The organism is Ectobacillus sp. OTK (genome assembly GCF_059698935.1).
This window is the reverse complement of the sequence record NZ_AP048547.1, coordinates 5,255,857-5,486,542: the sequence shown is the minus strand read 5'-3', so window position 1 is coordinate 5,486,542 and position 230,686 is coordinate 5,255,857. Positions and strand designations below refer to the sequence as shown.

General features: G+C 42.2%; 206 protein-coding genes, 1 tRNA gene, 3 pseudogenes and 5 riboswitches (2 of these 215 running past the window's edge). Of the genes and pseudogenes, 146 read left to right on the top strand and 64 right to left on the bottom strand.

What is annotated here, in order from left to right:
- From walK to rlmH, 7 genes are all read left to right on the top strand, one after another.
- On the top strand, positions 1–1,538 hold the 3' portion of the coding sequence (walK, locus tag AC6HZ4_RS27060) for a cell wall metabolism sensor histidine kinase WalK (RefSeq protein ID WP_497493013.1). It extends 292 nt beyond the left edge of the window; only the last 1,538 of its 1,830 coding nucleotides appear in the window; its start codon lies off the left edge, out of view; the stop codon is at positions 1,536–1,538.
- On the top strand, positions 1,535–2,875 hold the full coding sequence (locus AC6HZ4_RS27055; protein ID WP_497493012.1) for a YycH family regulatory protein: 1,341 nt from the start codon (positions 1,535–1,537) through the stop codon (positions 2,873–2,875). Before walK ends, AC6HZ4_RS27055 begins: the two co-directional genes overlap by 4 nt.
- A complete protein-coding gene (locus AC6HZ4_RS27050; protein WP_497493011.1) occupies positions 2,862–3,677 on the top strand; it encodes a two-component system regulatory protein YycI in 816 nt (271 codons plus the stop codon). Before AC6HZ4_RS27055 ends, AC6HZ4_RS27050 begins: the two co-directional genes overlap by 14 nt.
- Positions 3,674–4,468, top strand: a complete 795-nt coding sequence (gene yycJ, locus AC6HZ4_RS27045) for an exodeoxyribonuclease YycJ (protein WP_497493010.1) — start codon at positions 3,674–3,676, stop codon at positions 4,466–4,468. Before AC6HZ4_RS27050 ends, yycJ begins: the two co-directional genes overlap by 4 nt.
- Positions 4,469–4,532: 64 nt before the next feature.
- Positions 4,533–5,762, top strand: coding sequence for a S1C family serine protease (locus tag AC6HZ4_RS27040; RefSeq protein ID WP_497493009.1), 1,230 nt, complete (start codon positions 4,533–4,535; stop codon positions 5,760–5,762).
- A 186-nt stretch (positions 5,763–5,948) separates the two neighbouring features.
- The gene (locus tag AC6HZ4_RS27035; protein WP_497493008.1) at positions 5,949–6,119 is read left to right on the top strand and encodes a CxxH/CxxC protein; all 171 of its coding nucleotides are present in this window, start codon (positions 5,949–5,951) and stop codon (positions 6,117–6,119) included.
- A gap of 73 nt (positions 6,120–6,192) precedes the next feature.
- A complete protein-coding gene (gene rlmH / locus AC6HZ4_RS27030) occupies positions 6,193–6,672 on the top strand; it encodes a 23S rRNA (pseudouridine(1915)-N(3))-methyltransferase RlmH (RefSeq protein WP_497493007.1) in 480 nt (159 codons plus the stop codon).
- A gap of 122 nt (positions 6,673–6,794) precedes the next feature.
- Here the strand turns inward: rlmH and ahpF are convergent, their stop codons facing one another.
- Together ahpF and ahpC are read right to left on the bottom strand one after the other, a co-directional pair.
- Positions 6,795–8,324: an alkyl hydroperoxide reductase subunit F gene (gene ahpF / locus AC6HZ4_RS27025; protein WP_497493006.1), complete on the bottom strand. Its 1,530-nt coding sequence runs from the start codon at positions 8,322–8,324 to the stop codon at positions 6,795–6,797.
- A 12-nt stretch (positions 8,325–8,336) separates the two neighbouring features.
- Complete coding sequence (gene ahpC / locus AC6HZ4_RS27020) at positions 8,337–8,900, bottom strand: alkyl hydroperoxide reductase subunit C (protein WP_497493005.1); 564 nt, start codon at positions 8,898–8,900, stop codon at positions 8,337–8,339.
- A gap of 522 nt (positions 8,901–9,422) precedes the next feature.
- Between ahpC and AC6HZ4_RS27015 the strand changes: the two are divergent.
- The 4 genes and pseudogenes from AC6HZ4_RS27015 to AC6HZ4_RS27000 all read left to right on the top strand — a co-directional run.
- A pseudogene (locus AC6HZ4_RS27015) lies at positions 9,423–9,638 on the top strand (PhnA domain-containing protein); the annotation flags it as partial.
- Positions 9,639–10,283: 645 nt separating this feature from the next.
- Positions 10,284–10,820, top strand: coding sequence for a hypothetical protein (locus tag AC6HZ4_RS27010; protein WP_497493004.1), 537 nt, complete (start codon positions 10,284–10,286; stop codon positions 10,818–10,820).
- 445 nt (positions 10,821–11,265) lie between these two features.
- Positions 11,266–11,358, top strand: a riboswitch (cyclic di-GMP riboswitch).
- Between the two features lie 83 nt (positions 11,359–11,441).
- Positions 11,442–16,523 carry an OmpL47-type beta-barrel domain-containing protein gene (locus tag AC6HZ4_RS27005; RefSeq protein ID WP_497493003.1) on the top strand — a complete coding sequence of 1,694 codons (5,082 nt, stop codon included), beginning with the start codon at positions 11,442–11,444 and terminating at the stop codon, positions 16,521–16,523.
- 159 nt (positions 16,524–16,682) lie between these two features.
- A complete protein-coding gene (locus AC6HZ4_RS27000) occupies positions 16,683–17,375 on the top strand; it encodes a hypothetical protein (RefSeq protein WP_497493001.1) in 693 nt (230 codons plus the stop codon).
- A gap of 273 nt (positions 17,376–17,648) precedes the next feature.
- Here the strand turns inward: AC6HZ4_RS27000 and AC6HZ4_RS26995 are convergent, their stop codons facing one another.
- The 6 genes from AC6HZ4_RS26995 to AC6HZ4_RS26970 all read right to left on the bottom strand — a co-directional run bounded on the left by AC6HZ4_RS26995 (position 17,649) and on the right by AC6HZ4_RS26970 (position 27,294).
- Entirely contained in the window at positions 17,649–19,346 is a 1,698-nt protein-coding gene (locus AC6HZ4_RS26995; protein WP_497492999.1) for a putative bifunctional diguanylate cyclase/phosphodiesterase, read from the bottom strand.
- Positions 19,347–20,638: 1,292 nt separating this feature from the next.
- Positions 20,639–23,062, bottom strand: a complete 2,424-nt coding sequence (locus AC6HZ4_RS26990) for an EAL domain-containing protein (RefSeq protein ID WP_497492998.1) — start codon at positions 23,060–23,062, stop codon at positions 20,639–20,641.
- A gap of 427 nt (positions 23,063–23,489) precedes the next feature.
- Positions 23,490–24,497, bottom strand: coding sequence for a FecCD family ABC transporter permease (locus AC6HZ4_RS26985; RefSeq protein WP_497492997.1), 1,008 nt, complete (start codon positions 24,495–24,497; stop codon positions 23,490–23,492).
- Positions 24,494–25,504, bottom strand: a complete 1,011-nt coding sequence (locus tag AC6HZ4_RS26980) for a FecCD family ABC transporter permease (protein ID WP_497492995.1) — start codon at positions 25,502–25,504, stop codon at positions 24,494–24,496. The genes AC6HZ4_RS26985 and AC6HZ4_RS26980 overlap by 4 nt, the downstream gene beginning before the upstream one ends.
- 73 nt (positions 25,505–25,577) lie before the next feature.
- Positions 25,578–26,501: an iron-hydroxamate ABC transporter substrate-binding protein gene (locus AC6HZ4_RS26975; RefSeq protein WP_497492994.1), complete on the bottom strand. Its 924-nt coding sequence runs from the start codon at positions 26,499–26,501 to the stop codon at positions 25,578–25,580.
- The gene (locus AC6HZ4_RS26970) at positions 26,452–27,294 is read right to left on the bottom strand and encodes an ABC transporter ATP-binding protein (protein ID WP_497492993.1); all 843 of its coding nucleotides are present in this window, start codon (positions 27,292–27,294) and stop codon (positions 26,452–26,454) included. The genes AC6HZ4_RS26975 and AC6HZ4_RS26970 overlap by 50 nt, the downstream gene beginning before the upstream one ends.
- A 198-nt stretch (positions 27,295–27,492) precedes the next feature.
- On the opposite strand from AC6HZ4_RS26970, the gene AC6HZ4_RS26965 reads away from it, so the two are divergent.
- Both AC6HZ4_RS26965 and AC6HZ4_RS26960 read left to right on the top strand, forming a co-directional pair.
- Positions 27,493–28,542 carry an NAD(P)/FAD-dependent oxidoreductase gene (locus AC6HZ4_RS26965; protein WP_497492991.1) on the top strand — a complete coding sequence of 350 codons (1,050 nt, stop codon included), beginning with the start codon at positions 27,493–27,495 and terminating at the stop codon, positions 28,540–28,542.
- 232 nt (positions 28,543–28,774) lie between these two features.
- Positions 28,775–28,874: riboswitch (purine riboswitch) on the top strand.
- A 43-nt stretch (positions 28,875–28,917) separates the two neighbouring features.
- Positions 28,918–30,207, top strand: coding sequence for an NCS2 family permease (locus tag AC6HZ4_RS26960; protein ID WP_497492990.1), 1,290 nt, complete (start codon positions 28,918–28,920; stop codon positions 30,205–30,207).
- A gap of 100 nt (positions 30,208–30,307) precedes the next feature.
- Here the strand turns inward: AC6HZ4_RS26960 and AC6HZ4_RS26955 are convergent, their stop codons facing one another.
- The 5 genes from AC6HZ4_RS26955 to AC6HZ4_RS26935 all read right to left on the bottom strand — a co-directional run bounded on the left by AC6HZ4_RS26955 (position 30,308) and on the right by AC6HZ4_RS26935 (position 33,733).
- Entirely contained in the window at positions 30,308–30,739 is a 432-nt protein-coding gene (locus AC6HZ4_RS26955; protein WP_497492989.1) for a YsnF/AvaK domain-containing protein, read from the bottom strand.
- A 121-nt stretch (positions 30,740–30,860) separates the two neighbouring features.
- Positions 30,861–31,298 carry a YsnF/AvaK domain-containing protein gene (locus AC6HZ4_RS26950; RefSeq protein ID WP_497492987.1) on the bottom strand — a complete coding sequence of 146 codons (438 nt, stop codon included), beginning with the start codon at positions 31,296–31,298 and terminating at the stop codon, positions 30,861–30,863.
- 182 nt (positions 31,299–31,480) lie between these two features.
- A complete protein-coding gene (locus AC6HZ4_RS26945; RefSeq protein WP_497492986.1) occupies positions 31,481–32,227 on the bottom strand; it encodes an amino acid ABC transporter ATP-binding protein in 747 nt (248 codons plus the stop codon).
- A 12-nt stretch (positions 32,228–32,239) separates the two neighbouring features.
- On the bottom strand, positions 32,240–32,926 hold the full coding sequence (locus AC6HZ4_RS26940) for an amino acid ABC transporter permease (protein ID WP_497492985.1): 687 nt from the start codon (positions 32,924–32,926) through the stop codon (positions 32,240–32,242).
- Between the two features lie 12 nt (positions 32,927–32,938).
- Positions 32,939–33,733, bottom strand: a complete 795-nt coding sequence (locus AC6HZ4_RS26935) for an amino acid ABC transporter substrate-binding protein (RefSeq protein ID WP_497492984.1) — start codon at positions 33,731–33,733, stop codon at positions 32,939–32,941.
- 340 nt (positions 33,734–34,073) lie between these two features.
- Between AC6HZ4_RS26935 and AC6HZ4_RS26930 the strand changes: the two genes are divergently transcribed.
- The 3 genes from AC6HZ4_RS26930 (at position 34,074) to AC6HZ4_RS26920 (ending at position 36,768) form a co-directional block, all read left to right on the top strand.
- Positions 34,074–34,370, top strand: coding sequence for a Dabb family protein (locus AC6HZ4_RS26930; RefSeq protein ID WP_497492983.1), 297 nt, complete (start codon positions 34,074–34,076; stop codon positions 34,368–34,370).
- A 227-nt stretch (positions 34,371–34,597) separates the two neighbouring features.
- The gene (locus AC6HZ4_RS26925; RefSeq protein WP_497492982.1) at positions 34,598–35,851 is read left to right on the top strand and encodes a flippase; all 1,254 of its coding nucleotides are present in this window, start codon (positions 34,598–34,600) and stop codon (positions 35,849–35,851) included.
- 26 nt (positions 35,852–35,877) lie between these two features.
- Positions 35,878–36,768, top strand: coding sequence for a glycosyltransferase family 2 protein (locus tag AC6HZ4_RS26920; RefSeq protein WP_497492980.1), 891 nt, complete (start codon positions 35,878–35,880; stop codon positions 36,766–36,768).
- Positions 36,769–36,882: 114 nt separating this feature from the next.
- Here the strand turns inward: AC6HZ4_RS26920 and AC6HZ4_RS26915 are convergent, their stop codons facing one another.
- Complete coding sequence (locus AC6HZ4_RS26915) at positions 36,883–37,896, bottom strand: LCP family glycopolymer transferase (protein ID WP_497492978.1); 1,014 nt, start codon at positions 37,894–37,896, stop codon at positions 36,883–36,885.
- A 1,012-nt stretch (positions 37,897–38,908) separates the two neighbouring features.
- Here AC6HZ4_RS26915 and AC6HZ4_RS26910 point away from each other — a divergent pair.
- The 8 genes from AC6HZ4_RS26910 to rfbD all read left to right on the top strand — a co-directional run bounded on the left by AC6HZ4_RS26910 (position 38,909) and on the right by rfbD (position 46,224).
- Positions 38,909–39,691 (top strand): glycosyltransferase family 2 protein, encoded by a 783-nt coding sequence (locus AC6HZ4_RS26910; protein WP_497492976.1) that lies wholly within the window; start codon positions 38,909–38,911, stop codon positions 39,689–39,691.
- A 54-nt stretch (positions 39,692–39,745) separates the two neighbouring features.
- Positions 39,746–41,089: an O-antigen ligase family protein gene (locus tag AC6HZ4_RS26905; RefSeq protein WP_497492975.1), complete on the top strand. Its 1,344-nt coding sequence runs from the start codon at positions 39,746–39,748 to the stop codon at positions 41,087–41,089.
- A 28-nt stretch (positions 41,090–41,117) separates the two neighbouring features.
- Positions 41,118–41,951, top strand: a complete 834-nt coding sequence (locus AC6HZ4_RS26900; RefSeq protein WP_497492974.1) for a glycosyltransferase — start codon at positions 41,118–41,120, stop codon at positions 41,949–41,951.
- Positions 41,952–41,966: 15 nt separating this feature from the next.
- Complete coding sequence (locus AC6HZ4_RS26895) at positions 41,967–42,674, top strand: glycosyltransferase family 2 protein (protein ID WP_497492973.1); 708 nt, start codon at positions 41,967–41,969, stop codon at positions 42,672–42,674.
- A gap of 235 nt (positions 42,675–42,909) precedes the next feature.
- Positions 42,910–43,782, top strand: coding sequence for a glucose-1-phosphate thymidylyltransferase RfbA (gene rfbA, locus AC6HZ4_RS26890; protein ID WP_497492972.1), 873 nt, complete (start codon positions 42,910–42,912; stop codon positions 43,780–43,782).
- A 9-nt stretch (positions 43,783–43,791) separates the two neighbouring features.
- On the top strand, positions 43,792–44,349 hold the full coding sequence (gene rfbC / locus AC6HZ4_RS26885) for a dTDP-4-dehydrorhamnose 3,5-epimerase (protein WP_497492971.1): 558 nt from the start codon (positions 43,792–43,794) through the stop codon (positions 44,347–44,349).
- Between the two features lie 10 nt (positions 44,350–44,359).
- Positions 44,360–45,382: a dTDP-glucose 4,6-dehydratase gene (gene rfbB, locus AC6HZ4_RS26880; protein ID WP_497492970.1), complete on the top strand. Its 1,023-nt coding sequence runs from the start codon at positions 44,360–44,362 to the stop codon at positions 45,380–45,382.
- Complete coding sequence (rfbD, locus tag AC6HZ4_RS26875) at positions 45,382–46,224, top strand: dTDP-4-dehydrorhamnose reductase (RefSeq protein WP_497492969.1); 843 nt, start codon at positions 45,382–45,384, stop codon at positions 46,222–46,224. The genes rfbB and rfbD overlap by 1 nt, the downstream gene beginning before the upstream one ends.
- 290 nt (positions 46,225–46,514) lie before the next feature.
- On the opposite strand, the gene AC6HZ4_RS26870 is transcribed toward rfbD, so the two are convergent.
- Both AC6HZ4_RS26870 and AC6HZ4_RS26865 read right to left on the bottom strand, forming a co-directional pair.
- Complete coding sequence (locus AC6HZ4_RS26870) at positions 46,515–47,432, bottom strand: glycosyltransferase family 2 protein (RefSeq protein ID WP_497492968.1); 918 nt, start codon at positions 47,430–47,432, stop codon at positions 46,515–46,517.
- A gap of 338 nt (positions 47,433–47,770) precedes the next feature.
- A complete protein-coding gene (locus AC6HZ4_RS26865; protein WP_497492967.1) occupies positions 47,771–48,568 on the bottom strand; it encodes a formate/nitrite transporter family protein in 798 nt (265 codons plus the stop codon).
- Between the two features lie 831 nt (positions 48,569–49,399).
- On the opposite strand from AC6HZ4_RS26865, the gene desB reads away from it, so the two are divergent.
- From desB to AC6HZ4_RS26815, 10 genes are all read left to right on the top strand, one after another.
- Complete coding sequence (desB, locus tag AC6HZ4_RS26860) at positions 49,400–50,494, top strand: Delta(10) desaturase DesB (protein WP_497492966.1); 1,095 nt, start codon at positions 49,400–49,402, stop codon at positions 50,492–50,494.
- A 549-nt stretch (positions 50,495–51,043) separates the two neighbouring features.
- Complete coding sequence (locus AC6HZ4_RS26855) at positions 51,044–52,468, top strand: DUF8451 domain-containing protein (protein WP_497492965.1); 1,425 nt, start codon at positions 51,044–51,046, stop codon at positions 52,466–52,468.
- Between the two features lie 276 nt (positions 52,469–52,744).
- A riboswitch (TPP riboswitch) is annotated at positions 52,745–52,856 on the top strand.
- 245 nt (positions 52,857–53,101) lie between these two features.
- A complete protein-coding gene (gene thiM / locus AC6HZ4_RS26850) occupies positions 53,102–53,914 on the top strand; it encodes a hydroxyethylthiazole kinase (RefSeq protein ID WP_497492963.1) in 813 nt (270 codons plus the stop codon).
- A 9-nt stretch (positions 53,915–53,923) separates the two neighbouring features.
- Positions 53,924–54,730 carry a bifunctional hydroxymethylpyrimidine kinase/phosphomethylpyrimidine kinase gene (gene thiD / locus AC6HZ4_RS26845; RefSeq protein ID WP_497492962.1) on the top strand — a complete coding sequence of 269 codons (807 nt, stop codon included), beginning with the start codon at positions 53,924–53,926 and terminating at the stop codon, positions 54,728–54,730.
- Between the two features lie 19 nt (positions 54,731–54,749).
- Positions 54,750–55,409 (top strand): thiamine phosphate synthase, encoded by a 660-nt coding sequence (gene thiE, locus AC6HZ4_RS26840; RefSeq protein WP_497492961.1) that lies wholly within the window; start codon positions 54,750–54,752, stop codon positions 55,407–55,409.
- A gap of 146 nt (positions 55,410–55,555) precedes the next feature.
- Positions 55,556–57,151 (top strand): spore germination protein, encoded by a 1,596-nt coding sequence (locus tag AC6HZ4_RS26835; RefSeq protein ID WP_497492960.1) that lies wholly within the window; start codon positions 55,556–55,558, stop codon positions 57,149–57,151.
- A 19-nt stretch (positions 57,152–57,170) separates the two neighbouring features.
- Positions 57,171–58,370 carry a Ger(x)C family spore germination protein gene (locus AC6HZ4_RS26830; protein ID WP_497492959.1) on the top strand — a complete coding sequence of 400 codons (1,200 nt, stop codon included), beginning with the start codon at positions 57,171–57,173 and terminating at the stop codon, positions 58,368–58,370.
- Between the two features lie 7 nt (positions 58,371–58,377).
- The gene (locus tag AC6HZ4_RS26825) at positions 58,378–58,623 is read left to right on the top strand and encodes a hypothetical protein (protein WP_497492958.1); all 246 of its coding nucleotides are present in this window, start codon (positions 58,378–58,380) and stop codon (positions 58,621–58,623) included.
- Positions 58,624–58,922: 299 nt separating this feature from the next.
- Positions 58,923–60,029, top strand: a complete 1,107-nt coding sequence (locus tag AC6HZ4_RS26820; protein ID WP_497492957.1) for a GerAB/ArcD/ProY family transporter — start codon at positions 58,923–58,925, stop codon at positions 60,027–60,029.
- A 94-nt stretch (positions 60,030–60,123) separates the two neighbouring features.
- Positions 60,124–60,954, top strand: a complete 831-nt coding sequence (locus AC6HZ4_RS26815) for a DUF2935 domain-containing protein (protein WP_497492956.1) — start codon at positions 60,124–60,126, stop codon at positions 60,952–60,954.
- A gap of 139 nt (positions 60,955–61,093) precedes the next feature.
- Here AC6HZ4_RS26815 and AC6HZ4_RS26810 read toward each other — a convergent pair whose 3' ends face one another.
- Positions 61,094–62,359, bottom strand: a complete 1,266-nt coding sequence (locus AC6HZ4_RS26810; protein ID WP_497492955.1) for a methyl-accepting chemotaxis protein — start codon at positions 62,357–62,359, stop codon at positions 61,094–61,096.
- Between the two features lie 364 nt (positions 62,360–62,723).
- Here AC6HZ4_RS26810 and AC6HZ4_RS26805 point away from each other — a divergent pair, with 364 nt between their 5' ends.
- The gene (locus AC6HZ4_RS26805) at positions 62,724–64,916 is read left to right on the top strand and encodes a DNA topoisomerase III (RefSeq protein ID WP_497492954.1); all 2,193 of its coding nucleotides are present in this window, start codon (positions 62,724–62,726) and stop codon (positions 64,914–64,916) included.
- Between the two features lie 40 nt (positions 64,917–64,956).
- On the opposite strand, the gene AC6HZ4_RS26800 is transcribed toward AC6HZ4_RS26805, so the two are convergent.
- Positions 64,957–65,604 carry a trimeric intracellular cation channel family protein gene (locus tag AC6HZ4_RS26800; protein WP_497492953.1) on the bottom strand — a complete coding sequence of 216 codons (648 nt, stop codon included), beginning with the start codon at positions 65,602–65,604 and terminating at the stop codon, positions 64,957–64,959.
- A 404-nt stretch (positions 65,605–66,008) separates the two neighbouring features.
- Here AC6HZ4_RS26800 and AC6HZ4_RS26795 point away from each other — a divergent pair, with 404 nt between their 5' ends.
- From AC6HZ4_RS26795 to AC6HZ4_RS26785, 3 genes are all read left to right on the top strand, one after another.
- Positions 66,009–67,208 (top strand): MFS transporter, encoded by a 1,200-nt coding sequence (locus tag AC6HZ4_RS26795; RefSeq protein WP_497492952.1) that lies wholly within the window; start codon positions 66,009–66,011, stop codon positions 67,206–67,208.
- A gap of 158 nt (positions 67,209–67,366) precedes the next feature.
- Positions 67,367–68,083, top strand: a complete 717-nt coding sequence (locus AC6HZ4_RS26790) for a LytR/AlgR family response regulator transcription factor (protein WP_497492951.1) — start codon at positions 67,367–67,369, stop codon at positions 68,081–68,083.
- Positions 68,084–68,404: 321 nt separating this feature from the next.
- Positions 68,405–69,283: a LysR family transcriptional regulator gene (locus AC6HZ4_RS26785; protein WP_497492950.1), complete on the top strand. Its 879-nt coding sequence runs from the start codon at positions 68,405–68,407 to the stop codon at positions 69,281–69,283.
- A 60-nt stretch (positions 69,284–69,343) separates the two neighbouring features.
- Here the strand turns inward: AC6HZ4_RS26785 and AC6HZ4_RS26780 are convergent, their stop codons facing one another.
- Complete coding sequence (locus tag AC6HZ4_RS26780; protein WP_497492949.1) at positions 69,344–70,573, bottom strand: aminopeptidase; 1,230 nt, start codon at positions 70,571–70,573, stop codon at positions 69,344–69,346.
- A 349-nt stretch (positions 70,574–70,922) separates the two neighbouring features.
- Here AC6HZ4_RS26780 and AC6HZ4_RS26775 point away from each other — a divergent pair, with 349 nt between their 5' ends.
- On the top strand, positions 70,923–71,372 hold the full coding sequence (locus AC6HZ4_RS26775; protein ID WP_497492948.1) for a MarR family winged helix-turn-helix transcriptional regulator: 450 nt from the start codon (positions 70,923–70,925) through the stop codon (positions 71,370–71,372).
- A 5-nt stretch (positions 71,373–71,377) separates the two neighbouring features.
- The gene (locus tag AC6HZ4_RS26770) at positions 71,378–74,551 is read left to right on the top strand and encodes an MMPL family transporter (RefSeq protein ID WP_497492946.1); all 3,174 of its coding nucleotides are present in this window, start codon (positions 71,378–71,380) and stop codon (positions 74,549–74,551) included.
- A gap of 50 nt (positions 74,552–74,601) precedes the next feature.
- Here the strand turns inward: AC6HZ4_RS26770 and AC6HZ4_RS26765 are convergent, their stop codons facing one another.
- From AC6HZ4_RS26765 to AC6HZ4_RS26740, 6 genes are all read right to left on the bottom strand, one after another.
- Positions 74,602–74,916: a hypothetical protein gene (locus AC6HZ4_RS26765; RefSeq protein ID WP_497492945.1), complete on the bottom strand. Its 315-nt coding sequence runs from the start codon at positions 74,914–74,916 to the stop codon at positions 74,602–74,604.
- 171 nt (positions 74,917–75,087) lie between these two features.
- Positions 75,088–75,894, bottom strand: coding sequence for an arylamine N-acetyltransferase (locus AC6HZ4_RS26760; RefSeq protein WP_497492944.1), 807 nt, complete (start codon positions 75,892–75,894; stop codon positions 75,088–75,090).
- A gap of 12 nt (positions 75,895–75,906) precedes the next feature.
- A complete protein-coding gene (locus tag AC6HZ4_RS26755) occupies positions 75,907–76,362 on the bottom strand; it encodes a DUF2269 family protein (protein ID WP_497492943.1) in 456 nt (151 codons plus the stop codon).
- Positions 76,363–76,444: 82 nt separating this feature from the next.
- The gene (locus AC6HZ4_RS26750; RefSeq protein WP_497492942.1) at positions 76,445–77,605 is read right to left on the bottom strand and encodes a LuxR C-terminal-related transcriptional regulator; all 1,161 of its coding nucleotides are present in this window, start codon (positions 77,603–77,605) and stop codon (positions 76,445–76,447) included.
- A complete protein-coding gene (locus tag AC6HZ4_RS26745) occupies positions 77,595–78,080 on the bottom strand; it encodes a hypothetical protein (RefSeq protein ID WP_497492941.1) in 486 nt (161 codons plus the stop codon). Before AC6HZ4_RS26745 ends, AC6HZ4_RS26750 begins: the two co-directional genes overlap by 11 nt.
- A gap of 24 nt (positions 78,081–78,104) precedes the next feature.
- Entirely contained in the window at positions 78,105–78,293 is a 189-nt protein-coding gene (locus tag AC6HZ4_RS26740) for a response regulator transcription factor (protein ID WP_497495848.1), read from the bottom strand.
- A 483-nt stretch (positions 78,294–78,776) separates the two neighbouring features.
- On the opposite strand from AC6HZ4_RS26740, the gene AC6HZ4_RS26735 reads away from it, so the two are divergent.
- A complete protein-coding gene (locus tag AC6HZ4_RS26735) occupies positions 78,777–79,313 on the top strand; it encodes a hypothetical protein (protein ID WP_497492940.1) in 537 nt (178 codons plus the stop codon).
- Between the two features lie 97 nt (positions 79,314–79,410).
- Here the strand turns inward: AC6HZ4_RS26735 and AC6HZ4_RS26730 are convergent.
- The 5 genes from AC6HZ4_RS26730 to nagA form a co-directional block, all read right to left on the bottom strand.
- Positions 79,411–79,507, bottom strand: a tRNA-Sec gene (locus tag AC6HZ4_RS26730).
- Positions 79,508–79,778: 271 nt separating this feature from the next.
- Entirely contained in the window at positions 79,779–80,513 is a 735-nt protein-coding gene (locus AC6HZ4_RS26725) for an SIS domain-containing protein (protein ID WP_497492939.1), read from the bottom strand.
- 10 nt (positions 80,514–80,523) lie between these two features.
- Positions 80,524–81,249, bottom strand: coding sequence for a GntR family transcriptional regulator (locus AC6HZ4_RS26720; protein WP_497492938.1), 726 nt, complete (start codon positions 81,247–81,249; stop codon positions 80,524–80,526).
- A gap of 17 nt (positions 81,250–81,266) precedes the next feature.
- Complete coding sequence (nagB, locus tag AC6HZ4_RS26715) at positions 81,267–82,004, bottom strand: glucosamine-6-phosphate deaminase (RefSeq protein ID WP_497492936.1); 738 nt, start codon at positions 82,002–82,004, stop codon at positions 81,267–81,269.
- A complete protein-coding gene (nagA, locus tag AC6HZ4_RS26710; protein WP_497495847.1) occupies positions 82,004–83,194 on the bottom strand; it encodes an N-acetylglucosamine-6-phosphate deacetylase in 1,191 nt (396 codons plus the stop codon). The genes nagB and nagA overlap by 1 nt, the downstream gene beginning before the upstream one ends.
- A gap of 263 nt (positions 83,195–83,457) precedes the next feature.
- Here nagA and nagE point away from each other — a divergent pair, with 263 nt between their 5' ends.
- The 12 genes and pseudogenes from nagE to AC6HZ4_RS26650 all read left to right on the top strand — a co-directional run bounded on the left by nagE (position 83,458) and on the right by AC6HZ4_RS26650 (position 98,554).
- Positions 83,458–85,395, top strand: a complete 1,938-nt coding sequence (gene nagE, locus AC6HZ4_RS26705; protein ID WP_497492934.1) for an N-acetylglucosamine-specific PTS transporter subunit IIBC — start codon at positions 83,458–83,460, stop codon at positions 85,393–85,395.
- 801 nt (positions 85,396–86,196) lie between these two features.
- Positions 86,197–88,056, top strand: a complete 1,860-nt coding sequence (selB, locus tag AC6HZ4_RS26700; RefSeq protein WP_497492933.1) for a selenocysteine-specific translation elongation factor — start codon at positions 86,197–86,199, stop codon at positions 88,054–88,056.
- Between the two features lie 5 nt (positions 88,057–88,061).
- Positions 88,062–89,462, top strand: a complete 1,401-nt coding sequence (selA, locus tag AC6HZ4_RS26695) for an L-seryl-tRNA(Sec) selenium transferase (RefSeq protein ID WP_497492932.1) — start codon at positions 88,062–88,064, stop codon at positions 89,460–89,462.
- Between the two features lie 66 nt (positions 89,463–89,528).
- Positions 89,529–89,634: riboswitch (SAM riboswitch) on the top strand.
- A gap of 136 nt (positions 89,635–89,770) precedes the next feature.
- Positions 89,771–89,944 (top strand): annotated as a pseudogene (locus AC6HZ4_RS26690) (PLP-dependent transferase); the annotation flags it as partial.
- Entirely contained in the window at positions 89,925–90,830 is a 906-nt protein-coding gene (gene metA / locus AC6HZ4_RS26685; RefSeq protein WP_497492931.1) for a homoserine O-acetyltransferase MetA, read from the top strand. The pseudogene AC6HZ4_RS26690 and the gene metA, both read left to right, overlap by 20 nt.
- A gap of 128 nt (positions 90,831–90,958) precedes the next feature.
- Positions 90,959–92,254, top strand: coding sequence for a homoserine dehydrogenase (locus AC6HZ4_RS26680; RefSeq protein ID WP_497492930.1), 1,296 nt, complete (start codon positions 90,959–90,961; stop codon positions 92,252–92,254).
- A 235-nt stretch (positions 92,255–92,489) separates the two neighbouring features.
- On the top strand, positions 92,490–93,416 hold the full coding sequence (gene thrB / locus AC6HZ4_RS26675; RefSeq protein WP_497492928.1) for a homoserine kinase: 927 nt from the start codon (positions 92,490–92,492) through the stop codon (positions 93,414–93,416).
- A 191-nt stretch (positions 93,417–93,607) separates the two neighbouring features.
- Positions 93,608–94,423, top strand: coding sequence for an SGNH/GDSL hydrolase family protein (locus AC6HZ4_RS26670; protein WP_497492927.1), 816 nt, complete (start codon positions 93,608–93,610; stop codon positions 94,421–94,423).
- Positions 94,420–95,337, top strand: a complete 918-nt coding sequence (locus AC6HZ4_RS26665; protein ID WP_497492926.1) for an ABC transporter ATP-binding protein — start codon at positions 94,420–94,422, stop codon at positions 95,335–95,337. Before AC6HZ4_RS26670 ends, AC6HZ4_RS26665 begins: the two co-directional genes overlap by 4 nt.
- Positions 95,330–96,322, top strand: coding sequence for an ABC transporter permease (locus AC6HZ4_RS26660; protein ID WP_497495846.1), 993 nt, complete (start codon positions 95,330–95,332; stop codon positions 96,320–96,322). The genes AC6HZ4_RS26665 and AC6HZ4_RS26660 overlap by 8 nt, the downstream gene beginning before the upstream one ends.
- A 432-nt stretch (positions 96,323–96,754) precedes the next feature.
- Entirely contained in the window at positions 96,755–97,435 is a 681-nt protein-coding gene (locus AC6HZ4_RS26655) for a uracil-DNA glycosylase (RefSeq protein WP_497492925.1), read from the top strand.
- A gap of 189 nt (positions 97,436–97,624) precedes the next feature.
- On the top strand, positions 97,625–98,554 hold the full coding sequence (locus tag AC6HZ4_RS26650) for a DMT family transporter (RefSeq protein WP_497492923.1): 930 nt from the start codon (positions 97,625–97,627) through the stop codon (positions 98,552–98,554).
- 186 nt (positions 98,555–98,740) lie between these two features.
- Here AC6HZ4_RS26650 and AC6HZ4_RS26645 read toward each other — a convergent pair whose 3' ends face one another.
- A complete protein-coding gene (locus AC6HZ4_RS26645) occupies positions 98,741–99,562 on the bottom strand; it encodes a Cof-type HAD-IIB family hydrolase (RefSeq protein ID WP_497492922.1) in 822 nt (273 codons plus the stop codon).
- 72 nt (positions 99,563–99,634) lie between these two features.
- Between AC6HZ4_RS26645 and AC6HZ4_RS26640 the strand changes: the two are divergent.
- Positions 99,635–99,736, top strand: a pseudogene (locus tag AC6HZ4_RS26640) (fructose-6-phosphate aldolase); the annotation flags it as partial.
- A 116-nt stretch (positions 99,737–99,852) separates the two neighbouring features.
- Here AC6HZ4_RS26640 and AC6HZ4_RS26635 read toward each other — a convergent pair.
- From AC6HZ4_RS26635 to AC6HZ4_RS26625, 3 genes are all read right to left on the bottom strand, one after another.
- Positions 99,853–100,275, bottom strand: a complete 423-nt coding sequence (locus AC6HZ4_RS26635) for a DoxX family protein (protein WP_497492921.1) — start codon at positions 100,273–100,275, stop codon at positions 99,853–99,855.
- Between the two features lie 58 nt (positions 100,276–100,333).
- On the bottom strand, positions 100,334–101,113 hold the full coding sequence (locus tag AC6HZ4_RS26630; RefSeq protein ID WP_497492920.1) for a M56 family metallopeptidase: 780 nt from the start codon (positions 101,111–101,113) through the stop codon (positions 100,334–100,336).
- 77 nt (positions 101,114–101,190) lie between these two features.
- The gene (locus AC6HZ4_RS26625) at positions 101,191–101,607 is read right to left on the bottom strand and encodes a BlaI/MecI/CopY family transcriptional regulator (protein WP_497492919.1); all 417 of its coding nucleotides are present in this window, start codon (positions 101,605–101,607) and stop codon (positions 101,191–101,193) included.
- A gap of 141 nt (positions 101,608–101,748) precedes the next feature.
- On the opposite strand from AC6HZ4_RS26625, the gene AC6HZ4_RS26620 reads away from it, so the two are divergent.
- The 3 genes from AC6HZ4_RS26620 to AC6HZ4_RS26610 all read left to right on the top strand — a co-directional run bounded on the left by AC6HZ4_RS26620 (position 101,749) and on the right by AC6HZ4_RS26610 (position 102,701).
- Positions 101,749–101,895, top strand: a complete 147-nt coding sequence (locus AC6HZ4_RS26620; RefSeq protein WP_497495854.1) for a hypothetical protein — start codon at positions 101,749–101,751, stop codon at positions 101,893–101,895.
- Between the two features lie 14 nt (positions 101,896–101,909).
- Positions 101,910–102,173 carry a YwdI family protein gene (locus AC6HZ4_RS26615; RefSeq protein WP_497492918.1) on the top strand — a complete coding sequence of 88 codons (264 nt, stop codon included), beginning with the start codon at positions 101,910–101,912 and terminating at the stop codon, positions 102,171–102,173.
- 156 nt (positions 102,174–102,329) lie between these two features.
- Positions 102,330–102,701: a DUF423 domain-containing protein gene (locus AC6HZ4_RS26610; RefSeq protein ID WP_497492917.1), complete on the top strand. Its 372-nt coding sequence runs from the start codon at positions 102,330–102,332 to the stop codon at positions 102,699–102,701.
- A gap of 127 nt (positions 102,702–102,828) precedes the next feature.
- On the opposite strand, the gene gerQ is transcribed toward AC6HZ4_RS26610, so the two are convergent.
- The 3 genes from gerQ to hemQ all read right to left on the bottom strand — a co-directional run bounded on the left by gerQ (position 102,829) and on the right by hemQ (position 104,648).
- Positions 102,829–103,260 carry a spore coat protein GerQ gene (gene gerQ, locus AC6HZ4_RS26605; RefSeq protein WP_497492916.1) on the bottom strand — a complete coding sequence of 144 codons (432 nt, stop codon included), beginning with the start codon at positions 103,258–103,260 and terminating at the stop codon, positions 102,829–102,831.
- A gap of 22 nt (positions 103,261–103,282) precedes the next feature.
- Entirely contained in the window at positions 103,283–103,711 is a 429-nt protein-coding gene (locus AC6HZ4_RS26600; protein WP_497492914.1) for a cell wall hydrolase, read from the bottom strand.
- Positions 103,712–103,904: 193 nt separating this feature from the next.
- Positions 103,905–104,648 (bottom strand): hydrogen peroxide-dependent heme synthase, encoded by a 744-nt coding sequence (gene hemQ / locus AC6HZ4_RS26595; protein WP_497492912.1) that lies wholly within the window; start codon positions 104,646–104,648, stop codon positions 103,905–103,907.
- Positions 104,649–104,861: 213 nt separating this feature from the next.
- Between hemQ and pta the strand changes: the two genes are divergently transcribed.
- Positions 104,862–105,833 carry a phosphate acetyltransferase gene (gene pta / locus AC6HZ4_RS26590; protein ID WP_497492911.1) on the top strand — a complete coding sequence of 324 codons (972 nt, stop codon included), beginning with the start codon at positions 104,862–104,864 and terminating at the stop codon, positions 105,831–105,833.
- 60 nt (positions 105,834–105,893) lie between these two features.
- Here the strand turns inward: pta and lipL are convergent, their stop codons facing one another.
- Positions 105,894–106,730, bottom strand: a complete 837-nt coding sequence (lipL, locus tag AC6HZ4_RS26585; protein WP_497492910.1) for an octanoyl-[GcvH]:protein N-octanoyltransferase — start codon at positions 106,728–106,730, stop codon at positions 105,894–105,896.
- A gap of 164 nt (positions 106,731–106,894) precedes the next feature.
- Positions 106,895–107,599: an RsfA family transcriptional regulator gene (locus AC6HZ4_RS26580; RefSeq protein ID WP_497492908.1), complete on the bottom strand. Its 705-nt coding sequence runs from the start codon at positions 107,597–107,599 to the stop codon at positions 106,895–106,897.
- Between the two features lie 325 nt (positions 107,600–107,924).
- A riboswitch (cyclic di-GMP riboswitch) is annotated at positions 107,925–108,013 on the top strand.
- A gap of 256 nt (positions 108,014–108,269) precedes the next feature.
- Between AC6HZ4_RS26580 and AC6HZ4_RS26575 the strand changes: the two genes are divergently transcribed.
- On the top strand, positions 108,270–108,494 hold the full coding sequence (locus AC6HZ4_RS26575; RefSeq protein WP_497492907.1) for a YuzB family protein: 225 nt from the start codon (positions 108,270–108,272) through the stop codon (positions 108,492–108,494).
- Positions 108,495–108,805: 311 nt separating this feature from the next.
- Positions 108,806–110,113: an HD domain-containing protein gene (locus AC6HZ4_RS26570; protein ID WP_497492906.1), complete on the top strand. Its 1,308-nt coding sequence runs from the start codon at positions 108,806–108,808 to the stop codon at positions 110,111–110,113.
- A gap of 80 nt (positions 110,114–110,193) precedes the next feature.
- Here the strand turns inward: AC6HZ4_RS26570 and thmT are convergent, their stop codons facing one another.
- Complete coding sequence (thmT, locus tag AC6HZ4_RS26565) at positions 110,194–110,379, bottom strand: 2-hydroxymuconate tautomerase (protein WP_129727431.1); 186 nt, start codon at positions 110,377–110,379, stop codon at positions 110,194–110,196.
- Between the two features lie 128 nt (positions 110,380–110,507).
- On the opposite strand from thmT, the gene AC6HZ4_RS26560 reads away from it, so the two are divergent.
- Complete coding sequence (locus tag AC6HZ4_RS26560) at positions 110,508–111,179, top strand: site-2 protease family protein (protein WP_497492905.1); 672 nt, start codon at positions 110,508–110,510, stop codon at positions 111,177–111,179.
- A 49-nt stretch (positions 111,180–111,228) separates the two neighbouring features.
- Positions 111,229–111,744: a YwhD family protein gene (locus AC6HZ4_RS26555; RefSeq protein ID WP_497492904.1), complete on the top strand. Its 516-nt coding sequence runs from the start codon at positions 111,229–111,231 to the stop codon at positions 111,742–111,744.
- A gap of 187 nt (positions 111,745–111,931) precedes the next feature.
- Here AC6HZ4_RS26555 and iolG (AC6HZ4_RS26550) read toward each other — a convergent pair whose 3' ends face one another.
- The gene (gene iolG / locus AC6HZ4_RS26550; RefSeq protein WP_497492903.1) at positions 111,932–112,951 is read right to left on the bottom strand and encodes an inositol 2-dehydrogenase; all 1,020 of its coding nucleotides are present in this window, start codon (positions 112,949–112,951) and stop codon (positions 111,932–111,934) included.
- 212 nt (positions 112,952–113,163) lie between these two features.
- Between iolG (AC6HZ4_RS26550) and AC6HZ4_RS26545 the strand changes: the two genes are divergently transcribed.
- A complete protein-coding gene (locus AC6HZ4_RS26545) occupies positions 113,164–114,054 on the top strand; it encodes a helix-turn-helix transcriptional regulator (RefSeq protein ID WP_497492902.1) in 891 nt (296 codons plus the stop codon).
- 141 nt (positions 114,055–114,195) lie between these two features.
- Here AC6HZ4_RS26545 and AC6HZ4_RS26540 read toward each other — a convergent pair whose 3' ends face one another.
- Both AC6HZ4_RS26540 and AC6HZ4_RS26535 read right to left on the bottom strand, forming a co-directional pair.
- On the bottom strand, positions 114,196–116,256 hold the full coding sequence (locus tag AC6HZ4_RS26540) for a transglycosylase domain-containing protein (protein WP_497492901.1): 2,061 nt from the start codon (positions 116,254–116,256) through the stop codon (positions 114,196–114,198).
- A gap of 219 nt (positions 116,257–116,475) precedes the next feature.
- On the bottom strand, positions 116,476–117,216 hold the full coding sequence (locus AC6HZ4_RS26535) for a glycerophosphodiester phosphodiesterase (protein ID WP_497492900.1): 741 nt from the start codon (positions 117,214–117,216) through the stop codon (positions 116,476–116,478).
- Positions 117,217–117,525: 309 nt separating this feature from the next.
- Between AC6HZ4_RS26535 and AC6HZ4_RS26530 the strand changes: the two genes are divergently transcribed.
- The 9 genes from AC6HZ4_RS26530 to AC6HZ4_RS26490 all read left to right on the top strand — a co-directional run bounded on the left by AC6HZ4_RS26530 (position 117,526) and on the right by AC6HZ4_RS26490 (position 129,268).
- Entirely contained in the window at positions 117,526–118,461 is a 936-nt protein-coding gene (locus AC6HZ4_RS26530) for a carbohydrate ABC transporter permease (protein WP_497492898.1), read from the top strand.
- On the top strand, positions 118,458–119,264 hold the full coding sequence (locus AC6HZ4_RS26525; protein WP_497492897.1) for a carbohydrate ABC transporter permease: 807 nt from the start codon (positions 118,458–118,460) through the stop codon (positions 119,262–119,264). Before AC6HZ4_RS26530 ends, AC6HZ4_RS26525 begins: the two co-directional genes overlap by 4 nt.
- Positions 119,265–119,286: 22 nt before the next feature.
- The gene (locus AC6HZ4_RS26520; protein WP_497492895.1) at positions 119,287–120,645 is read left to right on the top strand and encodes an ABC transporter substrate-binding protein; all 1,359 of its coding nucleotides are present in this window, start codon (positions 119,287–119,289) and stop codon (positions 120,643–120,645) included.
- 347 nt (positions 120,646–120,992) lie between these two features.
- Entirely contained in the window at positions 120,993–121,820 is an 828-nt protein-coding gene (gene speE, locus AC6HZ4_RS26515; protein WP_497495845.1) for a polyamine aminopropyltransferase, read from the top strand.
- 30 nt (positions 121,821–121,850) lie between these two features.
- The gene (gene speB, locus AC6HZ4_RS26510) at positions 121,851–122,729 is read left to right on the top strand and encodes an agmatinase (RefSeq protein ID WP_497492893.1); all 879 of its coding nucleotides are present in this window, start codon (positions 121,851–121,853) and stop codon (positions 122,727–122,729) included.
- A 276-nt stretch (positions 122,730–123,005) separates the two neighbouring features.
- Positions 123,006–123,446, top strand: coding sequence for a YwiB family protein (locus AC6HZ4_RS26505; RefSeq protein ID WP_497492891.1), 441 nt, complete (start codon positions 123,006–123,008; stop codon positions 123,444–123,446).
- Positions 123,443–125,113: an arginine--tRNA ligase gene (gene argS, locus AC6HZ4_RS26500; protein ID WP_497492890.1), complete on the top strand. Its 1,671-nt coding sequence runs from the start codon at positions 123,443–123,445 to the stop codon at positions 125,111–125,113. The genes AC6HZ4_RS26505 and argS overlap by 4 nt, the downstream gene beginning before the upstream one ends.
- 727 nt (positions 125,114–125,840) lie before the next feature.
- Positions 125,841–127,676 carry a beta-glucoside-specific PTS transporter subunit IIABC gene (locus AC6HZ4_RS26495; RefSeq protein WP_497492888.1) on the top strand — a complete coding sequence of 612 codons (1,836 nt, stop codon included), beginning with the start codon at positions 125,841–125,843 and terminating at the stop codon, positions 127,674–127,676.
- Between the two features lie 149 nt (positions 127,677–127,825).
- On the top strand, positions 127,826–129,268 hold the full coding sequence (locus AC6HZ4_RS26490) for a glycoside hydrolase family 1 protein (RefSeq protein WP_497492886.1): 1,443 nt from the start codon (positions 127,826–127,828) through the stop codon (positions 129,266–129,268).
- A 199-nt stretch (positions 129,269–129,467) separates the two neighbouring features.
- Here the strand turns inward: AC6HZ4_RS26490 and AC6HZ4_RS26485 are convergent, their stop codons facing one another.
- From AC6HZ4_RS26485 to map, 3 genes are all read right to left on the bottom strand, one after another.
- The gene (locus AC6HZ4_RS26485; RefSeq protein ID WP_497492884.1) at positions 129,468–130,673 is read right to left on the bottom strand and encodes an MFS transporter; all 1,206 of its coding nucleotides are present in this window, start codon (positions 130,671–130,673) and stop codon (positions 129,468–129,470) included.
- A 392-nt stretch (positions 130,674–131,065) separates the two neighbouring features.
- The gene (locus AC6HZ4_RS26480; protein ID WP_497492882.1) at positions 131,066–131,473 is read right to left on the bottom strand and encodes an HI0074 family nucleotidyltransferase substrate-binding subunit; all 408 of its coding nucleotides are present in this window, start codon (positions 131,471–131,473) and stop codon (positions 131,066–131,068) included.
- A 104-nt stretch (positions 131,474–131,577) separates the two neighbouring features.
- Positions 131,578–132,327: a type I methionyl aminopeptidase gene (gene map / locus AC6HZ4_RS26475; protein WP_497492880.1), complete on the bottom strand. Its 750-nt coding sequence runs from the start codon at positions 132,325–132,327 to the stop codon at positions 131,578–131,580.
- 234 nt (positions 132,328–132,561) lie between these two features.
- Between map and treR the strand changes: the two genes are divergently transcribed.
- The 3 genes from treR to treC all read left to right on the top strand — a co-directional run bounded on the left by treR (position 132,562) and on the right by treC (position 136,801).
- Positions 132,562–133,266 (top strand): trehalose operon repressor, encoded by a 705-nt coding sequence (treR, locus tag AC6HZ4_RS26470; protein WP_497492878.1) that lies wholly within the window; start codon positions 132,562–132,564, stop codon positions 133,264–133,266.
- A gap of 277 nt (positions 133,267–133,543) precedes the next feature.
- A complete protein-coding gene (gene treP, locus AC6HZ4_RS26465) occupies positions 133,544–134,950 on the top strand; it encodes a PTS system trehalose-specific EIIBC component (RefSeq protein ID WP_497492876.1) in 1,407 nt (468 codons plus the stop codon).
- Between the two features lie 186 nt (positions 134,951–135,136).
- The gene (treC, locus tag AC6HZ4_RS26460; protein WP_497492874.1) at positions 135,137–136,801 is read left to right on the top strand and encodes an alpha,alpha-phosphotrehalase; all 1,665 of its coding nucleotides are present in this window, start codon (positions 135,137–135,139) and stop codon (positions 136,799–136,801) included.
- Between the two features lie 91 nt (positions 136,802–136,892).
- Here the strand turns inward: treC and chrA are convergent, their stop codons facing one another.
- From chrA to chrS, 3 genes are read right to left on the bottom strand one after another with little or no spacing between them, the layout of a single operon-like run.
- Positions 136,893–137,432, bottom strand: a complete 540-nt coding sequence (gene chrA / locus AC6HZ4_RS26455) for a chromate efflux transporter ChrA (RefSeq protein ID WP_497492873.1) — start codon at positions 137,430–137,432, stop codon at positions 136,893–136,895.
- Complete coding sequence (gene chrB / locus AC6HZ4_RS26450) at positions 137,429–138,004, bottom strand: chromate efflux transporter ChrB (RefSeq protein ID WP_497492872.1); 576 nt, start codon at positions 138,002–138,004, stop codon at positions 137,429–137,431. The genes chrA and chrB overlap by 4 nt, the downstream gene beginning before the upstream one ends.
- 18 nt (positions 138,005–138,022) lie before the next feature.
- Positions 138,023–138,499 (bottom strand): chromate efflux transcriptional regulator ChrS, encoded by a 477-nt coding sequence (gene chrS, locus AC6HZ4_RS26445; RefSeq protein WP_497492871.1) that lies wholly within the window; start codon positions 138,497–138,499, stop codon positions 138,023–138,025.
- 215 nt (positions 138,500–138,714) lie between these two features.
- Here chrS and AC6HZ4_RS26440 point away from each other — a divergent pair, with 215 nt between their 5' ends.
- From AC6HZ4_RS26440 to AC6HZ4_RS26430, 3 genes are all read left to right on the top strand, one after another.
- Positions 138,715–139,962, top strand: a complete 1,248-nt coding sequence (locus tag AC6HZ4_RS26440) for an MFS transporter (protein WP_497492870.1) — start codon at positions 138,715–138,717, stop codon at positions 139,960–139,962.
- Positions 139,959–141,539, top strand: a complete 1,581-nt coding sequence (gene ggt / locus AC6HZ4_RS26435; protein ID WP_497492868.1) for a gamma-glutamyltransferase — start codon at positions 139,959–139,961, stop codon at positions 141,537–141,539. The genes AC6HZ4_RS26440 and ggt overlap by 4 nt, the downstream gene beginning before the upstream one ends.
- An 866-nt stretch (positions 141,540–142,405) precedes the next feature.
- Positions 142,406–143,410 (top strand): LacI family DNA-binding transcriptional regulator, encoded by a 1,005-nt coding sequence (locus AC6HZ4_RS26430; protein WP_497492867.1) that lies wholly within the window; start codon positions 142,406–142,408, stop codon positions 143,408–143,410.
- Between the two features lie 230 nt (positions 143,411–143,640).
- Here AC6HZ4_RS26430 and AC6HZ4_RS26425 read toward each other — a convergent pair whose 3' ends face one another.
- A complete protein-coding gene (locus AC6HZ4_RS26425; protein WP_497492865.1) occupies positions 143,641–144,915 on the bottom strand; it encodes an MFS transporter in 1,275 nt (424 codons plus the stop codon).
- Between the two features lie 591 nt (positions 144,916–145,506).
- On the opposite strand from AC6HZ4_RS26425, the gene iolG (AC6HZ4_RS26420) reads away from it, so the two are divergent.
- The gene (gene iolG / locus AC6HZ4_RS26420) at positions 145,507–146,535 is read left to right on the top strand and encodes an inositol 2-dehydrogenase (protein ID WP_497492863.1); all 1,029 of its coding nucleotides are present in this window, start codon (positions 145,507–145,509) and stop codon (positions 146,533–146,535) included.
- A gap of 229 nt (positions 146,536–146,764) precedes the next feature.
- Entirely contained in the window at positions 146,765–147,658 is an 894-nt protein-coding gene (gene iolE / locus AC6HZ4_RS26415) for a myo-inosose-2 dehydratase (RefSeq protein WP_497492862.1), read from the top strand.
- A gap of 97 nt (positions 147,659–147,755) precedes the next feature.
- Here the strand turns inward: iolE and AC6HZ4_RS26410 are convergent, their stop codons facing one another.
- From AC6HZ4_RS26410 to cls, 3 genes are all read right to left on the bottom strand, one after another.
- Entirely contained in the window at positions 147,756–149,876 is a 2,121-nt protein-coding gene (locus AC6HZ4_RS26410; RefSeq protein WP_497492860.1) for a sensor domain-containing protein, read from the bottom strand.
- A gap of 94 nt (positions 149,877–149,970) precedes the next feature.
- The gene (gene uvsE, locus AC6HZ4_RS26405; protein WP_497492858.1) at positions 149,971–150,924 is read right to left on the bottom strand and encodes a UV DNA damage repair endonuclease UvsE; all 954 of its coding nucleotides are present in this window, start codon (positions 150,922–150,924) and stop codon (positions 149,971–149,973) included.
- Positions 150,925–151,080: 156 nt separating this feature from the next.
- Entirely contained in the window at positions 151,081–152,274 is a 1,194-nt protein-coding gene (gene cls, locus AC6HZ4_RS26400; RefSeq protein ID WP_497492857.1) for a cardiolipin synthase, read from the bottom strand.
- 338 nt (positions 152,275–152,612) lie between these two features.
- Here cls and AC6HZ4_RS26395 point away from each other — a divergent pair, with 338 nt between their 5' ends.
- The 9 genes from AC6HZ4_RS26395 (at position 152,613) to pyrG (ending at position 166,702) form a co-directional block, all read left to right on the top strand.
- Positions 152,613–154,724, top strand: coding sequence for a (Fe-S)-binding protein (locus AC6HZ4_RS26395; protein WP_497492855.1), 2,112 nt, complete (start codon positions 152,613–152,615; stop codon positions 154,722–154,724).
- 142 nt (positions 154,725–154,866) lie between these two features.
- Positions 154,867–156,048: an acetyl-CoA C-acetyltransferase gene (locus AC6HZ4_RS26390; protein ID WP_497492854.1), complete on the top strand. Its 1,182-nt coding sequence runs from the start codon at positions 154,867–154,869 to the stop codon at positions 156,046–156,048.
- A gap of 320 nt (positions 156,049–156,368) precedes the next feature.
- On the top strand, positions 156,369–157,220 hold the full coding sequence (locus AC6HZ4_RS26385; RefSeq protein ID WP_497492853.1) for a 3-hydroxybutyryl-CoA dehydrogenase: 852 nt from the start codon (positions 156,369–156,371) through the stop codon (positions 157,218–157,220).
- Positions 157,221–157,281: 61 nt separating this feature from the next.
- Positions 157,282–158,412: an acyl-CoA dehydrogenase gene (locus tag AC6HZ4_RS26380; protein ID WP_497492852.1), complete on the top strand. Its 1,131-nt coding sequence runs from the start codon at positions 157,282–157,284 to the stop codon at positions 158,410–158,412.
- A 17-nt stretch (positions 158,413–158,429) separates the two neighbouring features.
- Positions 158,430–159,569 carry an acyl-CoA dehydrogenase gene (locus tag AC6HZ4_RS26375; protein WP_497492851.1) on the top strand — a complete coding sequence of 380 codons (1,140 nt, stop codon included), beginning with the start codon at positions 158,430–158,432 and terminating at the stop codon, positions 159,567–159,569.
- Between the two features lie 92 nt (positions 159,570–159,661).
- On the top strand, positions 159,662–160,291 hold the full coding sequence (locus AC6HZ4_RS26370) for a TetR/AcrR family transcriptional regulator (RefSeq protein ID WP_497492850.1): 630 nt from the start codon (positions 159,662–159,664) through the stop codon (positions 160,289–160,291).
- A gap of 20 nt (positions 160,292–160,311) precedes the next feature.
- Positions 160,312–163,557 (top strand): fused isobutyryl-CoA mutase/GTPase IcmF, encoded by a 3,246-nt coding sequence (icmF, locus tag AC6HZ4_RS26365; RefSeq protein WP_497492848.1) that lies wholly within the window; start codon positions 160,312–160,314, stop codon positions 163,555–163,557.
- 618 nt (positions 163,558–164,175) lie between these two features.
- Positions 164,176–164,721 (top strand): DNA-directed RNA polymerase subunit delta, encoded by a 546-nt coding sequence (gene rpoE / locus AC6HZ4_RS26360; RefSeq protein WP_497492847.1) that lies wholly within the window; start codon positions 164,176–164,178, stop codon positions 164,719–164,721.
- A gap of 373 nt (positions 164,722–165,094) precedes the next feature.
- Positions 165,095–166,702 carry a CTP synthase gene (gene pyrG / locus AC6HZ4_RS26355; protein ID WP_497492846.1) on the top strand — a complete coding sequence of 536 codons (1,608 nt, stop codon included), beginning with the start codon at positions 165,095–165,097 and terminating at the stop codon, positions 166,700–166,702.
- A 247-nt stretch (positions 166,703–166,949) separates the two neighbouring features.
- Here the strand turns inward: pyrG and AC6HZ4_RS26350 are convergent, their stop codons facing one another.
- Positions 166,950–167,477 carry a DUF2529 domain-containing protein gene (locus AC6HZ4_RS26350; RefSeq protein WP_497492845.1) on the bottom strand — a complete coding sequence of 176 codons (528 nt, stop codon included), beginning with the start codon at positions 167,475–167,477 and terminating at the stop codon, positions 166,950–166,952.
- Between the two features lie 260 nt (positions 167,478–167,737).
- On the opposite strand from AC6HZ4_RS26350, the gene AC6HZ4_RS26345 reads away from it, so the two are divergent.
- The 20 genes from AC6HZ4_RS26345 to AC6HZ4_RS26250 all read left to right on the top strand — a co-directional run bounded on the left by AC6HZ4_RS26345 (position 167,738) and on the right by AC6HZ4_RS26250 (position 185,549).
- Positions 167,738–168,106: a response regulator gene (locus AC6HZ4_RS26345; protein WP_497492844.1), complete on the top strand. Its 369-nt coding sequence runs from the start codon at positions 167,738–167,740 to the stop codon at positions 168,104–168,106.
- A 207-nt stretch (positions 168,107–168,313) separates the two neighbouring features.
- Positions 168,314–169,174 (top strand): class II fructose-bisphosphate aldolase, encoded by an 861-nt coding sequence (locus AC6HZ4_RS26340; protein ID WP_497492843.1) that lies wholly within the window; start codon positions 168,314–168,316, stop codon positions 169,172–169,174.
- 229 nt (positions 169,175–169,403) lie between these two features.
- On the top strand, positions 169,404–170,063 hold the full coding sequence (gene fsa, locus AC6HZ4_RS26335) for a fructose-6-phosphate aldolase (protein WP_497492842.1): 660 nt from the start codon (positions 169,404–169,406) through the stop codon (positions 170,061–170,063).
- Positions 170,064–170,107: 44 nt separating this feature from the next.
- The gene (murA, locus tag AC6HZ4_RS26330; protein WP_497492841.1) at positions 170,108–171,394 is read left to right on the top strand and encodes a UDP-N-acetylglucosamine 1-carboxyvinyltransferase; all 1,287 of its coding nucleotides are present in this window, start codon (positions 170,108–170,110) and stop codon (positions 171,392–171,394) included.
- A gap of 33 nt (positions 171,395–171,427) precedes the next feature.
- Entirely contained in the window at positions 171,428–172,393 is a 966-nt protein-coding gene (glpX, locus tag AC6HZ4_RS26325; protein ID WP_497492840.1) for a class II fructose-bisphosphatase, read from the top strand.
- 180 nt (positions 172,394–172,573) lie between these two features.
- Positions 172,574–173,851, top strand: a complete 1,278-nt coding sequence (gene rho / locus AC6HZ4_RS26320; RefSeq protein WP_497492839.1) for a transcription termination factor Rho — start codon at positions 172,574–172,576, stop codon at positions 173,849–173,851.
- A 173-nt stretch (positions 173,852–174,024) separates the two neighbouring features.
- The gene (locus tag AC6HZ4_RS26315; protein ID WP_497492838.1) at positions 174,025–174,267 is read left to right on the top strand and encodes a type B 50S ribosomal protein L31; all 243 of its coding nucleotides are present in this window, start codon (positions 174,025–174,027) and stop codon (positions 174,265–174,267) included.
- A 174-nt stretch (positions 174,268–174,441) separates the two neighbouring features.
- On the top strand, positions 174,442–175,017 hold the full coding sequence (locus AC6HZ4_RS26310; RefSeq protein WP_497492837.1) for a thymidine kinase: 576 nt from the start codon (positions 174,442–174,444) through the stop codon (positions 175,015–175,017).
- A gap of 175 nt (positions 175,018–175,192) precedes the next feature.
- Entirely contained in the window at positions 175,193–176,260 is a 1,068-nt protein-coding gene (prfA, locus tag AC6HZ4_RS26305; protein WP_497492836.1) for a peptide chain release factor 1, read from the top strand.
- A complete protein-coding gene (gene prmC / locus AC6HZ4_RS26300; RefSeq protein ID WP_497492835.1) occupies positions 176,260–177,108 on the top strand; it encodes a peptide chain release factor N(5)-glutamine methyltransferase in 849 nt (282 codons plus the stop codon). Before prfA ends, prmC begins: the two co-directional genes overlap by 1 nt.
- A gap of 163 nt (positions 177,109–177,271) precedes the next feature.
- Positions 177,272–178,186 carry a stage II sporulation protein R gene (spoIIR, locus tag AC6HZ4_RS26295; RefSeq protein ID WP_497492834.1) on the top strand — a complete coding sequence of 305 codons (915 nt, stop codon included), beginning with the start codon at positions 177,272–177,274 and terminating at the stop codon, positions 178,184–178,186.
- 63 nt (positions 178,187–178,249) lie between these two features.
- Positions 178,250–178,708, top strand: a complete 459-nt coding sequence (locus AC6HZ4_RS26290) for a GNAT family N-acetyltransferase (protein WP_497492833.1) — start codon at positions 178,250–178,252, stop codon at positions 178,706–178,708.
- A 107-nt stretch (positions 178,709–178,815) separates the two neighbouring features.
- On the top strand, positions 178,816–179,859 hold the full coding sequence (locus tag AC6HZ4_RS26285) for an L-threonylcarbamoyladenylate synthase (RefSeq protein WP_497492832.1): 1,044 nt from the start codon (positions 178,816–178,818) through the stop codon (positions 179,857–179,859).
- A 57-nt stretch (positions 179,860–179,916) separates the two neighbouring features.
- On the top strand, positions 179,917–180,477 hold the full coding sequence (locus AC6HZ4_RS26280) for a manganese efflux pump MntP (RefSeq protein WP_497492831.1): 561 nt from the start codon (positions 179,917–179,919) through the stop codon (positions 180,475–180,477).
- Positions 180,478–180,696: 219 nt separating this feature from the next.
- Positions 180,697–181,365: a response regulator transcription factor gene (locus AC6HZ4_RS26275; RefSeq protein WP_497492830.1), complete on the top strand. Its 669-nt coding sequence runs from the start codon at positions 180,697–180,699 to the stop codon at positions 181,363–181,365.
- A complete protein-coding gene (locus tag AC6HZ4_RS26270; RefSeq protein WP_497492829.1) occupies positions 181,362–182,705 on the top strand; it encodes a sensor histidine kinase in 1,344 nt (447 codons plus the stop codon). The genes AC6HZ4_RS26275 and AC6HZ4_RS26270 overlap by 4 nt, the downstream gene beginning before the upstream one ends.
- A gap of 79 nt (positions 182,706–182,784) precedes the next feature.
- On the top strand, positions 182,785–183,747 hold the full coding sequence (locus AC6HZ4_RS26265) for an ABC transporter ATP-binding protein (RefSeq protein WP_497492828.1): 963 nt from the start codon (positions 182,785–182,787) through the stop codon (positions 183,745–183,747).
- Positions 183,725–184,429 (top strand): ABC transporter permease, encoded by a 705-nt coding sequence (locus AC6HZ4_RS26260; protein ID WP_497492827.1) that lies wholly within the window; start codon positions 183,725–183,727, stop codon positions 184,427–184,429. Before AC6HZ4_RS26265 ends, AC6HZ4_RS26260 begins: the two co-directional genes overlap by 23 nt.
- Positions 184,429–185,160, top strand: coding sequence for an ABC transporter permease (locus tag AC6HZ4_RS26255; RefSeq protein WP_497492826.1), 732 nt, complete (start codon positions 184,429–184,431; stop codon positions 185,158–185,160). Before AC6HZ4_RS26260 ends, AC6HZ4_RS26255 begins: the two co-directional genes overlap by 1 nt.
- A gap of 83 nt (positions 185,161–185,243) precedes the next feature.
- Positions 185,244–185,549 carry a DUF4871 domain-containing protein gene (locus tag AC6HZ4_RS26250; protein WP_497492825.1) on the top strand — a complete coding sequence of 102 codons (306 nt, stop codon included), beginning with the start codon at positions 185,244–185,246 and terminating at the stop codon, positions 185,547–185,549.
- 566 nt (positions 185,550–186,115) lie between these two features.
- On the opposite strand, the gene AC6HZ4_RS26245 is transcribed toward AC6HZ4_RS26250, so the two are convergent.
- Positions 186,116–187,069: a sugar-binding transcriptional regulator gene (locus tag AC6HZ4_RS26245; protein ID WP_497492824.1), complete on the bottom strand. Its 954-nt coding sequence runs from the start codon at positions 187,067–187,069 to the stop codon at positions 186,116–186,118.
- Between the two features lie 255 nt (positions 187,070–187,324).
- Between AC6HZ4_RS26245 and trpB the strand changes: the two genes are divergently transcribed.
- Both trpB and trpA read left to right on the top strand, forming a co-directional pair.
- On the top strand, positions 187,325–188,533 hold the full coding sequence (gene trpB / locus AC6HZ4_RS26240) for a tryptophan synthase subunit beta (protein ID WP_497492823.1): 1,209 nt from the start codon (positions 187,325–187,327) through the stop codon (positions 188,531–188,533).
- The gene (gene trpA, locus AC6HZ4_RS26235) at positions 188,520–189,326 is read left to right on the top strand and encodes a tryptophan synthase subunit alpha (protein ID WP_497492822.1); all 807 of its coding nucleotides are present in this window, start codon (positions 188,520–188,522) and stop codon (positions 189,324–189,326) included. Before trpB ends, trpA begins: the two co-directional genes overlap by 14 nt.
- Before the next feature lie 317 nt (positions 189,327–189,643).
- Here trpA and AC6HZ4_RS26230 read toward each other — a convergent pair whose 3' ends face one another.
- Positions 189,644–190,459: a TSUP family transporter gene (locus AC6HZ4_RS26230; protein ID WP_497492821.1), complete on the bottom strand. Its 816-nt coding sequence runs from the start codon at positions 190,457–190,459 to the stop codon at positions 189,644–189,646.
- Positions 190,460–190,635: 176 nt separating this feature from the next.
- Positions 190,636–191,679 carry a TauD/TfdA family dioxygenase gene (locus AC6HZ4_RS26225; RefSeq protein WP_497492820.1) on the bottom strand — a complete coding sequence of 348 codons (1,044 nt, stop codon included), beginning with the start codon at positions 191,677–191,679 and terminating at the stop codon, positions 190,636–190,638.
- Positions 191,680–191,898: 219 nt separating this feature from the next.
- On the opposite strand from AC6HZ4_RS26225, the gene AC6HZ4_RS26220 reads away from it, so the two are divergent.
- Positions 191,899–192,789 (top strand): NAD(P)-dependent oxidoreductase, encoded by an 891-nt coding sequence (locus tag AC6HZ4_RS26220; protein ID WP_497492818.1) that lies wholly within the window; start codon positions 191,899–191,901, stop codon positions 192,787–192,789.
- A 446-nt stretch (positions 192,790–193,235) separates the two neighbouring features.
- Here the strand turns inward: AC6HZ4_RS26220 and AC6HZ4_RS26215 are convergent, their stop codons facing one another.
- Positions 193,236–193,835: an alpha/beta hydrolase gene (locus AC6HZ4_RS26215; protein WP_497492817.1), complete on the bottom strand. Its 600-nt coding sequence runs from the start codon at positions 193,833–193,835 to the stop codon at positions 193,236–193,238.
- Between the two features lie 77 nt (positions 193,836–193,912).
- Positions 193,913–194,299, bottom strand: coding sequence for a DoxX family protein (locus AC6HZ4_RS26210; RefSeq protein WP_497492816.1), 387 nt, complete (start codon positions 194,297–194,299; stop codon positions 193,913–193,915).
- 415 nt (positions 194,300–194,714) lie between these two features.
- Here AC6HZ4_RS26210 and AC6HZ4_RS26205 point away from each other — a divergent pair, with 415 nt between their 5' ends.
- The 16 genes from AC6HZ4_RS26205 to AC6HZ4_RS26130 all read left to right on the top strand — a co-directional run bounded on the left by AC6HZ4_RS26205 (position 194,715) and on the right by AC6HZ4_RS26130 (position 209,057).
- Entirely contained in the window at positions 194,715–195,170 is a 456-nt protein-coding gene (locus AC6HZ4_RS26205) for a low molecular weight protein arginine phosphatase (protein ID WP_497492815.1), read from the top strand.
- A 36-nt stretch (positions 195,171–195,206) separates the two neighbouring features.
- Positions 195,207–195,650, top strand: a complete 444-nt coding sequence (gene rpiB / locus AC6HZ4_RS26200) for a ribose 5-phosphate isomerase B (protein WP_497492814.1) — start codon at positions 195,207–195,209, stop codon at positions 195,648–195,650.
- 106 nt (positions 195,651–195,756) lie between these two features.
- On the top strand, positions 195,757–196,335 hold the full coding sequence (locus AC6HZ4_RS26195) for a TIGR01440 family protein (RefSeq protein WP_497492813.1): 579 nt from the start codon (positions 195,757–195,759) through the stop codon (positions 196,333–196,335).
- Positions 196,336–196,778: 443 nt separating this feature from the next.
- A complete protein-coding gene (glyA, locus tag AC6HZ4_RS26190) occupies positions 196,779–198,020 on the top strand; it encodes a serine hydroxymethyltransferase (RefSeq protein ID WP_497492812.1) in 1,242 nt (413 codons plus the stop codon).
- 266 nt (positions 198,021–198,286) lie between these two features.
- Positions 198,287–198,916 (top strand): uracil phosphoribosyltransferase, encoded by a 630-nt coding sequence (gene upp, locus AC6HZ4_RS26185; protein ID WP_497492811.1) that lies wholly within the window; start codon positions 198,287–198,289, stop codon positions 198,914–198,916.
- A gap of 142 nt (positions 198,917–199,058) precedes the next feature.
- Positions 199,059–201,236 (top strand): S8 family serine peptidase, encoded by a 2,178-nt coding sequence (locus AC6HZ4_RS26180; protein ID WP_497492810.1) that lies wholly within the window; start codon positions 199,059–199,061, stop codon positions 201,234–201,236.
- 280 nt (positions 201,237–201,516) lie between these two features.
- Complete coding sequence (locus AC6HZ4_RS26175; RefSeq protein ID WP_497492809.1) at positions 201,517–201,741, top strand: AtpZ/AtpI family protein; 225 nt, start codon at positions 201,517–201,519, stop codon at positions 201,739–201,741.
- Positions 201,741–202,142: an ATP synthase subunit I gene (locus tag AC6HZ4_RS26170; protein ID WP_497492808.1), complete on the top strand. Its 402-nt coding sequence runs from the start codon at positions 201,741–201,743 to the stop codon at positions 202,140–202,142. The genes AC6HZ4_RS26175 and AC6HZ4_RS26170 overlap by 1 nt, the downstream gene beginning before the upstream one ends.
- Positions 202,143–202,149: 7 nt before the next feature.
- Positions 202,150–202,869 (top strand): F0F1 ATP synthase subunit A, encoded by a 720-nt coding sequence (gene atpB / locus AC6HZ4_RS26165; RefSeq protein WP_497492807.1) that lies wholly within the window; start codon positions 202,150–202,152, stop codon positions 202,867–202,869.
- 57 nt (positions 202,870–202,926) lie between these two features.
- Positions 202,927–203,139, top strand: a complete 213-nt coding sequence (gene atpE, locus AC6HZ4_RS26160) for a F0F1 ATP synthase subunit C (RefSeq protein ID WP_497492806.1) — start codon at positions 202,927–202,929, stop codon at positions 203,137–203,139.
- Positions 203,140–203,370: 231 nt separating this feature from the next.
- A complete protein-coding gene (gene atpF, locus AC6HZ4_RS26155; protein WP_497492805.1) occupies positions 203,371–203,970 on the top strand; it encodes a F0F1 ATP synthase subunit B in 600 nt (199 codons plus the stop codon).
- Positions 203,967–204,509, top strand: a complete 543-nt coding sequence (locus tag AC6HZ4_RS26150) for a F0F1 ATP synthase subunit delta (RefSeq protein ID WP_497492804.1) — start codon at positions 203,967–203,969, stop codon at positions 204,507–204,509. The genes atpF and AC6HZ4_RS26150 overlap by 4 nt, the downstream gene beginning before the upstream one ends.
- An 11-nt stretch (positions 204,510–204,520) precedes the next feature.
- Positions 204,521–206,029, top strand: coding sequence for a F0F1 ATP synthase subunit alpha (gene atpA, locus AC6HZ4_RS26145; protein WP_497492803.1), 1,509 nt, complete (start codon positions 204,521–204,523; stop codon positions 206,027–206,029).
- A gap of 234 nt (positions 206,030–206,263) precedes the next feature.
- Positions 206,264–207,124, top strand: a complete 861-nt coding sequence (gene atpG, locus AC6HZ4_RS26140; protein WP_497492802.1) for an ATP synthase F1 subunit gamma — start codon at positions 206,264–206,266, stop codon at positions 207,122–207,124.
- 95 nt (positions 207,125–207,219) lie between these two features.
- Positions 207,220–208,632 (top strand): F0F1 ATP synthase subunit beta, encoded by a 1,413-nt coding sequence (gene atpD, locus AC6HZ4_RS26135; protein ID WP_497492801.1) that lies wholly within the window; start codon positions 207,220–207,222, stop codon positions 208,630–208,632.
- 23 nt (positions 208,633–208,655) lie between these two features.
- On the top strand, positions 208,656–209,057 hold the full coding sequence (locus tag AC6HZ4_RS26130) for a F0F1 ATP synthase subunit epsilon (RefSeq protein ID WP_497492800.1): 402 nt from the start codon (positions 208,656–208,658) through the stop codon (positions 209,055–209,057).
- A gap of 128 nt (positions 209,058–209,185) precedes the next feature.
- Here AC6HZ4_RS26130 and AC6HZ4_RS26125 read toward each other — a convergent pair whose 3' ends face one another.
- Positions 209,186–209,383 carry a hypothetical protein gene (locus AC6HZ4_RS26125; protein WP_497492799.1) on the bottom strand — a complete coding sequence of 66 codons (198 nt, stop codon included), beginning with the start codon at positions 209,381–209,383 and terminating at the stop codon, positions 209,186–209,188.
- A 153-nt stretch (positions 209,384–209,536) separates the two neighbouring features.
- Here AC6HZ4_RS26125 and AC6HZ4_RS26120 point away from each other — a divergent pair, with 153 nt between their 5' ends.
- The 17 genes from AC6HZ4_RS26120 to spoIID all read left to right on the top strand — a co-directional run bounded on the left by AC6HZ4_RS26120 (position 209,537) and on the right by spoIID (position 225,628).
- Entirely contained in the window at positions 209,537–210,217 is a 681-nt protein-coding gene (locus AC6HZ4_RS26120) for a DUF975 family protein (protein WP_497495843.1), read from the top strand.
- A 173-nt stretch (positions 210,218–210,390) separates the two neighbouring features.
- Positions 210,391–210,705, top strand: coding sequence for a hypothetical protein (locus tag AC6HZ4_RS26115; protein ID WP_497492798.1), 315 nt, complete (start codon positions 210,391–210,393; stop codon positions 210,703–210,705).
- Positions 210,706–210,938: 233 nt separating this feature from the next.
- Entirely contained in the window at positions 210,939–211,307 is a 369-nt protein-coding gene (locus AC6HZ4_RS26110) for an NADH-quinone oxidoreductase subunit A (RefSeq protein WP_497492797.1), read from the top strand.
- Positions 211,298–211,816, top strand: a complete 519-nt coding sequence (gene nuoB, locus AC6HZ4_RS26105) for an NADH-quinone oxidoreductase subunit NuoB (protein WP_497492796.1) — start codon at positions 211,298–211,300, stop codon at positions 211,814–211,816. Before AC6HZ4_RS26110 ends, nuoB begins: the two co-directional genes overlap by 10 nt.
- On the top strand, positions 211,813–213,357 hold the full coding sequence (locus AC6HZ4_RS26100; RefSeq protein WP_497492795.1) for an NADH-quinone oxidoreductase subunit C: 1,545 nt from the start codon (positions 211,813–211,815) through the stop codon (positions 213,355–213,357). Before nuoB ends, AC6HZ4_RS26100 begins: the two co-directional genes overlap by 4 nt.
- 5 nt (positions 213,358–213,362) lie before the next feature.
- Complete coding sequence (locus tag AC6HZ4_RS26095; RefSeq protein WP_497492794.1) at positions 213,363–214,463, top strand: NADH-quinone oxidoreductase subunit D; 1,101 nt, start codon at positions 213,363–213,365, stop codon at positions 214,461–214,463.
- Positions 214,463–215,464 carry an NADH-quinone oxidoreductase subunit NuoH gene (nuoH, locus tag AC6HZ4_RS26090; RefSeq protein WP_497495842.1) on the top strand — a complete coding sequence of 334 codons (1,002 nt, stop codon included), beginning with the start codon at positions 214,463–214,465 and terminating at the stop codon, positions 215,462–215,464. Before AC6HZ4_RS26095 ends, nuoH begins: the two co-directional genes overlap by 1 nt.
- 75 nt (positions 215,465–215,539) lie before the next feature.
- Positions 215,540–215,959 (top strand): NADH-quinone oxidoreductase subunit NuoI, encoded by a 420-nt coding sequence (nuoI, locus tag AC6HZ4_RS26085; RefSeq protein WP_497492793.1) that lies wholly within the window; start codon positions 215,540–215,542, stop codon positions 215,957–215,959.
- The gene (locus AC6HZ4_RS26080; RefSeq protein ID WP_497492792.1) at positions 215,956–216,477 is read left to right on the top strand and encodes an NADH-quinone oxidoreductase subunit J; all 522 of its coding nucleotides are present in this window, start codon (positions 215,956–215,958) and stop codon (positions 216,475–216,477) included. Before nuoI ends, AC6HZ4_RS26080 begins: the two co-directional genes overlap by 4 nt.
- Positions 216,470–216,784: an NADH-quinone oxidoreductase subunit NuoK gene (nuoK, locus tag AC6HZ4_RS26075; protein WP_497492791.1), complete on the top strand. Its 315-nt coding sequence runs from the start codon at positions 216,470–216,472 to the stop codon at positions 216,782–216,784. The genes AC6HZ4_RS26080 and nuoK overlap by 8 nt, the downstream gene beginning before the upstream one ends.
- 21 nt (positions 216,785–216,805) lie before the next feature.
- Positions 216,806–218,668: an NADH-quinone oxidoreductase subunit L gene (gene nuoL / locus AC6HZ4_RS26070; protein WP_497492790.1), complete on the top strand. Its 1,863-nt coding sequence runs from the start codon at positions 216,806–216,808 to the stop codon at positions 218,666–218,668.
- Complete coding sequence (locus AC6HZ4_RS26065) at positions 218,668–220,170, top strand: NADH-quinone oxidoreductase subunit M (RefSeq protein WP_497492789.1); 1,503 nt, start codon at positions 218,668–218,670, stop codon at positions 220,168–220,170. The genes nuoL and AC6HZ4_RS26065 overlap by 1 nt, the downstream gene beginning before the upstream one ends.
- An 11-nt stretch (positions 220,171–220,181) precedes the next feature.
- On the top strand, positions 220,182–221,696 hold the full coding sequence (gene nuoN / locus AC6HZ4_RS26060) for an NADH-quinone oxidoreductase subunit NuoN (RefSeq protein WP_497495841.1): 1,515 nt from the start codon (positions 220,182–220,184) through the stop codon (positions 221,694–221,696).
- Between the two features lie 139 nt (positions 221,697–221,835).
- Positions 221,836–222,069 carry a DUF1146 family protein gene (locus tag AC6HZ4_RS26055; RefSeq protein WP_342044793.1) on the top strand — a complete coding sequence of 78 codons (234 nt, stop codon included), beginning with the start codon at positions 221,836–221,838 and terminating at the stop codon, positions 222,067–222,069.
- A gap of 145 nt (positions 222,070–222,214) precedes the next feature.
- The gene (locus AC6HZ4_RS26050; protein ID WP_497492788.1) at positions 222,215–222,928 is read left to right on the top strand and encodes a YwmB family TATA-box binding protein; all 714 of its coding nucleotides are present in this window, start codon (positions 222,215–222,217) and stop codon (positions 222,926–222,928) included.
- A gap of 41 nt (positions 222,929–222,969) precedes the next feature.
- Positions 222,970–224,280, top strand: coding sequence for a UDP-N-acetylglucosamine 1-carboxyvinyltransferase (murA, locus tag AC6HZ4_RS26045; RefSeq protein WP_497492787.1), 1,311 nt, complete (start codon positions 222,970–222,972; stop codon positions 224,278–224,280).
- A 322-nt stretch (positions 224,281–224,602) separates the two neighbouring features.
- Positions 224,603–225,628: a stage II sporulation protein D gene (spoIID, locus tag AC6HZ4_RS26040; RefSeq protein WP_497492786.1), complete on the top strand. Its 1,026-nt coding sequence runs from the start codon at positions 224,603–224,605 to the stop codon at positions 225,626–225,628.
- Positions 225,629–225,663: 35 nt separating this feature from the next.
- Here the strand turns inward: spoIID and AC6HZ4_RS26035 are convergent, their stop codons facing one another.
- From AC6HZ4_RS26035 to AC6HZ4_RS26025, 3 genes are all read right to left on the bottom strand, one after another.
- Positions 225,664–226,755 (bottom strand): FAD-dependent monooxygenase, encoded by a 1,092-nt coding sequence (locus AC6HZ4_RS26035; RefSeq protein ID WP_497492785.1) that lies wholly within the window; start codon positions 226,753–226,755, stop codon positions 225,664–225,666.
- 335 nt (positions 226,756–227,090) lie between these two features.
- Positions 227,091–227,213 (bottom strand): hypothetical protein, encoded by a 123-nt coding sequence (locus tag AC6HZ4_RS26030; RefSeq protein WP_497492784.1) that lies wholly within the window; start codon positions 227,211–227,213, stop codon positions 227,091–227,093.
- Positions 227,214–227,903: 690 nt separating this feature from the next.
- Positions 227,904–229,670 carry a diguanylate cyclase domain-containing protein gene (locus tag AC6HZ4_RS26025; protein WP_497492783.1) on the bottom strand — a complete coding sequence of 589 codons (1,767 nt, stop codon included), beginning with the start codon at positions 229,668–229,670 and terminating at the stop codon, positions 227,904–227,906.
- Between the two features lie 216 nt (positions 229,671–229,886).
- Here AC6HZ4_RS26025 and AC6HZ4_RS26020 point away from each other — a divergent pair, with 216 nt between their 5' ends.
- Positions 229,887–230,321, top strand: coding sequence for a DMT family transporter (locus AC6HZ4_RS26020; RefSeq protein WP_497492782.1), 435 nt, complete (start codon positions 229,887–229,889; stop codon positions 230,319–230,321).
- Positions 230,322–230,470: 149 nt separating this feature from the next.
- Here the strand turns inward: AC6HZ4_RS26020 and AC6HZ4_RS26015 are convergent, their stop codons facing one another.
- A protein-coding gene (locus tag AC6HZ4_RS26015; protein ID WP_497492781.1) for an SIR2 family NAD-dependent protein deacylase crosses the window boundary here: on the bottom strand, positions 230,471–230,686 show its 3' portion. 504 nt of this gene lie beyond the right edge of the window; only the last 216 of its 720 coding nucleotides appear in the window; its start codon lies beyond the right edge, outside the window — the gene reads right to left on this strand; the stop codon is at positions 230,471–230,473.

Sequence of the window (230,686 nt, the reverse complement as noted above, 5' to 3'; positions counted from 1 at the left end):
TTATTAATGACAGCAGCATTGTGATTGCTACATCGGATCAATATAATCAGGGGATTGTCGGAAAGAAAACAACAGATATTCTTGTGAAACGAACCCTTTTATCGGGTGCGTCTGATAAAAAGATGGAGATTCAACCTTCTAACGGAAAGCGTATGCAAATTACAACGGTTCCGGTAAAGGAGGATGGAAAAACAGTCGCGGTTATTTACACCATTGCTTCCATGGAAGATGTATATGGGCAAATGCGGCAAATCAATCAAATCTTTGCGACAGGAACAGTCATTGCACTTCTTGTAACAGCAGTACTAGGTATTCTGCTTGCCCAAACCATTACTCGCCCTATTTCTGAGATGCGCAGGCAGGCTTTAGAAATGGCAAAAGGAAACTACTCACGTAAAGTAAAGGTGTACGGCTACGATGAAATTGGGCAGCTCGCATTAGCTTTTAATAATCTTTCCAAAAAGCTGCAGCAAGCGCGGGCTTCTACAGAAAGCGAACGGCGTAAGTTAATATCTGTGCTATCGCATATGACCGATGGAGTCATTGCTACTGATAGAAAGGGGCGTATTATTCTATTAAACGACCCAGCTGAGAAGATGCTGAATGTTTCACGTGAAACAGCGCTTGATCAACCAATTACTAAGGTGCTAGGTATTCAAGAGGAATATACACTTGATAATCTTTATGAAGAACCGGATTCCGTTCTTTTAGATTATAGCACAAGAGATGAGCACTACATTTTGCGGGCAAGTTTCTCTGTAATTCAAAAAGAAACCGGAAAAGCAAATGGTCTAATTGCAGTTTTATATGATGTAACTGAACAGGAACGGATTGACCGTGAGCGCAGGGAATTTGTTGCAAACGTCTCTCATGAGCTTCGTACACCACTTACCACGATGCGAAGCTATTTAGAAGCTCTAAGTGAAGGAGCTTGGCAAAATGAAGAAATTGCCCCAAGGTTTCTTTCTGTTGCGCAAGATGAAACGGAGCGTATGATCCGGCTAGTAAATGACCTATTGCGCCTTTCTAAAATGGATAGCACAGAGTATCACCTTATGAAGGAATGGGTAGACTTTACTGAATTCTTCAACCGTATCATTGAACGATTCGAGATGTCAAAGGAGCAAAATGTAACCTTTAAACGGGCTTTCTCCAAGAAGGCACGATTTATTGAAATTGATGAAGATAAGATTACACAGGTTTTGTATAACATCATCTCAAATGCTTTAAAGTATTCTCCGGAAGGGGGCACGATTACATATCGGCTTCGTGAAAGAGGAGAAATGCTTGAGGTGAGTATAAATGACCAAGGAATGGGGATTCCAAAAGAGAATGTGAATAAAATATTTGATCGCTTTTATCGTGTAGATAAAGCGAGGTCTCGACAGCTCGGCGGTACTGGACTTGGCCTGGCAATTGCAAAGGAAATGGTGCAGGCACATGGCGGGGCCATCTGGGCGAAGAGTGAGGAAGGGAAGGGAACGACAATTTACTTCACACTTCCAATGGAACGGGACCAAGAGGATGATTGGGAATGAGTATGGAAAACTTTAAGACCATTCTGCTTTTGAATTTAGTAGTAATTAGTATATTTCTAACGTACAACCTTTGGACATACCAGCCAGATTCAAGCATGGTACAAAATGAGAAATATATTCAGGATGTTCCTTCCATGACGAAAAAAGAGCTGTCAGCAATTATTTTCCCATCTCAAATGATTGTTCATAAGGGAAATAAGCATTATGCAAGCGAACAAATTCTTCGCATTAACCCAGTATATAAAATCTTAGAGCAAGGGGAGTTTGAGGATTTTAAGGATATCTCTTATAAAATACCTAAAAATCAGTTTCTCTCCTTTATACACGCTAAAAATAGAGTAGAGCTTATTTTTCCAACAGAAATCCCGCTTGAGGTGTTCAAAAGTCTTTTCTCTATTCAGGAAAAGCCACCAGAATCTTATACCTTTGATCGATTGATTATTAATCTAACTCCAAATGAAAATAGTAAGGATGAGGTACAAGCACTTTTTGTTTCGTATGAGAACCGCAAGGTGTATAGCATGACCTTAAAGGGAATTTCAGTGAAGGATTTAGTGACTACAAGCAATGAGTTTGCTGGACAAGCAGATGAATATTTTATGTATGCTGTAGATGAAGCGCGGGCACTGTTCTTACCAGAGACGAACGTGAATATGAAGCAAATGTTTTATGTAACAAGTGACCTTGAAGAGGAGATGTTTCAAAATATTTTATTCACAGATCCGCGCTACGTGAAACAAGACAAAACAAGCTCGGGGGAAATGCATACGGATGGGACACGTCTTCTTCGTATCTCTAATATTACGCAAATGCTTGAATATGAAAATTCATCTATTTCTCAGAAGGAAACTTTAAAAGGTGCGTCGCTTGTTCGACAAAGTATCGACTTTATTAATAACCATGGAGGCTGGACCGATGCCTATCGTTTATACAGTGTAATACCTGAGAATGGCGAGACTGTATTTCGTCTGCATGCTGATAATAGTTTTCCTGTTTTCAATATGAGCGGCATGTCTTCTTTAAAGCTTAGCTGGGGACTTAATGATATTCGTTCCTTTAAACGTCCTCTGTTTTGGTTATTTGTTAAAAAAGAAGAAGATGTGACGGTAGAGTTACCATCAGGAAGAACTGTTCTTTCCTTTTTAGAAAAAAATGATGGGATGAAGACAGTTAAAAATATCGCAATTGGCTATGAGCTAGAGCCTGATATAGGCTTAAATGGGGAAAAGGTTATAGGAGTAAAGCTTGATCCCATTTGGTATGTCTCCTATGGTGATTCCTATAAGAAGATAGAATGGAATGCATTGAAAGGGGGAGAACTCGTTGGATTGGAATAAAATTAAGACTATCTTTATTATTACTTTCCTGATCCTAGACATCTTCCTCTTTTTTCAGTTCATTCAAAAACGCAATAATAGCCAGCTAGAAATGATGGTAGAGGAAAATATTGAAGAACAGCTCGCCGCAAATAAAATTACCTATGTAGATTTGCCAAAAGAGCCCGCGCGAGCTGCTTATATTACAGGAAAGAGTAAGGAATTTCGCGAGGAGGAAACACATTCCTTAAAAGGGCAGAAAATCATCCTTTTAGATTCAAAAACTATTTACAGCAGCTTTAAGGAACCTATTACAATTCCAAAAACTGATAAAGGCTATTTTTTTGAGGATTTTCTACGTGACTTTGTCTTGGATGGAACAAAGTATAAGTATTGGAGGATTGATGAGGAGGAGAAAAAAATTTACTTCTTTCAGCAATTCAAAGGGAAGAACATTTTCCATAACCAATATGCAGCACTTGTAGTTGATATAAATGAAAAAAATGAGATTGTATCCTACACACAAACGATGCTGACAGATGTGAGAGAAATGGGCGGAGAGAGTAAGGCTCAGGATATTATTACAGCAACAAAAGCTTTAAAAACCTTGTATTTAAAAGGGGAAATTGAATCAGGCAGCCGTGTAACAAAGGTAGAATTAGGATATTACACAGTTGTTATCCCTTCTTCCTCTGGATTTCAAGTCATTGCCCCAACATGGCATTTCGTTTTGAATGGGAAGGATGACTATTTTGTAAATGCGATTGAAGGGCAAATTATTCGAATCGGCAAGGATAACACACAGTGGAGTGAAGTGAAATGAGTTTATGTTTCAGTGTACTTGCCAGTGGAAGTACAGGAAATATGTTATATGTAGGAACAGATAAGCAGAAGCTTTTAGTTGATGCAGGGCTGAGCGGCAAAGCAGCAGAGTCTCTTTTTAAACAAGCAGGTGCTGATATAAAAGATATTGCCGGGATTTTAGTGACACATGAGCATAGCGACCATATTAAAGGGCTTGGTGTGCTGGCACGAAAATATAAATTGCCAATTTACGCAAATGAAAAAACATGGAAGGCAATGGAGCATCTCATTGGTGAAGTGCCGACTGAGCAAAAATTTGTTTTTCCTGTTGGTGCTGTTCAATCCTTTGGAGATATAGACGTAGAATCCTTTGGTGTGTCGCATGACGCGGCTGAGCCAATGTTCTATGTATTTCATCATGCTGGTAAAAAGCTTGCTCTTATTACTGATACAGGATATGTAAGCGATCGGATGAAAGGCATTATTAAAGGGGCAGATGCCTTTATATTTGAAAGTAACCATGATGTGGAGATGCTGCGAATGGGACGTTATCCGTGGAGTGTAAAACGGCGCATCTTAAGTGATGTTGGCCACGTTTCCAATGAGGATGCAGCTCTAGCAATGGCAGACGTGATTACCGATAATACAAAGCATATTTATTTAGCTCACTTAAGTCAGGATAATAACATGAAAGAGCTAGCTCGGCTGTCAGTTTCTCAAGTGCTTGAAGGGAAAGGATTTGAGATTGGAAGGGCTCTTCAGCTGCATGACACCGATCCTAAAAATCCAACGAAAATTCAATATGTATAATTCTCTCTTTTAGCGAACAATAAGAGGGAATCATGGATGTTTTCGGAAGGATAGGTGAGCAAATATGTCTTTTTTTGATGAGCATGAGTACGAAAGCAAGGAACGAAGAAGAGGAAAAACAGGGCGTTTTAGTAGAAATGTTATAATTTCAGGTTTAGCGGGTGCGCTTGTAGGTGCTACCTTGTTTGCTTTTGCTGTACCAACCTTTTCAAGACTCAGCATGCCTCGAAATGAAGAACAAGTACAGGCGCAAGCAAAAACAAGTGAAGTGAAGTCATACGCGGCTCCGCTCACGCAAAACGTCGCATCGAATACAGATGTTCGTTCAGGCTTTGTCGGTGCTGTGGATAAAGCATCAGCAGCTGTTGTTGGAGTGATTAATATTCAGCGAGACAGCTTCTCGGAGGAAGATGCTGAGGCAGGAACCGGCTCAGGTGTGATTTATAAAAAGACAGATGGAAAGGCGTATGTGGTCACAAATCATCATGTTGTAGAAGGGGCAAATCGCATTGAGGTGAGCCTAAGTGATGGTAAAAAGGTATCAGCAGACATTTTAGGAAGCGATGTTGTAACTGACTTGGCTGTATTACAGATGGATGCGAAGTATGCGGCAAAGGTTGTTGAGATTGGGGATTCTACTAAGGTGAGACGCGGCGAACCTGCTATCGCAATTGGAAATCCGCTCGGTTTAGAATTTTCTGGAACAGTTACACAAGGAATTATTTCAGCTACTGAACGTATCTTGCCTGTAGACTTAGATAATGATGGCCATTATGATTGGCAGGTTGAGGTACTGCAAACTGACGCTGCAATCAATCCTGGAAATAGCGGTGGGGCGCTTGTGAATGTAGATGGGCAGCTTATTGGCATTAACTCGATGAAAATTGCTACAGAGGCAGTTGAAGGCATCGGCCTTGCTATTCCGATTTCACGAGCGCTTCCTATTATTAATGAACTAGAAAAGACCGGTAAGGTAAAACGCCCATACCTAGGAGTAGAGCTTCGTTCACTTAACGAAATCCCTACCTACTACTGGGATAAAACATTGCAGCTGCCGGCCGATGTAACAGCAGGTGTATGTATCCTAGATGTGCGAAGTCCGTCTCCAGCTGCAAGAGAAGGACTGCGTGAATATGATGTCATTGTTGAAATTGACGGTAAACCAGTACGTGATATCATTGAGTTCCGTACAATCCTATACGGCAAGAAAATAAATGATACAATGAACATTGTCTTCTATCGAGGTAATCAGCAAAAAACAGCAAAAGTAAAGCTTGCTGAAGAAAATTATTAAAACAGGAGAGGCTTCTCTCCTGTTTTTGCCTGTGCTTTAAGGAAATGCAACCTCTGGTATAAGGTTATCAACACCCTTTACAAGGATGGTGTTGCTTCTCTTTTTAATAAGATAAGAACGCATTCCTGTTTCAGGGCATCTTTGTTTTTCTTATCATATTATCATGTGGATAAGTGAGGTGAAAGAATGAATATTGCTTGTTGTCAGGAACATGTAGAGCTAGCATTAGATATCATTGTAGACGAATTTGAAGTAGCTCCAGTTATCCACAATGTTATCAACAGTGAAGATGAAAAAAAAACCTGTGAATACTGTCAAAACGATGCGAAATATATCGTCTCAAGTGAAATAAAATAATAAAACCTGTGGATGAAAAGTGTGGATATGTTGATAACTTTTGTGGATAAGGTGTTTGTAAGGTGGGAATTTTGTGAATATCTCAATCATATCAATTGGTAAACTAAAGGAAAAATATTTAAAGCAAGGAATAGATGAGTATTTAAAACGCTTATCCTCCTATGCAAAGGTAGAAATTGTGGAGCTCCCGGATGAAAAAGCTCCTGAGAACTTAAGTGAAGCAGAGATGCTGATGGTCAAGGAAAAGGAGGGAATCCGAATTCTTGAAAAAATCAGTGATGATACACATGTCATTGCTTTAGCTATTGAAGGGAAAATGAAATCATCTGAGGAGCTGGCTAAGGATTTAGATCGTCTTGCTACATATGGAAAAAGCAAAATTGCGTTTATTATTGGGGGTTCGCTAGGTCTTAGTAGGGATGTAATGAACCGTGCGAATGATACCTTATCTTTTTCAAGGATGACCTTCCCCCACCAGCTGATGCGGTTGATTTTGTTAGAGCAGGTGTATCGGGCGTTTCGGATTAATCGTAATGAACCGTACCACAAATGACGTAAATTTTTTGTAAGTGCACTACAACCGGGATACGTAATTGCAGAACGAGGCAAGCTCCAGAAAAGAAAGAAAGTCGCTTTACCATCGGTCAGATAGCGAAGCGACTTTCAAAAATTTCATTAATTTCGGATTAGATAATCGAATGCACCTAAAGCTGCAGTAGCACCTGATCCCATAGAAATAATAATTTGCTTATATGCACTATTCGTACAGTCACCTGCAGCAAACACACCAGGGATGTTCGTAGCGCCATGGCGATCTACAACGATTTCACCGAAGCGAGTACGTTCAATTGTTTCACCTAGCCAATCCGTATTTGGTACAAGACCGATCAAAACAAACACGCCCTCTAATTCAATATGCTGAACTGCTCCTGTCTCACGCTCAACGTAAGTAATACCGTTTACCTTGTCAGTGCCGGTAATTTCTTTTGTTTGAACATTCTTTAGAACAGTTACGTTAGGCAGACTGTAAAGACGCTCTTGTAATACAGCATCGGCTTTCAGCTCTGGCATAAACTCAAGAACAGTTACATGTTTTACAATGCCTGCGAGGTCAATCGCTGCCTCAACACCAGAGTTGCCGCCGCCAATAACCGCTACGTGCTTTCCTGCAAATAAAGGACCGTCACAATGCGGGCAATATGCGACACCTTTGTTCTTGAATTCTGCTTCACCAGGTACACCAACGTTGCGCCAACGAGCACCTGTTGAAATGATTACAGTCTTGCTCTTTAGAACAGCGCCGTTTTCGAGTTCAAGTTCGATAAGGTCCTTCTTTTCTAAACGTTTGGCACGCTGTAAGTTCATTACATCAATGCCGTATTCCTTTACATGCTCCTCAAGACTTGCTACGAGCTTAGGACCTTCCGTATATTTCACACTGATGAAGTTCTCAATACCCATAGTGTCCATAACCTGACCGCCAAAGCGTTCAGCAACAATACCTGTACGAATGCCTTTGCGTGCTGCATAGATTGCCGCACTTGCTCCGGATGGGCCGCCGCCAACAACAAGCACATCGTATGGATCCTTATCAGCAAACTCTGATGCATCCGGAGCGGTACCCAGCTTTGAAAGGATTTCTTCAAGTGTCATACGGCCGCTGCTGAAGAATTCAGCATTTAGGTAAACAGATGGCACTGCCATAATGTCTTTGCTTTCTACTTCTTCTTTGAATGCCGCACCGTCAATCATGGTATGTGTAATACTAGGATTGAGAATACTCATCAAGTTCAGTGCCTGCACAACGTCAGGACAGTTGTGGCAGCTAAGGCTGATGTAAGATTCAAAATGATATTCACCTTTAATGCTTTTAATTTGATCAATTATCTTCTGCTCAACCTTTGGAGCTCTTCCGCTAACCTGCAGCAGAGCCAATACTAATGAAGTAAATTCGTGTCCTAAAGGGATACCAGCAAAAGTTACCCCAGTATCTTCGCCGACACGATTCACACTAAAGCTTGGTGTTCTCGGTAATTGGGTTTGTTCTACCTTAATTTGGGGTGACATGGTGGCTAATTCATCCACTAGAGCCACCATGTCACGAGATACGTCATCGGATCCTGCGCTAACTTTGAGCAGCACATCGCCCTCCATCAGTGGAAGATATTGGGCTAATTGTGCTTTGATATCTGCATCTAGTATCATTGATTGTTCTCCTTAAATCTTTCCTACAAGATCAAGGCTTGGCTTTAGTGTTGCAGCACCTTCCTGCCATTTAGCCGGGCAAACTTCACCTGGATTGTTGCGGACATATTGTGCAGCCTTAATCTTATTAACAAGAATGCTTGCATCACGGCCGATGCCGTCTGCATTGATTTCAACAGCTTGGATGATGCCGTCTGGGTCGATGATGAACGTACCGCGAGCAGCAAAGCCTGTTGATTCATCCAGCACATCAAAGTTGCGCGTGATTGTTTGTGTAGGGTCACCAACCATGATGTAAGTGATTTTACCAATAGCTGGGGAGCTATCGTGCCATGCTTTATGTGTAAAATGACTATCTGTGGAAACGGAATACACTTCAACCCCAAGTTCCTTTAGAGTTTCGTACTGGTTTTGCAGATCCTCAAGCTCAGTTGGGCACACGAATGTAAAGTCTGCCGGATAGAAGCAAACTACACTCCACTTACCTTTTAGGTTTTCTTCAGTAACCTCGATAAACTCACCATTGTGGTAAGCTGATGCTTTGAATGGCTTTACTTCAGTTCCAATTAGAAACATAATTACTCTTCCTCCTAAATGTGGTTTGAGAATTATAAATAGTTTGTTTAGGGATACAGTAAAAACCCTAATTAACTATAATAATTATAATTTAATATTTATTATTATATAGAAGTTACTTTTAGTCAAGAGAAATGTTCTGCTTAACTATAATAATTATAATTCAATATCAATTATTATATAGAATTTATTATTTCGTCAAGAGAAATGCTCGGTTCAGTTCTATATAGGCAATTACAGATAAGAATGAATGTACTTGCTTATAAATGGAAATTTACATTTCTGAATTATCAAGTGTCTTGGAAATATGTAAAGGTTCCTTGTACTAAAATTGATACAATAACGGTAAAGTCATTGTTGTCTTGGCCTAAAATAACAATAAATTTGGAGGGCTAAATGTAGACTTTTTATAAATTTCATCGCTAAATACGTTACAATGAACTGTATTATGAAAATATAAGGTTTTTATGTTTATTAAACATCTATTCTATCAAAAGTACTAAATGATGGAGGAAGGCAATTATGTCTAATTTGCTAAATTGCCCAAGATGTTATCCAATATATACTTATGGAGATGGAAGTCTTTTTGTTTGTCCAGAATATGCATATGAATGGGCTTTAGAATTAGAAACTGAAAATAGTGAAGGTCAAAAAATTATCAAAGGTGCTAAAAATGTTTTAAATGACGGTGATGCTGTAACAGTAATTAAAGACCTTAAAGTAAAAGGAAATCCATCCATCTTTTGTGTTAAAGTGATTTCTAATTGTAATATAAATTGAGCTAGGCATTAAGCCTTGCTTTTTTTGGATTCAATTCAGTAGTTTTTCATTAGTATATTCTTCATATTATTACATAAAATAACTCCAAAAAATTTCATTCTAATTGAGGTCCATATATGCTGCTTTTCGTTTTAGCACTAAGTGTTTTTATTACTGTATATTTGATCAAAAAAGTATTCTCCCTTTCTCCTTATTTTCATTGGTTGGAGATTTTTAGTGTAACATTCTTTTTTCTAGGCTTTAACACTTGGGCATTTGCCTTTTATTTGGCAGGGTATTCTTCCTTGGATTTAACGGAAAAGTATTTACCGTTCGCAATCCTGATAATCCATTTTATTATTATGTATCCTCTATTGTTTGTATTTGTACTTACTTTATTTAAAACAAAAAAGTCGAAAATCATCTGTTTTGGGTTGTTGATTCTTTGGTTAATAGGATACGAAGTGTTAATACTAGTGGATGTTGAAGTGGGTATCCTCATAATACGTGGTCCATATTGGATTCCTTTACTGATTACCCAGTTTTACAATTTGGCAACCACTATAGCTGCGATAATTTTCATGAGAAAGTTGTCTAGGAGAATTCATATAGAAGGAGAAAACAATGAAAATGATCGAGGAGATGTTTCATAATTTTTATAATCCCATAAAGCCTGTTACCTTTGATAAAAATGAGATGTACACCTTAGTAATTACCATTTTAACTGTAGGTCTAGCTCTTTATATTTATAAAAAGCACCGTATAATGAGATTAACTGAAGCGTTAGCGCTAATTTTATTTAATGTATACCTTACTTCTTTACTTGAGTTTATATTGGCAATAAAACCAGTTGATTTATATGATACCATTGATCGAAACAACGGTGAATTGTTTGATTTCCTCTTAGAGGTAGTAACCTATCCTGTAACGATCTATATATTTATGCACTTTTTCTTAGTTTGGAAGATGAAAAAGTCTAATTTTGTTATCCTCGGAACCGCTGTACTTGTCCTAATGGAATGGATTTCTGAACAATATTTTTCGTTATTTACTTACAAAGGCTGGAAGCTGCTGTACAGCATTTTCTTCTATATATGTATTCTTACAGTTAACGTTAACCTGATGAGTTGGATACACAAGAAAGCGACGATTTCTAATTAATGTAAAAATAGGTGTGCTCTATTTTTAAATATTTATAAAAACCGCCTGTTAACATGTAACGATGAAACGTACGATAAATGAATGAGGTTCTCTAATATAATCACATGATAATTAGAGAATGAATTTAACCTAGAAGAGAAGTACAGGATAACTTCTCTTTTTTTGGTTTATATATACATAAGATCAAGAATGAAGAAGAAATAGTTGATTTCCCAATAATGAATAGCGCACCCTTTATATGTAAGGGAATGCGCAAATGAAATGAATCAATCTGTATCATGTATTGAGATTTGTCCTAAATCCAAGTTTTTCTAATAGATAGTAATCATCTATATATATTATACTTAATCTATATAGATTATATTTAAAATGGGGTGGTATCAAATAAACTGTTCTTGAACATAATCAGAAAACTGGATTGAGACCAAAAATTATTTTATTTAAAAAGTGAAAAGGGCAAATCATGGGAAACTGTGAGACGCAAAGCTATGGGCCTGAACCACATAAGATTAAATGTGGATGGCAGCCGGTTACCACAAGAAGTCATAGGTAAACGTTTCTATGAACCTTCTTCGGGTTCTTTTTTATTTGCCTTTTTTACACGAAAGGTAGGACCATTGTATGGTTAAAAAAATGTTTAGTATTCAGGCTTTTTTAGTAGTGATGATGCTTATGTACCAATTGGTTTTTCCGATTGGACAAACAATCGTATCTGCTAACAGCAGTATGCTGCCTCCTAGTAATCTAGCTTTTCAATCAATAACACCTGATGATGGAAAGCTGACATGGAGTGCAGTATTTGGAGCAACTGGATATAAGGTTTATGAAATTAAGGACGGGCAGATCATTCTGCTAGGAAGTACAACGGCAATAAGCTACAGCCTAAATGATCTTCCAGAAGGATTCCATAAATATGTTGTTTCAACTTTAACCAGTGAAGGGGAATCTGGTCCTTCTGCACCGGTAAATGCAGAAATTGTTTACCCTGAAATGCAGGCACCGTCAGCACTAAAGGGAACTATCCAAAATGGTAACGATATTGTTCTTAGCTGGGGCTCATCCCAATATGCTCAAAAGTACAATATTTATCAAATTTCAGGATCAGGGGAAAGAACACTTTTAACATCAACCACAGCAACAACTTACATCAAAGTAAATTCAGCAGAAGGCTTATATACCTACTCTGTCTCTGCCTATCATGCTCTTTACGGGGAATCCCCTGATGCTGCCCCTGTCAAAGTAGAAGTAACCCATCCGGAGATGAAGCAGCCGTCAAATCTTTCCTTTACAATTACAAATGGCACGGATGTTAATTTAAAATGGCAGGCTGCAGATTACGCCACTAGCTATAGGATCTATGAGGATATTGACGGACAGCTTGAATTGAAAAAGACAGTAACCGGAACAAGTGTTACGTTCAGCAACTTACCGGCGGGGGACTATACTTATAAGGTTTATTCCTATAGTGACCGTTTTGGACAATCTACAGAAGGCAGCCAAGTTTCCTTAACGATAGGTCCAATTGTTATGGCACCGCCAAGTAACGTAACTTATAAAATTCAAAACATAAATGATGTAGTTTTGAATTGGGAAGCCGCCCCATATGCAACCGGGTATAAAGTTTACGAATTGAATAATGGAGAAAGAACTTTAAAAAGCACAGTAACAGGAAAAACAGTCACGTACTCAATGCTTAAAGCCGGTAATTACGAATATGAAGTTCATTCCTATAGTGACCGTTTTGGGGAGTCTGAAGCAGGGTCTAAAGTATCCTTTAGCATTGATACTGTAAAGATCTATCCTCCTGAAGAACTTTCTTATAAAATTCAAAACGGAAATGACATTGTTTTAAATTGGAGTACTTCGGAGAATGCTGTAAATTATAAAGTCTATCAAATAATTGATGGACAAAAAGTCTTGAAAAATACAGTAACAGGAACATCTGTAACCTTTACCAATATGCCAGCGGGAAATTATCAATTTGAAGTTCATGCAAATAGTACCCGTTTTGGAGAATCAGAGGATGCAGCACAAGTTTCTTTTACTCTTGAGCAAATCAGTTTGAGTGCACCAGAAAGTGCTAAATACGAAATTAAGAATGGGAATGATATTGTTCTCAACTGGGATTCTGTAGGGTATGCAACAAGCTATAAAGTCTATCAAGTTATCGATGGGAAGAAAGTATTAAAAGCAACAGTATCAAATCCTACTGTCACACTCACTAACCTCTCAGAAGGAGATACTATATACGAAATTTATTCTTATAGCAGTCGTTTTGGTGAATCAGAAAAGGGAACCAGTGTTAAAATTTCCTTAGTTTATCCAAAGATGGCTCCGCCGGCAAATGTTATTCAAACTACTATAAGCCCAACTTCTTTCACATTAAGCTGGAATTCTGTTGAATATGCAACAAGTTATAAAGTCTACCAAATTGTGGGTGGGCAGAAAGTGTTGAAAAATAATGTAACAGGTACAACTGCTTCTTACTCTAATGTGCAGCCAGGTGTTTATAAATATGAGATTTACTCTTATTCCACTCGTTTTGGTGAATCAAAAGAAGGTACTCCTATAGAAGTAACCTTAAGTAGCCAGACATTATCAGCACCTGAGAATGTATATTATAGTATTTCAAATGGAAATAACCTTACATTGAAATGGGGCTCTGTACAATACGCCGCTAGCTATAATATTTATCAAGTAATCGCTGGGGTAGAAGTATTAAAACGTACAGTTACAAGTACAAATACAACTTTTGTAGATATGCCGGAAGGGGAGTTCAATTTTGTAATCAGAGCTTACTCACTCCTTTTAGGGGAGTCCCCTAATGAAGCAGAAGTAAAGGGCTCCATAGACTTCCCTGTTATGGCAAAGCCGCAAAATTTGACGCACAGCATTCCAAATGGAAATGATATAACGTTAAGCTGGGACGTAGTACCTTATGCCACAGCTTACAAGATCTATCAAGTTGTTGATGGAGAGAAGGTTTTAAAAAAGACAGCAATGGGAACTCCAACCACATTTACAAATATGCCGGAGGGTAATTACCAATATGTGGTGCATTCCTACAGTGATCGCTTTGGCGAGTCTCCAGAAGGGAGCACACTGGAGTTTAATCTAACTTGGCCGATCATGCAGGCTCCAGGTAATCTTACAAAAACGATTACAAACGGTAATGATATAGTCTTAAAATGGAATTCATCTGCTTATGCAAAGGAGTATAGAGTCTATCAGATTGTCGATGGACAAAAGATTTTAAAACAGACAGTAACGGGGACCACAGCTATATTCACAAATATGCCAGAAGGTGATTATGAATATGTGGTGCACTCTTACAGCGGCCGCTTTGGCGAGTCTCCGGAGGGCAGCGCACTGGAGTTTAACCTAACTTGGCCAATCATGCAGGCCCCAACTGTAAGTGGAAGTATCTTTAATGCTAATAATATTAACCTTACCTGGAAGGCTGTAACATGGGCAGATGGATATCGGGTTTACAAGATGAATGGCGATAATAGGGAATTAATTTACAAAGGATCTGCCTTAAGCTATAAAGTTTATAATTTAACGGAGGATATCCATTCGTTTGAAGTAACAGCATATAGTAACCGCTTTGGCGAGTCGGTTCCATCTGAACGCTTTGATCAAAAGATTGTGTATCCTATTATGGAATCACCAACCGTTTCCCTGAAATTATTAAGTGGAACAAGTGCACGAATTTCATGGGATTTTGTCACATATGCAAATGGTTACAATGTATATGAAATTATTGAAGGAAAACCAGTTCTTTTGGTTAAGAACCTGAACAATCTATCATACGAGGTTCAAAACCTTTCGTACGCAAATCATGAATATTATGTGACAGCTTACAGTAACTCATTTGGGGAATCTAAACCATCAGAGACCGTAATTGCTAAATTAATTATTGATACTCAGGCGCCGGAAACAAAAATGAATGCACCGGCACAATGGGTTAATGAAAATCAATTGATTACACTTGAAGCAACAGATAATGAAGCAGGAGTAGCCAAAACGTATTATTCCATTAACGGCTCAGAATATGTAGAGGGTACCTCCTTTGTAATAGAGAAGGAAGGAATTAATAAGATTTCCTATTACTCTATCGATAAAGCAGGCAACAAAGAGGAAGTTAAAACGGCAGAGGTAAAAATTGATAAAACTGCGCCTAATACTTCATCTAGTGCCCCGGAAACATGGGTAAATGAGGATGTAACGGTAGTTTTAACAGCAGAAGATGAAAACAGCGGGGTAGCAAAGACGTATTATTCCATTAACGGTTCAGAATATACAGAGGGAATCTCCTTTGTGGTAGAGAAAGAAGGAATCAATAAGATTTCCTATTACTCGGTTGATACAGCAGGCAACAAAGAGGAAGTTAAAACGGCAGAGGTAAAAATTGATAAAACTGCGCCAAATACTTCATCTAGTGTCCCGGAAACATGGGTAAATGAGGATGTAACGGTAGTTTTAACAGCAGAAGATGAAAACAGCGGGGTAGCAAAGACGTATTATTCCATTAACGGCTCAGAATATACAGAGGGAACCTCCTTTGTGGTAGAGAAAGAAGGAATCAATAAGATTGCTTATTACTCGGTTGATACAGCAGGCAACAAAGAGGAAGTTAAAACGGCAGAGGTAAAAATTGATAAAACTGCGCCAAATACTTCATCTAGTGCCCCGGAAACATGGGTAAATGAGGATGTAACGGTAGTTTTAACAGCAGAAGATGAAAACAGCGGGGTAGCAAAGACGTATTATTCCATTAACGGCTCAGAATATACAGAGGGAACCTCCTTTGTGGTAGAGAAAGAAGGAATCAATAAGATTGCTTATTACTCGGTTGATACAGCAGGCAACAAAGAGGAAGTTAAAACGGCAGAAGTAAAAATTGATAAAACTGCGCCAAATACTTCATCTAGTGTCCCGGAAACATGGGTAAATAAGGATGTAACGGTAGTTTTAACAGCAGAAGATGAAAACAGCGGAGTAGCAAAGACGTATTATTCCATTAACGGCTCGGAATATATAGAGGGAATCTCCTTTGTGGTAGAGAAAGAAGGAATCAATAAGATTTCCTATTACTCGGTTGATACAGCAGGCAACAAAGAGGAAGTTAAAACAGCAGAGGTAAAAATTGATAAAACTGCGCCAACAGTTTCTGTTCAACTAGAAGGAGAATATGAGCTTGGTGCGAATTTTACATTGAATTACTATGCGGATGATAACCTTTCAGGGATAGCTGTAGAAGAAGTTACACTTAATGGTAATTCTTATAAAAAAGGTGACCAGATTACTTTAGATCAACCAGGTGAGTATAAGCTTAGCATTAAAGTGACAGATGCTGTCGGGCTGTCAACTGTGGTAGAAAAAACATTTACCGTCTATATTCCGGTTACCCTTGAGATATTGCCAAAAGTGATTAAAGGGAATAAAGGAATCTTTACTGTGAAAGCAACATTACCAGTGGAATATCAATCGTTTTTATTTGATGTTTCCTCTGTAATGTTAAATGGGGTATCAGCTGCAGCTGGTAATAAAGGTCTACAAAATCAAGCTGAAAAAGGCCATTTTAAATTTAATCGCGAAGAATTTGTTTGGACTACAGGTGAAGTGAATCTTGAATTCCGAGGATATATAGATAATCAATTTTTAGTGGTTGGTAAGACCACGGTTGAAGTCAAAAAATAATCTAAACGAAAAAGGACGTCTCATGTGAGATGTCCTTTTTCTCTTTGTGATCATGTTTATTGCAGGCCAATGATTTCAGTTTGTGCTTATAAATCAAAATACAAATGACTTTCTGACATAGAAAGACAAACATCTAAATAAGATGAGAGAAGGAAATAAATGATTTTTAAATCTTATAAGGAGGTGAACAAGATATCGCAAGCCAGAGTAGACAATGGAATCTTTGATTTGCATATCAAGGCAACCTTCCAGGCGCTTGTTCATGCAATTATCCCCAATCCTCTTTTGACTGCGGCATCAGGAGCTGTACAAGGGACAGGGGTGCTGGATTTAAAGGTTTATGAGTATATCATTTGGACATTAGAGCATTCCCTAACCAATCCAATAAAACTGCAACTAAATCTAATTAATACCTCAATGTCAAAATCAACAGTACAATTGCTAGATGCTGCAGCTATTCAATTAATCCGGTCGGGTCAGGTAAAATACCCTCTCAATATTTGGGCATTTCCTGGAGGCGGGGCATTTGCAGCCCTTTTACGAGGTGACCGATTAAGAGCAATGGACCTTTTAGAGCAGCTTAAAATCGATCTCGGAAGCTTACCTGCACCTTATCAAAATAACCCAGGACTTATTCGTAATATGATAGACGCACTAAGCCAGCTTACCATGTTCGGTTATCATTCAGAATGGGCTGCGTATGGAACAACACGTCTGTTGCCGCCTGATTATAGGAGAGTAGAGTATTTTCCGCTTGGCTGGATTCAATCTGGGTATCCAGGCCCGGCTTTTGGATATCGTGATTTTCGTGGGTTTTCAGTAGACTTTCCGCACAAGAGGGAGAAATCATAATGGGGGATCAGGATGTGATCGTAATTGGGGCGGCATGAGTGGCTGCGAATCCCTCCTTACTACCAAAAATAAATATTTTTATAAGGATCAGGCTTACCCTTTAGGATAAGCTATTTTTCTGTCAGGAATCCCCGTTTAACACATTAAGGTGAACTGTATCATAAGTAACAGTGAAATTAAAAGAAAAAGGGTAAGCGTCTACTGCTAGTAGTGTCTTACCCTTTTGAATGAGTTCTATAAACGGAATCGAGCAGGCCCCTTGTCCAATCAACATTAGAGTTCTGCAGCCGGAATTCTCAACTTGTTCACTAACACCCCAGTACTTGAAAATTGATCTTCAAATTCCTCAACAGTTAGTGGTTTACTGAAAAGATAGCCTTGCGCAATATGGCAAAGATGCCCTTGCAGAAATGCTAGTTGTTCTTTCGTTTCGACACCCTCCGCAACAACCTCAAGATTCATGTGCTGGGCCATTGTAATAACCGTTCGAACAATGGCCGCATCATTCAGGTCATTGGGAAGCTCCTTTATAAATAATCGATCAATTTTTAATTTATGAATCGGGAGTTTTTTGAGATACTGCAGTGAGCTATATCCAGTACCAAAGTCATCGATGCTAATCCTTACTCCCATATGTTTAAGCTCTTCGAGAAATTCTGTAGCCCGGCCGCTAACAAAAGGGATGTTCTCAGTAATCTCCAGCTCCAGGTATTCTGGCTCTATTCCTGTTTTTCTTATTACTGCGCGAACATCATTCAGGAAATTTGGATGCAAAAACTGATTAATAGAGATATTAACGGCAACGATAATCGGCGGAAATCCTTTATCTCTCCAATCCATCCATTGTTTGCAGGCTGTTTCTAGGACCCAAAGGCCCATTGGAATGATAAAATCAGTTTCCTCGGCAACAGGTATAAACTCCTGAGGGGACACCCATCCTCTGACAGGATGCTGCCAGCGAATGAGCGCTTCCGCCCCAACCATTTTACCAGTTTGGATATGGATCAAAGGTTGATATACTAGTCTGAATTCATTTCTATCTAATGCATATCGAAGATCCTTTTCTATATCAAGAACTGCATGGGTTTCCTGGTCCATGGATAACTCAAAGAACATGTATTGGTTTCTACGTTCTTTTTTTGCGGCATACATAGCTATATCAGCTCTCTTAATCAAAACACCTGGTTCCTCGCCATGATCAGGATACATACATATGCCGATGCTTGACGTAACGAATAACTCATGATCATTGATTTGAAATTCCTTTTTCAAGGATTCAAGGATTTCCTCTGATACAGCAGTTGCTTTTACCCGGTCGGCTTGCGGCAGTAAAACTAAAAATTCATCCCCGCCTTGCCTGCAGATGATACCAGCATCACCTACACATGCAAGAAGCCGTTTCGTTACCTCCTGCAATAAAAGGTCGCCGACAGAATGACTTAATGTATCATTTATCATTTTAAATCGATCCAGGTCTAAAAAAAGAACCGCTGCCTCTTCATCATTATCTTTGGCATGGAGCAATGCATTATTTAAGTAATCGTCATAATACCTTCGATTGGGTAAGCCTGTTAAGGAGTCGTGATAAGCTAAGTATTCTATTTTTTTTAACGATTCCTCAAGTTGCTGATTTTTTTCAAACATTTGCAGCGTTCTTTGTTGTACCTTTTGTTCCAGTTCAATGTTTAATTTCATTGACTCTTCCAACAGGTTTTGATTTTCAGCCAAGGTGAAAATTTGGCGAAAAATGATAAGCACAATGGAAATCATAGATCCAATGGTTATACTAGTAATCCCCTTCTCTTGATAAAACATAATAAGAAATAAAGTAATTACACCTATGTAGGGTGCCCATAACCGTGAAGATAAAAAATACCTTTTCCGATTTCTCCATGGAGTTGTTTCAACGCTTGCTGCACCTTGTATAATGACCGTGTGACCCTTTGAGTAAAAAGTAGAAATTCCAATCATAAATATTCCGATTGACCATAAGGGGTCAATCAGATTCCCAGTTGAGTACAACCCTTTAGAAAGAAGATATAGATACCGGGTATCAGCAATTAAAAAACTGCATATTCCAAGGAAAATGAACAAAAAAACTTTTGAAGACAGTTTGATAGCCTTAGAATTTAACATACAGAGTAAACCAAAGAGGATTACTAAATCACCAATTGGGTAGCTGACACTCACTATTTTATATAAAAGCCCTTGATTAGCTGAACCTTGAAGTATCGGACTAAGGATAAATTCCCAACTCGCGGAGGTTGCCACTACAATCACGATTAATGTATCGTAAATTATTTGAACTAATCGCAATGACTTATAGTTTTTAACTATTGGGTAACAAACTGCGGTGAAGAGAAATAAATTCATCATGTTCCAAAATAAGTAAAATATTGATAGAGATGGAGACTTTATTTTTAGAAATATTTCATAATAACTCCAGAAAATCATTGAGATGATATGGCATAAGATTGCTATAGAGAGAAATAGCCAAAATTTTCGATCACTACCCTCTCCCTCTAGGTACCTTTTAAATAACCAAAATGCTGAGAGAATTGGCGCTAAAGTTTGGAAGATATTCCCCCCTAATGTTAGCATCCATTCATTATCTCTAAATAAATATAAGTACACTATATAAGAAACGATGTGGGTAAAAGCAACATAAATAGCAATTTTTTTTGATGTTAAATTATTCATGATGACATTCCTTCTATACTATTTTTTGCACACTGTACTTGGGTGAAGTTTATTTACAGTACCTACATTTCATAAGAATGCGACTTTGTTATATGTAGAAAGACTCGAAAAAAATCAGCGGTTCATTTTGTATTATCCATAGTGCCGAAATTTATCTGGGAGTCCAAAGCATCACTAGAATGCGGAAAAGCAAGGAAAGTCTGTGTTTTATACGATATGGACATTTTTCGAAATCAAGGATATCGGGCTATTTTTCATGAAATAGTTAAGGGCTATGCCTCATAATAAGATCTCATTTATTTTGCTTTTTTATATGGTCGCCGAGTAATTACGTGCCTTTTATGCCATTTTACTATAAATGATATTTTTTGTATCCAAATATATTAAATTTTTATATGTAATAGAAATTTTCGGACCTTTTATAGGTTTCTGGCTTAATATTAATGAAGTACCTTAGATTAATTATAAAAGCAATCATTAAAAGAAAAGGGTAAGCGCCCACTGTCAGCAGCACCTACCCTTTTGAGTGATTTCTATAAACGAAACTTCTTGTCCAATTGATGTTAGAGTTCTGCAGCCGGAATTCCCGACTTGTTCACTAGCATTCCAATACTTGAAAATTGATCTTCAAATTCTTCAACAGTTAGTGGTTTGCTGAAGAGATAGCCTTGGACAATATGACAAAGGTTCTCTTGCAGAAACGTTAGTTGTTCTTTCGTTTCAACACCCTCCGCAACAACCTCAAGATTCATGTGCTGGGCCATTGCAATAACTGTTCGAACAATGGCCGCATCATTCAGGTCATTGGGGAGCTCCTTTATAAATAATCGATCAATTTTTAATTTATGAATCGGGAGTTTTTTGAGATACTGCAGTGAGCTATATCCAGTACCAAAGTCATCGATGCTAATCCTTACTCCCATATGTTTAAGCTCTTCGAGAAATTCTGTAGCCCGGCCGCTAACAAAAGGGATGTTCTCAGTAATCTCCAGCTCCAGATATTCCGGCTCTATTCCTGTTTTTCTTATTACTGCGCGAACATCATTCAGGAAATTTGGATGCAAAAATTGATTAATAGAGATATTAACGGCAACGGTAATCGGCGGAAATCCTTTATCTCTCCAATCCATCCATTGTTTGCAGGCTGTTTCTAGGACCCAAAGGCCCATTGGAATGATAAAATCAGTTTCCTCCGCAACAGGTATAAACTCCTGAGGGGACACCCATCCTCTGACAGGATGCTGCCAGCGAATGAGTGCCTCCGCCCCAACCATTTTACCAGTTTGGATATGAATCAAAGGTTGATATACTAGTCTGAATTCATTTCTATCCAATGCATATCGAAGATCCTTTTCTATATCAAGAACTGCATGGGTTTCCTTGTCCATGGATAACTCAAAGAACATGTATTGGTTTCTACGTTCTTTTTTTGCGGCATACATAGCTATATCAGCTCTCTTAATCAAAACACCTGGTTCCTCGCCATGATCAGGATACATACATATGCCGATGCTTGACGTAACGAATAACTCATGATCATTGATTTGAAATTCCTTTTTCAAGGATTCAAGGATTTTCTCTGCTACAGCAGTTGCTTTTACCCGGTCGGCTTGCGGCAATAAAACTAAAAATTCATCCCCGCCTTGCCTGCAGATAATACCAGCATCACCTACACATGCAAGAAGCCGTTTCGTTACCTCCTGCAATAAAAGGTCGCCGACAGAATGACTTAATGTATCATTTATCATTTTAAATCGATCCAGGTCTAAAAAAAGAACCGCTGCCTCTTCATCATTATCTTTGGCATGGAGCAATGCATTATTTAAGTAATCGTCATAATACCTTCGATTGGGTAAGCCTGTTAAGGAGTCATGATAAGCTAAGTATTCTATTTTTTTTAACGATTCCTCAAGTTGCTGATTTTTTTCAAACATTTGCAGCGTTCTTTGTTGTACCTTTTGTTCCAGTTCAGTGTTTAGTTTCGTTAACTCTTCCAACAGTTTCTGGTTTTCGACCAAGGTGAAAATTTGGCGAAAAATGATAAGCAAAATGGATATTATAGGTCCAATGGTTATACTAGTAATCCCCTTCTCTTGATACATAGTAGGAAGTAAAATAACCGCACCTATATAAGGTGCCCATAACCATGAAGATAAGAAATACTTTTTCTGATTTCTCCCTGAATTTTCTTCAATGTTTTCTAAACTCGCCGGAACAACTGCGTACCCCTTTGAGTAAAAGCTAGAAATTCCAATCATAAATACTCCGATTATCCATAAAAGGTCGACAGGATGACCATTTGAGTACAGGTCTTCAGAAAAAAGGTATAGAGACCAAGTATCAGCGATTAAAGAAATGCACACTCCACAGAAAATGAACAAAAACACTTTTGATGACCATTTTATAGTTTTAGCATTAAAGATACAGAGAAGACCAAAGAGAACCACCAAATCCCCAACTGGATAACTAGCAAGCGTTATTTTATATAAAAGTTCTTGATTAACTGAACCTTGAAGCACTGGATTCATGATAAATTCCCAGCTTGTGGAAATTGCCACTACAATCACGATTAATGTATCATAAACCATTTGAAATAATCGCAATGACTTATAGTTTTTAACTATTTGATAAATCAACGCAATGAAAAGAAATAAATTCATGAAATTCCAAAAAAGATCAGAAATAAATGGAATTGGAGGTTCAATTTTTAGAAATATTTCATAATAGGACCAGAAAATCTCTGCGAGGGCATAACATAAGATTGCCACAGAGAGAAATAACCAAAATTTTCGATCGCTGCTCTTTCCCTTCAAGTATCTCTTGAATAACCAAAAGGCTGAGACAATTGGTGCTGCAATTTGGAAGATGTCTCCCCCTAATGTTAGCATCCATTCATCATTTCTAAATAAATATAAGTACACTATATGGGAAAGGACATAAATAAGAGTAAAATAAATAGCAACCTTTTTTGACGTTAAATTATTCATGATGACATTCCTTCTATAACTATTTTTGCACACTACGCCCATATAGAATTTATTTATAAAACTTTCATTTTGGAAGAATACGATCCTATCATACGTATAAATATCCGGCAAGGCTTGGATCCTCCTCCCGCTTTCTATCACATCCTAATTTGTATTTTTATATCATAGCTAAGTTACTGCGTTCCCTTTATGTTATTTTACTATAAGTGATATTTTTTGTATCTAAATATATTAAAATTTTATATATAATAGCAATTTTCAGACCTTTTTACAGACTTAAGTTAATGATTATAAATATATAGATGTTTTTCTGGCTAATAAGGGCAATTAGTATAAAAAAACAATAAAACCCCTTGAGAATGAACATTTTTCAAGGAGCTTTATCTACTGCATCTAAGATGGCAAAAATACCGTACCATCTTTTTTCTTATTTTTTTAGTAATAAATACATAAAATATGGCGCGCCGATTAATGCGACAATAATACCAGTTGGAATACCATTGGGTTCAATGAGGTTCCGTCCGATTGTATCTGCAAACAGTAAGAGCCAGCCGCCAATAAGAATTGCGAGCGGAATAAATAGTTGATTTCTCGGTCCAACTAACGCTTTTGCCATATGTGGAGCCATCAATCCGATAAAGGTAATTCCTCCAGTAACAGAAACAGCGGAAGCTGCTAGGGCAACGGCTGTTAAAAGTAAAATGACGCGTTCCTTTTCAATCGATACACCAACACCAATGGCTACAGGCTCATTTAGTCCCAGAAGATTCAAACGATTGGCTTTGTATAAAGTGACTGGTATAAGGATAACTAACCATGGGAGAAGTGCCCAAATAAAAGGCCAATCAGTTCCCCAAATATTCCCTGCTAACCATTTGGCAATAAAATCTACTTTTTCGCGTTCAGAAGATGAAATTAGAACAATCATGGCTCCGGAGAGTGCCATTGAAAATCCGATTCCAACTAACACTAATTTTACTGGCTGCAGGCCCGTATTCTTGTTATACGAAAATACGTAGATTAAGCAAACTGTAAGGATTGCACCGAAAAAAGCAACAAGTGGAAGCATATAAACAAATGAACCTGCTTCGATCGGGAAAAATAAAAAGAAAGTGGCAATGGCGATACCTGCGCCAGAATTAATCCCAATAATACCAGGGTCAGCTAAATCATTACGTGTGATCCCCTGTAAAATAGCACCAGATAAGGAAAGTGCCATACCTGCTAGCAACGTAATAATTATTCGCGGCAGGCGAATAGAAAATAACACAAATTCTTCTTTAAATGTGCCATGACCGAGAAGCGTTGGAATCAGTCTATCATAGGATAAAGGAGCATCACCCAAGCCCATGCCGATAACGGTAGTAAACGTAATAAGCATAAGTAAAATACAGAGAAGAATGCGTTGTTTTTTTAGTAAAGAAGCTTGAATCATGAAAATGCTTTGCCTCCTTTACGAACAATAATCAGAAAGAAAGGTAAGCCTATCGTTGCAACAATAGCTGCTACAGGAGTTTCATAAGGTGAATTGATGGTGCGACCAAGTGTATCGGCAAAAAGCATGAAAGTGGCCCCAGAAATAGCTGACATCGGAATAATAAAACGATAATCAGTCCCAACCATTGCTCGAACTACATGCGGAACCATTAAACCGATAAAAGTCATATTTCCAACAAGTGCAACAGAAGCACCAGCTAAGAGAATTATGACAATAAATAGAACCGTCTTTATGTGAGTTATTTTTTGGCCTAAGCCAACGGCAACTTCCTCATTTAAACTAAGTATGGTAAGCTGCCTGGAGAGAAGCAGAGAAACTAATATCCCAATAATAATAAAAGGAATGATTACTTGAAGTTGGCTCCATGACGTTCCAACTAGCCCTCCTGAAGTCCACATTGAAACATTTTTGGATATTTTAAAATAAATACCAACCCCCTCCGCAACTGCGTAAAGGAAGGCAGAAACAGCTGCTCCAGCTAAGACAATTCGGAGTGGAGAAAAGCCGCCTTTTTTGATAATACCAATACCAAAAACCATCATTGTGCCAACAGTTGCTCCAATAAGACAAGCAATCATGACACCAAAATAATTTGTTGAAGGGATAAAGGCAACGATTATGGCGAGCGCAGCATTTGCACCTGCCGTTAATCCAAGAAGACCAGGATCAGCAAGTGGATTCCTTGTTAGCCCTTGCATAATGGCACCTGAAACGGCCAGTGCTGCCCCGACAAAAACTGCTGCCACTGCCCTCGGAAAGCGGATTTCACGCAGCATCAAAGTGGCATCATTTTTTACATCGGAAGTAAGAGCAAGCCACACATCCTTGGTAGTCGCATTTGCGGCGCCAAATACCATGGCAGCAATAAACATACCGGCAAAAACAAGCAGTCCGGCCGCTATTTTATAGGCAAAGGGGATGGAATGTTCATTTTCTTTTGTCATTTGTCTCTCATCTTCTCCTTCATAAAATAGGGAAGAGGAATTCTTTAAAATAAGAATCCCTCTATGGAAAATATTATTCACCTAAAAATGATTTTTTGAAGAACGCCAATTGCTTCTCTAGTGTGACTGGATCACTGAAGGAGGCGCCATTTCCCTCCATTGTAAATACATGATTATTTTTAACAGCAGGAATATTCTTGTACGTTTCTGTTTCCTGGAAAGAAGAATCAGCCTCTGCGTATTTACTTAGGATTACATAGTCTCCGGCATACTCTGGAAGTACCTCTGCCGAAATCGCATAATAGCCTGATTTCAATGCCATTTCCTTTACCTTTTCAGGCATTTTCAAGTTCATTGCCTGATATAGGATTTCAGTTCCGCGTGCCCAGTTATTTCCGAATACATAAAGATTTTTGTCATAAGCTTCGATAACGGATACAGTAGCATCTTCGCCAATTTTTGCACGGATCTCTTCCCCAGTAGCTTCCGCGCGTTTTTTGAAGTCATCAACCCAAGCTTGGGCTTCCTTCTCTTTGTTTAAAAGCTTTCCAATTTCGATATGCTGTGTTAAGTAATCTAATTTTCCCCATGTATATGTTACAGTAGGTGCAATTTCTTTTAATTTATCAATGTTTTTAATATTGGATAGTCCAATGATTAAATCTGGGTTTAATTCAATAATCTTTTCTAGGTTTTCATCAGATACTTCTGCAACATCTTTTAATTCATTCTTGAAAGTAGGGTTATTCTTAGACCAGACATCTACACCCACGACATTTACGCCTAAATCGATAACATTACCAGTGAAACCGGAGAGTAAAACGACGCGTTTTGGATTAGCTGGTACTTCAACCGGTCCAGTTTCAGATTGGTAAGTAATTGTTCCAGATTTGCTTTCCTTTGAAGTTGAGTTAGTCTTTTCTTCTGTTGCTCCATTGCTGCAAGCACTAATGATTAGCACCAATAACAGCACGAAGGGAATCAATATTTTTTTCATTTTTATTCTCCTTTAATAAATTATATGTGATACACATTGGTTTCTTTGTTCGAGGGTCGCGTCCGATTTCAGCATCGATATGGAATACTTTTTTTAGTACATCGCGAGTGATAACTTCTTCACAACCTCCAGCCTTCACGATTTCTCCATCCTTTAGGGCGATAATATAGTCAGCAAAACGAGCTGCTTGGTTTAAATCATGAAGAACCATGATAATTGTACGTTCTTGTTCTACATTCAATTTTTGTAAAAGTTCTAAAACCTCTAGTTGATGTGCCATATCTAAGTAGGTTGTCGGTTCATCAAGGAAGATAATTTCCGTTTCTTGTGCAAGTGCCATAGCAATCCAAACTCGTTGGCGCTGTCCCCCTGATAGGGCGTCTATGGAACGAAACTTAAACTCCTTTGTTCCTGTTACCTCAAGTGCCCAGTCAATTACTTCATAATCTTTTTTAGTTAGGCGTCCAAAGCCTTTTTGATAGGGAAAGCGGCCATAAGATACTAGCTCGCCAACTGTCAGTCCGCTTGTGCTTTCGGGTGTTTGTGGAAGAATGGCCATTTTTTTAGCTAGCAGCTTTGTATTTTCCTTAGCAATATCCTTTCCGTCTAATACGACTGCCCCTGATTGAGGCGAAATGATACGGGTAATAGCTTTTAATAGTGTAGATTTCCCACAGCCATTTGAACCGATAATGGTAGTGATTTTTTTATCCGGAATTTCTACACTGAGATCCTTCACAATTAAGCGTTCACCATAGCAAATATTTAAGTTATGGGTATGTAGACGAACCATTTCTTCACTCCCTTATGTTGGAAAATGGAAAATATATCTATTTGATAATGATTATCATTCGCGTATCTCTGATTTAATATAAATCTATGTTTTCTTGTTGTCAACATTTATTTATTTTTTTGTAAAAACAAAGGAAAAGGTGTATATTTAATTGATAATGATAATCAATTCTGTTTGGTTAGCGAGGAGTGAACGGCAATGAATCAGGAAGAATTATTTGATGTAACTATAATTGGAGGAGGACCAGCAGGATTATACGCAGCTTTTTATAGTGGACTTAGGGAAATGAAAACAAAGCTTATTGAATACCAACCGCAATTGGGCGGGAAAATACATGTATATCCAGAAAAAATGATTTGGGATGTTGGGGGACAAACACCAATTACAGGAGCAAAATTAATTGATCAGCTCGTAGAGCAAGGATTAACATTTAATCCGAAAGTAGTGTTAAATGAGAAAGTAGAGTCAATCAAACGTAATGAAGAAGGCATTTTTGTTCTGCAAGCTGGATCGGGACAAAAACATTTTTCTAAAACAGTAATTGTTGCTGTTGGGAGTGGAATATTAACTCCGCAAAAGTTAGAGATAGAAGGTGCAGAGAGATTTGAAGTATCTAATTTAAATTATACAGTAAAGTCTCTAAAACATTTTAAAGACAAGACAGTAATAATTTCAGGTGGAGGGAATTCTGCAATAGATTGGGCAAATGAATTAGAGCCTATTGCAAAAAAAGTTTATATAACGTATAGAAAAGATGCTCTAGCAGGTCATGAAGCACAAGTGACGCAGCTTATGAATAGCTCTGTGGTTTGTTTCTTTAATACGTCGATCACGAAATTAATTGCTTCTCCTAATCATGAAGTAATTGAACGTGTTGAACTGACAAATCATGAGACCGGAGAGGCTTCGTATTTGTCTATTGATGAAGTAATTATTAATCATGGATATGAACGTGATACGAAATTATTAGAAAATAGTGAACTACATATTGCTATGGTGGATCATTATTATATTGCAGGGGATGCCAATAGTGAATCATCGGTGCCAGGGCTATATGCAGCTGGAGATATTCTAAAGCACGAGGGAAAATTAAATTTAATAGCTGGCGCTTTTCAAGATGCAGCAAATGCTGTAAACAAAGCAAAACGATTTATCCAACCAGATGCTAACAAAAATGGAATGGTTTCTTCACATAATGAAGTTTTTAAAAAGCGTAATCAGGAAATAGTTAAACGAATGATGAAATAATTTGAATGAGGACAATCTTCATATGAGGAACATTTACTATAGGTAAAGAAGAAACTTATTATGCCCCATCTGTAAAAAGCAGGTGAGGCTTTTGTTTTGTATTCGTGTTTTTATCATTCTAAGCGAAATTAAATTGATAAACACCGAAAATATAGATAATAAAACGAACAATTGGTATTGACTTGGCTTTAATATTCGTTTAATATAATCTGCGGAGTTGTTGATAAGCAGTAAAAAATAAATAATTTTCATTCGTATATTCTCAGTGATATGGTCTGAGAGTTTCTACTAGGAACCGGAAATTCCTAACTACGAATGGGGAGATTTCGTCTACCCGTTCATAGTTAGGAATTTTTTTTATGTTAAGGAGGATATATGGAACGTTTATTTAAGTTGCGCGAGTTAGGAACAAATGTGAGAACGGAGGTACTAGCAGGCTCTACGACTTTTTTAACGATGATGTACATCATTATTGTGAATCCTGCGATCTTATCCTCTGCAGGTGTTCCGTTTAATCAAGTTTTTATTGCAACGATTGTTGCTGCGGTAATTGGAACATTGATTATGTCTTTGTTTGCGAATTATCCAATTGCGATTGCTCCTGGTATGGGGATGAATGCTTATTTCGCAAGTGTTGTTGCTACGCAAGGAGTTAGTTATCAAGTTGTTTTCGGTACAGTTTTGCTCGCGGGTATTCTGTTTCTTCTATTGACGTTTACTAAATTTCGTGAGCTGCTTATTGAATCGATTCCTGCTTCATTAAAATACGGAATTACCTCAGGGATTGGATTATTCATTGCTTTTATTGGTCTAAGGATGTCAGGAATTGTTGTGGCTAATCCTGAGACATTTGTATCTTTTGGTGACTTGCATAAGCCTGTAACTATATTGTCTATCGGTGGTTTATTTATTACATTTATTCTGATTGCTCGTAAGATCAAAGGTGCTTTATTCATTGGAATGCTGTTTACTGCTGTAATAGGTTATTTTATGGGCATGTTACAAATTAAAGGTGTTGTATCAGCACCGCCAACTATCACATTTTTTGATTTAGACATTCAGGGTGTTTTTTCAAATTCATTATATACGGTTGTATTTGCCTTTTTACTGGTGACCATTTTCGATACGACGGGAACGATGATTGGGGTAGCAGAGCAGGCTGGTCTAATGAAAAATGGAAAGCTGCCAAGAGCAAAATCTGCCCTTACCGCAGATGCTGTAGCGACAACAGTGGGTGCAATGCTCGGTACAAGCCCGTCTAGTGCATACATTGAATCATCATCAGGGGTGGCAGCTGGAGGCCGTTCTGGACTCACATCACTTGTAGTAGCAATCCTATTCTTAGTTGCTCTTTTCTTCTCGCCTTTAGTGTCAGCTATTTCATCTCTTTCAGCCATTACAGCCCCCGCCTTAATCATTGTTGGGTGTTACATGATGGAAGGACTAGCAAAAATCAATTGGAAGGATTTTGATGAGGCCTTTCCTGCCTTTGCGGTTATTTTAACGATGCCTTTAACCTCAAGTATTGCAACAGGAATTGCGATTGGGTTTATTACGTACCCTGTGATCAAGCTTGTAAGTGGTAAGGGTAAGGAAGTTCATCCTATCATTTATCTTTTCGGAGCTATTTTTGTGATTCAGATGGTCTTTTTCCCAGGACACTAGGTTAAGTTTCAAAATATAAGCAGGCTTTTTGCGTAGGCAAGAGAGCCTGCTTATTATTAGATTTTAATCAATATGGAAGAAAAGTCCTGATGAAATATGATCAAAGGTTTCTCAGATTAGAATCTGTTTTTTGTTCTGTAACTGCGGGATTTCCGATAGTCTCCATATGCATCATTTCCTTTTTTAGGATTTCCTCCACATGAACCAATTCCTCAAATGTGTTTTTATAAATCGAGACATCCTGTAACGCTACTGGATGTTTGACGATTTCAATGCGTTCTTCGCTGATAGGGATTCGGATTGTTTCTGTATGTTCAGCCTTTGGGTTTGAAGAATCTGTGCCAAGAATCCTTTTTTCAATCACCAATTCTTCACGAGCTATAGGGACCATAATGCTTTTTGTTTCTGTAACAACCTCTTTACGGACAGTTACCTTCGCGGTTTGTACCTGCTTTTTAGATATATCTAATAGTTCCTTATGAAGCTGCAGCTTTTGGATATGGTTATGATCTTCCATACCTTGTTTTGTCATATTTGTTCCTCCGGCCAGTATTGATGTTGTATATGTCAAAAAAGACACCCTGCAAATCCAATTGCCGATCCCAGAGGTGTCTTTTTATTTACTTGATTTAATTCTAAAGTAGAAAGTGGTCCTAATCCTTAATTATATGAGGGTGACCATCCGTTTCTATATAGGCTTCTTCTCTTTTTAATGTTTCTTGTATTTGTCTCGTTTCCTCTACATCACGTTTATAAGCTGAAATTTCCTCTGTTACGACAGTGTGCTTTCCTACTTGAACTTGCTCTTCGCTCACAGGGATACGAATCACTTCTTCGGAACCAATAGGTGCATCACTAGGTTCATTATCGATTGCTCTTCTTTCAATAACAACTTCTTCATGATTCAAAGAGACTTCAACAGTTTTTGGCTCCTCTACAATGCCTTTACTAAGAATGACCTCTCCTGTTTGGATACGGTTTTTAGAAATATCAAGCTCTTCTCGATGAAGCTGCAGCTTCTCATCGCTGCGTTCATTTTCCATTTCTGTGTTAATATCCCGCTCTTCAGATGAACCGAATAAATCGCTCATAATTTCCCTCCTGTTATTGCATCATTGCATGTTCAAGCATATGATGCTCTGTTGGGAGGCACTCTATTCTATCTTATAGTTAGCGCATTTATTTGGATTCTTATCCAAGTATTGGAATTAAGGAGAAGAATTAAGCATTGTTTAAATCGAAATGTAAAAAGACATGATTTGAACCATGTCTTTTATCGCGTATTCACTTTGTTTAGAAATTGTAGAGTTCTTGCATTTTTTGTGTTTGTAAAGAATTCTTCAGGAGTCCCTTTTTCAATAACAATTCCTTGGTCCATGAAAATGATTTGATCTGCGACATCGCGGGCAAATCCCATTTCATGTGTAACAACAACCATCGTCATCCCATCCGTTGCTAAATCCTTCATAACTTTTAATACTTCCCCGACAAGCTCAGGATCAAGAGCGGAGGTAGGTTCATCAAACAGCAGAACTTTGGGATCCATCGCCATTGCGCGGGCAATCCCAACACGTTGTTGTTGACCGCCCGACAACTGATGAGGGTACATATTTGCTCGATCCTTCAAACCAACCTTCTCTAACAGGCTTAAGGCCTTTTGACGCGCCTCTTCCTTTGAGCGTTTGAGCACAATCACTTGCCCCTCCATTACATTTTCTAATGTTGTTAAATGAGGAAATAGATTATAGCCTTGAAACACCATTCCAGTTTGCTGTCGGAAGGATGTAATGGTTGTATGCTTGAGCTTTTCTTTTTTGGAAAACTCGATAGATTGATTATCTATTGTAATTGTGCCTTGCTCGGGAATCTCTAATAAATTTAAGCAGCGAAGTAATGTTGTTTTTCCCGAGCCTGATGGGCCGATAATGACGGCTGTTGTCCCTTTTTCAATAGTGAGATTGATTCCTTTTAATACCTCTAGCTGATGAAAATGCTTGTGTAATCCTTGAATAGTAATCATACGTGCCCCTCCTTATTTCGCTGCACTTCGCTCAAATCGATTTTCAAGCTGCGTTTGTAAATAGGAAAGCACTGTGCTAAAAAGCAGGTAAATGAATGCTACTTCAATGTATAGCCATAAAGGTTCGTATGTAGCAGCAGCAATTTGCTGTCCTTTTTGGAACAACTCTGTGACTGTAATAGTTGCAGCTAAGGATGTGTCCTTCACAAGGCTAATAAAGGAGTTTCCTAATGGCGGAATTGACACACGCATCGCTTGTGGAAGGATAATACGCCGCATCGCTTGTGCCCTTGTCATGCCAATGGAATAAGCTGCTTCCCATTGTCCTTTTGGAATGGAAAGAATAGCTGCACGAATAATTTCTGAGCTATACGCCCCTTTATTTAAGGTAAACCCGATTACTGCCGCTGAGAATGGATCAAGTGTAATACCGATGCTTGGCAAACCATAAAACAAGATAAAAATCTGTACTAATAAAGGAGTTCCCCGAAAAATCCACACATAAAATTTTGCGATAGCTACAAGCAGCTTAAAGCTTGATAAGCGGGCAATTGCAATGAAGAAAGCTAATATAAGCCCCAACACAAAGGTGATTAATGTTAACGGAATTGTAAAATACAAACCTGCCTTTAAAATAGGGAAAAAGGAATCACTCAGGATTCCTATGATTCGTTCTGTACGTTCAGCATCTAACATCATTTACTCAAGTCCTTACTTCGATACATCTGTACCGAACCATTTTTCAGAAATCTTCAAATATGTGCCGTCTTTCTTCATATCGGCAAGAGCTTTGTTTACTTCTTCTACAAGCTCACCGCTATCCTTACGGAACAGGAATGCATTGCTTGTTACATTAGGCTCTTCATATACTTTTTTAATAGGCAGATCAGGGCGTTGCTTTTTCAAATCTAAGTAAGAAAGGCTGTCATTGATTGTTGCATCGATACGGCCGGAAGTAATTAAGTCGATTGCTTGGTTAAATCCTTCTACCACTATAGTTGTAGCTCCGTGTTCTTCCGCAATTTTGCGATAGTTACTGTCTAATGATTGCCCTACCTTTTTACCTTTTAAATCATCGAGGGTTTTAATATCGTTATTATTTTGCCCAACAATCAATACAGCTTTGGATACGATGTAGGGGTCTGACATATCATATTTTTCTAAGCGGTCTGGGCGAATAGCTACTTCATTGGCAACCATGTCATAGCGCTTTGCATCAAGACCTGCAATCATTCCATCCCATTTTGTTTCAACAAATTTGGGCTTAATATTCAAACGCTTAAATACTTCTTGTGCTACTTCAATATCAAATCCTGTTAATTTTCCAGATGCATCATGGAAGGTGAAAGGCGAATATGTGCCTTCTGTACCAATTGTAATTTCACCTTTATCCTTGATCTGCTCATACAGCGTTTTGCCTTTCGCTGTGTCTTCCTTTTGTGTGCCGCAAGCTGCTAGGAAGAGAGTCAAACATACGACAAGAAAAAAAGATACTGTTTTTTTCATGCTGTCATCTCCTTTAAGTCTATAGATTTTGTTTAAGAAAATCTTGTTTTAGAATAGTTTATTGGTGTAGATGAAGTCAATTAGAAGGGCTTGAACTTCTATGTAGGGAGCTTCCTTATTTGTGGAAGGGCTGCAATAGGGAATCCCTCAATTTCAAGATTCCTTTTTATGTAATTTCCCCATCTCTGCTCATAATTATTTAAATCTCAAAATGAGAAATAGCCGTTTGGAAATGAGAATATATAAAGGGAAACGTTATAAATTTCAACAATGGTTGTGATTCAGTTAAATGCAAGTTAGAATACATGAGATAAAGCCGATATAGAAAAGGGGATAAAAAATGATTGATCACATTGTATTCATTAAATTCGCAGAGACAACAACGAAGGAACAGCTGCAGGAGGTTGTGGACCGTTTTAAGGCATTAAGACCTCACCTTATGGGAATTGTTGATATTCAAGCAGGGATTAATTTTGCAGAGAAAAGCAAGGCGGACTACCAGGTGGTGCTTTCGGTTCGATTCGAGGATCAAGCGGCACTTGAGGCATATGCTTCAAATCCGGAGCACCAAGCTGTTGCTGCTTATATTCGGGAAGTAGGCCGAGTAGATAGTATTGTTGTGGACATCGAGGTTTAATTAAAGGGAAGCAGTAGTTTTGATAAGAGGTATTTATCGAGGCTGCTGCTTTTATTAATTAAGCAACTTCCATACAGGAGTAGGATAAGTTTTGATATACATTCCAATAAAACTTATAATAAAATGATTGAGTGGTTTTGAAGGAATATCAGGTTTATAGAAGCAGTGATTGTGCTGCAGTCTTATAGTACAGGAACATTTAGAAGAGGAGTATATGTGCTGCCATTATGTCTACCAAAAGAAGATTAATTACTAATTTTTTGTCATTAGCTAGCGTACAAGGGCTAAATTTTATCCTTCCCTTGCTTACATTGCCATACCTTACTACTGTGTTAGGACCAAGCAAGTTTGGATTGATTAGCTTTGCGCAGGCCTTCATTCAATATTTCATTCAGTTTACTGATTATGGTTTCAACCTTGTGGCAACAAAGGATGTATCATTAGCCAGGGATGATAAGCGAAGACTTTCAGTTATTTTTTCAACGGTGATGCTCGTACGGACAGCGTTACTATTGATTAGTCTTCTTGTTTTACTTATTGTTGTTTATACGGTACCTAAGTTTCAAGGTGATGGCCTTGTTTACTTGCTAACCTTTGGGATGGTAATTGGAAATGTGCTGTTCCCAGTATGGTTTTTCCAGGGTATTGAGCACATGAAGGTCATTTCCATTTTAAATGTTGTGTCCAAGCTTGTTTTTACAATCGGAATTTTTGTTTTTGTGAAGGAGCCATCCCAGTTTCTATATGTGCCATTGTTGAACTCACTCGGCTATATTGCAATTGGCATTATATCCTTATACCTGATTCTGTTTCGTTATAAGGTGCTGCTAGTAAAGCCATCCAAGGACGATATTATGTATCAGCTAAAGGAAGGCTGGCATATTTTTGTTTCTAATATTGTGACAAGCTTATATACAACCAGTAATGTATTTATTTTGGGCTTCTTCGCGAGCAATACGGTCGTTGGGTATTATGCGAGTGCAGAGAAAATTGTAAAGGCAATTTCGAGTGTCATTGCACCGCTTGTTCAAACTCTGTATCCGTTTCTAAGTCGTGCGCTGCAGGATTCAAGGGAAAGAACGATGTGGATGCTGAATCGGATTTTTATTCTTATTACAGTCATCATGGGGATTCTTTCTCTTTTAGTAGGGTTGAATACAGAGACTCTTGTACACTTCTTAGGCCCTAAGTATGAACCGACAATCCCATTGCTGCAAGTTTTATCTGTTTTGCCATTGATTCTGGGCTGGGCAAATGTATTTGGGATTTTAACGATGATTAACCTAGATTACAAAAGGGAGTTATCTCGGATTTATATTGCCGGGAGCATATTAAGTGTCATTTTAATGGCCCTATTTATCCCAACCTTTAAGGAATATGGAACAGCCTGGAACGCGGTGATCACAGAAGGGTTCGCCACACTCCTGATGATGATGTTCCTTTGGCGCAAGGGAATTCATGTTTGGAAGTGGAGAAGATAATTTTAGTTGTATAGAGAGGAATTTCGATGATGCTTGGAGATACAGTAGCTTCTATTATGGTTACATATAACCCGGATTCAGATGTAGCAGAAAATGCTAGGTCTATCGTACAATCATGTACAAAATTAATTATTGTTGACAATGGCTCCAACACGAGTTCGAAGGCCTATTTGCAGGAGCTGGAGCGGGAACAGAAGATAACGATTATTTGGAATAAGGAGAATGTAGGGCTTGGGCGCGCCTTAAATCAGGGAATTCGGTTTATCCTGAATGCAGAAGAGCTGCGTCAGGTGAAGTGGATTGCAACCTTTGATCAGGACAGTAAAGTACAAACGAACTATTTTGAAAAGATGCTGCAATCATATGAAAAGTTTTCTGAGAAGGAAACAGTCGCTATTTTAGCGCCGAATTGGATCGAGCAAAAGCTCGAAGGCAATCCCGCAGCGCAGGGAGAGCAGGAGCAAGAGCTGCAGGAGCAGCGTACCGTTATTACCTCAGGAAGCCTTGTGAAAAAGAGTGTGTTTCAGAAAATTGGATTGTTTGAGGAAGATTATTTTATTGATTTTCTAGACCATGAGCTTTGCTTGCGAGCGAGAAGCTATGGATATAAAATTTTTATCGTGCCGCAGGTAACTATGCTGCATAATTTAGGAAATACAAAGGAACATAAGCTATTAAGCTCAAGGGTAAAGGCAACAAATCATAACTATATTCGCCGCTATTACATTACGCGCAACAGATTGTATACGTATAAGAAGTATTTTCGCACGGAGAAGGCATGGATTAAGGAGGACTTTATAGCGACTGCTAAGGAGTTCATCATTATTTTATTGTTTGAACAAAACCGCTTGAAAAAACTTGGAAGTATGACAAGAGGAGTTTTAGATGCAATAAGAGGGAAAAAGGGCGCTCGTTAATGTAAAAGCATTCGTTATTATTCAAGGACTCTCACTTGTTTTATATTAATACTGAAAATGGAATAAGATTTCATAAAAAAAGACATGAGCCAAAATGGTTCATGTCTTTTTTACTTAATTAGGGCTTTCGTTTTCTGTTTGTGTGCTGCTAGTTTCCGCTGTATCTGTATTATTGTTAGCTGTGGCAGACAATTTGAGCTGCAGGTGCTCTAGCAGTTTATCAGATAATGCCTTTTTATCTTCCTCGGAAACATTATAGTACCAAATGCCGTCATCTAGTTTCTTTCCTTCTCCGGGAATTTCAATTTTTTCAATGTTTTTAATTGCATCTTTGTTATACATTTGGATGCCAAGCATCTCTTTAAATGTTAAATTTGTTTTAATATTGTTCTCCAATGCTTCGAGGATGTCATCGTATTTTGTTAAAGATGATAATTTGGCTCCTTTGTTCAGTACCTGTTCAATTACTTCCCTCTGCCTTTTTTGTCGCCCAAAGTCACCGTTTGGATCCTCCTTACGCATACGGGCAAATTGGAGCGCATGCTCTCCGTCAAGATGAACGTTGCCTTCCTCAATATACACGCCGTCAAGCTCGAAAGCGAAAGGATTATTTACATCAATGCCTCCTAAGGCATCAACAATATCCTTAAAGCCTTTCATGTTGACTTCAATATAATAATCAATTGGAATATCAAGGAAATTTTCGACTGTATCAATAGTCATTTGCATTCCGCCATAGGTGTACGCATGATTGATTTTAGTCTTTATATTCTTTCCCACGATTAAGGTGCGTGTGTCTCTCGGAATGCTGATAAGCTTTGTAGATTTTGTTTCTGGGTTTACTGTTAGTACTAGAAGAGAATCAGTTCTTCCCTGATCTCCTTCCCGTTCATCAACACCTACAAGTAAAACAGAGAATGGATCCTTCTTAAATTCTATCTTTTCTTCACGCTTGTCTGAGCCTTGTACGGCAGATTCGTTCATCTTATCTGTTGCCTTTGCAACATCTGAATATAATTTATATGCAAAACCCGTTGCACCTAAGATAAGAAAGAGCAACGCGAAAAGGAATCCTCGAAGTAAGCGCCTCTTTTTTTTAGATTTCAAATCTCCTCTTAAATTTTCCATTATATACATCTTCCTTTTATATGTTTATAGTGAAAGTTGAATCGTTTTAAGCAGGACATATATAAAGACGGCATGACTAAATAAGCCATTGCCGCTTGTATACATAAAGCCTATGATTGTTATGACAGGAGTATATTTACTCCTTGTAAATTATTTTTATATATTAAAATGGATCGTTATTGTCTTTTATACATACTGCAAGATAACTCTTTTTACACTTGAACTCTATGCCTATTTATACGATCCTATGAAAACAGTACGGTCATATTGACCCTAGTCTAGCCCCCATCTAATGCTTAGTCTAACAGCAAATCACCTATTGTCAATGCAATATCCATTTTGTAACTGAAAAGTTATGAAGAATGTCATAAAAGTATAAATAGACATGAAAGTGTATAAATCAGGATGTTTTTATATGTCTGGGGTATCTGTTTTTTATCTTATAATTATATTATATAGACATTATAACTTTATAGTATCTAGCTGTGTTTTATCAAAAAATAGACGAGAACATCCCTTCCTCGAGGAACGTGGAGGGCAAAGTCCAGTGAGTAGGTGGCGGGTAGTTCAATAGGGCGTGAAGCATAGAAGATTAATGTACAAATTATAAGTGAACAATGCTATAATGATAATTTGTTGATGGATAAATTATTATGGAAGCACTTAGTATGTGCCTGTATGCCATGATGAATATGGAGAAGCTGTTTGGATTGGCAGAATGTGATGGAGCTGCAATTCATTTTGCTTTTTATTAATAAAAGAGATTGGCTTTAGCCGAATTACCAAACTTCAATCAGATAAAGCGACTTTCCATTCAAATAAGGATTTGGATTTCTATGGTATATAGTGTATGAGAAGCCGCAGGCACTCTCATACTTTATATATTAGCTTGTGCTATGCCTCACAGAATTCACACTCAAAGCTGGAAAAACAATTTGGATTTTGGCACAGTACTGGATTGTAGTTAATTCTTCTGATTATTGAGTTTTGGGACAAAGGAGATTGGAAAAAGATGGGTGCAATGGTTGCTGTTAGCATTGTAACATATAATAGTAAGCACATTTTTAAGGTTCTTGATAATATTAAGCAGCAATTTGGAAATGATGAGCGCTTTCGTTTTGTTATTTTTGACAATAATTCAGAGGAAGAATATAAACAACGTTTAAAAACATATGAGGACTTTGTAGATATTACCTTCTACCATGAAAACAATGGCTTCGGCTTTGGTCACAACTATAATCTTATGAGGGCCAATGAGAAATACTTTCTTGTTTTTAATCCGGATATTATCTTAAGCAGACAGGACTTGCTAGATATGCTTCAGATTATGGAGGAGGATGATTCTATATCTTTGTTGGTACCTAAGGTGTTGAATGCGGATAGAACAACCCAGCACTTAGTGAGGGATCGTGTCTCTGTATTTGATTATGCTCTGCGTTTTATCCCGTTCTCATTTGTTAAGAAGCTATTTTGGAGGAGGCTTCATTCCTATGAGTGCCGGGACCTGCCGGACGATCGAAATGTAGATATTCGGATTGGCTCAGGATGCTTCATGCTTGTTAGAGGAAAGGATTTTCAAGCTGTTTCAGGCTTCGATGATCGTTATTTTATGTACTTTGAAGATTATGATTTATGCTTAACGCTAAGGAAACAGGGAAAGAGAATTGTATATACTCCATTTTCTGCAGTAGTTCATTATTACGAAAGAGGAGCGCATAAAAACTCAAGATTGTTCAAAATCTTTTTGCAATCCATGTATAAGTTCTTTAATAAGTGGGGCTGGAGATTGTTTTAATGAAAGGAATAGAACGTAGTATTTGTCATATTGCTTGTGGGAGTGAGGATTGCGGTGAATAGGTTTGAGAAATGGCTGTTAACAGTTTTTTTTGTTGAGTTATTTATTGGCGGCGGGGGAAGACTTATTGATTTTGGAGTTCTGTCCATTCGGCAAGTATTGTTTCTGCTTATATTATGTACATTTGTTTTTAGAATCGTAAAGAACAAACAATTTTTAGATAGAAATGTGAATACGTTTCTTGCCTTTAATATCACTTCAATAGCTATTTATATGCTTGTGGCCTGGTTTGGGGTTAGTGCTTTAATTGGTCTGATATATGGTCATGCTTTATCTATTATTGCAATGGATTTTCTTCGCGTATGTTTCTTTTTATTATATTTTCCTCTTGCTTATTACATATCAGAGGAGCGCTATAGGAAGAGTAGAATTATAAGTATTTTAAAATATTCCTCTTTAGGCGTTGCTATCTTTACGATTTTAGTTTCGTTAGTTGGAAAAACGATATTCAGCAATAATTTTGGTGTGTTTTATGATTTTATGAACTCTGTTATGAACGATGATTTGTTTTTTAGACCAAGCCATAGCGTATTTTATAAAGGGCACTTCTTTGTTTTGATGGGCTTGCTTGTTTCGCTAAATGCTGTACTAAATAAACAGGGCTCAAAGATCGATGTAGTGAATATTATTGTTTGTTTGATTTCTATTATTTGGTCAGAAACAAGAGGCTTCTTGTTAGCGATTATGTTTGGCATACTGTTCATTGTCATGATGGATGTGAAAACATTTACTGATGCGGTGAAGGGTCTGCAGAAAAAGGCTGCTAAGCTGCTGAGTTCCCAGTTTATGCTCAAAAAAATTGCAATTTCCTTATTGCTTGTGATGGCTGTTCCGTTTATGTATAAGTACATGACGATTGAACGTTTTGGTACAGACACTGTTGCGCAGCAAAAGCCAGAAACTCCTGCTGAAGAACCAGAGGAGCCGCAAATTGATGATGTAAGCGTAAATACACGCGTAGAGTTCATTCATGCATCCAAAGATCTCGTGTTTAAGAGTGTCCCGGTATTTATAGCAGGAAGCGGCTATGGGACGGAAATTGCTGGAAGAGAAACGGGAATCGAGATGAGCTTTTTAGATATTCTCGTTGAACAGGGAGTAATTGGCTTAGCTCTTTGGCTGTATGTATGCTTTGTAATTTTTTATAATTACCACCTCGTTTATAAGGCACAAGGGTCAGTCGAAACAACTGATATATCTTTATTAGCCTGCATAGCAGCCTTAATGCTGTTAACGAATATTAATCCTTTTATTAACAACCCGTTAGGAATTGGATTTATGCTAATTATATTAGTGCTTTCCAAAAACAAAAGAGATGCTTTAACAAGAGCGGTTTAATGGATTGCATAGGTAAGAAGGTAATGATATGAAAACTACAATTGTAATGGTTGTATATAAACAAAAATTGGAGCAGTCGCGAACATTTCAAACGATGCGCAGCACCTTCTTTACGGACGGACGGCTAAAGGATGGGGTTCATGTGATTATTTATGATAATAGCCCAGAGCCGCAAAGCGTCCCAAAGGAGTATGCAGATGTATTTACATACAAGCATGACTCGAGAAACTTAGGAATTGCAGTGGCATATAACTATGCATGGCAAGCTGCAAAGCAGCATAACAGCGAATGGCTTATATTGCTTGACCATGATACAGAGCTTACGCAGGCTTATGCGGATGCCATTCTTTCCTTGGAAAAGATGGATAGAGGTCAGGTTGCAGCTGTTGTGCCAAAGGTTGTTTGTAACGAAGTCATGATTTCGCCTGTATTCAGCCATACCTTACAGCCTTTAAAGGATGTGAGACCGGAAACGGGAATTCAACATATGCCGGTTATGGCCATCAATTCTGGTGCAGCGGTGAATATGCAATTTTTAAATAAGATTGGCGGTTTTAATGAGGAATTTCCGCTGGACTTTCTCGACCATTGGCTCTTCTATGAAATCTATGAGCGGGGATACAAAAGCTTTGTTTTGGATGTTACGCTGGAGCATGAATTGTCTGTTATGAACTACGATACGGTTTCTCTGCAGCGGTATAAAAGCATACTAGGGTCAGAAATACATTTTTATAAGAATTATAAAAAAAGCTTGTTGAAACGATATAAAAGACAGCTGCTGCTGCGGACTGTAAAGCAGCTTGTTTTTGTAAAGAATAAGAGTATTGCGTTTCATACATTACGTCAATTACTGACAGTATAGAAAGGATTTTCGTGTATGATATCCGTATGTATAGCAACATATAACGGGTCTAGCTTCATTATCCGTCAATTGGATTCTGTCCTGGCACAGCTAGGAGAGAATGACCAAGTGGTTGTAGTAGATGATTGTTCAAAGGACCGTACCGTTCAGGTGATACGGGAGACGTATGGAGACCGAGTGGACGTATACGTAAACGAACAAAATTTAGGTGTGATGAAAAGCTTTGAGAAGGCAATTTCCAAAGCAAAGGGCGATATCCTGTTTCTATGTGATCAGGATGATATTTGGTTAGAGCATAAAGTTAAGACTGTGCTATCTGTATTTGAGCAAACAGATGCGACGCTTGTTACGCATGATGCGTATGTAACAGATGGAGAAGGAAATATTTTGAGCGACTCCTGGAATGAATACAACAACAATCGCGAGCAAGGGGTTTTCGGCAATATTATTAAGAACGGTTTCACTGGCTGCTGCATGGCCTTTAAAAAGGAGCTCGTTTCGAATATTGTACCGTTTCCTGAAAAGATTGAAATGCATGATCAATGGATTGCTTTAGTTTGTATGATGGAAAATAAGAAAATCGTATACGTGAAGGAGCCTTTAATGAAGTATGTAAGGCATGGCGGAAATGTAACCGGTACGAGAAAGCGTTCCTTAGGGGAAAAGTTAAGGGGAAGAGCAGGAACTGTTCAAGAGATTCTTCGCTATAAAATGACACGCTAAACGTTAAAATTTGATTACTAAATGGTCACAATACGAAATATATGCTGTTGGTTTTTGTCTATTTTTATTATGATGTGAATAGTGGCATAAAAAATATGGCTGGTCATTGTCAAAAAGCCCATTTTTACAATTAGAACATAGGGTAATAAAAACAACTGGATTTCTTATTGCTAATTGATGGCTGGCTTTAGAAGATGACCAAAACGAACTGAATAGTAAGGAGATGGAGTTTGGCATGAAGGGAATTATTTTAGCTGGTGGCAGCGGTACACGTTTGTACCCATTAACAAAGGTTGTGTCCAAGCAGCTTTTGCCTGTATACGACAAACCGATGATTTACTATCCGCTTTCTGTATTAATGTTGGCGGGAATCAAGGATATTCTAGTGATTTCTACACCGCAGGATATTGGACGCTTTGAACAAATTCTTGGAGATGGTTCTGACTTTGGCATCCATCTTTCTTATGCTGTTCAACCAGAGCCAGGCGGGTTGGCACAAGCCTTTCTCATTGGTGAAGAATTTATTGGAGATGACAGCGTTGCGCTTGTGCTTGGGGATAATATTTTCTATGGTCACGGACTAACAGATCTTCTATGTAAGGCGGCTGCTCGTGAGGAAGGTGCGACAGTGTTCGGGTATTATGTAAATGACCCGGAACGTTTTGGAGTTGTTGAGTTCGATGAAGAAGGAAAAGCTGTTTCCATCGAAGAAAAACCGGAAGTACCGAAATCAAATTATGCAGTAACAGGCTTGTACTTTTATGATAACCGCGTTGTCAACATTGCGAAAAGCATTAAGCCGTCTCCGCGCGGCGAGCTGGAGATTACAGATGTGAATCAGGCGTACTTAGAGATGGGTGCCTTAAATGTAGAGCTTCTTGGACGCGGCTATGCATGGCTTGATACAGGTACGCATGAATCTTTATTGGAAGCATCTCAATTTATTGAAACGATTGAAAAGCGCCAAACATTAAAGATTGCTTGCCTAGAGGAAATTGCCTTTAGAATGGGCTACATTTCAAAGGAAAAGCTATTAGAACTGGCTGAGCCATTGAAGAAGAATCAATATGGTCAATATTTATTAAAAATCGCAAGCCAAGCGAAGTAGGTGAAAATAATGAACATTGTGAAAACAAAGATTGAAGATGTAGTGATTTTAGAACCAAAGGTATTTGGTGATCACCGTGGTTATTTTATGGAAAGCTATAACAAGGATGTCTTTGAGACACTTGGATTAAAGTATGATTTCATTCAGGATAACCAATCACTGTCTGTACCGGTCGGAACATTGCGAGGATTACACTTTCAACTAAATCCAAAGGCGCAAACAAAGGTAGTTCGTTGTATTACAGGCGCTATTTATGATGTGGCGGTAGATATTCGCAAGGGCTCTCCAACGTACGGCCAGTGGGTCGGCGTGATTTTGAGCGAGCATAATAAGCGTCAGCTGGTTGTACCTAAGGGCTTTGCTCATGGCTTCTGTACATTGGTTCCAGATACAACAGTTGCCTATAAAGTAGACGAGTACTATTCTCCAGAGCATGATGCCGGAATTCTTTGGAATGACCCGGCGCTAGGTATTGATTGGCCAACAACAAATCCAATTCTTTCAGAGAAGGATACAAAGCATCCAGTACTAGCAGAAGCTAACATTAACTTTGTATACGAGAAATAGGAGGAACAACATGAAATTATTAGTAACAGGCGGCGCAGGGTTTATCGGCAGTAACTTTGTACGCTATATGGTAAAAAAATACCCTGAGTATCATATTGTAAACTTGGACTTAGTCACATATGCAGGAAACCTTGAAAACCTGAAGGAAATTGAAACTGCATCCAACTATACATTCGTAAAAGGCGATATCGCTGACCGAGAATTTATTAATGACTTATTTGCTCAGCAGCAATTTGATTATGTATTGAACTTTGCGGCTGAATCTCACGTAGACCGAAGCATTACCAACCCGGATATTTTCGTGAAAACGAATATTCAAGGAACCCAAGTATTGCTAGATGCTGCTAAAAATTTCGGCGTGAAGAAATACTTGCAGGTTTCTACTGATGAGGTATACGGAACACTTGGAGAGACAGGCTACTTCACTGAGGAAACACCATTAGCACCGAATAGCCCGTACAGCGCAAGTAAAGCTGGTGCGGACCTTTTAGTGCGCGCTTATCATGAAACATTCGGCTTGCCGGTAAACATTACGCGTTGCTCTAACAACTATGGACCGTTCCACTTCCCTGAGAAGCTTATTCCATTGATGATTATTAATGCATTAAATGATAAGCCGCTTCCTGTATATGGAGATGGACTAAACGTACGTGACTGGCTGCATGTAGAAGATCATTGCCAGGCGATTGATCTTGTTCTTCATAATGGACGTAACGGTGAAGTGTATAATGTCGGCGGAAATAACGAACGTACAAACATTGAGATTGTTAAAACAATCTTAAAGCATTTAGATAAACCTGAGTCCTTAATTAAATATGTAGCTGACCGCCCAGGACATGACCGACGTTATGCAATTGATGCAACGAAGCTTCGTACAGAGCTAGGCTGGCAGCCAAAATATACATTTGATACAGGCATTGAGCAAACAATCAAGTGGTATCTAGAGAACAGAGATTGGTGGGAAAACATCATTTCAGGTGAGTATCAGTCCTACTTTGAAACACAATATGGCAAGAGACTAGGGGAAGAATAATGAAAATCGTCGTAACAGGAGCGAAGGGACAGCTTGGACAAGATGTTCTGAAGCAGCTGGCAGAAGGGGAGTTCGAGGTCTATCCGCTTGACCGTGCAAGTCTGGAGCTTACAGACGAGCAAGCAGTTGCAGTTTATATGGAGAAGGTGCAGCCGGATGTAATTCTTCATTGCGCGGCTTATACGAATGTGGACGGTGCTGAAACAGACCGCGAAACAGCATACCAAGTAAACGGCCTAGCAACGAAATATTTGGCGCAGGCAGCTCATAAGCTAGGTGCCAAAATACTCTATGTAAGCACCGATTATGTGTTTAACGGCACAGGAAACAAACCGTATGAAACAGATGATCCAACTGCACCGCTTGGCGTATACGGCGAAACAAAGCTGGCTGGTGAAGCATTTGTACAGGAATATGCTGAGAAGTTCTTCATTGTACGTACAGCTTGGGTGTTTGGAGTATACGGCAATAATTTCGTGAAAACGATGATACGTCTTGGAAAAGAGCGAGGAGAAGTTGGCGTTGTTCATGATCAGATAGGTTCACCAACGTATACGGTAGATTTAGCACGCTTTATGATTGAGCTTATGCAATCTGAAAAGTACGGCATTTACCATGCAACCAACGAAGGTGTATGCTCTTGGTATGAATTTGCGGTAGAAATCTTCAAGCAGGCAGGCATGGACGTGAAGGTTAAGCCATTAACGACAGAAGAATTCCCCCGCCCTGCTGCACGCCCAAAATACTCTGTGTTAAGCAAAAAGAAAATTGCTGAACAAGGTTTTAAGCCGTTAAGAGATTGGAAGGAAGCGCTGGCTGCTTACTTAGAAGAGGCAAAATAATATAGATAAAAAAGAACCGACAGTACATGTCGGTTCTTTTTTATCTTAAGAAGGTACAAGTTCCCAGCCAAAAGGCCATTCAATACAGCAGGAAATTTTAAGTATAAGTGCAACTTCGCCTCTGTCTTCGCCTAAAGGCTTGCCAATCGGCGAATTTTCTTTAAAAGATAAGAAAATATAGCTTTTTGAGGCGTTGTCTGGCTTCATCGGCTGGGCGCAGAACTGTTTCCCTTTCGCGAGCAGCGAGCAAGCTAGGCCAACTCAAGCCTCTAGACCTGCAGGAAATGAAATCAATAGCTGTCCAACGCATATAAAACCTTGAAGATCAGTGTATCCCGAACATTTTGTCGATACAAAGGTGTGTTGATAGCATATGAAATTCTGCCAAAAAGAGATTTCCGTTTATACAAGAAATCTTGAATCAGCTTCTTCTGATGGTCCTGCAGTTCTCCTTCAAACAATCGGTAAAACTCTGCTGTTTGCGTTGTATAAGGCTTTTGATGTCCCTTCTTCTTAAAGGTTTTATAACGTACTAAAGCACTCTTTAGCTTGTTATCTGCCATTCCGAGCGTGTTCGAGGAATGCTGTCTATATAGCAAGTGAGATTGTTCATCATATATCACCTTACCTAAAGCCGTTCCCAGCAAGTAAAACCATGCATCATGCATTGTAACCTTTTCTACCCTCGGCATGCGGGATTGAAACAATTGGCGCATTGTTTGATTGAACACAATGGTACAGCCAGTAGCGATATTTTGGATTAAGGCATTTTCTAACCCTGCTCCTTGAGGAGGAATCTGTGAATGCTTTAAAAGCTGCAGCTGCTCATCTACAATATCTAAACGAGAGAAATAGAGCAACGGTGTACGAGAATCCTCCTTTTCTAACAAGCTTACAGCTCTTGACACCTTTGTTGGCTTCCAGAAGTCATCCTGGTCGCAAAAGGCATAATAGGAAGCATCAGGGGAGGCGTGCAGTACAAGCTCGAAGAAACTAGAGATAACACCCTTATTTTCCCCTTTTATCAATGTAATGTTACCATGCTTCTTGCTGTAAGCTTCTACGATTGATACGGTATTGTCTTTTGAGCCATCATCGCGAATTAAAATATTTATATTTGGATAATCCTGCCCAAGCAAGCTGTCTAGCTGCTGACCTATATACTTTTCGCCATTATATGTCGACAGTAGGATCTGTACTTTCTCCATTTTATCTACCTCTATTCTTTCTATATTCTTCAGGTTATCATGTGAGTTCTATCTTCTTAAGGTGTTCTTAGTATGTGCTATAGAAATGCCTTGTAAAAGGATGCTGGCTCGTCCTCAAAGGCACTGTATGTAAAGCAACGAGCTTACTGCTGCGAATATGAATTCATTGCTTTTAACTCCTAATTTCATAATTATACTGAAGAAATGAATGATTAGGCAATGTGTTCTAGAGAGTATCATTTGAAACTAAACTCCCCCGCCTAGAGCTTAGACGGGGGAGCTGAATATATGCTATAAGTTCCTACTGATTACATCTTGTGAATGTTAATAACAAACTGTTAGTGATCTACCCTCTCCTGCTCTCCCATATAAGGCTTATTCACGTAATAATACATCCAACCCATGAATATGCTGCCGCCTATTAAGTTACCAATTGTAACAGGTATAAGGTTGTGCACCACTCCGGCAAAGGAAATCGTGCCAGGATGGTGTAATACTAATGCAATTGCAAATGTACACATATTGGCAATGCTGTGTTCATATCCAGAAATGAAAAAGCAGAATACAAATAGGACCATGATAAACAGCTTTGCGCCATCCTCCTTCAAAGACATTGGAATAAAAAAGGCAAGGCAGACAAGCCAGTTACACAAAATAGCCCGGAAAAACAATTCAAATGTTGAGACGTGCATTTTTTTCTCTACAACAGCTAATAAGAAGCTATTTACGGAGGAATCATTAAAAAGTCCGGTTGTGTAAATTAAACCTGCAAAGACAACGGCTCCTAAAATATTTCCTGCGTAACTCATGCCCCACAGCTTCCATACATCAGGCCAACGTATTTTTTTACGAAGTGCCGCAAATGTATAGTAGAATGTATCGCCTGTGAATAAATCTCCCCCGCCGTAAGAGATTAGGATAATGGCTGCTCCGAATGTTAATGCTGCTATTGGATAGGCAATTGGTGAATGCTCCATATAAAAGAAATTGCCTGTTTTAAAGGCTACAATGACCCCAAATCCAATAAACATACTAGCTAGCATAGACCTTAATATATACCGTAAACTGCTTTGCTGGAAAGTTTTTAACTTTTTTAAGGCTAAATTCTCTACTGCAATTAATGATTTCATCTCCATATGCTTTTGCCCCCATTCTTGTGCCTTGGTTTGTTTTATACTTTAAGAATTTATAAAATTCCAGCTAGAAGGCCATTTAACATAGCAAGAAATTTTAGAAATAACGTATAAGTGCAAATAAGTCTCTGTCCTCGCCCAAAGGCCCAGCAATCGGCGAGTGTTCTCATCGCATGTTTTATTTTAGCCATTGCCTGTTTTTCTATGTGAATGGAATGGCTGCCCTTATCAGGATAGTAACAAACATGTGAAATTCTCTTACATTATGACATTGAATGGGGCCAGAATGAAAAGCAACTTGTTGCATTTATGTGAACTTTTGCACAAAGTTTATATGTGCCATACATAGAGACTAGAAATAAAGGGGTTTCAACCAAAGAGGCAGCCTATTGTAGATGTGATAAAGGAATAAATCTTTAATTAAAAATATGCATAGATCTTAATAATATGGGGAAATATGGCCTAAGATAATTGTGTGAATATAACATTACATATGGAGCGGGATGATGTCATGTTCCCTGTTCTTTTTCATTCTATCTCAAAATTTGGCTCCCATAAATAGATTGACAATTCAGCGAAAGAGGTTTAATATCATGTCTTAGTAGCTGGTTTTAATTTTGTTGGTTTTAGTGTCCAGAAAAATGTATAATCTGTGTCTAATGAGAGAAATTGAACATAAAGCGTAAAAAATATCCAAATAATAGAATCAGAAAATGAGCAAAAACTTGTGCGGAAGCTGCTGCTGGAAAGACTGCATGGGTTTCTTATTAATACAGAGGCAAGTAGGCATCATGCTTTTTCTGGAATAAGTCATAAAAGTAAAGGGGTATATTGATGAATGAATTGCGTACGTTTGGGTGGTATGCAGCCCGTGTAGCTCCGCATCTGCCGAAAGAAGCTTTTCAGCCTGTTCCTTCCCGGCTTTGGGGCGGACTAGCTTATCTTATTGTTGTAGTTTCTGGAATTGTAGCGATTGGGACATTTGATTTAAACATGTTTGTCAAGCTTGCAATTAGTATTGTGTTAGGCTTGAGCTACGGCGGACTAGGCCTTTTTGCTCATGAGGTTTTGCATGGTACAGTAATACGGAATAAGAAATGGCGTGATATTATAGGCGCTATCGGCTTTTGGCCATTATGTGTCGGACCTAGGATTTGGAGAAAGTGGCACAACATGGAGCATCACATTCATACACAGGATGAGCATGAGGATCCAGATGCATGGGCAACTCTTGAAAAATTGCAAGAACGGCCATTATTGCGGAAAATTTATAAGCTGCCGATGTGGCTTCGTACTGTTATTAGCTTTACTTTACTGTCCTTAATGTTTACTTTCCATTCATCAAGAATGTTCAAAAGATATATTAATGAATTTAAGCCGAAAGATCGTCCAGTTGTTTGGATGCAGCTTATTTTACCTTGGGCAACCTGGATTGCCTTATTAGTATGGCTTGGCCCGGTTAAATGGTTCTTTGTCTACCTAATACCGCTTTTGATTGCAAACGCAATTGTAATGGGCTATATCTCAACGAATCATCGCTTAAACCCGCTTACAACGGTAAATGATCCGCTTGCGAATACGCTGAGTGTAACCGTTCCAAAATGGGTGGATGTTTTACACTTCCAATTCTCGTATCATGCGGAGCATCACTTATTCCCGGGAATGAATCCAAAATATTTCCCGATGGTAAAGGAAAAAGTGAAAGAAATGTGGCCGGATCGTTATTTTGAAATGCCGCTTACAACAGCGTTAGCTACTTTATGGAAAACACCAAGAATTTATCATAATCATACAGAGCTCATTGATCCTGAGACTGGGACTGTGTATGGCACTTTGGGACATGGCTTGGATCCTAACAATATTGAAGCTCAAAAGCTTGAGGATAGGGAAGCTTCTGTTCCTATCTATTCAAAGGTGAAAAATCAATAAATGACATGAAATGACCGTCATGGAGAATCCGGTACAATATAAGGATTCCACATGACGGTTTATTTGTGTGTTTTCTCATAAAGAATGGAAGAACCTTTAGACAGAAGCAGCTATAGAATTGGGTAAAGTTATCCACATTTAGAGGGAGATAAAAGGGAAAAGGTTATCCACAGGTTTGTAGGTTGATAAAAAGATCTGTACGGTAAGCAGCTATTGCTGTATAAATTTGGCGAGTAAAAGAAATGGAAATACTTTTTATACCTGTATAACATACACTTGGGATGGAAGTATAAAACTTTGGGAAATATTGAGCTTCATTCTGCCTATAAGAGTGTATCAATGAACAATCCTGCAGGCTCCTTTTTGAATCCTGATCATCTCTTTTTCTTTTATTCTGAAGGATTACTTTTTGTTGCTTATGATACATACTGCAATACTTTATTGAGAACAACAAGAGATATGGGAAGAAAGATGGTAAAATAAGAATACAAATGAACAGATGAAATAGAAGGATATATGTAATGAGTTCGTAATAAAGGGAGAGTAAAAGTGAATAACCATACAAACATGAACCATCCAATTGATTATTCGGCAGCATCCCGAGACACTGTAATTCTGGAGCATTATGGACTAAATGAATTAAACTTTGAATCCGTTAAAAGCTATAGGGAAAAATTTGCTCTGACTAAACCAAATCACCCGTGGAACGGGCTTGAGACAAAAGAATTTTTATACAAAATCGGTGCATGGGGAAAGCTGCGCAATACAAGCAAGGAAGGTCTTACAGTCGCGGGTCTGCTTATGTTCAGTGAAGAAAGAATCATAACAGAAGTTTTTCCGCAATACTTTCTGGAATATAGAGAAAGCTTGCATGATGTCCTGAGCGGCAGCTGGTCTGAGAGATTCACCTCTCAGGATGGGACTTGGTCTGGCAACCTATACGATTTTTATTTTAAGGTGATGGATCACTTTGCGGAGAGCTTACCTGCAGATCATGTGAAAGAGAAGGTATGCCTTGCTCTCCATGAGGCACTAATCAATATGATTGTACATGCTGATTACTATATTGAGGGCGGGCTTGTTATTGAAAGGGATGCACAATCTATTCGATTTTCCAATCCGGGCTTGCTGCGTATACCTGTTGAACAAGCCTTTGAAGGCGGGATCAGCAATCTGCGTAATCCAAATGTATTTAAGATGTTTATTTTAATTGATCTTTGTCAAAGAGCCGGATTTGGTTTGAAAAGCATGCGCTTAACGTGGAAGGACTATCAGTGGCCGCAGCCTCAGATAGACCAGGACATGCAGCTGGAACGGACGATCCTAACGCTTAGCATGTCTGAAGACACTACCCAAGGTCAACTGGAGTGGATGCATGAAATTGCTTCAACATATTACGACTATGAAGCTGCTGTGAGCTCCATAAATAACGCTGACAACTCCGTAAATAAAGGGGGTAGCTCCATAAACAATGAGTCAAACTCCATAAATAAAGAAAGTAACTCCATAAATAACGATCTTGACTCCATGAATAGGGAGTATAACTCCTTGAATAACGAGTCGGACTCCGTAAACAAAGAAAGTAACTCCGTAAATAACGTTGATAACTCCGTAAATAGCGAAGAGAATCATCCTGTGCTAGAGGAGATGCCGGTCTTTTTAGAAAATACAGAGGCTATAGACACACAAAAAGTAAATGTTATAGCAGAGGATACTGAGAAAGAGCTATGGGCGATCGCGGAGACGGCAAGAAGGAAGAAACGTCTGAGCCCAAGTAAAATGGAGGAAATCATTTTGCAGTTGCTCGTGAAAAAGCCCCTTATGTTAAAAGAACTATCTCAGTTGCTGGAGCGGACATCAGACGGGCTTCGAAATAATTATTTGGCAAAGCTGCTGCAGGAAGAAAAGATAAAATTGAAATATCCAGATCAACCGAATCATCCGAAGCAGGCATATTTGTTTCGGGAAAAGTAAATTGTAACGCCCCCTTCTACTAAAATATTTCCCGGGTGAGGATCAGTGCAGAGTTTTCCTTTCTAAGGCAGCGATTTTAACGAATCTTGCCTAGAACTTCCCTTCTTTAAAAAATACGGAAAACTTGTAATGTACGTCCCTTTAATCTATTCACTAACTACGAAGACGTTTTTCCTTTTCCCAGGAAATTAGGTTTTGGATATTTGTTTCAAGTAATCTGTATGTGTACGAATTCGCTTGAAATTCTTACAGCAAAGGAGTAAGATTCCTATATAATTATAATAGCTCGGGAGCCTGTGGAAGCAGGCTGAGAGTACGGCTGAACCGCCGTAGACCGTTTGAACCTGTTGGGTTATGCCAGCGCAGGGAGAGCCGTAAAAAAGAAGTCTACGATTGGGAGAATCCTCAATCTAAGCGAGACACTTTGCCCGCGCAAGGTGTCTTTTTTTATAAGAGTTAGGAAAGGATCGCTTTTTTGCGGGGACACCGCCCTGCTCCCACAGTCAGCTTCTTGTGGAGAAAGAGCTCCGCCCGCCCAGGCAAAAAGCGCCTCAATGTGCGGAGAACTGTCTCCTTTGGGAGCAGGGCGGACCGTGTCCGCTTTTCTTATTGATTAAAAGGGGATGAGATCTGATGAATATGCAGAAAATTGGAGAAGTATTACAGAAGGTAAGAGAGACAAATCCGCTTGTACACAACATTACAAATGTTGTTGTGACAAACTTTACAGCGAACGGCTTGCTTGCGCTTGGTGCATCGCCGGTTATGGCTTATGCGAAGGAAGAGGTTGCCGATATGGCGAAAATCGCAGGGGCGCTTGTGCTTAATATTGGTACTTTAAATGAGACTGAAATTGAAGCGATGATCATTGCTGGGAAATCCGCAAATGAAAGCGGCGTTCCTGTTATTTTAGACCCAGTAGGAGCAGGAGCAACAGCGTACCGTACACAAACAGCTCGTAAAATTGTGAGCGAGGTGCAAATTGCTGCATTAAGAGGAAATGCGGCAGAGATTGCAAATGTTGTTGGAGAGAATTGGACAATCAAAGGAGTAGATGCAGGAGCCGGAGCGGGAGATGTTGTTGCGCTTGCGCAAAAAGCGGCTGTGCAGCTTCATACGACTGTTGTGATTACAGGAAAAGAAGATGTTGTTACAAATGGAACAAAAACATATATCGTCCGCAATGGACATCCGATTTTGACAAAGGTAACGGGAACAGGCTGTTTATTAACATCCGTTATTGGCGCATTTGCGGCTGTAGAGAAGGATGTCGTGGAAGCTGCAGTAGCAGCACTTGTCAGCTATGAGGTGGCAGCAGAAATCGCAGCGAAAAAGACGGTAGAAGAAGGCCCAGGCAGTTTCCAAATTGAATTATTAAATCAATTATCTAAGGTAAGCGCGGCTGACGTGACACAATACGGTTCAGTTGAAAAAATCGCGGAATAGGTGATGACAATGAGAACATATAAAGCACTGACAATTGCAGGCTCTGACAGCGGCGGCGGGGCTGGCATTCAAGCGGATTTAAAAACATTTCAAGAGCTAAAGGTATTTGGTATGTCCGCTTTGACAGCTGTCACAGCACAAAATACCCTTGGTGTGCAGGGGGTGTATCCGCTAGCTGTAGAAGCTGTTGGACAGCAAATCGAATCGATTGGCACTGACTTAGGAACAGATGCAGTGAAAACTGGGATGCTCTTTAGCGGTGAAATCATTCAGGAAGTGGCTGAGAAAATTCGAAAGTTCGGCTGGAAAAACATCGTTGTTGATCCCGTTATGATTGCCAAGGGTGGTGCACCGCTTCTTCAGCAGGAAGCGATTGCCGCACTAAAGGAATATTTGTTGCCGCTTGCGACAGTAGTAACGCCGAACATTCCGGAGGCGGAGGCGTTAACAGGCATGTCCATTCAGACGCTGGAGGACCGTAAGGCAGCAGCAAAGCGTCTGCTTGAAACCGGTGTGCAGTATGTGGTGATTAAAGGCGGTCATGATGATGCCGAGGATGAAGCCATTGACTTGCTGTTTGATGGACAAGAATTCTTTTATTTTACAAGCAAGAAAATCGAAACGAAAAACACGCACGGAACGGGGTGTACGTTTGCTGCTGCGATTGCAGCTGAGCTGGCAAAGGGCAATAGCGTACATGCGGCAGTCCAAACAGCGAAGGACTTCATTCAGGCCGCGATTGAAAACCAACTTGGAATTGGAAACGGTCACGGACCGACGAATCACTGGGCATATCAGCAGAAGCAGCACGTCTAACGATAAGGGGTGAAGCCAAATGGCAAGAATTCAAAGTGATGCAATGCGAGAATTACTAAAGGTCTATTTTATTGCCGGAAGCGTAAACTGCAAGAAAGACTTAGTTTCTGTTGTAGAAGACGCAATTGACGGCGGGGTTACTCTGTTTCAATATCGCGAAAAAGGCAATGGTGCTTTGACGGGGGATGCGAAGTATGAGCTGGCAAAGCGAGTGCAAGAGCTTTGCAAAAGCAAAAATGTTCCATTTATCGTAAATGACGATGTAGATCTTGCTTTAGCACTTGATGCAGACGGTGTTCATATTGGACAAGAAGATGAAGCTGCTGCGAGTGTTCGCGAGAAAATCGGGGATAAAATTCTTGGTATTTCCGTTCATACACTTGAGCAAGCGCAAAAGGCCGCTGCTCAAGGTGCAGATTACTTCGGCGTAGGTCCTATCTTCTCAACACAAACAAAGGAAGATGCAAGAGATGCGCAGGGAACGGCTTTAATTGAGCTGTTTAAGGATCATAAAATAGAAATTCCGATTGTTGCCATAGGCGGTATTACAGCTGAGAATACTCCGCCTATTATAAAGGCTGGTGCAGATGGCGTCTCTGTTATTACTGCAATTAGCCATGCTGAATCAGTGTATGAAGCAGCAAAGAAGCTAAAGGAAGCAGTGTTTCAAACCATTTAAAATAGAATATGTGCATTACCTACTATGCTGAAAAGGGCAGGCCTCATATTTGATGGGCCTGCTCTTTTTGTACTTAAAAAATTGGCATTCTTTTCATAGAAGTTTCTCTTGTTGCAAATAATGAAAGAAATGGAAGGGGTGATAGTATGAAGCCATTCAAAGGTTTTAGCAGCAGGGACGAAGAAAAAAATAAGGCTTCAAAGGAAGAGGAAACAAAATCCGTACCTGCTCCGTTATACGAAAATCTTTCTTACAACCTAAAGGAAATAACTTCTGTTTTTGCCAAAAGCAGCGATATCATAATTCGGGAAGTTGTGGTAGGAAGTGAGTATAAACGGCGCATTGTATTAATCTATACAGATGGTTTAGTTAATACACAGGTCATCGATGATTCTATTTTACAGCCATTAACAGTCCATATGAAAGAAACCTTTGATAATGTGCAGATGCAAAGCGCGGAAAAGGTATTTCAGTTCCTATATACATCAGCTCTTTCCAGCGGCGGTATAAAAATCATTGAGAATTTTCCAGAGTTATTTATGGAGATTTTGTCGGGAAACACAATTATTTTAACGGAAGACTATCATAAAGCATTGTCCGTTTCTACGCCAGGCTGGAAGGATCGGGGCGTAGGTGAAACAGAGATACAAACTGTAATTCGCGGTTCAAGGGAGGCCTTTTCTGAGACAATCCGAACCAATACAGCGCTTGTAAGAAGAAGGATTAAAGACGAAAATCTTTGCTGCGAGCAGCAGGTAATGGGAAAACAAACGAAAACGACGATAGCTATTATGTATATAAAGGGAATCGCTGAGGAAGGCATCATTCGTGAGGTAAAAGACCGGTTACATCGTATTGATATAGATGGAATTTTGGAGAGCTCGTATATTGAGGAAATGATTCAAGATGACTACATAACTCCATTTCCAACCATCTATAATACGGAGCGCCCGGATATTGCTGCAGCTGGTCTTTTGGAAGGAAGGGTAGCTATCCTTGTAGATGGCACGCCCATTGTTTTATTAGTACCGGTTATATTTGGCCAGTTCTTTCAATCATCTGAAGACTATTACGAGCGGCCGGATATTGCAACACTTATTCGTATCGTTCGGTATATGAGCTTTTTTATTGCATTGTTAGGTCCGTCTCTTTATGTTGCCATTACTACCTTTCATCAGGAGATGCTGCCTACGCAGCTTTTAATCAGCCTGGCAGCACAGCGGGAAGGAGTGCCGTTTCCGGCCTTTGTTGAAGCCATTGTTATGGAGGTTACTTTTGAGATATTGCGTGAAGCGGGAATTCGCATGCCTAGACCAATGGGGCAAGCGACATCCATTGTCGGGGCATTGGTAATCGGTCAGGCTGCGGTAGAGGCTGGCTTTGTTTCTGCCGCGATGGTCATTGTTGTCTCAATTACAGCTATTTCTAACTTTACATTTCCAGCTTATAATATGGCTATTTCTATTCGTATACTTCGTTTTGTAGTGATGATTTTTGCGGCTTCCTTCGGGTTGTTTGGTATTACAATGGCTTTGTTAGCGATCATTCTCCATTTGTGCTCGCTCCGCTCCTTCGGCGTGCCGTATATGTCAGCCTTTGCACCCTTTAATAGTGTGAGTCAGAAGGATATGATACTTCGGGCTCCGCTATGGTCGATGCATAAGCGGCCGAGTATGTTCACAAAACGAAATAAAACGAGAAATAGGACTCCGAAACCTGAAAAACCAAATACAACAGATTAAAGTAAGAAAGAGGGTAACTATGAGAAAAGCCTTGACGATGATGCTCATATTTATCATGATGCTGCCTTTAACGGGCTGCTGGAACAGGCGGGAGTTAAATGAGCTGGCTATTGCGGTTGGATTAGCTATTGATAAAGTAAAAGAAAATGAGTATACGGTTAGCGTACAGGTGGTCGACCCGTCGGAGGTTGCACCGAAGCAGGGAAGTACCGGCCGTTCGCCTGTTACGCTTTATCGCGCAAAGGCAGATACAGTATTTGAGGCCTTGCGCAGAATTACAACTGTTACCCCGCGGAAAATTTACTTAGCTCATTTGAGGGTTTTAATAATTGGGCAATCCGTTGCAAAGGAGGGCGTTGCAAAATCATTAGAGATGTTGTCTCGGGACCATGAGGTTCGTTCAGATTTCTATGTTGTGCTTGCACGGAATACACAGGCAGAGCAAGTTTTAAAGTTTTTAAGCCCAATCGAGAAGATTCCTGCACAAAAGCTATTTAAGTCATTGGAGACCTCAGAACAGGTTTGGGCGCCCACCCGTACGGTGCAAATGGATCAGCTTATTGCAGATATAACAACTAGCGGGAAGTCAGCTACTTTAACTGGTATTAAATATACAGGCAATAAGAAGGTCGGGCAGTCTAGGGAAAATGTAGAAAAGGCAGGTCCGGAAGCGTATTTGCAATACGCAGATATCGCAGTGCTAAGAAAGGATAAACTGATCGGATGGTTAAATGAGAAGGAAAGCAAAGGATTGAATTACATATTGGGAGATGTCAAAAATACGGTTGGCAGTACTGCATGTCCGAAGGGCGGCTCAGCTGTTGTTGAAATTTTTCATGCAGGCCGAAAAATCAAGGTTAGCTTTCAGAATAGCAAACCAGCTGTTCATGTTCATGAATCCCTTGAAGCCAATGTTGGCGAAGTAAGGTGCAACATAGATTTATCTACAGCGGAAGGAATTAAATCCTTAGAAGCATCTATTGAAAAAACAAATGAAGCAATTCTCAGCGCTTCCGTTAAGAAGGCAAAAAAGCTAAAGGCTGATATTTTTGGATTTGGCGAGGCCATTCACCGTGCATCTCCGAAGGGGTGGAAGAGATTGGAAAAGGATTGGAATAAAAAGGGGTTTGTTGAGTTGCCGGTTACAGTGCATACAACAGCAAAAATTCGCAGAACAGGGACAACCGGAAATTCTTTTGTAACGGAGGTAAAGGAGTAGACACATTATGGTGCAAAGCATCTCGATTTTTCTGTTTGCTGCTTTTATAGCAGTGTGTGAGCTGCCCTCGCTTTTGCAGCAGGAGTCAAAAAAAGATTTGTTAGTGTTTGTTATGTTTTTGGTTGCAGGTATGACGCTCAGTATTCTTCAAGCTCTGCATATTCCTGTTCCGAGTCCGATCGAGTTCATTACATTTGTATTTGAACCGTTAGCCCATATCATAGATGGCATGCTAGGGATAAGGAGGGAATAAGGCAGGGACAAGAAGGATTTCTTTATTGCAGCTTGGTACCCTTATTTTTCTGTTTATTACTGGTAACTAAGCCTTTTTATCCTGTTTCTGGTAATACCTTATGCAAAGCGGGTCTTTACCACGGTTGCTGTGTGTAGGGAATTTTTAACTGAAATTCGGATAATTAGTACTTCTCTATGCAGTGTTTTGATGTCCGCCCTTTTTTGTATCGGCAATGAGGGGCAGGAAAGACAGTGGAGTCATAGTAATTTTGCGGTATTTCGTTTTAAGAGAATTTTGTTTTTAAGGAAGGGGATAAGATGGAAAAAGGAAGGATATCACCATTGCAGCTGGGCATCCTTGTTTTTATGTTTATTATTAGCAGCGCAACCCTCTTAGTCCCTTCTCTAGTAACATTTTATACGAAGCAGGATGCTTGGATTGTAGCGATTATTACTATGTTTGTTGCTCTTCCATTTGTATGGTTGTACATTTCTTTAGGAATGCGATACCCTGGTTTAACGCTTATTGAATGTACGGAAAAAATTCTGGGGAAATGGTTTGGAAAGGCTGTTTCAAGTTTATTTATATTTTATTTCTTAATTCTCACCTCGGGGCTTTTACGTCAGTTGGGAGATATGCTTGCTACGTTAGTCCTGACAGAAACGCCAATTCAGTGGATCGAGATTCTGTTTTTTTTACTCGTAATTGCAGCAGCACGATTAGGTATTGAAGTATTCTCAAGAACGTCGGAAATCCTTTTCCCTTGGGTGCTCAGCTTTCTTCTTTTTTTAATCATAGCATTATTACCCCGCATTGAGCTGGAGAATATACAGCCTATATTCGAGGAGCAGCTGAATATGATGGCAAAGGGTACCTTGATTCATATAGGTATTCCATTTTTGGATCTTATTATATTTCTTATGGTTTTTCCTTTTGTTTCAGATATACGTAAAGCCAAAAGAGCTTGGTTTGCAGCAGTGATAGCAGGAGGTAGTAGTATTGTATTGACTACGCTGCTAGCTATCCTTGTTCTAGGGGCAGATTTTGCAACACAATCTGTCTATCCCGTATATTCATTGGCTAAGCTGGTTAGTATAGGTAATTTTCTTCAAAGAATTGAAGTGGTAGTAGGTGGTATTTGGTTTATTACGCTGTTTTTTAAAATAACAGTTTGCTTCTATGGTTCTGCGCTCGGGATTGCACAGCTTTTTAAATTGCAGCATTATAAGCCTTTAACCTTTCCGCTTGGCATGCTCGTCCTTTCTGTATCACTGCTTATGTTTTCAAATACTATGGAATTTAGGGAATTTGTAATGGAGATATGGACAGTTAGTGTTGTTCCGTATGGTTTGTTTTTTCCGGTTATTCTTCTAGTCGTCGATATGATAAAACAAAGGAAAGCTCTAAAGAGAACAACTAAGTAGCGCCTTCTCTTTTCCATCTTGGCAGCAATATGTCTTTTCATGCTATGTGGGACAGTTGCATATATATAGTATGAAGAAAAAAGAGGAGGAATAGATGATGGATGCAGCACCTTCCATTTCTGTTTTAGAGGAGCATCTTTTTTGGTTAGAAATTATCCAAGATCATGCGTATTTTGTACGAGATCACTTATCTTCTAGCGAAGGGCAATGGGTTGCAGCTGCAGAACAATATATTCGCTTATTTGAACAAGTGCTGCAGCAAGTAAATCAAGTCAGTAAGCAGGCAGAGGTTTCTTCCCCTGAAATGATTAATTTGGCAAAAGCAGCATGGCCAGTCACAAGCGGCTACTTTCAATTAGAAGGACAACTCCAAAATTTGCGTATACAAAATAAAGTAAACTTGAACTTGACTCCGACATATTTAAATGGAACGCTAAATGAAAATCAAGAATACATACGAATGCTTTCTTTCTATGTAAATGGACAAACACCACCTCCGCTTCCTTTAGTAGACTTAATGGATTTATGGTTGGAGGATCAGCTGGGGCATGCTGTCTTACTAAGAAACTTGCTTGACCCCATTGAAGCTGCTGTCATTAAGCAGGCAGAGCTATATATCGCAAGATTTCAGGCATTTATTGTACAAAACCATCATATGAGAAGCTTTCTGAGATTTTCACCCCCGAACATGCCTCGTCAGCAGCTGATGGCACTGGAGGTTGGACAAACTGCAGTTGAAATGAATGAGTTTATTCAAAAGATAGTCGTCCAGTTTCGTACAACACAGCTATTAAGCCGGACGACGTTACGCTTCTTAGAGCACCACTTTCCTGAAACATGCTATTTTGTTAAAAAATTAAGTTTTTATGCACCTGCATTATCGTCTGCTGCTGCGAAATGTTCATTGAGAAAGCCTTCCTTTTAACGAACTATCTCTGTCTCTAAAAAGGCGGGAAGTTCAATTGAGTCCATGGGCTAATCATTTCCATTCCTTGAGGAAGTAAAGCTTTTGTCTATTTTTGATGAAAAAAGAGGCAATCCTAAGCAGGAAAGCCTCTTGTTCTTTATACTTTAAATTTGTTGACCAGCTGTTGTAAGTTCTCTGCCATTCCTGATAAAGTGAAAGCGGAGGAGCTAATTTCCTCCATGGAAGCAGATTGTTCTTCAGCTGAGGCAGCGACGTGTTGTGTGCTTGCGGATGTTTCAGCTGCAATAGTGGAAATTTCATTCATAGTGATAGCAACCTGCTGTGCATCGATGGACATTTTGTTGGCTGTTTTCACCATTCCCTGGATTTGGTTAGCTACATCTTCTGTTAAATGTAGAATCTCTTTGAAATTGCTCTCTGTTTCTGTTGCAGCATCAATACCGGTTTGTACTTCCTTCTTTACATGTCCCATTACTTCTATAGAATGCTGCATATCCTTTTGAATTTCATTAATAAGGGCTGTAATCTCGCCCGATGCTTGTGCGGATTGCTCGGATAGCTTTCGAACCTCATCCGCTACAATAGCAAAGCCGCGTCCATGCTCCCCTGCACGAGCCGCTTCAATCGCTGCGTTTAATGCGAGCAGATTTGTTTGACTTGCAATTCCCTTAATGACACCCAGAATTTTATCGATTTCCTCTGATTTCTGTCCAAGCGCCTGAATGACAAGATCAGATTCATTTACAGAATGATGGATCGAGCTCATTTGCTGAACGGTTTTTTCAACAAGTCTTCCTCCGTCCTCTGCTTTTTCCTTCGTATAGGAAGAAGAATTGGAGATGGAATTGGAATGCTCGGAAATGTGCAGAATGTCCATGCACATATTTTCCAAAAGTGAAAAGCCCTTTTGTACGCGCGAGGTTTGATCATCCGAACCGGCAGCAACCTGTTGAATGGCAGCTGTAATCATCTCTGTTGCATTGCTTGTTTGCTCTGCACTCGCAGTTAATTGCTCAGATGAAGCAGCAACCTGCCCAATAGAGCCTTTAAGCTGTGTAATGAGAGAACGGAGTGACTCCGACATTCGGTTAAAGCTTGCACCTAGTTGACCAATTTCATCGTTTGAATGAACAACAATCTCTTCGGTTAAATTACCCTCACTGATTCTTTCGGCAGCCTCTATTAGTTCGTTAAGCGGTTTGGTGATGGAACGAATAAGCAATAACGTCACGATTCCTCCCGCTAGTAAAGCAGCCATAATTACAATAAGCTTGACATATAAAACAGACTGTGTGTCTTGGAAGGATAAAAATCCAATTAATAAGTTAGAAATGAGTAAAATAGATAAAAACCCTAATATTAATTTATTTCGAATGTTCAATTTCGGGAATGAGCGCATCATCTTATCCTCCTGATTTTTATAATAGTGGAATATACAAAGAGATCGTTTCTATTATTGTAATAGAATTTGACAGGTTTGGCAGTAGCCAAATCCACCTATATGAGGGGTTTTTGTGCAGGTAAAATTTGTTATGTTTGAAAAATATTAATAGATAGCCGAGGAATGGTTTTTTAGGGAAATTTGTTACCTATACAGAACCTTTTGTTTTCTAAAAAATCCAATATAGGTAAATTTTTATGAGTACTTGGAAGGCTTATTATACATGTACGCAATAATTATGATAGAATGAATCGTCTTGTTTAAAGGAGAAAAAACTTTCATATGTTAAAATATAAAAAATTGTAATTTGAGAGGATTGTTAGGAATGAGCAAAATCTTAGTATTAGCTGAGAAGCCGTCTGTAGCTAGAGATATTGCACGAGTGCTGCGCTGCTCCAAAAAAGGGAACGGCTATTTGGAAGGTGATACATATGTTGTTACATGGGCACTTGGACATTTGGTTACATTGGCGGATCCAGAGGCATATGATGAGAAGTACAAGTCATGGCGTATCGAGGACCTGCCAATGCTTCCTCCTCATCTCAAGCTTGTTGTCATGAAACAAACAGGGAAGCAATTTCAAGCTGTAAAGGCACAAATGAACCGGAAGGATATTAAGCAAATTGTAATTGCGACGGATGCAGGACGTGAAGGGGAGCTTGTTGCGAGGTGGATTATTGAAAAGGCAAATGTGAAAAAGCCTATCAAACGGCTTTGGATCTCCTCTGTTACGGACAAGGCCATTCAAGACGGCTTTAAGAAATTGCGTGAAGGAAAAGAATATGAAAACTTATATGCTTCAGCTGTTGCTCGGGCCGAAGCAGATTGGTTTGTCGGAATCAATGCAACGCGCGCTTTAACATGCAAGCATAATGCGCAGCTTTCATGCGGGCGTGTGCAGACACCGACACTTGCGATGATTGCGAAGCGGGAGGAAGAGATTCAAGCCTTTCAGCCGAAATCCTATTATGGCATTTTAGCAATGACGAACAATATACGGTTTACATGGCAGGATAGTAAGACAAAGGATACAAGAACATTTTCAAAGGAAAAGATTGATCTGATCCTCGCTCGTTTGCAAGGAAAGAATGCGCAAGTTAAAGATGTTCATAAAACACATAAAAAGAGCTATTCTCCGCAGCTATATGATTTAACAGAGCTGCAGCGCGATGCAAACCGAATCTTTGGCTATTCTGCTAAAGAAACACTATCGATCATGCAGAAGCTGTATGAGCATCATAAGGTTGTTACATATCCGCGAACGGATTCGCGTTATATTTCAACAGATATCGTCGAAACGCTTAGGGATCGCGTGAAGGCATGCAGCGTGAAGCCGTATGCAAAGGTAGCTGCAAAGCTGCTTCAAAGACCGATTCAAACGAATAAGTCCTTTGTCGACAACAGCAAGGTGTCTGACCATCATGCAATCATCCCGACAGAGGAATCTCCTATCATGGGAGAATTTAGCGATAAGGAACGTAAAATCTATGACTTGATTATTAAGCGATTCCTAGCTGTATTGTCTCCTCCTTTTGAATATGAACAAACAACTATCGAGGCGGCAATCGGAGATGAAACATTTACTGCAAAAGGAAAAAGAGTACTGTCTCAAGGCTGGAAGGAAGTATATGAACATAGCCTGGAGGATGAGGAGGATGAACAGGCGCAGGATCAGCTTTTGCCTGCAGTTCATAAAGGTGATACCTTACAGGTCGTTCGCTTTTCGCAAACAAAAGGAGAAACGAAGCCGCCGGAGCTGTTCACGGAAGGAAGTCTCCTATCTGCGATGGAAAATCCAGCAAAGTATATGGCTCATGAAAGCAAGGATTTAATTCAAACAATTGGAAAAACAGGCGGACTTGGTACAGTTGCGACAAGAGCGGACATTATTGAAAAGCTCTTTAATAGCTTTTTAATTGAGAAAAAAGGAAAGTATATTTCAATTACTTCAAAAGGGAAGCAGCTGCTTGAGCTCGTTCCCGAGGATTTGAAATCCCCTGCCTTAACAGCTGAATGGGAGCAAAAACTTGAGCGTATCTCAAAGGGTTCACTGAATAAGCAATCTTTTATTCAGGAAATTAAGAGCTACACTAAAGCGGCCGTTCATGAAATTAAAAATAGTGAGAGAAAGTTTAAGCATGAGAACATAACAGGTACAAGATGCCCGGATTGTGGAAAGCTGATGCTTGAAGTGAATGGAAAAAAAGGAAAAATGCTCGTATGCCAGGATCGCGAATGTGGACATCGGAAGAATGTTTCAAAGGTAACAAATGCCCGCTGTCCGCAATGTCACAAAAGATTAGAGCTGCGAGGAGAGGGAGAGGGGCAAATATTTTTCTGCGTTTGCGGTCATCGTGAGAAGCTATCAACCTTTAATGAACGACGCAAGAACGAAAAAAATAAGAATGTATCTAAAAAGGAAGTTTCCAACTACCTGAAGAAGCAAAGCAAGGAAAATAATGAGCCTTTAAATACAGCGTTAGCTGATGCACTTGCGAAGCTAAAGCTGAAACAGTAAGGTAATTTCCAAAAATAGAAAATAAGGAGAAAGAAATGCGCTAGTTCTGCATTCCTTTCTCCTTATCTTTGCTTATTTCTATATCGGTTTTAAACACAGGAAAGTTCACATTATACATAACGGATACTACTCTCACAATAAAGGTAACAAGTAGGCAAATATATAAAGACATGATGTGAGGAACGAGGTCATACGTAATAAATAAACTCATAGCACCTATAATGGAAGCAATTGCATAAATTTCCTTCCGAAATACGTACGGAATGTCCTTAGCTAATAAATCACGTAAAATTCCTCCGCCAATACCAGTAATAACCCCCATAGATACAATGAGAAAAGGGGCATTCATGTGATGGGTGAGGGCGGCGTTGGCACCAACTGCTGTAAAAACACCAAGACCAACTGCATCCGAGATCATAATAACGTTTTGCAGCTTATTAACTCTTTTGTAAAACAACCATGTAAGCAATGATGTACATAAGCTGACAAAAAAGTAAATGGGTTGAGTAAAAGCGGCAGGCGGCAGGTTCCCAATCATAATATCTCGCAGGACGCCTCCGCCAAGCGCTGTGGCAACGCCAAGGCAAATCACACCGAATAAATCGAGCTGTTTTTTCATGCCGACTAAAGAACCTGATATCGCAGCTGCAATAATACCGATAAAAATAAAAACATTAATAACAGTCATTTTTTCCAGGTTCCTTTCTTTTTCTTTATACATACGGAGAAAATATACAACAAGTTCAGGGAAAGCACAACAGTTGTTTCGTCATATGCAAAAAAGAATGAAACAGAAGGAGAAGAAAGCGTTGTGAAAGTTTAGGATTTCGTGAGGCTGCTTGTTATTCTCTATGCGATTTGTTATAGAAGAAAAATGCACATAAGAAGTGAGAGGAATCACATACTAAGTAAAAAGGTTTCTTATACGCATATTTGTCCAAATGGCTGCTTGTTTATTGGACTTCTTCCCAAAGCTGCATCGAAGTCGCTTCTATCTAGAAATTTATACTTTCTTAAGTGTAAAAAAGTATACTTCTACACTGCAATACGTGTAAAATGCTAAGTGTAAATATTGGAAGCAGGAGGTTTATCATGGTTAAAGCAACAACAGTTTCCAATCGGAAGCTCCTTGGCGTCGCTGGCCTCGGTTGGCTGTTTGATGCAATGGATGTGGGGCTTCTCTCCTTTGTCATTGCAGCGCTGCAGAAGGATTGGGGTTTAAATGCAAAGCAAATGGCTTGGATTGGAAGCGTTAATTCTATTGGAATGGCTGTCGGTGCTCTGGTATTTGGTTTATTATCAGATCGAATAGGCCGAAAGCAAGTCTTTATTATTACACTATTATTATTTTCAATCGGAAGCGGATTAAGTGCATTCGCTACTACGCTTACTGTTTTTATGATTATTCGATTTTTGATTGGTATGGGTTTAGGAGGAGAGCTTCCGGTTGCATCTACACTTGTCTCGGAAAGTGTACCGGCGAAGGAGCGCGGCAAGGTGGTTGTCTTGCTAGAGAGCTTCTGGGCTGGAGGGTGGCTCATCGCTGCGCTCATTTCCTATTTCGTGATTCCGAAATATGGTTGGCAAACTGCCATGATTATAAGCGCGATTCCAGCTTTTTATGCACTTTATCTGCGATGGAACCTGCCGGATTCGCCCCGCTTTCAGCCGCAGCAAGCAAGGCAGTCCGTTTTGGAGAAAATAGGAACAGTTTGGTCAGCGGCATATGCTCGTCCAACAATTATGCTTTGGGTGCTTTGGTTTTGCGTTGTATTCTCGTATTACGGCATGTTTTTATGGCTTCCGAGTGTTATGGTACTGAAAGGCTTCACTTTGATCAAGAGCTTTCAATACGTGCTTATTATGACAATTGCGCAGCTCCCAGGTTATTTCACAGCCGCATGGCTTATTGAACGAGCGGGACGAAAGTTCGTTCTTGTTACCTATTTGCTTGGTACAGCAATTAGTGCCTATGCTTTTGGACAAGCGACTTCGCTTGGGATGTTAATTTCCTCGGGAGTTTTTCTCTCCTTCTTTAACCTTGGTGCATGGGGGGCGCTTTACGCTTATACGCCAGAGCAGTATCCAACAGCAGTTCGCGGAACGGGTGCAGGAATGGCTGCCTCCTTTGGACGTGTCGGCGGTATTTTAGGGCCGTTGCTTGTCGGCTACCTTGTAGCGCAGGAAACTGCGATTTCAACTGTTTTTATTATTTTTTGTACGGCAATTATTGTCGGTGTACTTGCTGTGTTATTGTTGGGGAGAGAAACACGGCAGCAGGAGCTTGTATAGAGGAAGCGGATGCCGCTTCCTTTTTTACATATTGGGTCGCATCATCGTCTTCCTGCAGAAAACAGAAACAGTTTGTAATCTAAGAGGAATTATGTCGTTTTAAGTCGAATATACATATTATATTCGACAACATAGAAAGAGTTAGGTGGTAAATGGGAATGAAGATTTTGATTGTAACCGAGCAGGTAGAGAGCAGAAACCTGATCTTGCAAGCGGTCGAACAGGAAGTAAATAAGAAGGAGATTTTAGAAGCTGCTACAGCATTTGATGCAATGAAGCTTATGAAGAGGTACGATCCTGATTTTCTGTTTCTTGATGTACAGCTCCCGGACGGAAGCGGCTTTGATGTTGCTGAGCTAATCAAGCAGTTCGATTTGACAGCGCAAGTCATATTAATGGGAGAGGATGTACAATACGCGGTAGATGCATTTCGTATGCGTGCATTCTATTACTTGCTTCAGCCGCTTCAGGCAGATGAGCTTTCTTATCTCGCTTCTCTGATAGAAAAAGAGAGAAAGAAGAAATGTGCGAATGTCCTCCAAAAGCTTCCCATTGAAAACCACGAAGGAATTTCTTATGTTTTTCCTAATGAAATTATATATGTTAGTAAAAATAAGGAAAATAAAACCGTCTCCATCTATACAAAGGAAGCCCAATTTACATCAGTTTATACACTGCAGGAACTAGAGGACAAGCTCACCGCCCATAATTTTTTACGAGTGCATAAAAGCTATCTGGTTAATCTGTTGTATATAAAAGGGCTCAGGCCGTATTATAACGGAACATACAACTTATACTTAGATGGCTGCATGGACTGTCCCATTCCGGTAAGCAGAAATTATGTAAAACGTTTGCGAAATAAGATAGAGGTGTAACATAAACCCGCAGCTTGTTCTACTATCTATTTTTATCCTTGCAGCTGGTCAGAATGCGGGTCTGCTTGGAGTGGCCGGATTGCTTCGTAAATATGGAAAAGGTTTTAAATCCTTTTATTTGCCAAAAAACATCGCAATGCTTCGCAGCACTAAGGGTCATGCGCAGCAGGGCTGGTGACACGATGTCACCAGTCTTTTTTGTACCTTTATCCATCAGTAAAATATTATTTTATGATAGGAAGAAGGCAAGCTGCTTTGTTATAAGGAAAATAAATAGTTATAATAATTACAATAAGCGAACTCTAATAAATGAGGTGTAAAATGGAGCAGCAGCTGGATGTATTCGTAAAGGTCGTGGAACTGAAAAACTTTTCGCTTACAGCACGGGAACTGCATATGACGCAGCCGGCGGTAAGTCAGCATATTCAAATGCTTGAAAGGGAATTAGGGACAAAGCTATTAGAGCGGAATAATAAATTTATTCGTCTCACGCATACCGGTGAGATTGTGTATTACCATGCAAAGGAGATTTTAGGACTATACGCAAGAATGAAGGACTTGGTAGAGGATGCGATGCATGAGGCAAGCGGAAAGCTTCTCATTGGTGCCAGCTACACATTTGGGGAGTACATTCTGCCCCATGTGATTGCAAGGCTGCGGGATGCATATCCATCCATTCAGCCATCCATTACGATTGCTAATACACAGGAGATTGTACATCTCGTGAAAAGCTATCAGCTCGATGTCGGCATTATCGAGGGAGATTTGAATGAACCGAAGCTTCACACTGAGCCGTTTGCGAAGGATAAAATGCTTTTGTTTATTTCTCCAAAGCATCCGCTTTCCCAAAAAAAGAATGTATCTATACTAGATTTGCAGAATGAAACATGGATTGTTCGTGAAATTGGATCCGGCACGAGAGAGGCTGCGGAGAAGCTGTTTGATGTCTCGCAAATTAGACCGAAGCATATGATGGAATTTGGAAGTAATCAAGTGATTAAGGAGTCGGTAGAAGCAGGGCTTGGTATTACGCTTTTATCACAATCAGCGGTACGGAAGGAACGAAAGCTCGGCACACTTATCCCTCTGCAGATTGAGGGACTTCCGCTTGTGAGGGACTTCTCCATTATTACGAAGCCGATGAAATTTCAGCCCCGTGCAGTAGATGTATTTTTGCAGCTCCTGCGGCTAGAAAGCTAGAAAGGACAAGAGAGGGAATCCTTGTCCTTTCTACCATGCATATGAGTATCCTCAGCTATTTCAAATCGCCCAGTTTCCATTGCGGAATACAGGTTCACGCTTTCCGTCCTGTGTGATACCGTCAATGTTCATTTCTGCAGAGCCAACCATAAAATCTACATGTGTAATACTGGTATTGGCACCGTTTTTCTCAAGCTCCTCCTTCGTCATCGTTTTACCGCCCTCTAGGTTAAAGGCATAAGCGCTTCCGATTGCAAAATGAGAGGATGCATTTTCATCGAATAATGTATTATAAAAGATAATATTTGTATCAGAAATTGGAGATTTGTGCGGCACTAGCGCAACCTCTCCTAAATAATGAGAGCCTTCATCGGTATCAATGAGACGTTTCAATATTTCCTCACCCGTTTCGGCTATGCTGTCGACAATTTGGCCATTTTCAAATGTTAGGGTGAAGTTATTGATTACATTACCGCCGTAATTTAATGGCTTTGTGCTTGTTACATATCCATTCACACCGGTTTTTAGCGGCATTGTAAAGACTTCCTCAGTCGGGATATTTGCGATAAATGGTATACCATTTTCATTTTCGCTGCCGCCGCCTACCCACAAATGTTTCTCCACAAGCTCTACTGTTAAATCAGTACCTGGCGCTGTATAGTGTAAGGCTTTGTAGTGCTTTTGATTGAGGTAATCAACCTTGCTTTGCAAATGAGCACGATGCTCACGCCATGCCTGAACCGGATCCTCTAGATTCGCGCGTGTTGCATAAAAAATAGCATCCCACAGCTTAGCTACCTGTTCCTCTTCTGCCGTCTCAGGAAATACCTTCGCTGCCCATTCCTTCGTTGGAACAGAAAGAACAGTCCAGCTTACTTTGTCTGACTGGATATAACGGCGGAACGTTTCCAGTGCTTGGCCTGTTGCTTTTGTCGTATTGGCGATACGCTCCGGGTCAACACCCTTTAACAAATCTGGGTTTGCCGCATGAATGGACAAAAAGGCCGCGCCCTGCTCTGCTAATTCTTCATTTGCCCGCGCCTTCCATGCCGGAAACTCAAGAAATGCCTCGTCGGGAGCTAAATCATACTTCGTACGCGTGAGCACCTCGTCTGCCCAGTCTACATATACATGCTTAGCACCTGCTTCATATGCTTTTTTCGCAGCCAGGCGAACAAAGTCCAGAGCCGCAATGGGTGCATTGATTTGCAAAGTTTGTCCCTTTTGGATATTCACGCCTACTCTCACCGCTAAGTCAGCATACTTCTCTAAATACGTTTCGAATGACATGGGCATTCTCCTTTATGTAAAAAAATGGTTTGTTTCCATTGTACTAAAAAAGAAATGAAATAAGAAATGATTTGCAAGGGAAATGGATTAGGATTTCTCGCAATTAACTCACCCTCTCCTCATAAGGATAAGAGCGCCTTTAGCGGTGAGGAACATACAGAGGGTTCTCATGAATAGGCTTCGCCCGAACCACACTTTTGGTGCGAGGGATACTTACTACGGAAGCAAAGGCGAATCATGTCCTCTTTTCTTAGTTGAACAATTCTCAATTTTATCTTATACTTGGGACAAATAAAAATAATTCAACTATTGAACTATTATACAGTCGAACAAAAAGGAGGGGAGAATAGTGAATCCGAATAAAATCGACAGCCTAATTCGCCGCTATGAGGACATCTTCGTGTTTACAAATCGTAAAATTCATGCGTTGTTTGCGGAGCAGCTGAGCGATGATATTACAGCTGAGCAATTTTTTACGCTTCGCCTCATTAAGGAGCATGGGCCCTGTACGTCAAGCTTGCTGTCTGAATGGAACTGTGTTAACCGCAGCGCCATAACGGCAATGGTGGATCGCCTTGTTGCCAAGGGCTACGTTACGCGTCAGCCGGACCCTCAGGATCGCCGCGTTATCCTGCTTCAAGCAACGGAAGAGGCAGAGCAGGTACTGCAAGCGGGGCAGGAAAAGTTGCGCCAATTTGTTAGAACATACCTGGATGAACTAGAGGAAGAAGAAGTGGAAAGCTTTATCTCTATTTACGAAAAAATTTGGAATATTATTCAGGATAAAGAAGGGAAATAAAGGCGATGCGCATATTACTCAAGCTTCGATGGTTTTTCCTCCTTTTTTGGATTGTGCTTTTGGCCGTACTGCTTGCCTTTCAGCCCAGTATGGAGCAGCTTGTCCGTGATAAAGGAGATATTACCGTCCCGAAAGGCTATTCCTCAGTAAATGCAAAGGAAATCCTGCAAAGGCATAATTCAGAAGAGAAGGACAGCATTTCCGCTGTTCTTGTGTTCCATGATAAGCAAGGGATCAGTGAACAAGATAAGGCAGAGATTGAAAAGGTACTTAACACTTTAAAGAGTCAAAAGGAAACACTCGGAATTACCGAGATGACCACCTATCTAGATAGTGAAGAAGTGAAAAAGCAGGTTGTTTCCGAGGATAACAGGACGATTCTCACGCCTATTTCGGTCAATGCAAAGAAGCGAACCGTCGGGGAGGTGCGGGAGGAATTACAGAAGGCAATTGGCAAAACGAAGGTAGAGCATTACTTAACCGGTGAAAGTTTTATTGGTGAAGATGTTGTTGTTAGCTCGCAAAATGGATTGCATAAAACAGAGAAAATTACTGTTGTATTCATTCTGTCCGTATTGGTTCTTGTATTTCGTTCTGCTATTGCACCGCTTATTCCGCTTATTACGGTAGGGATTTCGTATGCAGGAAGCGCCGCAATTGTAGCGTATTTAGTAAAGTGGTTTAACTTCCCGCTTTCAAACTTTACGCAAATCTTCATGGTTGCCGTATTATTTGGAATTGGAACAGATTACTGCATCTTGCTGCTGAGCCGTTTTAAAGAAGAATTACCGAGGCATGAAACAGTAACGGAGGCGATTATTCGCACCTATCAAACAGCAGGGAGAACCGTATTTTTCAGTGCTCTCGCAGTTCTGATTGGATTTGCTTCCATCGGCCTTTCACAGTTTTCCCTATATCGTTCTGCAACAGGTGTAGCTGTCGGAATCGCTGTCTTGCTTGTTGCCTTTGTAACGATTGTGCCGTTCTTTATGGCTGTGCTCGGGCCGCGCCTGTTTTGGCCGGCAAAGTCCGTTGGCGGTCATGGCGAAAGCAAAATGTGGGGGGCCCTTGGACAGTTTTCATTAAGCAAGCCGTTTCGTGCACTTTTATTTGTTGCGATTATTGTTGTGCCGCTTCTTGTAAGCTATAATGGCAAGCTATCGTTTAACTCATTAAGCGAAATCGGCGAAAGCTATGAATCTGTAAAAGGCTTTAATACGATTGCGGACAGCTTCGGACCGGGTGAAGTAATGCCGGTGCAGGTTGTGATTGAAAGCGAGAAGAACCTAGATTCTGCTGAAGGACTGGCAGCAATTGAAAAGGTAAGCCGTGAATTGGCAGGCATTTCCGCGGTTGATAAGGTACGGAGCGCAACGCGGCCGCTTGGTGAGCCTGTGAAGGAATTTACAGTTGCCGATCAAGCAAAAACATTAAAGGATGGTCTTGGTGAGGGCGCTGACGGCATCAATCAAATCGGTAATGGCTTAGATCAAGCAAAAACATCTCTTGCCTCCTCTGAACCGCAGCTTGACGCAGCTGTAACAGGTATCGGTGAGCTGGCGGACGGTACGAAGGAGCTGCAGGACGGCTTTATTCAGGTGCAGGATGCGTTATCTCAGCTTGAGAAGGGGATGCGTGATGGCTCTATCGGTGCTGGACAGCTGAGGGAGGGTCTGGCACAAATTCAAGCACAGATCCAGCAATCGAGCGGCGGTACCACGCAAATGATTGAGGAGTATAAAAAGCTCGCAGATACGCTGCAGCAATTGAGCAGCGGCTATACAGGTATAAAAGGCGGATTAGAAGAGTTTTCCATTGGTCTTGATAAGGTGCTGGAAGACGATGCTGGCTTTGCCGCGCTTGAGAAAAATCCGGCTTATGCCACCTTTGTTGCTGATCCGAATTATAGAATGATTAAAGAGGTTGTAAACGGCACAAAGCAAGGTACTGCCGGCTTAATTATCAATTTGGAGGAGCTCAACAAAGCAATTAGCACTACAGCTACAAAAGTAAAGGATGGCATCCCACAAATGGAACAAGCAGCCGAAGGCCAAAAAGCTTTGTTGGCCGGCTTGGCAGAGCTTGAGAAGGGCGCGGCTGCTTTAGAAACAGGGATTGGGCAGGCAGCTGACGGTCAAGATCAGGTTGTCAGCAGGCTCCCAGAGTTCTCAAATGGCCTATCCCAAATTGAAAATGGTCAGCGCCAAGCGCAGGAAGGCTTTGCAACAATGGCTGCTCAGCTAAAATCCCTGACGAACGGTCTTGGCCAAAGCGTAGACGGCTTACAGCAAGTATCCAAAGGGCTTGGTTCGGCGCAGGATTACTTAGGACAGCTGACAAGCAATAGTAACCCGGAAATGAGCGGTTTTTATGTACCGAGCGAAGCGCTTGAAAGCAGCGACTTCCAGCAAGTATTTGACCGTTACCTATCAACCGATAAAAAGGTTGCAAAATTTGACGTAGTTTTAAAATATAACCCGTATTCCGATAAGGCATTGAATGCATCACGTGATGTGAAGACAGCTGTAGAACGGGCTATTGCCGGGACAGAGTTTGAGGGGACAAAATATGGGGTAGCTGGTATGTCGGCTTCCTCCTCCGATATGCTTGCCGCTTCTGACAAAGACTACTCACAAACAGTTATTTACATGATTATCGGCGTTTCGATCATTTTGATTCTTCTGCTCCGTTCTATCGTCATGCCCCTTTACCTAGTTGTATCGCTGCTGCTTTGCTTCTATAGTTCCCTGGCGATCAATGAAGTAATTTTCGTAGACATTCTCGGCTATGACGGCATCAACTGGACAATGCCATTCTTCGGCTTTGTGCTTCTTATGGCACTTGGCGTTGACTACAGCATTTTCTTGATGGACCGCTTTAATGAGTACAAAGGGATGCCGGTAGGGGAAGCGATTTTAACTGCAATGCGAAACATGGGAACGGTCATCTTCTCGGCTGTTATCATCTTGGGAGGAACCTTTGCGGCAATGTATCCGGCAGGTGTATTGTCTCTTGCCCAAATTGCGACCATTGTACTAGCTGGGCTCGTATTGTACGCATTCGTTTTTCTGCCATTCTTTGTACCTGTGATGGTAAAATTATTTGGACGTGCAAACTGGTTCCCGTTTGATAGAAATCAAACAACTCATACAGATTTGAATAAAGAGATTTCAGGATGATCTATATAAGTGCAGAAAGAGCAGTCAGCGTAATCTGACTGCTCTTTTGATTAAATTTCATGTATAATTTCGATTTTATTTTCTTCTTGGTGCAATTCCTTCAGAAATATTTTCCATTGTTGTTCTGCTGCTTCTTTTGTAAGAAAAAAGCGAAGCGGTGTTGTCTCAAAATTTGTATCTGCTTGCAGATTTTTGAACGCATAGCCCTTCACAAAATGTGTTCGTTGATCCCGAGGCTCTATCGGTCCGTACATTTGCTGCGCTTCCTCCAATGAATCTGTAATCACCAGCTCTCCTTTAACCTCGATTTGATATGCCTCTACGAACTGCCAGCCGCCTGCAATTTGATTCAAGTAGATACTCATATTGACGCCCCTTTACCATATGTAGTTACTATAGTTTGAGCATTCTTTTATTTGCCATACGGAAGGCATCATGTACTAGTGAGGAATTTTGCGTAAATTATAATGATTTTGCAATATTGCCTCTTTAAAAGGGTGTCGAGCAACGATAGTAGCTAACATATTGTTCCGTTTTTAAATGAACAACCGCACGTTTCGTTCTTCTAAGAAGTTTAAAGCGAATTCTAAATCTTGTTTTCGAAGGTTGAAGGTTGTTTCCATCATCTGAAGCCAATCATTTTTGTTCTCATAGTCCTTAACCTGAATGCTTGTGTCGGATTTAATAATTAATTTAGAATTCATTACTGCATAGCTGACACGGTTCTTAAATATTGTTGCTACAATCCTTCTCATAAAGGGATTTTCATCTTCATCCCGGTGTGAATGGGCGATATCCTCACGAAAATTCTCAAGCTCTACAGGAAACCATTCGATCATTTTCGTAACAAAGCTTTGTCCTCCTGTCCTTCTGTCAATCAAGTATTCTGTATTACTTTTCCGTTTAATAATGATTTCTTCACCGCAGCGAACTAAATAGGGCTCTGTTTCAATGAGCAGGGGTTCAAATAATGGTGCCATATAACCAACATCGGTATAATACACTTTATCCTCGACAGTAACCATCAGGGCGAGATGATTATTTCCACCTCTGGCACGGACATACTTTGCGTCAAACCCTAGGGATTGGAGTAAATTTCCAAAATGGATATTAAGAATATAGCAATTGCCTCCCCAACCTTTTTCGAGTAATTTTTCAAGAAATTCTTCTTTAATTGGAATTAAATCATGCTTATTCTTTGAAGTGTAATGATGATATTTGCTGACGATTTCAAATGGAACTCGCTGCAAATGTGCTTCTACTAGACTTGATAAATAGACATAATTAGGCTCTTTTTTCTCTAAACCCAAATAATTTAAATATTGATCTGTCCAACAATGCATTATTTTCCCACCTTATACTGGTTTTACTACCATAAGCGCAATAATGACTAATACAATCAAACAGGAAATAATATGATAATTTCGCACTTTAGCTAACAATGCTGAAGAATGTTCATTTGTTTCAGTTTCACCCTGCTCACATAGCTCTGATAATAAGGCGGAAAGCTTTTTAGCTGCTGGTGTTAAATAACCAATAATAACGATCTCAGCCAGAATGAATAGAACCAATGCTCCACCAATCCACAAAGTAAAAAATGTCCCATAGTTACCAAGCCAAACTAACAGCAGCCCAGAAATTAGGGTTAAACCTCCGAATATTTTTGGAAGAATCTCTAAACGGGCTACCAAATCCACCATCCTTTTTGCTTCCGTTAGAGACTTTTCCTGTTTTAGAATCAAAGGAAAAGAATATGCAGGACCCAGCCCAACTACTGCTGATACTACATGCAGCAATACAAGCCATTTCATTAAAAAACACCACCTATTCATAAGTCTTAAACTTATAATAAGTGGTGTGAAACATTTAAAATATCGGTTGAAATACGTAATTTTATTTGGAAGGGTTTGAAAGATCATTTTCGATGACATAGCTTGCTAATGCGGCACGGGAATTAATTGCTAATTTTTGATACATCCGTTCTAAATGTGTCGTGACTGTCCGCCTGCTTAAAAATAGGGCTTTCGCAATTTCTTCATTTGATAGGCCCCTTGCTACTAGGAGGGCCACCTGTAATTCACGGGGGCTTAAATGTGTTTTTACCCCTTCTTTCCGTTTTGAAACTTCTAAATGAATCCGCTCTAATTCCTGCTTAGTAGCCCTCATTCGTTCGATTTGGTCTTGAAGCCCTGGGAGTTTCTCAATAAGCTTGGATAGAAATTTTGACACAACTAACAATATTTCCTCATTAAAATGGCTAAACTTTTGGGAATCATTACTTTGACTACAAATTACAGCAATCACTTTTTCATCCTCCCCTGTAATTGGCATGGCTATATAGTTATGGTTGACATTCCTATAATCCTGATGCGAAAAGTTCTTTTTATCAGCCTCTTGGTGGAGGAAGGTAGTAATCGCATATTGATATTGCGAGCGAATATTAAAAATGCGTACCGGCTTTTCTTGTTGAACAGACCATTGGGCTACGCGCTTAAGCAGCCGTGTTGCGGATTCCTCATCTAACCCTCTGAGCGCTGCGAGCTGTAAATTATTTGAAGGTTCCTCGACTATCCACACAGCAGATACATCCCAGCCCAGTTTCAGCTCCAACTGCTCTAAAAGAGGGGTATATAGATCTGCATGTGATAACAGATGGCTATGCTCCTCTTTACAAACGCGGGCGGACCTGACACGGAATAGCTCCGCACTATTTACTTTAATGGGCATCGCCGTTTCAAGCATCATCGAGAGAATCTCATATTGCTTCTTCATTTCGGCAAAAATCTCCCCATTCATACTCGGACCTATATACTCTACTTCTATCTCCCAAGTAGAAAAGGTCGTAGTATCCATCGTTCGAATAAACGCCAAGGGATTTTCTCTTAAATTTTTCATACTTTTATTCAGCATGTGGTTAGCTATTGCAACATGAAAGCTATCAACATACCATACCCGCGAAATATTCGTAATGTTTGGTACACCAGTTTTGCTGCTGGTAATTAAAGTGGAGGGCACTACCCCCATTAGCGCAGGTTTCATTTCCTCAGGAACCATCCCCAGCTCCCCCTTTTTGGTATCTGCTTCCTGCATATGGACCAGGAGTTTGGATAAATATTTCCTCCACCTTATAAGTAAATACATCACAAAGAACCGGTGAAAGTGGAAATTTCGAATACATTTTTGGAAAAAGCTTAAGACTGCCATCACGATAACGGGTTAAATACTTGAGATCCTCTTCGATTGAGGCTGCTCCCGTGCCAATAAAGGTCCCTTTTAGTTGATAGGATTCATTAGAAAAACCATCTGTAAATAAACAAGCAATCGTACCATTGCCATTTTTTATGTAGGAGAGGACCTTCTCTGTCTGCGGCTTGAGTATATAAATACTAAGATGGTCTGTGCCCTTAATCCATTTCACACCAAAGCCACGTACAGAATAAGACTGGCCTTCAAAATTGGAGACAGCAAGGTGGATATATATCGGCTCTGTTTTTGTTAAAAAATGGATAACTGTTTCATCTAAATTCATAAAGGCCTCCAGAATTATGTTTTTCTAGTTTTCTAACTCAGCTTTCTTCGCCCGTGAAATAGCCCCAGCGCGATCTGCTGCTTGAAGCTTGCTGAAAATATTAGTGATGTGGTTCTGAACTGTATTAGGATTTAGAATAAGCTTGGCAGCCAATTCTGCATTACTTAATCCTTTTGCTATTAAAGATAAAATTTCGCGTTCTAAATTAGTGATATATAAAATATATTTTGTTGCCTAAGGAAAAGCATGATCTTCATAAATAAATATTTTTCTTTAAATAGCTGAAAAATTCCTTTCTTTTATGATACCTGCCTTTGAGCGGGCCATTTAGAGACTCTTACCACTTCCACGAGGCTGGGAGCAACTGGCCGTTAAGATAAAATTACAGAGATTCTATACCCAAAGCTCAGGGACGTTCATCCTCATTGGAACTTATTAGGTTAGGTTTCCTTTGCCATTGCTGGACTGATTTATTGTGTGTTCCCTGAAGCTGGCAGCAGCAGACTTAGTAAATTCCACTTTTGGCTGCATTCCGTCGGGACACCAATCCTTCTCCTTGGTTTGTTTTTATCTGGAATGGGATTACCTGTAGAATCATTTGCACCAACTGGAGGCTTGTTGATCATACTCGGAGTTTTATTATTCGCGATTAACGTTTTGAAACGTGTAAAGTTTACGTAGTTTATAACTATAAATATGGTTAATGAATCATTTCAAGAAAACATTCAAAAATGGGAGGGTTCAACCATACAAATAAATTGGAAAAAGCACTTTATTACAATAGCAGCTATCTGTTTAGGCCTGCAAATTTTAGGGGCTATTGTTTCCATCACTTTTAGAATGCCTGCGCAGGTTGTTTTCGGAGGACCTGTTCTCGCCCCTGTTGATGCAACACCTGCTTTAGTGGCGCAGGAGTTCCTGACAAAAGGAACAGCCCTTGCCCCGCCATTATTATTATCGATTATTTACAGTGTCCTGTTTTTCCTTGCTCAACGTAAAGGCGCTTTAGGGGTAGTCGGTACCTTGTTTTTGGTGATAATTGGAGCTCTTTTTACCTTTGCCACTAGCGGGGAATATGCCAATCCTAATAGATTTCCTGACATGCCAGGTTCTATTTTTCTAGCAAACTTAATTATAAACAACTTATTTACAATTGGTTTATCAGTGGTGGGAATTTTAACGCTTATCTCACGATTCCTATCTAAGGATGAAAAGAAAAACATGGTTCAATAAACGTTTATTAATGAGGATGCAAGTGAGTTTGTCTCATACGGTCTCCCGTTTTTTAGAGACAGATTATGTATAGGAAGGATGCCTTATATATCAAGGTTGGCGGGACTGCGTGGGAATCGAACCCACCGGAGACGACACGCGCCTCCCAATCGGTTTTGAAGACCGCGAAGGGCACCAGCACCCCAATCAGCCCCGTGGAAAGGTTGGCATATTAGCATTTGCAGCGAGAACTGTAACGGTTTTTCCTAAGAATTCCGCAGGTTCCGCCTATTAGTCACATGGATTTTATTATGCATGAGTTTATATATTTTTTCAAATGGTTAAATGAAGCAGTTGCTATCCCATGCCAGCCTATCCTATTACTTACTGCGTGAATGAGGGCATTCATGCCTAATGCATCCTTAAAAATAGTAAAATATTTCTATTAGTTTCAACCTTCAATTACATAGAAGGGGAAGCACCTATTCATGTAAGAAACGGGATACGTTCTTTGTACATTTCGATTAATCGCTTGTTGTGCTGATCTGCTCCCTCCGTATTTCCGCTGCAAAAGATGGGAGGTTCAAAGCCTTGGTCTGCCATGATTTGAATAGCTTTCACAAAGATGCTGTTCAAAATAGTGGCCCCAATGATAGTAGAGCCCGATCCAAATTTAATGGGGAGTGCTGTATGGGCTATGAGTGTATCGCCTTTAGGGGCGTGATTATCAATTACTAAATCGGCAACGTCATATAAATGTTGCCCGCTCTTATGTCTGGAAGGACGGCTTTTGGAATATTCAAGTGATGTGAGAGCAACCACAAAGGCGCCTTTTTCCTTAGCGATTTTTGCTGCATCAATTGGAACAGGGTTGATTCCTGAAGTAGAAATTACAATAAATATATCCTCTTTACGAATATCTTGGTTTTCCATAAATGATTGTGCGAAGTCATTTTGTCGTTCGAGCTGTGATGAGCGGGCGGCTCCTTTATGAAGCATTAATTCTTCAACAAGTATTGGATGAATGGGTGCTAAACCCCCCGCTCTGTAAAATACCTCTTCTGTTAGAAGATGAGAGTGCCCACAGCCAAATAAATGCACAATACCGTTTGCTTGGATGCATTGCGCGATTTTTTCGGCTGCTTTTAAGAGCTTTGTATGTTCTTGCTTCCTAGCTTCTTCAATGGCTGTCATGATTTCATAAAAATAAAGATGTAACATATGAATAACCTCATTGTCGTTTAATGTGAATTGTAAATGTGTAACGATCCGCTCGATAAGAGGATTTTACAAATTCCAGCGGTGTCCCATCTTCTAAATACGTATTGCGTTGCAGCAGCAAGATAGGAGAGCCTTTACGGATATTTAAATGTTCGCCTTCGATTTCAGATGCAATGGCTGCTTCCACAGATTGCACTGCATGTCCAATTTTTAAATGCAGCTGTTCTTCTATATATTGATATAATGAATGATTAACCTTTTCCTCTGTCAGCCCTTTGATGAGATTTGCTGAAGCATACACGCTTTCTAGCGCCATCGGCACCTGATCGGCAAGACGAATCCGTTTGATTTCATAAACAGGTGCATATTCTTTTATTTGCAGTTGACTTGCGATTTTTTCTGTTGCAGGAATGATTTCGAAGCTCAGCAGTTTACTGCTCGGTACCAGCCCTCTCGCTTTCATATCTTCTGTGAAACTCGTTAAACTGCCGAGCTCTTGTTCCACTTTTTTTTCAGCGACAAAAGTACCTCTTCCTTTTTGGCGATATAAATAGCCGTCATCTACTAAATTGTTCATTGCTTGGCGAACAGTCATACGGCTGATGTTAATAAGTTCCGCATATTCCCGTTCAGATGGAAGCATATCACCAGGCTGTAACTCACCGCTTTCAATTTGTTTTTTGATTTGTTCTTCCAGTTGATAATAGATTGGAAGAGGCGAGCTTTTATCAATCATAGATTATTTCTCTCCTTTCAGGGGCTTACCAACACACCTGATAATGCCTTCTGGTCTGCTATAATTGTAACATGGCTATGCCTTTTTAACACAGAGGCAGGAAAGTCTTCGCTTATTTCTCCTTGAAGTAATTTTTGCATGGCATCAGCTTTTTCTTCTCCTGATATTAAGAGCAAAATTTCCTTACTTCTCATAATGGAGGAGATGCCCATTGTAATAGCGTGTGTTGGTACATCGTCTATTGTGTTAAAATAGCGGGCATTTGCCTTTCGCGTGGATTCTTCTAACGTAACGATATGGGTGGATGATTGAAAAGGTGTTCCAGGCTCATTAAATCCAATATGCCCATTTTGTCCAATTCCTAATACTTGAAGATCAATACCGCCTAACTCTTCAATAAGCCGATCATAATGTTCACATTCATAATTGTAATCATCAGCAAGTCCGTTTGGAAGGTAGGTTTGTGATTTCGGTATATCGATATGGTTAAATAAAGACTCCGCCATATAATAGTGATAGCTATTTGGATTTTGTTCTTCCAGGCCGATGTATTCATCTAGATTAAATGTTGTGACGTTCTGGTAGGATGTTCCATTTTTTCGGTGATCTTCAATCATTGTTTCATATAAGCCTTTTGGTGTACCGCCCGTTGCTAATCCAAGGTTTATACGATTTCCTTGCTTCACTTTATGAATGATAACCCCAGCAGCTTTTTGGCTCATTTCCTTATAATCCTTCACTTGAATAATTTTCATTATTTTTCCTCCTTTTGATAAGCGAGCTTTCCTCGGCAAAATGTCATTACAACTTCTAAATATTCGTCTACTATTACGAAATCCGCGTCTTTTCCTGCGGCAATGCTTCCTTTGCGGTCAAAAATATTCAATTGTTTTGCCGGATTGACGGCTGTCATTTCGATAATGTCTTCTAGTGTACAATGCGTATAGGAAATCATATTTTTAACTGCATCTTTCATTTTTAAAATACTGCCTGCAAGCGTTCCGTCTGCGAGGGTTGCTTTTGTGTCATCCACACGCACTGCTTGTCCGCCTAAATCATATGTTCCATTTTTTAAGCATTTTGCGCGGAGTGAATCTGTAATTAAAATCATTCGTCTACTTGTTTTTTGTTGATAGGCGAGTTGAATCATTTCGGGTCTGGCATGAATGCCGTCAGCAATGATTTCAGTAAACAGCTCATTGCGTAATAATGCAGCACCAACAACACCTGGTTCACGATGATGCAATCCGCGCATTCCGTTAAAGAGATGAGTAACATGTGAGGCACCTGCATGAATCGCCTCATCAACCTCTTGATAGGTTGCATCAGAATGTCCAATTGAGGCTGTGACGCCTGTTTGTCTTAAATAGGAAGTTAATGCTAATCCATTCTTTTCTTCAGGAGCTAATGTAACAAGCTTAATGTGGCCTTTAGCCAGCTCCTGCCACCTTTTAAATAGAGCGGGATCAGGTTCTATAATATGATCAGGCGGTTGGGCTCCTGCGCGTTTTGGAGAAATAAAAGGACCTTCCAGGTGAATGCCTACTATTTCTGCCTTTCCTGCTTCCTGCTTTTCCTCAATAAATTGTGCTGCATTTGTTAGCGCCTTTTCGATGGCATTCTTTGTTTGTGTCATTGTGGTTGCGAGAAAGCTGGTTGTTCCTTCTTGAGGAAGGGCAGCTGCCATCGTTTCTAACGCTTCCTCTGTTGCGTCCATAGTATCCGCGCCAGCGGCACCATGAATATGAACATCAATCATACCTGGGAGTAAGCTGAATCTTGGAGAAAGTGTTATCATCTTGCTTTTATCTTCTTCCACTAGCTCGCTTATAGGTCCAACTTCAGCAATTCGCCCATTGATTACTTTGATATAGCCGTTTGGATATGTGTGGTTTTCTGCATAAACGGTTATATTACCAATAATAAGTGCTCCATTATTAGGCATCATTTAAGCTCCTTTTTTGTGGATGGTTTACTACAGTGTATACAAAATGAATCTAGTTGTCTAGTCCTTTGATATTGATTTATATTAGTGATTTTAAATGAAAAACCTATAATTTAGAGGGTTTTAATTAAGATGTTAAAGAGGAATCTTTATTAGGAGGAATATTTTTCTTTCATTTTGGTATAGACAACTATATTATTTAGGTGCTAGTATGTATCCATGGAAAGCGTTTTCTAATATTATCATCAAAGGAGCCAAAATCTATGTTGAACTTCTTACAAAGAATTGGAAAAGCATTGATGCTGCCGATTGCTGTTTTACCAGCAGCAGCGCTATTGCTGCGCTTAGGCCAAAAAGATTTATTAAACATTCCGTTTATGGCAGCGGCGGGAGATGCTGTGTTTGCAAATTTAGCATTACTATTTGCACTTGGAATTGCTGTTGGGTTGACGAAGGACGGAAATGGTGCAGCAGCACTTGCGGGGGCGGTCGGGTACTTTGTACTTACAAAAGGAACCGCTGCTATTAATGAAAACATTAATATGGCGATCCTCGGAGGGATTATCTCAGGGGCGGTTGCCGGTGTCTTATATAATCGTTTTCATGATATGAAGCTTCCTGAATGGCTCGGTTTTTTTGCGGGAAGACGTTTTGTTCCAATTATAACATCGCTTGTCATGCTGATATTAGCAGGGGTATTCGGTATCATTTGGCCGCCTATCCAATCAGGTATTAATGCTCTTGGTGACTGGATTACAGGGGCTGGAGCATTAGGAGCAGGGGTATTCGGATTACTCAATCGCCTACTGATTCCAATAGGTTTACATCACGTACTAAATAGCTTAGTTTGGTTTGTATTTGGCGAATACCATGGAGCAACAGGGGACTTAAATCGCTTCTTCGCAGGAGACCCGACTGCTGGGGCCTTCATGACAGGCTTCTTCCCTATCATGATGTTTGGATTGCCTGCTGCTGCCTTCGCAATGATTGCCGCAGCGAAGAAAGAAAGAAGAAAAGCAGTTACAGGTATGTTAATAGGGCTCGCTTTTACTTCCTTTTTGACTGGTATTACAGAACCAATTGAATTCTTGTTTATGTTTATTGCACCAGTGTTGTATGGAATTCATGCTGTTTTAACAGGTATTTCTATGGGGCTTATGGTAGCCTTGGATATTCATCATGGCTTTGGATTTTCAGCCGGAGCACTTGACTATATCCTAAATTTCGGAATCGCTCAAAAACCACTGCTGATCTTAGTTATTGGTGTTATCTATGCAGTACTCTACTTTGGAATTTTCTATTTCTTGATTAAAAAGCTGGATATTAAAACACCTGGACGTGAAGATGAAGTTGAGGAAGAGGGACCCGAACATGAAATGACAATTCAGACTGGTGATAAACATACAGACATGGGTGCTTATTTTATTGAAGACCTTGGCGGAAAAGAAAATATCACATCTATAGACAATTGTGCAACACGTTTACGTTTAACTATAGCTGATATGACAAAAGTAAATGAGGCCGCATTAAAAAAACATGGTGCTCGCGGTGTTATGAAGCTGAACACAAAAAGTTTACAAGTTATTGTGGGAACGAACGTTCAATTTGTTGCGGAGGCAATGAAGCAACTCGTGAAAAATGGGATTAGAAGAGAAGAGACTGTGATTTCCAGGGAAAAGAATGCCTCTTCTGTTCCTAGCAAGAAAGATACTGCTAGCTTAGGACAAATTGATTTTATCCTTCCTTTTGCAGGAAACGTTATGTCGTTAAGTAATGTGCCTGACGAAGTATTCTCATCTAAAATGATGGGAGATGGCTTTGCAATCGAACCGACTAATGATACTTTGATTTCGCCGGTTGATGGTGAGGTTGTAAATATCTTTCCAACTAAACATGCCATTGGTCTAAAAACAAAAGACGGATATGAAATCCTCATTCATATTGGATTGGATACCGTGAAATTGGACGGTGCAGGATTCACTGTATTTGTCGAGGCTGGTCAAAAAATAACAAAAGGCCAACAGCTTATAAAGATTGACCGCCGCTATTTACAACAAAACGCACCTTCTATTGTGACGCCAATTATATTTACAAATTTAATGGATAGCAAAGAAATCAATTTGCAGAAATTAGGGGAACAAAAACAAGGAACGCCGGATGTTATTACAATTTCCAATAAAGAAACAGTAGTTAATTCTTGATGTTCTGAAACAAGACTATCGGGCCACTGACCGTACGTACGGCAGTGGCCATTAATATTTTGTTCATATAAGCTTTGTTAGAGAAGAAACCATTGAAGGCAGAGATAATGATACAACATTCCGGGAATGAATCTGAATTGGTTTTACAGCTCGGACATTGCCAAAGTGCTGAGCAAGTTTTGAAGATCGTAAAGGGTCCCCAATCAGCTTCGTCGAAATATCATTATTTTTGTTATAATATGTAACGGGTTTCATATGGTTTTGTGTCTAAATAGAATGGACATTGCCGATAAACAGTTCCGTTTTTGTAGGGAAAGCCTAAAGAAACTTAGTAAATAACACTCCAATTCATTAAAATTATTATCTTCATAATTCTTTATACCCATTTTTAACACAAATTCCCTAATCCTTCTAATATAAGCTTATGTATCAATGACTTGAAAATGAAGTATGTAGTGTATGACTTGAGAGAATGATACTAGTTGTTATAGAGGCTGGAAATAAAATAGACGTGATTCATAAATGGATTGTTGGGGTTTAGAAAGTAGTTTCAGAAGCATGATTTTTATACTAGTTACATTCAATATAAGTGTAAAAACTCCCTTCTTTTTACTTGTACCAATTTTGGTGCTTTATGGCGTTGTTTGTAATTAAACATTAAGAGAAGGATGAGCAAGATTAAGACCCCTGAGCAAACGATAATTTCGTTTGCTTTTTTATGCCCTCAGCATCCCAACCTTGCAAGCTATACTATTTGTCAGTAAAGTGGAAGCTAGATGAAATAGTAAAGAGGGGTACGATGTGAGCAAGCGATATTTTACAATCGGAACGGCCGGCCATATCGATCATGGCAAGACGACTTTGACAAAGGCATTAACGGGTGTGGATACGGATAGGCTGAAGGAGGAGAAGGAGCGGAATATTTCGATTGAGCCGGGCTTTGCTCCGCTCTTTCAGCAGGAGGACATAGCGGTAAGCATTATCGATGTACCCGGGCATGAACGGTTTATCCGACAAATGATTGCTGGGGCGGCAGGCATTGATTTAATGCTGCTTGTTGTTGCGGCGGATGAGGGTGTGATGCCGCAGACAAAGGAGCATTTGGACATTCTTTCGCTGCTCGGAATTGAGGACGGTATTGTTGTGGTGACAAAAGCAGATCGTGCAGAGGAAGAGCTGCTTGAGATGGTTGAGGAGGATATTCGGGCGGAGCTTCACGGTACGGGCTTTGCGAAGGCACCGGTTGTTTTTGTTGATAGCATCGCGATGCAGGGAATTGAGGAGCTAAAGCAGCTTATACGGGCGAGACTCGAAGGGGGAAAGCCGCGTAATGCAGCCGGACCGGGACGTCTTCCAATTGATCAAGTATTTACAGTAAAGGGTCATGGTACGGTTGTGCGCGGTACCTTGTTTGAAGGTACGCTGCGGGAGGGGCAGGAATTGCTGCTGCTGCCGCAGCAAAAAGCTGTCAGGGTACGGCAGGTGCAGGTGCACAATCAAATATGCTTGGCAGCATCAGCTGGGCAGCGGGTGGCGCTTAATATTACAGGAGCGGATAAGGAGACGATACAAAGAGGCGATGTGTTGACAGCGGATAAGGGATTCCCTGTCACAAATACAATTGATATTTCCCTGCGGCTTGTGAATGAGTTGCAGCATCCCGTGAAGCAGCGCAGCACTGTTAAATGTCATATTGGAACTTCAGAGGTAATGGGTACGCTCATCTTTTTTGACCGGAACGAGATAGACAAGGGCGGTGTTGAGCTGCTATGCCAGCTGCGGCTTGGGAGCCCAATCGCGGCACGCCGCGGAGATCGCTTTGTGCTGCGGCGCCCATCTCCAGCTGAGACAATTGGAGGCGGTATGGTTTTGGATGCGCAAGGAAGCCGCTATAAATTTGGGGAAGCCACAGTGCGGATGCTTCAAGCGAAGAAGGAGGGCACACCATTGGAGAGGGTGAAGGAAGCGCTCCGAAACGACAAGCTCCTCAGCCGGGCCGAGTTAATGAGGCGTACTTCTCTTTCAGAGCAGGATTGGTCTGAGATTTCTCCCTCTCTGCTTGTGATTGGCTCCCTTTACACATTAGCTGATATTGTGGAGTGTGCGGCGGCAGAGCTAAAGTCCACACTATCCGAGTATCATGAAGCACATCCGCTTCGATTTGGTATGAATAAGGCAGCTTTGCTAGAGGGGCTTTCTGCCTACCCAAAGCGGCTCCTTGATTATGTCCTTGAACACTATGGGAATGAATGGAGGATAACCGGCCCAAATATTGCGATTTCTTCCTTTATACCGCAATTTCCAATCAAATGGGCAAAGCGTATGGAGCAGGCTCTGCAGACGTTCGAACAAGATGGCTTGCAGACGAAGGCATGGCAGGAATATATGAAGGCGGCAGGCATTCCAGAACAAGAGGGGCAGGATTTATATTATTATTTGCTTCAGTCTGGCAGCTTGTACAAATTGGGTCAGCAGGCTGTGTCAGCTAGTGTTGTGCATGGCTATCTTGAACGGCTGAAGCAAGAAACACGTATGTCCTTTACGGTACAACAGGCAAAGGAGGTTTTACAGCTTTCGAGAAAAACGCTTATTCTTTTTCTAGAGCTTCTTGATGAACTGGGATATACAAGGCGAAACGAAAATGAGCGGGAGTGGAGATGAGCAGGATGATAAATGATTTGCGGCAGCTTCCGCCGATTCACGAGCTGCAGCGGTCTGGGCAATTTGCGGAGCTGCTTGCGGAGTATTCCTTGCAGGAGGCTGTGCTTACCTCCTTATTGCAGGAGCAGCTGCAAGCCATTCGCGAGGATATGCTAGCAGAAAGATGGAATGGCGGACAAGATAGGGATACGCTGACGGCACTAGTTTTTAAAAGGGTTGATGAGGCGGCGCAGCGGATGACAGCACCTTATTTAAAGCGTGTTATTAACGCAACCGGTACGGTGCTTCATACAAATTTAGGGAGGGCGCGGCTAAGCCCGGAGGCGGCCGCTCATGTTGTCAAGGTGGCCTCTTCGTATGCAAATGTGGAATACAAGCTTGATACTGGAAAGCGCGGCTCACGCCATGATGTTGCGGAGCAGCTGCTTTGCCGCGTCACGGGCGCCGAGGCAGCGATGGTTGTAAATAACAATGCAGCAGCCGTTTATCTTGTGCTGCGCGCTTTAGCTAGTGAGAAGGAAGTGATTGTATCACGCGGACAGCTTGTAGAAATTGGGGGATCCTTTCGAGTTTCTTCTATTATGGAAGAAAGTGGTGCCAAATTGAGAGAGGTCGGGACAACAAATAAAACGCATTTGTATGATTATGAGAAGGCGATTCGCGAGGAAACTGCGATGCTTATGAAGGTGCATACGAGCAATTTTAAAATTGTTGGATTTACAAAAAGTGTTTCTACAGAGGAGCTCATTGCATTGCGGCGCCGGCATGAGCATGTTTTATATTATGAGGACCTTGGGAGCGGCGATATTCTTGGTTACCGGCACTTTGGAATTGGAGACGAGCCAGTTGTACGCGAGGTAATTGCAGCGGGAGCTGACCTCGTCTCGTTTAGCGGCGACAAGCTGCTCGGCGGTCCGCAGGCAGGGATTATCGCTGGTAAACGAGAGCTGATTGCCAAGCTCAAATCCCATCAATTAGCGCGTGTGCTTCGCGTCGATAAAATGACATTGGCTGCACTAGAGGCAACACTTTCTTCGTATGTAAAGGGAGAAGCGGCTGTGAGGAGCATTCCGGCTGTCCATGATATTTTAGAAGGCACGGAGCCAATTCAGGAGAGAGCGCAGCGGTTTATCGAACGAATGGCTGAATTGGAGCAATACCGATGCAATCTGGAAAAAAGTACATCAATGATCGGCGGCGGTACGATGCCCGATGTAGAGCTGCCGACGTATGTTGTCGCAGTTGAGCATTTTCTTAAGGAAGCTGCCCAGCTTGCGGAGGAATTGCGAAGTTCCAAAGTTCCGGTTATCGGTCGGATCCAGCATGGCAAGCTATTGTTAGACTTTCGGACTGTAAAGGAGAACGAAATGGAGCTGCTTATCGCATCCTTTGAACAAATAGTATAAACATTCAAAAAACAGGTTGACAGTGCCGCTTAATTTCGATACAATCAGCACTAATGAATGACATACGACTTATCAAGAATAGGCAGAGGGAACAGGCCCTATGAAGCCTTGGCAACAGCCGTAAAACGGAATTGTGCCAAATCCTGCAGGTATATTTCCTGAAAGATAAGAGAGGTATGAGCCGGATGATTTTGGACATAACTGCTTCTTTTACCTGCGGGAAAAGGAGCAGTTTTTTTATATCTTAAGAAAGTATATATCGAGGAAAGAAGGGGACGGGAATGGGGGAGGCATGGAAGCGAGGATCGATTCGCCCGGCGAGTATAACACCTCGCCAAATGACGGAGGAACAGCAGGTTCTTGCTGGAGTCGCACCTGACTTAATTCGTTTGTCCGTCGGTATTGAAGAGGTGGAAGATTTTATTGCAGATTTACATCAAGCATTATCCGGAGGAAAAGAGTATGCCTATCATCGTGGATAAAGACTTGCCGGCTGGCAAAGTCCTACAGAAGGAAAATATTTTTGTTATGACGAAGGAACGTGCGGAGCATCAGGATATCCGTGCGCTCAAAATTGCCATTTTGAATCTTATGCCAACGAAGCAGGAAACAGAGGCACAGCTGCTGCGTCTTCTTGGCAACACGCCGCTGCAGGTTGACGTTCATCTTCTTCATATGGAATCACATACGTCAAAAAATGTGTCACAGGAGCATTTAACGAGCTTTTATAGAACATTCAGCGAGGTAGAAGGAGAGAAATTTGATGGATTCGTAATTACCGGAGCTCCGGTAGAGACGATGGAGTTTGAAGATGTGAATTATTGGGAAGAGTTAAAACGTATTATGGATTATACACAAACCCATGTAACATCCACTCTTCACATTTGTTGGGGTGCACAAGCCGGTATTTATTATCACTATGGCATTCCGAAATACCCGCTTGAGAAGAAAATATTCGGTGTTTTTGAGCATGAGGTAAAGGTGCAGCACGTGCAGCTTATGCGCGGATTTGATGAATACTTTTGGGCGCCTCATTCTCGGCATACAGAGGTGCGCAAAGAGGACATTATCAAAGTACCAGAGCTGCAAATTTTGGCAGAATCTGAAGAAGCAGGCGTTCATATTGCCGCTGATACGAAAGGGAAGAACATTTTTGTGTTTGGTCATAGTGAATATGGGCGAGATACGTTAAAGAAAGAGTATGATCGTGATATAAGCAGAGGGTTAGAAATTGAGGTTCCAAAAAATTATTACCGGGACAATGATCCATCTAAAAAACCGATTGTGAAGTGGAGAAGCCATGGGAATTTATTATTTTCCAACTGGCTCAATTATTACGTATATCAGGAGACTCCATTCATTTTATGAAGGTGGTAACGTTTTCTTTACGTTAAACTCATAAATAGTATTCAGAATGTTGACAATATATTGTTTTTTACGACATGAAATTATATAATTGCACATAAATATCATTTTGTAAAAAGGGGTGGACTACAGTGGAAGAAATTCGGGTTGGTTTACTAGGGCTCGGCACAGTTGGCAGCGGGGTGGTCAAGATTATTAATGATCATCAAGACCGTCTTATTCATCAAATCGGTTGTCCTGTCAAAGTTACGAAAATTTTAGTGCAAAACTTAGAAAAAGAAAGAGATGTCCAAATTACCCCTGATATGCTCACTAAGGATGCAACGGAAATCATCGATAATGAGAATATTGATATAGTTATTGAGGTAATGGGCGGACTTGAGGAAGCAAGGGCGCATATTTTACGCGCATTGCAAAATGGAAAGCACGTTGTAACAGCCAATAAGGATTTAATGGCTGTGTACGGCTCTGAGCTGCTTTCCGTAGCGAAGGAAAATCAATGTGATTTATTTTACGAGGCAAGTGTAGCCGGCGGTATCCCGATTATTCGCACCATTGTGGACGGACTTTCCTCAGACCGAATTACGAAAATGATGGGAATTGTGAACGGAACAACGAACTTCATCTTGACGAAAATGTCAAATGAAGGAAGAGCCTACGAGGATGTATTAAAGGAAGCACAGGAGCTTGGATTTGCAGAAGCAGACCCGACTTCAGATGTAGAGGGCTTGGATGCGGCGCGTAAAATGACAATCCTTGCAACACTAGGCTTCTCTACAAATGTGGAGCTGAAGGATGTTAGGGTGAAGGGAATTTCATCTATTACAGAGGAAGATTTAGCGTACAGCCAAGGGCTTGGCTATACAATGAAGCTAATTGGACTTGCCAAGCGTGATGGCGAAAAGCTTGAGGTAAGCGTAGAACCAACGCTGCTTCCAAATACGCATCCGCTTGCGGCTGTACAAAACGAGTTCAATGCCGTGTATGTGTACGGAGCAGCAGTTGGCGAGACGATGTTCTATGGTCCTGGGGCAGGCAGTCTTCCTACAGCAACATCAATCGTTTCTGACTTAGTAGCGGTGATGAGAAATATGAGATTAGGCGTAAATGGCAATAATACTGTAACACCGCAATATCCAAAGGTGCTCAAGAATGAGGATGAAATTACAGCGAAATACTTCCTTCGTATTCATGTGAAGGACGAAGTAGGGGTATTTGCACAGATCACATCGTTATTCTCTGAATATGGGGCAAGCTTTGAAAAGATTATTCAAACGCCTCTTGAAGAAAAAGGAACTGCGGAAATCGTTCTTGTTACGCACCGAACTTCTCTTACAAGCTATAAATCCATTTTACAGCGTCTAGAAGGCTTAAACGTTGTACAAGGTGTGAAGGCAAGCTATCGCATTGAGGGAGAAGGAAAGTAATAAAAAGGAAATGGCAGCGCGCAGTACTAGGCAGCCTTCTCAAAAGGAAGGATGGTTTACAGAACAGCCCGCTGCGCATTTCGTAGCACTTTAAATAAGGTATAAGTATGCGGAATCAAAACAGGCAAAACTGTTTGGATAGGAGATATCGCATAAATACAAAGAAAATTGAACCAAGTGTATTGCCGAACGATGAGAGAATCATGTTCGAGCATGCCGAAGGAGTTGTTTTCCAATGACAGCAAACGGTCCCATGTTTACCGTCCAAGTACCGGCAAGCACGGCCAATCTTGGCCCGGGCTTTGACTCTATCGGCCTTGCGGTAAGTAAATATTTAATAGTTGATGTTTATGAAGATACTGTATGGCGTTGCGTGGCAAAGTCCCCAGCATTAGAAGGGACACCTTCTGATGAAAGCAATTTGCTGTTTCAGACTGCTTTAGAGGTTGCATACGAATATAAAAAAACATTACCGTACTGCCGCCTGGAAGTAGAAAGCGATATTCCGCTGACGCGCGGTCTCGGCAGCAGCGCCTCTGCGATTATTGCGGGAATTGAGATTGCAAATGTGCTTTGCGATTTGCAATTGTCTATGCAGGAAAAGCTGGAAATTGCATGTGTTATGGAAGGTCATATTGATAATGTAGGAGCTTCTCTGTACGGCGGGCTTGTCGTCGGTACATACGATGGACAATATGCAGCCCTTGTACAGCAGTCCATTACAGACATGGAGCTTGTAGCGATTATCCCTTCCTATGAACTAAAAACATCCGATGCACGTAACGTGCTTCCGAGCCAGCTTTCCTATGCGGAAGCGATTCAGGGAAGCGGTGTTAGTAATCTGCTTGTAGCTGCGCTTCTAAAGGAAGACTGGAAGCTTGCGGGAGAAGCAATGAAACGTGATTTATTCCATGAGCCGTACCGCACTCCGCTGGTAGCCGAGCTGCAGACGCTCAAGAAGCTTCCGAGCCATCCGGATGTATACGGATATGCACTAAGCGGCGCAGGTCCGACTGTACTTTGCTTCGTTCGCAAGGGTGCGGGAGAGCTTGTCAGCAAAGAGCTGCAGGCGCACTTCCCAAACTGTGCGGTAGAAGCGCTTCAGATCGTAAACGAAGGCGTACGGGTTATTTTTAACACGTTAACACACCTTAAAGGCTAATGCTTTTAAGGTGTTTTTTTGTATAAAGGTAAGCGAATGCTCTTAAGCTAAAACGAGGCCAAGTGTATCTAGAATGGTTCTTGCACTCATTTACCGTGTCATCATATTTTTTTGTTTCTCTTTTGCAGTTTGCTATAATAACGCTAATTGGGAATGTTTTCATTATATAGAAAAAATGGAGTCGATGAAGCATGAGACCTATCCTTATTAAGGTGCTGCTCGCAGCTATGGTTGCATCCTTTGGTTTGTTTCTGTACGGATTCATAGCTGGCGTGAATGACGTACTGAACCCGAAGGCTTCTAGTATGCCGAAAACTAGTGAAGAAGTAACCACGGCAAAGAAAAACAAGAAAAATCTGCAGCTCGTGAGTCTAGGGGACTCTTTAACACGCGGTGTTGGTGATAAAGAAGCAATTGGCTATATTGGCCGCGTACGTAATCGTTTAGAAAACGAGTATAAACAAAAGACCGCACTCACGAACCTTGCAATAAGCGGAGCTAAAATGCCAGATTTACTACAGCAGCTGTCTGAAAAAGGTGTACAGTATTCTCTAGGGCGAGCGGATGTGATTGTTTTTACAATTGGTGGAAATGATTTGTTCCCAGGCTGGGAAGCGCTCGGAAATCTTGATCTTACGAAATATAGACCAGACGAAGCAACGTTCCAAGCAAATGCGAAGCAAATTATAGCGAAAATTCGTCAGGCAAATCCAGATTGTCCGATTTTTTGGATAGGTTTGTATAATCCGTTTGAGGATGTTCCAGAATTGCGCGGCTCCTCAGCTGTTGTTGTGAACTGGAATGCTTCTTTAGAGCAAACAGCGCTGCAATATCCAAATGTACATATTATTCCGGTATTTGACTTGTTCCACAGCCGCGGAAAGGAATTATTGTATTCTGACCATTTCCACCCGAATGAAAATGGATATTCTTTAATAGCTAACCGCTTGCTGCAAAATCTTGTGAGTCAGCTAGGCATCGATGGAAAGGAAGTGACGGATCAATGACAGCGGTGCTTTCTGTAAAAGGCCTTAAAAAGATCATTGGGAAGAAGACGTTAGTAGAGAATATTTCCTTTGAGGTGCAGCAAGGAGAGGTATTCGGGTTTTTAGGGCCAAACGGAGCTGGGAAAACAACGACAATCCGTATGCTTGTCGGGCTCATTAAGCCGACAGAGGGCACCATTGTGATTGCGGGCTATGATGTACGTAAGGAATTTCGAAAAGCGATGCGGCAAATTGGAAGTATTGTGGAAAACCCAGAGCTGTATACTTATTTAACGGGCTGGGAGAACTTAAAGCAGTTTGCACGTATGCTTGGGGATGTAACAAACGAGAGGATTCATGAGATTGTTCATATGGTGCATTTAGACAATCGTATTCACGACAAAGTCAAAACATATTCGCTTGGAATGAAGCAGCGCCTCGGCATCGCGCAGGCATTGCTTGGTAATCCTAAGCTGTTAATCCTGGATGAACCGACAAATGGCTTAGATCCAGCTGGCATTCGGGAATTGCGCGAATTTGTTCATCGTCTTGTACGAGAGGAGCAGATTAGTGTGTTTATCTCTAGTCATCTGTTGAGCGAGGTGCAAATGATGTGTGACAGGGTTGCCATCATTAACCATGGAAAAATGATTACCGTGTCTACTATTGAGGATTTAGTGAAAAAAGCAGCTGACAGAGTAGAGTGGATTGTAACACCGGTCGAAAAAGCAGAAGGTATTTTAAAAGGCTCAGCAGAAGTGAACGAGCTTGCAGTGGAGCAGAATATCATCACATGCCGCATGCCGACTGAACGAATCAGTATGTACAATAAGCAGCTCATTGAAAATGGCGTAGCTGTCCATAGTGTACGCGAGGTTGCTTTTACATTGGAGGATCTGTTTATGGAGCTGACGGGAGATGAAGGAATTGCGTGAGTTTTTGCATTTAATTTATAACGAGTCAGAGAAGATTTATCGAAAAAAGAGAGTCTTTGTTATACTACTGATTTTGCTTGTGTTAATCCCTATTTTTGTATATGCACAGTATAGAGAAGTGCAAACAACAATGAAGCGCCTTGGTACAAGTGATTGGCGAGTGTCGCTGCAGCAGCAAATTGTTGATACGCAAAACCGTCTAAACAATTCGCGTTTGCCGGAGGAGTGGCGTGAATGGCTCAAGGTGCGTGTTGAGCAGCAGCAGTATTATTTGGACCATGATATTAATCCAAATGCACCGGGAGCCCCAACCTTTACAAGAGCCTTTATTGAGCAAAGTATTACTCTATTTGTTCCGCTGCTTGTCATGATTGTCGCCATTGATATTGTATCGGGCGAGCGGAGTGATGGAACAATTAAGATGCTTTTGACCAGGCCGGTTCGAAGGTGGAAGGTGCTTCTCAGCAAATATGTAACGATGGTGCTATTTGTTTCGCTTATTTTGCTGCTTGTCGGCATCATTGCCTATCTCCTATCGGGGGTTGTGTTTGGCTACTCCGGATGGACCCTTCCCGTCCTAACGGGATTTGTAATCGAAAATGACAGTCTGAATACAAACTTCGTTCATCTCGTTCCGCAATGGATGTACATCATAATGGCATATGGACTGGCTTGGTTTGTAGCGATCGTGGCCGGGACGATTTCCTTTATGATTTCGGTGCTCATTCGCAATACGCCAGCTGGCATGGGGGTCATGCTTGCAGGCTTAATTGCCGGGGGGATTTTAAGCAACTTTGCGACGTCCTGGGAAGGTGCGAAGTATATTTTCAGCGTCAACTTATCGCTTACCGATTACCTATCTGGACAGCTCCCGGCATTAAAGGGGCTATCCATGAGTTTTTCCTTATTGAATTTAACGATTTGGGCGGCAATCTCGCTGTTTGTTGCATTCTTTGTATTTACGAAGCAGGATATGACAAGTTAGGTGAGAAATTAAGGAACTTGTCCGTGTCCTGCAGATAAGTTTGTTCATATACTGTACTGTTCGGGTAATACGAATCCCTATTCATTCATGAGGAGAAAAGAGATGCAACCCCTTGTGGTCTCTTTCGGGGCTATCATCATGAATAGGGCTTACAAGCTAGAGGGATTCTCCTTGCCGCCGCTCGGTATGAACAGAGGACCCATTCTAATCTAAGCGATGCATAATACTCGAATGCAACTCATGGAAGCCGAACTAATTTGGGCGAACTTAGGTTAAACAAGGTCGATTTCTTAAGGTCGACCTCTTCTTTATGTATATGATACATATGCAGATTGGCTCCTATTGTCTTTCTTTTAGGCAAGCGATAAAGCGTGTACTATAAAAGATATGGGAAAAATAATAAAAAGAGAACTAAAGAAGGAAGTGACTAGAGTGGCACAAATCTTAAAAAATGACTGGGAACCGCTTTTACAGGAAGAGTTTGAAAAGCCATATTACAAAAGCCTGCGTGAATTTTTAAAGGAGGAGTATCGGACGCGTATTATCTATCCAAGACCGGATGAGATCTTTAATGCATTACATTACACAGATTATGATGATGTAAAGGTTGTCATTCTTGGCCAAGATCCGTATCACGGCCCAAATCAAGCGCAAGGCTTAAGCTTCTCCGTGAATCCGGGTGTACGCATTCCGCCGTCGCTGCAAAATATGTTCAAGGAGCTGCATGATGACCTTGGCTGTCATATTCCAAATCACGGCTCTTTAGTGAAATGGGCAGAGCAGGGAGTTCTTTTGTTAAATACGGTATTAACGGTACGGCAAGGTGAACCGAACTCCCATAAGGGAAAAGGCTGGGAAAAGTTCACGGACCGCGTTATACAGCTGTTAAATGAAAGGGAAAAGCCGGTTGTATTTGTATTATGGGGCAAGCATGCACAGGCGAAGGCTCCGCTCATTACGAACAGTCGTCATTATATCATTGAGGCACCGCATCCGAGCCCATTCTCTGCGAATCGAGGCTTTTTTGGAAGCAAGCCATTTTCGAAGGTAAATGCTTTTTTGCGCAGCATCAATGAAACAGAGATTGATTGGGAAATTCCGGATCTTTCATAACCCAGTGCATGCGCACCTGCTGGAAGCTGAAGTGTAGAGGAGGGATTCCTGTTTTTGTGTTATAGGATGGAACTGACGAGAAAAATATACTAATTCACAACACAGGAAAGTTATTGTAAAATAAAGGGATTAGAAAGGGAAGCGCTAAGCCGTTCTTCCCTTTTTCTATTCAAGCAACGAAGAGGGGAAATGACGGTGTCGAAATCAAAAATATATAGCCTGCTGTTATTTGTCATGTTTATTTGGGGAATGAACGTAATTGCTACGAAAATATTAGTTACGAGCTTTATGCCGGTTACGATGACAGCCTTTCGGATTTTTACAGCTGGATTTATGGTGTTTCTCATTCTTGGCTTTTTAAAGGCAATACGTCTTCCAAAGGGAAAAGAATGGGTTTCTATTTTCATAGGAAGCTTGTTCAATGTTGTGGGACACCATTATTTCTTATCTGTAGGTTTAACGAAAACATCAGCAACAAATACCGGCCTTATTTTGGGGACAGCACCGCTCCTAACGGCGATTCTCGCTATGCTGTTTTTAAAGGATCGGGCAACGCTTCTGAAGATAGCAGGAGTTCTACTTGGCTTTTGCGGGGTAGCGTTTGTTATTTTAGGAAATGGTAAGAGTGTTCATCATATTTCCACTGGTGATCTATATATCTTTTTATCTATTTTGTCGCAGTCGGTTAGCTTTATTACGATTAAAAAAGCATCCCGGACCATTGATCCGCGTCTTATGACCGGCTACATGCTTGTTGTTGGTTCACTGCTTTTATTCGTTATCAGTCTTATCATAGAGCCGAATGGACTTTCCAGCATGACGAAGGGGTCGGCAGGTGTTTGGGTCATATTCTTGCTATCAGCTCTTCTTGCAACAGCCTTTGGCCATATGATGTACAATTATAGTGTCGGAAAAATTGGAGCAGCCGAAGCATCGATTTTTATTAACTTAAATCCATTTTTTGCTTTAATTGGTTCATTTTTCTTTCTTGGGGAAACGATTGTATGGAAGCAGCTGATTGGATTTATTTTTATCATCCTTGGAGTTATCTGCGGCTCAGGTGCATATGAAGAGCTAATGAGGCGTTTCCTGCGTGAGAGACAGCCATATATAAAGTGATGAAAAATCTCCCTCCTATTGCTAAGGAGGGAGATTTTTAAAAGGGAAGGAAAATATTTTCTTTCCGGGGATTGTCCAGATTTATCGACCCGTTCCAATCTCCAGAGGCAAAAGATAAAAAGTGTCTTGTGAGCCCGAGAACACTTCTTCGCAGGAGCAAAACGGGCTGTTCCTGCTTTTTTTTACTTAGACGCGCACCGCTAGTACAAATTCCTCTACAACCTTTGCTACGCCGTCATTCATATTTGTATCTGTTACATAATCAGCTATAGCCTTAATATCATCAGGCGCATTGCCCATAGCAACGCCAAGGCCCGCAAATTCAATCATGGCTTGGTCATTGTAGCTGTCCCCCATTGCAATGACTTCTTCACGCTTAATACCGAGCTTTTGAATGAGATAGTTAAGGCTTGTGCCCTTTGTTACCCCAGCTTCTGTAAATTCAAGGAAAAATGGCTTAGAACGCATAACGGATAACTTCCCAGCGAATTCAGCCTGCAGCTTCTTTTCGATCTCGATTAAGCGCTCTGGAGCCTCTACCATTAATACCTTTACAACGGGCTCATCAACCGCCTCCGTGAAGCTATCAACCTCCACGATTGGCAGTCCGGTAATCTCAGCTTCCACCTCGGTATATTGATTATTTGCTTCAGTTACAATTGTGTCGCCAACATACGTATGAATCCAAACATCAACATCTTCACGGCGGCTTACTTCATACAGGTTCTTGGCTGTTTCTGGCGACAGCGTACTGCTGAACAGTTCTTCTTCGGTTTTGCAGTTTATAATCTTTGCCCCGTTAAAGGAAAGGATATAGCTTCCATATTCCTCTAAACAAAGCTCCTTTGCGATCTCGCGCATCCCATATGTAGGACGTCCAGAGGCAAGTACCACTTTTACACCAAGCTTCTGCGCATCCATAAGCGCTTTTTTCGTACGTTCGGAAATGGTATGGTCATCACGCAGCAGTGTATCATCTAAATCAAGTACAATCATTTTGTAAGACATGGCAGTCATTCCCTTCCATAAATTATATTATCTACTATCCTAGCAACAATACTTTCAGGCTGCAAGATTAGAAGTTTTCCATATCAAGTCATTGAACAGCTTTCTAAGCATCCACTAACAGACCAAGGGATTGCAAAGTTTGCTGCTGATTGGGAAAAGGTTCCTCAAATCTAAAGGTATCAGAGATAAAAAGATGCCACTATGCCATTAAGCAATACAATTTTTCTATATGAAAAGGAGGGCTGCTAGAGCCCTCCTGAATGAGTTATTTATAAAGAGTTAGTTTTTTCTTATGCTTTAGCTGCTTCCTTTGCCTTGGTAAAAGGAAGCTTAGAGTCTAGTGATAGGAAGGAACTTCCATTTAGGGTAAGGTGAAGGGCCATTACCATTAAAGCAAGATCAAACTCGTAGCCAGCTCCATTATTGTTTCCTAAGAACCCAGCAGCTAATTTCACCTTTATGATAGCAACCAGCATAATGGCAACGAGCAGGGCTGAAATGATTCTTGTTCCAAGACCTAAGATTAAGGCAATTCCGCCTACTAACTCAATAGTACCAACAGCATACGCCATAAAGCCAGGTAAGCCCATGCTTTGGAACCATCCGGCAAGATTGCCAAGTCCGCCTTGAACCTTCGTGAGACCGTGTGCAAAGAAAGTAATTCCCAGTACTACTCTCAACAGAAATACTCCAACCTCTTGATAGTTTTTCATTATTTATCTCTCCTCTCATTTTTACACTACTTTATGTAGTGTTGGAAGGTAAAAAAAATTAAGTAATAGTTACTAGAATCATGCCCATAAAAAGGAGTAGAGCATGAATAGAAATTACAATGGATGTTGTTTTAAGCTTCACCGGTATTGCTTTCTTAGGATCCACCAGCTGCTGCAATCTGTAGTTTACAGATTCATCCGAAAAATGAACTAAGATAGGACTTATGCCTGTGTGAAAATTATTTTTAATGAGTTTTAACAGAGCACTTCCCAGACCAAGCTCAGATCCTGTTCTTTGGATTGCATATTCATCGGCTAATACTTCACTCATGATTTTATAATTCTGGTAAGACCATTTGGTTACCGGAATAAACCAGAGGGATTGCGATATCAATTGCAGGATGAAAATCTTCAGAGGATCGCGATTTTTTTGATGAAAGGTTTCATGCTCTATTACTGCCTCAAGCTCATGGTCTTCCAGCATTTCAATTAAACCGCTGGAGAGAACGATTTCCGGTTTGATGCATCCAATCGTAAACGCTAGTGACTGGTGGTGATGAATCACTAGAATATCTTGATTATATCGGTTGTATTCTTGATTCAAGATATTGGTTAATTCTATGTTTTTTAAATGTAGCAGTTTCTGTTTAAATCTTTTAGATAAAACATATTGTTCTGTAACCTTAATAAATGTTACAAGTATGGTGTAGGCGATGAATGCATTTAATAGAATAATCATGAGAAAGTAGTAGAATGAACTTTCCTTGAATAAACTGATGCAAAATTTAAAAAAGTTTATTCGAATATTTACTCCAAACAGGAGATGTGCTAGATACATCCCTATCTGGCTCCATACAAAAACCGCAATAAGGAGACTTAATCCCAGGATAAAGAAAGACTTCTTTTTGCACCACATTATGAGTTATCCTTTTTTAGCTGCTGAATTTTTTGTTCTAATTGGTCTAGCAAGCTTTTGTCTACATCCTTTAGTGCATCGAGCATATGGGTTATCACAACACCGCCAAACTCATCAAGCAGATTCTCCGTTAGCTTCTTAGATTGCTCTTCGATAAAGTCATCTTTTGACTGAACCGGCTGAAATAGCGAAAGCCTTCCCTGCAGCCTCTTTTTTAGAATTCCCTTCTCTACCAAGCGATTCATTACAGTCATAACAGTATTAAAATTGACCGGTTTTTCCTGCTCAAGGCGCTGTTGAACATCCTTGATACTGAGTTCATCCGCATCCCAGAGGAGTCCCATAATTTTGGCTTCTAAAGGTCCGAAAAAACGGGATAGTCCCACTTCATCGTATTTGAAATTTTTGATATTCATTTTTTCACCTTCCACTACGTATTGTAGTGGATTAGCTGTCTAATTGCAAGTATAAGAACTGGAATATATAAGCAATTCATGACTGCCCTACTAGAAGAAAATAAACGATAATATACGGAAAGATAAAAACAGGTGATTTGTATGAAAGCATATTTAGCTATGCTTCGAAATAATCCTGTCATTCATAACCCAACAGGGGAGGAAAAGTCGCTGGAACATGATATGATAATAGTGTTTGGACCGATAGAAAAGTTAAAGCTAATGGAAAAGGCTTGTCAACAGGAATGATGAGGTGAACAATCATGCAGGTGTCCGTAGAGGCAGTATTAAACAAATTAACGAGTGAGCTTGCTGCCGCAAAGCAGCAGCACAACACATTAAAGGTGCGAGAGCATTTAGCCGCTATTCGCGCCCTATGCGATCTAGTATTGGAGGAGCAGGAGGGTGTGCCGGCAGCGCCGGCAGCGCTAGAGCAAAGACCTATTCATACAGCTCCTTCCTTTTCTCCTTCACCAGTGCTTTTAAAGGAAGAAGGAGCAAATGGCGGCTCTCTGTTGGATTTCTAAAAGGATTAAGAAAGCATTCATATTTGAATGCTGCCCTAGCTCCTGTAGAATAACCTCCTGCGCGTTGTTTTTCCGCAGGAGCTTTTCTTAGGAGACAAAACAGTTGGATTTCGGTGTGAATTCTTCTAAGATTACATATAGAGGAAGGTGAAGGACATGAAAGTGTTTTTTATTTTAGGATGCATTAGTGCATTTTTATCGGTTGCACTCGGCGCATTTGGCGCACATGGCTTAGAAGGAAGAATTTCCGCCAAAATGCTGGAGGTATGGAAAACGGGTGTTACATATCAGATGTTCCATGCGGGTGGTTTGTTTGTAGTGGCATTTCTTTTAGCTAAGCTGCCGAACACCTCGCTTATTGTGGCAGCAGGATGGATTATGACTTTAGGCATCATTTTATTCTCCGGAAGCTTGTACGTATTAAGCGTATCTGGCATTAAGGTGCTGGGTGCTATTACACCGCTTGGAGGCGTAGCTTTTTTAACAGCATGGGTGCTGCTTGCAGTTGCGGCAGTAAAGGGATTATAAGAAAAGCGGACACGGCTCGTTCTGTAATGGAAGTTATATTTTTATTTCACACGAAAAGGAGCTGGCAGCTGAGGGGCTGCCAGCTTTTGTATGGTAGGAGGTATGTTGAATGCATCCATCTGTGTTTTTATTTCCTTGGCGGATACGTTGCCGCTTGACCTTGAGGGAAGTAAATAATTTCTTCCGGGAATTCTACATAGTCCAAATAAATCATGAGCAGGAGATATCGCTTTCCAGATGCGGGCTCGCTTAAAATAAGATGATCCCGGCCTGCTGCTTCAATAATTCCTGTATAGGACTGTGTGCCGAGCGTGCTGCCTCTCTCGTATGTCATATATACAGTTGCCTGCTTTCCTTTATTCAGGCGAAGAATATTCTCGATATACGATTGCTCCAAAGGAAGCTGCCCCGATGCCATTGCGAATTGTGCTTGTGCCGCCTGTACGCTTTGCTGAGCCGGCTGTTGTGCATAATAACCGTTTTGAGCCTGCCCGGATGGCGGTAACGGTGTTCCTGATGGTTGATAAAAGCCTGAACCATAATATGGATTTTGATTCATCTTAACCCCTCCCTATGATTAGCTAAATAGAGTATACCTTCGGACAATCGCTTCCGGATGGATAATAGAAGCAATGCTTTTTGTATCTACCGGAATTTGCCTGATTGAACCATGTAGGAGGGCAGGCCCCCTCTGGTCGGAAAAACCATAAGCCGTATGTGGCGGGCCAGAAGCGCTCTGCATTAATTACGCGGCGCGCCAACGCAATATCGCTGTCTCTTGCCCGTTGGTAAAAATACCCCTTTTGGGTTGCTTCAAATCCGCCCGGAGTCTGAAATACCATCTGCTGAAGATTACGAATTTTTTTAAAGTCCAGGCAGTCGCTGAGCACCCGGTTTACGCCGACATTTCCGACCATTAACATGCCAAGCTTCCCTTCGCCTTCAGCTTCTGCTCTCATCAATCGCGCGAGAAGTTTTACATGTTCTTCTGTGTACGGAATAACCCCCATACCTTTTCACCTCGCTTCAAAGGCAGTTCACGTCAGTAAACTATGCTTGTTGCTTAAGGAAATGTTGCTATCAAAAAGAACCGCTATTCCATATGTATGGAAGGGGAAAAGGAGATATGACAACTAAGAAACTCGACCTTAGGATGTTGGGCAATAAAAAAATGCTCCCTGCGAAAACAGGAAGCATATGTCGCTATACATATAAAAACTTTGCAACCTTCTCCTTTGGAAGGATGTTGCCGACGAAAAAGGAGCCAAACTCACCGTAGCGCGCGCTCACTTCATCAAAACGCATTTCATAGACAAGCTTTTTGAATTGAAGCACATCATCTGAGAATAATGTTACACCCCATTCATAATCATCAAAGCCAACGGAGCCTGTAATAATTTGGCGTACCTTGCCTGCATATTGTCGACCGATTTTGCCGTGGCTGTACATCATTTTTTTACGCTCCTCCATCGGAAGCATGTACCAGTTATCTTCCCCTTGACGGCGCTTGTCCATCGGATAGAAGCATACGTATTGCGCCTTCGGTAAAATTGGCTTTAAGCGCGCCACAATTTGCGGGTTTTGATATGGATCTTCGTCGGAAGGCAGGTAATTGCTTAGCTCGACGACAGATACATAGGAATATGTAGGAACTAAATATTCAGCAAGCGTTGTTTTGTTAAACTCTGTTTCAATTTCATTTAATTCTTCCATTGTTGGACGTAAAATCATTAGCATGAAATCTGCTTTTTGTCCGACAATTGTATACATCGCTTGGCTGCCTGCATTTGCTTCTTCAGTTTTGTTCCATTTTTCCACTATATTTAAAAACTCAAAAATGGCCTTTTGGCGTTCATCGCTTGATAACTGCTTCCATGCAGTCCAATCTACGGAACGGAAATCATGCAAGCAATACCAGCCCTCTAACGTTTTTGCTGCTTCACTCATCTTAGTCACCCCAATTTTTAAATTCGTTGTATACACTGTTTACTATACCATAAAAGAATCAAAAAATAGGAATTCCTGCTAGTTGATAACAGGCTGAATATTCAAAATATATAATCATTTACATGTGAACGCTTTTTTAAATTGAAAAAGTTTAAATTCAGAAAAAAAAGGCGTATCCTTAAAGACAGTGTTAGTACATAGGAGGGAACAGCAGTGAGTGATTTATTTGCAACATTAAAAGAGAAACTTCGCGGAAAGGGAACGACAATCGTTCTTCCAGAAGGAACAGATGAACGTATTCTTGGCGCAGCAGCACGTTTAGCAAAGGATGGGCTCGTGAACCCTATTTTAGTCGGGAGTACAGCTGAGATTCAGCAAAAGGCAGCTGCCTTAAATATAGCATTATCCGGCGTTACGATTTATGACCCAGCTTCTTACGAAGAAATGGAACAGATGGTAGCAGCTTTTGTGGAGCGTCGGAAAGGAAAGGTATCTGAAGAGGATGCACGTAAATTGTTGCAGGATGAAAATTACTTTGGGACAATGCTTGTTTATATGGGAAAAGCACAGGGACTTGTAAGCGGAGCAGCTCATTCTACGGCAGATACAGTTCGTCCTGCCCTGCAAATCATTAAAACAAAGCCAGGCGTATCTAAAACCTCCGGCGTGTTTATCATGGTGCGCGGAGAAGAAAAATATGTATTTGCTGATTGTGCAATTAATATTTCCCCATCCAGCCAGGATTTAGCGGAAATTGCAGTAGAAAGCGCAAAAACAGCTGCTTTGTTCGGTGTTGAACCGCGCGTTGCGATGCTAAGCTTCTCAACAAAGGGCTCGGCCAAATCCCCGGAAACAGAAAAGGTAGTAGAGGCAACGCAGCTAGCTAAAGAAATGGCGCCAGAATTAACATTGGACGGCGAGTTCCAATTTGATGCGGCGTTCGTACCATCTGTTGCGAAGCAAAAAGCACCGGGTTCTGTAATTCAAGGAGATGCAAATGTATTTGTATTTCCGAGCCTCGAAGCGGGGAACATCGGCTACAAAATTGCACAGCGTCTAGGGAATTTTGAGGCAATTGGGCCTGTTTTACAAGGGCTGAATATGCCGGTAAACGATTTATCCCGCGGTTGTAATGAAGAGGATGTATACAAGCTATCCTTAATTACTGCAGGTCAAGCACTGTAAATGAAAAAAGCCCGTATCGGGCTTTTTTTTATGCTATCCTGCTGTTATCCCATTGTATGCTTACACTAGAGCCTTGCTGTTTCGCTCCAACACTCGATGAAGGTTTTGCTCGTACATCGAAGCCTCTTCAGGCTGCAGCTGTGAAGGCAAGAGTATTGGTGTAAAGCGTTGCAGTGTTTGCAGCAGGCGCATCATTAAATGAGAGACGGTAATGTCCGTTCCAAGCAGCTCTGATAGCGAGGCCATTACATCCGGCACAATAACAGGATAGACAAACTTTGTCTGTTCTCCCTTTAGCGCAAGCTGATAAAAATCACGAATAAGGGCAGCCCGATTTGAGCCGCTGCCTGTGGCGCATAGATAAATTTGTACAGCAATTCCGCCGCGAATACGGCGCTGTGAGATGCCGGCAAATTTTTTGCCGTCAATGCTTAGATCATAGCTGCCTGGGCAATAAGAGCCAACAATCTCTTTTGCCTCAATGACAGCATCATAATCATGAAGCATTTCCTGAATGAGCCCTAGCATTGCATCATAGCCAAGGTTAATATCAATGCTTTTATCGGCCTCGCGCAGGATAAGAGAGATGTTTAGTACCCCTTCATCCAACACAACCGCAAGGCCTCCTGAGTTACGTACGATCACATTCCAGCCCTGCTCCTTTAAAAAGCTTATCCCCTCCTGCAAAAACGGGAGTCTTGTATCCTGAATGCCGAGTACAATTGTATTGTGATGAACCCAAGAGCGCACTGTTGCAGGGGAGAGTCCGCTGCCGACTGTTGTACATAATGTATCATCCATTGCAAACGACTGCAGCGCTTGAAACTGCGGCCCTAAGCTTGATTGGTCAATGATGCGCCACTGGGGCTGGGATAAAATAGAACGATAGTCACGCATGCCTGTAGCCCCTTTATTATATTATAAGATTATAGAGTGTATTGGACAGCTGCCGACTTGCCTAGAGGGGAATCCCTTACGATAGCAAAACGGCCCGCGTCAGCTTTTCTTAGGTCATTATAACAAAAAAGAAGATAGCAATATAGCTATCTCCTCTGCGGCTATCATTCTGCAATTTTTTCAAGGTTTCCGTTTCGGTCCATTCGGAAGCTGGTTGTAGGGCGCTCCTCTTCATCCATGAGGGCGAGCTTACGGGCCCGATTCATAATCTTCATCATTGTTTCGTAATCTTCCTGAATCGTTGTTGCTTCTTGCTCTAGCTTCGCAATTTTGCCTGCTAGCTCTTCATTTTTATGCATATATTCAGCAATTTCTTTTTTTAGTCTTTCATTTTCACGTTCCAATGCGGTAACCTTTACGTCTGAGTTTCCTAAAGACTGCAGGAAGCGGATGACATCTGCCATTGTAAGAGAACTAGTTCCTCTCGGATCGAGATCAGTAGTATCCGTCATCGTGAAGGAATTCTCTTCTAATAGAACTGTATTTTCTATGATTTCACCTGCTTCCATATCAACTGTACGCACGACAGGAGTCGGGGGTGTATACAGCAGCTTTTTCTTTGCGTGATCTCCGCCAATTGCACGCATCTTTTCCTTGCGGTGCTTTTTCGCTACCTGCAAAGCTTTTTCATAGTTATAGCGCACAACCGCATTCCAGCGAAATCCACAAGCCGCTGATGTGCGATTTAGCTTATCTCCTACTTCCTCAAATGCGTTTAATTGTGTGCTTCCTTCACGGACATGGCGCAATACTGTTTCTGCTAAAAGTAAATCATCTTCTTCTGTCCAAGCATCTTGTCTTATCTTCATAGAGTCATCTCCTTAATCCCTTTTTAAAATGCTTTTCTATCTTTAGGATGGACGGAAATGAACGGTTTTATACAAACCTTTCAAAAATATGGTAGATTATTTCCTGAAATGTAGAACTTTGATTTCCTAGTAAAAAATGAATACCATTTTTGAAAAATGCTATTTCTCTTTCAGTTTAGTTTTTTCAGATCAGCTGGCATCAGAAAATATACACAGTAAATGAGAAAAAGCGTATATACTTTCTTGATAAAAAAAGCTATAATATGTCCATGCTTACATAACATTCTCTATTGGAGAATACCCCACTACATTTTTATATCACGTGATATGAAAAAGGCAAACCTGATTGAAAAGCAGGGACGCAAAGCTTAGAGCCTAAGGAAGAGATTCTTCTATGGCTGTCTAGCTGCCATGCTTTTTAACACTCATGCCATGTATGGTATATTTTGGATAAATATAAGATTGCAAAGCAGGCAGACACAGTATATAGCTGCCTGCTTTGTTATGCGGCAGAAACATGGCTATTCTTGATCATAGCCTTGTCCTGAAGGAATCATACAGGATGGCTTGCAACATTTCAAAAAGAACGGTAAAATACCTTTTAGCAAATCATGCAGCGGTGCATACTAATACATGCGAAAAGTTTGAGGTTGAGAAAGGATTGTGCAGGATGGCAAATGAATTTCGGGTGTGCGATGATTGTCAGGCCACAAATTTAAAAACATTACTTCCGCGGTTAAAGAAGGTAGATCCGAATGCGGATGTGAAAATTGGCTGTCAGTCGTATTGTGGTCCAGGGCGCAAAAAATCATTTGCGTTCGTAAATAATCGCCCTGTTTCGGCACCAAATGAAACTGAATTGATTAAGAAAATTGAGGATAAACTAGGAAAATAAGGAAAGCACTTCTCAGTAGAGGAAGTGCTTTTTTGCATAAGTTAAGAAAGTGTAATTTTAGGGGTACTATCTAGCTCCCATGACCTGTTTGCTGCGGGGAAAGGACTCTGCCCGCCGAGGCAAAAAGCGCCTCAATGTGCAGAGGACTGTCTCCCTCGGGAGCAGGGCGGACGGTGTCCGCTTTTCTTAATGTTTACTTTATATATACTATTTGTATCTGATTGAATAAAAATGCATAGGCAGGTCTTTCTCATTCTGTTATTCCTTCGGTATAATATATATGACAGTAGTAAAGAAAGGGGGTACCTTAAATGGTATATCCCAATGGCAAAATGAATGAAAAAAAGGTATTTAAGGATCCTGTACATAAATATGTTCACGTGGATGACCAAATCATTTGGGATTTGATCGGAACAGCAGAGTTCCAAAGGCTGCGCCGTGTAAGGCAGCTTGGTACAACATTTTTTACGTTTCATGGGGCGGAGCACAGCCGATTTAATCACTCGCTTGGTGTATATGAAATCATTCGCCGGATGATTGACAATGTGTTTGATGGAAGACCGGCATGGAACGCTGAAGATCGTTTGCTTTGCCTATGCGCTGCACTTTTACATGATGTTGGACACGGGCCATTTTCGCATTCCTTTGAAAAGGTGTTTCATCTTGACCATGAGCATTTTACGCAGCGCATCATTCTTGGCGATACAGAAATTAATCAAGTGCTGCGGGAGGTTGACCGCGAATTCCCGAAAAAGGTAGCAGAGGTTATTGCGAAAACCTCTGATAATAAGCTGGCTATTAGTATGATTTCCAGTCAAATTGATGCAGACCGAATGGATTATTTGCTTCGCGATGCTTATTTTACTGGGGTCACCTACGGAAATTTTGATATGGAGCGTATTTTGCGCGTCATGCGTCCGCACGGGGATCAGGTTGTGATTAAGTACAGCGGTATGCATGCGGTGGAGCATTATATTATGAGCCGTTATCAAATGTATTGGCAGGTGTACTTTCATCCGGTCACACGCAGTGCGGAGGTTATTTTAACAAAAATTTTGCACCGGGCGAAGGCGCTTCACAAGCAATATTACTCATTCAAGCATCAGCCTGTTCATTTCTACTCGCTGTTTGAGGACGAGGTTACGCTTGAAGATTACTTGAAGCTTGATGAAAATATTATGTACTATTATTTCCAAGTTTGGCAGGAGGAAGAAGATACGATTCTAAGCGACCTCTGCCGCCGTTTTATTAACCGAAATTTATTTAAATATGTAGATTTCACAGAAAAATATCACGGCTTAAATAATTGGATGGAGCTAAGCAGCTTATGCAAGAAGGCTGGCATTGACCCGGATTATTATCTAGTTGTGGATTCTACCTCTGACCTGCCCTATGATTTTTACCGAACAGGTGAGGAAGAGGAGCGTTTGCCGATTATGCTGCTGATGCAAAGCGGCGAGCTGCGCGAGCTGTCGCGTGAATCAAGCATTGTTGAAGCCATTACAGGCAAAAAACGCATGGATCAAAAGCTTTTTTATCCATATGACACTTTGTACGAGGATGGACGGAAGGGAAAAGTGAAGGAGAAAATTATTAGCATCCTAGAAGGAAAAGGGTAGCAAAAAAAGCGGACAGGCCTGTTTGCAAAAAAGAAAGACCTCCAAGTGAGGTCTTTTCAACTTTTATACAAAAGGAGTTCCTATTCGTCACTTAAACGCTTTCCAGCGATTGCATAGTTGTTTTTCGTCATTTCATCAATGAATATAACAACCTTTTCAGCTGGTGCGCCTGTTGTTTCAACGACTGCAGCTGTTACCTTTTCAGCGAGAGCTTTCTTTTGCTCTTCTGTACGGCCTTCCAGCATTTTAATTGTAACATATGGCATAATTACCACTCCTTTTTATGTAAATTCAGTACTATTATATCGAATTTTGTCAGATAGGACTCAGAAAACAGACATTTTCTTTATATTTTTGGTATGCTTACGGTAAAGCTTAAAAAAGGAGATGAATAATGGATCATTTATTTGTTTACCCACTGCAGCAAATCCCGCTTGTCGTGTTAGCAATAGCGGCAGCCCTTTCGCTCCATGAATTTGCTCATGCCTACGTTGCGTATAAATTTGGAGATCCCACGGCAAAACAGCAAGGACGGTTAACGCTTTCACCGCTGGCCCATCTTGATATAATCGGGACGCTTGCCATTTTCCTGCTTGGCTTCGGTTGGGCACGCCCGGTTCCTGTGAATCCATATTTCTTTAAGCGTCCGCGCCTAGCGGGTATACTTGTTTCCGTAGCCGGGCCGCTTAGCAACCTGTTTCTAGGGATTGTTGGTTATATTCTCTGGTACGCTCTTATTCGAACAGGTACGCTGCATATGGTGCCGGACGCGGTCGGACAAACGTTGTATGATTTCTTTCAAATTTTTATCGGCTTAAATCTTGTGTTATTTGTTTTTAACCTGCTGCCTCTGCCGCCGCTTGATGGTTACCGGATTGTAGAGGATCTCATGCCGATGAATGTACGAGCCAAGATGACACAGTTTGAAAACTATGGAGCGATTATCTTTCTGGTGCTTGTTATTACACCGCTGGATCAATATACAATTGGACCGATTTTCTCACTTGTCATACCGTATGTATCAGGGGCTTTGGAAAGCATCATTGCGCCGCTCTTTGGTTTGTAATGTTTGATAATGATATAATTTAAAAAAGATACACAGGAGGGAATAATGAATGGAAGAGCAGCAAAAGAAAAAGCCAATTGGCTTTAATATCGTAAAAAATGATTCAACAAGCGGCCACGGCGGCTTTGGCGTCGGTGCATTAAGCTTGGAAAATATGTCACCTGTCATTGTAGATGTAACAGAAGGGACTGCATATGTAGACATGGGGGCGATGCATGCCCGCAGTGCGGTTGAAAAGGGAATTAAGTTTTTAACAAATAAAGAAGAGGTGCCAAACGGCAAGCCGTATTGGCTTGTTTGGGTAACGATCGAAAGAACAGCGGAGGGTCCGTACTATGCAGGCGTGACAGCTTGTGAAATGACAGTGGATCGTGAGGCGCGCCGCGGTTATAAGCTGCTTCCGGAGCATGTGAACAAGATGGATAAATCCTTGAAGCGTCATATTATTGTGGACCATATGGATGAGGCATCCAAAAGGGTTCTCGGCAGTTTTCTAAAGTCGCATGATGAAGAGATATGGAATAACTCCAGTGCGAAGCTCAAGCAGGAGCTATTAAGCGAATAAACAGCACTCTGTCCTTGAGAAAAAGTGGAAATTCCATTACACTAAGATTGAAACCTTTTTTAGGGAAACTAGGACAGCAAAAGGTCTCTGCACACCCAGCAGAGACCTTTTGTGTTGATTAGACTAAAGCTGTACCCGTTTCTACAGTAATAGCTTTCAGGTACATATATAGAAGCGGAGTTCATTTCTATTTTAAAACTGTTTGTTGAAGCCTAATAGTTTCTCCTGTTTCAAAAGACTTCTTGGCTGCATAGGCAATTTCTAAGGCGATTTTACCATCTGCTTCTGTAACAGCTGGCTGTTCATTTTTTCTCAGGCAATCGATAAAATGATGCATCTCGTTTAAATATGCATCTTTAAAGCGTTCCGGGAAACCTGGGATAATATCATGTGTGCTTCCTTTCTTCGTTAGAATCCGCACATCATGATGCTTTAGGGACCCAATGATGATACTGCCTTCGCTGCCTATTACCTCACCCCGGATATCGTAGCCGTAAAAGGCGTTTCTGCTGCCCTCTATATCTGCAGCAGCACCGGAATCAAAGGTTAGGTAGGTGATTGCCTGATCAACGTCACGATACTTTTCCATAAAGGAGTGGAATAGAACGCTTCCATGTGAAGCAACTGAAGTTGCATCCGAGCCTAGCAAAAATCTGGCAATATCATAATCATGTATCGACATATCTAGGAAAATGCCGCCGCTGTTTTTAATAAACTCCTCAGGCGGGGAACCAGGGTCACGAGATACTCCTTTAAAGTAGAGCGGTGTCCCGATATCCCCAGCCTGTATCCTTTTCTGTGCTTCCATATAAGCACTATCAAATCTTCTCATAAAGCCAACCTGACAAAATACACCGGTCTCCTTAATCGTTTGAATCACTCGGTCAGCCTCCTCCAGGTCATTTGTAAGAGGCTTTTCAATAAAAATCTGCTTCCCGTTCCTTGCCGCTTTTTCAATCATTTCAGCATGAGTGCTTGTTGGAGTAGCGATCACGACAGCATCAATATTTGGGTCCTCAAAAACCTCATTCGGATCCTTTGTTGATCTTCCTACTCCTAACTCAAGAGCTACTTTTTCAGCTTGGTTTGCAAATGGATCCGCCACGCAAACTAGTTTTGCGCCTTTCACTCTTGTTGCCAGATTTTCAGCATGCCAGTAGCCTAGTCGGCCTAGTCCAAGGACGGCACAATGAATTTGTTCCTTCATATCTATCCCTCCGCAATGTATTGGTTATTATGCTTAGCATATAGGGTATTTGCTTGATTGCTTTAAGTATAGCTTTGCAGCTGAGAGTGCAACATTCCATTTTGTAATTGAAAATTATACTTTTGTTGTTAGTTTTCCATTGATGATGTCGAATCTGTTATGATGAAGGTGCAGAAATACTATATTCATGCATAAAAGGTTGTTGGATAATCATGGAACAATTATTTATGGTCTCAAACATAACGGGCTCAATACGTATCGTAGACCTTCAATACACGAAGGGGCATCAAGGATATGTGTATCCTTCTCATCGTCATACAATTTTTGAGTTTATGTATATTATTTCTGGAAGACTAGAACATGTCGTAAATGAACAGGCCTACTTTCTGAATAGCGGGGATAGTCTCATGATCAGGCCAGGGATGTTTCATCATACACCGCCGACTATAGAGGAAGCAGAGTGGTTTGTTTTCCACTTTGAGGTGGAGGATAGAAGAATTCATGAAATCCTTCAAATGATATACGATCCTGTCATTAGGAAGGAAAACGAGAATAGTATCCATAGCTTTGTTGAGGAATTTATAAAGAAGTATAGTTATTTTTTAAAGAATCTTCGAGCTGAGGAGAATAAAAGAATAGCGGAGTCGAACTACTCCGCTATTCTTATGTTAGAGGTTCAATCCTCCATTCTCCATCTGGTAAGTCTTTTATCTCGTTACTTTTATAAGCAAGGAACGGGGCAAACTGTACTATCGATCCAACCCTCCCATTTGAATCTAGCACATGAGGCGGCATATTGGATTGAAAAAAGAGCAGCCGAAAATATAAAAATAAGCGACTTGGCTTTGCAGTTAAATGTAAATCGCTCCCATTTAACCAGCTGCTTCAAAAAGGTGTACGGCATATCGCCGCGAGGTTACCTTACAAGGATCAGAATCAGAAAGGCTAAAAATTTATTGGTGGATACAGACTGGAGCATTGAAAAAATCTCCCAGGATTTGCAGTTCTCATCTACTGCCCACTTTGTGACATTCTTCTTTAGGGAAGTTGGCCTGACTCCGCTTATGTTTAGAAATAATTCGCGGAAACAGGTAAGGGGATAGACTCTATCTGTTGGAAGCCTTAGATGAGAAAAACGATTTTGCCAAGCGACAAAATCGTTTTTCTATGATTTTTTTTGATGCTGGATTAGGGATAGGACTGTTTCGAAGGAGCTTCCCGCCTGTTTTGCACCTATAACAGCCTTACCAAGGAAAGTATTTCTTCCACCAGCCGTTTTTCTGCTCTTCCTTGGCCTTTAGCTGAATTTTATTAAATTCATCTTCTTCATCTAAATGATCCATACAGTAGTCTGTTGGCTCTGTTCCCTTTGTGAAATACATTTTTACTTTAACTGGACAGCCCTTTGTAGCAATTTTTCCGTTTTGCGGGTTAATGTCAAGGGCAACGACACCAGATGGCTGTTCAAATTTCTTCTTTTCCTCTTTTTCTAATCCCTTCTCCATTACATTTACCCAAATATCCTTGGAATAGCGCTGCTCAGCCGCGTTTGTGATTTCTCGTTCCTTATCGTAGCCGACCCAGACACCTGTAACAAGCTGCGGCGTAAAGCCGATCATCCAGCTATCCGTTTTGGTAGAGCCGGATTTTCCTGCGTATTGTCTTGTAAGCTTTGGGATGATCGCCTGCCCGGTTACAGTTGCGTAGCTGCTTAGCTTTTTATTGAACATGCCTGTCATCATTTCTTGTGTAACGAACACGTTATTTTCATCGAGCACCTGTTTATCCTCCAAGTGTGCATCGTATAAAACTGTCCCGTTACGGTCGATAATGCGTCTTATAAAAAGGGGCGACACTTTTTTTCCGCCGTTGGCAAACATGCTGTAGGCGTTCGTCATTTCAATCGGTTTTACCGGCGATGTTCCGAGAGCAAGAGCAGGGACAGGATTGAGCCTGCTTGTAATCCCAAACTTCCTTGCTGTTTTGACAAGCGTGTTTTCTCCGAGAAATAGATGCGTTTTTACGGCATATACATTATCAGAAACCGCAAGCGCCTGCATCATGGTTACAAAGTCATCCGCGTAATAGTTATTGTAGTTTGTTGGGGTATAGGTAGATACCCCGTCTGATAGTTTAAATTTCGTATATTCGCTTTTGAGGCGTGTAACCGGCGTAAAGCCTTGCTCTAGCGCTGCATAATATAAGAACGGTTTAAAGGTAGAGCCTGGTTGTCGGTAAGCCTGTGTGGCGCGGTTAAATTGGCTTTTTTCATAATCCCGCCCTCCAATTAATGCCTTTACCTCACCTGTTTTTGGATCCATTGCAATCAATGCTGTTTCAATGTCAGTACTGTCTGGAATTACTGATTTTACCGTTTGCTCTGCAATTGCCTGCAGCTTCGGATCGAGCGTTGTATAAATACGGAGCCCGCCCTGCTCTATGATTTGTTCATCAATTTGCAGGTCATTCACGAGTGCAGCCTGAACAGCATCTTGAAAATAGGGAGCCTGCGCGGCAACTTCATTTTGATTAAGCGGCACGAATGCAAGCTTTGTTTGCTTTGCTTCAGCTTCCTCCGCTTTTGTAATATAACCCTGCTCGCGCATTTGCTGGAGAATGAGGGCCTGCCGCTGCTTTGCCCGCTGCATGTTCAGGTGGGGAGAATAATAGCTGGGTCCCTTTGGAATACCTGCAAGCATGCTCGCCTCCGCAAGCGTTAAATCTGCGGCGTGTTTATTAAAGTACAGACGGGAGGCTGCTTCAATACCGTATGCACCGTGTCCGTAATAGATAGTATTTAAATATCCTTCTAAAATTGTATTTTTGCTGTAGTTTGCCTCAAGTCGAATGGTATAAAGGGCTTCCATTGCTTTTCGCTTCCATGTTTTATCATGGCTTAGATATAGATTCCGCGCATATTGCTGCGTAATCGTACTCGCTCCCTGAACCTTCGCCATCGCTTTAATATCAGCTACCACCGCACCGGCAATCCTTCTGAAGTCAAAGCCGTAATGGTCGTAAAAGCGCTGATCTTCAATCGCAATCGTAGCCTCCCTTAAAAATGGGGAAATTTGGTCGAGTGTAACCCAATGTCTGTTTTCTCCTGTTTTGCTTTGTCCAATGACTGAATCATCATTCGCGTAAAAGACGGTTGTTTGCGGAACAGCTACAGGAGGAGGACCCGCAATTTTTGCGGCAATGACACATAGAGATATGAGAGCCGCAAGACTTATAGAGACAATCAAACTTATAAAAGCAATCGCCCGTATATATTTTGCCGTTTTCTTGTTTGCAATCAGTTCCATTTATGTTACCCCCCGGCTCATATGCTCTTATTAGTATTGAGGAATTTCCATATTTTTAAACGAACAGAAATGAGAAAAACGGGGAAAAAGAGTCTTATTTGGGAGGGGCGGTCATCTGATAACAGTTGTAGTGGATATGTTGCATCTTTGTCTTTAGGATGCGGTGTTGAAGGGTGATTTAAGAGGGGGAGACTGCTTTTACAAAAGAAAAAGAGCCTCTTACAGAAGCTCTCTTTCCTTTAGCAGCTCGAAGGCGCGTGCTGGCCAATCGGTGATGATCACGTCGACGCCTAAATTAATCATATTTTCTAAATCCGTATAGTCATTAATGGTATATGGGCGCAGCACAAAGCCTGCCTGCTGCGCCTCTTGGACAAATTCTCTTGTCAGCAGCATAAAGTTTGGATGAAGTCCGCTTGCCTGCCGCTTTTTTGCTTCCATCATCGCATCCGGTAATTGCTCATGATAGAGAATTGCTCTATTGATTTCCGGGGCAAGAGAGGCAAGCAGCTCAATAGATTCATGATTGAAGGAGGAGAATATAACCCGATCTTCCAAGCCGTACTCGCGAACGAGCTGCACTGCCTTTTGCTCAAGCTGCGGGTAGCGGATGATATCATTTTTTAGTTCGATATTTAGCAATAGTGTAGTTCCCGCAGCCCATGCCAGCACTTCACGAAGCGAAGGAATTTGTTCTCCAGCGAAGCGATCCTCAAAAAAGCTGCCCGCATCAAGCTTTTTTAGCTGCTCCAGTGTATAGTTGAATGCCAGCCCTTTTCCGTTCGTTGTGCGATCAAGCGTCTCATCATGAATGACAATTATTTCGCCGTCATTAGAAAGATGAATGTCAAGCTCGATGCCGTGAGCACCTACACGCTCTGCCTCTAAAAAAGCAGCCATTGTATTTTCTGGATGTGTTCCTTTTACACCGCGATGGGCAAAAATGAGAGGCTGTTTCATAGGAAAGTCTCCTTCCGTTCATTTTTTATACTTTAGGAATGTATAAATCTCCAGCTAGAAGTAGATGCGTATTTGATGTAACAGGAAATTTTAGGAATGAAATATAAGTACAACTGCTCCTCTATTAATCACGAGTTTTCTTTAACATCCCTATTATGAAGCTGAACAAATGAAAGGGCAACGAGATTTACAAAAATTAACAAAATTTATATTGGATTAAAAGTATTCACGTAATTTAATTGTTTCCTAAACAGAACATTAATAATAGCTTGCTATACTCTCCTTATGCATAAGAGAGGGGGAAATACAATGCCGGAACTTAGTACGGCAATCGGCAAGCGGAAGCAGAGACAAATCGTTCTAAAGGAAGAGCAAAGGATTGGAAAGCAAATAGGAAAGAAGATAGAGCCTTACCTGTACTTACTGCCTGCGCTATTGATTTTCGGTTTGTTTGTTTATTTTCCGTTTTTTAAAACTATTTATATGAGTTTTCAATTAACAAACTTTGCCGGCAAGGCAGTGGCATTTGCCGGGGTTGAGAATTACAAGGAACTCCTTACTTCACCGGAGTTTCATAACAGCCTCGCTGTAACATTTACATATGTAGTGCTCACGGTTGTGCCCTCTATTTTAGGCGGATTTATACTGGCGCTGCTTGCTCATAAAAGGATAAGGGGAGTGCGTGCGCTTCGCCTTGTGTATGCAATGCCAATGGCGGTTTCGACATCCTGTGCCGCTGTCATTTGGATGTTTCTCTATCATCCTTCTATTGGAATGATTAATTCTATACTTGGGACACATATTAGCTGGCTCAGCGACACGAAGTATGCGTTATTTGCGGTAGCGATTGTAACGGCATGGATGCAGCTCGGATTGAATTTTATTCTTATTTTGGCAGGGCTTCAGAGTATTCCGACCGAGTACTATGAAAGTGCCGCTGTTGACGGGGCTGGATATATGCAGTCTCTCTGGCGGATTACTCTGCCGCTTGTAACACCAACATTATTTTTCGTTGTTGTAATTAATATCATTGAAGCATTTCAGTCATTCGGTCAGGTGAATATTATGACGGGCGGCGGACCTGCTCATGCAACGAATGTACTTGTGTATACCATTTATCAGCAAGCATTTTTGAACAATCGCTTTGGTCTGGCAAGCGCCAACTCTATTATTTTATTTCTTATTATGCTCGTCATAACGCTGATTCAGTTTCGTTATGAAAAGAAGTGGGTGTTTTATCGATGAAGTCTATCGCGTTCTTCGTGAAATGGGCTGCTGCTTTTTTCGTAATGCTGCCGCTTTTATATGTGCTTAGCATCAGCTTTATGAAGCCGGATGAAATCTTTGCAAGTCCGAGGCAATGGCTGCCGAGCTCGCTTTATCTCGGCAATTACGAAGCAGCCTTACAGGCGGCTCCGCTGTTTACCTTTATTCAAAACAGCTTCATTGTGTCGCTCTTTGTGACAATCGGGCAAATCATCGTATGCAGCCTGGCTGCCTTTGCTTTTGCACACTTTCGTATGAAAGGACAAGCACTTTTGTTTTTTCTCGTACTCGCTACGATGATGATCCCAGGCGAGGCCATTATTCTCGCAAACTATATGAACATTGCTGCTTGGGGCTGGATGGATAGCTACAAAGGATTGATTATTCCATTCTTAACATCAGCGATGGGTATTTTTCTCATGCGTCAATCGTTTTTAACGCTCCCGAAGGAACTGTATGAATCGGCGAGAATGGATGGCTGCGGCAATTTTCGTTATTTCCTGCAAATTGTAATGCCGTTATCGCGTCCAGCTATCGGATCGCTCGGGGTATATACATTTTTAATGACCTGGAACCAATATATGTGGCCGCTCCTTATTACAAATAAAGATAGTATGCGCACTGTTCAGATTGGTGTCAGTATGCTGCAGAATGAGGAATCACAATCATTTGGCATGATCATGGCTGGGATTATTCTCGTGCTTATTCCATCCATATTGATTTTTATTGTCGGTCAAAAGCAGCTCGTCTCCGGAATTACATCCGGTTCCGTGAAGGGCTAATACAAATAGAAGGAGATTTCATATGAAAAAGACGCTTCTTGCATTATCTACAGCAGCGCTTACTCTTACTGCTGCACTGACAGGCTGTTCCTCCTCTGAAGAAACAGCTGCAACTGGGCTGAAGGACGACGGCAAAACAATTGAGATTACATATTGGCATGCGATGGGTGGAGCTGGAGGTGAAGCAATTAACAAAATGGTCGACAGCTTTAACAGCTCTCAAAAAAAGGTACATGTAACTGCGCAGTTTCAAGGGGACTACGATCAAGCAATTAACAAGCTGAAAAGCTCAGTCGCTGGTAATGCCGGCCCTGATGTCATGCAAGTATATGATATCGGCACGCGCTTTATGATTGATAGCGGCTATGTCGTTCCCATGCAAACGCTCATTGACGAGCAAAAGTATGATATGTCTTCGCTAGAACCGAATCTGCTTTCGTATTATACGGTAGATAAGAAGCTATATTCGATGCCTTTTAACTCCTCTACGCCAGTTTTGTACTATAATAAGACTGCATTTAAAGAAGCGGGATTAGACCCTGACAAGGCACCGAAAACTTTTGCGGAAATAGAGGAGTATTCGAAAAAACTAACGAAGAAAAATGGCAGTACGGTAGAGCAAAGCGGTCTTGGCATCGCGACGTACGGCTGGTTTTTCGAGCAGTTTCTTGTAAAGCAGGATGCATATTTTGCGAATAACAAAAACGGCCGCTCCGACAAAGCGACAAAGGTAGCCTTTGATGAAAACGGTGCAGGCTTAAAAACATTCCAGGCGTGGAAGGATTTATATGATTCCGGTGCAGCTGTGAACTTGGGCCGCAAGACGAGCGAAACGAAGAGTGCCTTTGCAGCTGGGAAGGTAGCGATGACATTAGACTCAACGGCAGCGTTGAAGGATATGATGAATGCTGTCGGCGGCCGCTTTGAAATCGGAACAGCTTACCTCCCAACTCCAGACGCATCTAAAGATGGCGGTGTTTCGATTGGAGGCGCCTCTCTATGGGTGATGGATAAAAAGGATAAGGAAAAGCAGCTTGCGGCGTTTGAATTTGTAAAATTCATGGTATCGCCTCAGCAGCAAGCCTTCTGGTCGCAAAATACAGGCTACTTTGCGGTAACGAAAAAAGCATATGATTTACCGGACATGAAGGAATACCTAAAGCAAAATCCGCAGTTCCAAACAGCAATTGATCAGCTTCATGATTCACCGAAAACAGCAACAGGCGCATTGCTTGGCGTTTTCCCAGAGGCGCGTCAAAACATTGAGTTAAATATTGAAAAAATGATTCAAGGTCAAGCCTCGCCGGAGCAAGCGGTGAAGGCAGCAGCGAAAACCATTAATGAGGCGATTGCAAATTATAATAAGACAACAGGAAATTAAAGAAAAGCCTTGCTCCTTTGAGGGAGTAAGGCTTTTCTTTACATCTTAAAATTATGAATTTCCAGCTGGGAGGCCATTCAATGCAATAGAAAATTTTAAGAATAAAGTATCAGTGCAGCTCCGCCTCTGTCTTCGTCAATCGACGGGTTTTCTTTATATTTATTCTGAAAGTCGGACAAAGTAATAGAAGCGGTGCACAGATGATATGAAAAATGTAATGCTGAAATGTTATAAAAATTCATGTGTTTTTGTATTTTTATCTATACATTTTCGAGTTTTTGTTTTATTTTTGTTAAGTGATATTTAAGGTGACTAAAATTGCAAATGAAGAGAGGCGTGATACTAAAATGGAATTATGGTTCACGGAAAAGCAAACAGAGAACTTTGGAATCACAGCGAAAATTAAGCGCACTTTACATACAGAGCAAACAGAGTTTCAAAAGCTTGACATGGTAGAAACAGAAGAGTTTGGAAACATGCTGATTCTTGACGGCATGGTAATGACAACACAAAAGGATGAGTTTGTATACCATGAAATGGTGGCTCACGTTCCTTTGTTTACGCATCCAAACCCTGAAAACGTGCTTGTAGTAGGCGGCGGAGACGGCGGTGTAATTCGCGAGGTATTAAAGCATCCAAGCGTGAAAAAAGCAACGCTTGTTGAAATCGATGGCAAGGTAATTGAGTATTCTAAGAAGTACTTGCCAGAAATCGCAGGTGAATTGGACAATCCGCGTGTAGAAGTGAAAGTGGATGACGGCTTCCTTCATATTGCACAAAGCGAAAACGAGTATGATGTAATCATGGTTGACTCCACAGAGCCGGTAGGACCAGCTGTAAACTTATTTACAAAGGGCTTCTATGCGGGAATCGCTAAGGCACTGAAGGAAGACGGCATTTTCGTTGCGCAAACAGACAACCCTTGGTTTACACCAGAATTGATTACAAATGTGTTCAAGGACGTAAGCGAAATCTTTCCAATCACGCGTCTGTACACAGCAAACATTCCAACGTACCCAAGCGGCCTTTGGACATTCACAATCGGATCCAAGCAGCATGATCCACTAGAGGTAAGCGAAGAGCGCTTCCACGATATCGAAACAAAATATTACACGAAGGAGCTTCATAAAGCAGCATTTGCCCTGCCGAAGTTCGTTGGTGATTTAATTAAATAAGCAGTGTGTTATGGATAGGAGGAACAGTATATGCGTTTTGATGAAGCATATTCCGGTAATGTATTTATTAAAAGCCACCAAAGCTACGATGAGGCTGAAGCAGTGATCTACGGCATGCCGATGGACTGGACAGTAAGCTTCCGTCCAGGTTCTCGCTTTGGTCCAGCGCGCATTCGCGAGCTATCAATTGGATTAGAGGAATACAGCCCGTATATGGATCGTGAGCTTGAGGAAGTGAAATATTTCGACGCTGGCGATATCCCGCTTCCATTTGGAAACCCAGAAAAAAGCATTAATATGATTGAAGAATATATCGACGGCTTGTTAGCTGACGGCAAGTTTCCGCTTGGCCTTGGCGGTGAGCACTTAGTGTCTTGGCCGGTTATTAAGGCGATGTATAAAAAGTATCCGGATCTTGCAATTATTCACTTTGACGCGCATACAGATCTTCGTGATAATTACGAGGGTGAGCCGTATTCGCATGCAACACCGATTAAGAAGGCTTGCGACTTAATCGGCCCGAAAAACGTGTATTCATTCGGCATTCGTTCCGGCTTAAAGGAAGAGTTCCAGTGGGCAAAGGAAGTCGGCATGAACCTGTTCAAGTTCGATGTTCTTGAGCCGCTTAAGAAGGTATTGCCTGAATTGGCGGGAAGACCGGTTTACTTAACAATTGATATCGATGTATTGGATCCTGCCCATGCACCTGGAACAGGCACGCTGGAAGCAGGCGGCATTTCGTCTAAGGAATTGCTTGCATCTTTAGTAGAGCTTGCAAATTCTGAAGTGAATGTAGTAGGCGCTGATATCGTAGAGGTTGCGCCAGTTTATGATCATAGCGAGCAAACCCCGATTGTAGCGGGTAAGATTGTTCGCGAAATTTTGTTGGGCTTAGTACAACAACGCTAGTTATATACAAGAGGTTTGAACCAGTCAGCTTTCGCATATGGGGGCTGGCTGTTTTTACATTTTAATAATAAAGTGTAAGTGCAGCCACGCCTCTGTCCTCGCCTAACGGCTCGCCAATGGGCGAGGTTTCTTTATATAAATAACAGATTTGTTGCCGGGCTTCCTATCTGTGGAACTATCCCTTTGTTTTTCTCACTTTTTACAAGACATTCTCCTTTTCTTTTTGGTATGATAATAAAAGTGACTATTTTAGCGAATGAGAAAGGTGGGCAAGATGTGGACAAGGGTACTGCAGGTTTGCCGATACATGTTCATTTTGTAACACAAATTCGCGAAGGGGCGCGCAAGGAAACTATTGCTTTTGAAACAAATGGTCTATACTATGAAAAAGGTCAAGGTACATATATCACGTTTCAAGAGCCGAGTGAGCAAGGAGAGGTAAAAACGGTCGTGAAAATTCAGGACGGCGCAGTGCTCATTATGCGCTCCGGTTCCGTGTCCATGCGCCAAACGCACAAAAAGGGAGAATGGACAAAGGGAACGTACACAAGCGAGCTTGGAACATTTCCATTAGAAACAAAAACAGATAATGTTCTTTTTGAATGGTCGGATCAGAAGAAAAAAGGACAGCTGTTTTTTACGTACGCTTTGCGCATCAGCGGCAGTGAAGCGGGACGATATACGATTACGATGAAGTTGAAGGAGAGTGTAAAATGAATTCCTTAGAGCAGGTAAAAGAACTAGTAAAGCAAGAGATTCAAGCGGCGGTCGTGAAGGCAGGCTTGGCTGCTGAGGAGCAAATCCCGGGAGTCATTCTTGAAACGCCAAAGGAGAAGGCGCACGGTGATTATTCAACAAATATGGCGATGCAGCTGGCGCGTATTGCGAAAAAGCCGCCTCGTGCAATTGCCGAGGAAATCGTCGCAAGCTTTGATAAAACGAAGGCATCTGTTGAAAAAATTGAGATTGCCGGACCGGGTTTTATTAACTTTTATATGAACAACAGCTATTTAACAGAGCTAATTCCTGCAATTTTGCAAGCAGGAGAGAAATATGGCGAAACCAATACCGGGAAGGGCCAAAAGGTTCAGGTGGAATTCGTATCCGCGAACCCGACCGGCGACCTTCACTTAGGGCATGCCCGCGGCGCGGCTGTTGGTGATACGCTTTGCAATTTGCTTGCAAAGGCGGGCTATGACGTATCCCGCGAGTACTATATTAACGATGCCGGAAATCAAATTCATAACCTCGCGCTTTCTGTAGAGGCGCGCTACATGCAGGCGCTTGGCAAGGATGCGGAAATGCCGGCGGACGGTTATTATGGCGAAGACGTTGTACAAATCGGCAAACGCCTAGCGGAGGAGTTCGGTGACCGCTACCTAAACGCAGACGAAAAAGAGCGTTATGATTTCTTCCGTGAATACGGCTTAAAATATGAATTAGAAAAGCTGCAAAAGGACTTGGAAAGCTTCCGCGTCCGCTTTGATGTGTGGTATTCCGAGACATCCCTGTACCATAACGGCAAAATTGACCAAGCCTTAGCGGTGCTAAAGGAGCGCGGCGAGATCTTTGAAGAGGGCGGCGCAACATGGTTCCGTTCCACAGCATACGGCGATGACAAGGACCGCGTACTCATTAAAAATGACGGCTCTTACACATACTTAACACCGGATATCGCGTATCACCGCGATAAGCTTGAGCGCGGCTTCGAGAAGCTCATTAACATCTGGGGCGCGGACCATCACGGCTACATCCCGCGTATGAGAGCGGCAATCCAGGCGCTCGGCTATAGCGGGGATGCCCTAGAAGTACAAATTATCCAAATGGTGCAGCTGTACCAAAACGGCGAAAAGGTAAAAATGAGCAAGCGTACAGGAAAGGCTGTTACATTGCGAGAGCTGATGGAAGAGGTTGGCGTGGACGCAATGCGCTACTTCTTTGCGATGCGCAGCAGCGATTCCCATCTTGATTTTGATATGGATCTTGCTGTGTCCAAATCAAACGAAAATCCTGTCTACTACGGACAATATGCCCATGCCCGCGTTTGCAGCATCCTTCGTCAGGGCGAAGAGCTCGGCTTAACGCACAGCGGCAGCGCGAACTACGCGTTAGTGAATTCCGAGAAAGAGATCGACCTATTGAAAAAGCTTGGCGAATTCCCGGCAGCGGTAGCGGAGGCGGCTGTGAAGCGTTTGCCGCACCGCATGACGCACTACGTATTTGAGCTGGCATCTGCTCTTCACAGCTTCTACAATGCGGAAAAGGTATTAGACCGCGAAAACATGGAAAAAAGCCAGGCGCGTTATGACTTGATGAAGGCTGTACAAATTACTCTGCATAATGCATTATCCTTAATCGGTGTCTCCGCACCGGAAAAAATGTAAGCAGGAAAAGCGGACACGGATCGTTTTGTTCCGCAGTAAAATGTTCCCCGCCAGCGAAGGTGCTGTTTGCCTTTAGATGGCGGGGTTATTTTGTACGTTGTCAGGTATAAATTCCTAGGTGGAGGTAGAAGAGACTCAATGTATTAGGGAATTTAAGGAGTAAAGTATAAGTGCAGCTACACCTCCGTCTTCATTTAAAGACTCGCCAATGGCAACTCGTTGGCCAATCAAATCTATATCTTAATTGAGATGCTTCCTTCAAGAACTTTTTAATTAAAAAAGAAAGCGTTGACAACCTGTTTTAAGCATGTTAGATTATAGTCATTAGTTAAGTACTATATGTAACTCGAACATTAGAGTTATTTTAGGATTGTTACTGGTTAAGCAGGCAAAACCTAAATCGCTCACAGAATAAGGGTATGCATACCTATTACTAGGTATATGTGTATGTCCGTATTCTGTGGTGATTTAGGTTTTTTTTATACCCTTGAAAGGACGTGGTGTTTCACAGCAACACAACAGATAAATAGAAATTTCATTCCAAGGAATGGTTATGGATTTGACAGAAAAAAATCTTTATGCTTTCAGAAATTTTAATTCTATTTTTCCTACTACATGACTTTAGTTCAAATTTTTCTTTATTACACAGATGTACCCGCACTTTTATTTCATTTTATCTTAATAAAAAAATTCATAAACATATTAACTAAAAAAAGGAGCAGACAATATGAGCTATAACGGTTTAGCAAAGGATATTGTAAGACTTGTTGGCGGCGAGCAAAATGTATCCAGTCTTGTGCATTGCGCGACTCGCCTACGCTTTAAACTCAAGGATCACGCAAAGGCAGATAAGGCATCGCTTCAAAAGTTGAATGGAGTTCTCAGCGTTGTTGAGAGTGGCGGACAATTTCAGGTTGTTGTTGGAAGTCATGTTGCCGATGTATACAAGGAAATTACAAAAATCGCAAATGTAGGTGCGGCAGCTGATTCATCAGATGAGTCAAAGGGAAGCATTGGAGCCCGAATTTTTGAAGTCATTTCACGCAGCTTCTCACCGCTGTTAGGGGCACTTGCGGGAGCAGGTATGTTGAAAGCATTGTTAACGATTTTGACAATGACTGGGTTATTATCAGCGGAAAGCGGAACGTATTTTATTCTATCCGCTGCTGGAAACGCTGTCTTCTATTTCTTACCGATCTTTTTAGGAATTACACTTGCAACGAAGCTTGGCGCAAATCCGTATGTAGGCGGTACAATCGGGGCAGCGCTACTAGAACCGAATTTCACCGGTTTGCTGGCTGCAGGTAAAAGTACGGATTTTATCGGCATTTCCGTTATATTGATGGATTATTCATCTTCTGTGTTTCCGGTCTTTATAGCTGTAAGTATCTATGCTGTTTTAGAAAAACTCCTTAAGAAAATGATTCATAAAGATTTACAAATGTTTTTAGTTCCAATGCTATCGTTGATTATTATTGTACCGCTTACTGTGATTGCATTTGGACCGTTTGGTGTGTATGTAGGCAATGGAATCGGATCTGCTATTAACTTCTTGAGCACAAAGAGCGGTATTTTAACAGGTGCTGTTGTGGGTGCAGGATGGACATTCTTGACACTGTTTGGTCTTCATTGGGGACTCGTACCCATTGGGTTAGATCAGATTGCACACGGAGGCAGCCCAATCTTTGCAATGCTTGCAGCTGCTCCACTTGCACAAGCGGGCTTAGCACTTGGTGTTTTTTTACGCACAAAGGACAAATCCTTAAAAACACTTAGTGGATCAACATTAGTACCGGGTTTACTATCCGGTGTAACAGAACCAATTCTTTACGGCTTAATGATGCGTTATAAAAGAACCATTCCGTATGTTATAATCCCTGCTGCTGTTGGTGGCGCAATTAACGGTATGTTTGGGGCAAAAGCCACTGTATTTGCATTCCCAAGTGCATTGTCTATCCCAGCCTTCGCACCGATGGGAGTACACATCATCGCGATTGGAATTGCTTTTGCAGGTGCAGCATTAATGACAGTATTACTTGGATTTGAAGACAAAAAACAAAAGGAAGTAGTATCTGATAACAAAGCAGAAGTAGGACAGCCGCTTGTGAAAAAAGAGGCGATTGTGAGTCCATTGACTGGAGCAATCAAAGCATTAAACGAAGTAGATGATCAAGTATTTTCATCAGAAGCGATGGGAAAAGGCATCGCAATCGAACCGACAGTTGGTAAAGTGTTCGCGCCTGCAGATGGTGTTGTATCTATACTTTTCCCGACAGGACACGCAATTGGGATTACATCTGAAGAAGGTGCAGAAATTTTAATTCATGTCGGGATAGATACAGTTCAACTAGAAGGAAAATATTTCTCACCAAAAGTTCAGCAAGGAGATCATGTGAAGAAAGGCGATTTACTAGTCGAGTTTGACATTGAGAAGATTAAAGAAGCTGGCTATCAGACAACAACACCAGTGATTATTACAAATACGAATCAGTATATGGAGATCGTAGAAACACATCAAGAGAAGGTTAAAGCAAATGAAGGCTTACTGACACTTGTCATTTAAAAACAGTATGGAATGGGGAGAGGCTTATTTAGCCCTCTTCACCCGTTTGTTATTTTAGTATGGTACAGGAGCGTTAATGCGGAATCATTACCCCTTTGTTTACATGGAGAAAATATTTCGTTTTAGTGATTATAAGGAGGAACAAACAAATGAATGAATTGAAAAAGCAATTTCCGGAAGGTTTTTTATGGGGAGGTGCTACGGCTGCTAATCAGCTGGAAGGCGGATATCTTGAAGGTGGTAAAGGATTGAATACACCTGATGTTTTACCGGGTGGTAAAGTAAGACTAAAAGTATTGAAAGATCCTGGTTTTGATTTTGAGTTGCATCCAGAAAAGTATACGTATCCAAATCACGAAGCAATTGATTTTTATCACCGTTACAAAGAAGATATTGCCCTTTTTGCTGAAATGGGATTCAAAGTGTTTCGTATGTCGATTTCATGGTCACGCATTTTCCCTAAAGGCGATGAGCTCGTTCCAAATGAAGAAGGGTTAGCATTCTATGACCGTGTGTTCGATGAATTGCTTAAATATAACATTGAACCGGTAGTCACGATTTCTCACTATGAACTACCAATTCACCTTGTAAAAGAATATGGGGGCTGGAGAAGCCGTGAATTGGTTACATTCTTTGAAAGATATGTAACAACACTCTTCAACCGGTATAAAAATAAAGTGAAATACTGGATGACATTTAATGAAATCAACAGTAGTCTTCACATGCCAATCTTAGGGCTGGGGTTTGCGATTCAAAAAGAAGAAGATCATTATCAGCCAACTTTCCAAGCATATCATCATCAATTTGTCGCAAGTGCGAGAGCAGTTCAGCTTTGTCATGAGATTATTCCTGGTGCTCAAATCGGATGTATGATTGTGTATCTTCCGACCTATTCTGTTGATTGCAATCCTGAAAATGTACTTTATGCTTTAAAGGAAGAACAGTTATTTAACTACTTCTGTGGCGATGTACAAGTACGTGGGGAGTACCCGGCTTTCATAAAGAGATACTGGAGAGAGCATGGAATAAATCTTGAAATTCAAGAAGGCGATCTTGAACTAATGAAAGAAAATACAGTTGATTATATCGCTTTTAGTTACTATATGTCTCGTACAGAGAAGAAGGACAAAACACCGGAAGAAGTGGGTCAAGGGAATATCTTAGGTGGAATTAAAAATCCATTTTTAAAAGCAAGTGAATGGGGATGGGAAATTGATCCGATTGGTCTTCAAATCTCTTTAAACCAATTGTATGATCGATATCAAAAGCCGTTATTTGTCGTGGAAAACGGTCTTGGAGCCTACGATAAGGTAGAAGAGGACGGTTCAATTAATGATGATTACCGAATTGACTATCTTCGCGAACACATCAGAGCAATGGGAGAAGCGATTGAAGATGGAGTGGAATTGATGGGTTATACTTCATGGGGCTGTATTGATTTAGTTAGTGCTTCAACAGGAGAAATGTCCAAACGCTATGGATTTATTTATGTTGATAAGCATGATGATGGCAGCGGCACGTTGGAGCGTAAAAAGAAAAAGTCGTTTTTCTGGTATAAAAATGTAATTGCGACAAATGGGGAAGAGCTATAATTTACACCGTTTCAAAAAAGAAGATAAAAATTCGGTAATTAATAAAAGGAGCTGACAATCAAAGCCCGCTTTCAGCGGACTTTGATTCAGCTCCTCTTATTTTTCTAGAATTGCTAAACAACATGCAGGGATTGTGTTATAAAGGCTGAAGCTTAATTTTCTGTGATTTTCAGTAAAGGGAATAGACTATGATTTCTGGTTATGCCTCTACCTTGTTGTTTCGAACTAGGAAAGTCTTCTTCCAGGATTGTACAGCCGTAAGCAATACAATTAAAGCTGCAAGCCCCATTAAAGAGTAGCCGATAAATCCTGTTGCATATGTGCCTGTGATTTGCTTAAGCGTTCCTAACAGGTTTGGTACGAAGAAGCCGCCGATGCCGCCAGCCGCGCCAACAAGTCCTGTAACCATACCGATCTCTTCACGGAAGCGCTGTGGAATAACTTGGAATACCGCGCCGTTCCCCATGCCAAGGCAGCCCATTCCGATGAATAATAAGATCATAACGATGTTAAAGGCAGGCAGGTAGCTCACACCAAACATTAAAATAGCTACTGCGCTAAACAAGAATATAAGAAGCTTTGTTCCACCGATTTTATCGGCAAGAAAGCCGCCGACTGGTCGTAAAATACTTCCGGATGCAACGCAAAGTGTTACGAAGTCTCCGGCAGATACCTTTGACAAGCCATACTGATCCACGAAGAAAATGCTGAGGAAGCTGGAAAGTCCAACGAAGCCTCCGAATGTAACGCTATATAAAACACAGAAGAACCAAGTGTCTTTATATTTCAAGACAGAAAATGTTTCTTTTAATGTTTTTGGTTCTGGCTGGGACGGTGCGTCCTTTGCCATAAATAGATAAGAAATGAATACAAGAATTAATGGAATAAGTGCAAAACCTAAAACATTGTGCCAGCCGTAAGCTGTCGCAAGACGAGGTCCGAATAATGTTGCAAATAATGTTCCGCTGTTACCTGCACCAGCGATACCCATCGCCAAGCCTTGCAGATGAGGCGGATACCAACGGCTTGCCATTGGAAGTGCAGCAGAGAAGCTTGCACCGGCTACCCCTAATAAAATACCAATTGCAATTAATTCATTGATGCTGTCCCCAGCTAACCATCCCCAAAGCAGTGGAATCATTGTAACAAGCATACCGCCGATTGCTGTTTTTCTTGGACCGATTCGATCTGTTAGAACCCCTAATATGATTCGGAAGACAGATCCTCCTAAGATAGGAATCGCAACTATTAATCCTTTTTGTGCCGGTGATAATCCGAAATCGCTTGTAATGAAGGCTCCAAGTGCTCCAAGGATAACCCAAATCATAAAGCTTACGTCAAAATACAAAAATGATGCAATGAGCGATGGTGTATGTCCGCTTTTCTTCAAATCAGCTAACTTCATATTCTCCCTCTCCTTTACTCGATTGTTGTATCTAGAGTATTTATACTATGGCTATCAAAAAAATGTAGCATTGTTGTTAGAAAAGTTAACACTGTTTTGAAAATTCGGAAAATGATAACGTATACATTACATATTTTGTGAAAAACGAAGCGATTTCACGATTTTTATATCATAAAGCAGAGTTGTTAAATATTTGCCGGAGAGGATGGAAAGTCAAGGAAATCCAGGGATAGTTTTGGTTTTAAGGAACAAAGAAGCTTTAGTATATGGAAACTTATATGTTATGAATAATGACGTTAAGTGTGACTTTTTTGGATGAATAAGGAATTTTTTTTGAGTGATTGTTTCATGGAATGCAAATCATCACTGTAGACAAAATAAAAAGCAACCAGTCAAGGTCGCTTTTCTATCTCACTTTGTAATCGCAGCAACAGTTCCTCGAAGGTTTGAATGTGCTGCGTTTGAATTCGTTCGTATATAAGACGAGCTGTTTCTTGATCAGAAGCATATGAAGCTGCATTTCGATCGGCAACCATGATAAGCCAATCCACGCTTTTCTGAAAAAGCCCAGCTCTAACAGCTGCTTTAAATAGCGAACGCGAAGATACATCGTCGTGCACGTCGCCCTTGTGCTCGAAATATACCTTTAGCAGCCTCCAAACTGTTTCATAGGCGAGTTCAAATCGATGAATCGTGCCGTCTAGTACAATAGACTGCTCCATCGGCAGTTCAGCCGCTTCTTGTAAGCGGCGTACTGCTTTACTGCAGTTATCTAGTGCATATTGTAAGCTTACCGTCATATTCTCACTCCTTTACAGACAGCGATTCAAAACCAATAGCTATTCTTATCTTAGTATTGAGATTTTATCTAATCTGTAAACATAGTGAGTGGAAAGTGCCTGCCTTAATCTAGAACTGTTAGAACAATTGGCTCACCCTTTGTAACGACAATTGTATGCTCGCATTGCGCCACAAGGCTTTTATCCGGTGTCACAAACGTCCAGCCATCCCCTAGTTCAATAATATGGCTTGCCCCTGCGGAGACGAACGGCTCTACTGCCAACACGAGCCCATCCTTTAGCAATGCCCCGTCTCGCGGATCGAAGTAGTTTAAAATGTGCTCTGGTTCTTCATGCAGGCTGCGGCCGATGCCATGGCCAGTCAAGTTTTCAATAACGGTAAAGCCATTTTTACGTGCTTCGTTGAAGACGGCCCGCCCAATTTGGTTGCGCTTCGCTCCGGCTTTTGTTTTTTTCATCGCTGCCCAAAATGCATCCTCTGCGGCCTGGCATAGCTTTGTCTTGAGCTCATCTCCTTGCCCGACTACAAAGGAAATGCCTGTATCCGCATAGTAGCCGTCGAGTGCTGCTGAGATATCAATATTTACAAGGTCACCATCTTGAATCACGCGATCCCCAGGGATGCCGTGCGCGACCTCCTCGTTAATGCTGATACATGTAATGCCTGGGAAGTTATATTCTTTCTCTGGAGCGGATTCCGCACCGTGCTCATCAAGTACGCGCTTGCCGATTAAATCCAGCTCCTTTGTCGTCATGCCGGGCTTCGCCAAACGCTTCATTTCCTCACGCGCGAGCGCGACAATCCGTCCGATTTTTCGTAATCCTTCTAAGTCCTGTTCACTTTTAATGATCATGATAAACCTACCTTTTCTCTGAAGTATACCTCACATGATAGTATCATTTTTCCCTGGATGATGACAATTGTCACATATAAATGATGATAATATATTGTTGATCCTAACTGAATGTTACATCAAAGCAACGATTGTATCCTGTGTTAAACTCTGTGTTCCGGCAAGAAAGTCTCTTTTCTGCTGCCCAAAATAATTGTGTATAATAAAAGATATAGAAAAAAGGAGATACACTGTATGAGGAAGTACGAAACTATATATAGCGCCATCATACAACAAATTGAGGATGGCGAGCTGGTAGAAGGAGATAAAATTCCATCGGAGACGGAGCTGATTGCGCAGTTTGATGCAAGCCGCGGTACAGTGCGCAAAGCAGTCGATCTTTTGCAGGAGCGCGGATATGTGCAAAAGATACATGGTAAGGGCGTCTTCGTTCTTCGAAAGAAAAATATTGAATTTCGTCTTGGCGGGATCGTAAGCTTTAAAGAGGAATATGAACGGCTTAACCGGGATATTGTAACCAAGGTAGTCGAAATGAAGAAGATGTCTGCTGACCGAACTATTGCAAAGCTTTTGAATGTAAAGGGAAAAACAAAGGTAGATCTCATTAAACGTGTTCGTAATATTGATGGAGAGGATGTTATCTTAGATGTGAACTATTTTGTCTCTGATATCATACCCGATCTCACAGAGGAGATTGTACAAACCTCAGTTTATCAGTATATTGAACAGACATTGCGTCTGCAAATCAGCTATGCGCACCGTGTGATTGAAGCACAGCCCTGTACGGAGGAAGACCGAAAATATTTAGATTTAAATGGAACAGATTATGTGATTGTTGTGAAAAACTATACTCATTTGTATGATGGAAGACAATTCGAGTATACAGAATCGCGTCATCGTTTAGATAAGTTTTACTTTTCTGATGTAGCCCGCCGATAAAGGTCGGGCTTTTTTGTATTGTAAGAACATATGAGGCGTAAAGGATATGAACTATAAAGTACATATGTGCTTTTAGGGGTAAGATAAACAACAGCTTATCGAAGGAAAATAAACTCGTATATATAAGTTTTAGCTAACTCGTATATATAAGTGTTGACTAACTCGTATATATAAGTTAAGATTGTATCTGTAAACGCTATCTGTAAACGTTGTCTGTAAACGTTGTCTGTAAACGTTATTAAAAATATTTCTAATCAAGGTAAAGGGAGGATTAACAATGAGCAATAAGCATCGCCAGGCCGCTGAAGAAATACTTGCCCATATTGGCGGTAAAGAAAACGTTGCTGCTGCGACGCACTGTGTGACTCGTTTGCGCTTTGCTTTAAAAGACGAGGGCAAGGTGAATAAGGAAGCGCTAGAGCAAATTGATTTAGTGAAAGGTTCCTTCTCTACAAACGGCCAGTTCCAGGTTGTTATAGGGCAGGGGACAGTTGATAAAGTATATAACGAAATGGTTGAAATGGCAGGAATTTCTCAGGCCTCAAAGCAGGAAATAAAGGATGAAGCGGCAAAAAAATTGAATCCGCTTCAGCGTGCGATTAAAACATTGGCGGATATATTTATTCCGATTTTGCCAGCCATTGTAACAGCAGGTTTGCTGATGGGGATTAATAATATCTTGACTGGACCTGGCATTTTCTTTGATAAGAAGGCGTTAGTTGATGTCTATCCGCAGTGGAAGGACTTTGCCGGCATTATTAACTTAATTGCGAATACGGCGTTTGTATTTTTACCGGGTTTGATTGGCTGGTCTGCTGTCAATAGATTTGGCGGAAGTCCGCTATTAGGGATTGTTCTTGGTTTAATGCTCGTTCACCCTGACCTTCTCAATGCGTGGGGATATGGGGCGGCAAAGGAAATCCCGAAATGGAATTTATTTGGCCTAGACGTCCAAAAGGTTGGCTATCAAGGTCAAGTATTGCCGGTATTGCTTGCTTCTTATGTGTTAGCTAAGATTGAAAAGTTTCTAAGGAAGCGTATTCCAGATGCATTCCAGCTGTTGCTTGTAGCACCTATCGCGTTATTATTAACTGGTTTTCTTTCATTTATCGCAATTGGGCCAATCACATTTGCGATTGGTAACGTTATTACAAATGCAGTAGTAGGTATTTTCGAGGTAGCGCCGCTTTTAGGCGGACTTATTTACGGAGGGCTTTATGCACCGCTTGTTATTACAGGTATGCATCATACATTCCTAGCGGTAGACTTGCAGTTAATTGGAAGCATAGGAGGCACATTCCTATGGCCGATGGTCGCTTTGTCAAATATTGCGCAAGGTACGGCCGCATTAGCTATGATGTTTGTATTAAAGGATGAGAAATTAAAAAGCTTATCTGCAACATCTGCGGTTTCTGCTTATCTTGGCATTACGGAGCCAGCTATGTTTGGGGTAAACCTGCGCTTCCGCTTTGCCTTTATCTCGGCTGTCATTGGCTCCGCGCTTGCAGGTATGTTTATTTCATCCCAAGGCGTAAAAGCTGCATCCATTGGCGTAGGCGGTTTGCCTGGATTCTTATCCATTTTCCCGGAAAAATGGGGAGTGTTTTTCATCGGTATGGCAATCGTGTTAGTAGTACCATTCGTATTAACGATATTCTTTGGAAAATTACGTAAGGATAAATAATATATGCATTATTCGGAGTCTGGCTCTTGCGCGGTCTCCTGGTTATGATCAAGTCAAACGATATCATTATAAGCGGAATAAAGCCTGCTCATAGTGGTATCGTATCTTGTTTTATGAATGGAATAGCAGGAGTTGACATAGGTCAAGAAAATATGTCGGCTCCAATAACAAATGGTGGTGGAAGAAATGAAAAAAGACTGGAGAAAATCTGTAGTATATCAAATTTACCCAAAAAGCTTTCGCAGCCATAATGGCGGTGCGACAGGAGATATAAAAGGGATTATTGAAAAATTAGATTATCTCTCCTTTTTAGGAGTCGATTATATTTGGTTAACTCCTATTTATAAGTCTCCGCAGAATGATAACGGCTACGACGTGAGCGATTATTATGCAATTGATGAAAGCTATGGCACAATGGAGGAGTTTGAAGAGCTTCTTGCCGAGTCTAAAAAGCGAAATATCGGCATTATGATGGATATCGTCGTCAATCATAGCTCAACGGAGCATAAATGGTTTCAAGAATCGAAAAAGAGCAAGGATAATCCGTACCGTGATTTTTACATCTGGCGTGACGAACCAACAAATTGGGAATCTAAATTTGGCGGCTCCGCTTGGAAATACGATGAAACGACTGGACAATATTATCTGCACTTGTTCGATACTACACAAGCAGATTTGAATTGGGAAAATGAAGAGCTGCGCAAGGAAGTTTATAAAATGATGGAGTTTTGGGCGAAAAAAGGAGTGTCCGGCTTCCGTCTTGATGTGATCAATTTAATTTCAAAGGATCAAAGCTTCCCTAACGATACAGCAGAAGGCGCAATGAGTGACGGGCGTAAATATTATACTGACGGTCCTCGTGTACATGAATTTTTGCAAGAGATGCATCGGGAGGTATTTGAAGGCACGGATATTATTACAGTCGGCGAGATGTCCTCCACAACGATTGATAACTGCATTAAGTATTCGAATCCGGACAGAAAAGAGCTAAGTATGACGTTTAGCTTCCATCACTTAAAGGTAGATTATCCGAACGGGGAAAAGTGGACAAAAGCAGACTTTGATTTTCTGCAGCTGAAGAACATTATGTCAACATGGCAGAAGGGAATGCATGATGGAGGAGGCTGGAACGCCATCTTTTGGTGCAATCATGACCAGCCGCGCATTGTTTCTAGATTTGGAAACGACACAATTTATCGAAAGGAATCGGCAAAAATGCTTGCAACCTCCCTGCATATGCTGCAAGGGACGCCTTACATTTATCAAGGCGAAGAAATCGGCATGACAAACCCGGGCTTTGATTCCATTGATGACTACCGTGATGTAGAAACCTTAAACATCTATAAATTAAAGCGGGAACAAGGCATGAGCCATGAGGATATTATGGCTGCCATTCAGCAAAAGTCCAGGGACAATTCGCGTACGCCGATGCAGTGGGATGCTACAGAAAACGCGGGCTTTACATCAGGAACTCCTTGGATTGCAGCAGCTTCAAATTACAAGGACATTAACGTAGAAGAAGCGGTGAAGGATGCTGATTCTATTCTGCATTATTATAAAAAGCTCATTGAGCTTCGAAAGAAATACGATGTCATAACGTATGGAGATTATGAGCTGCTTCTTGCAGATCATCCGCGTATTTGGGCGTATACGCGCAAGACGGAGGATGAGGTATTGCTGACAATCAGCAACTATTACGGTGAAGAAGCAGAATGGGTATTGCCAGAAGGGGTAAGCTTTGAAGGCTGGAACAGCGAAGTGCTTATTTCTAATTACGCAGACCCATCTCGAGACTATAAACATATCAAGCTTCGCCCGTATGAAGCAGTTGTATATCGTTTTACAAAATAACCGATAGGCTGTGCCCCCTGTACATTGCAGGGGGCACATTGTTTGTTGGCAGCAGTTCACTGAACTAACTAGCATGTTAATGCGGATTACACTACAAATGCGGAAGAATCAATCCGCCGTATGTAAAGGCAGCAACAATAAGCAAGGCGGGATGAACCTTCCATTTTGTTAGAGCTAAAAAAGCGATAAGTGCAATGATAAGTGATTGCCATATTCCCATAGAGAGGGCAGCATCCTTCATCATTTGCCAGGTTAGGACCGCCATCATAATGGCAATAACAGGCTGAACGAGTAAAGTCATCCCTTTTACGACCAGAGATTGACGATGGCGCTGGATCACCTTTAGTAAAAGAATAAGTGCAAGAGCTGATGGAAAGACAGTTGCGAATAAAGCAACTAAAAATCCCCACCATCCATATACATCATATCCAACATACGCGGCGATTTTGGTTGCGATCGGCCCAGGCAATGCGTTTCCGAGTGCCAGCATATTTGAGAATTCTGTATTGGTTAACCAATGATGGTGATTCACAATTTCCGCATACATAAGAGGGATGGAAGCCGGACCGCCGCCATAGCCGAGTACGTTCGCAAGAAAGAAGCCTATGAATACATTAATCCAATCTATCATGCTGACATCTCCTTGCCTTTTGATTTCTTATCCTTGAGCTTGAAATGAACTGCCCCATATGCTAAAAATACGACAATAACAATAGCAGGATGGATGGAAACCACCTGCAGCATCAAAAAGGAAATGATAAAGCAAAGCCCGCCAAGCCATTTCCCTAACCCCTTCACAGCCTTCTCAGCAAATTCATATGCCATAAGTCCAAGCATGACTGCAATCACTGGCATTACCGCTGCAATCATACCGCCTACTGCTTTTGAGTAACTCAGAACATTTACAGCTGTAAGGAGCAGAATCATTGCCAAACATGTTGGTAAAATATGTGCCAGTACACCAGTAAAAGCGCCTAGTACTCCTTTTTGTTTATATCCTAAGTATGCAGCCATCTTTGTTGCAATCGGTCCTGGTAAAGCATTTGCGATTGCCAGAATTTCACCGAACTCATCATCCTCCAGCCAACGATAACGAGACACTGCCTCATAGCGGATTAATGGAATAACCGAAGGACCGCCGCCAAATCCGAATATGCCTGTGCGAAGCATTGCCAGTGTAAGCTCCTTATATGAACCTTTCATTTTGTTCCCCCCGCTCGTTTATAGCTTCATTCCCATACGACTTTTATATCGCTTAATTAAAACCTGACAGTCGACGCTTACCACTCCTTGGAGCGGGTACAGCTTTGTTGTTAAGAAGGTCTCCATTTCCTGATTATCTGTAAAAATCCCATGCATATGCAATTTACTTGGGCCTGTCATATGGTATAGGCTCGTAACCGCATGCTCCTCAGCGAGCTGACTAGCTACTGTTTCTAAATGCTGCGGCTCCACCTCCACGCTAAAAAAGGCAGATACATGAATTCCAATTTTGATTGGATTGATAACGGTCGTAAACTTTTCAATCACTCCCTTTTCCATCAGATTGTTAATGCGGGACTGTACTGCTACACGGGATATGCCGATTTCCTTTCCTAAGTCTGTGTAGGAGAGGCGGCTGTTTTCATGAAGACGGGATAGAATCTTTTTGTCTAGTTCGTCTAGAATCAGGTTTGGAACATGGTAGTCATACGACAAAACCCTCACCTTTCCTTTCGTAATCAAATTTTGTAAATATCAATCTATTTGTAATTATATTATCACTTTTTTATTCCTAATCAACAAAAATAAAGAATTATAATTTCGAAACGAAAGAAAACATGTAAGGAAATCTTCCAAAAATACAGCGGGGCAGGAAGTGTGTTTATATAATGAGTTCATAATTTTCGAAAAATTTAAGGGGAGTGAAGGTTATGAGGAAAACACATCCTGCTGTGGTCATCTTCCTATTTTTTTTAGGATGGGTGTTTATGTACGCTGACCGCAATATTTTATCACCAGTTATGGGGGAGATCGGGCAGCAATGGAGTTTAGACAAGGCGCAGCTAGGCCTTATGTCCACCGTCTTTTTTGCAGCTTATGCGTTTATGCAGATTCCAACTGGATTTTTAGCTGACAAATTTGGCCGGGTGAAGGTGCTGGTCATTGGATACATTTTGTTTGGTGTTGCTACCTATTTAAGCGGCATGGCGACGACCTTTGTTATGTTTCTTATGATGCGGGCTTTAACGGGATTAGGAGAGGGAACATATTATGGCTCTCAATATGGCATTTCCTCTAATTTAACCCCTAAAAGATATCGCGGAGTTGTATCGGCTCTCATCAACAGCGGGATGGCATTTGGGATTTCGCTTGGATTTATCTCTGCAAGTTATTTCACATATACATTAGATAAAGGATGGCAGTTCTCTTTTTACTTATTTGCAATTCCAACTATCATAGTTGCGATCTTAATCAGCTTATTTGTTCGTGATAACCAAGGAAGCAATGAGAAACAGAGTATACAAAAACAAGAAAAAGGAAATTTGAAGCTTTTATTTACGAAAAACCATATTTTTGTATATATCATCATTTTTTGCTCCCTATATGGATTTTTCGGGATGCTAACATGGCTTCCATATTATTTACAAACTGCAAGAGGTGTGGATGGCTCACAAACAGGGATCATCTCTTCCTTAGTGCCATGGGCTTCTATACCGGGTGCCATCTTCTTTGGGTTCATCTCGGATAAAATTAAAAGCAAAAAACCGCTTATTATTGGTTTAGCTTTAGCAGGAGCCATTTGTCAGCTTGTCATTCCGTATACAGAAAATTACTCGCTTATGATTGCCGGCTTAATATTGTACGGATTGCTTGGGAAGCTTGCGCTTGATCCGGTTCTTATTTCCTACATTGCTGATATCACACCATCTTCAATGTATTCTAAAGTATATGGGTTTTTCAATTTTAGCGGCATGCTGTCATCTATCTTTGCACCGTATATTACAGGCTATTTCGCTGACGTGACAGGAAGTCTGGAATTTGGTTTTTATCTATCAGGGGCTTTGTTGATTTTAGGGGCTATCCTGTTTATGTTTACTGATAAAGGAATAAATAAAGATACTCACTCTATATTAGAAATGAAAAGGAACGACAATGCAGGGGAGGAAAACGCAGTATGAATGAAGCTGTAGTTGGAACGAAAACGATGGTTGTAAGTCCGCATTACTTGGCCTCCGCAGCAGGACAGAGGATTTTGCAAAAAGGAGGAAATGCCTTTGACGCGGCGGTAGCAGTGAGTGCCTGCTTAGCAGTAGTCTACCCGCATATGACAGGCCTTGGGGGAGATTCATTTTGGCTGTTGTACAGCAAGAGAGATAACAAAGTACGGGCATATAATGGCAGCGGCCGCTCAGGATATAAGGTGACGAGAGAGGCCTTTGAGGGTCTTGCCTCCATTCCAACTCGCGGGATAAAAAGCGTGATTACGGTTCCCGGCATGGTCGATAGCTGGGATGCTGTATTAAGGGAGTATGGCCGCCTTTCCTTAAGTGATGTACTAGAACCTGCGATTACATATGCATCGGCTGGCTTTCCTTTTTCCAAAAATCAGCATGTTAATACGCTGCATAATATGAACTTATTTGCACAGCATCCTGAAACAGCGGCTATTTTCCTGCCGAACGGGCGGGCCCCGCGTGTAAATGAAAAATTTATTCAAAAAAGTTTAGCTAATACATTAAAAACTCTTACTGAACAAGGACGGGATTCCTTTTACAAGGGCGAATTGGCAAAGCGGATTGTCGCAGGGCTGCAAGAAAAGGGCGGATTACTGGAGTTAGAGGATTTTGCAGATCACCAGGGGAATTGGACAGAGCCTATAGCCTCTACCTATCGCGGCTATAAAATACTGCAGGTGCCGCCTAATTCGCAAGGTTTTGTTGGCTTAATGGCATTAAATATTTTAGAAAACTATGATTTTAGTGCAATTCCGCACGGCTCCTATGAGTACTATCATTTATTAGTAGAAGCGCTGAAACGGAGCTTTCAGGATCGGAATGAAGTATTAACGGATCCTGATTTTTCTTCGATTCCGCTTGAGAAATTGTTAAGCAAGACATATGCAGAGGAAATGGCGCAATCGATCAGTCCCCAAAGGGCACGGGACATTACAACGCAGCCGATTGGAAATGATACAGCTCATGCAGCTGTAGTTGATGAGGACGGCAATGCAGTGTCATTTATTCAAAGTCTTTATTTTGAATTTGGCTCTGGGATCGTTGCAGGGGATACTGGCATTCTTATGCAAAATCGCGGTTCTTTCTTCTCGTTAGACCCGAATCATGTCAACTGTTTAGAGCCTCGGAAACGCAGCTTCCATACATTAATGCCTGCAATGGCCTTTAAGGATGATAAGCTTTATGTGTTATATGGCACGCAAGGGGGAGAAGGGCAGCCGCAAACACAAACAGTTATGATTACAAGAATGCTAGATTACGGAATGGATCCCCAGAGAGCCATTAGCGAACCTCGATTTGTATGGGGAAGAACATGGGGAGAAGCTACGCAGGAGCTGAAAATAGAGGGGAGGATTTCCAAGGAGGTTACAGAGGCGCTGCAGGCAGCGGGTCACCTGGTAAAACGGGTTGATGATATGGATCAGGCAATGGGGCATGCAAATGCGATTTTGATAGATGAGCAAGGGTTCCGGCATGGCGGTGTAGATCCTCGGAGCGATGGGGCTGCGATTGGGTCGTAATAAATAGAAAGATTTTAGACAAGGAGGCTGCTGCCAACAAGTCCGTTGGATTGGACTTGTTGGCAGCAGTCTCTCGTGTTTTACTATTAAATCCCTATTCTTTTATGAACAAGAATTGAGGGGAATCGTGGACTATAAAAGAAGTATTTCTTTTTTATGTTCTTAGAGTCGTTGGTACACGTAAGGGGATGGGGTTTATGAACATCATTCAATTTGTAAAATAAATATATTGATTTTTGGGAGAATATAACTATAATTAAAAGGTGAGGTAAGCGCTTACCCGGAAAGGGGTAAGAGTGCTATCATCTATATTAATAAATAAAAAACAAATTGATACGGCCTACATAATGATGTTTGTTAACATGAACTTAGTGTTCATGAGCATGCATGGTGTGACAATACAGTAGGTAAAAAGACTTAAGGAGCAGGAAGATTTGAGGAAATCTTCTATTTATTATCAACTAATTGGTAAGCGTTTACAAAAAGCGGTTTGTAACTAATCAGCTCTTTCGAAGATTAAAAATAGACCTATATTTACGTTTGCCTCCTTTTATCAATTTCAAGCGGACTCCTATCCTTTTGCAAGGGAGCCACAGTATGTCCAAGTCCTCTAGATTCTTTGCACCAGAACCTATTTGTTAATTCCTGCAATAAATCTTAAATTAGACCCTTAGATTCAAAATTTGAAAATTTTTCGTTTTATCCTTATTATGTGGGTTGTAAATTATTATATCAGAAACGGCAATTGTTAGCTTAAGGGGTTTAGGATGTAATGTTTATTATATTAGTTATAGATTACCTTTCGATACTAAGTTAAGGACAGTAACCTTTTGTTGAAATTGGTATAGTAAGAATGGGGGAAAGACATGAAACTGACTATTTATACAGTGGCCCAAGAGGCAGGAGTATCTATTGCAACGGTATCAAAGGTCATTAACAATACGGGACGAATCAGCGAAAAAACAAGACAAAAAGTTTTGAGGACAATGGAGCGTTTAAATTATCACCCCAGTACTGTAGCATCGGCTCTAACGGGAAAGGGAACAAGGAACATTGGATTGTTAGTTCCAGATGTTGCGAACCCGTTCTTCGCTGAAATCACACGAAGTATTGAAGATTATAGTAATTCATTAGACTATGGTGTTATGATATGCAGTACGGATAATAAGGGAGAGAGAGAAAGGAAATACGTTTCCCTTTTGCTCAGGCAGAAAATTGACGGTATTATACTTGCTTCCAATTTTCAAAATGAAGAGCTTATTCAAGAGCTGCTTGAGAGGGATATTCCTATTGTATTGCTTGCACAAGAAGTCCCCAACATGTCTATTGCTGCGGTGACAATAGACGATTTCAAAGGGGGCTCTATTGCGATGCAGCATCTTTTATCGCTTGGGCATAGAAAAATCGGGATTATTACGGAAAACAATAGAAGCGGTAAAAAGAGGTTGCATGCCTATAGGCAAATGCTGGAGGAATATGGCGTTGAAATTGATGAATCCTATATTATGAAATGTGAAGCAAGCATATCAGAAGGAGCTTATTATGGGGAAAAGCTGCTGCAGCACGAGTCTAGACCCACTGCTATTTTTGCCTGTAATGACTTGATTGCCCTTGGGGTGATGAAAGCAGCGCGCGACGTAGGCATATCTGTCCCAGACGAGCTATCTGTTATAGGATTTGATAATACAATATTGTCTACAGTGACAGTACCTTTATTAACAACTATTTCTCAGCCTATAAAAGAGATGGGGATGAAAACAGTACAGCTATTGATGGAAGACATCGAAAAAGGTGAGTCTTTTAAGCAGTGTATTTTATACTCTCCAGAGCTCGTAGTTCGACAATCTACTGCTCCGTATAGGCAGCAATGAGGAGGAAATATGTTTCATTCCCTAATATGTATACGAATATAACACAGAAAAACACCTCTTAATTCAGTTGTCAGCAGATGAACTAAGAGGTGTTTTTAGAGTTTGTATGCTTGTTTTCATGCTAATGATTTGGGTCATTTCTGATTGGCAAATAGATTGCTTCTTGCAATAATTACTTATGTATCATTGACAATGTTGGTATAGCGAAAACAGATGGAATCTACTTTCTATCAAACCGCTTTTTCTTTGCCGTCAAATGCAGATTCTGTTAACCCTTTTGCTTCCGGCAGGGTGAGGAAGCTGGTTAAAAATGCACCAACAAAATACAAGCCAGCAAAAATCCACATTACGCCGCCTACTCCTAAGCTGCCAATGAAAACGGTAACAACTAATGGTCCTACGAAGGCCGCTAATCCAGATCCTAAGTTTAACACAGACATTGCAGCCCCCTTATCATTTGGTGCCAAGGAAGGTACTAGTGCTGTAAGAGGTACATAGCCAGCTAATGTCGCTCCGTAGCAGCACGCTACAATCATCATAATCCAATAGTTATGTCCTACAAGCTGCGGCACATAATAAAGTGCAAGTGTTACAATACCGGAACCGACTCCTCCAAACCACTTAATTGTGTTAACCCAGCCGATTTTATCTCCGACAATTCCGAAAATGATATTAAACGCCATGTTTACAAAGAAAAGAGTTCCCCAGATTTGAAGCCATTCACTCAAAGTGAAATCAAACTTTGTCATATAGGTAGGCAGGAAGACGACAAATCCAAATTGAGCAGCGGAGTTAATAATTTTGACAATCCCGCCTATACCAACCTTCGGATTTTCAAATGCAATAGTAAGCCCTTTAAGCAATTCTCTTCCTTTGTTATCGCTTACTTTTTGGGCTTCAAATTTATCTTTGTTGACGATGATGGAAAATACGCCGCCTGCAACAACAAAAATTAATGCGCTCCATAGGGTCGCAATTTCCCCTATTTTAGGAACCATGAAGCTAGAATAAAAGGCCCCGATAACACTTAAACCAAGCTGAAAGACAAACCAGTACCACCCCACAGCCTTAGAGAGCATTTGCTGAGGAGTACGATACGATACCCATACTAAGAAAGAGTAAGCAAATAAAGGATATCCAAAGCCTCTTAAAGCATAACAAAATAGTATAACAGCATAATTCATGCTGGGAATTCCCCAACCAATAAATCCAATTGAGCCTATAATAAAGGCAATGAGCCCAGATGCCATTGCCCGTCTTGGGCCCCACATTTGAACAAATACCCCTGAGAACCAAGCGGAAACAGACACAGTAATTCCATAGACAGTAAATAATAAACCAGATTGTTTCATCGTTAAGCCTTGTTCAACGAGATAAGGCGACAGCCAGCCTTGCTCCAGACCATCTCCAATCATAAAAACAATAATTCCGATGTAGCCCCATAACAAATGAGACGGTATACCTATCCTGTCCAAACCATTTTGTTTTGGTGTAAGCACATTCATTTTTCTCCACCACCATTAATTATTTTTCCCCTTATTAACACAACAGAAAAGAGTAAGCGCTTAATCAATCTTCAGAAAGAAGTATACGCTTACATCCAAAAAACGTCAATATCTTTTATTTCTATTTTTTTATTTACTAATCATTTATAGGGTAACGATAGGAGAAATGAGAAAATTATTTTTTCTTAGTATAAGCGGATAAATATTAGGAAAAGAGCATTATTACTGTGTTTATTCTTAAATAGGATCTACACAACCTAACAGAATAGTTCATATGAACAGATTTAAAATATTTGAAAGATAGAAAAAATATTTGCACTTTCTTAATGGGTGTGTATAATAAGAGTCAGGAAAGCGCTTAACCAGTTTTCTCGATTTTTAAAATAATACAGTCTGCTATGTAATATTAAATGACAATTTGCTGATTTTTTTGTTAATTAAAGAAAACGCTTTATTAATGAGAGGCTGCCTGTCCAGCTTATAGTGGTTGCTGCACAAGCAGCTATAAATGCGGAATTAGGAAATTCCCCCTATGCAGGAAGTAAAATCTATCCAGTGTTTTTTAAACCTTTCATAAAAAGGAGAATTCATATGAGTGTAATTACAATTGGAATTATTGGTGCTGGACGCATTGGAAAATTGCATGCAGATAATCTTTTATCAATTCCACAAGTGAAAATTAAAGCGGTATCAGATGTAGTCGTAGATCATTTACAGGAATGGGCTGCCAGCAAAGGCATTTCTGTTCTCACAACAAATTACCAAGAATTATTAGCAGATCCTGAAATCGATGCAATATTTGCTTGCTCCCCAACAAGCACACATGCGCAAATCATTCAAGAAGCAGCGCGTGCGAAGAAGCATATCTTTTGCGAAAAGCCGGTAAGCTTCTCTGCAGAGCAAACGATGGAAGCGTTACGTGTAGTAGAAGAAGAGGGTGTACAATTACAGGTTGGCTTCAATCGCCGATTTGATCCGAATTTTAAAAAGGTACGTGACCTTGTGCAGCAAGGAGAAATTGGCCAACCGCACATTTTGAAGATTACATCAAGAGACCCGCAGCCGCCAAGCATAGAGTATGTTCGTTCCTCAGGCGGGTTGTTTATGGATATGATGATTCACGACTTTGATATGGCGCGCTATGTAATGAATAGTGAAGTAGTGGAAGTGTCTGCCCAAGGAGCTGTTTTAGTGGATCCTGCGATTGGGGAAGCTGGGGATATAGATACTGCCATTGTTACATTAAAGTTTGCAAATGGGGCAATTGGAGTTATTGATAATAGTCGTCAAGCTGTGTATGGATACGATCAACGTGTAGAAGTATTCGGGGCAAAAGGAGCAGTAACAGCCGATAATTGCCGTCCAACAACCGTAGAAGTATCTACAGTGGAAGGCGTGGCAAAGGACAAACCATTACATTTCTTCCTTGAGCGCTATACACAGGCATATATCGAGGAAGTAACGCAATTTGCAAAATCGATTACTGCAAAGCAAGCTGTAATGTGCAGCGGAAATGATGGACTTCAAGCAGAACGCATTGCAAAGGCAGCAAAGGAATCCCTATTGAAGGGCCAGCCAGTTAAGATTGAACATATAAAGAATGAGTTTGCAGTAAATTAATAGCTGCATAGTACTTAGATATCTAAATAAAGAGACTTGCGTTTTATGGTTAAGGATGCATAATGCAATCGAAGTAAGCGCTTAATCTATTTTAGTATTTCATAGGTAGTGATTGTCATACCATTAATAAAAATGGGGTTTTATTTAGGGGAAGGGCTTAACTAAACGGGGGTATTATCAATGAATCCACAAGCGAGACGCTATTAAGAGGATAGGAGAGGGAATAGATATGTTTAAAGAAAATACAATCAAACTTGGAATTGCCCCAATCGCTTGGACAAATGATGATCTTCCGGAGCTCGGCGGCGAGAATACATTCGAGCAGTGCGTAAGTGAGATGGCATTAGCAGAATTCACTGGCAGCGAGGTAGGGAATAAATACCCGCGCGATACAGAAGTATTGAAAAAGGCGTTATCACTTCGAGGTTTAGAAATTGCAAGCGCTTGGTTTAGCGCATTTGTAACAACAAAGCCTTTAGAGGAAACAGTGGAGGCTTTTATCGAGCACCGCGATTTCTTACATGCGATGGGCGCGAAGGTTATCGTTGTATCGGAGCAGGGCAAAAGCGTTCAAGGCTTAGCTGTGCCTGTATACAAAGCAAAGCCTGTATTTACAGAAGAAGAGTGGAAGCTCCTGGTAGACGGCTTGCATCGTCTTGGTGAGCTGGCTGTGGAGAAGGATATGAAAATTGTATTCCATCACCATATGGGAACAGGGATTCAAACAACAGAGGAAATCGATAAGCTCATGGAGCTAACAGATCCAAATCTTGTTTCTCTGCTGTTTGATACAGGGCATCTTGTATTCTCAGGGGAAAACCCGATTCATGTGTTGAAAAAGCACTTATCCCGCATTCAGCACGTTCATTTGAAAGACATTCGTGCGGAAGTTGTCGCTCGTGTGAAGGAACAGGATTTAAGCTTTTTAGAGGCAGTAAAGACTGGAGCTTTCACGGTTCCAGGCGATGGATCCATTGAGTTTGATGAAGTATTTACAACGCTTGCAGCTTCTGATTATACAGGCTGGTTTGTGGTGGAGGCTGAGCAGGACCCAGCGTTAGCGAATCCTCTCGAATATGCGATGAAGGCTCGCCGTTACATTAAAGAGAAAACAGGTCTGTAATCCGATTGGAAACAGCTGTCTCGATAACGGTGAGGAAGGTAAATATATAATGGCGTTAGTAAAGATGTGAAAATGAGCGGATAACATCCGCTCATTTTTATACAGCTCTTTCTACTGGTTGTTTCAGCAATTCCCATGCCTGCTTAGCCTCAAGAGGCTTACTCACATAGTAACCTTGAATTTGGTCGCATTGCTGCTGCATGAGGAAATCCCATTGTGTTACTGTTTCCACTCCCTCGGCAATGACGGTGAGCTTTAAATTTTTGGCCATCATAATAATGGAGGAGATAACAGCCTCCTCCTGCAGGCTGTGCTCAATTTCTTGTATAAATTCCCGTGCAATTTTTAGCGTGTGAATCGGATACTTTGTTAAGTAAGATAAGGATGAATATCCAGTGCCAAAGTCATCGATGGAAATTTTGATACCTAGGCTTTGCAGCTGCTGCAGCTTTTCAATCACTAGCTGTTCATTTCGCATAGCAATGCCCTCTGTAATTTCCAGGTCGAGTGCTTCTGGAGGCAAAGCGAATTCCTGCAGCACACTGGTTACAAGCTGAACGAGATTTGGATCGTTAAATTGCATCGGCGATAAATTAACTCCAATTTTTAGGGACGAATGTCCGCTCTCATGCCATTGCTTTGCTTGTCTGCATGCTTGCCGAAGTACCCATTCTCCAATTGGCAGAATCAGTCCTGTTTCCTCTGCAAGCGGAATGAAATCAGCAGGGGATATCATGCCAAGCTTTGGATGCTTCCAACGGACGAGTGCTTCAAAGCCGACGATTTGCTTTGTAAGCATATGAACCTGCGGCTGATAATGGAGAAGAAGCTCTTCATTTTGAATGGCTTTACGCAGCTCCTTTTCCAGCAAATTTCGTTTATGCTCCGCCTCACTCATTTCCTTTGTATACAGTACGTATTTGTTTTTTCCCGTTGCTTTCGCCTCATACATCGCCGTGTCCGCATTTTTTATTAACTGTGCAGCAGTTGTACCGTGAAAGGGTGCAAGTGCAATCCCGATGCTTGGAGTAACATACAGTTCTTGTCCTACAAGGAGGAAAGGCTGTTGAAATACCTTAAGCAATCCCTCTGCAAAGATGATTACATTTTTTTCGGAAAACATCTCAGTTAAAAGAATGGTAAATTCATCTCCGCCTTGTCGAGCGACAGTATCCTTCTGGCGTACATATAGCCTAAGACGATTCGCCGCTTCTGCAAGGAGGTGATCACCTACAGTATGCCCGAGGAGGTCATTGATGCTCTTAAAACGATCCAAATCAATAAACAGAACAGCTGTAATCAGGTCACGCGCCTGTCCTATATGAAGTGCACGTATTAAATCTTCTTCAAACTTTCTGCGGTTCGCAATGCCGGTAAGGACATCATGAAAGGCCATGTATTCAATCTGCTGCTGGTTCTGCTTGAACTGTGTCATGTCGCGGGCGATACCGTATATACCAATGGTTTCCCCGCTGACTACTGAGGGAATAAGCGTAATATGGAAACAATAGCATTGTCCCGCTTTTTGCCAACCTTGTATTTCAAAGCTCTGTGGCAGGCCCTTCTTTGCAGCGTGTATATAATTTTGTACAATTCTCTGATCGTTTTTAGCTACATAATTCAAGAGTGATTGCCCAATTAGTTCTTGAGAGGAATAGCCGAGAATATTCATGCAGGAACGATTCACGCTCTGGAAGTTACCGTCTTTATCAAGAGAGAATACTGCATCAGGATGCTCTTCGAAAAGAGATTGATATTGTTGTTCGCTTTTTACCAGTGCCCGTATGCCATCATTAATTTTTCTATCTGTATGTGCCCTCAATGTTTTGTACGAGCGCTGTAGCTGTACATAATCATATTTTATAAATATAAAATGAGTAAAAAAACAAATGAACAGTGCCCCTGGGACTATAAATAGAATGGATTCTTCTAAGTGAAGAGAGGAAAGGTTAGGGGCATATAATGAGCTTAAAACATGTACAAAACCAGTCGTGATCATCATTTTTACAAATAAAACCAATGCGAATATCAGATAAAGAGCGAAACGCCACTTGGCCTGTTTTTGATGGGCAGAAAGCATCATATATAATAGAAATAGAAGAGCTGCCAAGAGCCAAATAGGATGATTTCCATAAATAGCAAACAGTGTGGTACATGTTAATGTTAGTACGCTTGAAATAATCGTTGCGCTTAGTTGTTTATCGGATGTTGTATGCATAGATGGTATCTCCGTTTCCTGCTGGAAATAATACTTAGATAGTATTATAAAAAAGTAAAGGAGATGTGAATCTTTTGTAGTTTTTTAGTAATGATTAGATTTCAATCATCGCCCCGCCTATTCGTTTATATCCTCTCATTTTGGCAAGCTCCTCTACAAGCTGCAGCGCCGCCCTATCCTTTTGCTTGCTCTCCACCATTACATCAAAATCGCGTCCTATTTGCTTTGCTGCTTCAAAAAATGGTCTTACAAAGGAAGCATCTACATAATTGGCGTGAGAACGAAATTCTGTTTCGGATTTTGGAGAGGAAAGATGCACCTTCGGAATTACTCCTGTATGATCCCATGTCGCAAATATATCGATAAGAAGCGCAGTAAGGTCGTCGCCGCTCTCATTTGCCAGGTGATGGTGATAGTCAAATACAAGAGGGATTTGCTCCCTTTGGCAAACCGCGAGCGTTTCCTCCGCTGTGTATGTTTTATCATCATTCTCAAGCGTCATTTGCTGCTTGATAGGTATAGGAAGTCTTTGGAGGTTTTGATGAAAACGCGCGATGGCGGCCTCCTTATCTCCGTATGCCCCGCCGACATGGATGTTAATATAGGATTCCTTTGCAATGCCCATTGCTTCGAGTACGCTATAATGGTATTCCATATCAAGCACAGCATTATCCGTAATATGCTGCTTGTCACTTGTAAATAGCGTAAATTGGTTTGGATGGAAGCTAACGCGGAGGCGATGCTTTTGAATAAGCTGTCCAATCTCCTTCCACATATCACGGAACAAATAGGTATAGTCAAATTCTACTTCAGGATGGGTAGCTAATGGCACGATGGAGGAGGAGAGGCGATACAGCCATATTTCTTGAGCGATATTGTAATGAAGCGCCCGCAGCGTATGCTGTAGGTTTTGCATAGTAATGGTATATAGCTTGTCCTCCCGCTCCTCTTTTTCGAGCTGCTTCCATCTGGTGAATGTCATCGTTTTTGCCGGAGAGCAATCCCAAAGCGAAAGCGCGTGTGATACATATCCAAATCGAATCTTCACATTATCCTCTCCTGTAGGGTTTCTTGCTTTACACTTTAGGAAAGTATAAATTTCTAGCTAGAAGCTCATTCGACGTAGTAAGAAATTTTAGGAACAAAGTGTAAGTGCACTATGCCTCTGTCTTCGCCTAATGGCTCGCCAATCGGCGAGTTTTCTTTAGAGAAAGAAGGCGATGATATTCGCAATTCTTTCCCGTATTCGATCTGGCAGCGGCAAGGATGTAAGATCAGTTAGTGTGATTTTCCCCGAGGCTTCTAAATCCTGGTCAACCTCCTTCTTGACGATCTCTAAAAAGGGCGAGTCGTACATAATGCAGTTCATTTCATGGTTAATATAGAGACTGCGGAAATCAAAGTTTGCAGTTCCAATATCACAAATACGGCCGTCGACCATCAGTATTTTGGCATGGAAGAAGCCATCTTGGAATTCATAGACAGTGCACCCGACTTGCAGTAAGCGCCGCAAGTACGGAAACTTTGCCTCTCTCACAAAGGCATGATCAGCTTTTTTCGGAACAAGAATAGCGACGCGTACACCTCGCTTTGCAGCTGCAACTAATGCATCTGTTAGGTCCTTGCCTGGAATGAAGTAAGGCGTTCCGATATACAAATCATGCTTTGCTTCTTCGATTAAATCAAGAAAGGTTTGCTTTAAATAGGCGCCGTCTGTTGGAATGAAGCGATGTCGAACACTTCCTTTTGGCAGCTTCGGGAAATATTTTGGCTCGGACATAAGATTTTCTGCTGTGTCATCATACCAATCATGGAGAAATTGTTCTTGTAAATCACATACGCCTTCACCTGTTAGACGAAGATGATAGTCACGCCAGCGCCCGAGCTTTGGATTATGGCCCAAATATTCCTCTCCTATATTAAATCCGCCAATATAGCCAATTTCTCCGTCAATTACAGTAATTTTCCGGTGATTACGTTCATTAGCGGAATAAAATAGAAATGGGAGTCGTATGTTATGACAAAATGAAAAATGTACGCCGCTTTGGCGCAGCATACGAATCCATTTTCCTGAAAGGCTGAAGCTGCCAATACGGTCGAGCAGCAATCGTACCTCTATGCCTTGCTGTGCTTTTTCCATGAGAAGGCGCAAAAATTTATGGCTAATCGGGTCATTTTTAACGATGAAAAATAGGATATGAATATGATGGCGCGCCTGCCGAATGTCGGCAAATAAATCGTCATAAAGAACCTGGCCGTATGTATATAAACGAAAGTCACTTTCACGCATAGGAAGAATGCGATGTCGTACCCGTTTAAGCTGTCTTTGTCTCCCGAGCCAATAATCGGCGGGCAGCCAAATGAGAAGTAAAGCGAGGGATAAAAAGAAAAATAGCATAATGCTCCCCCTTCTTCGTACTAGTCCTTTTAGTTTCCACAGCGGCAAGAAAAAAATTCGTTTTCCTCCTGAATAAAAATATTGACTGAATGCTCATTCAAATTATAATGGAAGTATGATGCATTTCTGAAAATTTATGGTTTTTAGAAAATAAAGGGGGTTATTCTGCACTTTTATATAAGCGCTTACAAAAGAGATTTATTCTCCGCCTGTTCATTTCATTTGGATGAATCACCTTTTTGCTTCATATATTTTGTAATATGCGATCTCCAGCAAACAGTGTAGTATGTTCTAGCAGCTCATGGAGCAAGCAGCATAATAAGAAAGGGGTTGAGAGAATGAACGTATGGCTGCTCTTTAACTGGCTGGCGTTTGTAGCAATCACCGCGTATGCAGTGTATTTATTCGTATATTTAATTCAAACGCGCACTGCCTATATTAAGCTTGGACGGAAAATGGAGTTTGACGGAAAAGTAAAAGAAAGATGGCAAAAAGTGAAAGAAAATGTTTTTGGACAAAAAAAGCTGCTGAAGGATAAAAAGAGCGGCATTATCCATGTAATGTTCTTCTACGGTTTTATTCTCGTCCAATTTGGGGCTATTGACTTCATTTGGAAAGGTTTAGCACCCGGTTCTCATCTTCCCCTTGGACCGCTGTACCCTGCATTTACATTCTTCCAGGAAATTGTGACACTCACCATTTTAATTGCAGTATTTTGGGCGTTTCACCGCCGTTATATCGAGAAGCTCGTACGACTTAAGCGTAACTTCAAATCTGGCCTCGTTTTAATTTTTATTGGAGGTTTGATGATTTCTGTTTTATTAGGAAATGGGGCAGGGATTATTTGGCACGATGAAGAATTATCGTGGAGTGAACCGATCGCCTCTGCAATCGCATACATTTTGTCCGACATCAGCTCATTAGCAGCAACGGTTATTTTTTACTTCTCCTGGTGGATACATCTTCTGATCCTGCTTACATTTCTCGTATATGTACCTCAATCTAAACATGCTCATTTACTCGCTGGTCCTGCAAATGTTTATCTTAGCCGCCTAACAAACCCGGGCAAGCTTGAGAAAATTAATTTTGAAGATGAGTCGCAGGAGACATTCGGCGTTGGAAGCATTACTGACTTTAGACAAAACCAGCTCATCGATTTGTACGCTTGCGTAGAATGCGGCCGCTGTACGAATATGTGTCCGGCCACAGGGACGGGCAAGATGTTATCGCCGATGGACTTAATCGTAAAGCTCCGCGACCATTTGACGGATACGGGAGCGGCGATTACATCTAGGACGCCATGGGTTCCTGCCTTCGCATTCAATCATACGCGCGGCAACCAGCTCGCTGCACAAGGATCGGGAGCGGGCGTACAGGAAACTGCGGCTGCAGTAGAGTACAGCCCGAACTTAATCGGCGAGGTTATTACCGAAGCAGAAATTTGGGCATGTACAACATGCCGTAACTGCGAGGATCAATGCCCGGTTATGAACGAGCACGTTGATAAAATTATCGACCTCCGCCGTTATCTTGTGCTAACGGAAGGAAGGATGGACGCCGAGGCGCAGCGTGCGATGACAAATATTGAAAGGCAAGGAAACCCGTGGGGATTGAGTAAAAAGGAGCGCGAGGCGTGGCGTGAAGCGAGCGAGGATGTAAGTATCCCAACAGTGAAGGAGCTGTCCAAAAAGGGAGAAGAGTTTGAATACTTATTTTGGATTGGTTCTATGGGCTCCTACGATAACCGCAGCCAGAAAATTGCACTTTCATTTGCGAAACTGATGAATGAGGCCGGCATTTCGTTTGCAATTCTCGGGAATAAAGAAAGAAATTCCGGCGATACGCCGCGCCGCCTTGGAAATGAGTTCTTATTTCAAGACCTTGCAACTAAAAATATAGAGGAGTTTGAAAAAGCGGGTGTGAAAAAAATCGTCACAATTGATCCGCATGCGTATAACATCTTTAAAAACGAATATCCTGACTTCGGTCTAAAGGCAGATGTATATCATCATACGGAATTGCTTGCGAAATGGGTAAAGGAAGGGAAGCTGAAGCCCAAGCATGCGGTTCAAGAGACGGTCACATTCCATGACTCCTGTTATTTAGGCCGCTATAACGAGGTGTATGGCGCGCCGCGCGATATTTTAAGAGCAATTCCGGGCGTGACGCTTGCGGAAATGGAACGAAACAAGGAAACCGGCATGTGCTGCGGTGCAGGGGGCGGCCTTATGTGGATGGAGGAATCAGCAGGCACGCGCATTAATGTTGCAAGAACAGAGCAGGCGCTTGCGGTTCGCCCGTCCGTGATTAGCTCGGGATGCCCATATTGCTTGACGATGCTAAGCGATGGTACGAAGGCAAAGGAAATGGATGAGATGGTAGAAACACTGGATGTAACAGAAATTTTAGAGCGTTCAGTGTTTGGAACAAGGCAAGAATCAGTTTCCTGATATAGGGAATCTGAAGGTTTAGAGGGAGAGAGGTGCTTGCTTCTCCTCTTTCTGACTGATGTCGGATGAGCGATCGTTCAACATTGTGATTTTGGGAAAATAATGTTTTGTTGCCATTTAAACAGCAAAGGGGGGATGCGGCTTGGCAAGAGCAGTTATTTTGGGAGCGGTAAGAACACCTATCGGAAAGTTTGGCGGCGTCTTCAAGGATGTAAGGGCGGCTGAGCTTGGGGGCATTGCCATTGAAGCTGCTCTGCAGCGGGCGGATGTTTCGCCGCAGCAGGTAGAAGAAGTGATTTTTGGAACGGTTATACAGGGCGGTCAAGGACAAATCCCTTCTCGTCAAGCTGCTCGGCGTGCGGGCATCCCTTGGGAGGCCCGTACGGAAACCATCAATAAAGTGTGTGCATCCGGCATGAGAAGCGTGACGATGGCTGACCAAATCATCCGCGCTGGCGATCAGTCCATCATTGTAGCAGGCGGCATGGAATCAATGAGCAGCACCCCTTACATATTGCGCGGGGCACGCTGGGGCTATCGAATGGGACATAGTGAGGTCATTGATTTGAATGTGGCAGACGGCTTAACATGTGCGTTTTCCGGTGTTCGTATGGGAACGTACGGAAATGATGCAGCGAAGGAAGATGGAATCTCGCGCGAGGAGCAGGATGAATGGGCGTATCGAAGCCATATAAGAGCAGTGGCAGCGCAGCAGGCAGGCAGCTTTGAAGAGGAAATTGCTCCAGTTGTAATCCCGCAGCGCAAGGGGGATTCCCTCATCATCACGAAGGACGAAGCACCGCGCGCGGATACCTCCCTAGAGAAGCTGGCTCAGCTAAGGCCTGTATTTGATGCGGACGGTACGATTACAGCGGGAAATGCTCCAGGACTAAATGATGGCGCAGCCGCACTTGTGTTAATGAGTGAGGAACGGGCGCGGCAGGAAGGAAGAGCCCCGCTTGCGGTGATTCTCGGTCATACGGCAATCGCGGTAGAGGCAAAGGATTTTCCAAGGACGCCCGGCTATGCTATCAATGAGCTGTTGAAGAAAACGGGCAAAGCCGTCAGTGAGATTGACTTGTTTGAGATTAATGAAGCGTTTGCGGCAGTTGTATTAGCTAGTAATAAGATTGTGGGAATCCCTCCAGAAAAGGTGAACGTAAACGGCGGAGCTGTAGCGCTCGGTCACCCAATTGGCGCGAGCGGTGCACGTATTATTGTGACGCTTATTCATGCGCTTAAGGCCAGGGGAGGCGGTATTGGTATTGCGGCAATTTGCAGCGGCGGCGGCCAAGGGGATGCGATTATGATTGAGGTTCGTTAACGGAGGAGAGGTCTTGCCTTTCTCACGCTTCAAGAAAGCATAAAGTTTCAGATGGAAGCAAATTTGGCGTATTAGGAAGTTTTAGGAATACAGTATAAGCGCAGCTGCGTCTCTGTCTTCGCCTAAAGTCTTGCCAATCAGCGGGGTTTCTTTAAAGGATTTTGGGGGATTGTCCAGCTTTATCGGCCTGCTTGCTGAGGGGGAAAGATCCCCGGTTCATGAGGCAAAAAGCGCCTCATCGCTCGGAGAACTGTTCTTCGTCGCAAGCAAACCGGGTCGATTCCGCTTTTTATTACTGCATAATTAAGGGGGCAAGAAATATGAGTGTACAAAACATTATGGTAATCGGTGCGGGTCAGATGGGTTCCGGGATTGCGCAAGTATGTGCGATGGCAGGCTACAGCGTTGTGCTGCAGGATGTGAAGAAGGAGCAGCTAGATAGAGGCATTGCCGTCATTTCAAAAAATCTTGCTCGCCAGGTTGAAAAGGGGCGTATGGCAGAGGATGACATGAATGACACACTTGCGCGCATTACACCTGTGCTGACTATTCAAGGCGCAGCTGAAGCAGATCTTGTCATTGAAGCGGCAGTCGAGCGTATGGATATTAAGAAGCAAATTTTTGCGCAGCTGGATGAGGTGGCGCCGCCTCGTACAATTCTTGCATCCAATACTTCATCTTTGCCGATTACTGAAATTGCAGCTGCTACAAAGCGGCCGGAACAAGTCATTGGTATGCACTTTATGAATCCTGTTCCCGTTATGAAGCTTGTAGAAATTATCCGCGGACTTGCGACAACGGATGAGGTCTATGAAACAGTCGAAGGAATTACGAAGCAAATCGGCAAGGTTCCGGTGGAGGTTAATGATTTCCCTGGCTTCGTTTCGAACCGCATTTTGCTTCCTATGATTAACGAGGCTATTTATACATTGTATGAGGGAGTTGCAACAAAGGAAGCCATTGATGAAGTCATGAAGCTAGGGATGAACCATCCGATGGGACCGTTAACGCTTGCTGATTTTATCGGCCTTGATACATGTCTTTATATTATGGAGGTCCTGCATGAGGGCTTAGGCGACAGCAAATACCGTCCGTGTCCGCTTCTTCGAAAATATGTAAAGGCAGGCTGGCTTGGAAGAAAAACGGGCCGAGGCTTTTATGTATATGAGTAACCGATAGGAATCAGCCGCACCGGCTCGCCCTTCGGTATTACACTAGCTAGGGGTGAAGAACATGAACTTTTTATTGACAGACGAACAGCGCATCCTGCAAAAGATGGTTCGGGACTTCGCACAAAACGAGATTGCCCCCTTTGTTCCTCGTATGGAGCGGGGGGAATTTCCGCGTGATCTATTGCGGAAGATGGGCAGCCTCGGGCTTATGGGAATTTCGATTCCGGAGGAGTACGGCGGTGCGGGAATGGATTTTACGTCGTACATTATCGTCATTCATGAGCTTTCAAAGGTAAGCGCAGCGATCGGTGTCATTTTGGCCGTGCATACATCCGTTGGAACAAATCCGATTTTGTACTTTGGGACGGAGGAGCAAAAACAGAGATTTGTGCCGCGCCTAGCAACAGGACAATTGCTAGGGGCATTTGCTTTAACGGAACCGAGCGCAGGCTCAGACGCCGCAAGCTTAAAGGCGCATGCGGTAAAAAAAGGCGATCACTATGTGATTAATGGCTCGAAGGTATTTATTACGAACGGCGGCGAGGCGGATACGTATATCGTATTCGCCTCTACCAATCGGTTGGCTGGTCCGCGTGGGATCTCCGCTTTCATTGTAGAGAAGGGAGCCCCGGGGCTTATCATTGGCAAGGACGAGAAGAAAATGGGGCTGCACGGTTCGCGTACAGTGCAGCTTACGTTTGATAATATGCTTGTACCAGCGGAAAACCTTCTCGGCGAAGAAGGAAAAGGCTTTAAAATTGCCATGGCCAATCTTGATGCCGGGCGTATTGGCATTGCTGCCCAGGCGCTTGGCATCGGGGAGGCCGCGCTTGCTGAGGCCATTCGTTACGCAAAGACGCGCCAGCAGTTTGGCAAGCCGATTTACGAGCAGCAGGGAATCTCTTTTAAGCTGGCAGATATGGCGACGCAGGTAGAGGCGGCACGTCTTCTTGTATATAGAGCCGCATCGCTTCGGCAGCAAGGACTTCCGTGCGCGAAGGAGGCATCGATCGCAAAGCTATTTGCATCAAAAACAGCTGTGGAGGTTTCTATTGAAGCAATTCAGGTATTCGGAGGTTACGGCTATACAGAAGATTATCCGGTCGAGCGTTTCTTCCGTGACGCAAAGGTTTGCGAAATCTATGAAGGAACAAGTGAAATTCAGCGTCTTGTTATTAGCAAGCGTCTCTAAAAACGGGGGAATGAAGAATGCAATTCAGGTTATCAGAGGAGCATGAGATGATCCGGAAAATGGTTCGGGATTTTGCGAAAAATGAGGTAGAGCCTACTGCATCAGTGCGTGACGAGGAAGAGCGCTTTGACCGGGGGATTTTCGATCAAATGGCGAATATCGGCTTAACGGGTATTCCATGGCCGGAGGAATACGGCGGGATTGGAAGCGATTACCTGGCCTATTGCATTGCGGTAGAGGAATTGTCCCGCGTCTGCGCATCAACGGGAGTAACGCTATCTGCCCATGTTTCTTTGGCGGGCTGGCCGTTGTATAAATTCGGTACGGAGGAGCAAAAGCAAACCTATTTACGGCCGTTGGCGGAGGGGAAAAAAATTGGTGCTTACGGTTTAACAGAGCCGGGCTCTGGATCTGATGCCGGGAGCATGAAGACGACAGCAAAACGCGACGGCGACCATTATATTCTAAACGGCTCTAAAATTTTTATTACAAATGGAGGAGTTGCAGACATCTATATCGTATTTGCTTTAACAGACCCTGAGTCAAAGCATCGCGGCACGAGTGCGTTTATTGTTGAGTCTGGCGCACCGGGATTCTCGATCGGCAAGAAGGAAGCGAAGCTCGGCATTCGTTCCTCGCCGACAACGGAAATTATATTTGAAGATTGCCGCATACCGGCTCGGAATCTTCTCGGTGAGGAAGGACAAGGCTTTAAGATTGCGATGCAAACACTTGACGGCGGCCGCAACGGCATTGCAGCACAGGCGGTTGGAATTGCACAGGGCGCTCTAGATGCAGCGGTAGCGTATGCCAAGGAACGCCGGCAATTTGGAAAGCCGATTATTGAGCAGCAGGGCATCGCCTTTAAGCTAGCAGATATGGCGACGCAGGTGGAGGCGGCTAGGCTATTAACCTATCAAGCGGCCTGGCTTGAATCTGAGGGATTCCCTTACGGAAAGGAATCTGCTATGTCTAAGCTTTTCGCCGGGGACGCCGCTATGAAGGTTACAGTAGAAGCGGTACAGGTATTTGGCGGTTACGGATATACGAAGGATTATCCGGTAGAGCGCTTTATGCGCGATGCAAAAATTACGCAAATTTATGAAGGCACACAGGAGATTCAAAGGCTTGTAATCTCCCGTATGCTAGCTAAATAAGTTGATGCCCTAAGGTGTCAGCAAAGCCAGAGATATATAGGGAAGCGCGGGTTCTCCGTGCTCCCTTCGCACAACAAGAGAGGGGATTTATAATGGGAAAGCATACTGTACAAGCATCAGTAAAGGATGAAAAGCTCGTTGCAGTGCGGCGGGCACAAATGGTAAAAGGTGCGGTGAATCTTTTTAAAGAAAAAGGGTTCCACCGGACTACAACAAGGGAAATTGCGAGGGCTGCCGGCTTTAGCATTGGCACGCTATATGAATATATCCGCACGAAGGATGATGTGCTGTATCTTGTGTGCGACAGCATTTATGAAAACGTAAAGGAGCGGCTGGATCAGGCGCTAAATACAGAAAAGGGAAGCCTGGAAAGCTTAAAAACAGCTGTTGCCAATTATTTTAAGGTAATGGATGAATTTCAAGAGGAGGTTCTTATTTTATATCAAGAGGTGCGGTCTTTACCGAGTGAATCCATTAAGTACGTTTTAAAGAAGGAGCTGGAGATGGTCGGCATGTTTGAAACCATTTTACAAAAATGCGTAGAAAACGGCGAATTTTTCTTAACGAAGCCAGAGATTGATATAATTGCCCACAATATTTTCGTACAAGGGCAAATGTGGGGCTTCCGCCGCTGGGCTATGCAGAAGCTCTATACGATTGAGGAATACACAGATTTGCAGCTTTGTTACCTATTGAATGGTGTTCGGATGAGGGATATCTAGAAGGAATAGGGGAGTGGAGTATGGCTGTGATTCAAGTATATCGTCCAACGTACAAGGTTCGTTTCGTAACAGCCTCTAGCTTGTTCGACGGGCATGATGCTTCCATCAATATTATGAGACGAATTCTCCAGGCAAGCGGAGCGGAAGTAATTCATCTTGGCCATAACCGTTCGGTAGAAGAGATTGTAAACGCGGCGATTCAAGAGGATGTGCAGGGAATTGCTGTGTCATCCTATCAGGGCGGGCATGTGGAATACTTTAAATACATGTATGACCTTCTGCAGGAAAAAGGGGCAAATCATATCCGAATTTACGGCGGCGGAGGAGGGGTCATCATTCCTCGAGAAATGGATGAGCTGCATGCGTACGGCATTAAAAGAATCTTCTCGCCGGAGGACGGGAGGCGTCTTGGGCTGCAGGGGATGATCAACCAAATGCTGGAGGAATGTGATTTTCCAACGACACGGGATATAATGAACGCGATGGAAAAAATGGACTCATACGATGCAGGCACTGTTGCACGGCTCATCACCCTGGCAGAGGAAAGTATCGGAAAAGGGAGCAAAGTCATTGACTCGTTGACGGAGCGTGCAAAGAATACTGCTATCGTCCTCGGTATTACGGGAACGGGCGGCGCTGGGAAAAGCTCCTTAACAGATGAGATCATCCGCCGTTTTCTGCAGGAAATCGACGATATCAGAATTGCAATTATCTCCATCGACCCGACGAAGCAAAAAACAGGCGGAGCCCTCCTTGGCGACCGTATTCGTATGAATTCTATTCACTCTCCGCGTGTCTACATGCGCAGCCTTGCTACGCGGGAATCCCGCTCGGAGCTCTCTCTTGCGATTCAGGATGCGATTACAGTTGTCAAAGCGGCTGGTTTTGACCTGATTATTGTTGAAACAAGTGGTATCGGTCAGGGCGATGCTGCAATTACGGATTACAGTGATTTAAGCATGTATGTCATGACAAGTGATTTCGGGGCACCATCTCAGCTTGAGAAAATCGACATGATTGACTATGCGGATATTATTGTTATTAACAAGTTTGAGCGCAAGGGCTCAGAAGATGCGCTGCGTCAGGTGCAAAAGCAATATCAGCGGAGTCATATGCTGTTTGAGCAGCAGCTTGAGGAAATGCCTGTATATGGAACGATTGCGAGCCAATTTAACGATGCGGGTACTAACACTGTGTTTTTGAAGCTGCTGGAGCTCATTAATAGGAAAGTCAATAAAAATTGGCGGCCAAGAACAATTCAAGCCGGATCTGTGAAAAAGCAAAATATGATTATTCCGAATGACCGCCGCTACTACCTGCGTGACATAACGGATACGGTACGCAATTATCATAAGAATACAGAGGAGCAGGCGAAGGCAGCGGAGCGTCTTTTCCAAATTGAAGGTGCGGTGAAGGCGATTCAGGAGCAGGGGGCGGATGCAGGTGCTATTGAGACGCTGCAATCTGTAAAGTGCAGCTATGAAAATAGTCTTTCACCAGAAGCGAAGCGCATTCTAGATACGTGGGATGAAGTAAAGGCAAAGTATGCGGCGGATGAATTTGTCACGAAGGTGCGCGAAAAGGAAATCCGTACGAGGTTAAAAACGAGAACGCTTTCCGGAACGGAAATCCCAAAGGTGGCGCTCCCGAAATACAGGAATTACGGGGAAATTTTGCGCTGGGTGCGCAAGGAGAATGTCCCGGGCGAATTTCCGTATACGGCAGGGGTGTTTCCGTTTAAGCGCTCGGACGAAGACCCGAAGCGGCAATTTGCTGGTGAAGGGACGCCCGAACGTACAAATCGCCGTTTTCATTACCTGTGCAAGGACGATAACGCGAAGCGCTTAAGTACAGCATTTGATTCGGTAACTTTATACGGGGAGGATCCAGCGTACCGGCCTGATATTTTTGGGAAAATCGGTGAAAGCGGTGTGAATGTTTGCACATTAGATGATATGAAGAAGCTGTACAGCGGCTTCGATTTATGTGCGCCATCCACATCGGTATCGATGACGATTAATGGACCAGCGCCGATCATTTTAGCAATGTTTATGAACACAGCGATTGAGCAGCAGGTGGAGAAGGCGGAGCAGGAGCTTGGCCGTACTGTAACTGACGAAGAATATGAGCAAATTAAAGCAAAGGCCTTGCAGCTCGTTCGCGGTACGGTGCAGGCGGATATTTTGAAAGAGGATCAAGGGCAAAATACATGTATTTTCTCTACCGAGTTTGCGCTGCGGTTAATGGGTGACATTCAGGAGTACTTCATCCAGCATAAGGTGCGCAACTATTACTCTGTATCTATTTCCGGCTATCATATTGCAGAGGCTGGCGCGAATCCGATTTCCCAGCTGGCGTTTACGCTGTCAAATGGCTTTACGTATGTAGAGTACTACTTGAGCCGCGGGATGCATATTGATGATTTCGCGCCAAATCTATCATATTTCTTCAGCAATGGGCTTGATGCGGAATACTCGGTCATTGGTCGTGTGGCACGCCGCATTTGGGCAATTGTCATGAAGGAAAGATACGGTGCAAACGAGCGAAGCCAAAAGCTGAAATACCACGTGCAAACGTCCGGTCGATCCTTGCATGCGCAGGAGATTGCCTTCAACGATATTCGCACAACGCTTCAGGCTCTTATGGCGCTGCATGATAACTGCAATTCCCTTCATACAAATGCATATGATGAAGCTATTACAACACCGACGGAGGAATCTGTACGCCGAGCGATGGCCATACAGCTTATTATTACAAAAGAGCACGGCTTAACCAAAAATGAAAATCCATTGCAGGGCTCATTTATTTTAGAAGAGCTGACAGACCTTGTGGAGGAAGCTGTCTTGCAAGAATTTGAACGCATTAACGACCGCGGCGGCGTACTCGGTGCGATGGAAACTCAATATCAGCGCGGCAAAATTCAGGACGAATCCATGTACTACGAGATGAAAAAGCACACGGGAGAGCTGCCGATTATCGGGGTAAATACGTATCTAAATCCGAACGCAGCCTCTGAGGAAGATATGAACAACATGGAGCTTGCCCGCGCTTCCTATGAAGAAAAAGAAACACAAATTCGTAATTTGAAGGCATTCCAAGAACGGAATAAAGATCAAACAGAAGCCGCTCTAGATCGGCTAAAGCTGACCGCTGTCTCTGGAGGCAATATTTTCGCGGAGCTGATGGAGACGGTCAAGTACGCAAGTCTTGGCCAAATTACACATGCGTTATATGAGGTAGGCGGACAATATCGGCGCAATATGTAAGAAGGCCAGGTTGATCAGGGATAATTCGTCAATGCTTGATTTGCGGGAAAGCAAAACGGAAGCTTCGCTCTCTTTTTGTTTTTTACAAGGCTCTTTTCTAAACAATTGTTGCTGCAGGAATAAAAGAACGTGTTTCAATATAGGCAAGAGGCAAAAGCAATAATATCTGCGAAAACAGCCTTTACAAAGCTTGGGAATGAGTCCTTTTCGGGGATTGTCCAGCTTCAGCGGTCTGCTTACTATGGGGAAAGACCCCCGTCGCGAGCAAACCGACCGGGCCGCTTTCGCCTTTAAAAACAGGCCGCACGTAATATAAGCTGGAAGGAGAATGCTTGTGTGTCAAATTGCGCCAAGCGTTCTTCTCCTTCCATTTCAAGAAAAGTTTCTCTTTTCTTGATGGAAAAGGACTCTTTTCTGTAGCATATTTCCTGCTGTTTTGTTTATAATGAATAGTATGGATTTTTTTTGTACAGGCCTTATAGTAAAATGAGATTTCCCATGAAAATAAGTTAATCGGTATAAGGGCTAGTCAAATGAATCGGCGCTGGATCATATTTCTGGCGGTCGGAACGAAATGATGCAAGATGATATATGTTGAAGAAAGGAAGTGCCTCACACGTGAATCTAGAGCAATATTCTCCAGAGGAACTGAAAGAATTGTCTATGATCGAGCTTGCTTATGCGATTCTCGAAGGCAAAAAGCAGGCGACTGCATTCCGAGATATCGTAGAGGAAGTAGCTGAAACGCTCGGTTTATCAAAAGAACAAGTAACGGTACGACTCGCTCAATTTTATACAGATTTGAACGTTGACGGACGCTTTATCAGCGTAGGAGAAAACCGTTGGGGCTTGCGCAGCTGGTATCCTTATGAGCAAATTGAAGAAGAGGTATTGCCGCAGCCGAAGCCTAAGAAAAAGCGCAAATTCGATGATGAGGATTATGATGATTTCGCAGCCGAAGATGCGGATTACGAAGATGTCGATGATCTGGATGATCTTGAGGAGCTTGAAGACGATGTCGACTTTATCGATGAAGATGTAGAAGAATTCGAAGACGAAGATTTGCTTGAAGATGAAGAAGAGGAACTCGAAGACCTAGATGAGGAAGAGGAACTCGATGACTTAGAGGAGTTCGAGGATGCGGAAGAAGAGGAAGAATTGTAGTTCTTGACTTTTCTACATAGTGTAGGTACAATCATTTTTGGGCTCTTTAAAAAAGCAAATACATGTACGTTGTTCATATAGAAAGAGAATTGCTCCCTATTTTGAAATACTAACAGTATAGGGATAGCAATTTTCTTTTTTTATTTGGGTAGCATAAGTTTAGGGCATGTCTAGATCCCTGTGCCAAAGGCCTCTTGTTTAACGGCAAATGGCCAGCGGCCGGGGAATGATTATTTTACAGAATAGAGCAAGAGGGGCATATGAAAGGTTATACTTTCTTATTCCTTTAAAACAGACGAGCTGCTTCTTACATACTGCCGTAACAAGCGGAGTATTAAATAATAGATGTGATGCGACGGAAGGGAGAACATTCATGACTAAGTATATTTTTGTAACAGGCGGCGTAGTATCGTCGTTAGGAAAAGGGATCACAGCAGCATCTCTTGGGAGATTGTTAAAAAATCGCGGGTTAAATGTCACAATTCAAAAATTTGACCCCTATATCAACGTTGACCCGGGAACAATGAGCCCGTATCAGCATGGAGAAGTATTTGTTACAGGTGATGGTGCAGAGACTGACCTTGACCTTGGCCACTACGAGCGTTTCATTGATATTAACTTAACAAAGCATTCCAATGTAACAACAGGTAAGGTATACTCCACGGTTATTCAAAAGGAGCGCCGCGGCGATTATCTAGGAGGGACAGTGCAGGTTATCCCTCATATTACAAATGAATTGAAGGAGCGCGTATATCGTGCGGGCCGTGAAACAAATGCGGACGTTGTTATTACAGAAATCGGCGGTACAGTTGGTGACATTGAATCATTGCCGTTCTTAGAAGCGATTCGCCAAATTAAAAGCGACATCGGCCGCGATAATGTAATGTACATTCACTGTACGTTAATTCCGTATATTAAAGCAGCTGGTGAAATGAAAACAAAGCCGACGCAGCATAGCGTAAAAGAGCTTCGCAGCTTAGGCATTCAGCCAAATATTATCGTTGTTCGTACAGAAATGCCGATTTCTCAGGATATGAAGGACAAGCTTGCGTTATTCTGTGATATCGATCCGAAGGCTGTAATTGAAGCGCGCGATGCTGACACATTATATGCTGTTCCATTGGCGCTGCAAGAGCAAAAGATGGACCAAATCGTTTGCGATCATTTAAAGCTTGACTGTAAGCCGGCAGAAATGGAAGAGTGGAAGGCGCTTGTTAAGAAGGTTCGCAACTTGTCTAAAACAGTGAAGATTGCTTTGGTAGGAAAATATGTAGAGCTGCAGGATGCTTACATTTCCGTTGTAGAATCCCTTCGTCACGCAGGCTACGCGTTTGATGCTGACATTGACATTAAATGGATTAATGCTGAGCATGTAACAGAAGAAAACGTAAAAGAACTTGTAGGAGATGCAGATGGTATTCTTGTACCAGGCGGCTTCGGTGACCGCGGCGTAGAAGGAAAAATCGTTGCGACGCAATATGCTCGTGAAAACCATGTGCCGTTCCTTGGCATTTGCCTAGGCATGCAGCTGGCATGTATCGAATTTGCGCGCAATGTATTGGGACTTCAAGGAGCAAACTCCTCTGAGATTAACCCAGCTACACCGCATCCGATTATCGATTTGCTTCCAGAGCAAAAGGACGTAGAAGATCTTGGCGGAACGCTTCGCCTTGGCTTATATCCTTGTAAGCTTAGCGAAGAAACAAAAGCATTCAATGCATACGGCGAGCCGGTTGTATACGAGCGTCATCGCCATCGTTATGAGTTTAACAACCAATACCGCCAAGATATGGAAAAGGCAGGCTTTGTTTTCTCTGGCACAAGCCCAGACGGTCGCCTAGTTGAAATCATTGAGCTGAAAAACCATCCTTGGTTCGTAGCATCTCAGTTCCATCCAGAATTCTTATCTCGTCCAACAAGACCACAGCCGTTGTTCCGCGACTTCGTGCATGCGTCTTTAATCAATACAGAAGGAAAATAATACAAGAAAAGCGGACACGGTTCGACCTGCTCCCGCAGTAAAACAACCCGCACACAAAAGTGCGGGTTGTGGGAGCTGGGCATCACCTGAAGGCCGTATATGTTCTTAGTTTAGAAAGGCAAGGCTTTCCCATACAGGGAAAGTCTTTTTCTTATACTTTAAGAAAGTATAAATTTCCAGATGGAAAGCAATTCGACAAGCTTTTTGGCGAAGACAGCGGCGCAAGAACCGAGCATGCCTTCACCTCTCACTCGTATTCTGATATAATTTCATCAATTGTAAATTTTAAGCCGTAATACGCAAACAGCGCGGTCATTAAGCTTGGAAAGCCAAAGCGGGAGCCGTCTTCATCAGGAATGAGTCCCTTAATCAGCTTCGTATCAATGTGGGCATCCGTAAATTGCTCAAGGGATTGCTCTCCTTCTTTGATTGCGGATATGCCGACGATAAAGCGGCCTTCTGCCTGCATGCGCTTTGCCAGATCCAATGCCTCGGCGTCTGTGGAAAAACGGCTGATGAGCAGCACGCGGTCTGCTGAAGAGATGGATGCCAGATCTCCTCCTTCGAGCAAGGCTTTGGCCCCCTTCAGCGGTTCCTCCCCGTATAGCGCCTCTGTCACTACGCCTGCCATTTCTTTAGTGCCATGCATATAAATAGAACCATTTCCTACTAATGCCTGTGCTAGCAGCCGTGCGCTATCTTCTATATTCATTTCTTCCTGCTCAGCGATCTTTTTGAAATATCCACTAAGCTGCGTTGAGAAAATTTTTAACAAAATCATCCACTCCTTTTGAAATCCCTGTCCATTATATCTTATTTTCCGAAAAACTCGAAATAGGAGTTGGCAGAAGTAGAAAAGGACAAGTACAATGGAGAAGGAAATAGATTTCCACATGAGAATGCCTTCTTAATATATCGAGTTTTGGAAGTTATTGGGAATGGGGAAGGAAAACAATAAAACGTATAGAACTAGTTTGTGAGAGAGAAAGTAGAATACACATGCATGTTTTTAACTAAGAAAGGTTGGGGGAAACAATGGCTGGAAAGATTTTAATTGTAGATGATCAGTATGGAATCCGTATTTTGCTGAATGAGGTATTTCAGAAGGAAGGATATCAAACATATCAGGCAGCAAATGGTTTTCAGGCAATTGATATCGTTCTAAATGACCGCCCGGATTTAGTTGTTTTGGATATGAAGATTCCTGGTATGGACGGGATTGAAATTTTAAAACGCGTGAAGGAAATTGATAAGGATATTAAAGTTATCTTAATGACAGCATACGGTGAGCTGGACATGATTCAAGAAGCAAAGGATTTAGGAGCTCTTATGCATTTTGCGAAGCCATTTGATATCGATGAAATACGCCAGGCGGTGCGAGCAGAAATAGGTGTAAACGCTTAGATTTAAAAATTTCAAAAAATAATTAGAAAAAAGCGTTTTCAAATGCTGGAAGCTTTCTGAATTCAGTTGAGTTTTCCTAGACAAGTTGTTATTCTATGAAGGTAGAAAAAAGTCCGATACGGTTGGATACATATTTTCTATTATGTAGGTAACAATACCAATGACAAAACTTTATCGGATGCAAAAAACGGTTTAGGAGGATTCACCATGCCTTTAGTTTCAATGACAGAAATGCTTAACAAAGCATTAGCAGGTAAATACGCGGTTGGTCAGTTTAACCTCAACAACCTTGAGTGGACGCAAGCAATTCTAGCAGCTGCTGAAGAGGAAAAATCTCCTGTTATTCTTGGGGTTTCTGAGGGTGCTGCTCGTCATATGGGCGGTTTCAAAACAACAGTTATGATGGTAAAAGGCTTAATGGAGGACATGAACATTACAGTTCCTGTTGCAATCCACTTAGACCACGGCTCTAGCTTTGAAAAATGTAAAGCTGCTATTGAAGCAGGCTTCACATCCGTTATGATCGATGCTTCTCATCACCCGTTTGAAGAGAACGTTGAGACTACAAAGAAGGTAGTAGAATATGCTCACGCTAACGGCGTTTCTGTAGAAGCTGAATTAGGAACTGTAGGCGGACAAGAAGACGACGTTATCGCGGATGGCGTAATCTATGCGGATCCACAAGAATGTGCGGAGCTTGTAAAACGTACAGGCATTGACTGCTTGGCACCAGCTTTAGGTTCTGTTCACGGACCTTACAAAGGTGAGCCAAACCTAGGCTTCAAGGAAATGGAAGAAGTTCGCAACTTAACTGGCGTACCATTAGTACTTCACGGTGGTACAGGAATTCCGAAAAAAGACATCGACAAAGCGATTTCTTTAGGAACATCCAAAATTAATGTGAACACAGAAAACCAAATCGCGTTCACGCATGCAGTTCGTGAAGTATTAGCTAGCGACGCTGAAGTTTATGATCCTCGTAAATTTATGGGACCAGGCCGCGAAGCAATCAAACAAACTGTTATCGGCAAAATCCGCGAATTCGGTTCTAACGGTAAAGCAGTTTAATTTATTGTTGAAATAAAATTGCAACTTGGAAACCGTCTAGTCCGTTAGACGGTTTCCTTTCTTTGTACGATGAAAACGTCAACATTTTACAAAAATAGACAAAAAATAACAATGTAATGAAAAAGTAAAAAAATATGGTATGCTTTATACATTAAAGGGATAAGCCGCGGGTCAAGTTGTTTGTCACTTCGATCTCGCATGCTTTATACATTACAAGGGGGATTTACTTATGAAATTTTTTATCGATACTGCAAACTTGGAAGAAATCAAAAAAGCTTATAAGCTAGGGGTATTAGCTGGAGTAACTACAAACCCTTCCTTAGTAGCTAAAGAAGGCGTTAAATTCGAGGACCGTATTGCTGAAATTTGCCAATCCGTTCCACGTGTGGAATCTGTATCAGCTGAAGTAACTCCAGATGCGCTTACTGCTGAAGAAATGATCGCTCAAGCTGAAGAGCTTATCAAAATCAACGGCGGGGATGATAAGGTTACAATCAAACTTCCTATGAATTTAGCTGGTTTAGAAGCTTGCCGTTACCTTGCAGATAAAGGTGTTAAAACGAACGTTACACTTATTTTCACAGTGAATCAAGCGTTGCTGGCAGCTCGTGCAGGGGCAACTTATGTATCTCCATTCTTGGGCCGCTTAGATGATATTTCTGAAGATGGTGTACAATTAGTATCCAAAGTAGCAGAATTGTTCCGTATCCATAATTTCGATACTCAAATCATTGCGGCATCTGTTCGTCATCCGGATCATGTTACTCGCGTAGCTATGGCAGGTGCTCATATTGCAACAATTCCTTATAAAGTAATTGAGCAGATTTCAAAACACCCGCTTACAGATAAGGGAATCGAGCAGTTCCAAAAAGACTGGAATAATCGTTAAAACAAACCACCGGTGGAGCGTATCCACCAAGAAGGGAGAACAAAATGGAAAAGTTGATCATTCAAGGCGGAAAGCCGCTTAGCGGCTCCGTTCGCATCAGCGGTGCAAAAAATAGCGCTGTCGCCCTTATTCCGGCGACCATTTTGGCAGAAACTCCTGTTACAATCGGCGGTATCCCCGGTATTTCTGATGTACAATTATTAGGCGATTTGCTTGAGGAAATCGGCGGTGTGGTTTCATATGATGGACAAGACATGACAGTGGATCCTTCCCGTATGGTATCTATGCCGCTTCCAAACGGCAAGGTAAAAAAGCTGCGTGCATCTTATTACCTAATGGGCGCAATGCTTGGACGCTTCAAAAAGGCAGTTATCGGTCTTCCTGGCGGCTGCCATTTGGGCCCGCGTCCGATTGATCAGCACATTAAGGGATTTGAGGCACTCGGTGCACAGGTAACGAATGAACAAGGCGCTATTTATTTGCGTGCGGACGAGCTGCGCGGCGCCCGTATTTACTTGGATGTCGTCAGCGTAGGTGCTACGATTAACATCATGCTTGCCGCTGTCCGTGCAAAGGGGCGTACGATTATTGAAAATGCGGCCAAGGAGCCGGAAATTATCGATGTTGCAACGCTGCTTACAAGCATGGGCGCCCGTATTAAAGGGGCGGGGACAGATGTTATTCGTATTGACGGTGTTGATACGCTCAAGGGCTGTTACCACTCCATCATTCCAGATCGGATTGAAGCTGGTACGTTCATGATTCTAGGAGCAGCGGCTGGTGAAGAGCTATTGATTGACAATGTGATTCCTCAGCATCTTGAATCAGTAATTGCAAAGCTTCGCGAGATGGGAGTCCAAATCGAAACGAACGATGATCAAATTATCGTGAGAAGCAGCGGCAGCCTAAAGATGGTAGATATTAAAACGCTTGTTTACCCTGGTTTTCCTACCGATTTGCAGCAGCCATTCACAGCTCTTTTAACGAAAGCAAATGGAACAGGTGTTGTTACGGATACGATTTATGGTGCTCGCTTCAAGCATATTGATGAGCTGCGGCGGATGAATGCCCGTGTGAAGGTAGAAGGACGCTCTGCTATTGTCACAGGTCCTGTCGAGCTAAATGGGGCAAAGGTAAAGGCGAGCGACCTTCGTGCCGGTGCAGCTCTCGTTATTGCTGGTTTGATGGCGCAGGGGGTAACAGAGCTAACCGGTCTTGAGCACGTAGATAGAGGATATGAGGATTTGGAAGAGAAGCTTAGGGGGCTCGGTGCTCGCATCTGGCGTGAAAAGCTGACTGAGCATGAAATCGAACAAATACAAAATTCGTAACAGTGCTTACGGTTTATAAGGAGAGGGACGAGTATGGAAAGAAGCTTATCGATGGAACTTGTTCGTGTAACAGAGGCTGCCGCTTTATCAGCTGCGCGTTGGATGGGACGCGGCTTGAAGGATGAGGCTGATGAAGCAGCTACATCAGCAATGCGTGACGTATTTGATACAGTACCGATGAAGGGAACGGTTGTAATCGGGGAAGGTGAAATGGACGAAGCGCCAATGCTTTACATTGGAGAAAAGCTCGGAACAGGCTACGGCCCGCGTGTAGACGTAGCTGTTGATCCGCTTGAAGGAACGAATATCTTGGCAACAGGCGGTTGGAATTCTCTTGCTGTTATTGCGGTCGCTGACCATGGCAACCTTCTTCATGCTCCGGATATGTATATGGAGAAAATTGCTGTCGGTCCGGAAGCAGTAGGAGTAATCGACATTAATGCGCCTGTCCTAGATAATCTTCGTGCAGTTGCAAAAGCGAAGGGTAAGGATATCGAGGATGTTGTAGCTACCATTTTGAACCGTCCGCGTCATGAACAGATCATTGAGGAAATCCGTAAAGCCGGCGCTCGTATTAAGCTTGTTAATGACGGCGATGTAGCAGGTGCCATTAATACAGCCTTCGACCATACAGGGGTAGACATTCTGTTTGGTTCCGGCGGTGCGCCTGAGGGCGTATTGTCTGCGGTAGCCTTGAAATGCTTAGGCGGAGAAATCCAAGGTAAGCTTCTTCCACAAAGTGAAGAAGAGCTCATTCGTTGTAGAAAAATGGGCATTGATGACGTGAACCGTGTCTTGTTCATGGAGGATTTAGTTCGCGGAGACGATGCAATTTTTGCGGCGACAGGCGTAACGGACGGAGAACTGCTTCGCGGTGTACAATTTAAAGGAAATGTTGGCACAACGCAATCTCTTGTTATGCGTGCTAAGTCAGGAACAGTTCGTTTCGTTGATGGTCGTCATAGTCTGCACAAAAAGCCGAATCTTGTTATTAAATAAGACAACGAAGGCAGCAGTTGCTGCCTTCGTTTCTCCTTTTCTTTTTAGTAAATGGTTGATTAAACCGAGAAAATCGGGTTACAATAGTGAATATTATTCTACTTGCATTCACTTGCCTTTCACGATACCTTCCTTTCCTTTCACCCTTAAAAAAAGAAAAAACTAAAGAGTGGTGTTTCAATGAGCTTAACAATTGCAGCATTAGAAAATATGAAATTAAAAGAGCTGTATGAGCATGCCAAGGAATTTAAGATTTCTTACTACAGCAAATTAACAAAAAGAGAACTCGTTTTTGCGATTTTGAAGGCACAAGCAGAAAAAGAAGGCTTTTTCTTTATGGAGGGCGTTCTTGAAATTATTCAATCTGAAGGTTTTGGCTTCTTACGACCTATCAACTATTCTCCAAGTTCGGAAGACATTTATATTTCTGCCTCGCAAATCCGTCGTTTCGATCTTCGAAACGGAGATAAAGTATCCGGCAAAGTACGTCCTCCTAAGGAAAATGAACGATATTTCGGACTATTGCAAGTAGAAGCAGTGAACGGAGACGACCCGGAATCCGCCAAGGAACGCGTTCACTTTCCTGCGCTCACGCCTTTATACCCGAATCGTCAAATGAAGCTTGAAACACAGCATAATAAGCTATCCACACGTATTATGGATTTAGTGGCGCCTGTCGGTTTTGGACAACGCGGTTTGATTGTAGCTCCTCCGAAGGCCGGAAAAACAGAGCTCCTAAAGGAAATTGCTCACAGCATTACAACCAATCATCCAGAAGCAGAGCTGATTGTTCTGCTTATTGACGAGCGTCCAGAAGAAGTAACAGACATAGAGCGCTCTGTCCAAGGAGACGTTGTCAGCTCCACCTTTGATGAGGTTCCGGAAAATCATATTAAGGTAGCGGAGCTTGTATTAGAGAGAGCGATGCGTCTAGTTGAGCACAAAAAAGACGTCATTATTTTAATGGATAGTATTACTCGATTAGCGCGTGCGTATAACCTTGTGATTCCGCCAAGCGGACGCACATTATCCGGTGGTATCGACCCAGCAGCGTTCCACCGTCCGAAGCGTTTCTTTGGTGCGGCGCGAAACATTGAAGAGGGCGGCAGCCTAACGATTCTAGCAACGGCTCTCATTGATACGGGATCCCGTATGGACGATGTGATTTATGAAGAATTTAAAGGAACAGGCAACATGGAGCTTCACCTAGACCGCGGCCTGGCAGAACGCCGTATCTTCCCTGCGATCGACATTCGCCGTTCCGGCACGCGCAAGGAAGACCTGCTTATTCCGAAGGAGCACCTGGACAAGCTCTGGGCAATTCGCAAGGCAATGACAGACATGTCCGACTTCACGGACCGCTTCCTGCGCACGCTCAAAACAACAAAATCAAACGAAGAATTCTTTCAGCTGATCTCACAAGAGCAAAAAGACAAAGGCGTTGTCACAATAAGGTAAATAGAAAAGCGGATGCAGCCGTTTTACTCCTTGAAAAAACAGGTAGTTGCAATTTCAATACACTGTTGTTATAATTTCTTCATGTGTGTTTCATCTAAGATTTTGCCGAAGGGGCATTACATGGTGAAAAACTCTGTTTCGAAATAGATTCAGGGCGGAAGGAGATGACAAGAATGAAAGCAGGAATTCATCCGAACTATAAAAAGGTTGTATTCATGGACGTGAACACAGGTTTCAAATTTTTGACTGGTTCTACAAAGCACTCCAATGAAACAATCGAGTGGGAGGACGGTCAAACATATCCATTAATTAAAGTGGAGATCAGTTCTGACTCTCACCCATTCTACACAGGTCGTCAGAAGTTTGCTGCAGCGGCTGGCCGCGTAGATCGCTTCAACAAGAAATACGGTCTTTAATCCATGTAGACATAAAAGCAGGCAAGTGTATATTCGCTTGCCTGCTTTTTTTGCGATATAGTAATGTAGAATCTCATTGGTCCAGCGGCTAGGCTGGAATATAACATAGATTATTAAAATGGGCACTTTTCTTCCCGCTTTCATCTAGCGGAGGAAGGATGGAGGATACGCCACATGTACCTAATGAACCAAAACGGTTGGATTGAGGTAATTTGCGGCAGCATGTTCTCTGGTAAATCCGAGGAACTGATTCGCCGTGTGCGTCGTACGCAATTTGCCAAACAATACGCAATCGTATTTAAACCGAGTATAGATAACCGTTACAGTGAAGAGGATGTTGTATCTCATAACGGTGCAAAGACAAAAGCCATTGCGGTGACGTCTTCAGCTGAAATTCTGGATGCTGTAGCGGAAGAAATAGATGTAGTTGCAATTGATGAAGTACAATTTTTTGATGACCATATCGTTGAGGTCGTACAGCAGCTAGCGAATTCCGGATATCGCGTGATCGTTGCAGGGCTTGATCAGGACTTCCGCGGATTACCGTTTGGAAAGGTTCCTGAGCTCATGGCTATTGCCGAGCAGGTAACAAAGCTGCAGGCAGTTTGCTCTGTATGCGGTGCGCCTGCAAGCCGCACGCAGCGGCTCATTGATGGAAGACCTGCATCATTCCATGATCCGGTTATTTTAGTTGGTGCTGCAGAGTCATATGAACCGCGCTGTCGTCATTGTCATATTGTACCAAAGTAAAATCAAACTCGCTCAAATAGCGGGTTTTTTTGAAAAGCAAGAAAGTATAACTTTTGGGTGCCATGGCCTGCTTGCAGCAAAGACGAGCCATGTTTGCTCTTCTTATACTTATTTGATTTTCTTTGTTTTTCTCCCATATACTATTTGTTAGAAATTGAAGATTGAGGTGAAGGATATGTTAGATCGTTTACAGGCGGTTGAAGACCGCTACGACAAATTAAATGAGCTATTGAGTGATCCGGCAATTGTAAATGATCCGAAGAAGCTTCGCGAATATTCAAAGGAACAAGCTGATATTCAGGAGACAGTGGAGGCATACCGCGAATATAAAAGTGTACGCGAGCAATTGAAGGATGCAAAGGCAATGCTTGAGGATAAGCTTGATGCAGAGATGCGCGAAATGGTAAAGGAAGAGGTTTCTGACCTTGAGAAGCAGGAGCAGGAGCTAGAGGAGCGCCTTAAGATATTGTTGCTTCCAAAGGATCCAAACGACGATAAAAACGTAATTATTGAGATCCGCGGTGCTGCCGGCGGTGATGAAGCAGCTCTATTTGCAGGCGACTTATACCGTATGTACAGCCGTTATGCAGAGGCGCAGGGCTGGAAATCAGAGGTAATCGAGGCAAGCTATACAGAGCTTGGCGGCTTTAAAGAGATTATTTTTATGATTAACGGAAAGGGCGCATACTCGAAGATGAAATTCGAAAACGGTGCACACCGCGTACAGCGTGTACCGGAAACAGAATCCGGCGGACGCATTCATACGTCTACAGCAACGGTAGCAGTACTGCCGGAAGCGGAAGAGGTAGAGATTGAAATCCATGATAAGGATATTCGTGTTGATACGTTTGCATCAAGCGGACCGGGCGGACAGAGCGTAAACACGACGATGTCAGCCGTTCGTTTGACACATATCCCAACAGGCGTTGTTGTATCATGTCAGGATGAAAAGTCTCAGATTAAAAACAAGGAAAAAGCGATGAAGGTATTACGCGCCCGCGTGTATGATAAGTTTCAGCAGGAAGCGCAGGCAGAGTATGATCAAAACCGCAAGCAAGCAGTTGGAACAGGTGACCGTTCTGAGCGCATTCGCACATATAACTTCCCGCAAAACCGTGTAACGGACCACCGAATCGGCTTAACGATTCAAAAGCTTGATCAAATCCTCCAAGGTAAGCTAGATGATTTCATTAATGCCCTAATCATGGAAGATCAAGCGAAGAAAATGGAGTCCGCACTATAATGCGCGTGTACGAAGCCCTCAAATGGGCTTCTTCTTTTTTGCGGGAGAAAGGGCGCGATGAAAATGCGGGGGAGCTACTGCTTTGCTATGTACTGGGGACCAATCAAACCGGCCTTTTAATGAATATGAGAGAAGAGTTAACCGATAGGCAGCAGCAAGCATTCTCCGATGCGGTAGCCAAGCATGGAGATGGGGTTCCTGTGCAATATATAACGGGCGTTGAATCCTTTTACGGCCGGACATTTTTCGTGAATGAAGAGGTACTCATCCCGCGGCCGGAGACGGAAGAGCTTGTACTCGGTGTGCTAGAGCGTATCCAAAAGAAATTTGGCTCTGCTTCAATTGAGGTTGCCGATATTGGAACAGGCAGCGGCGCGATTTCGATTACGCTTGCGCTTGAACATCCGGGCCTGCATGTATCAACAGTTGATATTGCACCCCAATCCATTGAGGTGGCGAAAAGAAATGCCGAGCACCTCGGTGCGAATATAACCTTCTATCATGGCGACTTATTGCAGCCGTTTATACAAGAAGGAAAGAAGCTGGATGTGGTCGTTTCCAATCCGCCCTACATTCCGTATGAAGAGTGGCAGGAGCTGTCTACAGTGGTAAGGGACCACGAGCCGGTGCGCGCTCTTGTAGGCGGGGATGATGGCTTGGATTTTTACCGCCGCTTTATGACGGAGCTGCCGCTTGTGCTCCGGGAAAGGGCAATTGTAGCGTTTGAGGTAGGTGCCGGGCAAGGAGAAGCGGTAAAGAATATGCTGCAGCAAACCTTTAAGACGGCTGCTGTCGAGGTTGTTTTTGATATAAACGGAAAAGACCGGATGGTATTTGCAGATATTTAAAGGCTCTAGAATTAAGGAAAGAGCGTGGGCGTTCATGCATGTCGGACGCTCTTTTCCTCCGAAAAAACTGGATTTAAATTTTTTATGCTAGTTTCTCAATCTGCTAGTTTAGATTGTCTGAATTGTGTCTACACTGTTTTACTGAAGGGACGGTGTGGGGAGAATGAAAAAGCAAATTATCGCATTTCTTTTATTGATGGTAATCGGCGCACAAATGATGGCGCATTTCGGATATACAAAAGTGGAAGCAACTGAGCAAAAGGTGATTCCGGACGAGGCCATTCGCCTTCGTATTTTGGCTAATAGTGATTCCGAAGAGGACCAGGCTTTAAAAAGAAAGGTTCGCGATCGCGTAAAGGCGCAAATTGACACTTGGGTTGCAGACCTAAAGTCGATAGACGATGCGCGCCGCATCATTCAAAGCCGCCTCCCAGAGCTAGAGGAAACAGTTGAGAAGACATTAAGAGAAGAGAAAAGCAATCAGTCCTTTACAGTAGAATTTGGAAAGCATGTTAAGTTTCCGACGAAGGTATACGGCAATTTTCTCTATCCCGCAGGAGAATACGAAGCGGTGCTAGTGAAGCTTGGGGAAGGTGAAGGGGCAAACTGGTGGTGCGTGTTGTTTCCGCCGTTATGCTTCCTAGACTTCTCAAGCGGTACGGCTGTTGCACAGAAGGATGTGCAGACGGCTAAAGCAGCAGAGGTATCTGCAAAAGAGAAAGAGCAAGAAGAAGCAGTGTCTGAGGAACCGCAAAAGACAGCGGTGCAGGAGGATGCAGAAAACGAGCAGCCTGAGCAAGAAGAAAAGAATGTAGAAGAGACAAAGGCAGAGAAAAAAGCAGAGAAAAAAGCAGAAACAAAAAATGCTGTAAGGGCAGAAACAAAATCAACAGATAGAAAGGAATCCAAAGTTCAGGAGGAGGCTTCTGAAGCGAAGAAGGAAAAAGCTGAGGAACAGCCTGAACCGGAGGAGTTAGATAAGAAGGAGCAGTCAAAGACAGTTGAGGTAAAGGAAGAGGAAGAACCAAAGGTGAAGTTCTTTATCGCAGAAGTATTTTCCTCTCTTTTTTCTAAATAGGTTCTATTTTATGTCCCCTCCGCATATAGTAGTTCGTAATGATGATGCGAGAGGGGATATGAAATGGCTGACATGCGGTTTGCGGCAAAACAGGATGTGGATAACTTACTTGCTTTTCTTGGACAAGTACATATGCATGATGTACGCATTCCAAGTATGTATGCCCAGTTTATGCTGTTAGAGGAAGAGGGCGCAATACAAGCGGTAGTCGGATATGAACGTGCAGGTGCAGCAGCGCTGCTGCGGTCGCTCGTTTTCTCGCCAAATGTGGATCAAATGCAGCTGCTAGGGTTTCTTCAAATGTTTTTAGAGCAGCTGCATCAGCTTGGAATTAAGGATTTATATTTAGTGACAAATAGCAAAAGCTCGGTACCGCTTTTTAGGCTGTTCGGATTCAAACCTGTGGATAAAGGCCATGTTCCAGATGAAATTGCTTCGCTGGAGCATTTTGCAGGCAGCATAAAAAGGGAAAATTCCTTTATTTTGAATTGTCAGCTATTCACAAAGATATCCACAAATTAACAAGGTTTATCCACATTTTGTGGATAAACCTTGTTTGTGCTTCCTTGTTTCTTCATAGTACACTGAAGAAATAAGGGATTATGAAAGAAAAAGGGATGTGAAGGATTATGAACACAAAAGTATGGGTTGTGGATAAAAATGTGGAAAATAAAAATGGTTATCCACAATTGGAGGAGGCTGCTGCGCTTTTACGACAAAAAGAGACAGTTGCATTTCCTACAGAGACAGTATACGGACTAGGAGCGGATGCGACAAGCGATGAGGCAGTTGCAAAAATATTTGCAGCAAAGGGGAGACCAAGCGATAACCCTCTAATCGTTCATATTGCTTCCAAGGAGCAGTTAGATAACCTGGCAGCATATATTCCGCCAGCCGCAGACACGCTTATGCAGCTGTTTTGGCCTGGCCCTCTTACGTTGCTGTTTCCAAAGAAGAGCAGTGTATCTGACAAGGTAACAGCCGGTTTATCCACAGTGGCAGTGCGCATGCCGGATCATCCGCTTGCCTTAGCGCTTATTCGGCAGGCGAATGTTCCAGTTGCAGCTCCGAGTGCGAACCGCTCCGGACGTCCGAGTCCGACGCTTGCCTCTCATGTGTACGAGGATTTAAATGGGAGAATCCCTGGTATTGTAGATGGCGGCCCGACCGGTATCGGCGTTGAATCTACTGTGCTTGATTGCACAGGAGACATTCCGGTTATTTTGCGTCCAGGCGGCATTACAAAGGAGCAGCTTGAGGAGGCAGTTGGACAAGTTCTATTGGATCCAGCTTTAAAGGACGAAACGAAGGCGCCAAAGTCGCCAGGTATGAAATATACACATTACGCACCAGAGGCTCCGCTCACGATTGTAGAGGGCTCGAGAGAATTTTTACAGGAGCTCGTGAGACGGCGAAGAGAGGAAGGTCTTCGCGTTGGCGTACTGACAACAGAAGAGAACCAAAGCCTCTATGAGGCGGATGCCGTGATTCCATGCGGGCGGCGCTCCGATTTGGCGACTGTTGCCGCTCATCTATATGATGTGCTGCGTTCATTTAACGAAGCTGGGGTCGATGTGATTTACAGCGAAGCATTCCCGAATGAAGGAATTGGCATTGCGATTATGAACCGTCTTACAAAGGCTGCCGGTCGCCGCATTCTCTCTGAAAAATAGCTTCTATCCGTCCTTGGCGCTGCATATCTTTAAGTAGCAAGTCCAAGGGGGGAAGGTATGGACATTCGACATGTATTTGGGGAGCTGATGACACTCATTATTATGGCATTTGCTTTAGGGCTGGATGCATTCTCGGTCAGCCTCGGTATGGGCATGATCTCCATGCGGCTGAGGCAAATGTTTTACATAGGCATCGTAATTGGTATTTTTCATGTAATTATGCCTTTATTGGGGATGATAATTGGACGGTTTCTATCAGAGCAATTCGGTTCCGTTTCTACAGTAGCAGGCGGTATGCTTCTCATGGCATTAGGATTCCATATTATTTATTCGTCGTTGTTCGGGGAAGAAGACAGCAAGATGGCTCCGGTTGGCTTCGGACTTATTTTATTTTCGCTCAGCGTGAGCTTGGACAGCTTCTCTGTCGGTTTAAGCCTCGGGATTTATGGTGCCCGTACATTAGCGACGATTATCATTTTTGGTGCAGTCAGCATGCTTCTTACATGGGCAGGCCTTCTGCTTGGGAACCACGTGAAGAATTGGTTTGGTACATACGGGGAACTTCTTGGCGGAAGCATTCTCATTGGGTTTGGATTAAAGCTATTATTTCCTATATGAAAAAACGGCACCATGGGCGTGCCGTTTTTTTTGTTGGCCGATGAAGCAATCTGTTTCCGCTTGTGTACGGTATGGGGGCCATATTGCTTTAGCTTCTCGCCAGGCAAAGATGTTTGAACAATATTATGTGAAATATCGCTTCAATAAGGATAATGGTCAAAATGTATACTCTCCGGTAAGTGCTTCGTGTAAAATAAAGGAAAAAACCGGGGGTTATTTATGAATATTTTATATTTAGAGGATGATCTGGAAATTGGGAGCTGGGTAAAAAAAGATTTGGAGTCTAGAGGCTATACAGTAGAGTGGCATACTTCAGGATTAGAGCTTTCTCATCATTTAGATCGATATGATTTAATGATTTTGGATGTCATGCTGCCTGGCTTGGATGGCTTTTCCTTGGGCAGACGACTAAAAAATAAGTATCCTCAAGTCCCAATTCTTATGCTATCGGCAAGAGGGGCAATTGAAGATAAGCTGGAGGGATTGGAATTTGCTGATGATTATTTGACGAAACCCTTTCATCCCGATGAGCTGGCAAAGCGCATTGAAGTGCATTTGAGAAGATATAATAAATTATTATCACCGGTATTACAATTGCGCCACTTAGAGATAGACCAAGCGAAAAATAGTATTATCAACACGCTAACAAACGAAGAGATTATTTTGACAGGTAAACAATTTCAAATTTTTAACTATTTTTTGCGCCATTTAAATCAAATTTTAACGAAGGAACAGCTATTTGAAGGAGTATGGGGAGAACCGTATATTGAAGGTGATAAAACTTTGATGGTACATATTCGTTTTTTGCGTGAAAAAATTGAAAAGAATCCTTCAAATCCTGAAATTATTGAAACCATTCGCGGGATTGGTTATCGGGTAAAGCAATGAAGTGGTATGACTCACTGCTCTTCAAATTCACTTTAATTGTACTAACAGCGATTTTGTTTATTCCTATTGCAATACCATTTGCATCCCTTATTACATATGTACCTACTATTCTACTGAAGAAGGAAAAGACGCCATACAAAGGCTACAATGAGTTGGAACGCATGTGGCATGAAGAGGCTCAAAAGCTAGCAGGGAAAACAGATGAGGAAATACAGGGAAGGCTGGAGGCCCTTCATGAAACGTACAGTGATTCCCAAATGTTTTGGGTTGACCGCATGGGAAAAACACGGGATACATTTTCGTATAAGGATGAGCTTCCTGCACAGTGGTCTGTCCCTTATACAATTCAATTTATGAAGGATAGTATAGATGCAGATCCATTCACCGTTATCGCATTTTTAGGGGAAGATCCATCTGCCGGGTTTATGGTGATTAAAGTAGACCGTATTTTGCTGGATCCGCCGATTCAGCGTCTTCCAAATGGATATGACTATTTTTTTATCTCTTTTTTCTGTGTGACTTTCATTTTATTTATTTTGTTTTCATCGCTATTTTTCAACAAGATACGTAAACGGTTAATACGTTTACAAGCTGCCATGCAGGACAGGCATCAATCAGGCATCCCGCTGCCGGTTGCAATTTCAAAAAACGATGAAATCGGCCAGCTTGAAGAGAGCTTTAATGCGATGGTAAAAGAATTAGGAGAAGGCCGCGAGCGTGAGAAACAGGAAGAAAAATTACGGCGTGAATTGATTGCCAATCTGTCCCATGACCTTAGAACACCTCTTACTATTATTCGCGGACACCTGACTTCCATGAGGCAGGAGGCACTAACGACTAGAGGCAAGGAAGTGTTGGCGAGTATTGACCAAAGGATTGATTTCTTAAGCAGCCTCATCGAAAACCTGCTGTCATATACACTATTATCGAGCGGTAAGTATCCTTTCCGGCCGGCTGCTACGGAGATAAATCGTCTCATTCGAAGCAGCATTGCAAGTTGGTATCCGGTTCTAGAGCAAAATGGAATGGAGATAGTAGTGGATATAACAGATGAGGAGTTTCATTGGTTAATTGACCGCAGCTGGCTGGAACGGATTATTGATAACCTGCTTCAAAATGTACTTCGTCACGCTGGCGAAGGTAAGTACGTTAAGATAATAGTCATAAAAGATCAAATTATTATTCAGGATAAAGGAAAAGGATTCTCTGAAAAGAGTTCCCAAAAAGGCATTGGAATAGGCATGGTGATCGTGAATTTAATGGTACGTGAAATGGGTTTATCTTTAGAAATTGATTCTGCTAATACAGGAACAAGTATTACAATTAAAAAAAGCGGTTAAAAAAGGCACTCTATTTCCTCGAGTGCCTTTTAAACTATTTTTAAACAAATTGGTACCTTTATTTTAAATACAGCGCTCTATGATAGCTATAGAGGTGATTAAAGTGAAGGAACATATGGTTATTCAAACAACTAATTTAATAAAAAGCTTTAAAGGAAAAACAGCTGTGAATGGAATCAATTTATCTATTAAAAAAGGTGAGATTTATGGCTTTTTGGGACCGAATGGATCAGGGAAAACAACCACAATCCGTATGCTTCTTGGTTTAATGAAGCCGACTTCCGGATCCATTGAATTGTTTGGCAATGATGTGAAAGGAAACTATTTACATGCACTGCGGAAGATTGGTTCATTAGTTGAATCCCCCTCTTACTATGCCCATCTGACGGGGCGAGAGAATTTAGAAGCCATTCGAAAAGTTCTTCAAGTGCAAAAAAGCCGGATTGATGAAGTGCTTAATATTGTAGGGTTAACAGCAGATGCGAATCGAAAGGTAAAGGAATACTCCCTCGGAATGAAGCAGCGGCTGGGAATTGCATCTGCATTGTTAGGAAATCCTGAACTGCTTATCCTCGATGAACCGACAAATGGTTTGGATCCTTCTGGAATCCATGAAATCCGTGATTTGATTAAGAGCATGCCTAATCGCTATGGAATAACTGTTTTAGTTTCAAGTCATTTACTTTCGGAAATTGATCAAATGGCTTCGAAGGTTGGAATTATTTTAAAAGGAAATCTCATTTTTCAAGATAATATTGAAGTGCTTAGAAATAGAGCGAGATCCCAAATTAAGCTTCGCGTACAAGATACCGAAAGGGCAAGGGCACTCCTCTTAACGAAAGGAATTGTTGTTCGCCAAGACAATCGGGCACTTTATCTCGAAGAGAGCAAGGATGAGAATGTTGCCGAGGTTATCCATACACTTATTCACAACGATATCTCTGTCTATCGTGTGGAGGAGGAAAGGAAATCGCTAGAAGAGATTTTTCTTGAATTGACGAGTGGAGGGGATCTGCGGCATGCTGGACATTCTGCAAGCTGATTTGCTGAAGCTGAAGAGAAAATGGTTTTGGCTGCTTGTTTTTCTAGGTCCCTTCGGCGTTATTTCGTTACAAATGGTGAATTACGGGGTGAGGTATGACTGGTTAATCAGGCAGCAGCCAGATGTTTGGATGGGGCTTATCCAAAATATAAATATGTTTGTCACGCCTGCCCTATTGCTGGGAATGACGATTCTTGCTTCGCAAATCGCAAATATTGAACATCAAACAAGCTCCTGGAAACAGCTATTGAGCTTGCCGGTTAGACGAAGGGATGTATTTTCATCCAAATTTATTATTGTATTTTTCATGCTGCTGCTATCCTGCGCTCTATTATTTATCGGAACGATTATCTTAGGGGTCTGTTTGAAATTTGGTTATAGCTTCCCGCTTCTCCTGATTTATAAAAACAGCTTCTATCCCCTTTTAGCAGGAATGCCTATCCTTGCAATACAGGTCTGGCTTTCGATTACGATCCAAAACCAAGCTTATCCGCTTTCCTTTGGTATTCTGGGCAGCGTATGTTCTCTGTACGCCTATTACGCACCAGACTGGGTAATTTGGAAGTGGCCGCTAATGCAGGCAGGGCAAGACCAGGATAAATTCGTTTTGGCCGGGCTTTTGACGGGGGCTGTTATTCTGCTTGCCGGCATCGTTGACTTTCAAAGGAAGGACGTGAAGTAATGCTTTGGTCTCTTATTGCGACAGAGTATTTTAAAATTAGAAAAACGAGGATTTTATCCCTTCTTTTTATAAGCCCTATCTTTGCCGGGGTGGTTGGCTTGGCGTCGAGTGATTTGTTATCAGGATCGAATAAGTGGCTTGCGTCTTTATTAGCTATGTCGCTAACACACTCTCTTTTACTGCTGCCGCTCATGATTGGAGTGCTGGCAAGCTTTATTTGCAGATATGAGCACCTTCACGGCGGCTGGAAGCAGCTGTTGAGTCTTCCTGTCCGCCGCGAGCATGTCTATTTAGCTAAATTTATTGTGATTGCGTTGCTAATTGCTGTCAATCAGCTTCTTTTCGGGATCAGCTGGATGATAGTTGGAGCAGTAAAAGGATTTACAGATCCTATTCCGCTGGAAGCCCTGTGGAAGAGCTTAGCGGGAGGGTGGATTTCCACACTTCCTCTCGCTGCCCTTTTGCTTTTTGTATCCATCGCATGGTCAAGCTTTGCCGCACCGCTTGCCCTAAATGTAATCTTTACGCTTCCTAACATCCTAGTAGCTAATTCCAAGCAGTATGCTCCCTATTATCCGTGGGTGCAGCCGTTTTTGACTATGCTCCCTAAGGAAGATGGACCGTGGGGAGGCTTTTTTACCTCATTTGAGTCGCTTATCTTTGCAATTTGCGGCAGCTTTCTTCTTTTTTTCGCTGCGGGACTATTCTATATTCGTCGAAAAGCAATTTGAAAAAGATGGGCATAAAGAAAACTCGCCATTGGGCGAAGGTAGAGGGGTAATTGTGCTTATACTGTATTCCTAAAATTTCCTGATTGTCAAAATTACAACTCTTTCTACTAAGTACGGAAATACTCGGTAAAGAAGGAAAAATAGGCATCATTGGAAGCGCAACAATGGGAAATGAAAATAGTCAGAAGTGGATGTGGCATTTCTGGGGACCAAGTAATATATCCTATAGAAAATGGGAAGTAAAAGCCTTTAAACAAGGAGATAAAGAAAAAATTGATCCTATAATGTTAAAAGATGAAACTTTAGTTCCTCTTGGCGAAAATATAAAAGGTCATAGTCACTCAGGTGCGGGATTTGATTCCGTAGGATTATGGAAACTTCATTTATAAACGGTGAACTGTTTGATGAAATGATTGTTAATATTAAAGCTTAAAATTAGCAGTCTAGACAGGAAGTTTTTCTTATTCAACAAACAGGTGCGTTTATGGATGCGAAATGTTCTTGGCTCAAATGAAATGTGGTCACACAATTTCGGTAAAGGTCAGGCAGTTTTAAATTTCTAAAACTGAAGGGTTATGTCGAAGAGTCGAATGAGGAGGTAACGATCTGAAAGGCTCCCCCTGCGTCGAATGGCACGCTGTTTAGTAAGAAAAGGCGGGTTATAAGCTCGGCTAATAGGCATGAGAATTTACGAACTGGACGTATGCGGGGAAACTCGCCCGTACGGTATGAGGTGGGGGAAAAGCTGGCGATAACTTCAAAAGCTTACCTATCACTATAGTAACGAAAAAGCCCAACTTCTCAATATTAATGCTGAGGAATTGGGCTTTTTAATATTGGAATTTCCTTAACATTGTAAATCCGCATGTTCCTGACGCTAACCCTAGAGGAAAGGGGGCAATAATAGCCTATTTTTATCTTTGAGGTCTTTAATGAAAGTGGTATCTTTCTGAGATTATTCTCTTTTTAAAAGTGCATTTGCGGTTGATATATCTGTTACAAGTACGTCAATCCATTTTCCATGTAGTGCTGCCAGAATGGCTGCTACTTTATCATGTCCACTTGCAAAGGCGATTACATTTTTAGCTCGTCTCATTTCCGATGCGGATAATCCAATCATACGATTTTCTTCCTCGTAAGGAATTACGTTTCCTTTTTCGTCAAGGAAAGATGTACAGATGTTTGCTACTGCCCCTTTTGCATGAATATTGTAAATGTCATCCTGATTAAAATAGCCCGAGCTTACAATGGTTGCATCCTCGGAAACCTGCCCGATACCAATTAAAGCTACCGTGGATTTTTTTCCTAGTTTGATAACTTCGTTAATATCTTGTTCCGCCATAAGAATGTCACGAGCTTGTTGTGAACCAACGATAGCCGGGGCGTTAAGAATCCAATACTTTGACTTTAGTTTCTCACCAAACACCCTTGCATTTGCATTCGCATGCCACTCCGATCCTTCGGCACCCCATCCCCCAATGAGAGGAACGAATTGCATATTTTTCCGTGAGAAGTAACCAAGTTCGGTACCAACCTCTGCAATACTTCTACCGGCCATAACGCCAACGATGTCCTGATCTCTTAAAACAGACTCTAGTAGTTCTACACCTGACTGAGCAAGATGTTGATCAAGGAGTTGCTTATCTGCTCCAGGAACGTTAACAACGACTGCATTTTTAATCCCGAATGTTTCAATGAGTGCACGTTCTATCTGATGTTCCTCAGAAAAAGGATCTTTAATACTAATCTGAACAATTCCTTTTGATCGAGCTGTACTTAACATCCGACTAATTTGTGGTCGAGAAATTCCTAATCGTTCAGCGATCTCTTGTTGATTTAAACCATCGATATAATATAACGTACTTACTTTGACAATCATACGAATTCTTTCTTCCATCATTTCATACATTCCTTCATCCTCCTGTTTGAACAAATGTTCATTATTGAATTTTTGTTAAGTTGATTATAGAATGATATTACAGTATTTACAATTATTTCTTATAAGATTGAGTAATAGCAAAGAGCAAAGGCCTAGATAACTAAAGATATCTGAGTGGAAAATAATTATTTATGAGTTCTTTGTCTATGAAAATTAGATTCTCTCTACGCTGTTCTCTACACGACATAGAGGGTTTATTTTTATTTAAAGGGAGGAAGCAAGGACATGATTACTCAAGAAACATCTACTAATGGTAAATTTGGTAAGTATGGAGGGGGATTTGTCCCAGAGACACTGATGTATGCATTGAAAGAATTGGAAAATTCCTTTCTTCAGTACAGAAAAGATCCTGATTTTATTGAAGAAGTGAAACAACTCCTTCAGGAATACTCAGGAAGGCCAACTCCCTTGTATTATGCAAAGAGATTGACTGAGTACTTAGGTGGAGCAAAAATTTATCTTAAACGAGAAGATTTAAATCATACAGGTGCTCATAAGATTAACAACACCATTGCTCAAGCTTTATTGGCTAAACGGATGGGGAAAAAGAAGATTATTGCTGAAACAGGAGCTGGCCAACACGGGGTGGCTACAGCTACGGTTGCTTCTCTTTTAGGATTAGAGTGCAAAATCTTTATGGGAGAGGAGGATATTAAACGGCAACAAATCAATGTGTACCGGATGCAGCTATTAGGGGCCGAGGTAGTACCTGTGACTTCAGGTTCTAAAACATTAAAGGATGCTGGAAACGAGACGCTTCGTTATTGGGTAGCACACGTAGAAGACACCTACTTTTTATTTGGAACTGCTGCAGGCCCCCATCCTTATCCAGTGATGGTAAGGGACTTCCAGCGAGTTATTGGGGATGAGACAAAGGAACAAATCCTTACTAAGGAAGGGCGTTTGCCGAATACGATCATCGCCTGTGTCGGCGGTGGAAGTAATGCGATCGGTATATTTTATCCTTTCTTAGAAAATACAGATGTGCGTCTAATTGGGGTAGAGGCAGGGGGAAAAGGTATAGAAACAGAAAAACATGCTGCTTCTTTAACAAAAGGAACCCCCGGCGTGTTTCAAGGATCAATGAGTTACCTACTACAAGACCAGTTTGGCCAAGTAAAGGAAGCTTACTCTATTTCCGCAGGACTTGATTATCCGGGGGTAGGGCCAGAGCATTCTTATTTAAAAGATGTGGGGCGTGTGCAGTATCGTTCTATTACAGATAAGGAAGCATTACACGCCGTTCAAACTTTGAGTCGAGTAGAAGGAATTATCCCTGCTTTAGAGAGTTCTCATGCTGTAGCTGAATGTATGAAAACTGCCCCTGCACTTCCAAAAGATCATATTTTAGTTGTTAATATTTCGGGAAGAGGCGATAAGGACATGGAATCAATCATGAAATATATTGGAGGTGTTAAAAATGAATCTAATTGATCAAACCTTCAATCAATTGAAAGGGAGAAATCAAACTGCCTTTATTCCGTTTATTACTGTTGGTGATCCGGATCTTCAAACAACTATCGAGATCTTACTCGAGTTGCAAAATGCTGGTGCCGGTATCATCGAGTTAGGAGTTCCTTATTCTGATCCTTTAGCTGATGGCCCCGTAATTCAACGAGCTGCAAAAAGAGCGCTTAAACATGGAGTGACAATATTCGATGTGTTCAATGTAGCAAAGGAAGCGAGAAAGGCTGGTATTCATGTTCCATTTGTCTTATTTACGTATTACAACCCTCTTTTACAAATCGGATTTGATACAGCTTTTTCTTTAATGAAGAATAGTGGGATTAACGGGGTTATTATTCCTGATTTACCCATAGAGGAAAGCGCAACGGTACGTTCCTTCTGCTCTATGTATGAGATTCACTATATCCCCTTAGTAGCACCTACGTCAAAGGATCGGATTGAACAGATTGTGAAGCAAGCGAAGGGATTTATTTATTGTGTATCTTCTCTTGGTGTAACAGGAGTCCGTGAGGAAGTTCACCAGGGGATTGGGGAGGTAATTTCCTCGATAAGAAGTGTTACAGATTTACCTATCGTTGTTGGTTTTGGAATATCCAATCGGAATCAATATCAAAAAATCTCTGAGCTATGTGATGGGGTAGTTGTAGGAAGCGCTATCGTTCAGGTTATTGAAGAAAATCTGCATTTGTTAGGTGAGATAGACACCCATTCGTTGGGACTTAAGAAAATACACGATTTTGTTACTAGTTTCTCAGAGTAAATAATGAGCTAAGGTATATTTAACTTTATAGTTTATTAGTCTAAAAGCAATACCAGTAGTTCACAGTAAGTGAACAGTTGATCGAATCATAAATCATTCAGTCTTAAAAACTTCTGTTTTTGAGACTTTTTTTCGAGGGATTGTTGTAACTTTCTTTATTAATTTGAAGTAATTTCTCCAAATCAAGTAAGCTAAGAAAATTACGTTTATGATCTTAGCTTACTTGAAAATTTATAAGAGATTTCTTAAAGATCTTTTTAGTAGTCTTATTTATATCTAGGAGTGTAATATCCTATATCTAAATTTATAAATATGGATTAAAAATAGGATGCAATAAAATTCCCTACGAACTCCCCTATAAAATATTTATAGATTAAAGACAGAAATAATAAGGATAACGATGCAATAAGTGTAGTTCGAATAATAGTATCTCCTTTTTTAATAGCTAAACGACTGCCTAGATAGTTCCCTAGTATGTTTCCAAGAATCATTGGAATACCCTTTAGTAATAGTACTTTACCTGCCAATACGAAAGCGATTAATGCTCCTACATTAGAGGCAAAGTTAAAAATCTTTGAAGTAGCTGATGATTCAACCAGGTTAAACTTTAAAATATAATGGAATAAGATAATCATTAAACTCCCTGTACCAGGTCCAAAAAAACCATCATAAAAACCAGCGGAGAAGCAAACAATAAACAGGGTTATAAATATGGATTTAACGTTAGATAAAGTTAGATTATTCTTTTGAGATTGTTTTTTGGGTAAAATTGTAAAAAAGAGCCCGATTGGAAATAAGAAAACTATTAATTTTCCTACCAATTCTTCATCAAAAAATAAGATTAGTTTTGCGCCTACATATGCCCCGATGAGTGCGAATACAATCCCAGATCCAACGACCTTCCAAACAATTTTCTTGCTCTTCATATAATTCGTAATAGCTACAACTGTGCCTATAGTACCTACTAATTTCTCTTGAGCTAATGCAGTTTGTGCGGGTATACCGGATAAAAGAAATGCTGGTATCATAATTAAGCCCCCACCGCCTGCAATACTATCAATAAATCCTGCTAGAAAGCAGCAAAAAAATAAAATAATTGTTAATGTTAATCCATCGTATAATATATCTGTCACTATACTCACCTATCTTATGATTTTTTAAGTAGCAAAAGGATTCTCCGGTAATTCATATGAGCTCTGTACTAATACGGCTTTTAGGAATTAATTTATTTCCCGCCTATATCTAAGGTTGAAAAAGAATTTCAACCTTAGATATACTAACACAAACTCGTTATGGCACTTTTTAAAAATTATGCTTCTAATACATAAGGAATATTATTTTTCACAGGAACTCCTCTGCTCAAATCTTTTAATCCGAACATTCTTATCATCCATCGATCGAGTCCATTAAATTCCGGTACAAACCCATCCCTAGCATGTAAAGTTTTTTGATTACGAAAAATAACATAGTCTCCAGGTTGAAGAATAAATTCATTAATTTTGTCGCTGTTATCAATTGCATCTTGGAATGCCTTTAATGCTTCGTTGGCTTTCTCATTTTTCCCCAATACATTTTCCTTATCATATCTAGATATGAATTCTAGAGATTCATCTTTGGAAAGAACAGGTAAGCTATCACCCTCAACATTCATACCAACGAAAGAGTCTGGTCTTTTTACTCTAAACTGAGGTTTTTGTAATTCCTCTATAACATCTGCTGATAAATTTTTAATTACATCGTCTAAAAGCATAACCTTAGTAGGAACGTTTGGATTGAATCTTAAACTATGCAACGATAAATATTCCGGACATCCAGATAGTTTATCAATAGGCTCTGTGACTAAAGGAAGATCTGGATTATCAACGTGCATTCCAAATGCTATTTTGGATCCGTGTGAACTAATATCAGAAACTGCACTAACAGAAGGAGCAACATGCCTTACAATTCGATTATCATTTTCTCCTTTGTAAGTAACGGGACATACATTAAGTAAATTCATCATGCCAAAAGATATTGATACAGATAAAGGTAATGATTCCAAACTACAATATCCTGTGTAGGGAGTAGCTGGTAAGTTTTTTTCTACAGGGAAATTCCGAATAACTAAGATATGGTTCTTTAAATTCTTGAATTCTTCTATCTTTTGTTTACTTTCTGGGTTCGAACAAATAATGTTTTCTAAGATAAATCCAAAAACGTGGCTTGAATTTAGTAAAGAGCTTTCATCATTTGTTTGAAACAAAGGTAATAAATCTTCAATTTTTCCCCGTTGTTCTTTCGTAATAATAACTTCATTTACTCCCGATCCTGCACCATTCTGAGAAACTTCTCTTACTGCGATCGCTTGACTCATTTTTTCATCTCCATTACATTTTTTAGTTGATTTTACAAAAACAATAAACTTTTCCATAAAATCACAATATTAAGAACCAAACATTTGTAATTTTAGTTAAATTTATCCACATTTTCAACATATTTTTACAAAAATTCAAAATTATTGAATATTATATTGTATTTGTGTAGAATAAATATTGGAAATTTCAATAATTAACAGATTAGGAGTTGTAGTTTTATGGATAGTAAAAATTCAGTCATAGGTTTTATTGGAACAGGAGTTATGGGGAAAAGTATGGCCAGCCATATTCTAAATGCTGGACATACTGTTCTTGTCTATAATCGTACTCCAGAGAGAGCTAAAGGATTAATAGAACAAGGAGCTATTTGGAAAGACACAGTTTCTGATTTAGCTAAGGAAGCAGATATTATTATTACCATGGTTGGTTATCCTAAAGATGTAGAGGAAATTTATTTAGGAGATCAGGGAATTCTAAGTGCTGCAAAACCAGGTACATATGTTATTGATATGACAACATCCAGCCCTATTTTAGCTCGGAAAATTTATAAAGCAGCTAAAGAAAAAGGTATTCACTCTTTAGACGCCCCAGTATCAGGTGGAGATGTGGGTGCAAGAGAAGCTAGATTAGCTATTATGGTTGGTGGTGACCAAGAAGATTTCAAAGCTATGAAATCCATTTTTGAACTCATGGGAACTAATATTGTTTTACAAGGGAAGCCTGGTTCTGGTCAGCATACTAAAATGTGTAACCAAATTGCAATTGCTTCTAACATGATTGGAGTTTGTGAAGCTGTAGTATATGCAAAGCAAGCTGGTCTTGATCCTAGCACAGTCTTAAAAAGTATTGAAACTGGAGCAGCTGGAAGTTGGTCACTAAGTAATCTAGCTCCTAGGATGATCACAGGAGACTTTAACCCAGGATTCTATATTAAACATTTTATAAAGGACATGAAGATTGCCCTTGAATCAGCAGAAGAAATGCATTTAACAACTCCGGGTCTAAAACTAGCTAAATCACTATATGAACAATTGGAAAATGAAGGAAAAGGCGATTGTGGTACGCAAGCTCTATATCAATTATTATCTAGACAATCTGTACACATATAAAGTGCCCTAAAATGCTTCATCCATTGCAAGGATGATCCTTTAGAAAACGCTGATTATTGAGATATAGTGAGAATCTATAGATTTTTACATATAGAAAAAGGCAACTAACAATGAAAGCTACAAGAAATGTTTTCCTATGGAGAACTTGATGGTGTTTTTATAAATCGTACTCATTTCACCTAAATATGGTCAAAATTTACAGAGAACATAATTTGGTAATATTTTAAAGAAATGATCTTTCTTTTCCATTCGATGAAGCTAGAAACTAATCTGTTATTCTATTAAAGAACGCATTTATGGGATAACGAAAAAAGCTCAATTTCTCAATTTTAAATGCTGAGGAATTGGGCTTTTTATATTGGAATTCCTTAACGTTGTAAATCTGCATTTTCCTAACGCTACCCCTTAAAGTGCAAAAAAGGTTCGGCATCTACCGAACCTTTCCCTCAAAGCTTCTCATCAAACCAAATCTTTGCCGCATCTACCTCACCGCGCGTCAGCTGATGGCCAAATGAATGCCAATATAATTGTACATCTGCACCGGCACCTTGCAGCAATGCTGTTAAATCGTTCGTCTCCTGCGGCGGGCAAATCGGGTCATTGTCTCCCGCCCCGATGAAAATCGGCGTTCCGTTTAAGGCAGGAAGGGCTACGCCTCGTCTTGGTACCATTGGATGAAAGAGGATCGCTCCTTGCAGGGCATTCTCATAATGAAATAATAGGCTGCCCGCAATATTGGCACCGTTTGAATAACCGATCGCAACGATTTTGCTGCGATCAAACTCATACTTTACAGCTGCTTCATCTAAAAATTCCTTCAATTCTTTCGTGCGAAATACTAAATCCTCTATATCAAAGACACCCTCAGCCAGTCTGCGGAAAAAGCGGGGCATCCCATTTTCCAGTACATTGCCGCGTACGCTCAGTACGTTGGAGGAAGGAGAAATCATTTCAGCGAGCGGAAGCAAATCCCGTTCCGTTCCTCCTGTTCCGTGAAGTAAAAGCAATGTTGTTTCATTTGTCCCTTTTTGAAAAATGTGCTGCATTTATTTGTCCTCCTCATAATACCTTTACTCTCGCCGGAAGTAAAATCGGTTTGATTTTTTGCCGGAAGATATTTGTTTTAGAATAAAGTATAGGCGCCCGGACCGATAAGTGCTACCCCAATGGCTGCTGCAATCAAAACAAGGTTAAACTCAAAGCCGTTTTGCGAACTCCATAATCCATTTTTAATATGAACTGTAAATATTGCAACAAGCATTGTAATCGTAATAAGAGCAGCACCTGCCCATGTAAATACACCTGCTGCAAATAATAAACCGCCGACAAGCTCGCCTGCTCCTGCCAAGAATGCCATAAACACACCCGGCTTTACACCGATTGATTCCAGCCAGCCGCCGGTTCCCTTTAAGCCGTAGCCGCCAAACCAGCCGAACAGCTTTTGCGCGCCGTGCCCTATAAATAGAATTCCCACAACTAAGCGAATAATTAAGAGACCTGTGTCCATCATGTTGTAATCCTCCTAAAAGTTTATTAACTTATCTTACGTAAGTAATAATATGTTTCTTAACTTACTTTTGTCAAGTGACTTGTAAAAAGTATATTCTTTAGATTCTTGTCTTATGCAAAAAATATAGGAATAGAAGTGATTTGTTTGAGCATGAAAAATGCGTTAAAGCAAGATATACGACGATTTATACACAAATGGAGCATCCCATATATTCCTTGCCGTGGAGGAAAGAGATGTTAGATATCTTTCAAAAAAGCTGTTCGTGTAAACGGATAGCTTTTTCTGCTTAACAACACACCTTCTTGTGCTGTATGATGAAAATAATATGAAATGTGTGACCAATTTTTACAGGCAGGAAAAGATTATAACGATTGAGACAAAATGAAACAACCAAACCTAAGAAAGGGGAAATGGGATGAAACGCATATTGTTTGTGTGTACGGGTAATACATGCCGCAGTCCGATGGCAGAAGCAGTTCTTCGTCATCATGGGAAGGAGCTCTTTGAGGTGAAGTCAGCCGGTGTATTTGCAAATGCGGGCAGCGATGCCTCTGCGCATGCCAAAACGGCGCTTAAGGAACAAGGAATAGAGCTCAACCACATTTCCCAGCAGCTAACAGAGGAATTGCTGCAATGGGCAGATATTGTATTAACGATGACGAGAGGTCATAAGCAGACAATTGTGCAATATTATCCAATGTTAGAGGAGAAGGTGCATACGCTGTATGAATATATAGATCGCATGGATCGTGATATTTCTGATCCATACGGCGGCTCGCTCGAAGTTTATAGAGAGACCTTGAATGAATTGAAGGAGCTGCTGCAGCGTTTTGTGAAAAATCAAGCCGGTGAAGACGGCGGGCGTGTATAATAGGGTGTAGGGAGAATATATTTGGAGGGACCATGCATGAAGGTAGTAGTAGCATCTGACCACGGTGGCGTGAATATCCGTAAAGAAATTATAAACTTATTAGAAGAGCTTGGTATGGAGTATATTGATCTTGGCTGTGAATGTGCAGCTGGGTCTGTCGATTACCCTGATTTTGCGTTTCCGGCAGCTGAAATGGTTGCAAAAGGCGAGGTGGACAGAGGTATTTTAATTTGTGGTACAGGCATTGGTATGTCTATCGCAGCTAACAAGGTAAAAGGTATTCGTTGTGCGCTTGTGCATGACACATTTAGTGCGAAGGCAACGCGTGAGCATAATGATTCCAATATGCTGGCGATGGGAGAGCGCGTGATTGGGCCGGGCTTGGCACGGGATATTGCTGAGGTTTGGCTGACGACGGAGTTTCTAGGCGGACGTCATGAAAATCGTATTGGCAAAATTAAAACGTACGAGGCAGAGTAAAAAAGCTGCGTTCCCTGTAGAAAAAATGGAGATGTTTCTTGCTTTTATGTATACAGCAAGCGTGATATAATTTGTGGAACCAATTCCCACGAAAGGAAGAATCGTGATGGTTGATTTAGAACAAGTAAGACAGCAAATACGAGCAGTGCTTTCCGATTTTCAAGAGCAAGCTTCTCTAGAGGCCGGACAATTGTTTGTTGTTGGCTGTAGTACGAGCGAAGTGATGGGCTCGCGGATTGGTACATCGGGTACAATGGAGGTAGCACAGGTTCTCTTTGAAGAATTGAAAGGATTTCAGGAGAGAATCGGCATTTCCCTTGCATTTCAATGCTGTGAGCATCTAAATCGCGCGCTTGTTGTAGAACGGGAAACTGCACAGAAGTACAGTCTGGAGATAGTTACAGTAACTCCTGTTCGTTCTGCAGGAGGAGCGCTGCCGACATATGCCTATCACAATATGAAGGATCCGGTTGTAGTGGAATTTATAAAAGCGGATGCTGGTATGGATATTGGCGATACATTTATCGGGATGCATTTAAAGCATGTTGCTGTTCCAGTGCGTACCGCTTTAAAGCAAATCGGCGACGCACACGTTACCATAGCGAAAACCCGTCCGAAGCTCATCGGCGGCGCCCGCGCAGTCTATGCGGCGGAGCAAAAGGAGACTGTAAGCTGTCACTCATAGACCATCCCTCGGGATGGTCTTTCCTGTTTTTGGAATAGGATCTTTTCTGTGAGAAAGGAAAACTAAAAAGGCAGCGTTCTTTGGAACAGGTGTGTAAAGGGAGATTTCCGCATTTTATCAAGAAAAGACAAGATCTCCTCATGAAGCGATAAAAAATATGCAAATGGAAACGGTATCATCTACCGATAAATAAGAAACGCTAATATATTTTATTTTTTCTTTTGACGCCACCTAAAATCATGGTAGAATGAAATTGAAAATATGAATGTTGAAAATGAATTACACGTATAATTTTCGTATTTTTTTAAGAAAATCCGAAAATACATTGCCTTTACCGCTTGTTGCCGTCCGTTTCGGCTATAAAAGCTTCACAGCAGCAAAGATATACCGCAAGCGGTAAGATGGTATTGTAATTCGTTAAAGGGAAAAAAAGGGGGATTCTTATGGAGCATTTAAAGCTGCAGGATGAAAAAGTGTTTCAGGCTATTCAAGCAGAATTAGGAAGACAACGTTCCAAAATCGAGTTGATTGCTTCAGAAAACTTTGTTAGCGAAGCGGTAATGGAGGCTCAAGGCTCTGTGTTAACGAACAAGTACGCGGAAGGTTATCCGGGGAAACGTTATTACGGCGGTTGTGAATATGTGGACGTAGCTGAGGATATCGCAAGAGACCGCGCGAAGGAAATTTTCGGAGCAGAGCACGTGAACGTACAGCCTCACTCTGGTGCGCAGGCGAACATGGGTGTATACTTTACAATTCTTGAGCACGGCGACACAGTTCTTGGTATGAACCTAGCGCACGGCGGCCATTTAACGCACGGAAGCCCAGTTAACTTCAGCGGTGTGCAATATAACTTTGTAGAATACGGCGTAGATCCAGAAACGCACCGCATTGATTACAACGATGTTCTTGAGAAAGCACGCGCACATAAGCCAAAACTTATCGTTGCAGGTGCAAGCGCATATCCGCGCGTAATCGACTTCGCAAAGTTCCGTGAAATCGCGGATGAGGTTGGCGCATATTTAATGGTGGACATGGCTCATATCGCGGGATTAGTTGCAGCAGGGCTACATCCAAATCCAGTTCCTTACGCTCATTTCGTAACGACAACAACACACAAAACATTGCGCGGACCTCGCGGCGGTATGATCTTATGTAAAGAAGAATTCGCGAAGCAAATCGACAAGGCAATTTTCCCTGGCATTCAAGGCGGCCCGTTAATGCACGTAATCGCTGCAAAAGCAGTTGCGTTCGGCGAAGCGTTGCAAGATAGCTTCAAAACGTATGCACAAAACGTTATTAATAACGCGCAGCGTTTAGCACAAGGCTTACAAAAAGAAGGCTTAACTCTTATTTCTGGCGGAACAGACAACCACTTAATTCTAATCGATGTCCGCAACCTAGACATCACAGGAAAAGTGGGAGAGCACGTTTTAGATGAAGTTGGCATTACTGTAAACAAAAATGCCATCCCATTCGATCCTGCGAGCCCGTTTGTAACGAGCGGTATTCGTATCGGTACAGCGGCGGCTACTTCCCGCGGCTTCGGCTTAGAGGAAATGGACGAGATTGCATCTATCATTGCTTACACATTGAAAAACCATGATAATGAACAAGCATTAGAGGAAGCAAGACAACGCGTTAACGCGCTTACTGAAAAATTCCCAATGTATCCAGGATTGTAATTCCATACAGCAGTTTATTCAAGACACCTTGTATCTAAATATGCAGGGTGTCTTTTTGTATACAAGGCGTGAATTCTAGACAAAGCTTCTTTCCCCGGAAATGTCGGACTTTTCTGCCTTCATAGCCTTAGGATTCTTTCCATAAACATGTCAAGAAAAGTGGACGAACTATACTTGAATATTGAACAGGTTTTCTATACAATCGTAAATAGTGTTCAAAAGGGCGTGTCGATGAACGCCATATTCCCCGAAAAGGAGAGATTTAAATGGGAAAGGTATATGTTTTTGACCATCCACTTATTCAGCACAAGCTTACATACATTCGCGATAAAAAAACAGGTACGAAGGAATTTCGTGAGCTGGTAGATGAAGTAGCCAGCTTAATGGCCTTCGAGGCAACACGTGATCTTCCATTACAGGAAATCGAGATTGAAACGCCTGTAAGCATTGCGAAGACGAAGGTTCTCGCAGGGAAGAAGCTCGGATTAATCCCTATCCTGCGTGCAGGACTCGGAATGGTAGACGGTATTTTAAAAATGATTCCAGCTGCAAAGGTAGGGCATGTAGGTTTATACCGCGATCCGGAAACACTGCAGCCGGTTGAATATTATGTGAAGCTTCCTAGTGACGTGGAGGAGCGTGATTTTATCGTGCTTGATCCAATGCTTGCGACGGGCGGATCGGCAGTTGAGGCCATTTGGTCATTGAAAAAGCGCGGTGCGAAAAACATTAAGCTGATGTGCATTATCGCTGCTCCAGAAGGGGTAAAGGCTGTGCAGGAAGCGCACGAGGACGTAGATATTTATATTGCGGCATTAGACGAAAAGCTGAACGACCACGGCTATATTGTGCCTGGTTTAGGCGATGCGGGAGACCGTTTATTTGGTACAAAATAATTATAAAAAGCGAGGAGGGAGCCCCTTCTCGCTTTTTCGTTTTTTCGCAGCAATTCTCTCGTTTCCGGCTTCTCACCTCTGTTCTTTTTTATACATGAAATAGGTGGAAATGGAGAAGCATATAGGAAAAGGGAGGTTCATTATGCTTCGGGTTTTACTTCTATTCACTCTTCTTTTCTTTACTACAAAAGCAGAGGCGACCGTGTTTCCTGATCGTCCGCCTGTACCGCTTTCCTATGAAAATGAACAGGTGATTGTCATTATTGAGACTGCGCCTGAAAGAACGGAGGAGGTGCAGCAGGTGATTCGGCGTGAATATCCGAATGTGCAGGTGCGATGTGTGTATCAAACCGCACTGTCTGGCTTAAGTGTAAAAGGAAGCAGAAGGGAGCTGCGCCGCCTTGCCAATATCCCGGGCGTGTCCCGCGTTACCCCTGTATCTGTTTATAAAGCTGACATAACAGAGAGTGTCCCGTTTATTGGAGGGACCAAGGTGCATGGGTATTTTGATGCAGCGGGCAGACGTTTAACAGGGGCAGGGGTGCGCGTCGGGGTCATTGATACGGGAGTGGATTACCGCCATCCAGATTTGCGGCGCAGCTATGCAGGCGGCTATGATACGATAGATAACGATGATGACCCGATGGAGTCGAAAATGAAGGAGCCAACGCGGCACGGCTCCCACGTAGCCGGCATTATTGCCGCGAACGGGAAGATGCGCGGCATAGCGCCGGATGCGAAAATCCTTGCATACCGCGCGCTTGGACCGGGCGGCGTCGGCTCGACTGAAACGGTGCTCGCGGCAATTGAGAGAGCGGTAAAGGATCGGGTGGATGTTCTCAACCTCTCGCTCGGCAACGACGTAAACGGTCCAGACTGGCCGACGAGCATAGCATTAAACCGAGCTGCTAAAGCAGGTATTGTCCCTGTCACTGCATCGGGTAACTCAGGGCCTTCCGTTTGGACAATCGGATCCCCGGGAACGGCAGCAAATGCGATTGCGGTCGGTGCGTCAACGCCGCGTCTTCGCATTCCTTATCTGCGCATTGCAGGAAAGGAGCTCCAGTTGGCGCAGCTTAGCGGGGCAAAGGAATGGAACCTAGACCGTACATATGAGTGGGTATATGCCGGTCTTGGGAAGCTATCTGATATGAAGAATGTCCAAAATAAAATTGTTCTTGTTAAGCGAGGGGAGCTTTCGTTTGCGGAAAAGGTACGGAATGCACAGAGAGCGGGAGCAAAGGCGATTATCATTTATAACAATATGCCAGGCTCCTTTGAAGGGATGGCTAACGGAGCAGCCATTCCCGCTGCAGCCATGTCCGGCCGTGACGGTGCGTGGCTTAGAAAGCAAACGGACTCGCTTGCGAGTACAGTGTTTCATACGGAGCAGGATCGTCTTGCTGATTTTAGCTCGCGCGGTCCGGTTACGGTAACCTGGGGGATTAAGCCCGATGTTGTCGCGCCTGGTGTGGGCATTACCAGTACGGTTCCTGAAGGGTATATGTCGCTGCAGGGTACGAGCATGGCGGCTCCTCATGTGGCGGGCGCCGCCGCATTGCTGAAGCAGGCGCACCCAAGCTGGACACCGGAGCAGGTGAAGGCGGCGCTCATGAATACAGCGAAGCTATTATATGAAGGAAAGCAGCCGTACCATGTGTATGAGCAGGGAGCCGGACGCGTTCAGCTAGAGCAAGCGCTGCATCCGCCTTTTCTGATTTATCCTTCTTCTTTGTCGTTCGGACTCATTCGGTCATCGCAGGGGCATACGGTGCGTACGATTGCTGTGACGCTTGATAATCAAACGGAACAGGTGCAAAAATATGTTTTCGAGATGCCGCATGCTAGGACTGGTATACAATGGCGATTGCCGCATACAGTGTATGTAAAGCCCCATGAAAAACAGCGTGTTGCCATTAGTGCGGAGCTGAGCGCTTCTACCCTGCGGGAAGGGGTGCATGAAGGCTACCTGCAAGTCCGGAGCGGCGGCGGTGCTGCGATGCTTCCTTATCTGTTCTTCGTAGAGGAGCCGGATTATCCGCGCATTATGGGGTTTCGATTTGTACAAGGGGACGCCCCTGGATTGTATCGTTATGAAATGTATTTGCCTGGGGGAGCGGATGAACTAGGAATTGTTTTATATGATCCAGCCACATTTCGATATGTAGACTACATTACGTATCGTCAAAATGTGACAAGCGGAAGAGTGGGAGAAGTTATATCGGTAAAACAATCTATAAAAGGGGCCTATAAGGCGCTTATATTTGCAAAAAAAGGAGAAAGGGAGGATACGATAGAGAAAATTCTTAAATTCAAATAGGAAAGCGCTTAAATTGTGAACATTTATTGACAAATGAAAGATTGAATTGGAATTTTTCGATTTTTTTCGATTTGCCGTTGACACTATTTAACACACTATTGTATGCTAACAAAGTGGATATATGATAAGGTTTTCAGCATTATATTTTCATCTGTTTTTGACAAAATAATCACTTTTAACAATTTTGAAAAATGATTCTCCTATAAAAAAGAGTAATCATAGAACATCTCACACCGCATTCTGCACCAAACTCCTCATACCCGTTTGGAGGGATGAACTTTTGCAAGGGAAACAACGGAATCCAATGAAGGCGTATGCCTTAATGACGGGCATTCTTTCCCAACTAGTAGGTTCCATTCTCATCGGAATTTTTGGGGGTAAATGGATTGACGGAAAACTCAACACCTTTCCCTTATTTCTTATCATTGGCCTTTTGCTTGGTCTTGCGACGGGCATTTATGCAATGATTCGACTCGTCCAACAATTTTTCTCAGGAGATCAATAATGGTTGATATGCATGAACTTGTTATCAGGCAAAAGAAATATACGTATTATCTTCTTGCACTCTTTGTATTGGGCTGGGGATTCACTCCGTACCAGAGGGTGTTTCTTGGTCTGGTTATCGGGGCTGTTGTGAGCTTTGCCAGCCTGTATCTTGTTGCGAAGAGAACGGACAAGCTAATGGAACGGGTATTGAAGACAAAGGAAACGAAAATTCGTTATAAGGCAACAGCGGTGAGTACATATTCTCGTTTGGCCGTCATCGGGCTGGTAATCTTGCTGGCTGTACGATATCAACAGTACATTGAGGTGTGGGGCTTTGCTTTAGGGTTGATGACAGGCTATCTTGTCATGATCATAGATTATATATACCTACAATACATCAAAGGCAGGGAAGAGAGGTGAATTACAAGTGGAACACGGTAAGTTAGTTGAATTTTTCGGCCTAACTTTCGACTTGTCCAGCGTAATCATGTCAACTGTTGCTGCGCTTATCGTATTTGTGATTGCGGTAACAGCAACACGTGCATTGTCCCTTCGCCCGACAGGAATGCAAAACTTTCTTGAGTGGGTGCTGGACTTTGTGAAAAACATCATAAACAGTACGATGGACTGGCAAACAGGAGGCCGTTTCCTAACGTTAGGCGCTACGATTTTGATGTACATTTTCGTATCTAATATGTTAGGATTGCCGTTCATGATTTCAACTCATGGGGCAGAAGGTCACTTGACATGGTGGAAATCACCTACATCTGACCCAGCTATTACTTTAACATTAGCTGTCATGGTCGTTGCCTTAACTCATTATTATGGGGTTAAGATGAAAGGCGGCAGCGAATACGTAAAGGGCTTTTTCCAACCGATGTCATTTATGTTCCCGTTAAAGATTATCGAGGAGTTTGCAAATACGTTAACTCTTGGTCTTCGTCTTTTTGGTAACATTTATGCAGGTGAGATTTTATTAGCATTGCTTGCGGGATTAGGGACAAGCGGAATCGGAGGAGCGCTAGGCGGAGCACTGCCGATGCTTGCGTGGCTAGGCTTTAGTGTTTTCGTTGGTGCAATCCAAGCTTTTATCTTTACAATGCTTACGATGGTTTATATGGCTCATAAAGTAAGTCATGACCATTAATAATAATTACCTTTGGCAAACTATATTTTTTCCCAATTATAAAGGAGGAACTTTTCAATGAATTTAATCGCAGCTGCAATTGCAATTGGTTTAGCGGCACTAGGTGCAGGTATTGGTAACGGTTTGATCGTATCTCGTACAGTTGAGGGCGTTGCTCGTCAACCAGAATTACGCGGAACTCTTCAAACAATCATGTTCATCGGGGTAGCGTTAGTAGAGGCGCTTCCAATTATCGGCGTAGTTATCGCGTTCATCGTACTAGGTAGATAAGAAAATAGTATTTCTTACGTAGAAATGGCGAAGATCGTTTTTTAGACCTTCTTCGCCATTGCTTTATGCCATTTAAGTATGTATGGTGTAAGCCCGGAAACGGGAGAATTTCGACTTTCAATCAGGCAGCGTAAGAGTTCTGCCTTATATAAAGCTTAATATACTGTAAGGCTTAATGATGTCTGCACAGTATAATCTAATGCCAGTGGAGATTGTGCAGGCGCGGGCATTATGCCGCACGAATCTATGAAGCAGGCAGCCCGATCCCGAGAAGGCGAGAGGGAAGGGCAATATTCTATTGTTGAAACCAGATTTTTGAAGGGAGGAATCCTTGTGCTGTTAGGAGCTGCTATTCCATACGGAACGATTATTTACCAACTGGTTCTTTTCCTAATTCTATTAGCATTGCTTCGCAAATATGCATTTGGACCGTTGATGGGTATCATGAAACAACGTGAAGAGCATATCGCAAGCGAGATCGAAGCTGCTGAAAAGAACAATGCAGAAGCTAAAAAGTTAGTAGAAGAGCAACGTGCATTTATGAAGCAATCCCGCGTAGAAGCGCAAGAATTGATTGAAAGAGCGAAAAAGCAAGGTGAAGAGCAAAAGGATGGCATTATCGCTGCTGCGAAAGCAGAGGCGGAATCCATTAAAGAAGCTGCGGTGAAAGAAATTCAGCGCGAAAAAGAGCAAGCGATTGCTGCATTACAAGCACAGGTTGCTGTTTTATCTGTTCAAATCGCTTCCAAGGTCATTCAAAAGGAATTGAAGGAAGAGGACCAAGCATCGCTTATCCGCGACTACATTAAAGAGGTAGGCGAAGTGCGATGAGTAAGGACATTGTAGCAAAACGTTACGCGGTCGCTCTTTTCAGACTTGCGAAAGAGAAGCATATGCTCGAAACGTTTGAAGAAGAGCTGCGCACTGTAAAGGAAGTATTCCTTACAAGCAAAGAACTAAGCACGTTCTTAACTCAACCGAACATTTCTACTGGAAAGAAGAAAGAAGTAATCCGCCAAGCGTTTTCTTCTTTGTCTTCTTATGTGTTAAATACACTTTCTCTTTTAATTGATAAGAAACGCGATGACATCATCGTGGATATTGCAAACGAATATTTTGCTTTAGCGAATGAAGAGCGCAACGTAGCGGATGCTATCGTCTACTCTGTTCGCCCGCTTACTGAGGATGAACAAGTAGGAATCGCTGAAGTGTTTGCGAAGAAGATAGAAAAAGATGCGGTACGCATTAAAAATATCGTAGATACTGATTTATTAGGCGGCATTAAAGTCCGCATCGGCAACCGTATTTATGACGGAAGCCTGCAAGGAAAATTAGCACGTATTCAGCGTGAACTTTTGAACAATAGATAGGGGTGAAACGCATGAGCATCAGAGCTGAAGAAATTAGCGCACTGATAAAGCAACAAATCGAAAACTATCAGTCTGAAATCGAAGTTAGCGATGTTGGTACAGTTATCCGTGTTGGTGACGGTATCGCACTTGCTCATGGTCTTGATAACGTAATGGCTGGGGAGCTTGTAGAGTTCGCTAACGGAGTTATGGGACTAGCGCAAAACTTAGAAGAAAACAACGTAGGTATCGTTATTTTAGGGCCTTACACAGGCATCCGTGAAGGTGACGAAGTGCGTCGTACAGGACGTATCATGCAGGTGCCAGTAGGTCCGGAACTTATTGGTCGTGTCGTAAACCCTCTTGGACAACCTGTAGATGGATTAGGTCCAATCAATACATCTAAAACTCGTCCAATCGAAAGCCCGGCTCCTGGCGTAATGGATCGTAAATCCGTTCATGAGCCGCTTCAAACAGGTATTAAAGCGATTGACGCTCTTGTACCAATCGGCCGTGGACAACGTGAGTTAATCATCGGTGACCGCCAAACTGGTAAAACAGCAGTAGCGATCGATACAATTCTAAACCAAAAAGATCAAGATATGATCTGTATCTACGTTGCAATCGGACAAAAAGAGTCCACTGTACGTAACGTAGTTGAAACATTGCGTAAATTCGGCGCATTAGAATACACAATCGTTGTAACAGCGTCTGCTTCTCAGCCGGCTCCATTACTATACCTAGCTCCTTACACAGGTGTAACAATGGGTGAAGAATTCATGTACAACGGCAAGCACGTTCTTGTTGTATACGATGATCTTTCTAAGCAAGCAGCAGCATACCGCGAGCTTTCCTTGTTGCTTCGCCGTCCTCCAGGCCGTGAAGCGTATCCAGGGGATGTATTCTACTTGCACTCCCGTTTATTAGAGCGCGCTGCAAAATTGAGCGATGCAAAGGGCGCAGGTTCCTTAACGGCACTTCCGTTCATTGAAACACAAGCAGGGGACGTTTCTGCTTACATTCCGACAAACGTAATTTCGATTACAGACGGACAAATCTTCTTGCAATCTGACTTGTTCTTCTCCGGCGTACGTCCTGCGATCGATGCAGGTACATCTGTATCCCGCGTAGGGGGAGCTGCTCAGATTAAAGCGATGAGCAAGGTTTCCGGTACACTTCGTCTGGATCTAGCATCCTTCCGTGAGCTAGAAGCATTTGCGGCATTCGGTTCTGATCTTGACAAAGCAACACAAGCGAAGCTGAATCGCGGTGCGCGTACAGTAGAAGTATTGAAGCAAGGCTTGCACAAGCCGCTTAAGGTAGAAAAGCAGGTTATGATTCTTTACGCACTAACACGCGGATACCTTGATGACATCCCAGTTGCGGACGTTCAACGCTTTGAAGCAGAGTTCCTTGCATGGATGGATTCCAACCGTGCAGACGTGCTTGACCAAATCCGCACAACTCGCCAGCTTCTTGACGATGCGGTAATGGGCGGCGCAATCGAAGACTTCAAAAAGACGTTTGTCGTTTCTGAATAATAACGAAAAGCGGAGCTGACTCGTTCAGCCCTCAGAAGAGGAGGTTCCGGCCACCTAAAGGCGCTTTTTGCCTTTACGGTGGACGGGTTCTCCTCTGGGGGAGGGCTAGTCGGCGAAGCTGGATCATAACGAAAAGCGGAGCTGACTGCTTGGCTCCTTATAAATAGTAACAAGAGAGTAGGCTTGCCCTATTCTCTTTCCATGCCTACTTTCGACAAAAGGTGGTGAAACCCTGTGGCATCTTTACGCGAGATTAAATCGAAAATTACGTCCACGAAGAAAACGAGCCAAATTACGAAAGCGATGGAGATGGTGTCTGCATCCAAATTGAACCGTGCGGAGCAAAATGCGAAAGCATTCGTTCCATACATGGAGAAAATTCAGGAGGTAGTAGCCAGCATCGCGAGCGGCAGCAAAGGAGTTAATCATCCAATGATGACGGCTCGTCCTGTAAAACGCACAGGATATATCGTAATTACATCCGACCGTGGACTTGCAGGTGCATATAACAGTAACGTATTACGTGCTCTAAGCAAGGAAATTCAAGATCGTCACAAGTCGGATTCCAGCCAGTATGCTATCGTTGTAATTGGTCGTGTAGGTCGTGACTACTTAAAACGCCGCGGCTTTAACATTATTGATCAAATTACAGGATTATCTGACCAACCGGCATTTGCGGACATTAAAGAAATCGCGTCTCGTGCAGTTTCCATGTTTGCAGATGGAGCATACGACGAGCTATACATTTACTACAACCATTATGTGAGCAAAATCCAGCAGGAGGTAGCATCTACAAAGGTATTGCCTCTTACTGATGTTGCGTCCGATAAACCGAATACAGTATACGAGTTTGAGCCTTCTGAAGAAGACATTCTGAAGGTATTATTGCCGCAATATGCAGAAAGCTTAATTTACGGTGCCTTGCTGGACGGTAAAGCAAGTGAGCATGCAGCGCGTATGACGGCGATGAAGAATGCAACAGACAATGCAAAAGACGTTATCGATACGCTTACGCTTTCCTACAACCGTGCACGTCAAGCAGCGATTACGCAAGAAATTACGGAAATCGTCGGCGGTGCAGCTGCGCTGGAATAAAAAGCTTTCATTAAGTATGTTTATTAGACTTTCATCAACAAACACAGGTCTGTTGATGTTAGCTGAACGGTAACAAACAATTAGGAGGGAAACCGATGAATAAAGGACGCGTTACAGCGATAATGGGTCCGGTTGTAGACGTGAAGTTTGAAGACGGCAAGCTTCCTGCTCTCTACAACGCCCTTAAAGTCACAAACGAAGCAAGCGGTAAAGGCGAAGCTTCCATTAACCTTACATTAGAGGTTGCTCTTCACCTTGGTGACGATACAGTTCGTACAGTTGCGATGGCTTCTACAGACGGACTTGTTCGTGGCATGAGTGTAACAGACACTGGCAGCCCGATTTCCGTTCCAGTAGGGGACGCAACTCTTGGCCGCGTATTTAACGTACTTGGCGATGCAATCGACTTAGACGGCGAAGTTCCTGCAGATGTTCGCCGCGACCCGATTCACCGTCCAGCTCCTGCGTTTGAAGAGCTTTCTACAAAAGTAGAAATTCTTGAAACTGGTATTAAAGTAGTAGACTTGCTTGCTCCTTACATCAAGGGTGGTAAGATCGGTCTATTTGGTGGTGCCGGCGTAGGTAAAACGGTATTAATTCAGGAATTGATCAATAACATCGCACAAGAGCACGGCGGTATTTCCGTATTCGCAGGTGTAGGTGAGCGTACTCGTGAAGGTAACGACCTGTACCACGAAATGAGCGATTCCGGCGTTATTAAGAAAACAGCGATGGTATTCGGACAAATGAACGAGCCGCCTGGAGCACGTCAACGCGTAGCCCTAACTGGCTTGACAATGGCTGAATATTTCCGTGATGAGCAAGGACAAGACGTACTATTGTTCATCGATAATATCTTCCGTTTCACGCAAGCAGGTTCTGAGGTATCCGCGCTTCTTGGCCGTATGCCATCTGCCGTAGGTTACCAGCCAACGCTAGCTACAGAAATGGGTCAATTGCAAGAGCGTATCACATCTACTAACAAAGGTTCTATCACTTCCATTCAGGCAGTATACGTACCAGCGGATGACTACACTGACCCGGCTCCTGCAACAACGTTCGCTCACTTAGATGCAACAACAAACCTTGAGCGTCGTTTAACACAGATCGGTATTTACCCAGCGGTAGATCCATTGGCGTCTACATCTCGTGCATTGTCTCCTGAAATTGTAGGAGAAGAGCACTACACAGTAGCTCGTCAAGTACAGCAAACGCTGCAACGCTATAAAGAGCTTCAAGATATCATCGCAATCCTTGGTATGGATGAGCTATCTGAAGATGATAAGCTAGTTGTACACCGTGCGCGCCGCATTCAATTCTTCTTGTCTCAAAACTTCCACGTAGCGGAACAATTTACAGGACAGCCTGGTTCTTACGTACCTGTAAAAGAAACTGTACGCGGATTTAAGGAAATTCTAGAGGGCAAATACGACGATCTTCCAGAGGAATCCTTCCGTCTTGTAGGTCGTATTGAAGAAGCTATCGAGAAAGCCGCAACGTTAGCATAATAAGGCCTTAGGAGGGAAAAATCATGAAGACAGTTCCAGTCAGTATCGTGACTCCTAACGGACCGGTATATGAAAATGATGTTGAAATGGTCATCGTGAAAGCGGAAAGCGGGGAAATGGGGATCCTGCCGGGTCACATTTCTACAGTAGCACCGCTGCAAATCAGCGCTGTTCGCCTAAAAACAGGCAACAAAACTGATCAGGTAGCAGTGGCTGGCGGCTTCATTGAAGTTCGTCCCGATAAGGTGACAATTTTGTCTCCTTCCGCTGAGGAGGCATCTACTATTGATGTACACCGCGCGAATGAAGCGAAGCGCCGTGCTGAGCGTCGATTAGAAGATAAGCAAGCCCACATCGATTTCAAACGTGCCGAACTTGCTTTAAAACGAGCAATTAACCGCATAGACGTTTCTAATAAGCGATAATAAAAAGCTGCAAGAGGGATACCTCTTGCAGCTTTTTTATTTTAGAAGCAGGCAGAAGAATTTTGCACAGCAAGATTACTTAAAATCATTCTTACCTTTACTCTTATAAATGCTACACCTTCATTTTGTTAGCAGCCCCAAAATAAACCCTTACTTTCAAGCCATTGTACAATAAGAGGGTTTTCACGCAGTTCTGATTCTAGCACAAGCCAGGCTCCTGTCTCACCTTGCACGGCCTTGATTTCCCCTGTTTGGCATTTCGTCTCAATCCAGCGAATAGACACCTGCGTAAGATTAGATAACTCCTGCGATGAAATGGTCTTCATAGCTTCCACCCTTCCTATAATTCTCTCCTCATTGTATCTAAACTTCGCAAAGCAAGAGAGTATGTCCTTCTGTTGTTCATATCTTTTCCCTCCTCTGAATACATATGGCAACAGGAGAACATGTCTAAAAAAGCAGGGGGAGGAAATAGAGTGATGACAGGTGAGTTGAAGCGGCTGGCAGCAGCATCTTTAAAAGGAAAATGGGGGATTGGAGCAGGTGTTACTTTCTTGAGCCAGCTCATCCTTTCGTCAGGCTCCTTTACTTTGTATCTTCCATTTATGGTCGCCGCCTTATACGCGGTGAATACAGTTTTGGAGGAGGTCGTGATTGGGCTGCTGTATGCTGTATATTTAGTAGTTTCCGTGACTTTTTCGGGCATTATCACAATGGGACATTTGAAGCTATTTCTCTGCCTGGCGCGGCAAGAATCGGTGACGGCAGATTTTCTGTTTGATTATTTCGGCACCTGGAGAAAGATGTTGCAGGCATGTAAAGCCTCATTTCTTATCTCCTTTTATACATTTTTATGGAGCCTGCTGCTGATTGTACCTGGCATCATAAAATCATTTTCTTATTCAATGACTCATTTTATATTGATGGATCATCCCGAATATACAGTGCATGAAGCGTTGGATCAAAGCAGGGAGATGATGAATGGGCATAAATGGGAGCTGTTTTTGATTTATCTCAGCTTTCTTGGCTGGCTGCTGCTTACAGCTGTTACCTTTGGAATTGCAGGCTTTTGGGTTATTCCGTATATTTGTACCACGGTTTCCCATTTTTATCTTCGTCTGTCAGAGAAGGACGAGCCAGGTGAAGTGTCCTATAGCTAGTCGCTTTGCCATACAGATGGGGCAGCTTTGTCACAAAAGCCTCAATTACTCTTAGAATGGTCCTCTTAGCTGTGAGGAATAGCTGCTCCAGAAATCCCTCTGGATATTAACTAATCCATCTGTTACATAAAAGTTGGTTTATAATGAATGTGCAAGGAAAGGGGGGCTGTTATTTGGAAGCGATCATTATAAATGGAAATGTCTATCACATCGAATGTGTTCCTTTCGAAGACAAGAGTGAACAAGATAAAGATGGAAGCTACGAATATTATTACAAAGGAAAAAACATATTCTTTCACTCAGACAAAGAATGTATAAAAGCTAGAATGTATGAGGGGGAAGAGGTCATTTCTTTCTTTCAAAATCCTATCCTTGCTTTTGGCGGAGATTTTGAAGTGATTAAGTTATATCTAAGTAAGGAATTTGGTATAAGAAGATTTCAGTTTCTGGATAGGGAAAGTAAGGTGTCAGGTTATACGGAACTATAGCTAGAATCAACCCTATCTTTAACAAGACCTAGACAAGAACTCAAACTAGATTTGCTGCATCCAAAAAATTGAGCAACTTTCGTTTCCTTCCTGCAATTGGTCGACTAGGAAATGGAAATTTGATATAATGATTACGGTTGCATTATTTAGAAAAATAAGAAAAAACAAGGTGCTTTAGCAGATTCACAGGCTTTTATTGGACAAATTTAAGCAAACGGGGGGAGAATTTGAAGATGTTCAACTTGTATCAGAACAACTATTTAATTGTAGTTGTCTTTTTGCTTTTAGGTATCCTGCTGCCTGTCGTTGCATTGACTGCCGGCAAGCTGCTCCGTCCGAATCGTCCGAGTGCTGCAAAGCAGACTACGTATGAAAGTGGTATTGAACCGTTTCACGAAGCAAATGTCCGGTTTCATGCCCGCTATTACATGTTTGCGCTACTGTTTGTCATTTTTGATGTAGAAACAGTCTTTTTGTATCCATGGGCAGTTGCATATGATCAGCTTGGCTTGTTTGCTCTCATTGAAATGTTGATTTTCGTTGTCATGCTTCTGATCGGACTTCTATATGCTTGGAAAAAGAAGGTGTTGAGATGGCTATAAACTTTGAAGAGCTTCATCCAGATGAAAGGGCAGAGCTAGAACGTAATATATTCTTCACAACGCTGGAGCAGGTCAAGGGATGGGCACGAAGCAATTCGCTTTGGCCAATGACATTTGGACTTGCCTGCTGTGCCATTGAGATGATGGGAGTTGGGTCATCACACTATGACCTGGATCGCTTTGGTTCCTTCTTTCGCACTTCTCCGCGCCAGTCGGACGTTATGATTGTATCTGGCACTGTAACAAAGAAAATGGCACCGATTGTGCGTCGATTATACGATCAAATGCCAGAACCGAAATGGGTTATTGCGATGGGCTCATGTGCAACAGCCGGAGGACCGTATGTGAATTCGTACGCAGTTGTCAAAGGTGTAGACCAGATTGTTCCGGTTGATGTATATATACCAGGATGCCCGCCAAACCCGGCAGCTTTGATTTACGGTATTAACAAGCTGAAGGAAAAAATTCGTTACGAAGCGAGAACTGGGAAGCAGGTGACGAATCGATGAGTGAAAAGAGCAAGGAAGAGCTAAAACGAGAGGCGGCAGCACGAGCGAAGGAAGAGGCGCTGCGAAAGCTGGCCGCGCGAAAAGCTATACAACAAAGTTCGACATCAGCAGAGGAACAAGCTGTAACGAATGAAGAAGAGAAAGCGCTATCAATCAATAAGAAGGAAAATTTGGAAAATAAATCAAAATCGGAAGCGGAAGACCCGGCAGAAGTGAAAAAACGCGCAGCGGCGGAGGCGAAGGCAAGGGCTCAGGAGCTGGCGAAGCAGAGGGCAGCGGAGAAGGCAGCCGGTGAGGCAGCGGCGGAAGATCCGGCGGAAGCCAAGAGGCGCGCGGCAGCGGAGGCGAAGGCAAGGGCTCAGGAGCTGGCGAAGCAGAGGGCAGCGGAGAAGGCAGCCGGTGAGGCAGCGGCGGAAGATCCGGCGGAAGCCAAGAGGCGCGCGGCAGCGGAGGCGAAGGCAAGGGCTCAGGAGCTGGCGAAGCAGAGGGCAGCGGAGAAGGCAGCCGGTGAGGCAGCGGCGGAGGATCCGGCAGAAGCCAAGAAACGCGCGGCAGCGGAGGCGAAGGCAAGGGCTCAGGAGCTGGCGAAGCAGAGGGCAGCGGAGAAGGCAGCCGGTGAGGCAGCGGCGGAAGATCCGGCGGAAGCCAAGAGGCGCGCGGCAGCGGAGGCGAAGGCAAGGGCTCAGGAGCTGGCGAAGCAGAGGGCAGCGGAGAAGGCAGCCGGTGAGGCAGCGGCGGAGGATCCGGCAGAAGCCAAGAAACGCGCGGCGGCAGAGGCGAAGGCGAGAGCGCTGGAGCTGGCGAAGCAGAGGGCAGCGGAGAAGGCAGCCGGGGAAGCCGTCTCACCTACAGATGAGGCGAAAGCGAAGGCTGCAGCAGAGGCAAAGGCAAAAGCGGCAGCAGCCGCGAAAGCGAAAGCAGCAAGGGCCGGGGGAACTGCAGGGGATGATGAAAAGGCGAAGGCGATTGCAGCTGCAAAAGCCAAAGCTGCAGCAGCGGCAGCTGCCAAAAAGAGAGCGGCCTCAGAAGCGGTGGTGGAGGAGCCTGCCGAGGAGAAGCCGTCACCAAATCAGCCTTATCTTGATAAATATGTAAATGTTCTGAAGCAGCATCTTAGCGAAGGGGCCTTAGAAGAGTTCTACATTAATAGATTATCTAAGGATGTTCCGACTCTCGTTTTGCACAAGGATCATTATTATAAGGCTATGGAGTTCTTAAAGTATAACGAACAGCTTGCATTTAATTATATGTCTGAGCTGCATGCTACAGATTTTGTTACACATATGGAAGTGTATGTCCACTTATATTCTTATAAAAACCAGCAGTCAGTTGCTGTAAAGGTAAAGGTGGATCGCGAAGAGCCAAGGATTGCATCCATTGCAAGGCTTTGGCAGGGGGCGAATTGGCCGGAGCGCGAGGCATACGATTTGCTTGGCATTATATTTGAGGGACATCCAAACCTAAAGCGCATCCTCTTGCCTGATGATTGGGTCGGATATCCGCTGCGAAAAGATTATGAGCCTTTTGATGTGGAGGTGTAACGAGCATGATTCGCACAGAGGAGATGCTATTGAATGTCGGTCCTCAGCATCCGAGTACGCACGGTGTATTCCGCCTCGTTTTGAAAATTGACGGGGAAATTATTAAAGAGGCAACACCTGTAATTGGCTATCTGCACCGGGGTACTGAAAAGCTTGCGGAGAACCTGCAGTATACGCAAATCATTCCGTATACGGATCGCTTGGACTATTTGTCCGCTATGACAAATAACTATGTCATCTGTCATGCGGTAGAAACGATGATGGGCCTTGAGATACCGGAACGAGCCGAATATTTGCGCGTACTTGCTATGGAGCTTGGACGCGTTGCGAGCCATCTTGTGTGGTGGGGCACAAACTTGCTCGATATCGGGGCGGTGAGTCCATTTTTATATGCGTTTCGTGAGCGCGAAATGATTATTAACTTTTTAAATGAATTGTGCGGCGCACGTTTAACTTTCAATTACATGCGTGTAGGCGGTGTGAAATGGGATGCTCCAGAAGGCTGGATTGATAAGGTGCGAGAGTTTGTTCCTTATATGCGGGAGCAGCTGCAGGGCTATCACGACCTAGTAAGTGGAAATGAAATTTTCGTAAACCGCGTCAAGGGAGTGGGAACGTACACAGCTGAGGAGGCGATTGAATACTCACTCAGCGGAGCAAACCTGCGCTGTACAGGCGTGAAATGGGATCTTCGCAAGGATGAGCCATATTCCATCTATAATCGCTTTGCATTTGATGTGCCGGTCGGAGAGGTTGGCGATGCGTGGGATCGCTACATATGCCGTATGCAGGAAATTGAAGAATCCTTGAAAATCATTGAGCAAGCTGTCGAGCAATTCCCAGCAGACGGACCAATTTTGGCGAAGGTGCCGAAAATCATTAAGGCACCCAAGGGCGAGGCGTTTGTACGCATTGAGTCGCCGCGCGGAGAAATTGGCTGCTATATTGCAAGCGACGGCAAAAAGGAGCCGTATCGTTTAAAATTCCGCCGTCCATCCTTCTACAATCTGCAAATTTTGCCGAAATTGCTAAAGGGCGAAAATATCGCAAACTTGATTACGATCTTAGGCGGCATTGATATTGTACTCGGGGAGGTAGATGGATGATGGTGGAGCACCTCTTGCAATCCACACCTGGCTGGACGAACTTTTTTATTTTTTTCGGCTTGGCAGCGATTCTGCTGTTCGTTGTGCTCGGCTTTGTTACATATGGTATTCTAGCTGAACGCAAGCTAATGGGCTTTATGCAAGGGCGTATTGGGCCGAACCAATTGGGTGGCCGCTTCGGCCTTTTGCAAACAGTAGCTGATGTACTCAAGCTATTGCTGAAGGAGGACACCATTCCAAAGGCTGCGGACAAACCGCTTTTCATTTTAGGTCCGGTCATCGCCTTTGCGCCTGCGTTCATGGTGCTGGCGACAATTCCTTTTACAGAGAATCTCCAGTTTGCTGATTTAGGAGTCGGCCTTTTGTACTACATTGCTATTTCTGGCATTTCAACCATTGGCATTGTAACAGGGGCATGGGGATCCAATAACAAATACTCTCTGCTCGGCGGCATGCGTGCTGCAGCACAGATGATTTCCTATGAAATTCCGCTTGTCATGAGTGTAATTGGCGTTGTTCTTCTAACAGGGAGCTTAAATTTAAATGAAATCGTGCAGGCGCAGGAGCATATATGGTACGTATTCGTGCAGCCAATTGGCTTTATCGTTTTCTTCATTGCTGCGATCTCCGAGCTAAACCGTACACCGTTTGACTTACCTGAGGCTGAATCTGAGCTTGTTTCCGGTTTTCACACAGAATATTCTGGCTTTCGCTGGGCGTTCTTCATGCTTGCTGAGTACGTCTACCTATTCGGGATGTCGGCGCTTATCACGGTATTGTTCCTTGGCGGATGGCAGCCGGCTTTCTTCCTAAGCTTTATTCCAGGCGCTGTATGGTTTGCGCTGAAATTCATGTTCATCGTCTTTTTGCTCATGTGGATTCGCTATACGTTTCCTCGTATGCGGGCCGATCAGCTCATGGAATTCGGCTGGAAGGTACTCCTGCCAGTCGCACTCGCAAACATCTTCTTAACGGCACTTTTAAAAGAATTATTTTTCTAACGAAAAGCAGACGCGGCTTGTTTAGCCCTCCGGCAGAGGGCTGGCTGTGAATGCTAGACAAAGGGGCGAAAACCAATGATAGGATTATTTAAAGGTTTGAAGTATACCCTGAAAAATTTAACGAGGGAAAAGGTTACGTACGACTATCCCAATCAGCCGCTTCCGCTTCCGGATCGGTTTCGAGGGATTCAAAAGTTCTACCCTGAAAAATGTATTGTTTGTAACCAGTGCGCGCAAATTTGCCCGACAAACTGTATTCAGCTAACAGGTAAAAAGCATCCGGATCCGGCGAAAAAAGGGAAAATCATCGACACCTATGATATTAACTTTGAGATTTGCATTTTATGCGACCTGTGCACGGAGGTGTGTCCGACAGAGGCGATTGTGATGACGAATAATTTTGAGCTGGCAGAATATACGCGCGATGATTTGTTCAAAAACCTACAATGGCTGGATGAGAATGATACGAATGTAAGAAAGGAGAATAAAGTATGAGCGGTGAGCTATTGGCGTTTTTGGCGCTGGCCCTTGTTGCGATTATGGGCGGTGTGCTGATGCTGAATTTTACGAAGGTCATGCATATGGTGCTCGCCCTCGTCTTTACCTTTCTCAGTATAGCAGGCTTGTATATTACGCTGTCAGCGGAGTTTGTCGGCGTTGTGCAGGTGCTCATCTATTCTGGTGCTGTGACGATTATTATGATCTTTGGCATCATGCTGACAAAGCAGGATGATGACAGCGAAGGAAAGGGTAAGCTTCGTTCCTTCCTTGTCCTTCTTGGTGTTGTCGCGTTCGGTGCGGTGATGTATTATGCCGTAAATAACGCGCAGTTTACGCCGGCAGCGGATGCCCCAGCCCTTCATGAGGAGAATACGAAGCAAGTTGGGGAAATGCTGTACACGAAATATATCATTCCATTTGAACTAGTGTCCGTTCTTCTGCTGGTTGCTCTTGTAGGAGCGATTATTTTAGCTAAAGGAGACGGAAAAGAGGAGGGACGCTCCGATGAGTAATGTTCCAGCATCCGCGTATTTGGCGCTTGCGATTATTTTGTTTTGCATCGGGCTTTACGGGGCGCTGACAAAGCGTAATACCGTCATCGTCTTAATTTGCATTGAGCTCATGCTGAACGCAGCGAATCTAAATCTTGTTGCCTTTAGTAAGCTTGGTACATTCCCAAGTCTGACGGGACAAATTTTCACGTTGTTTACAATTGCGGTCGCTGCAGCGGAGGCAGCAGTCGGTTTGGCGATTTTGATTTCCTTATATAGAAACCGCTCAACAGTAAATACAGATGAAATGGATTCCTTGAAGCACTAGGGCAAGAAGGGAGAAAAGACAATGATGGAATATGCATGGCTCATACCGCTTTTTCCGCTCGCCTCATTTGTTCTCTTGCTGATTGCTGGTAAGAAGATGGGAGAAGCGAGCAGCCTTGTCGGCATAGCGCTAACGTTTCTTTCATTTGCAGGCTCGGTGCTTGTGCTTGTCGAGCGTATATCCGCTTCTACGCTGAAGCAGGAATGGACGTGGCTTAGCATCGGCAAAACAAGCGTGACATTCGGATTTGAAATTAACGCGTTGAACGCTTTAATGCTGTTAATCGTAACGCTCGTTAGCTTTTTGGTGCATCTGTATTCTCGCGGATATATGCACGGCGATGAACGGTTTTACATGTTCTATGCATACTTAGGGCTATTTACGTTTGCGATGCTCGGTCTTGTCATCGCGACGAATTTACTGCAGCTTTATATTTTCTGGGAGCTTGTCGGTTTAGGGTCCTTCCTATTAATTGGCTTCTACTTCTTTAAGGAGGAAGCGAAGGCTGCGGCGAAGAAGGCGTTTATTATGACACGTATCGGGGACGCTGGCCTGTTTATCGGGATGATTCTATTATTCTGGCAGGTTGGCAGCTTTGAATATGATGAGATTTTCAAAGCAGTGCAGGCAGGTGAATTGTCAGGGACAATGATTACGCTGACGGCGATTTTAATCTTTGTCGGAGCAATCGGGAAATCCGGTCAATTTCCGCTTCATACATGGCTTCCGGATGCAATGGAGGGTCCGACGCCTGTATCGGCTCTCATCCATGCGGCTACGATGGTAGCGGCGGGTGTATATTTGGTTGCAACGATGTTTCCGCTCTTTGAAGCAAGCAAGGCAGCGATGATGACCGTTGCGGTTGTCGGTGGATTTACGGCGATTTTTGCGGCATCAATCGGTCTTGTGCAAACAGACATCAAACGCGTGCTGGCATATTCAACGGTAAGCCAATTAGGCTACATGATGCTTGCGCTCGGCTCTGCCGGATATGTAGCGGGCGTTTTCCATTTAACGACGCATGCATTTTTCAAGGCACTCTTGTTCTTGGCTGCAGGAAGCGTCATTCATGCGGTACATACACAGGATATTGAAGAAATGGGCGGCTTGTTCCAAAAAATGAAGGTAACAGGCACACTGTTTTTAATCGGTACAATGGCAATCAGCGGAGTTCCGCTGTTTTCCGGATTTTTCAGTAAGGATGAAATTTTAGCTGTGACGTGGGAGCATGGCAATTACGGTCTATTCTGGCTTGCTGCCCTAGCAGCATTCTTTACGGCATTTTATATGTTCCGTTTATTCTTTATGGTATTTATGGGTAAGCCGCGCGGTGAGCAGCATGGCGTGCATGAATCTCCGGGGGTTATGACCGTGCCGATGATGGTACTCGGCGTGCTTGCTACCCTGGCAGGCTACATCAATACACCTTGGTTCGGAACGTTTCTGGGAGACTGGCTGACGGAGGATGTGCCGTTTCAGGTGCATGAAGGACACGGTCCGGCATGGATTATGATCGTTGCAACACTCGTATCGCTCGCTGGCATCTTCCTTGCGTATCTTATTTACGGAAAAGGAACAATCTCGCGCAGCTGGCTTGGCAGCAGCAGATCCGTTGGCTATAGAGCCTTGAAAAACAAGTACTATATCGATGAATTATACGGAGTAACTGTTTTGCCGCTTGTAAAGGGAGTCTCGCTCGTTCTTAGTGCGATTGAAAAATATGTTGTAGAGGGCTTGGCTCAAACAGTTGGTGCTCTTGTACGGGCAATCGGTCTGCTTGGCTCTAGACTGCAAAGCGGTCAAGTGCAAACATACGGTGCGGCGGCATTCATTGGGTTGGCTGTTCTGCTCGTTATTCTGCTTGTAACAGGGGGGTATATGTAATGAACATCCTATTGTCTGTATTCATTTTCTCCCCGCTTTTAGGTATTTTATTCCTTTCTCTTCTGCCGAAGGGACGGGAGAAAACAGCGAAGCTGCTCGGCATTGCAACAACGCTGATTCCGCTTGTCTGCGCATTTGCACTGTACGGCTCGTATTTGTCAGGAAAAGGCTTTGATTCGTTTACAGAAAAAGTAACATGGATTCAGTTTGGTAGATTCGAAAGCTTGCCGGAGGACTTCTTCAGTATTTCATATGAGCTTGGCGTTGACGGCTTTTCGTTTGTGATGATGCTGCTGACGGCAGTATTAGCAACGCTCGCTGCGGTAACGGCTGCATCTTCCATTAAAGAAGCGCTTAGAAGCTTCTACATGCTGCTGCTGCTTCTAGAGATTGGTATGCTCGGCGTATTCGCAGCTAAAAATCTACTTCTCTTTTTCGTATTCTTCGAATTAACATTGCCGGCGATGTTCTTTCTTGTTGGAAAATGGGGGAAATTCGAGAGTGAAAAAGCATCGTACAGCTACCTGGTTTATAACGGAATCGGCTCTGCTATTTTATTGATTGTTTTTACAATTTTATTTGCAAGAACAGGAACAACAGACATTGCCTCGCTTCGTGACATTTTGGAGGCAGGCGAAAGCCCGATCGGTCCGATTTCCAGCTCGCTGCAAACAGCTCTGTTTGTTGCGATGCTCATCGCCTTTGGTATTAAGCTTCCGGTGCTGCCGCTTCACCGCTGGATGGTGAATGTGCACGTACAAGCTCCGCCGGCGGTCGTTATGCTGCATGCGGGCGTGCTATTGAAAATTGGGGCGTACGGCTTAGTCCGGTTTGGAATCGGGATTTTTCCGAAGCAGTTCGAGAAATTTGCTGTGCTCATCGCCATTCTCGGCGTTGTGAATTTGCTATATGGGGCGTTTTTGGCACTTGTACAAACAGATTTCCGAAAGGTGCTTGCATATTCCAGTATTTCGCATATGGGAGTTGTACTAATTGGCCTGGCAGCACTAAATGAGGCAGGAATAAAGGGCGCGATTTTCCAGGTTGTGTCTCACGGCTTAATCGCAGCGCTATTGTTCTTCCTTCTTGGCATTATGGAGGATCGCTTCGGCACATCAGATATGAAGCGTCTTGGCGGCTTGGCGAAATCAGCTCCGCTTTTTAGCGGTTTTCTATTAGCCAGTGCCATGGCATCGCTTGGACTGCCGGGTATGTCTGGATTTGTCAGTGAATTCCTAGCGTTCCTTGGCTTGTTTGAGTCCATGCCAGCTGTGGCGGCAGTCGGAACTCTCGGTATTATTTTAACGGCGGCTTATCTGCTGCGCGCTGTGCTTGGCATGACGTTTGGACAAGAGAAGCAGGCAGCGAAGGCGGATGTACGAGGTGCGGAATTCGTGCCTGTGCTTGTACTGCTGCTGCTTATTATTGCTATCGGCGTAATGCCGGATGTACTCGGCGGACCGCTTGGTTCTACATTACAATCGTTAGGGATAAGGGGGTAGATAGAATGGATATGCATACACTTCTTGGTTATCAGTGGAGCTTAATGACGCCAGAGTTTATTATTGTCATTGCAGCTATCCTTCTATCGATCCTTGATTTGCTTCTGAAGGATTCCTTTAACCGGCAGCGTTTCGCATACGGAGCGGTTGGGGCAAGCGTGCTCGCGCTTATTTCGCTTATCATGCTGTATGACAAAGCAACTGCTGATATTTTGGATGGCACATTTGTTTTAGACGGATTTGCAAAAGCATTTAAAACCTTGCTTCTGATTGGGGCATCGCTCGTCTTCCTCCTTGCGGCAAGCGAGGAGAAAAAAACACCGATTGCGGATAAGGGAGAGTATTATTATTTACTGCTAACAGCACTTCTCGGTGCGATGTTTATGGCATCAAGCGCCGACCTCATTACGCTGTTTGTCGGGCTGGAATTACTATCGCTTTCCTCATTCATTCTCGTCGGCATTCGTAAGCGCAGCAAGGCATCAAATGAGGCTGCAATGAAGTATGTGATCAACGGCGGTATTTCCACCGCGATTACACTGTTTGGCTTTAGCTATTTGTACGGACTTACCGGGTCGACAAATATCCTTGCAATGCGCGAGGCGTTAGCTGCAATTTCCGACGGCAGTATGCATCTCCTGCTGGCGCTCGCCTTTTTGCTTACATTTGTCGGCCTATCCTTCAAGCTTGCGACAGCGCCGTTTCATATGTGGGCGCCCGATGTGTATCAAGGTGCAGCAACACCGGTTACCGCCTTTTTAGGGACTGTATCGAAGCTTGCAGGCTTTGTTATCATGATGCGCCTGTTCATTATGATTTTTGCGGTGGTGCCAGATGTAACTGGAGAGCAGTCACTGTTTATGAGCATGCAAATGTATATCGCGGTTCTGGCTGCAATTACGATGATTGTCGGTAATACAATTGCCTTAAAGCAGCAAAATGTAAAGCGTCTGTTTGCGTATTCTGGTATTGCGCATGCGGGATACTTGCTTGTGCCGCTCCTCGTACTTTCACCGTTTATGCTCGACAGCATGTGGTTTTATATGCTTGCTTACCTGCTCATGAATATTGGTGTATTTGCCATCATCCACGGCCTGCATCGACAAAGCGGCAGCGAAGGTTTGGACTTGTTTGCCGGCTTGTTTCAACGCTCACCGTTTGCGGCAATTACGATGACGATTTTCATTCTTTCGCTCGCGGGCATTCCGGGTACGGCTGGTTTTATCGGGAAAGTAAATATTTTTATCGGTGCGTTTGTTATGGAACCGGGTCATTACGTGCTGCCATCCATTATGATGGCAACAACAGTTGTATCCTTTGTGTACTATTTCCGCATCCTGCAGCAAATGTTCTTCCGTAAGCCGGAAAGTGAGCAAAAGCTAACCTTACCTTTTAACGTAAACATCGTCATCACTCTTTGCGCGGTGCTTACACTCTTATTTGGAATTCTGCCGGCAGTTGGCTATCATTTCTTTTACGAAAATTTCCCTCTGCTGAAAGATTTCTTTTTTACAGGAGCAAAATAGGTTAAAATAGAGACAAACCAAAAGGTGTAGAGATGAACTCTACACTTTTTCTTTGCGTATAAGAAAAGCGGGCGAGCTTGTTTAGCCCTCTCTCTGGAAGAGGGACCGCCGATATATCCTGAGATAAAGGGGGCGTACTGTGCAGATTTTCGGACAGCAGGCACTCATTGCAATCGTGTTGCATTTACTATTTATTGCACTTACGTGGTGGGCGCTTCAGGGCATCCACTTCGAGCATCTGATGAAAAAGGGAAAGGTTGCACAAACGAGGGTGCTGCTTATCCTGTTGACCATCGCGATCGGTTCATCGGTAAGCAGATTCTTTTTGGACTACCTCGGTTATTCAAATAGTTTGACGTATCTATTTAAGTAATAATTGGACATTTTTTGTCCTGGGCGGCTAGGGTTTGCCCATGCGAGAGCTGTATCCGCTTTTCTGTGTGGTTTTTGTCGAGCTGTTGAGGGTATGGATTGTTTCTTCCCCGTCCAAAATGGAGATAAAGGGGAGTGGGGAAGAGATGAAAAAAATGATACAAATGCTGTTGGTACTGTTTGTTGGAATCGTTGCCTGTTTTCTTGGTTATGTGCGTATCGAAGCGCAGGGACCAGAGGAGAAGCTTGAGAAGATGATTGCGGTCGTGGAGGCAAATGGAGCGACTGTGGAGCAATGGTCTTGGCTTGCGAGAGAAGAGCAGGATTCGGTGCATGATGTACATACATTTCATGAGCTGTTAGACAGCTTGGAAGAGAAGGGCGCGGCAGCTGATTGGAATATAGAGAAGTCGCCTGAGGGGTACAAGGCAACAGCGGTAAAAAAATTTGCGCATTATCAAGAAAGACTGGTTGTAACATGGACAAAAGTGAATACTAACAACAAAACCTTCGTTGTATATGAAGCAAAAGGAACAAAGTGGGACGATGCGATTTTAAAAAATATGAATAAAATTTTTAGACAAAATCCTGCAACTTTCACTTGTGTTCAAGCTGTTTTCGGTGATAAGATTGAAGGTGTTTTGCAAAATAAGGCAACTGAAATATTAGAAGATTTATCTGCTAAGCCTATCGAGTCTTTAGAAGAAATAGCATTCGTCTCCGTCTCCGCATATACTGAGGAGTGGAAAGACGCTCTTGCGGTAAATAGAGAAAAAATGAATGTGCAGGTTGCGCTGCGCAACACTGACAACAAGACGACTGTTATGGTTGGCACACCAATTATTACGTCTGAGTATTGAATAGATAGTGTATAAATTTAAGGACACGGAGGGGAATACCTTTGGAAAAGATCATTGTCCGCGGCGGAAAGAAGCTAAGCGGCTCTGTGCGCGTAGAAGGCGCAAAGAATGCCGTATTGCCCGTTTTGGCCGCAGCCCTATTAGCAAGTGATGGAAAAAATACGATATGCGATGTGCCAGCTCTTTCCGATGTATATACAATCAATGAAGTCTTGCGTTATTTAAATTGTGACGTTGTGTTTGAGAACGGTCAAGTCATCATCGATGCATCAAAAGAGCTGAACATTGAAGCACCGTTTGAATATGTACGGAAAATGCGTGCATCTGTTCTTGTAATGGGTCCGTTATTGGCGCGCAAGGGTCGTGCTCGCATCGCGTTGCCTGGCGGCTGCGCGATTGGCTCTCGTCCGATTGATCAGCATTTAAAAGGCTTTGAAGCAATGGGTGCGAAGGTGAAGGTTGGAAATGGCTTTGTTGAGGCACATGTAAATGGAAGATTGCACGGAGCGAAAATTTACTTAGACTTTCCGAGCGTAGGAGCAACAGAAAACATTATGTCTGCTGCTGTATTAGCGGAAGGGACGACAATTATTGAGAACGCCGCAAAAGAACCGGAAATCGTAGACCTTGCTAACTTCCTAAATGCAATGGGCGCTCATGTGCGCGGTGCTGGAACAGGTACAATTCGCATTGAGGGTGTTGCTAAATTATTTGGAGCAGTTCATCATGTTATCCCTGATCGTGTGGAAGCCGGTACGTTTATGGTGGCGGCAGCCATTACGGGAGGGAATATCTTAATTGAAAACGCCGTACCAGAGCACCTAAGCCCTATTAGTGCGAAAATGAAAGAAATGGGCGTTACGATTATTGAAGAAGCGGAAGGCATACGTGTTATTGGACCGGAGAAATTAAAAGCGGTAGACATAAAAACAATGCCTCATCCAGGATTCCCTACAGATATGCAGTCGCAAATGATGGCATTATTGTTAAAAGCGGAAGGAACAAGCATGATTACAGAAACGGTGTTCGAAAATCGTTTTATGCATGTGGAAGAGTTCCGCCGCATGAATGCTGACATCAAAATTGAAGGACGCTCTGTTATTATGAGCGGACCATGTGAACTGCAGGGGGCAGAGGTAGCAGCAACAGACTTGCGTGCGGCCGCAGCTCTTATCCTTGCAGGGCTTGCTGCATCAGAGGGTTACACACGTGTAACGGAATTAAAGCATCTTGACCGCGGGTACGTAAATTTCCACGGCAAGCTAGCTGCGCTTGGCGCTGATATTGAACGCGTGAAAGAGGAAGTACAGCAAACAACAGCTGAAAAAACGATTTCTGATCTTCATGCATAATTGAGAGGCAGCTTTTATACTTTTGGAGACAAAAGTATAGAGGCTGTCTTTCTTTGTATAAGAGTAAGAAAGTATAACTTTTGCAGGAACGCCGCCCTGCTCCTGCGGCATGCTAAAACTCTCACGCCTATTACTATTGTTATAGTCAAGATATAGACATAATATTCTAACAATGTGAAAAAATTATGAAAGCATTTCTGACGTTCTAAAAGCTCGTCCTGTTCCATAAGATGAAAGTGACACTTTAGGTAGCAGGGGTTCATCCTGCGCGAAACGGGTCCTTGGATCCGTGTTGTATCTATTTTCGTGACGGAGGGCCATCATGAAGCTAAAAAAGCCAATTCTTATTCTTGTTTCTTTTCTCGTTGTGTTAGTCATTGTTGTACCAAGCCTGCTTGTGCTTCCTTATCGTACAGAAACAAAGCAGCTGTCATCACAGACAGAAGCTGCTTCTGCTGCCCCCTCTGCCTCTAATGTGCCCCAGACCGTCACAAGCAACATTGAGGTAGCGGTATATCGAAGCAAACAGAAAAAGATTGAAAACGTACCGCTTGAGGATTATGTTGTAGGGGTAGTTGCCGCTGAGATGCCGTCAGACTTCGAAATGGAGGCGCTAAAGGCACAGGCGCTCACCGCCCGCACCTTCGTTGTGAAACGCATGGTTAACGGCGCAGTGCTGCCGAACAAGGCGAATGTCACCGATACAGTCGACACACAGGTGTATTACAGCCTGTCAGACTTGAAAAAGATGTGGGGGCAAAGCTATGACTCGAAAATCGAGCGTATCCAAAAAGCAGTGCACGCAACGGCAGGACAAGTACTGACCTTTGACGGACAACCGATTACCGCCTCCTTCTTCTCTACAAGCAATGGCTACACCGAAAACGCAGAGGACTATTGGGGCAACCCGACTCCATATTTAAAAAGCGTAGATAGTCCTTGGGATAAGAATACACCGAAGTTCTTAAGCGAGCAAAAATTCAGCGTAGCTGATTTTGAAAAGAAGCTTGGTGTGAAGGTGCTTGCAAATGGGAAGGTTGGAGACATCACAGAACGAACATCCGGCCAGCGAGTGAAAACAGTCAGCTTTAACGGCAAGAAGCTGAGCGGAAGAGAGGTAAGAGAAAAGCTTGGGCTTCGCTCCTCAGACTTTACGTGGAAGCAGGAGGGCAGTCAAATTGCCATTACGACAAAGGGCTACGGGCATGGTGTCGGCATGAGCCAATATGGCGCAAACGGTATGGCGAAGGAAGGCAAGTCATATCAGGACATTGTGATGCACTATTACAAAGGAATTGAGATTAAAGGTGTCAATGAGTATGAGCAGAAGCTTACCGCAAAAAAGTAGCCTTCGGGCTACTTTTTTGTTCCATAGCAATCCTATTATACATACCCGTGCCTGCTTCTAAACGAGGCTTCCTGCAGCAATTGCTGTGCCTGCTGCGCTTCAACAGCCTCTCGCCGCGCATGCTCAAAGCTCTCTAGCTGCTTGGCGCTTGTATTATTTTGACGAAGCGCCTCCTGTAAAACCTCTGCTAGTACCTCCGCATCCTTTAACGAGCAGTTCAAGCCAAACGCACCCGTAGGACTCATTGTATGGGCGGCGTCCCCCATGATAACGAGCCCATCCTGTACCCATGCTTCACAACGGCAGCTCTGGACTTCTAAGAGAACAAAATCATTCCAGGACTGAATATGCTGATGAACGATATTTGTTAGCTCTGGAAAAGCATTGACAAGCTGCTGAATGAATGGCGTAAAGGATTGCTTTCGTAAGGCTGGATAGGAGCCTTCTTCAATATTCCAGCCAATTTGAATAAAACCGCCGGCCTGCGTAAATAAAGCAAGCTGATGATTCCCCGTCATAGTCAGCCTAATGGTCGGCTCCCATCCTGCCGGGCTAGGGATTTTAGCCCACAGCAAATCATATCCATGCTTTATAATGGCCGTTGGAATGCCAGATAGCTTGCGGACGGTCGAATAGCGCCCATCCGCACCGACGACAACAGAGCTATGAATGGTGATTTCTTCCCCGTTCCGTTTGGCCTTCACACCGATATACCTTCCTGCCGCATCCTGAAGCAAGGCGGCTGCCCTTGTTTCCGTCATTAGCTGATAATGCTCAAACTGCTTAGATTCCGCAGCAAGGACATGAAGCAAATGCTGCTGCGGAACGTGGATTCCCACGTGGCTGCTGCCGGCGTCAGGTGTCACGGTCTTAATCACCTTGCCATGATCCCAATACTCTACTCGCTGCATGCGAAGAATCCCAGCTTCCTCGACCTTGTCAAAAAGCTTATGGGCTCTCAATACCTGCTCCCCTTCAGAGTTGAGATGCTCGCCCCTAAACTCCTTATTCATTTCTCCATGACGTTCGAGAACGATGGTCGAAATATTCTGTTTAGCTAATAAATATCCTAATAGGGCGCCTCCGGGGCCGGCGCCGACGATACATACATCTGATTTCAAATCCATGATTGATCCCCTATATTTCATCAGGTGGTTTTTGTACAGTTATGCTGTGTTCATATAGTCTAGACAGTTCAATTTGAGACATCCGCGCGGCTATGACATAGAACACGGCAGTCTCGGAAATGAACGGCCTCTATCATTATTTTAGTTACTTTATGTAAGTTAGTATATCTTTTGTACTGAAAATTCGTCAAGGAACCGCGTGATTGGATTGAGCTTTAATAATTAGACTTCTAAATTAAAATAAACATTAGCTCTTTAAGGTACCTGCGATTAAGTAATTGGCTGAGGCCTGAAGGAGCCGTGATCCATAATAATTTTTTTGTATTCATATTTGTCTAACATGTTGGCATGCTGTTTCCCATATATGCTGCCCAAAGTTTGCCCACTTCTGCTGATGTAAGTTTTTCTTTGGAGATTGATTCATTTGAACTTATTGTAATTGGTTGAATCGTTTGCATGATAATATCTCTTTCCTCAAATTTTCGCTTAGTATTTTCCGCTATGAAAAATATATTCTGAACTAAGGCAATGGGATTAAATTATTTTATATAGAAATAAAAATATTTTGGTTGTTTTTGTATTCAACATACAGATTGAGTAGTATTCATACTGACAAAGCATGCATAGCTTAATTGACAGAAACATTCTAGCTTAAACATAAAAATATATTAGGAAACGACAGTAAGCGGCCTTGTTCATCCCTTTAGGAATCACAAGGCCGCTTACACTATTTCTTCATTCATTATATTTAAAATCCTTTCAATTGTTTTTTATGAGGAGGACCACCCCCGCGTGACTAGAGAGTTTTTCTAGAAATTACTTCTGTTGCCTCACTATATCTTTTCATTTTGCTCACTTGATCAGCATCACCTTTTCTTTCGTTCGATTTGCTTTCCTTTTCCCAGGTACATTTCTGTACACTTCGCCTTTCACTACTTCACTGGCATCTCCTTCTTTTTTTGAGGTAGTGTGTGTTGCTTGTACTTATCATACAAGGAAAAGGGAGATTTGTAAATACTAAATATTATAAATTTTCTAAGAATTCTGAATAATTGTAAAGAAATGGAAGGCTATGTTACAGGCAGGACGGCGTCCAAAAAGTGATTGTATAAGAAAGCCCATAGGATCCTTCCACGGGCTTTCTGCTGTTATGAAAGGGACTGCGAAGATAAGGATTGATAGGAAATAACCCGATTCCGCCCCTGCTGCTTTGCCTGATACAACGCTTGATCCGCCTGTGCAATCAAATCATCTACAGTCGATAAGGAACTTGGAATCATGCTGGCAGCTCCCATGCTGATGGTTACCACGTTGGAAACCTCAGAGTCCGCATGCGGGAGCTGCAGCTTCTCGATATTGTTTCGAATCCGTTCTGCTACAATCAAAGCATTTTTTAAAGACGTATACGGGAGAACGATACAAAACTCCTCTCCTCCATACCGCGCTGCTAAATCGGTACTATGTATGATGGATTCCTCTGCTGTTTTTGCGATAAGCTGCAAGCAGCTGTCGCCGGCTTGATGGCCGTAATAATCGTTATACCGTTTGAAGAAATCAATATCAAACAAGATGATGGAGAGGGGAGCGGAATGCTCCAGCCCCAGCTTCCAGCTTTGCTGTAGGTAGCCATCCAGAAAGCGGCGATTTGACAATCCGGTAAGGCCATCTGTAAAGGAAAGCTCGCGAAGCATGCGATGTGCCCTTTTTTGCTCGGAGATATCTCTCATAATTCCATATACTCCTATAATCTCATGGTCGACAACAATAGGGATGAGGGTAATATTCACATCAACTAGCTGTCCCCCCTTTTTGATGATGACTGTATCAAAATTTTGCGGAATTCCTTGCTTTGCTTGGTTAAAGTAAAGCAGGTTTCGACTCAGCTCCTCACCAACAATGAGATCTCTTGGCCTTCCTCGTTTTATCTCTTCCTTCGTATAGCCTGATAGAACTTCGCAGCCATGGTTTAAGCTGACGTAGCGTCCGTTCAAATCCAAGGAATAGACGGCATCAGGGTGCTGCTCAAATAGAGATTTGTAGCGCTGCTCGCTCTCTGATAATACGGAGTATAGGCGGTTGGTCTCATATACAAAGGTACTTAATATGACTGCAGCTGAAAGGAGGCTGCTTACTCGTGATGCATACCAGCCCAGCGTATAGCGGCTGCCGGCAAGCAAGGTAATGCCAATATCTAAGAGAAATATGAGAACAGATAATGTCAGCCATACATGAAGAATCGTTTTCGTACGGGCGAGCCGCAGTATAAAGGCAAATGCTATTACATTGAATAGTAAAAGAGCCGGACCGATTCCTGACGCATTTAAGCGATGACGCCCATTTGGACGAATCAGGACCGGCAGGTGATCATGAAATTTTGTAGCAAGCACAACTAATCCAATTACGAGAAGAATCACGCCTGTATACAGGATATATGGGAGTAAATGGTATATCTTACCCTTCACTATGCTCCCTTTGGATACATAATGGCTCCATACATATAGCAGCAGCCCGAAAGGAAATCCAAGGTGCCAAAATACCCAAAGCCATGCGGCTGTCTGCGAACCTGCACCTAGCCATCCAGTAGCCGAAAATACCCGGGGGACCGTTAAAATATACGGCAAGATAATGCAGCCGCAGTAGAAAAAGGTTAAAGATAAAACAAGCGAAGGAAGCTCCCGGCTTGTCCTGAACTGCCAAAATAAGAGATAGGCAGTGAGTATATATGTAATATAAATAGCGGTAATAAACATGGGCAAAAACGGGCCGATTTGTATAAAGGGCCGCTGTGCATAAGGGATCATGCATAAGGAAAGTAAAAGAATGATAAGGCCGATTAAGCGAACGTTTCTCCTTTGGCGAGGAGAAGCAATAAAGTTAGAAAGATTCGGTGTGTTTTGTAAATCCTGAGTATTCAAGAGCGGCCTTCCTCCTTTCAAAAGCATAAAATTGCGATATGTTATAGTATGCCGCAGCCTGTGTGAAAACACCCGCTTGAAAAATGTTGTTAGAAAAATCAGGCGAACTTGCGCAGGTTATAAAAGGCTGTAGGGGCGCCTCAGAATGCTTTACTATGTGAAATATGAATGAGGCGATATAATAAGAGTGATTAGGGATAACAGGGGGATAAATAGATGAATTGGCTATTTTCAATTATCGCACTTGGAGGCGGAATTGCACTGGGCGTGCAGGCAGCAATTAACGGCGGTCTCGGCAAGCGGGTTGGCGCGCTGGAGGGGGCGTTTATCTCATTTGCCGTTGGTACTCTCGCCATTTGGCTCGTTATGATTATATTTGGGAAAGGGAGCGTCTCCTCCATATGGACCGTTCCGAAGTGGCAGCTAACAGGCGGCTTGCTTGGAGCCTTCTATGTATGCGCTACCGTTATTCTTGTACCCAAGGTCGGAGTAGCGCCAATGCTCATTGCCGTTATTTTCGGGCAGCTGTTTACGGGGGCAATTATTGACCACTTTGCGTTGTTTGGCGGAAAGCACGTTCCGCTTGAAGGAAAACGTATCGTTGCGCTGCTTTTAATGGGGGCGGCTGTGTATATATTCTACAAAAAATAAGATAGAGATTGCAGCTTGTACACTTTGCCATAGCCTGTAGGAGGGAGGCTGGCTGCAGCAGCAAGGCTGACGAAAAGCAGCAAAAATCCAAAAAGGACTGCTCCAAATGGGTTAAACCCGCTTCGGAGCAGTCCTTTTGTTTAGCGGTTTTATGCTCTAAGCAGCCTGTCCGTTTCCTTCAGTACCTCAGCCGCCTTGCCATGAATGACGAGGTCAAATCGGTCGTCGAATGGCGTCTCATCCATGTTGATAATCGCAATCTTGCCTTTTGCCTCAAGCGGTAATTGATTGACCGGCGATACGCGCAGGCTCGTCCCGATGATAAGCAGTAAATCAGAGCGGGCGATTTCTGAAAATGCCTTGCC

Excerpts from the sequence above, each read along its gene's own strand:
- AC6HZ4_RS27055 (WP_497493012.1), top strand. The coding sequence starts at position 1,535 with ATGAGTATGGAAAACTTTAAGACCATTCTGCTTTTGAATTTAGTAGTA.
- yycJ (WP_497493010.1), top strand. The coding sequence starts at position 3,674 with ATGAGTTTATGTTTCAGTGTACTTGCCAGTGGAAGTACAGGAAATATG.
- AC6HZ4_RS27040 (WP_497493009.1), top strand. The coding sequence starts at position 4,533 with ATGTCTTTTTTTGATGAGCATGAGTACGAAAGCAAGGAACGAAGAAGA.
- AC6HZ4_RS27035 (WP_497493008.1), top strand. The coding sequence starts at position 5,949 with ATGAATATTGCTTGTTGTCAGGAACATGTAGAGCTAGCATTAGATATC.
- ahpF (WP_497493006.1), bottom strand. The coding sequence starts at position 8,324 with ATGATACTAGATGCAGATATCAAAGCACAATTAGCCCAATATCTTCCA.
- ahpC (WP_497493005.1), bottom strand. The coding sequence starts at position 8,900 with ATGTTTCTAATTGGAACTGAAGTAAAGCCATTCAAAGCATCAGCTTAC.
- AC6HZ4_RS27010 (WP_497493004.1), top strand. The coding sequence starts at position 10,284 with ATGAAAATGATCGAGGAGATGTTTCATAATTTTTATAATCCCATAAAG.
- AC6HZ4_RS27005 (WP_497493003.1), top strand. The coding sequence starts at position 11,442 with ATGGTTAAAAAAATGTTTAGTATTCAGGCTTTTTTAGTAGTGATGATG.
- AC6HZ4_RS27000 (WP_497493001.1), top strand. The coding sequence starts at position 16,683 with ATGATTTTTAAATCTTATAAGGAGGTGAACAAGATATCGCAAGCCAGA.
- AC6HZ4_RS26995 (WP_497492999.1), bottom strand. The coding sequence starts at position 19,346 with ATGATTGGAATTTCTACTTTTTACTCAAAGGGTCACACGGTCATTATA.
- AC6HZ4_RS26990 (WP_497492998.1), bottom strand. The coding sequence starts at position 23,062 with ATGAATAATTTAACGTCAAAAAAGGTTGCTATTTATTTTACTCTTATT.
- AC6HZ4_RS26985 (WP_497492997.1), bottom strand. The coding sequence starts at position 24,497 with ATGATTCAAGCTTCTTTACTAAAAAAACAACGCATTCTTCTCTGTATT.
- AC6HZ4_RS26980 (WP_497492995.1), bottom strand. The coding sequence starts at position 25,504 with ATGACAAAAGAAAATGAACATTCCATCCCCTTTGCCTATAAAATAGCG.
- AC6HZ4_RS26975 (WP_497492994.1), bottom strand. The coding sequence starts at position 26,501 with ATGAAAAAAATATTGATTCCCTTCGTGCTGTTATTGGTGCTAATCATT.
- AC6HZ4_RS26970 (WP_497492993.1), bottom strand. The coding sequence starts at position 27,294 with ATGGTTCGTCTACATACCCATAACTTAAATATTTGCTATGGTGAACGC.
- AC6HZ4_RS26965 (WP_497492991.1), top strand. The coding sequence starts at position 27,493 with ATGAATCAGGAAGAATTATTTGATGTAACTATAATTGGAGGAGGACCA.
- AC6HZ4_RS26960 (WP_497492990.1), top strand. The coding sequence starts at position 28,918 with ATGGAACGTTTATTTAAGTTGCGCGAGTTAGGAACAAATGTGAGAACG.
- AC6HZ4_RS26955 (WP_497492989.1), bottom strand. The coding sequence starts at position 30,739 with ATGACAAAACAAGGTATGGAAGATCATAACCATATCCAAAAGCTGCAG.
- AC6HZ4_RS26950 (WP_497492987.1), bottom strand. The coding sequence starts at position 31,298 with ATGAGCGATTTATTCGGTTCATCTGAAGAGCGGGATATTAACACAGAA.
- AC6HZ4_RS26945 (WP_497492986.1), bottom strand. The coding sequence starts at position 32,227 with ATGATTACTATTCAAGGATTACACAAGCATTTTCATCAGCTAGAGGTA.
- AC6HZ4_RS26940 (WP_497492985.1), bottom strand. The coding sequence starts at position 32,926 with ATGATGTTAGATGCTGAACGTACAGAACGAATCATAGGAATCCTGAGT.
- AC6HZ4_RS26935 (WP_497492984.1), bottom strand. The coding sequence starts at position 33,733 with ATGAAAAAAACAGTATCTTTTTTTCTTGTCGTATGTTTGACTCTCTTC.
- AC6HZ4_RS26930 (WP_497492983.1), top strand. The coding sequence starts at position 34,074 with ATGATTGATCACATTGTATTCATTAAATTCGCAGAGACAACAACGAAG.
- AC6HZ4_RS26925 (WP_497492982.1), top strand. The coding sequence starts at position 34,598 with ATGTCTACCAAAAGAAGATTAATTACTAATTTTTTGTCATTAGCTAGC.
- AC6HZ4_RS26920 (WP_497492980.1), top strand. The coding sequence starts at position 35,878 with ATGATGCTTGGAGATACAGTAGCTTCTATTATGGTTACATATAACCCG.
- AC6HZ4_RS26915 (WP_497492978.1), bottom strand. The coding sequence starts at position 37,896 with ATGGAAAATTTAAGAGGAGATTTGAAATCTAAAAAAAAGAGGCGCTTA.
- AC6HZ4_RS26910 (WP_497492976.1), top strand. The coding sequence starts at position 38,909 with ATGGGTGCAATGGTTGCTGTTAGCATTGTAACATATAATAGTAAGCAC.
- AC6HZ4_RS26900 (WP_497492974.1), top strand. The coding sequence starts at position 41,118 with ATGAAAACTACAATTGTAATGGTTGTATATAAACAAAAATTGGAGCAG.
- AC6HZ4_RS26895 (WP_497492973.1), top strand. The coding sequence starts at position 41,967 with ATGATATCCGTATGTATAGCAACATATAACGGGTCTAGCTTCATTATC.
- rfbA (WP_497492972.1), top strand. The coding sequence starts at position 42,910 with ATGAAGGGAATTATTTTAGCTGGTGGCAGCGGTACACGTTTGTACCCA.
- rfbC (WP_497492971.1), top strand. The coding sequence starts at position 43,792 with ATGAACATTGTGAAAACAAAGATTGAAGATGTAGTGATTTTAGAACCA.
- rfbB (WP_497492970.1), top strand. The coding sequence starts at position 44,360 with ATGAAATTATTAGTAACAGGCGGCGCAGGGTTTATCGGCAGTAACTTT.
- rfbD (WP_497492969.1), top strand. The coding sequence starts at position 45,382 with ATGAAAATCGTCGTAACAGGAGCGAAGGGACAGCTTGGACAAGATGTT.
- AC6HZ4_RS26870 (WP_497492968.1), bottom strand. The coding sequence starts at position 47,432 with ATGGAGAAAGTACAGATCCTACTGTCGACATATAATGGCGAAAAGTAT.
- AC6HZ4_RS26865 (WP_497492967.1), bottom strand. The coding sequence starts at position 48,568 with ATGGAGATGAAATCATTAATTGCAGTAGAGAATTTAGCCTTAAAAAAG.
- desB (WP_497492966.1), top strand. The coding sequence starts at position 49,400 with ATGAATGAATTGCGTACGTTTGGGTGGTATGCAGCCCGTGTAGCTCCG.
- thiM (WP_497492963.1), top strand. The coding sequence starts at position 53,102 with ATGAATATGCAGAAAATTGGAGAAGTATTACAGAAGGTAAGAGAGACA.
- thiD (WP_497492962.1), top strand. The coding sequence starts at position 53,924 with ATGAGAACATATAAAGCACTGACAATTGCAGGCTCTGACAGCGGCGGC.
- thiE (WP_497492961.1), top strand. The coding sequence starts at position 54,750 with ATGGCAAGAATTCAAAGTGATGCAATGCGAGAATTACTAAAGGTCTAT.
- AC6HZ4_RS26835 (WP_497492960.1), top strand. The coding sequence starts at position 55,556 with ATGAAGCCATTCAAAGGTTTTAGCAGCAGGGACGAAGAAAAAAATAAG.
- AC6HZ4_RS26830 (WP_497492959.1), top strand. The coding sequence starts at position 57,171 with ATGAGAAAAGCCTTGACGATGATGCTCATATTTATCATGATGCTGCCT.
- AC6HZ4_RS26825 (WP_497492958.1), top strand. The coding sequence starts at position 58,378 with ATGGTGCAAAGCATCTCGATTTTTCTGTTTGCTGCTTTTATAGCAGTG.
- AC6HZ4_RS26820 (WP_497492957.1), top strand. The coding sequence starts at position 58,923 with ATGGAAAAAGGAAGGATATCACCATTGCAGCTGGGCATCCTTGTTTTT.
- AC6HZ4_RS26815 (WP_497492956.1), top strand. The coding sequence starts at position 60,124 with ATGATGGATGCAGCACCTTCCATTTCTGTTTTAGAGGAGCATCTTTTT.
- AC6HZ4_RS26810 (WP_497492955.1), bottom strand. The coding sequence starts at position 62,359 with ATGATGCGCTCATTCCCGAAATTGAACATTCGAAATAAATTAATATTA.
- AC6HZ4_RS26805 (WP_497492954.1), top strand. The coding sequence starts at position 62,724 with ATGAGCAAAATCTTAGTATTAGCTGAGAAGCCGTCTGTAGCTAGAGAT.
- AC6HZ4_RS26800 (WP_497492953.1), bottom strand. The coding sequence starts at position 65,604 with ATGACTGTTATTAATGTTTTTATTTTTATCGGTATTATTGCAGCTGCG.
- AC6HZ4_RS26795 (WP_497492952.1), top strand. The coding sequence starts at position 66,009 with ATGGTTAAAGCAACAACAGTTTCCAATCGGAAGCTCCTTGGCGTCGCT.
- AC6HZ4_RS26790 (WP_497492951.1), top strand. The coding sequence starts at position 67,367 with ATGAAGATTTTGATTGTAACCGAGCAGGTAGAGAGCAGAAACCTGATC.
- AC6HZ4_RS26785 (WP_497492950.1), top strand. The coding sequence starts at position 68,405 with ATGGAGCAGCAGCTGGATGTATTCGTAAAGGTCGTGGAACTGAAAAAC.
- AC6HZ4_RS26780 (WP_497492949.1), bottom strand. The coding sequence starts at position 70,573 with ATGTCATTCGAAACGTATTTAGAGAAGTATGCTGACTTAGCGGTGAGA.
- AC6HZ4_RS26770 (WP_497492946.1), top strand. The coding sequence starts at position 71,378 with ATGCGCATATTACTCAAGCTTCGATGGTTTTTCCTCCTTTTTTGGATT.
- AC6HZ4_RS26765 (WP_497492945.1), bottom strand. The coding sequence starts at position 74,916 with ATGAGTATCTACTTGAATCAAATTGCAGGCGGCTGGCAGTTCGTAGAG.
- AC6HZ4_RS26760 (WP_497492944.1), bottom strand. The coding sequence starts at position 75,894 with ATGCATTGTTGGACAGATCAATATTTAAATTATTTGGGTTTAGAGAAA.
- AC6HZ4_RS26755 (WP_497492943.1), bottom strand. The coding sequence starts at position 76,362 with ATGAAATGGCTTGTATTGCTGCATGTAGTATCAGCAGTAGTTGGGCTG.
- AC6HZ4_RS26750 (WP_497492942.1), bottom strand. The coding sequence starts at position 77,605 with ATGGTTCCTGAGGAAATGAAACCTGCGCTAATGGGGGTAGTGCCCTCC.
- AC6HZ4_RS26745 (WP_497492941.1), bottom strand. The coding sequence starts at position 78,080 with ATGAATTTAGATGAAACAGTTATCCATTTTTTAACAAAAACAGAGCCG.
- AC6HZ4_RS26735 (WP_497492940.1), top strand. The coding sequence starts at position 78,777 with ATGGTTAATGAATCATTTCAAGAAAACATTCAAAAATGGGAGGGTTCA.
- AC6HZ4_RS26725 (WP_497492939.1), bottom strand. The coding sequence starts at position 80,513 with ATGTTACATCTTTATTTTTATGAAATCATGACAGCCATTGAAGAAGCT.
- AC6HZ4_RS26720 (WP_497492938.1), bottom strand. The coding sequence starts at position 81,249 with ATGATTGATAAAAGCTCGCCTCTTCCAATCTATTATCAACTGGAAGAA.
- nagB (WP_497492936.1), bottom strand. The coding sequence starts at position 82,004 with ATGAAAATTATTCAAGTGAAGGATTATAAGGAAATGAGCCAAAAAGCT.
- nagA (WP_497495847.1), bottom strand. The coding sequence starts at position 83,194 with ATGCCTAATAATGGAGCACTTATTATTGGTAATATAACCGTTTATGCA.
- nagE (WP_497492934.1), top strand. The coding sequence starts at position 83,458 with ATGTTGAACTTCTTACAAAGAATTGGAAAAGCATTGATGCTGCCGATT.
- selA (WP_497492932.1), top strand. The coding sequence starts at position 88,062 with ATGATAAATGATTTGCGGCAGCTTCCGCCGATTCACGAGCTGCAGCGG.
- metA (WP_497492931.1), top strand. The coding sequence starts at position 89,925 with ATGCCTATCATCGTGGATAAAGACTTGCCGGCTGGCAAAGTCCTACAG.
- thrB (WP_497492928.1), top strand. The coding sequence starts at position 92,490 with ATGACAGCAAACGGTCCCATGTTTACCGTCCAAGTACCGGCAAGCACG.
- AC6HZ4_RS26670 (WP_497492927.1), top strand. The coding sequence starts at position 93,608 with ATGAGACCTATCCTTATTAAGGTGCTGCTCGCAGCTATGGTTGCATCC.
- AC6HZ4_RS26665 (WP_497492926.1), top strand. The coding sequence starts at position 94,420 with ATGACAGCGGTGCTTTCTGTAAAAGGCCTTAAAAAGATCATTGGGAAG.
- AC6HZ4_RS26650 (WP_497492923.1), top strand. The coding sequence starts at position 97,625 with ATGACGGTGTCGAAATCAAAAATATATAGCCTGCTGTTATTTGTCATG.
- AC6HZ4_RS26645 (WP_497492922.1), bottom strand. The coding sequence starts at position 99,562 with ATGTCTTACAAAATGATTGTACTTGATTTAGATGATACACTGCTGCGT.
- AC6HZ4_RS26635 (WP_497492921.1), bottom strand. The coding sequence starts at position 100,275 with ATGAAAAACTATCAAGAGGTTGGAGTATTTCTGTTGAGAGTAGTACTG.
- AC6HZ4_RS26630 (WP_497492920.1), bottom strand. The coding sequence starts at position 101,113 with ATGTATCTAGCACATCTCCTGTTTGGAGTAAATATTCGAATAAACTTT.
- AC6HZ4_RS26625 (WP_497492919.1), bottom strand. The coding sequence starts at position 101,607 with ATGAATATCAAAAATTTCAAATACGATGAAGTGGGACTATCCCGTTTT.
- AC6HZ4_RS26620 (WP_497495854.1), top strand. The coding sequence starts at position 101,749 with ATGAAAGCATATTTAGCTATGCTTCGAAATAATCCTGTCATTCATAAC.
- AC6HZ4_RS26615 (WP_497492918.1), top strand. The coding sequence starts at position 101,910 with ATGCAGGTGTCCGTAGAGGCAGTATTAAACAAATTAACGAGTGAGCTT.
- AC6HZ4_RS26610 (WP_497492917.1), top strand. The coding sequence starts at position 102,330 with ATGAAAGTGTTTTTTATTTTAGGATGCATTAGTGCATTTTTATCGGTT.
- gerQ (WP_497492916.1), bottom strand. The coding sequence starts at position 103,260 with ATGAATCAAAATCCATATTATGGTTCAGGCTTTTATCAACCATCAGGA.
- AC6HZ4_RS26600 (WP_497492914.1), bottom strand. The coding sequence starts at position 103,711 with ATGGGGGTTATTCCGTACACAGAAGAACATGTAAAACTTCTCGCGCGA.
- hemQ (WP_497492912.1), bottom strand. The coding sequence starts at position 104,648 with ATGAGTGAAGCAGCAAAAACGTTAGAGGGCTGGTATTGCTTGCATGAT.
- lipL (WP_497492910.1), bottom strand. The coding sequence starts at position 106,730 with ATGCGTGACTATCGTTCTATTTTATCCCAGCCCCAGTGGCGCATCATT.
- AC6HZ4_RS26580 (WP_497492908.1), bottom strand. The coding sequence starts at position 107,599 with ATGAAGATAAGACAAGATGCTTGGACAGAAGAAGATGATTTACTTTTA.
- AC6HZ4_RS26575 (WP_497492907.1), top strand. The coding sequence starts at position 108,270 with ATGGCAAATGAATTTCGGGTGTGCGATGATTGTCAGGCCACAAATTTA.
- AC6HZ4_RS26570 (WP_497492906.1), top strand. The coding sequence starts at position 108,806 with ATGGTATATCCCAATGGCAAAATGAATGAAAAAAAGGTATTTAAGGAT.
- thmT (WP_129727431.1), bottom strand. The coding sequence starts at position 110,379 with ATGCCATATGTTACAATTAAAATGCTGGAAGGCCGTACAGAAGAGCAA.
- AC6HZ4_RS26560 (WP_497492905.1), top strand. The coding sequence starts at position 110,508 with ATGGATCATTTATTTGTTTACCCACTGCAGCAAATCCCGCTTGTCGTG.
- AC6HZ4_RS26555 (WP_497492904.1), top strand. The coding sequence starts at position 111,229 with ATGGAAGAGCAGCAAAAGAAAAAGCCAATTGGCTTTAATATCGTAAAA.
- iolG (WP_497492903.1), bottom strand. The coding sequence starts at position 112,951 with ATGAAGGAACAAATTCATTGTGCCGTCCTTGGACTAGGCCGACTAGGC.
- AC6HZ4_RS26545 (WP_497492902.1), top strand. The coding sequence starts at position 113,164 with ATGGAACAATTATTTATGGTCTCAAACATAACGGGCTCAATACGTATC.
- AC6HZ4_RS26540 (WP_497492901.1), bottom strand. The coding sequence starts at position 116,256 with ATGGAACTGATTGCAAACAAGAAAACGGCAAAATATATACGGGCGATT.
- AC6HZ4_RS26535 (WP_497492900.1), bottom strand. The coding sequence starts at position 117,216 with ATGAAACAGCCTCTCATTTTTGCCCATCGCGGTGTAAAAGGAACACAT.
- AC6HZ4_RS26530 (WP_497492898.1), top strand. The coding sequence starts at position 117,526 with ATGCCGGAACTTAGTACGGCAATCGGCAAGCGGAAGCAGAGACAAATC.
- AC6HZ4_RS26525 (WP_497492897.1), top strand. The coding sequence starts at position 118,458 with ATGAAGTCTATCGCGTTCTTCGTGAAATGGGCTGCTGCTTTTTTCGTA.
- AC6HZ4_RS26520 (WP_497492895.1), top strand. The coding sequence starts at position 119,287 with ATGAAAAAGACGCTTCTTGCATTATCTACAGCAGCGCTTACTCTTACT.
- speE (WP_497495845.1), top strand. The coding sequence starts at position 120,993 with ATGGAATTATGGTTCACGGAAAAGCAAACAGAGAACTTTGGAATCACA.
- speB (WP_497492893.1), top strand. The coding sequence starts at position 121,851 with ATGCGTTTTGATGAAGCATATTCCGGTAATGTATTTATTAAAAGCCAC.
- argS (WP_497492890.1), top strand. The coding sequence starts at position 123,443 with ATGAATTCCTTAGAGCAGGTAAAAGAACTAGTAAAGCAAGAGATTCAA.
- AC6HZ4_RS26495 (WP_497492888.1), top strand. The coding sequence starts at position 125,841 with ATGAGCTATAACGGTTTAGCAAAGGATATTGTAAGACTTGTTGGCGGC.
- AC6HZ4_RS26490 (WP_497492886.1), top strand. The coding sequence starts at position 127,826 with ATGAATGAATTGAAAAAGCAATTTCCGGAAGGTTTTTTATGGGGAGGT.
- AC6HZ4_RS26485 (WP_497492884.1), bottom strand. The coding sequence starts at position 130,673 with ATGAAGTTAGCTGATTTGAAGAAAAGCGGACATACACCATCGCTCATT.
- AC6HZ4_RS26480 (WP_497492882.1), bottom strand. The coding sequence starts at position 131,473 with ATGACGGTAAGCTTACAATATGCACTAGATAACTGCAGTAAAGCAGTA.
- map (WP_497492880.1), bottom strand. The coding sequence starts at position 132,327 with ATGATCATTAAAAGTGAACAGGACTTAGAAGGATTACGAAAAATCGGA.
- treR (WP_497492878.1), top strand. The coding sequence starts at position 132,562 with ATGAGGAAGTACGAAACTATATATAGCGCCATCATACAACAAATTGAG.
- treP (WP_497492876.1), top strand. The coding sequence starts at position 133,544 with ATGAGCAATAAGCATCGCCAGGCCGCTGAAGAAATACTTGCCCATATT.
- treC (WP_497492874.1), top strand. The coding sequence starts at position 135,137 with ATGAAAAAAGACTGGAGAAAATCTGTAGTATATCAAATTTACCCAAAA.
- chrA (WP_497492873.1), bottom strand. The coding sequence starts at position 137,432 with ATGATAGATTGGATTAATGTATTCATAGGCTTCTTTCTTGCGAACGTA.
- chrB (WP_497492872.1), bottom strand. The coding sequence starts at position 138,004 with ATGAAAGGTTCATATAAGGAGCTTACACTGGCAATGCTTCGCACAGGC.
- AC6HZ4_RS26440 (WP_497492870.1), top strand. The coding sequence starts at position 138,715 with ATGAGGAAAACACATCCTGCTGTGGTCATCTTCCTATTTTTTTTAGGA.
- ggt (WP_497492868.1), top strand. The coding sequence starts at position 139,959 with ATGAATGAAGCTGTAGTTGGAACGAAAACGATGGTTGTAAGTCCGCAT.
- AC6HZ4_RS26430 (WP_497492867.1), top strand. The coding sequence starts at position 142,406 with ATGAAACTGACTATTTATACAGTGGCCCAAGAGGCAGGAGTATCTATT.
- AC6HZ4_RS26425 (WP_497492865.1), bottom strand. The coding sequence starts at position 144,915 with ATGAATGTGCTTACACCAAAACAAAATGGTTTGGACAGGATAGGTATA.
- iolG (WP_497492863.1), top strand. The coding sequence starts at position 145,507 with ATGAGTGTAATTACAATTGGAATTATTGGTGCTGGACGCATTGGAAAA.
- iolE (WP_497492862.1), top strand. The coding sequence starts at position 146,765 with ATGTTTAAAGAAAATACAATCAAACTTGGAATTGCCCCAATCGCTTGG.
- AC6HZ4_RS26410 (WP_497492860.1), bottom strand. The coding sequence starts at position 149,876 with ATGCATACAACATCCGATAAACAACTAAGCGCAACGATTATTTCAAGC.
- cls (WP_497492857.1), bottom strand. The coding sequence starts at position 152,274 with ATGCTATTTTTCTTTTTATCCCTCGCTTTACTTCTCATTTGGCTGCCC.
- AC6HZ4_RS26395 (WP_497492855.1), top strand. The coding sequence starts at position 152,613 with ATGAACGTATGGCTGCTCTTTAACTGGCTGGCGTTTGTAGCAATCACC.
- AC6HZ4_RS26385 (WP_497492853.1), top strand. The coding sequence starts at position 156,369 with ATGAGTGTACAAAACATTATGGTAATCGGTGCGGGTCAGATGGGTTCC.
- AC6HZ4_RS26380 (WP_497492852.1), top strand. The coding sequence starts at position 157,282 with ATGAACTTTTTATTGACAGACGAACAGCGCATCCTGCAAAAGATGGTT.
- AC6HZ4_RS26375 (WP_497492851.1), top strand. The coding sequence starts at position 158,430 with ATGCAATTCAGGTTATCAGAGGAGCATGAGATGATCCGGAAAATGGTT.
- AC6HZ4_RS26370 (WP_497492850.1), top strand. The coding sequence starts at position 159,662 with ATGGGAAAGCATACTGTACAAGCATCAGTAAAGGATGAAAAGCTCGTT.
- icmF (WP_497492848.1), top strand. The coding sequence starts at position 160,312 with ATGGCTGTGATTCAAGTATATCGTCCAACGTACAAGGTTCGTTTCGTA.
- pyrG (WP_497492846.1), top strand. The coding sequence starts at position 165,095 with ATGACTAAGTATATTTTTGTAACAGGCGGCGTAGTATCGTCGTTAGGA.
- AC6HZ4_RS26345 (WP_497492844.1), top strand. The coding sequence starts at position 167,738 with ATGGCTGGAAAGATTTTAATTGTAGATGATCAGTATGGAATCCGTATT.
- AC6HZ4_RS26340 (WP_497492843.1), top strand. The coding sequence starts at position 168,314 with ATGCCTTTAGTTTCAATGACAGAAATGCTTAACAAAGCATTAGCAGGT.
- fsa (WP_497492842.1), top strand. The coding sequence starts at position 169,404 with ATGAAATTTTTTATCGATACTGCAAACTTGGAAGAAATCAAAAAAGCT.
- murA (WP_497492841.1), top strand. The coding sequence starts at position 170,108 with ATGGAAAAGTTGATCATTCAAGGCGGAAAGCCGCTTAGCGGCTCCGTT.
- glpX (WP_497492840.1), top strand. The coding sequence starts at position 171,428 with ATGGAAAGAAGCTTATCGATGGAACTTGTTCGTGTAACAGAGGCTGCC.
- rho (WP_497492839.1), top strand. The coding sequence starts at position 172,574 with ATGAGCTTAACAATTGCAGCATTAGAAAATATGAAATTAAAAGAGCTG.
- AC6HZ4_RS26315 (WP_497492838.1), top strand. The coding sequence starts at position 174,025 with ATGAAAGCAGGAATTCATCCGAACTATAAAAAGGTTGTATTCATGGAC.
- AC6HZ4_RS26310 (WP_497492837.1), top strand. The coding sequence starts at position 174,442 with ATGTACCTAATGAACCAAAACGGTTGGATTGAGGTAATTTGCGGCAGC.
- prfA (WP_497492836.1), top strand. The coding sequence starts at position 175,193 with ATGTTAGATCGTTTACAGGCGGTTGAAGACCGCTACGACAAATTAAAT.
- prmC (WP_497492835.1), top strand. The coding sequence starts at position 176,260 with ATGCGCGTGTACGAAGCCCTCAAATGGGCTTCTTCTTTTTTGCGGGAG.
- spoIIR (WP_497492834.1), top strand. The coding sequence starts at position 177,272 with ATGAAAAAGCAAATTATCGCATTTCTTTTATTGATGGTAATCGGCGCA.
- AC6HZ4_RS26290 (WP_497492833.1), top strand. The coding sequence starts at position 178,250 with ATGGCTGACATGCGGTTTGCGGCAAAACAGGATGTGGATAACTTACTT.
- AC6HZ4_RS26285 (WP_497492832.1), top strand. The coding sequence starts at position 178,816 with ATGAACACAAAAGTATGGGTTGTGGATAAAAATGTGGAAAATAAAAAT.
- AC6HZ4_RS26280 (WP_497492831.1), top strand. The coding sequence starts at position 179,917 with ATGGACATTCGACATGTATTTGGGGAGCTGATGACACTCATTATTATG.
- AC6HZ4_RS26275 (WP_497492830.1), top strand. The coding sequence starts at position 180,697 with ATGAATATTTTATATTTAGAGGATGATCTGGAAATTGGGAGCTGGGTA.
- AC6HZ4_RS26270 (WP_497492829.1), top strand. The coding sequence starts at position 181,362 with ATGAAGTGGTATGACTCACTGCTCTTCAAATTCACTTTAATTGTACTA.
- AC6HZ4_RS26265 (WP_497492828.1), top strand. The coding sequence starts at position 182,785 with ATGATAGCTATAGAGGTGATTAAAGTGAAGGAACATATGGTTATTCAA.
- AC6HZ4_RS26260 (WP_497492827.1), top strand. The coding sequence starts at position 183,725 with ATGCTGGACATTCTGCAAGCTGATTTGCTGAAGCTGAAGAGAAAATGG.
- AC6HZ4_RS26255 (WP_497492826.1), top strand. The coding sequence starts at position 184,429 with ATGCTTTGGTCTCTTATTGCGACAGAGTATTTTAAAATTAGAAAAACG.
- AC6HZ4_RS26245 (WP_497492824.1), bottom strand. The coding sequence starts at position 187,069 with ATGTATGAAATGATGGAAGAAAGAATTCGTATGATTGTCAAAGTAAGT.
- trpB (WP_497492823.1), top strand. The coding sequence starts at position 187,325 with ATGATTACTCAAGAAACATCTACTAATGGTAAATTTGGTAAGTATGGA.
- trpA (WP_497492822.1), top strand. The coding sequence starts at position 188,520 with ATGAATCTAATTGATCAAACCTTCAATCAATTGAAAGGGAGAAATCAA.
- AC6HZ4_RS26225 (WP_497492820.1), bottom strand. The coding sequence starts at position 191,679 with ATGAGTCAAGCGATCGCAGTAAGAGAAGTTTCTCAGAATGGTGCAGGA.
- AC6HZ4_RS26220 (WP_497492818.1), top strand. The coding sequence starts at position 191,899 with ATGGATAGTAAAAATTCAGTCATAGGTTTTATTGGAACAGGAGTTATG.
- AC6HZ4_RS26215 (WP_497492817.1), bottom strand. The coding sequence starts at position 193,835 with ATGCAGCACATTTTTCAAAAAGGGACAAATGAAACAACATTGCTTTTA.
- AC6HZ4_RS26210 (WP_497492816.1), bottom strand. The coding sequence starts at position 194,299 with ATGATGGACACAGGTCTCTTAATTATTCGCTTAGTTGTGGGAATTCTA.
- AC6HZ4_RS26205 (WP_497492815.1), top strand. The coding sequence starts at position 194,715 with ATGAAACGCATATTGTTTGTGTGTACGGGTAATACATGCCGCAGTCCG.
- rpiB (WP_497492814.1), top strand. The coding sequence starts at position 195,207 with ATGAAGGTAGTAGTAGCATCTGACCACGGTGGCGTGAATATCCGTAAA.
- AC6HZ4_RS26195 (WP_497492813.1), top strand. The coding sequence starts at position 195,757 with ATGGTTGATTTAGAACAAGTAAGACAGCAAATACGAGCAGTGCTTTCC.
- glyA (WP_497492812.1), top strand. The coding sequence starts at position 196,779 with ATGGAGCATTTAAAGCTGCAGGATGAAAAAGTGTTTCAGGCTATTCAA.
- upp (WP_497492811.1), top strand. The coding sequence starts at position 198,287 with ATGGGAAAGGTATATGTTTTTGACCATCCACTTATTCAGCACAAGCTT.
- AC6HZ4_RS26180 (WP_497492810.1), top strand. The coding sequence starts at position 199,059 with ATGCTTCGGGTTTTACTTCTATTCACTCTTCTTTTCTTTACTACAAAA.
- AC6HZ4_RS26170 (WP_497492808.1), top strand. The coding sequence starts at position 201,741 with ATGGTTGATATGCATGAACTTGTTATCAGGCAAAAGAAATATACGTAT.
- atpE (WP_497492806.1), top strand. The coding sequence starts at position 202,927 with ATGAATTTAATCGCAGCTGCAATTGCAATTGGTTTAGCGGCACTAGGT.
- atpF (WP_497492805.1), top strand. The coding sequence starts at position 203,371 with ATGCCGCACGAATCTATGAAGCAGGCAGCCCGATCCCGAGAAGGCGAG.
- AC6HZ4_RS26150 (WP_497492804.1), top strand. The coding sequence starts at position 203,967 with ATGAGTAAGGACATTGTAGCAAAACGTTACGCGGTCGCTCTTTTCAGA.
- atpA (WP_497492803.1), top strand. The coding sequence starts at position 204,521 with ATGAGCATCAGAGCTGAAGAAATTAGCGCACTGATAAAGCAACAAATC.
- atpD (WP_497492801.1), top strand. The coding sequence starts at position 207,220 with ATGAATAAAGGACGCGTTACAGCGATAATGGGTCCGGTTGTAGACGTG.
- AC6HZ4_RS26130 (WP_497492800.1), top strand. The coding sequence starts at position 208,656 with ATGAAGACAGTTCCAGTCAGTATCGTGACTCCTAACGGACCGGTATAT.
- AC6HZ4_RS26125 (WP_497492799.1), bottom strand. The coding sequence starts at position 209,383 with ATGAAGACCATTTCATCGCAGGAGTTATCTAATCTTACGCAGGTGTCT.
- AC6HZ4_RS26120 (WP_497495843.1), top strand. The coding sequence starts at position 209,537 with ATGACAGGTGAGTTGAAGCGGCTGGCAGCAGCATCTTTAAAAGGAAAA.
- AC6HZ4_RS26110 (WP_497492797.1), top strand. The coding sequence starts at position 210,939 with ATGTTCAACTTGTATCAGAACAACTATTTAATTGTAGTTGTCTTTTTG.
- nuoB (WP_497492796.1), top strand. The coding sequence starts at position 211,298 with ATGGCTATAAACTTTGAAGAGCTTCATCCAGATGAAAGGGCAGAGCTA.
- AC6HZ4_RS26100 (WP_497492795.1), top strand. The coding sequence starts at position 211,813 with ATGAGTGAAAAGAGCAAGGAAGAGCTAAAACGAGAGGCGGCAGCACGA.
- AC6HZ4_RS26095 (WP_497492794.1), top strand. The coding sequence starts at position 213,363 with ATGATTCGCACAGAGGAGATGCTATTGAATGTCGGTCCTCAGCATCCG.
- nuoH (WP_497495842.1), top strand. The coding sequence starts at position 214,463 with ATGGTGGAGCACCTCTTGCAATCCACACCTGGCTGGACGAACTTTTTT.
- nuoI (WP_497492793.1), top strand. The coding sequence starts at position 215,540 with ATGATAGGATTATTTAAAGGTTTGAAGTATACCCTGAAAAATTTAACG.
- AC6HZ4_RS26080 (WP_497492792.1), top strand. The coding sequence starts at position 215,956 with ATGAGCGGTGAGCTATTGGCGTTTTTGGCGCTGGCCCTTGTTGCGATT.
- nuoK (WP_497492791.1), top strand. The coding sequence starts at position 216,470 with ATGAGTAATGTTCCAGCATCCGCGTATTTGGCGCTTGCGATTATTTTG.
- nuoL (WP_497492790.1), top strand. The coding sequence starts at position 216,806 with ATGATGGAATATGCATGGCTCATACCGCTTTTTCCGCTCGCCTCATTT.
- AC6HZ4_RS26065 (WP_497492789.1), top strand. The coding sequence starts at position 218,668 with ATGAACATCCTATTGTCTGTATTCATTTTCTCCCCGCTTTTAGGTATT.
- nuoN (WP_497495841.1), top strand. The coding sequence starts at position 220,182 with ATGCATACACTTCTTGGTTATCAGTGGAGCTTAATGACGCCAGAGTTT.
- AC6HZ4_RS26050 (WP_497492788.1), top strand. The coding sequence starts at position 222,215 with ATGAAAAAAATGATACAAATGCTGTTGGTACTGTTTGTTGGAATCGTT.
- spoIID (WP_497492786.1), top strand. The coding sequence starts at position 224,603 with ATGAAGCTAAAAAAGCCAATTCTTATTCTTGTTTCTTTTCTCGTTGTG.
- AC6HZ4_RS26035 (WP_497492785.1), bottom strand. The coding sequence starts at position 226,755 with ATGGATTTGAAATCAGATGTATGTATCGTCGGCGCCGGCCCCGGAGGC.
- AC6HZ4_RS26030 (WP_497492784.1), bottom strand. The coding sequence starts at position 227,213 with ATGCAAACGATTCAACCAATTACAATAAGTTCAAATGAATCAATCTCC.
- AC6HZ4_RS26020 (WP_497492782.1), top strand. The coding sequence starts at position 229,887 with ATGAATTGGCTATTTTCAATTATCGCACTTGGAGGCGGAATTGCACTG.